The organism is Pseudohongiella spirulinae, from assembly GCF_001444425.1.
In the GTDB taxonomy this organism is placed as follows: Bacteria; Pseudomonadota; Gammaproteobacteria; order Pseudomonadales; family Pseudohongiellaceae; genus Pseudohongiella; species Pseudohongiella spirulinae.
This window is the reverse complement of record NZ_CP013189.1, coordinates 173,015-401,137: the sequence shown is the minus strand read 5'-3', so window position 1 is coordinate 401,137 and position 228,123 is coordinate 173,015. Positions and strand designations below refer to the sequence as shown.

Here is a 228,123-nt window from a genome sequence, read left to right as displayed (position 1 = left end):
CGTTGTCAAAAGCACGGCGCGCCTGCAGCACAAACTCAGTACCTTCTTCCGTATTACCGAGCCCGTTCAATCGGCCCTTATCGGAGTCACCTTCTTCGCGTCCTTCATCAAAGGCGACGGTGGCCTCGAACAGCCAGGTGTCGGAACGCAGTCCACGCCAACCCAGTGCTTCACCCGCAAAGTAGAAGATATTATCGCCTCTGCGCCACTGAATGGCGCCTGCCGGCTGCGCTTCAAAGCCGAACTCATCCGAGCCTTCGTAGGCAGTCTCGTACTCAACGCCCAGGCCCAGCCCGAATGCCCAGCCATCTTCACCCCTGGTAAAATCGTCGAGTGAGGGCAATGGCACCAGCGCGGTTCCTTCTTCCTGAGCCAGTGCAGGCTGAAAGGCGACTGTATTGATTACAATTGCCGCTAACACTGAACCTGTAAATTTTTTCAATTGAACTTTCCTCTAATGTGTCTTACAAAAAATGGTGTGTCGTGGAACAAAATGATGTCCTGATGTAGTCCCCGTTTACGTGAAAATTTTGTGAATAGATCACACGCGAGTTCTGCCCCGACTCGATCACTACCCGACAAAACATGAATGGATTTAATGATGATTCTGAAAGTCGAGGCCGCTTGATCAATTGCCCGAGCCTGACAGCCTGCTTGCAGGCTGCTAGGCAAGGTAGGCCCGCAACCGGGGATTAACATCCTGGCGGCGTAACAACTGCTCCAGGGCCCACTGATGTTCGGCAGGCACTTCGCGCAAGAAACGCACGGTGTTGCCATCGAGCACAGCGATGGGGATGCCGTTTTTATACAGCACCCGGTTGCGACTGCTGCGCGCCAGTTTTACATCCGGCAAGAATAAAGGCAGGTGATTGACCGGATCGGTGGCGGTGAGACTAACGTAAGTCGACGACTCCCAGTCACTCGTGCCAGCGTTTGAGCTGGAAAGCTCGCGAAGTTTACGCGCCTGCTCGCGCAGCGGTGCCACCGTTTCCGGCAAGGTGAACTGCTCGCCCCCCAGACCTTCTATAAAACGCCCGCCTCTTAAGGTACCGCGCAACTCGCGGCGTCGCAGCACCGGCAGCAGGTCACGCCAGGCAGGGACGCAGTTTTCTCGTTGCAGAATCTGGCGACTGAGCACACCCCAACGCTGCAGGTAGACATCAATCAGGGATTCCAGGTCTTCTTCGCTTAGCTCTGCCCCCGATGGCCGCCGCAGCAGCGACCAGCGTCCGGCGTCTTCAACACTGAACCCGGTTTTACGTGAGCGACCACCGCGTGTTTTGGCGGCACTGCCATTCAGGGCCGGTTTGCGTGCATCCGGCGTTAATAAGGCGCGCAGCCCCGTGAAACCGTCGCTGGTCAGCAGGCCGGCGGCAACCAGCTCAGACAGTGCCTGCTCAAGCTGAGATGCCAGCAATCCGGTTCGCTGGCGGATTTCCGCGAAAAAGCTGGCGCCATGTTGTTTCAAGTCATCCTGCACACGCGCAGCATTGGCACTCAAATCGGGACCGTCACGCTCGCCACTGGCGGCCAGTTGTTGCCAGACCGGCATCAGGGTGCGCGACGACAAAGTGATGGGGGTGGATTTAATGGGACCACCACTGCGCTTGCTGCCAGCACGCACAGCCGTCAGTGGCGCAGGCTGTGAATATCGTCCCCAGGTCAGCCGGCCACTGCTGCACAGGCCATCCAGCCATGACGGATCATACAGACTCAGCCGGGACGCAAAAATGTCGCCCTCCCAGGCGGCTGCCGGCGCCACCATGCCATCCAGCCTCTCAACAGTACGCTCAAGAATGGCCTGCGCGGCAGGTGCGGAAGGTAATGCCTGTGGCCTGGGCGTCAGCGACTGACAACGCAGTTCATGCAATTCAAACAGGTAGCAAGTGTATGCCTGCAACGAGACCGGCTTGATGGCCTCTCGGTGGGCATCCAGTGTGTAGCGGTGAATTCGCTGCAGCAGGCGGCGTTCACACCACTGCAATGAAGCGTCATCCGTGCGCCCCACACTGCTGCGGCTGAAACGTCCGCGGAAAACAAAACCTTCACGCTCCAGCGTCATCAGCGCCAGTTCTATTTTTTTAGCAGAGATCCCGCTATGCTCGACCAGTGCTAGTGCAGTAACAGGGCCAGATACATCCAGGCGACGCCGTACGATTGTCTGCACAGCGGCTTCTTCTGTGAGCGCTTGTGTGGCCAGCGAAGCCGGCAAGTCCGGTTCCGGTTCGGCTTTAAGCCCGGCAAACAACAACCGGAATACCGGCAGCATTTCTGCGGTGATCCACAGACCATTTTTCAGCACCTCGGGCTCTGCAATACGACACACACGTCCTTGTGTAACCAGCGCCTGCAGAAATCGTTCTGCACCCGTATTCTTCTGCACCTCTTGCGGCGTCATAAACCCGGCACAATACAGGGCATCGTGTAATTCTTCCGCGTCGCGCATCAGCGGCCAGGCTTCATCGCGCACACGTTCGATAGCTGCTTCATCCAGTCGGCTGTAATCGCCCGCTTCAGCCGGGTCTACCCAACTGCGATTGCGAATGGCCAGTGTGCGACGCTCTTCAAAAGGCGCATCATCCAGGAAGGCATAGGGCCGCGCGTTGATAATTTCCTGAGCGAAGGGCGACGGCTCACGCAGATCCAGCGCCACCAGCTCAATCTCCTTGTTTTCCATCTGCCGCAGCAATTCCAGTAAGCCGTCAATGTCCATGGCTTCCGTCAGACAATCATGAATGGTCTGCTTCACCAGTGGGTGCTCGGGCACATCCCGTTTGCCGGTGATATTTTCCAGACAGGCAATCTGATCAGGAAAAACCTGAGCGACCAGATCTTCGGCATCCATACGCTGAAACTGCGGCGGTACGCGTTTACCACTGCGGTTGCGCTGAATGGCCAGCGAACGAGTCGCATTCCAGCGCCAGCGCACCTCGAACATGGGCGCATCCAGCAGGGCCTGAGTCAACACATCGGTAGCCGAGTTACTGTGCAGGTACTGGAACACTTCTTCCAGTGGAAAGCTGTGCACCGAACCCAGGGAGATCACAATGCTGTCTTCATTGGCCGCGGCCTGCAGCTCAAAATTGAAGGTGCGACAGAAACGTTTGCGCAGCGCCAGACCCCAGGCCTTGTTCAGCCTGTTGCCAAAAGGGGCATGTATCACCACATGCATATCACCGACTTCGTCAAAGAAACGCTCCATGACAATACGCTGCTGCGAGGGCATCATGCCCAGCGCTGTGCGCCCGGCGTGCAAATACTCCACCAGTTGAGCCGCAGCGGCGGTCGGCAAGCCGACCTCGCTTTTTAGCCAGTTCAGCGCCTGTGATGGCCCGGCATCCTGCAACCGCTCATCTATCTCTTCACGCAAACGCGCAACTGACACTGACAACTCTGCAGTGCGGCCCGGCCCTTCACCAAACCAGAAGGGCACTGTCGGTTTCTGACCATGCGCATCACGTACCCGCACTTTCAGACCATCTACCCTGACCATCTGCCAGGCGTGGGTGCCCAGCGCAAAAATATCGCCGGGCAGCGTTTCCAGTGCAAAATCTTCGTTCAGGCTGCCGACTACCGTGTCATCCGGATCAAGCACCACTTGATAATCAAACATGTCGGGAATGGCACCGCCATTGGTCAGCGCTGTCAGACGCGCGCCACGACGGGCGCTGGCGCGGTTATGAATGCGATCCAGATGCAGCCAGGCGCCACGTCGCCCTAACCGGGTGGAATAACCATCGGCCAGCATTTGTACCAGGGCATCAAACTGCTCGCGCGGCAGATTGCGATAGGGCCAGGCACGAGTACAAAGTGTATACAACTCATCCAGTGACTGCGGCGCGGTGTCTTCATCCTGACGCGCTGCCAGCTCTGCAACAATCTGCTGCGCCAGAATATCCAGCGGCTGCTCCGGCATCAGAATTTTATCCAGCTCACCGCGCCGGATACTGTCCACCAGCGCCGTGCATTCCACCAGATCATCGCGGGTCAGCGGGAACAGAACACCCTTGGGTGTGCCACCGACTTGGTGGCCACTTCGGCCCACCCGCTGCAAAAACGTCGCAATGCTGTGCGGCGAGGCAAACTGCACAACTAAATCTACTGCGCCAATATCAATGCCCAGCTCCATCGACGCCGTGGCTACCAGCACTTTTAATTTGCCGGCTTTTAATTGCTGCTCGGCTTTATGGCGCCGCTCTTTGCTCATGCTGCCATGGTGGGAGCTGACCAGAGCGGCACCGCCTTCGCCATACAGACTCTCGCTGCCCAGGCGCCCAGACAACGCCAGCGCCAATCGCTCCGACAGGCGTCGTGTATTGACAAACACCAGCGTGGTGCGATGCTGTTGAATCAGCTCTACCAGGCGCTCATAGAGTTCACCCCAGACCTCGTTGCTCATCAGCGCGGACAGCGGCGACGACGGCACCTCGATCTGAATATCCAGCTGTCGGCGATGGCCGCTGTCAACGATGACACAGTCGGGGACGGAGGTCGCCTCCGTCCCCCGCGCGACCAGATAATTGGCGACCAGGTCAATCGGCTTCTGCGTGGCCGACAAGCCAATACGCTGCAGGGTTCCAGATTTCTTTGTAGCGGCACCAGGTTGCCCATCAATCAATGCCTGCAACCGCTCCAGCGACAGCGCCAGGTGCGAACCGCGCTTGTCACCCAGCATGGCGTGAATTTCGTCGATGATCACGGTGGTGACACTGCGCAGCAGATTGCGCCCCTGCCCGCTGGTCAGCAGCAGATACACCGACTCCGGCGTTGTCACCAGAATGTGGGGCGGTTTTTTGAGCATCTTCTGCCGCTCGGTCTGCGGCGTATCGCCGGTGCGCACAGCAATACGAATACCGGCCGGGCGGGCGCACTGCATAAACAGCTCGTCTTCTATACCAGCCAGGGGTTGCTGCAGATTGCGCTCGATATCGTTGCTCAGGGCTTTCAGCGGCGAGATATACAATATGCGGGTCTGATCCGGCAATGGCGCCTGCTGCGCTTCCTGCACCAGCTGGTCAATAGCAGCATAAAAGGCCGCCAGGGTTTTACCACTGCCAGTAGGTGCCGCGATCAGGGTATGCTTTCCTGCCTGAATGGCCGGCCAGGCCTCTGCCTGGGCAGGCGTTGGCTGACCCAGCACAGCTTCAAACCAGGCACGGCTGGCGGGATGGAAGGAGCTCAATGACATGATAGTCCAGCAACCAGGGCTGTTTATTTATACAGTGCAGTATACGCCAAAATCCGCTTGCCGCAAGCCAGGCACTGATTAGTCGTCCACCAAGGCTCTGCCGGCGTATAAGGCATGATATTTAAACAAACCAATCGGGGGAACAATCATCGAACAGTGGCTGACAGACATACTGGCATCCTATGGCGAACAGGCTATCTGGCTGGTACCGGCATTCGCCTTTGCTGAAGCCTGCATTGGCATTGGCCTGTTCGTGTCAGGTGCTTTTCTGGTGATCGTAGGTGCCACCCTGCTCGGCACAGAAAGTGCCACACTGGCGCAGATCACCCCATTGGCATTTGCCGGTGCGGTTGCCGGTGATCATGTGGGCTACTGGCTTGGCTGGCGCGTGGGGCCGCGCTTTCATCACACTGCTTTTGCTGCCCGATACCAAACATCTATTAGCAAGGCTGAAAATATGATCCGCCGCTTTGGTGGCATGGCCATTTTTGTAGGGCGGTTTATCCCTGCTATCCGCAGCGTCGTCCCCGGCATGCTGGGTGTTGCCGGCTTCCGGCCCGGACTTTACAGTCTACTGGACTTGTTGGCCTGCCTGCTTTGGTCGTTGGCTCTGGCAGCGATTTTAGCGGGTTCAGTACAGTTATTCTCTTGATCCGTATAGCAATTGCGACGACTCGCACAGATATTTAGACAGGACTTATTGACCTGATCAGACTATGCCGCTAACTTACTCTTTGCAGCCCATCTCTAAAGTAGTCAGCCACATGAAACGCTATCTGTCGATCTTCTGGCACGAAAACAAGAAATTTTTGTTGATTCTGGCCAGTATCGTCTGCTTCAAGAGTGCCGTCGCCGACCTGAATTCCATATCCGGCCGTTCGATGCAGCCGACATTGCTGGATGGCGATAAAGTCTGGGTTAACAAACTGGCCTACGACGTCAAAATTCCTTTTACCGATATCGCTCTGCTGAACCTGCACGATCCGATGCGTGGCGATATTGTCATCATCGATTCTGAGGCCGCCGGCAAACGCCTGGTCAAACGTATTATTGGCGTGCCCGGCGATACCATCTACATGCGCAATAACATGCTGGTTGTAAACGGTGAAATCGCCGACTATGAGGTCCTATCGGAAGAACAAGAGGGCCTTGTGATTATTGAGCATCTGTTTGATCAATCACATCAGGCTATGATCTCCAACTTCAGAGGTAGCCGGTCAACCCGCAGTTATGGTCCTTCGGAAGTACCCGATGGCCACTTCTTCGTGCTCGGCGACAACCGGGACAACAGTGCAGACAGCCGCCTGTACAGCTTCATCCCTCGCGAACAGATTGTCGGGCGCTCCAGCTCGGTCGTCTTTTCTCTGGACAGCGAGCAGAGCTTCCGCCCCCGCAGCGGCCGTTTTATGGCGCAACTTGACTGACGCCGTATTGACTAACGTCGTATAATAGCCGCCCTGCCCATTCATTCAGAACTCCTGCCAGACCAGGAAAAGGATTCACATCGTGGGAAACCGAACACCTCTTTTCAGCAGACATCAGGATGCTGGCGCCAGGCTCGTCGATTTTGGCGGCTGGGACATGCCAATTCAATACACTTCGCTGATCGAAGAGCATAACGCCGTCCGCACACATGCCGGCGTCTTCGACGTATCCCACATGACCATCGTTGATGTCTCCGGCCCGGATGCCGAGCGCTGGCTGCGTTTCATGCTGGCGAATGATGTTGCCCGCCTGAAAATCAGCGGCCAGGCGCTTTATACCGGCATGCTGAATGAGCAGGGTGGCGTTATCGATGACCTGATCGTCTATCGCACAGAACAGGGCTTCCGCATGGTAGTCAATTGCGCTACCCGCGAGAAAGATCTGCAATGGATGCAGGATCACCTTGAGGGTTTTGAGGTTCATCTGCAGGAACGCCCGGAGCTGGCAATTCTGGCAGTACAGGGTCCGGCAGCACTGACACTGACGGCACAGGTACTGCAAACACTGGGACAGCCTGAACTGGCGGGGGCGCCAGCATCCCTCAAGCCCTTTACTGCAACAGGCAGCGGCGACTGGTTTGTGGCACGTACCGGCTATACGGGTGAGCACGGCATGGAAATCATGCTGCCTGATCAGAATGCCGGCCAGCTCTGGGACGCCTTGCTGCAGGCCGGAGTCAAACCCATCGGCCTGGGCGCACGCGACACACTGCGACTGGAAGCTGGCATGAACCTGTATGGACACGACATGGATGAATCCACTTCGCCCCTTTCAGCGAATATGGCATGGACAATCGCCTGGGAACCGGCAGATCGTCAATTTATCGGGCGGGCGGCTGTTGAGCAGCACAAACAACAACTGGCTGACGGACAGCTACCGATCATGAAGGGCTTGGTGATGACTGAGCGCGGCGTATTGCGCGAAGGGCTGCGCCTGGAATGCGTGATGGCGGACGGCAGCAAACTGGATGGCATTATCACCAGCGGCACCTTCTCACCCACATTGAAGCATGCTATTGCATTAGCTAGAATTCCGTCTGGAACGCAGCAGTGCGCTGCAGACATCCGTGGCAAGCTTATCCCGGTGCGTATGGTAAAACCCGGTTTTGTACGTCATGGCAAAAAAGTTTTTGACTAACCACGAGGATTAAGCTGTGAGTGATTTTCCTGATGATTTGAAATATTCCGCCACCCACGAATGGGTGCGTGTGGAAGAAGACGGCAGCGTCACTGTGGGCATATCTGATCATGCTCAGGACCTGCTGGGCGACATCGTCTTTATTGAACTGCCGGAAGAGGGTGCCACAGTCACGGCCAAGGATGAGATGAGTGTTGTTGAGTCCGTCAAAGCAGCTTCTGACATCTACGCACCGTTATCGGGCGAGGTTATTGCCGTCAATGATGATCTGAACGACGCGCCCGAAACCGTCAACTCTGACCCCTATGGCGAAGGGTGGATCTGCCGCATTTTGCCCAGTAATCCAGCGGAACTGGAAGACTTACTGGATGCTGACACCTATGCTGGAATGTGTGAATGAATCTGACTACGCCGCTGCGATCCCTGCAAGACTCTGAATCCTTTATTACCCGCCATATCGGCCCCGATGAACAGGAAACGGCGGCCATGCTGGCCGAGCTGGGTTATGACTCACTGGAGGCGCTTATTCAGGCCACCCTGCCGGCCGCCATTGCGCTGGACAGACCACTGACCCTGGGTGAACCGTCCAGTGAACAGCAGGCACTGGGTCGACTGCGGCAACTGGCAGATCAAAACACTCTGCACCGCTCATACATCGGACTGGGGTATTACGATACCATCACGCCACCGGTGATTCTGCGCAACGTTCTGGAAAATCCGGGCTGGTATACCGCCTACACACCCTATCAGCCCGAGATTTCTCAGGGCCGACTGGAGACCTTGCTGGCCTTTCAGCAGATGGTGCTTGATATGACCGGCATGGAGCTCGCCAACGCCTCTCTGCTGGATGAAGCAACTGCGGCAGCAGAGGCCATGGCACTGGCCAGACGCGTCAGTAAAGCAAAAAAGGCCGAGGCATTTTTTGTTGACCAGGCCTGCTTCCCGCAGACCATTGACGTCATTCGCACCCGCGCCGAGAGTTTTGGCTTCGAACTGATCATCGGTCCAGCAGAAGAAGCCGCCAGCCATGATGTTTTTGGCGCCATCCTGCAATACCCGGACCGCGATGGTCGGGTGATCGATCTTCGCCCCATCATAGCTGCACTTCAGGCGAAGCAGGCTATTGCCTGTGTAGCTGCCGACCTGATGAGCCTGGCTCTGCTGACGCCGCCCGGTGAGAAGGGTGCAGATGTTGTGGTTGGAAACACGCAACGCTTTGGCGTACCAATGGGATTTGGCGGCCCTCACGCTGCCTATTTCGCCACCAAAGATGAATACAAACGTGCTGTGCCTGGCCGCATTATCGGCGTCTCTGTGGATGCCCGCGGCAAGCAGGCCTATCGCATGTCGCTGCAGACCCGCGAGCAGCACATTCGCCGTGAGAAAGCCAACAGCAATATCTGCACGGCGCAGGTATTGCTGGCCAATATCGCTGCCATGTATGCCATGTATCATGGCCCGCTGGGTGTGCAGAAAATTGCGCTGCGCATTCACCGCCTGACCCGCATTCTGGCCGCCGGTCTGCAGCACAGCGGAATGACACTGAACACCGATTTTTTTGACACGCTCACTGTACAGCTCGGCGGCGCTGATCGTCAGGCCGTTCTGCAGCGCGTCAGCCAGGCGGGTATCAATCTGCGCGATACTGACGCAGACAGCGTCGGCATCAGTCTGGATGAGTGCAGCACATTAAGCGACGTGCAAACGCTCTGGCAGATTCTGCTGGGTGACTCGGCAGCAAATCTGAATGTGAACGATATCGAGGCCGCACTGGATCAGCAGCAGCTGGGCATACCGACTGGCCTGCAGCGGCAATCAGCTTATCTGCAGCACCCGGTATTCAATCGGTATCACAACGAAACTGACATGCTGCGCTATCTTAAACGTCTTGAAAACCGCGATCTGTCATTGGCTCATGCCATGATCCCGCTGGGCTCCTGCACCATGAAGCTGAATGCAACCGCCGAGATGATCCCGATCACCTGGCCCGAATTCAGCAAGCCGCATCCCTTTGTACCTCGCGACCAGGTCAGTGGTTACCTGACAATGATCAGGGAGCTGGAAGACATGCTGGCTGAGATCTGCGGCTTTGACGCCGTCAGCATGCAGCCTAACTCCGGCGCCCAGGGCGAATATGCCGGCCTGCTGGCTATCCGCCGTTATCTGGACAGTATCGGCCAGCAGCAGCGCAACGTCTGTCTGATCCCCAGTTCGGCTCACGGCACCAACCCGGCCAGCGCACAGATGCTGAGCATGAAAGTGGTGGTGGTTGCCTGTGATGCAAAGGGCAATATTGATGTTGCTGACCTGAAGGCGAAAGCCGAACAGCACAAAGACAGCCTGGCGGCATTGATGATCACCTACCCATCAACACATGGCGTGTTTGAAGAAGCCGTCAAGGATATCTGCCAGATCGTACATGATCACGGCGGTCAGGTTTACATGGACGGCGCCAACCTGAATGCGCAGGTCGGTGTGTCTCGACCCGGCGACATAGGGGCTGACGTATCACACGTCAACCTGCACAAGACTTTCTGCATCCCGCATGGCGGCGGCGGTCCCGGCATGGGTCCGATTGGCATCAAGGAGCACCTGATACCTTTTGTTGCCAATCATGCCGTTGTAAAGCTGGACGGCCCGCAGGAAAACAGTAGCGCCGTCTCGGCAGCGCCCTGGGGCAGCTCCAGCATTCTGCCCATCTCCTGGATGTACATTGCCATGATGGGCGCATCAGGATTACTCAAAGCCACACAAGTGGCCATTCTGAGCGCCAACTATATTGCCAGACGCCTTGAAGACCATTACCCAGTACTGTATACCGGCAAAAACGGCCGGGTCGCCCACGAATGCATTATCGATCTGCGCCCGCTTAAGGCTGCCACCGGTATCACAGAAGAGGATGTCGCCAAGCGCTTGATGGACTACGGTTTTCACGCACCGACCATGTCATTTCCGGTCCCTGGCACGTTGATGATTGAGCCAACAGAAAGCGAACCCAAAGAAGAGCTGGACCGCTTTATTGAAGCCATGATCTGTATTCGTCAGGAGATAGCGCGAGTAGAGTCCGGCGAGCTGGATGCGGAAAACAATATGCTGCGTCATGCGCCGCATACTCTGGCCGACATCATGGATGAGCAGTGGAACAGGCCCTACAGCAAGCAGGAAGCAGCCTTCCCTGTCACATCTTTGCGGGACAATAAGTTCTGGCCGTCGGTCAACCGTATCGACAATGTGTATGGTGATCGCAATCTGTTCTGCGCCTGCCCGGCGATAGAGAGTTATACCTCCTGAGGAAATCCATGGACCTGTCATTCCGGCAGCGTGTGGCAAACTGGATCGAGAGTCCCTCGGTCCAGAATGTCATCATCGGCGTCATCATTTTTAATGCCATCACCCTGGGGCTGGAAACCTCAACCACAGTAATGCGGCTGTTTGGTGGTCCGCTCAAGTTGATTGAGCAGGTAGTACTGGGTGTTTTTGTCGTAGAAATACTGATCAAATTGTACGCCCACGGGCTGCGTTTTTTCCGCAGTGGCTGGAACATTTTTGATTTCCTGATTGTTGCAATCGCTCTGGTGCCGGCTACCGGTCCGCTGGCCATTCTGCGCGCCCTGCGTATTCTGCGGGTGCTGCGTCTGCTGACCAAGATCGAACGGTTGCGACGACTGATTGAATCGCTGATGCATGCCATCCCCAGCATCGGCTGGATTCTGTTCCTGCTCAGCATGGTGTTTTATATCTACGGCGTCATGGGAACGCAGTTATTCGCTGAAGCCTTCCCGGAAAAGTTCGGGCACCTCGGCCGAACCCTGTACAGCCTGTTTCAGATAATGACGCTTGAAAGCTGGTCTGAAGGCATCTCCCGGCCGGTAATGGCTGTTTATCCCTATGCCTGGCTCTATTTTACGTCCTATGTTTTGATTACCGCTTTTGTCGTGCTGAACCTGTTTATCGGTATTATCGTCAGCACCATGCAGGAAACGCATTACGAAGAGGAAAACCGTCGTCGTGATGCTAAAGAGGCAGCTGCTCATGCCGAAAGGGAAGAGATGTTGAGACTTATCCGCGAACTGAATGACAAGATTGATGCCCTGCAATCAGTTCGCAACGAATCCCGGGAATAAAACCATTTAAAGAAATGCGTCCGGTGTCTTGGCCTTGGTGCGCGCAGCTTCTTTGCTGATCAGGCCTGCCTGCACCAGCTCTTTCAGATGCTGATCCAGCGTACGCATGCCAGAGCCGGCACCAGTCTGGATAGCCGAATACATCTGCGCAATTTTGTCTTCACGAATCAGGTTTCGGATGGCGGGAGTTGCCATCATAATCTCATGTGCAGCAACACGCCCTCCACCATTCTTTTTCAGCAGTGCCTGTGAAATAACGGCCTGTAACGACTCCGACAGCATCGAGCGTACCATGCTCTTTTCACCGGCTGGAAATACATCAATTATCCGGTCAATAGTTTTGGCAGCCGAGCTGGTATGCAGGGTCGCGAAAACCAGATGGCCCGTCTCTGCCGCTGTCAGTGCCAGGCGAATGGTCTCCAGGTCGCGCAACTCACCAACCAGGATAATGTCGGGATCCTCGCGCAGAGCCGAGCGCAGCGCTTCATTAAAACCATGCGTATCCCGATGCACTTCACGCTGATTCACCAGACACTTGTGACTCTCATGTACGAATTCGATCGGGTCCTCAATAGTCAGAATATGCTCATAGCGGGACTTGTTGATGTAATCGATCATGGCCGCCAGTGTTGTGCTTTTACCTGAGCCGGTAGGACCCGTCACCACCACCAGGCCGCGGGCGAAATTGGCGATATTTTCAAACACCTGCCCCATGCCCAACTGCTCCATCGTCAGTACCTCTGAAGGGATGGTCCTGAACACGGCGGCAGCACCGCGGTTCTGATTGAAGGCATTGACACGAAAACGTGCAATATCCGTCAGTTCAAAGGAAAAGTCCGTCTCCAGAAACTCTTCGTAATCCTTGCGCTGACGATCAGACATGATCTCGTAGATCAGACCCTGGACGGTCTTATGATCCATCACCGGCAGGTCAATCTTGCGCATATCACCATCCACCCGGATCAGTGGCGGCATGCCAGCTGTCAAGTGCAGATCAGATGCGCCGTTTTTTACGGCAAAGGTTAACAGCTTGGTGATATCCATAACGTATTGAACTCCGACTGCCGGTTTGGTTTTGCATTGAATAATAGCCTGTTTGTTATCGCCATGCACGATCGGCGCAAGCAAAAAAGTAGGATTTACAACCCCACGCAGATGCTTGCCAGGCATGCTAGTATTGCTGTCATGAGCGACACCATCAAAAACCGATACCAACAACTGCTCGACGAACTGGCCAGACAGGAAAGCATCGCTGGTCGTTTGCCGGGCAGTGTGCATTTGTTGGCGGTCAGTAAAACGCACGGCCCGGAAAAAATACGCGAAGCCTGGCAGGCTGGCGCCCGGCAGTTCGGTGAAAATTACGTGCAGGAAGCCCTGGACAAAATTTCCGTGTTATCTGAACCCGGCACAGACACGCCTGATATTGTCTGGCACTTTATCGGTCCCATTCAGTCCAACAAAACCCGGGATATCGCTGAGCATTTTGATTGGGTACACAGTGTCGACCGACTCAAAATTGCCCGTCGCCTGAATGAGCAGCGCCCTGCGGACATGCCTCCCTTGAATATCTGCGTGCAGGTCAATCTTTCTCACGAAGATAGCAAATCCGGCGTTGATATCAACGATGTCGACGCGCTTTGTCAGCAAATAGCCGAACAGATGCCCCGCCTGAAAATCAGGGGCCTTATGGCAATCCCGGCACCCAGTACGGAATATGAAATACAGCGTCAGACCTTTCATCCACTGAAAGTGTTGTTTGACAAGCTGCGCGTCCGCTATCCGGATATGGATACACTGTCCATGGGCATGAGCGATGACTATCCGGCGGCTATCGCAGAAGGCGCTACAATGATTCGGATAGGCACGGCGATTTTCGGGCATCGTGAGCGGCCAGCCTGACCAGATCGGTAAGATCTCCGACTTTCTCTACCTGAAACAGAGCATGTTCCGGCAGCTCCAGACCCAGCCCGGTCTCCAGCTCAAAGACAATCTGCACCATGCGCAGCGAATCAATCATAAGATCCGCGACGGCCGTATCCGGCGCAATTTCCTGCCTGTCGCACAAATGTTCAGTGCACTCACCAATAACGCGTACGACTTCAGACTCCAGCATTTCCCGTTGCATCATGATCACAGCCTCCGTGCTGTGTGGTCTTTAAATAAAGTCTAGTCCAGCTCAGTGTCGGTCGCCAAAAAATTTATGCCATAATCAGGGCTCACCCAGCCGTGGCCGGAGCGTTTACTATGAAAAAAATCCTGATTACTGCTGTCGTTGTTGTTGTCATTGCACTGGCATCCAGTAACGGCATCACGCCCGCCTATCTGGCCGCCGCCCCGGGTGTGGCGTCCGGCATCGGTGCAAAACTCCTGTGCAGCGCCCGCTACGTCAGCGGTTTTTCTGAACAGCAGTCGCTGGATGATCTGGTGCAGTACTCGCCACTGCTGGAATACCTGAACATTGAATTTGATGACAACCTTAGACAGGTCCATGCGTCTTTGTTTGGTATGGCGCCCAGGACCGCCAGTTATGTCGAAGGTATTGGTTGCTACAGTGATTTTGACGGGTATCCAGAGCGCGCCTCCTACCAACAAACCCTGCCCATGCCGGTATTCACCAGCCACTGGCCGCACGGCTCACGGGTGGACACCATTAACCATGCATTACAGTCGCAACTGGATCAAATGATCAGTTCGGACAATAGTCAGGGCTTGAATACTCGCGCCCTTCTGATTGTTAAAGACGGCCGCATTGTTGCTGAGAGTTATGCGCAGAACGTGAATCCGGAAACACCCGTGCTGGGCTGGTCCATGGCCAAAAGCCTGATGGCCGTGATGCTTGGCAATCTGGAATATCGGGGCATTCTTGATACCGGGATGCAACCGGTCTTCCGGGAATGGAGTCACGATGAGCGCAGCACAATCACCCTGCAGAATCTGCTGACCATGACCGATGGTCTGGACTTTTCTGAGCAATACAACCCGGGCGATGACGCCACCGCGATGCTGTTTACTGAACCGTCCTCGTCAGATTACGCCATACGTCGACCACTGAGATATGAGCCGGGCGCCCGTTTCAATTACAGTTCCGGCACCGCCAATCTGTTGTCGCGCGTTTACTTTGACCATACCGGAGCCACATTGTCAGACAGCCTGCAGGACTATCGTCAGCACATCGCAACACCAATGAGTTTTCAGCACTCTGTCTTTGAGACGGATGCAGCCGGCATCCTGGTTGGCAGCTCCTATTTTTACGCCTCGGCCCGGGACTGGGCTCGCCTGGGGCAGATGATGTTGAATGGTGGCGTATTGAACGGAGCCCGTATTGTTAATGAAGAGTGGGTGAGACGTGCCACCACGCCCAATAACTCAGACAATAATCGGGCCTACGGCTATCAATGGTGGCTGAACCGGGGTAACCGCTCACTTCGCTGGCCGGATCTGCCGGCTGATGCTTATGCAGCACAAGGCAATCGCGAGCAGTCCATTACTGTGATGCCGTCGCGGAATATGGTGGTGGTCCGTCTTGGCTGGACGTCAGGTCGCTACCCGATCAATGACCGGGTCGCAGAGATGCTGTCCTGGTTTACTGAGGAACCCCGGGGTCTTTGACAAATGACAGCTCACAGTGGGAGCACCGCCGCCGGAAGGGATTCAAAAAGTAGTGTTTCACATAGAATTGTTGATTACATCGCGGACAGCGCGTGACTGCCATGCCAATGCCGAAAACAGCATAAATGGCCATGTAGGCCAGCATCAGCCAGGTAATATCCTGACCGTTATCCAGCAATCTGGTCACTGCCAGGACATAGAGTGGGAATGTTAAGAAGCACACCATGAGTCGGGTGCGGGCACGTTTAACATCGTGCAGTTCAGTACCATACTGCTGTTCTTCTTCTGGGGTCATTCAGCTACTCTGACAAAATGTGGGCAATTTAAGCATAGGCTCCAAGCCTATCATGCCACCAATGATCATGCATTCCCGGCTGTGAAACTGATAACCTGATCAATCTGTATTGCATCCAGCGCCAGCATCAGCAGGCGGTCAAAACCAAGCGCCACACCGGCACAATCAGGCAGCCCGGCGTTTAACGCGGCCAGCAGGCGTGTATCCGGCGGGTAAACCGGCAGACCTGTCTGCCGACGCACCTCATTATCTGCCTGAAAACGTCGTGCCTGCTCATCAGCATCAGTCAGTTCCAGATAGCCGTTGGCAATCTCCATGCCGTTTACAAACAACTCAAATCGCCTGGCCAGCAGCGTTCCATCGGAGTCACGGCGGATCTGCGCAAGAGCAGCCTGGCTGGCGGGAAAGTCGGTGACAAACACTGGCTGCAGTAATTGCGGCTCTATCACCGCAGCCATCAACAGATTCAGGGCCTCATCACGATTCAGATGCAGACTCGGCGATGCCGTTTTTTGTCGCGCCAGCGCAATCAGCTCGTTATCAGCCACCTTAAATGGATCAACCGACAGGTGCTGCTGAAATAACTGCCGGTAACTGCTACGTCGAAAATTATGCAGAGGCAATCTATCGACGGACAAACAGGATCGCAGCAAAGCCTCAACCTCCTGCATCAGGTCCTGTTCATCAAACCCCGGCCGGTACCATTCCAGCATACTGAACTCGGGGTTGTGGCGGCTACCACACTCATCACGCCTGAATGCCTTGCAGAGCTGGTAGATAGGCCCACTGCCGGCGGCCAGCAGCCGCTTCATGGCAAACTCGGGCGAGGTCTGCAGGTAGCGGATAGCGCCGGGGTTCAGCTCCACCGCTATACTGTCCAGGTGAATATCGGTCCCCGAACTCTGGCAAAGAAGTGGTGTTTCAACTTCCAGCACGCCGCGCTCAGCAAAAAACTGCCGCACGCAGGCCAGCATCGCCGCCCGCTGGCGCAGATTGTCCAACGGCGCTGCAGGCTGCCAATCAGCTTTCATGAAGATCAGCGCACGCGGTTCTGGTATTCGCCTGTGCGTGTATCCACCCGCAGCACATCACCAATATTCACAAACAACGGCACTTTCACCACCGCACCAGAGGTCAATGTCGCCGGCTTGCTGCCGCCCTGGGCGGTATCGCCTTTCAGGCCGGGGTCAGTTTCGGTCACTTCCAGTTCTACAAAGTTCGGCGGCATGACATTGATCGGATTACCGTTGTAGAGGGTCACAATGTAGGTCTCTTCTTCTTTCAACCAGTCTATGGCATCGGACATGGCGGCTTTATCAGCCGCATACTGCTCGAAGCTGCCATCGGTTTTCATGAAGTGCCAGAACTCGCCATCGCTGTACAGATAGGACATATCTGTTTCCATGACGTCGGCGCCTTCCAGTGACTCACCGGACTTGAAGGTCCGCTCCCACACCCGCCCGTTCAGCAGGTTGCGAAGTTTGACACGGTTGAAGGCCTGACCTTTGCCCGGTTTTACGTATTCGTTTTCCAGTATGGAGCAGGGATCGCCTTCCAGTAGCACCTTGAGACCCGGTTTGAATTCGTTGGTTGAAAAAGTAGCCATCTTTATCCTCGCTTAAATAACTCTTCTGCCAGCCCCGCTCTACGGTATAACATGGCCGACCATTGATTACAGACCCCGACTTACCGGATTACCGCTTACCATGCTGATCGCCAAAACGACCAGTTCCTGGCAAGAGCAACTGTCAGATCTGATTACAGACCCCGCCGAGCTGCTGCGGGAGCTGGGTCTGAATGCCTCCCTGCTCAATATGCCTGCAGAGGTTCTGGACGGATTCCCGCTCAAAGTCCCGCGTGCATTTGTCCGCCGCATGCGGCCCGGAGATGCCAACGACCCCTTGTTGCGACAGGTATTGCCATTGACTGAAGAGGGCGATGATACCCCCGGTTTTGACTTCGATCCACTTTCAGAGACCGATTTTAACCCGCGGGCCGGCATTCTGCATAAATACGCCGGTCGTGTACTGCTGTTAGCCGCCCCGCATTGTGCCGTGCATTGCCGCTATTGCTTCCGTCGGCACTTCCCCTATCAGGATAATGTGCCCGGCAGACAGAGCTGGGAACAGAGTCTGCAATGGTTGGCGGATAACCCCGACATCCACGAAGTGATTTATAGCGGCGGCGACCCGCTGGCGGCCAACGACAAATACCTGGCATGGCTGACAAATCGCATTTCAGAAATTCCACATATCGGCCGATTACGTATACATACGCGCACACCGGTCATGATCCCGGCACGGGTCACTGATGAGTTGCTGAGCTGGATGAATGAGACACGGTTGCAGAAGGTGATGGTAGTGCATGTTAATCATGCCAACGAAATAGACGATGAGGTGCTGACTGCCATGCAGAAGCTGAAATCAGTTGATGTACAACTGCTGAACCAGAGTGTGCTGTTGCGGGGCGTCAACGATTCAGTCGCAGCACTGAGTGCTCTGAGCGAGCAACTGTTTTCTGCAGGTATCCTGCCGTACTACCTGCACGTACTGGACAAAGTCAAAGGCGTTGCACATTTCGATGTTACCGATACCGAGGCAAAACGCCTGCACAAAGCCCTTGTTAATCAGCTTCCAGGCTACCTTGTACCCAGACTGGTCCGGGAAATTCCCGGTGAAGCATCCAAGACCGGACTACAATAAGGGCATGGATAATCCTTCCTGTCACATACTGATCAATCGGGATGCCGGCGATCGCGCCACCCGGGTAACCGGTCTGCTTGAACGTGCCGGCCTGAAGCTCAAGGTGCAAGAGTTTGCAGGTGGACATTTGCCTGATGAGGTGCCGGGCAGTGACGTGCATGACCTGATACTGTTATTTACCGACGCCTCAGTTCAGGCCTGCGAAACTCTGTTACGTCAGTTACGCACGGCCCGGCGCGATATACCTTGCCTATTGATCTGCCGCTCACCGTCGCGCTGGCTGCCCATGCTGAGTCTGGGCGCAGCCGGGCTGGTGAGCGAGTCTCAACTGGAGACTGCCAGTGGTCAGGTACAGTTTGTTTATCAGGTGAACCGTGAACTGGAGCAACTGCGCCTGCGCCGCGAAGGTCGCCGTGCAGCCGGCAATGTCCGCGAACTTTATCAACGTCTGCAGTTATTCATCGACAACACCAGCGATGCTGTAGCGACTTTGCAAAACGGACTGCACCTATCCGCCAACCCCGCCTGGCTGACTTTTTTTGGCTTCAGATCATTACCTGATGTCTTTGCGGTTCCGTTTTTGGACCTGGTTGCAGATGAAGATTCGGAAAAGGTTCGCAGTTTTTTACAGCAGCCATTCAATAACGGTGTTCAGCGCTGCGAATTCACAGCAATCCGCCGCGATGGCAGTGAAGTGCTGGCTGCGCTGGACGGTGCCGCAATCAGCATCAATGGCTCACAAAGCCTCCAGTTGATGGTGCAGACAGCAAAAGGCAATATCAAACATGAAAATGCAGTACGCAGCGCATTGAGTAAAGATCTGCAAAGCGGCCTGTTAAACGAACCAGGCTTCGAGCGCGCCCTGAACCAGGCCATCAGCGCGGCTGTGTATCAAGGCAGCAGCAGTGCCGTTATCCTGCTGACTGCACCACAGATGGCGGAAATTCTGGTTGTGCTCGGCAAAACCGATAGCCACCTGCTGATGCGTGATATTGCGTCTGTACTGCAAGCCAAGTGTCCGCCACAGAGTGTGATTGGCAGACTGAATGACGGCGATTTCGCGGTACTCCTGCCGGATGCTGACTCAGAGGCCTGCATGACATTGCTGTCGAGTCTGGATTGCCTGGAGACCGTGCTGCAGAGCATGGCGCCGGCAGACATGACACTGGCGTTTCACTGCGGCGCAGCAATGATCAGTGATGAAGCCCCCGATGCCGAGACCTTGTTGGTCCGGGCCAGGCAGCATCTAACCATCCGCCGCCACACTGAACGCAATGGCCGCGATAACAGTACCCTAAGCTCAGACTCACAAACACTGGAAGCGCTGCGCCAGGCGATGCAGGATGAGAACCTCCTGTTGGTTTATCAGCCCACGGTCAGCCTGCGCGCGGATGAGCGCGAGCACTATGAGGTTCGCATCCGGGTACCCGTTGCTGACCGGCTTATTTACCCCGAGGAGTTCTTGCAAGCCGCCATCCAGCACGGCTACGGCGAACGCTTGGACCGCTATGTGCTTAGCCACGCCATGAAGACCATCGCCTCACAAGAAAACACACAATTGCGACTGACCGTTAATTTGACGGCCAACACCCTGTTGAGCAAAACGTTTCCGGTCTGGCTGTCGCACGAATTAAAACGCCAGAATCAATCGCCCGGTCAGCTGATATTACAGCTCAATGAGCTGGATATACTCAGCGCACCAAATGAAGCACGGACTTTGTGCCAGACGCTCAGCACAATGGGATTTGAACTTGCTATCGCGCGTTTCGGTTGCAGCCTGGATCCATTCCGCCTGTTGGGAATGGTCAGCGCCGAGTTTGTCAAACTGGACCGATCATTGTTGCAACACATCGATCTGGACAGTCAACAACGTGAACGCCTGCACGATGTTGTGAGTCATCTGCAGGCGCAGGGCATTCGGGTCATAGCACCGCTGATTGAGGATATCGAGCTACTGCCACTGCTCTGGCAGGCCAATATCAACTACGTGCAGGGCAACTGTTTGCGCCAGCCCTCAGAGCAGATTGAAACCGGCCTGTTTCGCGAGCAGGAGGTCAGCCTGCCTCAACCCGGTCAACATTCTGAAAGCCTCTAGGCAGCTTGTTACCACGGCGCCCCCGTTCACCGCGGTAATGTTCCAGATCTGAGGGTTTCAGAGTCAGGTGACGTCGACCCGCGTATACCGTAACAGAGCCATCAGCAGGCAACACTGTCATGGAGACCACAAACTCCAGCCGGTCAGCCACCCGCCCGGACGGAATGCCAATAATCTTGTTGCCTTTGCCACGCGCCAGCACCGGTAGCTCAGCCACCGGGAAGCACAACATACGGCCCTCATTGGTTACCGCGACCAGCAGATCCGTATCAGGCTGCTGCACCAGCACCGGCGGCATGACCCTGGCCCCTTTAGGCAGACTCAGTACAGATTTGCCCGCCTTGTTCTTTCCCTGCAAATCACCCACACATGCAATAAATCCATAACCGGCATCGCTGGCCATCAGCACCGGCTGCTTGTCATCCGCCAGCAGCACGCCTTCAAAACTGGCGCCGGATGGCGGTGCCAGGCGGCCTGTGAGCGGTTCGCCCTGCCCACGTGCCGAGGGCAGCGTATGCGTTTGAAGACTATAAGCGCGCCCCGTGGAGTCAATAAACACCGCCTGTTGATTGCTTTTGCCGCGGGCTGCCACTTTGAATCCGTCGCCGGACTTGTATTGCAGCGCCTCAGGATCAACATCGTGGCCTTTAGCTGAGCGAACCCAGCCATGTTTGGAGAGCACTACCGTCACAGGCTCGGAAGCAATCAATTCAACCTCACTGAATGCCTGCGCTTCGGAACGCTGCACCAGAGGTGAGCGGCGGTCATCGCCGTATTGCTCAGCATCAGCCATCAACTCTTTTTTGATCAGGGTTTTCAGCTTGCGCTCTGAGCCCAGCAGACCTTCCAGGGTGTCCCGTTCAGCGGCCAACTCATCCTGCTCGCCGCGGATCTTCATTTCTTCCAACTTGGCCAGATGGCGCAGTTTCAACTCAAGGATAGCTTCCGCCTGTGTATCAGTCAGGGCAAATCGCTCCATCAACACCGGCTTGGGTTTATCTTCTGTACGAATGATGTGAATCACTTCATCAATATTCAGGAAGGCAATCAGCAGGCCTTCCAGAATATGCAACCGATCCAGCACCTTTTGAAGACGATACTGCAGGCGTCGGCGCACCGTTTCGGTACGAAAAACCAGCCATTCCTGCAACAGACTGCGCAGATCTTTTACCCTGGGCTTGCCGTCAGTACCAATCATATTGAAGTTAACCCGATAGGTTTTCTCCAGATCTGTGGTAGCAAACAGGTGCAGCATTAACTCATCGGCATCGACGCGATTAGAGCGCGGAACAATCACAATACGGGTAGGGTTTTCATGGTCCGACTCATCACGCAGATCCACCACCATGGGTAGCTTTTTCTTTTGCATCTGCGCGGCAATCTGCTCCAGCACTTTGGCACCTGAGACCTGATAAGGCAGGGCCGTGATCACTACATCGCCATCTTCTACCCGGTAGACTGCACGCGCCTTGAGTGAGCCACGCCCGGTCTCGTACATATTCACCAGATCAGCAGCAGGTGTCACTATTTCGGCTTCAGTGGGAAAATCCGGGCCTTTTATATGTTCCATCAGGTCCGAAAGACTGGCCTTGGGCTCATCCAGCAATCGCACACAGGCACTGACTACTTCACGCAGATTATGTGGAGGTATATCAGTTGCCATACCAACAGCGATACCGCTGCCACCGTTTAGCAGCACGTTAGGAACACGCGCCGGCAGCATCGCCGGCTCTTCCAGCGTACCGTCAAAATTTGGTTTCCACTCCACCGTACCCTGTCCCAACTCCGACAGCAGCAGCTCCGCGTATTTTTGCAGACGCGACTCAGTGTAACGCATCGCCGCAAAGGACTTGGGATCATCCGGCGAGCCCCAGTTGCCCTGACCATCGACCAGCGGGTAACGATAACTGAATGGCTGCGCCATCAGTACCATTGCCTCATAACAGGCCGAATCGCCATGCGGATGAAACTTGCCGATGACATCACCAATCGTCCGTGCCGATTTCTTGAATTTTGCAGAAGCCTTCAGACCCAGCTCGGACATCGCATAAATAATGCGTCGCTGCACGGGTTTCAGGCCATCGCCGATGTGCGGCAGTGCCCGGTCGTTGATCACATACATGGAGTAGTTCAGGTAGGCCTGGCGGGTATAGCTGCTAAGTGCAATCTGTTCCGTGCCATCCTGGTTAAGGGTGATGTTCATGCTCATACGTTATAGGGTCTTCTGATAAAAATTGCAGCTTTTATAGCATATTCAATGGGGGCAATGACATGCTCAGGGTGCTTTCGAAAAATCAAGGTGCGTCAGAAACGCCATTGCAGGCTGCACTCTCTCACCTGTAGGATATGACTTCGACTGGCGAAGCTCACCTACCACCTGCACTCGTTGTAATTCCGACTCTGCCAGGATCTTGCGAAAGTTGGAACTCAATACGCTATCTCGCCATTTGACTTCAATTAGCCACTCCGGGTCATGACCACGCATCACCATGAAGTCGATCTCCTGATTGTCCTTATTTCGGATATAGTGCAGCGAGAGTTCTTCGCCACACACATCAACTGCGCGGTGTATCTCTTTCAGCAATCCGCAGGCAACCAGATTCTCCAGTTTCACGCCCTGATCACCCTGAACCATGCCATTGTCATAAAAATAGTACTTGGGCTCTTTCAAAATGGCACGCGCCACATTTCGATGATAGGGGCCAACCCGGAAGATGACATATAAGTCCTCAAGTAATTTAAGCCATTTCTGAATCGTAGCGGGACTCTTCTGAAGATCCTGCGCCAATGAATTCACGGATACCCCGCCGCCTACCCGGCTGCGCAACATTTCAATCAGGGTTTCTATGGATTGAATATCCCGAATGGCGGTCAGAGTCAGCAGATCCTCACTTAAGATGACATCGACATGGGAGCGCTTCCACCGGTTGTAGTAACTCTGACTTCCTTTCAAAAATGGTTCAGGGAAGCCACCCACGCTCATTAATCGGTCAAAGATCTCGCGCGACGATAACTCCGTCACCTCGGTAGCTTCGCGCATATCCAGAGGATGCAGCCGAAACTCAAAATAGCGGCCAGCCAGAGAATCACCAGTTTTACGGAAGGCCGACAGCCTTGCACTGCCCGTCACCAACAGGGCGGGGGGAATGCCTTCCACATCGTATACACCCTTGAGCCATCGCTTCCAGTCTGACATTTTGTGTAATTCGTCAAATATCACCATAGGGCGTCGACGATCCCAGCTTTTTTCAAGCAACTGCAGGCGATGCTCCGCCAGATCATAGTTCAGATAGTCATAATTCGGCATGATGCGGCGGGCAAGCGTCGTTTTTCCGCATTGGCGCGGCCCCGTCAACAGAACGATCTTGTGCGCCAGCTCCTGCCGCAGCGTCTGCTCCAGATATCTTGATATTCCAACCATAAAAGCCCCGCGCATGAGAACAAATGACCCGACTATTTTTCACTCTACTGGCAAATAGTCAAGACTATTTATCAGTAGAGTGAAAAATAGTCGGATTTGACACGGTCGTGCTGTCGCACCTAATATACTGTGCATTTGTACAGCATAGCAGACTGCCATCATGTCAGACCAGTCGCCTATCAAAGGCCGCGGTGCCACTACTAATATGCAGGGGCGCTTTGAACACCAGGTGCGAGAGGTGTTTGACGACGGTTGGGAACGGCATAATGATGATACCGACCCTGCATCCCGCCCACCGCAGACACAAATCACTGAAGAACACGCCAAATCCATATTGACCCGCAACCAGTCGCCGGACCTGCCCTTCCATGTGTCCCTGAACCCGTATCGCGGCTGCGAGCATGGCTGCATTTACTGCTTTGCCCGGCCCACGCACAGTTATCTTGAACTGTCGCCGGGCCTGGATTTTGAGACACGACTGTTTGCCAAGGTCAATGCCGCCGATCTGCTGCGGCGCGAGCTGGCCAGCCCGGCCTGGAAACCAGAACCAATTGCCCTGGGCGTTAACACCGATGCCTATCAACCCTGCGAGCGGCGCTATGGCATTACCCGACAAATCCTGGAGGTAGCGCGCGAATGCCGGCAACCTATCGGCGTGATAACCAAGTCGGCCCTGGTGGAGCGGGACATCGACATTCTGAGCGATCTTGCGCAGCAGCAACTGACCGTGGTTGCACTGACCATCACAACCCTTGATCACAGCATTGCCCGCACACTTGAACCTCGCGCCGCATCACCCACACGGCGATTGAAAATCATGGAAAAATTAGCGGCCGCAGGCATCCCGGTCAGCGTCAGTGTCGCCCCGATCATTCCGTTTGTGACTGACCATGATCTGGAAAAAATCCTCAAATCTGCTGCTGAAGCCGGTGCACAGTCAGCAGGATATGTCATGCTGCGTCTGCCCTGGGAAGTCAGCCCCCTATTTCAACAGTGGCTGCAGGCATATTTCCCCGATCGCGCCGAACGAGTGATGAATCGTGTGCGAGACTTAAGTGGCGGTAAAGATTATCAGGCTGAATTTGGCAGACGCATGACTGGCGAAGGCATCTGGGCCGATCTGATACGCAAGCGGTTTGACGGTGCTCTGAATAAACATCGACTAAAAGAACGTCGCTCCGCCGACTTTGCCGGGCTGGATTGCGCAAGGTTCCGTCGTCCACTCACGGTGCCCTCCGGCAGCACAGAAAATACACCCCGACAAATAGATATGTTTTAATTGCGCCGGGCAAAATGAATACAAGGATCCATCTTAATGCGACTGATTTCCTGGAACGTTAATGGCGTGAGAGCCGCCGTAAAAAAAGATCTGGTCAGCTCCGTGCGACAGATGCAGCCTGATGTGCTCTGTCTGCAGGAAACCAAGGCGCAGGATCACCAGGTGCTGGAGGCTCTGCAGGATCTGAGCGACTATCACATCACCCCATATTCAGCTGTGCGCCCGGGTTACTCAGGCACGGCCGTCATAAGCCGTCAGAATCCGATCGCTATCCAACAGGGACTGGGAATTGAAGAACATGATCAGGAAGGTCGCGTCATCAGTGCCGAATTCGACAGGTTTTTCCTGGTCACTGTGTATACCCCCAACTCAGGCAACGGACTCAAGAGACTCGATTACCGGGAGCGCTGGGACCGCAACTTTCTGCTGCATGTACAATCGCTGGAAAAGACCAAGCCCGTGATCATCTGCGGTGATCTGAACGTCTGCCACCGTCCGATTGATATTGCCCGCCCACAGGCCAACTACAACAAGAGTCCTGGATACACACAGCGTGAAATTGACGGCATGGACAGACTGATTGATGCCGGGTATGTCGACAGCTTCCGGCAGTTTTATCCGGACACCGTCAAATACAGCTGGTGGAGCATGCGTGCCGGCGCCCGTGAGCGGAACATCGGCTGGCGGCTGGATTACTTTCTGGCATCGGACGCATTAAAAGACAAACTGCACAATGCCGCGATTTTGAATGATGTGTTCGGATCTGATCATTGCCCGGTGGTGCTGGAAGTGAATTAAAGAAGATGTGCTGAAAGTTCAGCGTGCTTCCTTTATTATCACCATCACGTCACTGTCGGCACGATTCATAACCCGGTAACCTTGCCCTTTTTTAATTGCGGCCCAATCGCCAGCCTTTAACATTTCAACAGTGACCCCATCATCACGCACCAGATGTACAATGCCCTCACCAATCTGCACAACAAACGCCGGATTACTGTGCACTATCTCCGCACTTTCATTGCCAGCAGGCAAGCCCAGCCGCCAGGCACGAAACCAGTTATTTTCCAGCTCAGGCTCCTGATTTATGCCCTCTGGCAGATCTTTTGAATTTTCGGAAACACCTTCACCGAAATTTGCCAGGGCAATAATACGAAACAATCCCGGTCCGGGGTTATTGACCCGGTGCGTAAACGGCTCATCAACATAGGTGGTCACACTGGATAGCCGACCGTTTAATGGCCCCTGACCATTGGAAATGAAGGTGTACAGGATAGCAGAGTCATGCGTATGCGGCAGCGTGGTGTCGCCGGGGTTAATCTGCACATCCAGCAAACGGTAGGTATCTGCATTGAACACGGTACGGTGACGGGGCTCATCGAGAATATGTACAACACGCACGGGGTCGGACAGCCCTGCAAATTCTGCCGGAGTACCCTCATTACTCTGGGCAGCCGCCAAACCGGCGCCGGTTCCAGCTAATACACTCAGAAGCCATGCCTGTCTAAGAATATTCATGTGCCGCCCTCTTGTTATTTTTATCAGCATAATTGCATTCACCAATAGTACACAATTCGGGCATAATGCCCACACCTCATTATCACAACAGGATAACAACAATGAAAAAATATCTGCTGGCGTGGCTGGCTGCACCTCTGCTGCTGGTCTCTCCTTTGACACAGGCCGACGCCGAGTACGTGACCGTCAAAATGGAAATCGACGTTAATCGCTCTGCCGAGCAGGTCTGGGCCAGGGTCGGCGATTACTGCGCCATCAGTGACTGGCTGGGTATCGACTGCACCATTTCTGAAGGTGACGGCGGTATCGGCACCGTGCGCGTGCTGGCCGGCGGTCGCATCACCGAAGTGATGGTCGCTCAGACTCCCTTGTCTTATGGTTACGCTCAACCGGCCGTGCAGGGCGAGTTCTACAATCTGTACCATGGATTCATGGAAGCACGACCGACAGGCGCCAACAGTTCAAAGTTGCTCTATACATTGATACTGGACGTGTCCAACCTGGCCGACCAGGCCGCCAAGGACACCGATATCGCCCGTCGCAGGGCCACGTTTGAGCGCGCACTGGGCAATATGAAGGCGATGGCTGAAGAGTAAGTCTGTCTTAAAACGGTCGCATGATTAGCCCAAAATAACGAGACTACCTCGTATCGGAGAGAAATCATGCGCCCACCGGGTATTCAAGCCGTTTCCACGCTGACGCCACTCCTGATTTTTGCACTATTGGCGTGGCCAAAGACCCATGTCTCAGCGCAAACAGGATGCGCCGACAGTAACTTGCCGGGAGACTGCCTGCGCCTCAACCAGGTACAGGTACTGGGCTCACACAACAGCTATAAGCGCTGGCCTGCTGAGGCGTTGATTGAGGAGCTGAATGCCTATCGCCCGGACTGGGCCCGCGATATCACCTATGAACACCGCCCATTACAGGAGCAGTTGGAAACACTGGGACTGAGACAATTCGAACTGGACGTATTTGCCGACCCGCTGGGAGGCCACTATGCCGATCCGGCAGGCGGCCTGCTGGTTGACGACCCGACGCTTGAAACCAATCGCGCAATCATGTCACAGCCCGGATTCAAAGTATTGCATTCCCAGGATCTGGACTACCGAACCACGTGCCTGACCTTGCAGGACTGCCTGAGCGAAATCCGCAACTGGTCCATTGCCAACCCCAGTCACCTGCCCATCATGATCATGCTGGAATTGAAAGATGCACCCCGCCAAAACTGGGGGCCTATAACCTACACCACTCCTGTCAGTTTTACGGAGCAACTGGTTGTCGATGTAGATGACGACATCTGGGCCGTTTTTGATCGTGAGCATGTGATCACACCGGACGATGTGCGCGGCCAGTCCGACTCTCTCGAACAGGCGATTCTCAACAATGGCTGGCCCACGCTGGCGCAAAGCCGGGGCAAGGTATTGTTCGCCATGGACAATACAGGGCGGCATCGAGATCTGTACCTGCAGCAGGCCCCGGGCCTGGAAGGGCGCGCCATGTTTGTAAGCATGAACCCCGGGCACCCGACGGCCGCTTTTATCAAGATGAACAACGCCATCGATGACCATGAGCAGATTCGCGACAATGTTGCACGTGGCTATCTGGTGCGCACCCGCTCGGATGTGCCGTCGCACGAAGCAAGGACCGGCGACACCACGCGCAGGGAGCTGGCGCTGGACAGTGGCGCGCAGTACATCAGCACCGATTATGCTGAGCCGTCACCCTTTGGCTCGGGCTATCAGGTTGTGCTGCCGGACGGCCCGGGCCATGCGCGGTGCAATCCGGTGTCAGCACCAGCCGGGTGTCAGGCCGACTGGTTGTCTGAATGAGCTGCTTGTCTATAAAAGTATCAGGAGTTATAACCATGAAGCATTCTCATCGCTCCATCTCTAATCACACACTCTCCTGTTACACGACAGGCCTGCTGTTACTGACAGTCTGGCTGGCATCAACGTCCGCATTGGCTCATGACGACCATACTCATTACGTTCACTATGGCTGCGGAACCAGCAATCCACACCATGAAACGGCACGCGGGACCGTTTTTGTCGACAACAATGGCAATGGCATTCTGGATGCCGGTGAGACAGGCGTTGCCCGCGTAAGCGTCAGTAATGGCTGCGAGGTCGTGCTGACTGATGACCAGGGCCGCTACGAGATTGACCTGGCACCTGCCAGTATCCTGTTCATCAGCCAGCCGGTGGGCTATCGGGTACCCGTGGACGATACTAATGTGCCACGATTCTTTTATCTGCACTATCCAGAGGGCACACCTACGCAAACAGCCAACGGCAGCATCGAGTGGCGCTGGGATGTAATTGAGCCAACAGGGCCCATGCCCTCGCGCATCAATTTTGCGCTGTTGCCCGCGCCCGATGTTGGCATACAGTTTGATGCTCACGCCTTCGCTGACACTCAGGCTCGCACCGAACTGGATCAGGATAAGCTGCGCGAGGATCTGATCAATCCGCTGATCGGCAATCCCTACGACGTAGAATTTGGCATTACCGTTGGCGATGTGGTCTTCGACAACCTGGCTCTTTACGAGCGGCACAAAGCCATGATGGCACTGATGGACATTCCGCAGTGGTACCTGCCGGGCAATCACGATGTTAATTTCGAGTCACCCGATGCCCATCTGGCCAACGAGACCTACAAACGTCACTTTGGCCCGGTCTACTATTCATTTAATGTGGGCAATGTTCACTTTGTAGCGCTGAATAATGTGGAGTATGCTGGTGCCGATCAGCGCGATTATCGCGGTTATATATCGGAGGACCAGCTGTACTGGCTGCAGCGCAATCTGGCGAATGTGGATCGCAACAAGCTCATTGTGATTGCCACCCATATTCCGCTGATATCAGAAGCCGTTGATGAAAACGGGACTTATACTTCCGGGCCATCAACCGTCAATTTTGATCAGCTGATTCAATTATTGCTACCCTTTGAACATGTCTATGGCATTGCTGGGCACGACACCAGCAACAGCTGGAAAGTGGAAATCAACCATACCCACAACTGGACCGGACAACCCTGGATTGCGCACACACTGGCCGAGGTCCGCGGTAACGGCTGGCACACCGGGCCTGAAGATCTGCGTGGTGTGAACGATGCCATGATGCAGGACGGCAATCCCAACGGTTTTTATGTGCTGCGCTTTAATGATGTGAACGTTGTGCCTGAGTTCATTCCCTTTCCATTTGGTCCGGATGCCGGTCAACGGCTGCGGGTGATGCTGGATCCGCCGCTGCAGGCTGTAGAGGGTGACAGCATCAACCGGGGCACCCTGCAGACGGACACGAAAGTGGTGGTTAACCTGTTTGATGGCGGTGCGCGAGATGAGGTCAGGTTGAGCCTGAACGGCGGCCCCGCAACGTCTATGCGTTATACCGTGCGAACTGACCCCTATGTGGAGCGCGCGCACCAGCAGCAGTTGGACACACCAGAAGCGCTTGGAAGACCGCATCTGTCAGCGCATATCTGGGAGCTGGAGCTGCCTGCCTCGCTCGCGCCGGGCATCCATCGCGTCACCATCACTACCCGCGATGAATTTGGTCAGGAGCACAAAGCAAACTTCAGCTTTGAGGTGCTTCCGCACTGACAGGGTCTGTACTAAAGCGCATGCCCGCATGCTGTTCCAGACGCTGAATCAGATGATTACCCAAGGCCGACGCCGGTGTCCAGAAACCACCGGCCACCTTGTCCCGATCGATGTCCCGAGACAGACAAAGCGCTGCTTGTCCAAGCATACGTGCAGTGGCGCCATATCCCGGATCCCGTTCACCGTAGACAAAGGTACGTATTGTCTTTCCTCCGGCGGTGTGCCCGACAAACACCAGATCAAAAAAGCCTGTGCGTTGCATTTCCGGGCTGGGGCCTTCGCCCGGTTTGGGCAGAAAACGCCCCATTAACCAGCGCAAGGGTGGCAGCGCGAATCCCAGCATCATCAGGGTCTGGCCACGCGCAGTACGTTTGGCCCGGCTTTGTCCTTTGGCATCGCCCCCTGTCATTACTGCTTCATCATAAAGAAAGTCCTGACCCCATGGATATCCGAGCAGCGCATTAGAGCGGTGTACTACCCGCGTGTTGATGCCTTCCATGACAAACGGCGCAATCCAGCTATCAACATCGTCATCACGGGCTGCCGTGATTTTGTGTTGCCGCACAGCAGGTTTGTTATCGGGCGGGCATAGTGAGTACGGATCCTGTAACTCACGGCGCAAGGCCGGATCTGCCGCGGCCTCCTTTGCCACGTTCATCATGCTGGCGACAGTACCCCCGGAAAATCCGCCCTTGAATTTGCGCACACGCATTTTGACATGCTGGCATGGCGCATCCAGCTCTTTTTGCGACTGTTGCTGCAAATACCAGACACCCAGATCAGATGGAATCGAATCGAAACCACAACAGTGTACGATGCGCGAACCACTCTCTTGAGCCTGCGATTCATAGCGCTCGATCATGCGACGAATCCACTGCGTCTCGCCGGTCAAATCGCAATAATCAGTTCCGCTTTCAACGCAGGCCTTTATCAGCGGTTCGCCATACAGTGCATATGGCCCCACAGTAGAAATAACGACATCCGCTTCCTCGCAGAGCGCCTTTAGCTGGGTCTCATTGGCGGCATCAGCCAGTCGATATTGTGGTTGGTGCGGACCACTCAGCTCCTGCTGCAGCTTCTTCAACTTCTCTTCAGAGCGGGCAGCCATCAGCCAATTCAGAGAGCCATCCTGATTTAACTCATGAAGATAGCGACACAGGATCTGACCCACAAAGCTGGTTGCTCCGAAAACAATCAGGGGTTTGCTCATTTTCTTAATGCCTTTTTGTCGACCTTGCCCACTGGTGTCAGCGGGATCTGCGCAACAATATGAATGTATTTTGGCACTTTGAAGGGCGCCATGGTATCGCGACAGTAGGCCAGTATTTTTTCCTTCACGGCTGCATCGCCGCGCTCACGACCGACTTTCGAAAGCTGCACATACAGGTTGACGATATCGTTGCCCGGGCGCTCCTCATCCGGGGTACCGATCACGGCTGACAGCTCAATTTCCTCCAGTTCTTTGAGCTTGTTTTCCACCTCAACCGAGAACACCTTGTAACCGCCGACAATCAGCATGTCTTTGGCGCGGTCGCAGATGGTGATATAACCATCCTGATCTTTTTTAGCCACATCACCCGTATAAAAATAAGTTTTCCCATCAAAGCTGCGCAGCGCTTTGTTGCTCTCCTCGGGTAAGCCGAGATAACCCCGGAACACTTGCGGACCTCGGGCAATCAGTTCACCGGGCTCATCGACCGGCATTTCATGCTTGCCGGTTTCGGCATCAACAATACGAATATCCGTACCGGGCAATGGCAAGCCAATGGTGCCCGGTCGCGCCCGGCCTGGCGGATTCATGGTCAGTGTCGGGCTGGTCTCGGTCAGGCCGTATGCTTCGCAATACTTTCCCTGGCCAATGATTTCTTCCACTTTGCGTATCAGTTCAACCGGCGCCGGCGCTGCACCCGACACCGCGATCTTCAAACGTGAGAAGTCGACCTTTTTAAACAGCGGTTCTTCCAGCAGCATCTGATACAGGGTTGGCACATTGCCCAGCACGGTGGGCGGATGTTTCAACATCGCCTGACAGAATGATTTAACATCTCGCGGATTCGGCACAACAATCATCAGTGCGCGTTTTCGCAGCCCCATAAACAGCGCACTCAGGCCGGCAATATGGAACCAGGGCAAAACTGTGGCGAAGGTCTCCTTACCGACATCATAACTACTCACCGTTTCATTCTGGATCACATTACTCATAATGTTATGCAGAGATAGTTCGGCGCCTTTTGGATTACCGGTGGTACCGCCGGTGTACTGAATCATGAAGACATCTTCCAGGCGGCAGGGTTCAAACACACGGCTGTTATTGGCTTTTTTGACATCGGGCCAAAAGTTGACTGTACGAATATGAGTCAAATCTGGCAGCTCTACCTTTGGCACCTTGCCGGTTACACCGGCCAGCCACTTTTTCCAGCCAGGCAGAAAGTCAATGGGGCCTGTTGTCATGACCGCCTTGACCGTTGGCAAACGTCCATCCAATTTGCTGGCTAACGGTGCAAATAATTGATCCAGAGAAATCAGTAAGCGGATATGCGCATTGGCGACCTGATAGACAATCTCATCCGCTTTGAGCAATGGTGAAACTCCTGACGCCGGACAACCCAGCTTGGCAGCCGCCAGCAGACCAATGACATACTGCGGGCTGTTGGGCAGATGCAGGCCAATGACGTCCCCACGCTCAATACCCAGTTCACGCATCCTGTTGGCCAATCGATTGGCCAGATCATTAATCTGACTGATTGTCAGTGTTACACCCAGATAGTAGAGGCAGGGGGCATCGGGCGCCTCAGCAACGTGACGTTCCACAATCTCCGGAATAGACTCGTCCGGAACCGCGGGCATGTTTTGCAAATCAGACATTGCTACTTTCCTCCCTCACAATAGGCCTCGGAATAAACAGGTCTTTGATCATAAATGATTTTCGGAGCCAGTGGTATGCAATGGTGATATGATCGGTCGGTCATGAGCAAACTGAATTATCATCACCTTTAATACTTCTGGCAAGTTGCCCGCGATGGCAATCTGACGCGCACTGCCGAGCAGCTACACGTGGCGCAATCGGCGCGGCGACCCCGACCACCACCGCATTGTGCGTCACTATCTGCTGACCCTGCTGGCTGGTGTTGATAGTAGTCGGCCTGAGCTGCGTAATGGCTGCTCTGGTCATGATCACGCGTATCAGCATCAAGGTACGCCTGGCCTGGTCAACAGTTGTCCAGATAGGCCCGATGTTGGTGGAATGTGCTCTGGGTCTCTATGAGCTGGCGCTGTGGCGCCATACCGGGTCATTGCAGCACGATACCTATCGCATGGTTCGGAGACAGGGCGCACATCTTGATCATGCAGTTTTCGACACACCTTCCGCCGGTTTCGGTCTGGTGGAAATGCTCGGCATATTCAAATCGATTTCGATGCTGAAAAATAGCCTTAAACCCGCAGTACCAGGTCACCCTGTCAACCAACTATGCGATGACCGCCCCTTTGTTCTGACTCAACAAGGACAGACCCTGTCAGTCACGACTCTAACGGAACTTGCTGCAACGGTTTTAACCCATATGGGGCTCACAGAAAACGTTGCACCGGTAGTTTTACTGCTGGGCCATAGCTGTGAAACCGCAAACAATGCAGCGTTTGTCGTAGCGCCGCGCTCAATGACACAAAAAATTGATCTGCAGGGGCGCAGTTTCCTGCACGATTAAGATTGGAAAAAAGATAATGAATTTCAAACGCTTGAGCTAATCATGACAGCCCTCATGATTGTAACCAACTGGATTAACCTGCAATATTACGCATCAACCGTAGATAACCGGATTTATGGAAGCGGGAATAAATTACTGCATAACGTGGTCGGTGAAAACGAAGGGGTGTTTGAAGGCAACGGCGGCGATCTGCGCATCGGGCTGGCCATGCAGTTGCATGATGGGGGGCACTGGCGCCATCAGCCATTGCGTCTGAGTGTATTTATCGCCGCGCCACGCGATGCGATACTGACTATCGTCCGGAAACACGCGGCCGTTGCAGAACTGATTGACAATGATTGGCTGACTGTCTTTCAATGGGATGCCGAACAACACACCATCGGTCGTTTATATCAATTTGAGTGGATCAAACAGGAAAGGTCATTATGATCGACACCAATAAGCTTTTGAACCAGTTCATGGGCGGCAGTACAGGCACAACTCAGGGAGTCAATCCCGGCGCCGGTCGCGGAGATCTTATGAAAGGGGCGGCTGTCGGCGGTATTCTAGGCTTACTGGTAGGCAATAAAAAAACCCGCAAAATGGCTGGTGGGCTGGTTGGTTATGGTGGGGCAGCAGCAGCCGGCGCACTGGCTTTTAAGGCTTACCAGAACTGGCAGCAAGGCAAACAGGCCGCCACAGCGCCTGTTGCCACCGCCGCTGATGTAAACAATGTTGATCCACGATTTTTACCAGCCAGCATTGACAGCACGGGTCAGAATTTCTCCTTAACCTTGATGAGCGCCATGATTGCAGCCGCCAAGGCAGACGGTCATATCGATGCAAAAGAGCAGGCCGCCATCTTTGAGCATGTGGAGAAACTGTCGCTGGATGCGGAAAGCAAGGCGGCAGTATTTGACTTGCTACGCCAGCCGGCCGACATCGACTCACTGGTCAGTTCAGTGCAGGGCATGGAACAGGCGTCTGAGGTGTATCTGGTGTCACGTCTGGCGATCGATGTTGATCACCCCGCTGAACGTGCCTGGCTGGATGCCCTGGCGCACAAGCTCAACTTGCCGACCGAGCTGGTTGCACACCTGGATCATCAGATAGAGGACTGAGCATATCAAAGATTTCAATCTAAAAATAAATCCGTATTCATTGATTCTGCTCTTGAGCCTGGTTGCAGGCATGTTGCTGCTAATTCACGTATGGCTGACCATTCATCATTATCAGGTCAACGACATACCATGGGTTATTCGTCAGTTGTTTGACGTCGACGAAGAGAACAACATACCCACCTGGTTCTCTTCAGCCAACCTGCTGCTGGCGGCTGGTCTGACCCTCGTGCTGGCCGCCGATAAATGGCAATCACATGACCGGTGGCGTGTTCACTGGATGTTGCTCGGCTGGGGGTTTCTGCTGCTCTCTCTGGACGAGATGGCCGGTCTACACGAAAGCGTGAACGTGGTAACTGAAGCCTCCTGGGCTATCTATGCCCTGCCGCTGGTGTTACTGCTGGCTATCATATTTTTCCGCTTTCTGTACAACCTTCCAGTCCGCACGGCCAGCCTGCTGATTCTGTCCGGCTTGATCTTTCTGGGCGGCGCGATCGGTGTTGAGCTCTACACAGAGCCGTATCTGTACAATGACGAACTGGATACACTCGCATACAATCTGTGGACACCCATTGAAGAAGGCATGGAAATGTATGGGGTGATTCTTTTCCAGTACGCCATACTGGAATATATGGGCGCGGACAGGGAGTTCGCGATCAAAATACGTTTTTCAAGACACGATTGACGGGGAATATCACATCACCTCCGCCAGATTCCCGTATTCTTCCAGCCAGCTCTTGCGGTCAGGTGCACGTTTTTTCGCCAGCATCATATCCAGTGCTTCTTCAGTCTCACTGTAGCCCGCGTTACGATCATCCTCGGGCAATACCAGTTGCACAAGGCGCCTGGTGTCCCGACTCATTGTTGTTTCGCGTAGCTGCAACGGGTTCATTTCGCCCAGGCCCTTGAATCGCTGAACGTTGGGTCGGGCGGTTTTCTTCTCTGCAGCGATTCGATCCAGAATGCCGTTTTTCTCATCGTCATCCAGGGCATAGTAGACATCCTTGCCAACATCAATTCTATACAGCGGCGGCATTGCCACGAATACCCGACCTGCAGCCACCAGTGGCTTGAAATGGCGCACAAACAACGCGCATAACAAGGTGGCAATATGCAGACCATCAGAGTCCGCGTCTGCCAGAATACAGATCTTGCCGTAACGCAAGCCGCTCAAATCAGCAGAGCCCGGGTCAACTCCCAGTGCGACGGCAATGTCGTGCACCTCCTGAGATGCCAGAATTTCATTGGAGTCGACTTCCCAGGTATTCAAAATTTTCCCGCGAAGCGGCATAATGGCCTGTGTCTCTCGATCCCGCGCCTGCTTGGCTGAACCACCGGCCGAGTCACCCTCCACCAGAAACAGTTCACCTGCCATGACATCCTGGGTGGCGCAGTCTGCCAGCTTGCCAGGCAATGCCGGGCCGGTTGTCACTTTTTTACGGGCAACCTTCTTGCTGGCTTTCATGCGACTTTGCGCATTACTGATGCACAGCTCCGCCAGCGCCAGCGCATCATCAGTGTGCTGATTCAGCCACAGACTGAAGGCATCTTTTACCACACCACCAACAAAGGCAGCGCTTTGTCGCGACGATAATCGCTCTTTGGTCTGACCGGAAAACTGCGGATCTTTCATCTTGGTAGAGAGCACAAAGCAGCAGCGGTCCCAGATATCTTCCGGCGTCAGCTTCATGCCACGCGGCAGCAGGTTGCGGAACTCACAAAACTCACGCATCGCATCCAGAAGGCCGGTTCTCAATCCGTTGACGTGCGTGCCGCCCTGCGCAGTCGGAATCAGATTGACATAACTTTCCTGCAACAGTTCACCACCTTCCGGCAGCCACAACACGGCCCATTCAACCGCTTCATCATTGCCCTTCATATCTCCACTGAAAGGCTCAATCGGCAAAGTCAGATAGTCACCGGTGCCCTGCAGGATATAGTCAATCAGACCATCCTGATAGCACCACTCCTCGCTTTGCGCCTTGTCTTCGCTGACTGTATTATCAACAAAGATCACCCGCAGCCCGGAACAGAGCACTGCCTTGGCGCGCAGCACATGCTTAAGTCGAGGAATAGAAACACGAGGCGAGTCAAAATATTTTTCGTCAGGTAAAAAACGCAGCGTTGTGCCGGTATTACGCTTGCCGCAGGTACCAATCTCTTTCAGCTCGCTGGCCTTGTCTCCATTTTGAAATCGCATTTGATACACGATGCCATTGCGTTGCACCGTGACTTCCACATAATGCGACAGGGCATTCACAACAGACACACCGACACCATGCAGACCGCCGGAAAAATTATAGTTTTTGTCACTGAACTTGCCGCCGGCATGCAGGCGTGTCAGGATCAACTCAACACCGCTGACTTTTTCTTCGGGATGAATATCCACCGGCATACCGCGACCGTTATCCTGCACCTCAATCGAGCCATCTTTATGCAGGATCAGCATAATCGAACTGGCATGACCCGCCAGCGCTTCGTCGACACTGTTATCCAGCACCTCCTGCACAAGGTGATTGGGGCGTGTTGTATCGGTATACATGCCCGGGCGCTTTTTGACCGGATCCAGGCCCGTCAGAACCTCAATGGCATCTGCATTATAGTTACTGCTCATTAGAATTATTCTCTGATATATTTTTCCGGATCAGTAGCCATCGGCCCCCTGATCAACATTAACCGTGTAGTTTTCAAGACGACGCAACGTTGTCTGGACCTGCCCATCATCATGCAGGTCCAGCAGACGATAAGCTGGAGGCAGCAAATCCAGCGTAAAATCGTGCACGCCGGCTTTAAATTGAATACAGGTGGACGGTGTACAGATATACCGCTGACCATTGTTAATCAGGTCCAACTCTTGATGAATATGGCCGTAAACCACCGCCCGAACACTGCCATAGTTGTCCAGCAGACGATTGAAGTCATCCGCATTGTGCAAGCCAATGTCCAACATCCAGCCAGCTGTGCCTGGCAGCGGATTATGGTGCATGCACACAAGCGTATGACGAACCTGCGGATCACTTTCAGCAACTGACAGTCGATCCTGCAAACGCTCAAGCTCAGAGACTGCCAACTCACCGTGCACCTTGCCAGGCACACTGGTGTCCAGCATGACAACTTGCCAGCCGTTCAGGACCGAATGACCAGCAAACGCATTTTGCGAGCATGGTAGTGACTGCATAAGTTGCCGGTCATCATGATTGCCCGGCACCCATCGGAACGGCACACCGAGTCGGGCAATGGCATCGACAAAGGCCTGATAGGCCCGCATTGACGCATCCTGCGCGATATCACCCGTGGCAACAACCAGATCCAGGCTCCCTGCCTCATCCGCCAACGCATCAATGACCTGCAAAAAGCTGTCGCGGGTATTCAAACCCAGCAACTCCGCGCGTTCATCGGCGAACAGATGCGGGTCTGTAATCTGGGCTATACGGATGGGGCGATTGGCTGACATGGATCAATCTGTACAAAGACGATCAGAGCACAGGACGCTGACGCCCGGCGCTCGGCAAAGGCGCAGACATTCAGCCAGAAGTTCATTGATCTGGCGCTTTTCATCCTGATGGTACATATCCCGGTTCGGCACCTCGCTGCGCACAGGTATTCGCCGACGTCCCTGATAACTGACCGGCTCGGCGGTGCATGCATCGTGATACAAACGAACCTCAATCACCGGCAAACGGACGACGTCCGGCCATTGCATGTTCGCGCTTTCCATGCTGACCTCGAGCGTGGATGTATAGGTAAACTCCTCTTTCAGTCTGACAACAAGTTGCAGTCTGCTATCCGCCAGCGGAAAGCGCCAGCTATCGTGTTCCGGATTTGATTCTAGACCAGGGATCAGTCTGAGTAAACGCCTGTAATTGGCATCACAGGTCCGCATATATGCCGCCAGATCGACCCGGTAACGCGCTGGCGGGCTGCCTGAATGTAAAACCTGTTCAATTGCTGCAAACATACTGTAATCGAAACCACTGCAAGGCGATGATGGCCATGGCGTTATTGATTTTACCGGCCTGTAATGCAGCCAGCGCGTCGGCGACCGGAAGCACGACAACTTTTATGTCTTCGTGCTCATCCGCCAGGCCATGAATACCATCAGCTTGAGAGGCATCAACCCGGCCATAGAACACACTGATGCACTCGTCACTGCCGCCCGGACTGTTGTAATACTCACAGATAAATCGCAGATCGTTGACCTGCAGGCCGGCTTCTTCCTGCACTTCACGGGTCGCCACCTGCTCCGGGCTTTCGCCCTCATCGATAATGCCGGCTACCAGCTCCAGCACCCAGGGACTTTGTTGAGCATTATCCAGCAACCCGACCCGGAACTGCTCAACCAAAACCAGTTGATCTTGCTCCGGGTCATGCAACAACACGCCAACCGCGCGACCACGACAGAACAGCTCACGACTGAATGAGGGACTCCAGTCTCCGGCATAGCGTCGATGTTTCAAGCTTAGCTTATCGACTGCGAAAAAGCCCTGAAAAACACGCTCACGGCTGATGACTTCAACATCATCCTGCTGATAGGTGGGTGTGTAATTCAAAAGAAAACCCCCGTAGAGACTGTCAGTGCAAAACATCCATTATGCCGCACTGACAGTGAGGGGGCTAGCGCCGCAGAACATTCAGATCCGGTTTAGTTGGAGAATCCGGAAAGGCGGAATTGAACAAAAGGCTCAAGCAAGCGATACCAGATGGAGCTGGGTTTCACGGGCCGCTCCAGGCTGACCAGACAGATACAGTCTGTATCCATGGTGGCGGTTGGCTGATGCTTCTCACCAGCATGACGCACCACAAAATCTCCGCGCACGTATTTACCCTCGGCATCAGAGAAGCTGCCCTTTAACAGCACCGTGATTTCCTCACCGCGATGCTCATGCTCAGGCATCTGACCACCGGCCCGAATATCATACAGAGATGTCTGTCTGACACCGTCACCGACATTCACAGGAGCAATACGCAGCGACTTGCCGAGTTGTACCCAGTTAAGGCTCTGAATGGAACCCTGCGCCAGCTTCTGCACAACACGCGGCAAGGACAAACCCTGAGCCGGCGCCGCACTCACGACCGGCGCAGGTACTTCTGCCTGCTGATGGACTGCATCATCGTCAATCTTCTGCATCAACCGGGCAAATCCCTCGTCGTCCGCATCAACAGCCTCTTCCGGCTCGATACGTGTCATGATCTGCGCACCCAGATCACTGAGTTGCTGCACATGCGCCCGGCATTTGGCGCAAAATTCCAGGTGAGCGGCTACACAGATCGCCTCGGATGTCGCAAGGCTGCCAGATGCAAAATCTGTCAGAAATCTGGAGTCTGGATGAAATGAAACCATGTTAATACCTGCTTTGGCTGAACTCATAATCAGCGATCAATCAATATTTGCAATTTACTGAGCGCCAGCCGGATACGAGACTTGACCGTTCCCAGTGGCAGATCCATTTCTTCGGCGACTTCATTATGCGACTTGCCTTCCATAAACGCCTTGTAAAGCACTTGCAGTTGCTCATCCGGCAGACTGGTTATGGCCTGACGGATCACTTGCTCCGCCCGGCGCTGTTGCAGATCAACCAGCGGCTCGGGCGATTCCGGCTCATGCCAGATATCCTCAATCTCGATTTTCCGATCATTTCGTTCGTTACGCCGGATAAAGTCAATTCGAGTGTTTCGTGCAATCGTAAAGATCCAGGTATTGACACTGGCTTTGGCCGGGTTAAAGGACGCTGCCTTGTTCCAGACCTTGATCAATACTTCCTGAGTAATTTCTTCTGCCTCGGAGCGGTCGCCTCCGGCGCCCATACTCTTCAGCAGAAACGCCCGAATCAGCGGCGTATAGTGCTTGTAGAGCTGCTGAAAAGCCGCCCGGTCGCGCTTCTGAGCTACCTGCCTGACCAGATCCGCCCAGGGATCCGGGGCTCTGTTTGTGGCGGCCTGTGCACTGGCTACATTGTCCATGTCGTCATTATTTTCCACGGTTGTCCTGAATGCCTGCGTACTGTGTTGATTTACGCAGAAGTCATGTACGACCTGTCTACGTGCGAAGTTTGACAACCGGATCACTCGTCACTGGCATTTTTTGCCCGGTGGCCGGCAGATTTTCCGGAATGTCATATCAAGCTGCCGTCTTTCCGGTAATGATCCGGAGCCGAGCGTCGGGCGTAATAATAGCCATGAGCATACGCCCGACAGGTGATTTTGACAAATGGCAACTAACATGAACTCCGTCAGCGATAATCTGCGTGCCGCGCTGATCCGTGACTTCAAGGATTTTTACCGGCAGCCTGATATCGCTGGCTTGGACAATATCGACCGGATTTATACGCAGGATGTCGAATTTCACGATCCAGCACACGCTCTTTATGGACGGCTGGCAGTCAAAAACTATCTGCGCAGCCTGTACGGCAATACCCGCGATATCCGTTTTGAATATCACGATGAACAGATCGGTGAAAACAGTGCGACCATAAACTGGATCATGCACTTCAGCCATCCGTCACTGAAGCGCGGGGCGCCGATTCAGGTCAAAGGTATCACCATGATCCGCTTTACAGACCGGATTTTTTACCACGAGGATTTTTTCGATCTGGGAGCCATGGTTTATCAGCACGTACCTGTGCTGGGAATGGCTGTGCGCTACATCAACAGACGGCTTTCCGCATGAATATCTGGATAACCGGCGGGGGTTCCGGCATAGGGCGAGAACTTGCATTACTTTATGCTCTGGAGGGTCATGAAGTGGTGATCAGCGGACGCTCTGAGGACAAACTGAAAGAGGTTGTGGAAGCCGCCGGGAAATCGCAAGCCGTCGGCCAAATCAAAACCCTCGCCTTTGATGTCACCAATCCTGGCCAGGCAGAAAACGTCTGTGACCGGCTGAAGCTGTTTTTCAGCCATCTGGACCTGGTCATTCTTAACGCTGGCACCTGCGAATACATCCAGGGGCAGCAACTTGATGTGGCCCTCTTCCGCCGCGTTATGGACACCAATCTTTTTGGACAGATCAATGCTCTGAACGCCGCGCTGCCATTGCTGCGCCAGGCACCGGAGAGACCCCTGGTGGCCGGCATCTGCAGCCTGGCCGCTTTTATTGGATTTCCGCGAGCGGAGGCTTACGGCGCATCAAAAGCAGCAGCGCGCTATTTTCTGCACTCTGTACGCACTGATTTCAAAGACGTCATGGATGTAACTGTTGTTAACCCGGGATTTGTTACCACACCAATGACGGCGCAAAACGATTTCCCAATGCCGTTTCTGATGGACGCTTCCCGGGCCGCCCAACGCATTGCAAACGCTTTGCGCAACCGCCCGCTTGAGTATAACTTCCCGGCAAGACTGGTTTTTGCCCTGCGCACCGCTCAGCTCTTCAAGCGACTCTGGTACAGGATGATAGGAAGGTAGCGGCGATGGAAAGCGGTATTTATCACGGAATAGTCAAACATCATCGCATGCAGCCCAGACACCATTATTTCAGCTACAAAGTATTCATGATGTATCTGGACCTTGATGAACTGGAGCAGGTTTTCAGTCGCAATCTGATGTGGTCCGCCAGACGCGCAGCGTTCGCCTGGTTCAGACGTCGCGACTACCTGGGTCCCGACGATATACCGCTGAAAGAGGCTGTCTACCGGCGCGTGGAACAGGCCACCGGGCAGCGCCCCGACGGCCCGGTCCGGCTTCTGACTAATCTGCGCTACTTTGGTTTTCTGATCAACCCGATCAGTTGCTATTACGTCTTTGATACAAACAATGCGCTGACGCATATTGTTGCCGAAGTGACCAATACTCCCTGGCAGCAACGGGTCACTTATGTCGTGCCCTGTGACGACGAGGGCAAGGCAACACATGTATTCAAAAAGCAGATGCACGTGTCACCGTTTATGCCGATGGATATGAACTACCACTGGCGCTCAGACAGACCCGCGGAGCGCCTGACCCTGAATTTACAGAACTGGCGCAATGGTCAGCAGGCCTTTATTGCCAATCTGAATTTGTGTCGGCAAGAGATCACGCCCGGCAATCTGAATCGAATTTTGATTAATTACCCATTTATGACCTTAAAGGTGGCCCTGGGCATTTACTGGCAGGCAATGAAGTTATCTGTCAAAAGAATCCCTTTTTTACCTCACCCAGATAACCGGAGTAACACACAGATATGAAATCACCCGGCAACTACCAGGCTGGCCTTGTCCAGGCAGGCGTGCTTGAATCTGACTCAATCTCCCGCGGTCTGATGGATAAAGCCACGGCCCGACAGCGACTGGCCCGTGAACTGTTGCACCGCCGACTAAATCTGATCTCCAAAGGCACTCTGATCATCGACGAAGGTGACCAGTTGTTGCGCTTTGGTGAACAGACACCGGACTCTCTGACAGCACATGTCATTGTGACGGATCCAGATTTTTATCAGGCCGTTGCCTACAACGGCAGCATTGGCGGCGGCGAGTCTTACATGCGTCATCAGTGGCACACACCTGACCTGGTCGCTCTGGTTCGCATCATGGTACTGAACCTTCCGGTATTACAAGGCATGGACGGCGGCAAATCCTGGGTCGCACGTATGCTGAACAAAGTACTGCATCTGCGCAATCGCAACACCATAAGCGGATCCAAAGCCAACATTGCCGCTCATTACGACCTGAGCAACCAGTTTTTTGAGACCTTCCTGGACCCGTCCATGATGTACTCGGCGGCGATTTTTGAACACGAAAAACAATCCTTGCATGAAGCTTCGCTCAACAAACTGACCCACATCTGTGAGCGTCTGCAACTCAAACCCGACGATCACCTGCTGGAGATCGGCACCGGCTGGGGCTCAATGGCCATTCATGCAGCCAGGCACTACGGCTGCCGGGTCACCTCCGCGACGATTTCACAGGAGCAATATGAGTACGCCTGCAAGCGTGTGGCTGAAGAGGGACTACAGGACCGCATTGAAATTCTCCTGGAGGACTATCGAAATCTGCAAGGTCAGTACGACAAGCTGGTCTCCATCGAAATGATAGAGGCTGTTGGTCACCAGTATTTCAGCACCTACTTTGCCAAATGTTCGTCACTGCTCAAGTCAGACGGGTTAATGCTGATTCAGGCCATCACCATCTCTGACCAGCGTTACGAAAATTCATTGCACAGTGTCGACTTCATTCAGCGGTATATCTTTCCCGGTGGATGTCTGCCCAGCAACACCGCCATCGCCAATCACATTTGCAAGGATACCGATCTGCAGATCGTAGGGCTTGAAGATATCACACGCGATTATGCACTGACCCTGGAGCGCTGGCGCACCACATTCCTGAGCAAGGTGCGTAACATCCAGGAGCAGGGCTTTGGTCCGGACTTCATCCGCATGTGGGACTACTATCTGGCTTATTGCCAGGGCGGATTCATGGAGCGGGTTATACATACAGCGCAGTTCCTGATGGCGAAACCAGACTGCCGCCTGCAACCCCTGCATGCCCGAATACCGGCAAAGCGCTGAGCAACATCATGCCCTTGATGATCAATAACAGCCAGATGAAGCTCTCTGAGCGCCAGTATTTGCTTGTTAATGCGCTGATGTTCCAGCTGGGCTGGCTGCTTTGTGTGCTGTTTGGTTCAATGATCGCCGTTGGCGTCACCGCAGCGACAGTCGCGCTGCATATGCAATGGGTTCGGGACAAAAGGAGAGAAGGCATTTTTCTGCTCCTGTGCCTGGGCATTGGTTTTATGACCGACCTGCTGTTAATTCAGTTCGGCGTGCTGACAACAGGCAGCGTGTTCCCGCCGCTCTGGCTGAGTTGTCTGTGGGTGCTGTTTGGCACCACAGTTGGCTACGCACTGCGTATATTTCACGGCAAACTGTGGCTGTGCATTGCCGCCGGTGGACTGTCTGCGCCACTGTCTTATTATGGCGGGGCGCGTCTGGCCGACGTAGGGCTATTGGCGCCAGCGTGGCTGGCACTGCTGGTAATCGGTTTGGTGTGGGCGTTCGTATTTCCGGTATTAATTCATTTTTACAGCGTTAATCGCTTAAAAGTGGGGAGTGTGTCATGAAGCCTGTTTTCGCGTTAATCACACTGGTATCCGCTTGCCTGACTGCTACACCAGGCGCCCTGGCTGTACCATCAAATCTGCCGGCAGACATCTGGGCCGTCGGTACAGCCTGGACGCAGGATCAGCAGCGCGTGCAGTATTACGAGTACCACTATGCCGATAACCCGGAGCTGGACCTGCCGACACGGGTAGAGTATAGAGATCCCGGCGGCCGGATTTTCGCCTCCAAAAAGATTGATTACAGCGACTCATTGATTGCACCGTCAGTCAGCCAGCAGGACTATCGGAATCAGGCTCAGCTGCAGACGGAACACAGCGCTGAACCTGCTGCGCAAGTCATTCGTGTCAATTTCCGTCCGCATGACAGTGACCAGTTACAGCAGACGGAGATCGCTACCCGGGACACCCTGATTGTTGATGCCGGCTTCGACCCGTTTGTACGCAAGCACTGGGATAACCTGGTCGGCGGACGGCGCGTAACAGCCGACTTTCTTGTGCCCGCTCGAATGGACAGCGTGCGCATCAGTGTAAGCAGGACTGACACCGCCAATTGCCCGGCTGATTCGCAGCCCCTGCACTGTTTTGTCATCCGTCCGGCCGGGTTGCTGCGCGTGGTTGGATGGCTGGTTGACCCTATCTACATCGGCTACCATCAGGAGACCCGCCGCCTGCTGGTATTTAACGGCCTCAGCAATTTGCGTGACGATGCCGGCGAACCACGTAACGCTCTGATTAAATTTGAATATTTCTGATCAGAACGAACATCCGCTTTTTAGGCTATAATCCGCCGCTTCATGCGGAGGATTATTTATGCCATTACCGACGCCGGTCAAACGCCAGCATATTCATACACGCCATATTAATTTCGCCGGGTTTGAACGTGAAGACGGCCTGTTCGACATCGAAGCTCACCTGACAGATACCAAAACCTATGCTTTCAGTAACAATTGGCGGGGTGATATTGAACCGGGCGACCCGATCCACGAAATGTGGTTACGCGTCACTATCAACGACAAGTTTGTGGTGCAGAACGTCGAGGCAGCAACTGATAACAGCCCGTTTGCCATTTGTCCTGACATAGCTCCGATCTATAAGGAATTGACAGGACTGACCATGGGTCCCGGCTGGCGCAAGGCCGTCCGCCAGAAAGTAGGTGGCGTTCAGGGTTGCACCCATCTGACCGAACTGCTCTTCCCGATGGCTACCGTGGCGATTCAGACCATCAAGCCCCTGCAGAATCATCGTCGTCGCCTGGCGGACTCGGACAGCCGCCAGCATGTCGGTCGACCGTTTGTGCTCAATACCTGTCATGCCTGGGCGGAGCACTCACCCGTCGTAAAGGAAAACGCGCCGGATTTTTACGTACCCAAAGAAAAAAGCCGGATTATTGCCAGCAATGGCGGAGAATCTATTCGTGTAACAGAGGAAGCAGCAGAGTAATTGCGACGCCTTCGTACTCCTTGATGTTTTCAGCTCTGATCTGCCCCCCATGGAATTCGGTAATCAGACGCGCAATATGCAGCCCCATGCCCAAATGGGGCTCCTTCTGTTTCTCCTGGGGACGCACAGAAATCATTGAGTCAAACAATCGCCCCTTCATCTCTTCTGGCAAATAGGGTCCGTAGTTGGTCACCCTGAGCACCGCGCGATCTTTTATCACCCGGCATGAAACAACAATCGGCTTCTTGTGATAGCTAAACTCGACAGCGTTGGCGATCAGTTTATCCATTAACTGAGCTATGTACTCGGGAACGCCATTTATCATGACAGGCCCCTGCAGATCGCCCTCAATGACCGCATCTGGATACGCCAGACGATACCCCTCAATACAACCCGCCAGCACCCTGGCAAGATCAATTTTCTCTTTCTCGGAGGTCTGCAGCATCTGTTCCAGCCGCGTTGCTTCACTCATATTGGTCAGGATCAGATTCAGGCGATTGATACCTTCCTCGGCGCGCTGAATGTATACTGACGACTCCCTGTCACTCACCGTCATACCCAGGTTTTCCAGCGATGACCGCACCACGGTAACCGGTGTGCGCAACTCGTGCGACAACCGCGAGGACATATTTTCCAGGTAATTTGTATACTGCCCGAGGCGTTCAACAATATTGTAAAAACTGCGGGACAAGTCGCCGATTTCGTCAGAATTTCGACTGGCGACAATGGTGTTTTTCAGGCGCCCGGTATCATCAATGATTTTTTCGGCCTGATTGCGCAATGCCCGGATTCGGCTGGAAATTCTTGAAGCAAAAAAGAACAGGCCGACGGCGACCAGCAGCATGACACCCAAAATGGTATTAAACAGTGTCTCCAATGCCTGATTACGGAAGGTTCGCAGACCATTCATGTTCTGATCAACAACCACGGCACCCATCACATCACCATCGGCAAAAATGGGGTGGGCAGCTCCCAAAATACGGGTCTGGCTGGAATCAATGGTTCGGAATTGCGTCATCGCCTGTCCGCTCAGGGCAGCGCTGAGATGCGCACCTTCCAGTGTACTACCCACGTACAGATCTTCAATAAAATCATTGGAGGGCTTGGTCAGGATCTGATAATACAACGGATGCAGTACATGCTCCTCGATGTAAGACCAATAAGGATTGCGAGATTGCTCATTGTTTTCCTCAACCAGGGAAAGACCACTTGCTGACTGGATATCGCCAACACTGAGCAGCACGCGGTTACTGCGATCCACCACCTGGATGCGCGAATTGGTATGCCCCATGCCCTCAACAATCTTGTCAATTTCTGGCGTTGGTCGCAGCAGAATCCCCAGACGTTCTTTATTATTCACATCTGATGTCGCCACAACTGCCGTCACATTGCGCGTTTCCGGGTCATCCACATCATAAATCGCAAAACCCAGGCGCTCGCCCAGCATGTTCAGCGGCATTCGCAATTCAACTACATAGCCATCGGGTGTTTCATACCACTGCCCACTGATGCGCTCTTCATGGGTCAGCGAGCCGATATCACGCAAGTCGTTGCCCAACTCGTAGGCGTAAATGAATTCCGGTCCGCGAGGCGAGATCACATATCGATGCAATCTATTGTCGCGAGAGGTCATGGAAATCTGCAGAAAGTCACTGCGATGAATACTCAGGCTGTCCGGTGAGCGATACACCACATTATTGTCGACCACCTTAAGATAGGCATACAGATATCGATTATGCTCACCCACCAACAGGCTGAAATTCAGTGACTCATCATTGTGATAATAGCGCGAGAATTCGCTTTGCGGATTCAGCGGCGTGGCGATGGTATTGGCCCGCCCATAGGGCAGTTCGTAGCGCTGGTAATCACGCCAGTCAATCAACGAGCTGTCATCCAGGGCCAGTGGGTAATAGATGGGATAAACATAAAGGTTTTCACTGCGGCGGGCCGCCGGACTGAACGTACCCTCATCGAACAGCTCCGGCCGTTCATTCAACGCGGTTGCCAGCGCTCGTGCCGTACCCAGCACCACCTGCTCCTGCCCCCGGCGCAGATAATCCTCCATTTCCAGAATGTACTGATAACCCAGCCAGGGAATAACCAGCAAGAAACTGGACAGAAAAACCAGCTTGAAGCGGATACCAAAGGGATTTTTGAGGGCTCGGGCCATAGTATTTTCTCAGCGTTCAGTCGCCACTGCCCTCTGCACCTGGCGGAATATTCCAGCGATAGCCCATGCCATACACGGTCTCAATACAGTCAAATTGTGTATCCACCTGCAGGAATTTTTTGCGAATCCGCTTCACATGGGAAGTAATGGTGCTGCCATCCACAAAAATTTTTGATTCCTGCATCAATACCTGTCGGCTTTTAACATGACCGGGAAATTTAACCAGCGCATGCACCATCCAGAATTCCGTAACCGTCAACGGCACAGCTTTGCCATCCCACTGCACAGTCAGCCGACCGATATCAAGCTGCAGCTTGTCGCGCTGCAACAGATTTTCAGGCGATGTTGGCTGATTCAGCGCATCCTGCCGGCGAAACAGCGCAGCAATGCGGGCCGACAGGTGCGGCAGGCTGATATCCTTGGTCAGATAGTCGTCAGCGCCCATGCGCAGACCACTGACAGTATCAAAATCATTGTCCCGCGCAGTCAGGAAGATGATCGGCAGCGTCTCCGACATGGATCGCAGACTCTGGCAGAGTGTGAAACCGCCATCAATTTCATTTTCCAGGCCGATATCGATGATCGCCAGATTAGGCAGACGCAGATCAAAGGCCTTCATTGCCTCACGGCGATTAGGAAAGGTCTGCACCTCGTAACCCTGCTTGCGCAGCACATCAGCATAATTCTCGCGGATAGCCGCTTCATCTTCTACTATTGCAATACGTCTTGCCATGTTTCACCTTCCTGCCTCACAGAGCGCCGACTATACCGTATTTGACGCCCCAGTTTAGCCATGGTTTTTGCACCGGACCCGCTTGCCATCATTTTGCCACAATTAGTCAGGACAAAGACCCTGTTGCTGCCTGACACTGCAATAAAGCTCGTGTCTAATCCAGTATCAACAAAGCAGGAGTCTTCTCTGGTGAGTGCAATAAGACTGGTTATAGGCAACAAAAATTTCTCCTCATGGTCCATGCGCCCGTGGCTGTTACTGAAACAGTCAGACATCGCCTTCGACGAGGTCAGCGTGCCGCTTTATCAGCGCAACACGGCTGAGAAACTGGGGCCTTTGTCGCCATCGCTAAAAGTCCCTGCGCTTATCCATCAGCAGACCACAGTGTGGGATTCGCTCGCTATATGTGAGTATATTTCCGAGGCATTTCTGGACGGCCGGGGCTGGCCAGCGAGCCCTCGCAAACGCGCCACAGCCCGGTCAGTGTGCGCAGAGATTCATTCTGAGTTCCCAAACCTGAAAAAAGACTGGCCGATGAACTGCAAGGCCGTTGTCGAATTAGCCAGGCCTGAGGTCATCGAGAACGAAATTGCCCGGATCGATGCCATCTGGAGTTGCTGCCGCCGCAAATATGGTGTGGATGGCGACTATATGTTTGGTCGCTTCTCTATCGCCGACTGTATGTATGCACCAGTCGCCATCAGCTTCCATAACTACGGCGCCATTTTAAGTACAGAAGCACGGAAATATGCCGATACACTGTTAGCAAACCCCTGGGTTCGGGAGTGGATTTCCCTGGCGCAGGCAGAGCAGGATATACAGGCACCAATGGGTGCTGTCAGCAATATGTAAACAGGTCCTGATTTTTTAGGCAGTAAGTGTGAACCGTTGTTAGCTCCTTGTTCTGATCACTGAAATATTGATCAGTGTTGTATTTGAAGCAGGTCTTGATGACCTGCTTTTTTTTTAGCTGCTAGAATGGTGAAAAACCGGTTGAGTACTCTGCGTGCCCGAATTTTCGCTGACTGAAAGACGACAACAGATTATCGAGCGACAAGCCAGACATCGTGGAGCACTGTTATCCATGACATTGCAGCGCCTGGTATTCCTGGCGGCAATTGCTGTACCGGTGTCAATGCTGCATATTCTGTTCTTTTTCGGCTTTGAGGCGACAACGACTGACGAGCAACTGTGGCATCAGGGCATCATCGCAGCACATTTCACACAGGCCGTGCTGTTCAGCCTGATCGGTCTGGCTGCGCGGCGCTATCAGAGCCAGCCCCACCTCTGGCAAGCCAACGCTACATTCTGGTCTGCCCTGCTATTGGTGATTATCTCTGGCGCGTCGATAACCATCCTCGACCAGTTGGTCACCACGGCGGTGACCCCTTTCCTGGTTGCCTGCACAATCGCGGGCGTCATTTTTCTGCTGTCGCCGCGCCAGGCGCTGTCTGTCTATAGTGGCGCATTTGCGCTGTTTTTTCTGGGCCTGGAGCTGACCCAGAGTGATCCGGCGATACTTTTGTCCAATCGTGTTAATGGCCTCACCGCTACCGGCATAGCGGCCGGCCTGTCCCTGATGTTGTGGCATCACACCGTGACGAGAAAGGACCAGGAACAGAAAATTGCCGAGCAGCAGCAGGCACTGCAAGCCTCCAATCAAATGCTGGAAGAACTGGCATCACGTGATGATCTCACAGGGCTGCTGAATCGCCGCCTGTTTGACTTGATGGTTCAGCAGGAGCTTGCTGCGCTGGCCCGCGATAACAAAACATCGGCTCTGCTGATGCTGGACATTGATCACTTCAAGTCAATCAATGACAGTTACGGACATTTGTGTGGCGATCAGATACTGCGGGAATTGTCGGCCTTGCTGCAACAGATGCTGCGCGCCTCTGATCTGTGCGGCCGTTGGGGAGGTGAAGAGTTTGTGATTTTGCTGCGCGACACGCAGGCTAACAAAGTGCCAAGTATAGCCGAGAATATAAGGCAAAGTATCGAAGACCGCATATTTGTCCTGGACGGCCGCTCGCACCGGATTACGGTCAGTATTGGTTGTACCTTGCTTGACCCTAATGATCCGGAACCGATGCTGAGCGCTTATCAACACGCCGATCTGGCACTTTACCAAGCCAAGAGTCAGGGCAGGAACAGGGTAGTGATGCGCAAGACGACGTGACCCCTGCGACCAATTTGGACACAGGGGTTAAACCCAGGTTATGGAGTCTGCCGCTGAGGCAGCACGTCCTTCAGCTTGGCCGCCATCTCTTTGATACTGCGCTCAGTTTCCGCCCAGTCAATACAGGCATCAGTCACTGAAACACCGTATTTCAGCTCTTTCAGGTCAGCCGGGATTTTCTGATTGCCAAAGTTAATGTTGCTTTCCAGCATTACGCCGATAATCGACTGATTGCCTTCCAGGATCTGATGTGTCACATCCTTCAACACCAACGACTGAATAGAGGGGTCTTTGTTGGAATTGGCGTGGCTGCAGTCAATCATGATATTGGTGCTGACACCGCCCTTACGCAATTCTTCTTCCGCCTGCGCCACATGCACAGAGTCATAGTTCGGACCGGCGCTGCCGCCGCGCAACACAACGTGCGCATAGGGGTTACCCTTGGTTCGCACCACGGCAACCTGACCACCTTTGCTGATGCCCAGAAAACGATGTGGGTGACTGACCGACTGCATGGCATTGACCGCAACCATCAATCCACCATCAGTGCCATTTTTGAATCCCACGGCTGAAGACAGTCCACTGGACATTTCCCGGTGGGTCTGTGATTCGGTAGTCCGCGCGCCAATGGCCGACCATGCAATCAGGTCCTGCAGGTATTGCGGAGAAATCGGATCCAGCGCCTCGGTTGAAGCCGGCAGCCCCATTGAAACGATATCCAGTAGCAGCTTACGGCCCAGTTTTAGGCCCTCTTCAATCTGGAAAGTATCGTCCATGAAAGGATCATTGATCAGGCCCTTCCAGCCTACTGAGGTACGCGGCTTTTCAAAATAGACACGCATCACGATATACAGCGTGTCCTGCACTTCCTCAGCCAGTTTCTTGAGACGCGCCGCGTAATCCAGGGCGGCTTCCGGGTCATGAATCGAACAGGGTCCGACCACCACAAACAGGCGCGGGTCTTTGCGATCCAGAATGTTAAAAATCGTCTGGCGGGCACTGCGCACGGACTCCAGAGCACTGCCTTCAAGCGGCATCTGAGCCTTGAGCGCCTTTGGCGTCATCAGAGTCTCAATAGCCTCGATGTTCAGATCATCAGCTTTTAAATCAGTCATGCAATGTTCTCATCTTTCTGAGAGTACAAATCGTACTCAATAATATTGTGGTTCGTGGATGTCTCACACCTTGCGGTAAAGCTGGCGTCCGCTGCTGTTGTATTCTTCAGCCATTTTCTGCATGCCTTCCAGCGCGGCCTTTTCTTCGGCATCCACATCCTGTGCCGCCGCATAGTCGCGCACTTCCTGGCTGATTTTCATGGAACAGAACTTGGGCCCGCACATGGAGCAGAAGTGCGCCACTTTACCGGAATCTTTAGGCAACGTTTCATCATGATAGGCACGCGCCGTATCCGGATCCAGACCAAGGTTGAACTGATCTTCCCAGCGGAATTCAAAACGCGCCTTGGACAGGGCGTTGTCACGTAACTGCGCACCTGGATGCCCCTTGGCCAGATCGGCCGCATGCGCTGCGATCTTGTAGGCCATCAGGCCTTCCTTCACATCCTGCTTATCCGGCAGCCCCAGGTGTTCCTTGGGGGTAACATAACAAAGCATGGCGCAGCCAAACCAGCCGATCATGGCCGCCCCGATACCGGAGGTGATGTGATCATAACCCGGCGCGATGTCGGTGGTCAGGGGCCCCAGCGTGTAGAACGGCGCTTCATCGCAAACTGCCAGCTGCTTGTCCATGTTCTCCTTGATCATGTGCATGGGCACATGACCAGGACCTTCGATCATGCACTGCACATCATGCTTCCAGGCGATCTTGGTCAGCTCACCGAGCGTCTCCAGCTCGGCAAACTGCGCGGCATCATTGGCATCAGCCACCGAACCGGGACGCAGACCGTCACCCAGCGAGAAGGACACATCATAGGCCTTCATGATCTCGCAGATGTCTTCAAAGTGCGTATACAGGAAGTTTTCCTTGTGATGCGCCAGACACCATTTGGCCATGATGGAGCCACCACGCGAAACGATACCAGTGACACGTTTGGCGGTCAGCGGCACATAACGCAGCAGCACACCCGCATGAATCGTGAAATAATCCACGCCCTGCTCGGCCTGTTCGATCAAGGTATCGCGGAAAATTTCCCAGGTCAGGTCTTCAGCCACACCACCGACTTTTTCCAGCGCCTGATAAATTGGCACCGTGCCAATCGGCACCATGGAATTGCGGATGATCCACTCGCGCGTTTCGTGAATGTTCTTGCCGGTGGACAGGTCCATGACGGTATCGGCACCCCAGCGGGCAGACCAGGTCAGCTTTTCTACTTCTTCTTCGATGGACGAGGTAACAGCCGAATTGCCGATATTGGCATTCACCTTCACCAGAAAGTTGCGGCCAATGATCATGGGCTCGATTTCCGGGTGATTGATATTGGCCGGGATGATGGCACGCCCCCGTGCCACTTCATCTCTGACAAACTCAGGCGTGATTTCCTTGGGGATGGCCGCACCAAATGATTGACCGGGATGCTGAAAGCCCAGGTCGTTCACATCGCCGCCACCCAGTTGCTGATCGCGCAACTGGGCAATGCTCATGTTCTCGCGGATGGCAATATATTCCATCTCCGGCGTGATGATGCCTTTGCGCGCATAGTGCAGTTGCGTCACATTGGCACCGGCGACGGCGCGACGTGGACGACGCATGTGTTCAAAACGCAGGTGCGCAGTCTGCACATCCGCCTGGCGCAGGCGGCCAAACTCAGAGCTTACGCTTGGCAAAAGCTCGGTGTCACCGCGCTCTTCAATCCAGGCCTCCCGGATGGCGGGAAGCCCCTGTCGCAGATCCAGTTTTGCGTCCGGATCCGAGTAAACCCCGGAGGTATCGTATACCCGGATCGGCGCGTTGGGCTCAAGCCCCTTCTCGGTCTGCGTGTCTGACAAATGAATCTCGCGCATCGGTACGCGAATGTCGGATCGGCTTCCCTGCACGTACACTTTTTGCGATCCGCTGAATGAATAGCGGGTTCTGTCGTCCAGTTCAGTAATTCTGTCGAGAAAGTGTTCGGGGTTTGCACTCATTGGACTATCCTGCTTTCAGGCCGGTAAGGACCTGCTGAAAATTAAAAATTTAAGGCTGCCACTCAAGGGTGTCCATTATGCCTTAAAGCCACTGAAAGTGTTACCGCAAGCCCAAGACATCAAGTGTGCCAGAGAAAATTTCAAGCTGACACAATCTCTTATTTGGATACTTTCGTAACACTGTGTAGAATGGCCGGCAGCTCTGCAGGCCTTAACAGTGACTGAACCAGCCACTGCGCTCTTCAGTCAACGATTGATCTGACAGGATTTCTGACTATGCAACGTTTTATCCGCAAAACGGTTTTGGCGGCCGGAGTGTTTTTTGCCGCTCAATCCGCCTTCGCAGACGACCTGGTAACCATTCTCGAATTGGCCATGCGCAATGACCCGGCTCTTCGCCAGGCCCAGGCACAATTACGCTCCGGCCAGCAGCAACTGACGCTGGCCCGCGCCAGTCTGCTACCTCAGGCTAACGCCTCGGTATCTGAGCAGCGCCAATCGACCGGCCCGGCCGGTGATATTTCCTATACCTCGCTGGACGCCAGTTCCCGACGCTACAGCCTGGGAATTAACCAGTCGCTGCTGAATATGCCCAACTGGTATAGCTATCAGGGAGCCAAGGAGGCCGACAAAGCGCGTCTCTATAACTTTCAGGCCCAGGAACAGGACCTGATTATCCGTGTTGCCTCGGCATACTTTAATGTGCTGCGTGCTATTGATGACCTGACTACACGACGTCAGGAAGAAGAAGCTGCCCAGCGTCAGTTTGAGCGCACCCGCCAGCGCGAAGAAGTGGGCCTGGTCGCCATCACCGAAGTATACGAGGCCCAGGCCGTTTACGATCTGGCCCGTAACAACACAATTCTGGCTGAAGACACACTCGCCAGTCGTTATGAAGCGCTGGAAGCCATTACCGGCCAGCCGCATCCGAATATCGACATCTTGCGCGAAGACTTTCCGGTCATGGAAGCCGATGGCAATATCGAAGAATGGGTCCAGGAAGCGTTGAATAACAATCCGCAATTGCTGGCTGCCCGCGCAGGTGTTGAAGCGCAGACGATGATTGCCAAGGCTCGGCGCGCCGATCGTTTACCCACCGTTAACCTTCAGGGTGGTTACTCTCACTCTGAGACAAACTCCGGCCAGGGTGCCGACGGTAGCGTACGCTCAATCGGTGCGATCGAAGGCGTCAGCGTCACCCTGTCTGTCAGCGTTCCACTGTTTTCCGGTTATGCCGTAACAGCACGTAAAGAGCAGGCCGAATATGACCTGGTCGCCCAGCAGGAGTCTGCTAATCTGGCACGTCGGCAAATCACGCAGGACATACGTAATGCCTATCGACGCGTCAACACCGACGCGCTGGTGATCGCCCAGCGCCAACAGGCCATCATCTCTGCCGAAGCCGCATTGAATGCTATTGAAGCTGGATATGAAGTGGGAACACGCAATATTGTTGATGTGCTGCAGGCACGCCAGCAATTGTTCGTAGCGCTGCGTAATTACTCGGATGCCCGATACAACTACGTGGTCGACACACTACAGCTCAAACGCACCGCTGGCGTTCTAACGCCACAGGATATTATCGATCTGAATCAGTGGCTGTCAGACCAGCCAGCCACCGCTCAGTAAGTTCGTTCCAATTCAAACTCAGCTTTCCGCGCCCAATTCTCGGGCGCGGCGCTGACGCTGATCATCTGCAAAAGGCGCCGACCAGCCCGACAGATTCGCCAATACCAGCTCTGCCAGCGCCTCAATATGCTCGGGGCGATCGTTAAGGGCCGAAATATATTCATAACGCTCACCGCCCGCATGCATAAAATACTCCCGATTCTCTTCCCCGATTTCTTCAATCGTTTCCAGACAATCAGCCGAAAAGCCCGGACAAAAAATCTGTACCGACTTCACGCCTTGATCCGGCAATGATTTAAGAGTCTCGTCCGTATACGGCTTCAGCCATTCCTCACGACCAAAGCGTGACTGAAAAGTGGTAAGGTACTCACCCTCTGACAGACCCAGCTCCTGCGCCAGCAAGCGCGAAGTCTTGTGACATTCACAATGGTAGGGATCGCCCTTGAGCAGATATTTTTTGGGCACACCGTGGTAGGAAAACATCAACTTGTCAGCCCGACCATGCTCTTCCCAGTGCGCTTTGATGCGTGTTGCCGCAGCCTGGATAAACGGCTGATAATCGTGGTAGTGTGAAACAAAACGCAGATCGGGCAGCCAGCGACGCTTGCGAAAATCCTGGCTGATGGCATCGAAAGTCGACGCCGTGGTTGATGCCGAGTACTGGGGGTAAAGCGGCACAACCAGCAGTTTGCGCACACCCTGATCCAGCATATTCTGCAATACCGCATCAATGGATGGATTGCCGTAGCGCATGGCAAAGTCCACCACCAGGTGCTCATGACCCTGTTTTTCCAGTTCATCGCTTAATGCCGCCGCCTGATTACGGGTGTGAAAGAGCAAAGGTGAGCCCTGGTCAGTAAATACTGTCGCATAGGCTTTTGCCGAGCGCGGCGGACGTATGTTCAGAATGACACCGTTGAGTATGAGCCACCACAATGGTCGCGGCACTTCCACCACCCGCGGATCCCACAGAAACTGCTTGAGATAGCGACGCAGCGCCGACGTGGTCGGCGCATCCGGCGTGCCCAGATTGGTAATCAGCACGCCAATTTTGTCAGCCTGCTGGTGAGTAAACGTTGGACTGCCCTGAAACCTCATAAATTTTCCGTCTGTGACTCTGAGAGTTGTTTTTTACTGACCCAGTTGGCGATCAGGAACTGGGGAATTGACAGCACTGTTACGAAAATAACTGCAATAGGGATCATGGCGCCATTGCCATACAGTATTGATGCGAACACCTGGCCCAGCATCATGCTGACCGGCCAGCGCCAGCTACGTCGGGGATTTTTGTTGGTGATCACCCAGATAACAACACACATCAACGGCCAGCCCAGCCAATAATAGGCTGCTGTTGACCAGGCTACCGGACTGCCACCGACGTTCACCACCAAAATATAAATCAGCGCACCCGCCAATCCTGCCAATGCATGCACACCGCCCTGCCGGGCCTCTGTCGCGTCCGTCACAGCGACCTGCGTATGCTGATTGCACCGCGGATCTGACCAGCCATATAGCCGGTGGCGGCATCGCCCGGGTAGTGCTCATTCAGCGCAGCGCGAACATCGCTGCTGATGTCGGTACCATGGCAGGTCAGGCAAAGTTCACCGGCGGGTTGCGCCTGCATATAGCGCAACTCGCCGTTCACGACAGCCGCCTGATTGATCTGACCGGCCGCTTCGCCAGCCTGCTGGCGCCGGTCAAAGTCCTGCAGGACCTGTGTTTCCCAGTCATCGGGTATAGCCGTTTCCTGATTACGGGCCTTCAGGCTGACCCGACTCACGTCCCAGCCACTGTCACGGCTCAGATCCGCCGCAATCTGCGGCGCAGCGACTGAGCAGACTTCAATACCTCGCACCGGACCACCGGCCTGCATCGCGGCCTGCAGCGTAGGCAACAATGTCCCCACAAACTGACCACTGATAGCCTGTGCTTCAGCTACCATATCAGACGGGGGCTCAACAGCTTCCTGTTGACAGGACGCCAGCATCACCAAAAACGATGCCAACGCGACCGTACTCAAACCGGTTTGTTTGTTCATCAGCGGTTATACCTTTTCCAGCGCCTGATCGATGTCGGCAATAATATCATCAATATGCTCGATCCCTACCGACAGCCGAACCAGGTCTTCACTGACGCCGGCTTTAGCCAGCTCCTCAGGGCTAAGTTGACGGTGGGTTGTGGTCGCCGGATGACAGGCCAATGACTTGGCATCCCCAATGTTAACCAGACGCAGGATCATTTGCAGCGCATCAATAAATCGCGCACCTGCTTCACGCCCGCCCTTGATACCAAAACTCAGAATACCGGAGGCCTTACCCTGGCAAATCTTCTGACAAACGGCGTGATAAGGACTGTCCGGCAGACCGGCATAATTCACCCAGGCCACTTTCGGGTGACTTTTCAGGTGGCTGGCCACTGCCATGGCGTTTTCGCAATGCCTTTCGATACGCAGGCCCAGTGTTTCCAGCCCCTGCATGATCAGGAATGCGCTATGAGGCGACAAGGCCGCACCCGTATTGCGTAATGGCACTACTCGACATCGACCAATAAACGCCGCCGGGCCCAAAGCCTCGGTATAGACCACACCGTGGTAGGACGGATCCGGCTCATTGAGCATCGGGAAGCGCGATTTATTGGCCGCCCAGTCAAACTTGCCGGAATCAATAATCACGCCACCAACCGTTGTACCATGACCACCAATGTATTTGGTCAATGAGTGCACGACGATATCCGCGCCCTGGTCAAATGTCCGACAGAGATAAGGAGTTGCCACCGTGTTATCAACAATCAACGGAACACCATGACGATGAGCAATTTCACTCAGGCGCTGCAGGTCAACGACATTGCCGGCCGGATTACCAATGGATTCACAGAAAACCGCTCTGGTCTTGTCATCGATCAATTTTTCCAGCCCTTCAAAATCGTCAAAAGAGGCCATGCGCACGTCAATGCCCTGGTTCGGCAAAGTATGTGCAAACAAGTTATACGTGCCCCCATATAGCTGACTGGTGCTGACAATATTGTCACCCGCACGCGTGATGCACTGAATGGCATAGGTAATCGCAGCCATACCAGACGCCAGCGCCAGCGCACCAATCCCGCCTTCCATCTCTGCCAGTCGCTGCTCCAGCACATCGTTGGTCGGATTCATGATGCGACTGTAAATATTGCCCGCCACCTTCAGATCAAACAGGTCCGCACCGTGCTGGGTATCATCAAATGTAAATGATGTGGTCTGGTAAATCGGCACTGCTGCAGCTCGGGTTGTCGCCTCAGACGTATAGCCATGATGCAGTGCCAGTGATTCCAGTTTCATATCATGTTTCCTTCTATTAGTGAGTAACGGTTTTCAATTCTTCGAAACCAATGTCTAAAACAATCTGGCGACGCCGGTACCAACGAGCCAGGATAAAAAAATCACGCTTATGCCAATGGTCAAGTGCTCTGCAACAACCGGCATCGCGGAATGACCCTGCTGGCGAGCAATAAACACACTTAGTAATGTCAGCACCAGCATGCCCCATATCACACAGATAATAACAGCCTGTTGCAGTGGCAAAAACAGCAAGGGCAGGGCGAATGTCGAGGCCATGGTAAATTTGGTAATCAGTGTCGCCGTAGTCGCGATCCAGACAGACTTTTGCGTGCTGTCAGGACGAGCCTCTTCTGATAAATGAATGCCAAAAGCGTCAGACATGGAGTCAGATACCGCGATAACCAGTATACCGCCCATCACCGCCGCCAGCGATTCGGTGCCGGCAAACAAACCAACAATTAATCCCAGAGTCGTTATGACACCCGAGCCGGTGCCAAAGAAAACTCCGGTCAGCAATCCTTTATATTGTTTGAGCGAATCCATTAATGCTCCTGAGCCGGTGTGTTATAGCGTTGTTCAAGCAATCTTTCCAGCAACTCGGCCAGCGAGGCGGCGGCCTGCTGTTTCGCCGCATCATCAAACATCAAAGCGTCGTCTTGCCCCCAATCGACATGGCTGCGTGCCATGCGCAACGGCGGCGGCAGATCGCCCACAGTGAATACTGATGCCTCACCACTTGATTGCAGACTGTCCAGTTGTGCCCGCGCCAGTTTTTGCTGAGCAGCATGCCCGCGTCGTTCCAGGGCAGCTACCAGGTCAAGTTGCCGGGTCGCCAGCGCAGCGATGATACCATCATCTATACGCAGCGCTCGTTCACCGGTCAACTTGCCCAGCAGATCCCCTCCGTAATGCCGCAAGGTCTGCAAGCCGCCTCCGAGCATGGCACCAGTCAACGCCGCGGCGCCCAGGGTCATGCCGCCAACCATCAAATCAATACCGAGGCCCGCGGCGGCGCCGGCAGCTGCTCCACCGCCAAGCTTGATCCCCATGTTCTGCAGCGTGTAAGGATCAAAAATATCCTCTTGCCAGCGACCATCAACCAACGGCAGGGTATCCGTTTCAATATCATCCGGATAAAAGCGGTATAGGCTCAGCAGTTGTGCAACACAGGCCTGCTCCCGCTTTCTCACCTTATCATTCAGCGTCTGCACGCCACGCTCGATCGCCTGCGGTTCGCGACTGACCCTGAGTTTCATGGCCGCACATTCCAGCAGCAGCACAGCAATCAGCTGCATTGCTGTTTCGTGTCGCTGCCTGGCATCGCGCTCATGACTGCGAATCAGTGTTTCTATTGTCTTGCGATGAGCATCCAGCAATGTCGCCAGCTTGGTGTAAAGTATGCGCTCACCATCTTTGGGCGGCGCCACTGTGTCAAAGCGTACGATCGCATGCAGCCCCAGGCCGGCCAGCACCTCTCGCCACTGCTGCTCGTTAGTCTGTCCGGCAGATACAAAATTGAGAAGTGGTAATAACGGGACGCCACACATGCTCAATATTTCAAGCTCATCGCGATGCTTTGCAAGCACCGGATCACGGGCATCGATCACGTATAAGGCGGCGTCGCTGTGCGACAACTGCCTCAGCACTTTGGCTTCCTGTTCAAATCGCTGCCGGGCATCTACCGATTCCAGGAACCGACGGACCCGGGTCGGACCGTCTTCACGGCTGCCCTGGGCGCTTTGGCTGACAGCGCTTTGCTGATCAAACAGCGACAGCAGGTCGATCGCATCCTCAATTCCCGGCGTATCATATAATTCCAGCAATACTCTGCCATCAGCCTGCAATCTGGCCACTTCCACGTGCCGCGTTGTCCCGGGTCGACCAGAAACTTCTCCAAAGCGTGTATCTCGCGTCAATGTACGCAACAGGGATGTTTTACCGGTATTGGTGTGACCAACCACAGCGATACGGATCAAGTCACTCATAATACGGCCCCCAGCTCACTTATTGCCTCGGGCAATGACTCACTGATCGCAGACGAACGAATTCCGATATCGTTCAGCATCTCGCGCCAGGCGGCCAGTCGCTCTGATGAAGACTGATCCTGATTCAATAGACAGACTGCGGTATCGCCCGCCAGACTCCCGGCGCTGACAAACCAGTGCAGGGTGCCACGATCAGGCGAGATTGACGCGTCACAGACCAGTAGCAGTCTGGCAGGAGCCTGGTCGGAAAGATCACTCAGAATCTGCTGCCGGTCATGGCGGTTTTCCACTTTGAATGCCCGGACACCAGTCGGACAATTGGCAGGTGGCCAGACTTGCTGCGTCGACAATTCGAAGGCCACGACCGCCCGCGCTGCCGGATCAATTTGTTTGTTTGGCTGGATACGCGACTGACCAGGTGGAGCAGGAGCCGGATCCGTGACAGCACGGAGTGCATCCTCTGGTGTCAGGCGCTGCAGCAAGCCTGACCACTCCGGATTAGTTAGCGGCAGACCCACTCGACAAGCCCCACTCCAGATGCGCAACGCTGATATAACAACCAGAAGCAACCTGGGCACTACACCAAACACAAACACCTGACCAGTCAGCCATGATGCCCAGGTGCGGCGCACATCATCGGCCCTGGCACTGGCGATATCGACAATACTGGACGGCTCGGGCATGGAAAACCCGAACCATTGAGGTATCACCGACAGAACTGAGACCAACTGCGCAAAAACTTCGGTCGGCAAAATTGTGGTTTCCCAGACAAACACATAGCTGCGCAAGGCCAGTGCCCATAGCAAACCTGCGGCCGCGCCCACCATGACGGCCAACCACATGATGTGGCTGATCAGCGCCAGCCACCAGGGTGTCAGAGCCGCGCGGGAGTTGAGCAGAAAGAAAGCTTTGAGCAAGGACTTGTTGGGGCCACCGGACAATCGCGCACTTAGCCAGAAAACCAGACGCCCTGCCAGCGCACCATCGGACTTGATCAGCATACCGGCCAGCCAGAGAATCAGCATCAGTAGCTGCAAACCCAACAGCGCCCCAACCGCCCACAGTATATTGACTGGGCGCTCACCATCACCCAGCACTGTCAGGGCGGTGGTGAAACCGCCCGCCAGCGCCAGGATAGTCAATACAACGATAACTAACACCAGACGTTGTCGCCAGGAGAGCAAAGCCTGGTGCAAATGCAGGCGATCAGCGACAACGGCCGCCCATCGCAGTACACGCGACTCTGCATCAGTGTCCAGTTGCCGGGCCTGTTGCTCAGCGTCCGGATCGGCCCTTTCTGCCAGGCTCAGTCGCGCGGCTTCCGCCAACCAGCGCGCACCGAAGTCCGCTTTATTCAATTTCAATACTGAACATCCTGTTTATCATCGTCATAGCATTCTAGCCGATACTCGCTGACGACTGCACCCTGATTACGTTAGACTCAAATCGGCAGCAACAATTCAGGAGCGCAAATTGACGGAGTTCGCGAGCTCAGCAAAGTTACTGATCACAGGGGCAATATTCGCCATGTTGTGGGCCATTGTCAGCCGCAATCAGGGATGGTGGATGGGCGGCGCCATTGTGCTGGCGGCACTGGCACTTTCCTTTCGGGTCGGTCTCCCCTCGTTCAGGCTGCGTCCGCAATTTTTGCCCGGCTTCATATTGTACTTTTTGTCACGCCAATTCGTTGGCGGCCTGGATGTGGCGCGACGCACCGTGTCGGCAACGCCCACAAAGCATGCCGGCTGGGTAGACTATCCGCTTTCTTCCGCGACCGAACGGCCCAGGGTGCTGTTGTCGGCGATGATTGGCTTATTGCCAGGCACATTGGGAGCACGGATTACAGATGACAAACTGTTGATACATACGCTTGATACAACACTGGACTGGCAACAGGAAACTGCGCAGCTTGAGCAGCGACTCCTGAAACTGCTCGGCGAGGATGACCAATGATGAGCGGGCTTGTGATCGTTCTTTTGTTATGCGCCGGGTCCGGCCTGTGGCGGCTGGGTCATGCCAGCACAACCGCAGATCGGCTGGCAGGCATTCAGATGCTGGCCAGCGCCAGCATTGCCGTATTGATAGTGCTTGCCCACTGGTCGAAGATTGATGCCTGGCGCGACGTCGCTTTAATCCTGGCAATTCTGGCGGCCGTCATTACTGTCGCTCTGGTCCGACTCCTGCGGCGTCCTGTACATCAGGAGCAGAACAATGTTTGAGATCCTGATACAGACAATTTCCTGGTGTCTGTTGGTGACCGGCGCGCTGTTTTATGCCAGCGGCGCACTGGGTCTGTTACGCTTCCCGGACATCTACAGTCGCCTGCACGCCGTGACAAAAACTGACACGGTAGGTCTGGGCTTTCTGACACTGGGCCTGGTTCTGCAATCCGGCCCCGGCTGGACTACCGCTCAGCTTTTGCTTATCTGGTTGCTGGCCATGGCATCTGCAGCCGTCAACGGTCAATTGCTCGCCCGCTACACACTTGAGCAAGAGGTGCCGGATGACACCTGAACTGTTAATTGACCTTATCCTCGCGCTATTACTGCTCATTATTGCCTGGAGTGCGTTATTCGCCCCCTCGCGCAACGATGCCATGGCCATGTTCATAGCCTTTGGCGTGGCCGTTGCGCTTATCTGGGCACGGCTCGGTGCGCCTGATCTGGCGCTGGCCGAGGCTGCGATCGGTGCCGGACTGACCGGGGTACTTTTTCTGAATGCCGCCAGACAATTGCCCGAATCAGGGCGTACGACAACACCGCGCAAATCCACCATCAAGGCTGCCGTATTTGTCCTGCTGTCTGTATCGCTGTTCTTCCTGATGCTGACTGGCCCGGTTGGTGAACAACTGACCAGCCCGGTTTCTGATACCCGCATCGTCGAGGCCATGCCCGATGCGGGTGTCTCTTACCCTGTCACGGCAGTGCTACTGAACTTCAGGGCCTGGGACACCTTGCTGGAATTACTGGTGCTGCTGCTTGCACTGAGTGGCGCCAGACAACTCTATACATCATCCCACATTTCTAAAGCACCACAGGTCGCTGCATGGCCGCTTTTAACAGGATGGACACAAATCCTGGCGCCACTGCTGGTCATCATCGGCGGCTATCTTCTCTGGAGCGGATCTAAAGCGCCGGGTGGCGCTTTTCAGGCCGGCGCGTTAATCGCTTCGGCGGCAGTCACACTGCGCATTGTTGGCATCCTGCCTCCCTTACGCTGGTCGTTCTGGCTCACCCGCGCGGTCATCTCTGTTGGTGCAATTGTGTTCCTGATGGTTGCAATAGCAACGTCACTGTTTGCTGAAGGCTGGCTGAACTACCCGGTGGAATTGTCTGCCGGCATCATCATTACCATTGAGATATTTGCAACCCTGTCTATCGCGCTGACTCTTGCGCTACTGATCGTTGGCGATCATGAGGATCTGCGCACATGAGCGAGCTGCCATCGGAAAGTCTTACTGTCTACCTGCTGGCTTCGCTGACGCTCATCAGCATGGGACTTTACGGGCTGGCTACCCTGCGCGATCCGATTAGACGACTGATTGCAATCAATATCATTGGGCCAGGTGTATTTCTTATCATGATCACACTGGCACGACGCCAGGATCCGCCCGATGCCATTCTGCATGCCCTGGTAGTCACCGGACTGGTTGTTGCCATCAGCGCAACGGCGTTTGCACTGCGCCTGATTATCGCCAGTGAAAAGCACTTGAAGTCAGAGCACAGCAAACAGGAACCGTCCTGACATGAATTACGCCCTGATCAGCCTGACAGCGCCACTTGTGTCAGCTTTACTGCTGGTTTTTCTGGGCTACATGTCCGGTAGAAAGCACACGGGGCTATGGGTACTGGGCGGCAGTGTCGTCAGTCTGGTTTCCGCAGCACTGGCGCTGCAAAGTGCCATGCAGGCCGGCCTGCCACAAACAATCAATCTGGGTGGGTGGGCTGAGGACCTGGGTATCAGTTTGCGCCTGTCATCGCTTAGCGCCTTGTTGCTGGTCTTTACCGCGTTTATTCATTTACTTGTCGGCACCTACGCCCGGTTCAGTCGCCATGCCCCGCATCAAGACTTCTGGATGCTGAGTGCGTTTCTGCACGCCTCACTAAATGCGCTCTGGTTATCAGCTGATCTTTTTAATCTATACATCACGCTGGAATTGATCGGTCTGGCAGCGGTCGCCATGGTGGCATTGTCCGGTGCCAGGGCCTACAAAGCCGCGTCAGACTATCTGCTGTTGTCACTGGCCGCTTCTTTGATCTATCTTCTTGGTGTTGTGCTGATCTATGCACAATATCAGACACTGAATCTGGTTCATCTTGCGTCAATTTCCTCTGACAACACCCTCACGCGACTGGCACTGGTACTGATGACAGCCGCACTGATGCTGAAAGGGGCTCTGTGGCCTCTTCATTTGTGGTTGCCCGCCGCTCACGCCAGTGCGCCGACCGCAGTCAGCGCGCTGCTGTCCGGAATAGTGGTCAAAGCTCCTCTATTTATTCTCTGGCTGATCTGGACGGAACTGGCGCCACCTGAGCTGGCAAAACAGGTTGGCCCGGCCGTTGCTGCGGCTGGCATGATTGCCCTGAGCGCCGCCGGCTGGTCGGCCATGCGCACCCCGTATATCAAAGTCCTGGTCGCTTACTCAACCATAGCCCAACTAGGTTACGCACTCATGGCTCTGGGGCTGCTGATGAGCTGGCAGCTGCCACAGTTGCATATTGCATTATGGCTGTTTGTTATTGCCCATGGATTGGCAAAAACATCACTGTTTCTGGCCGCCGGCGAAATGCAGGGTACACTTGGAACCAAAAGGTTATCCGGGCTGCGTGGAGCGACACAGACCGTACCGGTTGCCATGTTCGCGTTTGCAGTGGCAGGCGGCAGTCTGATCGGCCTGCCTCCCAGCGGCGGATTCCTGGCAAAATGGGTGCTGCTGGAACCCATGTTAAATCAGCCGCAATACTGGCCCTGGGCTTTGGGTGTTTTATTGGGCACCCTGGTATCTGCAGCTTACATATTCAGGGTCGTGGCTCTGTCATTTGACCGGGCACGAATCAATCCACCGGACAGACAGCCAGACAGAGCGGGACATTGGCTTGCCTTGCTGCCTGCACTGCTGGTTTGGGGCATGGCACTGATTGGTAACCAGTTGATCCTGATACTGGCTGGAGGAGGTATATGACACCCGACTCCCTGTGGCACTGGACCAGCCTGCTGCCCTTATTGATTATCCTGAGCTCGCTTGTTCCCGGGCTGCTTATTTTCGCAACCCCGGAAGGCGCAGCCAGACGTCGTACCGCGCTTAATCTGGGCGGCGTACTACTCAAACTTTGCCTGGTCGCCCTGATGTTGCTGGGAGTGAACCAGGGACTGCAGTTCCGATTCGCGCTACCCTTTTTGCCGGCAGCACCCTTGGTGTTGCAAGGTGATGCACTCTCTTTGCAGTTTGTCAGTCTATCCTCTGTGCTATGGCTGGCCACAACGATCTACGCTATCGGTTACCTGGAAAACTCGCCACTAAGATCACGCTTTTTCGGATACTTCAGCCTCTGTGTCAGCGCCACCGTCGGCATTGCGCTGGCAGGTAACCTGATTACGTTTTTATTGTTCTACGAGCTTTTGACCCTGGCCACCTTTCCTCTGGTGGTGCATCGGGGCACACCTGAAGCACTACGGGCAGGCCGAATCTATCTCGCGTACACGCTGGCCGGAGGTACGGTGTTGTTGATGGGCGTGGCCTTATTGCATGCAATGACCGGGACCTCCGATTTTATTCCCGGAGGTTATGTGATTCCTGACGCCCAGTTATCAACCGCCGGTTTGAAGTGGGCCTTCTTCCTGATGATTGCCGGACTGGGCGTCAAAGCAGCTCTGTTTCCTTTCCACGTCTGGCTTCCGCGTGCGATGGTGGCACCCGCACCGGTCAGCGCGCTGTTGCATGCTGTTGCCGTGGTCAAGGCAGGGGCGTTCGGTATCATTCGCGTCGTCTATGATGTATTTGGCGTAGAGACCAGCCAGAGTCTGGGACTGACGGTACCACTCATGGCGATGGCTGCGTTTACGATCCTTTATGGCTCGGTACAGGCGCTGCGTCAGACTGACATAAAGCGGCGTCTTGCCTTTTCAACGGTCAGCCAGGTCTCATACATCACTCTGGGCGTCGCGATGGCCGGACCTGTAGCTGCCGTGGGCGCAATAGTACACCTGGTTCACCAGGGTCTGATGAAGGTTACTCTGTTCTTCTGCGCAGGTATTTTTGCGGAAACCCTCGGCATACACAACATAAAAGAAATGAATGGCCTTGGAAAGCGCATGCCCTTAACCATGGCGGCTTTTACGATCGGCGCACTGGGTATGATTGGTGTTCCGCCAATCGCCGGATTCATCAGCAAGTGGTATTTGGGCATCGGGGCTCTCGATGCCGGATATCCTGTGATACTTGCAGTCCTCATCGGCTCGTCCCTGCTCAATGCGCTTTACTTCTTGCCCCTGATCTATCGGGGCTGGTTTGCAGCCCCCGCAATCGGAGGCTGGCCCAGAGATCAATATCCTGATACGCGATTCGAAACACACTGGATGCTGTTGATTCCCGCACTACTGACGGCCGTACTATCGCTGCTGGCGGGTATATTGGCCGGCAGCCTTGTCAGTCCCCTGGGCTGGACCGAGCTGGTTGTGAATCGGGAGTTCGGACTATGACCATGTTGTGGCCCGGCGCGACCGTGGGCACCCTGTCAAAGCTTGAATTGTCATGGCTGACCTTTACAGCTGTCCTTTGGCTCATCGCAACGCTGTATAAAATCCGCATGTCCGATGATCGACCCCAGGCTCTTTTCTGGCTGTTCTGGTCGGTGTCTTGTGCAGGCAATCTGCTGCTCATCGCGGCTCAGGATGTACTGGGTTTTTATATTGGGTTCTCAATGATGAGCCTGGGAGCCTATGCGCTGGTCATTCACAGCGGCAAACCTGCGGCGCGACGTGCCGGTCGCGTTTACCTGCAGCTTGCAATTCTGGGAGAAATGGCGCTTTTGGCGTCATTACTGATGGCCAGCCATGCCGGCAATGGCAGCCTGCTGTTGTCCGAGGTGCAACAGTCGGACATTCCCCCGATCGCTGCGCTTTTGCTCCTGCTCGGACTTGGTCTGAAAGCGGGATTCTGGCCACTGCATGGCTGGCTGCCACTGGCACATCCGGCGGCCCCCGCACCTGCCAGTGCGGTGCTTTCCGGCGCCATGATAAAGGCTGGCATTCTGGGCCTGTGGAAAATCATGCCAGAGTCAGCCATTTCTGGGCAAAGTGCGCTGCTGATAATGACACTGGCGATGATCAGCGCCATGTATGGAGTGCTTGCCGGTCTCATGCAGCATGAGGTGAAACGGATACTGGCCTACTCATCTGTCAGTCAAGTCAGCTATCTTCTTTTTCTGCTGGCGCTGGCATGGCTAATGCCAGAACACCGCACACTCATCGCCACTGTTCTGACAATTTACACCGTCCATCATGGACTGATCAAAGGTTCACTGTTTATCGCCGCAGACTTCTTTAGTGTCCGCAGCCAGTCACTGGTCATGAACAGAGCAAACCAGTTTATGCTGTTGGTGGCTGCATTGGCGATTGCCGGCTTACCGATCACCAGCGGCATGGCAGCCAAATCCGCTTTGAAATCACTGCTCGAGGGAGAGCCCCTGGCTCTCTGGTACACTCTGATATCGGTGGGTTCAGTAGCAACCAGTCTGATTATCATTAAAGTGCTACTGACATTCAGAGCGCGGCACGCCACTGCTGCCATACAGCCGACCGATCCGGTCAAGGCGACGCTCTGGTGGATGTTGAGCCTGTCAGCGATTGCCCTGCCCTGGTTATGGCCTGACATGCGCGAGCCATTAGTCTCAAGCCTGGCAACCGACAAGCTCTGGGCAGCCAGCTGGCCCATCGTGTTGGGTGGACTCATATATTGGGCCTGGCCCGCCCGATGGACCCGGGCACTGAGCGGTGCAGAAAAAATCGGCCTCTGCATTCCCAGCCTGTCTTTGAAACTCAAACAAGCAATCAATCGACTCGCCACATCGCCGACAGATTTTTCTTTCAGCGACAAAAAGCTGCGTAAATTCGAGCGACGCTGGAATCGTCTATGGCAAGGCAGTACAGTAAACGTTAGCGCTCTTTTACTGATAGCGGTCATGTTACTGACCGGCGCTCTCATGTATGCTTGAAACAGAATTGATCTTAGTGAGAATGAACCATGGCCAAACTGACATTCTTCGGAGCCGCGCAGGAAGTGACCGGGTCCTGTTACCTGCTTGAATCACCCGCACTGGGAAAAATCCTGATGGAGTGTGGCATGCACCAGGGCGGCGATGCTGTCGACAGGGTTCAGGATGAGAAATTTGATTTCAATCCCGCTGAGTTAAACGCGGTTATTCTCTCTCACGGCCACCTGGATCACTCAGGCATGTTGCCCAAACTTGTTAATCAGGGCTTTGACGGTCCCATTTATTGCACTCAGGCAACCCGGCAGTTGCTAAGAATTCTTCTGGAAGACGCCTGGGGACTCTACGAACGAGACCTGGAACGGGAGAATCTGCGCCGCGAGCGCAGCGGACGCGACAGCATCAAACCAGAATACACTGAGCACGATGTTGAGAAGGTGTTGCGTTTGTGTGATGGGCAGGCCTACCGAAAAGCGGTCAAGGTGGGGCCTGATGCCAGTGTACGTTTTCTTGATGCCGGACACATTCTTGGCTCATCAATCGTTGAATTGACTCTGACAGAAAAAGGCGAAGAAAAAATCCTGGTGTTCTCAGGTGATCTTGGCAATAAAACGTCCGCACTGATGAATGACCCCGAATCACCTGCCAAGGCCGATATCGTGCTGATGGAAGGCACCTATGGCAATCGCAACCATCGCAGTCATCAGGCGACACTGGATCAGTTCAGGGACGTCCTGCACGAAACCTGGGAGGCCGGCGGCAATGTGATGATCCCCTCGTTTGCTATCGGCCGCACGCAAGAAATAATCTTCCACCTTGGCTGTCTCTATCACGCCGGGGAGCTGGACAACTGGCAGGTTTATCTCGACAGTCCAATGGCTATCGCGGTCACTGAAGTTTACGATCGCTGGCTGCACATTATGGATGATGAAGACGTACGCTGCCTGAACGAAGCCAACCGGGAATCATTAAGAGAATTCTTACCGAATCTGCGCCTGTGTCACACGGCAGAAGAGTCCATGGCCATCAACAGCGTTAAACAGGGCGCCATTATTATTGCCGGCAGTGGCATGTGTACCGGCGGGCGCATCCGGCATCATTTTAAGCACCGTATCTGGAAAACCGAGAATACGATCATGTTTATCGGCTTTCAGGCTCGAGGCACCCTGGGTCGAATGCTGGTTGATGGCATTAAAGAGTTTCGCATGTTTGGCGATGACTTCAAGGTCAAAGCTCGCATTGAAACCATTGGTGGTTTATCGGCGCATGCTGGACAGGACGGGCTGATTGAGTGGGCCGACAATTTCGAAACCAATCCGCGTTTTTACCTCATCCATGGTGAAGCCGAAGCGCTGGATGCGCTGTCACAACGCCTTTGGCTGGACAAGGGTATCAAAAGTGAAATTCCCGCTCGCGGTGACTGCATAGCGTTCTGAACCCTGGCCCCGATAGCGGCTCAAATACCAGATAGACACGCCAGACCTTCACCCAGTAAAGGTGCCAGATCAATCTTGTTGCTGGCATCAGGAATGCTATTGCAGGTCACTACCGTTAACTGGCTGTCCTGCAGCTCCTGCCGGGCGCCTGGTGAAAACAGACCGTGCACGACCACACAGATCGGTGCTCGCATGCCCGCTGAAGTGAGATGCCCGGCAGCCTGTATCATGGTTCGGCCCGTGCTGATCATATCGTCCACCAACACAGGCGTATAATCCAGATAGCGATCTACATGCGGCAGCGAAATCTTGACATCTCTGTCGCCCAGCCTTTGTTTCGTTAGCACCTCGCACGGCGCTCCTGCCAGCTCTGCCACTCTGGCAGCCCATTGCTCAGATTCACTGTCGGGACCAATGATCAGCGGCCTGTCAACATTCTCCCTTATCCAGCCCGCCATTGGCGCCACCGCCGTAAGGGAAAGTGAGGGAATGCTGTAAACTTCAGATAAATCATGAATCCGGTGCAAATGAGGATCTACTGTCAATAACCAGTCAAGGTGAGCACTGATTAATCTTGAATAATAGTGTGAGCTGACGCCTTCACCTTCATTAAATCGCTTGTCCTGACGCATATAGGCCAGATACGGCGCAATCAGACCAACCTTTTCTGCACCCAGGTCGCGCAGCGTATCAGCCATCAGCAACATCGGTAGAGTTGTTTCGTCCGGGTGATGCAACTGACTCAGGATAACGGCCTTTTTGTCACGCACATCGTCAAGTATGCGGATATATGTTTCTCCGTCGGGAAACTGCCGGATAATTGCCTGCCCCTGCTGCCACCCCAACAGCTTTGACAGACTCCGGGCCAGAGGCTCCTGGCCGGGCATCTCGTACAGAATCGGAGTCATACAACCTCCTCTTCAATATGGATGGCTTCCGGATGAGCCGCATAAAAATCCAGTGCGTACTCCAGCTCGCCGGCAGCCTCAGCATGCAAGGTCATCAACGGCTGCCCCGACTCCACAGTATCGCCCAACCGGACATGCATGGTCAGGCCGGCAGATTGGGCATTGGGCGCACCGGCCAGACTGGCCAATCTGGAAATTACCCGGTTGTTCATTAGTGCAACGATCCCTGTGCGTTCACTGGTAATGACATGCGTAAATCTGGCCACTGGCGGTTCACGCAAACCACCCTGAGCATTACAGATGGCCTGAAATTTCTCCCAGGCCTTGCCTGACTCCAACGTTTTTTTGGCCAGCGCCAACCCCTCACGCGCCTCACATGCACCGCCCATTTCAAGTACAGCAGCGGTCACTGCCAGCGCTCTGTCGCGCAGGTCAGCGGGCGCATCCGCCTGGTTTTGCAATACCTTTAACAGGTCATATGCCTCCAATGCCGGACCGACCCCGCGCCCGACAGGCTGGCTACCATCGCTGATAATGGTTTTAATCCTCAGCCCCAATGCCTCACCCGTATCCCGCAAGGCGTTGGCCAGTCGCTCGGCCAGTTCCGCGCTGCGGACTTTGGCGGTTGGCCCAACCGGGATATCGATCAACACGTGTGTTGAGCCAGCGGCCACTTTTTTAGAGATAACTGAGGCTACCATCTGGCCCTCGCTATCCAAATCCAACGCCCGCTCAACGCGAATGATAATGTCATCGGTCGGGCTCAGCGACACTGACCCACCCCAGGCCAGGCATGCGCCTTCCTGTTCAACCACCGCACGCATTTTTTTAAAACTCAGTGACACTCTGGTCAGCGTTTCCATGGTATCAGCCGTGCCGGCCGGTGAAGTAATAGCACGGGAGGATGTCTTTGGCATGGTCAGGCCATTGGCTGCCGCAATGGCCACCACTATCGGCGTTGTACGATTGCCAGGTAGACCGCCGACACAATGCTTGTCTACAACAATACGCCCGTCGCCCCAGTCGAAACGCTGACCAGCTTCGACCATGGCGCGGGTAATATGAATGGTCTCTTCAATGTTAAGATTGTTGGCGGCACAGGCCGTCACATAGGCAGAGAGTTGTATGTCGGAATAACGGCCAGCATCGATGTCACGGATAATATGGCGGGCACCTTCCTCAGTGAAAGGTTTACCGTAGAGTTTGCCTCTTACGTAAGCCATCGACTCAACTGGCGGCGCGTGACGAAAGGTGGCTTTGTCGCCCTCAGCTGCACCCAGCAATCGCCAGGCAGCCTCGCTCAGGCCGGCTTTCTGATGGCTGAGCAGATCACCCTTGACGATATCGAGCGTTGCTATTATCGAGTTCTTGCCGCTGCAGATCTCAACACGCCCCTGAGCATCAAAGCCCTCCGAGCGACACACGTGACAATCTTCGCGCATGTAAACCACAGGCTCCTGGTGGGTATCGATACCGAGCCGAGTCAGATACAGAAAGCTTTCAGTCATAAATTGCGATTGCTATCTAAGCACAGCCGGATCGCCCCGACCTGTCACGGCCTGCAATTCTGCGTCATTTAACAAGTCAGCCATGTCCAGATTCCGCGCCAGCGCACATTGTTGTAAGACATGAGCCCATGTCTGATGGTTGGCATACAGTAACCCGAACACATCTAAAGTGCCACCCTGATTGCAGTAGCCCATAACATGAAAATGCTCAGCTCCATCTGCCAGACGCCTTAATAAACCGGCCGCAATATCACCGTGCACATGCGTAACCAGTAATCGTATGCTGGTATCGGGAATAAGAAATTTCAGCGTATCGGTATCGTAGATGTAATCGGACTCCCGTTCGTCACGAGCCACCCTGAACCGCCCCGGTTCAAGAATCGATATCACCGAACAGCGGTAGCCACGCTCTCTGAGCCGCACCGCAGCCCTCTGCACCTGAGCCAACTGATAAGCACCAATTGCTATCAATTGAAACTCCGGATCATCGTCCTGGCTGATCACAGTGATACCACGGGCCGCGGCCAACATAGCCTGCTCGGTGTTCGTGACCAGCGGTACGGCACTGCCAGGCAGCACAACCAGCGCCACGCGAGCGCGCTGACTATAAACAAACTCAGTGACCGCTACGGCTGTTTCAGCATCCACTGGAAAATAAACAGGTGCCACATCTGACATTTCCTCCAACCAGGCCTCAGTAAGCGCTGGTGACTGCTGACACAAACCGGACCGGCTATTGTCCCAGACATGTGCAGTGATCAGGATTGGTACAGCAATCCAGTTGGTTTGACAACCGCAGGCACTTTGTTCACGAGCGAAAACCGCCTCCCTTCGCAAGCTTCTGTAGAGACTGATACCTGCTGCCTCCTGAGCAAGTACCAGGTTAATACCCTGTTTATTGGCCAGTGCGGCGGCCACAGCCGACTCCTCATTGGCGGCGACAATCACTGCACCATTTCGTGAACCAGCCCGATCAGGCTCATCACTTGATGTGCGCACATTCAAAAGCGTCAGGGATTGTGGCATCAGACAGGGCGTGCAGTATCCAGTGTGAACAATCCGGAACCGATGAAATGGATTTTGCTCAACCAGGTGGCAGATCCAATCATCTATTATGTCAATCGGTGCTCTTCGGTCGAACGGTTCCAGTGGCGCAAAATATGGAAGCTCTGGCTGGCTGACCTGCAACTGACACAACCAGTGATCTTTTGCGGCGGTGCGTCGCTGCCGGGCATGGCAGTTCAACATGTCTGCCGCCTGCTCCAACAAAGCAACAGGCACATGCAGGGGCTGAAGAATTTCGTTTACCCGAAGACTGGAGGTCTCTGGCAATTCGAATGATGGCGAGAAATGAATGACAGCCAACGGCATTCTGACCGGGTAGTTAATTTCACCTGTGATAACGCGGCGGTGTTGCTCCTGCAGATTCTCACCCAGTTCGATGATAACCCTGGCAATCGCGATCGGATCATCTCCGTCTACCAACACCGGATTGAATCCCTGTTCGTTCAGCAGTGCGGTCGCAGCGGCAAAGTCGTCGCCTACTTGCAATAATGGCATTACAAGGCCGCTATCTTCACCACGCCACCAATAGGCACCCCAGTCGGTGCCGGGTTGACTGCCAAGATCGTGCTGGTCCAGAAATACCACCAGCTCCTGCCCCGGCAACGGCATATGTACAAATTGCCTGGCGGTATTACCTGCATGGACACCCGATGCAAGCGCTGCAGCAGAATGTGGTCTCAGGGCGCTGCCATTTGCAGCATGAACGGATTCCGGCAGAGTCACTTCGTCGCTGAAATAATCACGACACAACCGGCTTAACCCTTCATCACTCATGGAATAACAGGAAAGTTGCGATTCGTCGGCATTGCCAATCAGCACGTTGACGGCATCAACTGCCACTGAACCGGCGTCGCAGGACATCAGCCAGGCCCTGGTCTTGCCTGACAATGCGTTTGCCAGCAAATAACCCACATACAAAGGCACATAGCGTAAGGCGGCAGACGTGTTACCGGCAGGTCTGCCCTTGAGATCCGTAGCGGTCAGCGGTCGACCGTCAAGATGCACATTTCTGGCGTAAGTCATGTTGATGACCAGCCACTTGGCCATTCGGCTCACTCTTTCTGCAGCCAGCAACAATTCAGCATTATTTTGCTGCTCTGGCTTGCCTGGCTGCACTGCCGACTGCCAGTAGTCTGCCCGTTGTCCTATGCGCGCGCTCAATCCAGACCTCCTGTTTTACACCATAGCGAGTGCGGTCATGCTCGCATGGTGCAGGAAGCCTGATTCATTTTCCTTGACGGGAGTCAAATACTGACCGATTGGATAACAAGTTCTGCCGGATTGCTGATCCAGATTGAGCACCAGCCTAAAACGCGATGGCCTTCAGCGACTGCTGACTGGTAATCTGCTCAATTGGTGCAGGTTTGCCATAATAATAACCCTGCATCTGATCACAGCCCAGGCCCACCAGCAGCTTGTGTTGCTCGTAGGTCTCGACACCCTCAGCAACCACAACCAGCTGCATGGCTTTAGCCAGAGCTATGACCATCTCCACAATTGCGGCGTCGCTCTGGTCAACCAGCATGTCTCGCACGAAACTCTGATCGACCTTTACGCAATCCAGCGGCAGCATTTTCAGATAATTCAACGAAGAATAACCAGTACCAAAGTCATCCATGGCAAACTGTATTCCCATACTGTTTAACTCTCTGATCGAGGCAACCGCGTGCTCGATATTTTTCATCAACATGCTCTCTGTTATCTCAAACTCGAGCTTTGTCGTTAAATTCTGATCAAAATCATGGTCCTTAAGAATATCCCGGACTGATTGAACGAATCGCTCATGCGAAAGCTGACGCTCGCTGATATTGACGGCCAACCGCCAATGGCAGCGTTGAGGATCGTTCTGCCATTGACGCAACTGCTGACAGACTGCATTCAGAACCCATTCCCCGATCGGCACAATCAATCCCGTGGCCTCGGCAATCGGAATAAAATCGGCTGGCGATACGATTCCACGTTGTGGATGACACCAGCGCAACAGCACCTCAAAACCCTGGATATCAGCATTGCCATCCACCTTGGGCTGAAAATAAAGCATCAACTGATTTTTCTCGAGGGCACCGCGAAGATCGGTCTCCAGATGGCTACGTTCAATAGCTGCCTGGTGCATTTCCGGCACAAAGAAACTGAAACTATTACCACCCTGCTCCTTGGCGCGGTACATGGCCAGCTCCGACTGACCCAGTAATTCATCGTTGCTGAACTGCTCACCATTAAACACGGTGACCCCCACACTGGCCGTGGTAATGTATGAAAAACCGTTCAGGTAGTAGGGTTTAGACACCTGCTCCAGTACTTTGTCGGCAACTTCCTGCGTCGCCTTGGCGGCCTGAGCAAGGTCATGACTGAGGCCATTAAGCAAAATCGCAAACTCATCACCACCGGGCCTGGCAACAATATCTTTACTGCGAGTGCAGGCTTTGATTCGCTCGGCTGCGCGACGCAATAACAAGTCCCCTGTGGAATGACCTTTGGTGTCGTTAAGCGCCTTGAAATTATCCAGATCAACAAACAACAAAGCCCAGTAGGTGTGGCCGCCTGAGCGCTCAGCCCTGTTCTGAGCCCGCGTGATGTGGTCCAGCAACATGCGCCGATTGGGTAAATTGGTCAATGAATCATAGAAGGCCAGGGTATGAATCCGCTCCTCAGCCTGTTTGGCGAGTGTCAGATCACCAAAATTTGCCACGTAGTATTCAATATTGCCATCCGTGTCACGCACAATGCTGATATTAAGATGCTCGGGATATACCTCGCCGTTTTTTCGGCGATTCCACATTTCGCCTTCCCACTGGTCCTCGGCTTCCAACTGAGCATACATTGCCCGGTAGAAGGCGGCGTCCTGCATACCTGAGCTGAGTATCCTGGGCGTCTTGCCAATAACCTCTTCGCTGGAATATCCGGTGATGCGACTGAACGACTCATTCACCTTGAGGATGGTCTGATTGGCGTCAGTCACCATAATGGCAACCTGGGTTTCAAAGGCAGCGGCCGCCAGGCGCAGTTGAGTTTCCGCCCGTTTGCGACCCGTGATATCCCGGCACACGGCGATGAATTCTGACGGCTCACCAGGTTGATCCTTTTTACGCGAGACCGACAACTCATACCAGACCTTGCCGTCAGGCAATGACATACAGAACTGGCGTCCTCGCGAGTAGCCCTGGCGGGCCGCCTCTCGCAATGCGTCAAGAAACGCCTTGGCTCCCGGCTCACCCAGAAAATCCCAGATATTGGCGCCCAATAGCTTATTCAGCTCAGCCTGGGGCAGACGCGGATCAGAGGAGTGAGCATAGTGGTAGGTGCCGTCGGCACTGATACCAAACATCAGATCAGGCACGGCGTTCAGAGTGGCCTGCAATTTGCGCTCTGACTCCTGTACGCGGGCATAAGGCCATTCGATAGCCTCACTGAACACCGCTCTGAACAAAAACAGGTAAGCGATAACTTTATAAACGTGCCCCAGGACAATATGGCCATCCGTCAGGTTACCGTACATGATAAACCAGATCCCCGACATGGCCATGATCAGATTAGCGCCCAGCATGGCAACGCCATGGTAGGGCTGTACTTGTGACATTCGCCTGATCAGCAGGACTGCAATGAGCAGATGCATAATCATCACCAGTACTTCCAGCGCCGTTTTAAGAGCAGTCAGACCCGTTGCCGGATCGTAAACCGTCGGCAGTTTAATCTGGCCGGAAAACACGGCGTAACCAGTCAGCGACACAAACAGCACAATGCCTGCGGGTACTTGCCAACGTTCGGCTACTCCAGTTGTTCGCTCCCAGTTCAGCAATAGCGCAGCCAGCAGCCCTGCGGCCGCCAACAATCGTGCCGCCAGCCAAAGATAAATCGACTGTTGTGAGTCGCTTTGCCCAATAACCACGGGCATGCCGTCGTAAGTCAGTGTATGGAGGAAATCAAGTATGCCGACGCCCAGGAAGGCGCTGGCCAGCAGCAGAACAGACAGCGCTGCACGATGGCGTGCCGCATGCCAGCCCACCACAAAAATCAGCAAAGAGACCAGAATGGAAATACTTTCGGCAAGAATATGGAATACCAGGTATCCGCCGGGCAGCAACGAGTCGACCAGCTCAGGCAGCAATATCACGGCCACAAGCAGCAGAATAAGCGGGGCAACAGCCAGCGTCAGAAGTCGACGCAGGCCATCACGATACACATCAGAGATGAAAAGCAATCGTGCCACCAGAGAAATAACAGCGCTCAGAAATAAGCGGCTGGAATGCTATGCCATCCGGGAGACTTAACACAGGTCGTAGCTGTCACGATTAGTGACGCCGGCACCACATGTTGATCTGCATCAAGTTCCGTTGCTATTCGATTCGGCGCCAGGTCAAGGTTCCGGTGGTTCGGCCGCTATCGTCCCGAATCGATAATTTCAGCAAACCATCTGCAGTGAATTCATAGTAACGTACATTATCTTCACCTACCCAACTGCCGCGAGTAGGGGAACCTTCCACATAATGTGTCACTTTGTTCTGCGACACATCCCAGGTTACCGGGCCCCAGTAGGCGAATCCGCCACGCACCAGTTCAGTTGTCTGGGCCGCGCGCGCAGGCAAATCTTTGGGCATGCCCTGGGCAGACATCTGATCGTGCTCGTCATACATGATGCGGCCAATATAGTTGTTATCAACTTCCCCGCCACCAGCCGGGTAGCTGATAAAACTGACCAACTCATAATGGCCGACAAATTGTTTTTTTACCGCTGCCAGTTGCGGGTCATCCGCCGCATCAACCGGCTGACCAACCAGATTCAGAATCAATACCATGCTGCCGGCAAAGGCTGCAGTGATCAGCAATAAAGGTCGCATGAGCTACTCCTGTCGTTGTTATTGTAATGTCGCCCGAATAATACGCCGAGCCGTCAATCGGGTAAAGCCGCTGCGACACGGTATCAGATAAAGGTATCGGATAAGACGTCGCGAGCTGCTAAACTTAGCGCTGAACCGGACTGCCAGGTAAATCTAATATGGACGCGCAAGAAAACGACAATCTGCAACAGGTGATGAGCCACCTGGAACTGGAAAAGCTGGACGAAAATCTATACCGCACCACATCCTCTAACGAGGGGTGGTTTCGGGTATACGGCGGGCAGGTTTTGGCGCAGGCTCTGTTAAGCGCCACCCATACAGTGCCGGACGATCGTCATGTTCATTCATTACACGCCTATTTTCTGCGCCCCGGAGATCTGAAACACCCCATCATTTATCAGGTCGACCGCATCCGCGACGGACGCAGCTTTACGACCCGCCGGATTGTTGCCATCCAGCATGGCAAAGCGATTCTGAATATGTCAGCCTCTTTCCAGATACCGGAAGAGGGGCTTTCACATCAGATTGACATGCCCGACGTGCCGCCGCCGGAAGACTGCGCAGACCGCAAGCAGATGGCTGAACGCTTTCGAGGCCAGATCTCGGAGGACCTGCTGGAGCGCTTCTCAAGACAGTTTGCGGTGGATCTGCGCCATGTGGACATCAACAGCCTGTTTGACAACACACCCAAAGCACCCAGCACCAGCGTCTGGTTTCGCCTGAACACGAAGTTGCCAGCGAACTACCCGCTGCATGCTCACCTGCTGGCATACGCATCAGATATGACTCTGCTGCAGACCTCTCTGCGTCCGCACGGACAAAGCCTGTTCGATCCCAAACTGCAGATTGCCAGCCTGGACCACACCATGTGGTTCCATCGTCCGTTCCGCATGGATGAGTGGTTGCTGTACTCGCAAGACAGTCCTTCTTCTTCACAGGCGCGCGGTTTTAACCGGGGCAATATTTTCTCGCGGGACGGCACACTGGTGGCCTCTGTGTGCCAGGAAGGCTTGATTCGCCTGCGCGGTTAGACTACTCAAGAGTCAGGCTTAGCTGATCGGCGCCCACTGCGGACGAACGCGGCCTGAGCCGCACACCCAGCCCGACCAGCCGCACCGGGAGCTGATAGCGCTGCCAGGCCTGCTCCATCAGCGCCGGAAAATTCTCCGGCGCCATGTCCCGGCCCGCCTGCTCTGCCGTCGTTGAAGCAAAATTGTTGAATTTCAGTTTCACGAAACACCCGGCAACCTGATACTTGTCGGCCAGGCCCTGCCACCGTTTCAGCATCTGCTCATAAAGACTGCTGATCTGGTCAAGGCATTCCGGCAAACCCGGCAGGTCAACGGCGTAGGTATTTTCCACACTCAAGGATTTACGCTGCCGCTCAACCTTCACCTCGCGATCATCAATTCCCCGAGCCAGCAGATACAACCGCTGACCAAAACTGCCAAATTGCGCCTGCAATGCGGCCTGACTGTAAGCACGCAGGTCTTCACAGGTAATGACGCCCATTGCATGCAAACGTGAGGCCGTCACCTTGCCCACACCAAACAGCTTGCTCACCGGTAATTGCCGCACAAACTCATCAACCTGCGCCGGCCTTATGACATACTGGCCGTCCGGCTTGTTCCAGTCGCTGGCGATTTTAGCCAGGAATTTATTGGGCGCAATACCCGCTGACAGGGTGATTCCCAGGGTATCGCGCACCCGATCGCGGATCTGCTGAGCCATCAGCGTCGCGCTGCCCTGGCAAGCGCCTGACTGACTGACATCCAGATAGGCTTCATCCAGGGAAAGAGGCTCAATCAGGTCAGTGTAATCGCGAAACACGGCCTGTACTTGCCGGGAAACCTGTCTGTATTTATCCATCCGGGGAGGCACCACCAACAGTTCAGGGCATCGCCTTAAGGCCGTTGCTGTCGGCATTGCCGAATGAATACCAAATTGCCGTGCTTCGTAATTGCAGGTGGCCACTACGCCGCGGCGCTCGCTGGCACCACCAACGGCCAGTGGCCTGCCACGAAGCTGCGGATTGTCACGCATTTCAATGGCCGCGTAAAAACAATCGCAATCACAATGGATAATTTTCCGAACCGGTATCGCCGTCATAAGCTGTTGTTCAGGCAGGTTTCGGCGTATTATCTCACAGCATGAGTGCTGAGCGATTATTTGCCGATCATTTGAATCACCTGCTGACTGAGTATGCTTCAGCTCTGCAGGCTTGCGACTTCGCAGACCAGCCCGTGCTTGTTGGCAGCGGTATTTCCCATAGCTACTACGCTGATGATCTGGCCATACCATTCAGAGCATGGGGTCACTTTCTACGCTGGCTGCCGGTGGACAGACCCGATCAATTTGTTTTATTCAGGCATGGAAAGAAACCGGTATTCTTCGCAGTTATCCCTCAGGACTTCTGGCATGACCAGAGTCTGGAACTGCCGGGCTGGTGGGCCGATCTGTATGACATCCGGATTCTCCCTGACAAACATCAGTTAGAAGCACAGCTCAAGACGCTGATCCCTGACCATCAACTGCTTTTCCTGGGCGAGGATGTCAACCTGGCCGCCGCACTGGGTGCCCGGCCCGGGCATGTTAACCCGGCCTCTTTGATCGCCTACCTTGATTACTACCGGGCCTATAAAACCCGCTACGAGGTGCAGCGTATTGCCGATGCCAATGCCCTGGCGCTGACCGGGCACCAGGCCGCTCACGAAGCCTTCCTGGATGGCAAGGATGAGTTTGGCATCCATATGGCCTATCTGACAGCCTGCCGCGCGCTGGATCATGAATTGCCGTACCCCAGTATCGTGGGCGTCAATGAACATGCAGCTATCCTGCATTACCAGCTCAAGAAGCGCCGGTCAGCTGCTGTCGATCCTGCGTTGAATAAGGCTCTGCTGATTGATGCCGGTTGCCGCAGTTTTGCCTACTGCTCCGATATAACCCGAACCTGGGTGCGGCCCGGCGTACATGAGGTATTTGCAGCCCTGTTGTCCGGCATGCAGAAACTGCAGCGAAATATTATCCGCACAATCGCCGTCGGCCAATCCTACGTCCAGTTACATGAAGCGACTCATGAATCCCTGGCGGAGTTACTGATAGAGTCCGGAATTGCCGTAGGCTCATCCCGGGAATTGCTTGAAGAGGAGGTAACAAGCGCCTTTCTGCCGCACGGCCTGGGACATTTTCTGGGTCTTCAGGTGCACGACTGCGGCGGACGTCTGGCATCGCCTGACGGCACGACAAAACAGCCACCCTCCCGCTATCCGGCGCTAAGAACAACGCGCACTCTGGAAAATGGCATGGTATTTACCATAGAGCCCGGGCTCTATTTCATCCCGGCATTGCTGGACAAACTCAGGACCGGGCGACGCCAGGCATTGCTGAACTGGACTCTGATCGAAGAGCTGTTGCCGCTGGGCGGCATACGCATTGAAGACAATATCTGGCTAAACGAGGGCACAGCACACAACCTTACATTAAAGCCGCTGCTGTCAGCTTGAATTCTGGCTACTCAGCAAGTCGGCAAGAATGATACCGCCAGTTTATAGATTCGCTCTAATGCCCCCTGATTATCAATAATCGCCTGCCGCCCCGCCGCCCCCATCCGGTCGCGTTGTCCAGCGTCACGCAGCAGAATCAGCACGAATTCTGCCAGTTTTTCCTCATCGGCCACCGTCTGCAATGCACCACGCTCTTCCAGCTGCTCGCAGATGGTCTGAAAATTATACTGAGACGGCCCGGTTACAACAGGCAAGCCAAGCGCGGCCGGCTCCAGCACATTCTGGCAGCCAGTATTGACCAGGCTGCCACCGACAAATGCGAGCTGAGCAAGACCGAGATAAACCAGCAACTCTCCCATACTGTCGCCCAGAAACACATGGGTATCAGCCGTCACAGTCTGCTTGCTGCTACGCCGGACAATCGTATAGCCGGCATGTTCAAACAAGCGTGCCGCCGAGTTGAAACGCTCTGGATGACGCGGCACCAGAATCAGCAAGACCTCCGGCAGTTCCGCTTGAATAATCCGGAAAGCGCTCAGCACTTTTTCATCTTCACCCTCACGGGTGCTGGCTGCAATCCAGATTGGCCGCTCGCCTTCAATGCGCTCGCGCATCGCCGCCACTTTTTCGCTCAGGTCGGGCGGTAAGCCGATATCAAATTTGATACTGCCAGTGATCTTGATATTCTCATCACTGACGCCCAGTTTACGGAAGCGTTCAGCATCAGACTCTGCCTGTGCGGCAATCAGATCTATCTGCTGCAGCATCGGCTTGCCCAGGCCTGCGAACTTCAGATAACCACGGTAAGACTTCTCCGACAGGCGGGCATTGGCCACCATGATGCTGGCACCATTGGCTTTGCTGTAATGAACCAGATTAGGCCAAAGCTCCGTTTCCACCAGAATGACCAGCGCCGGATGAAATGTGCGCAGAAAGCGCTTCACTGCGCCGCCGTAATCATAAGGTGCATAAACGTGACAGACATCTGACCCAAAGAGAGAATGAATACGCTCTGAGCCTGTAGGCGTCATGGTAGTGACCACGACACCCCAGTCGGGCCTTTCCTCACGCAGTTTGAGAACCAGGGGCGAAATAGCCACCGTCTCGCCGACCGAGGCGGCATGCACCCAGATCCACTGCCGCTCCTTTCTGCCGGAAGCTGCACTAGCCACAAACCCCAGCCGCTCACCCCATCGCCGGGCATAGGCCGGTGCCGGCAAAAAGAGGGCGCGCCACAGTAATCGCAGCACAATAAATGGCAACAACAGATAAAACGCAAAATTATAGACTGACCTGTTCACCCAGATATCCTTTCCTGTATCGCTATGTGTCCTGTTTTACATGGAACGCACTCTGCGTGCTAACATAGCCTTCATCCTTGGCGTTGTCGAGACAGCACTGATACTTATGGCTAAACCTCACCACCCGCATCGCTCCGCCAGACTCATCAAAAAGCGCGGCAAAAAGCCGGGAGCAGCACCAGGCACGCTGATTCATGTCGGTGAAGTCAGTGGGGTTGATACCACCATTGATCTCATCCACTACGACGCCTCTCATCTGGACGAGCGCAACTCACTGGATGTCAGCCAGTGTCGTCATGAGAGCAATGTCGGCCAGACTGCCTGGTATAACATTACCGGCCTGCACAATGCCGAGATCATCCGCAGCATAGGCAATCTCTTCCAGCTCCATCCTCTGGTGCAGGAAGATATCCTGAACACCGATCACCGCCCCAAGATAGAGGTACACGATACCTACCTGTATGTTGTGATCAAGATGCTGCAGTTCGACCATTCACACAGAACGGTGCAGATGGAGCAGGTCAGCCTCATTATTGGCGACGACTACGTCCTGTCCTTTCAGGAGCGAGTCGGTGATGTGTTTGACGGAGTACGGGAACGTCTGCGCCACGGACACGGACGACGCATTCGCCAGCTCGGGCCTGATTACCTGGCTTATGCCCTGATTGATGCCGTGGTCGATAACTATTTTGTGTTGCTGGAAAACCTTGGTGATGCCATTGAAGATCTGGAAGCCGAACTGCTGATCCGGCCAACACCAGACACCCTGAACCAGATACATCACTACAAACGTGAGATGTTACTGTTACGCAAAGCTGTCTGGCCATTGCGTGAAGTACTGAGCAGCCTAAGCCGTGATGAGAACGTCATACTCAGTCAGGACATCCGCGTCTACCTGCGCGACGTTTACGACCACACCATTCATATTATCGACAACATCGAAACACTGCGCGACCTGTTGAGTGGCATGCTGGATTTATACATGTCCAGTGTCAGTCAACGCATGAATGAGATCATGAAAGTACTGACCCTTTTTGCCAGCATCTTTATGCCGCTGACCTTTATCGTCGGTGTTTACGGCATGAACTTTGATTACATGCCGGAACTCAGATGGCATTGGGGCTATCCCTCCATCATGGCTTTCATGCTGGCTACCGGCGTGGGTCTTTTTGCTTATTTCCGTTGGCGAAAATGGTGGTAAGCCAGTGCTGAAACTGTCTACTCAGGTCGCTATTATTGGCGGCGGCATTGCCGGTCTGTGGCTTCTGAACAGGCTCTGTCAGGCGGGCTATGATGCGGTTCTGCTTGAAAAAAGCGCGCTGGGCAGCGGACAGACACTGGCCTCGCAAGGCATCATTCACGGCGGACTGAAATATGCGTTAAACGGTGTTCTGAGCCCCGCCAGCAGCGCCATTGCCGATATGCCCAAACGCTGGCGTGCGTGCCTGAACGGTCAGGGCGACATTGACCTTAGAGGCACCACATTGCTCTCGCCGGATTTTTATATGTGGTCAGGTGGCTCACTCAGATCGCGTTTTAAAACCTTCCTGGGCAGCAAAGCACTGCAGGGTCGCATCGATGTCGTTGCGCCAGATGATTATCCGGCGTTTTTTAAATTCACTCCGAACCATCGACTGACTGGAACCCTTTATCAGCTCTCGGATTTTGTTATCGACACACCTTCTTTAATCAGCAAGCTGGCCAGGCCATGGCAGAAACGCATACTACAATGTCCCGATTTGCAGCTGAGCAGCGATGGCATTATATTCACGTCAACTGAAGGCAGGACGCACCTGCATACCGATAGAATAGTGCTGACCGCAGGTGCCGGTAACGAAGCCCTGAATCATCAGTGGCAGCAGGTCACACACTCAACCTTACCCGCCATGCAGCGCCGGTCGCTGCACATGGTTACAGTCAGTACAGATCACCCTCTGCCCCCATACTTACATTGCATCGGTGACGATTTTGGCATGACGCCGGAACTCACCCTGACGGCACACCCGCAACAAAACGCCGACCAGAAAAAATGGATCTGGTATCTGGGTGGCGAACTGGCCGAATCCGGTGTCGGGCTCCAGCCGCAGACACAGCAACAACGCGCACTCCAGGTACTTGAACAACGCTTCCCATGGGTTGACCTGCAGCAGGCCGAGGTAAAAAGTTTCATGATAGATCGGGCTGAGCCAGCAACGGCTGACCGACAACGACCGGATAGCGCATATGTGTCCGAGTCTGGCCGTGTAATTGTGTGCTGGCCAACCAAACTGACGCTGTGCCCGGATCTGGGTGACAGTGTCATGGCTAGTATCTCTGAATCAGTGCAAGCGTCCGGCCACGTGCCGGATGCTTCCCCCCTGCATGATCTTCTGCCGCAGGCTGAAGTCGGTATTGCCCCCTGGAGCACTGAAACATGAGCCTGCAACGACCACTGGCCAAACGGCCGCTGGGGGATAGCGGCATACTTGTATCCTGCCTGGGTCTTGGCACAGTCAAAATTGGCCGCAATCAAAGCGTCAAGTATCCCAGTCACTTCATGCTGCCAGACGACAGTCAGGTAAGGGAACTGCTTGCGTGTGCCAAAGGGTCTGGCATTAACCTGCTGGATACGGCACCCGCCTACGGCAGCAGTGAAACTCGCCTCGGCGAACTTATGGAGAACCGGCATGATTGGATCATCTGCACCAAGACCGGCGAAGAGTTCGACAAGGGGCTGTCATACTTTGATTTCAGCGCCAGGCACACCCGTTTCAGCGTTGAACGCAGCCTGCAGCGACTGCGGACTGACTACCTGGATATTGTTCTTATTCACTCCGACGGCAATGATCTGACTATCATCGAGCAGACTGACTGTTTTGAAACCCTGGCACGCCTGAAATCCGAGGGGAAAATTCGTGCCTATGGCCTGTCCGGCAAAACGCTGGCCGGCGGCCTGCGTGCATTGGAGGTCGCCGATGTTGTGATGGTCACTTACAACCCACAGGAGAAATCAGAGCGAGCGGTTATCACTCAGGCTCACGCCAGCAACAAGGGCGTGCTGATCAAAAAAGCGCTGGCCAGCGGTCACATGCCTGAAAGTCTCGACAGGCCGGATCCAATCCACTTCAGTCTGAGCGAACCCGGTGTCAGCAGCGTTGTGATCGGCACTATCAATACAACTCATCTTGAGGATAACGTTCGCCGCGCCACCGCTCTATAGACGTATATTATTTGCCAGTCAGTAAACGGACAGGCACTGCTCACAAATCATCAGCGCGCGCAGACGACCCGTATCAACATTGGGCGGCAGCAGCAAACTCAGCACAGAACGCCATTGTTGACGCTGTGCCGTCGGCATCGCAGCCAAACCGCTCTGCAAGCTCAGACTGTCAAGTGATCGCAATTCCGGCAAGTTCAGCATCGCCAGCACCTGGCTGCTTCCCAGGCCCTGCAGCATTTGCAGCAATAATTGCTCACCAAAACCTAAAGGGCGCTGAAGATAAATGCGCTGATATTCGTCCAGCCCCGCCAGTTGTGCAGCCGATGCCAGAGCCTGGTCCAGATCGCCCAGCTCATCAATCAGCCCAAGCTGTAGCGCCTGCTCACCGCTGTAAACCCGTCCCCCGGCGAGCGCTTCAACTTCGGCGCGGGGCAATTGACGACCATCAGCCACCAGATTCAGAAACCGCTCATAGGTGTCATCAATATTAGCCTGCAATATCCGCCGCATGGTCTCATTGAGCCCACTCAACGGATCACCACCGCGAGATAGCGCTGTTGTGCCCACGCCATCGACACCAACACCCAACTCAGCCAGGGCATCTTCAAAAGTAGGAATTACGCCTATCACACCAATGGAGCCGGTAATAGTCGATGGCGACGCCCAGATCTGATCCGCATTGGCGGAAATCCAGTAGCCGCCTGATGCCGCCGTACCGCCCATGGAAACGACCAGTGGTTTTCCTGCCTGCTGAAGTTCTGTCAATGCCGCGCGGATCTCTTCAGATGCCAGTGCCGACCCACCGGGTGAATCAACGCGCAAAACCACTGCTTTGATATCAGCGTCCGCCTGGGCCCGTCGGATCAGCGTCACCAGCGAGTCAGCGCCCGCCATACCGGGTGCCTGCTCACCGGGCATAATCGTGCCCTGTACAACAATGACACCGACCTGATCCACCGCAGGCACAGGCGACCCATTAGTTGCCAGCAGATAATCAAGATAATGAATCTGGTTGAAGCTTCCGTTGTCGGCACCCGCAACCGCGGCAACCGAACGACGGAAGCTGTTAACACTGGCAATATTATCAATCAGACCCTGTTCGAACGCCGCGCGAGCCATATTGCCGCCGGCCGACTCCAGCAGTTCGGCAAAATTATCGGCATAGGCCTGCAACTGCGCCGCCGACAACTCTCGATTAGTCGCAACCCTGTCAAGGTAGCGACTCCACAAATTGTCTACCAGGCGCTGATTGTCACCTCGAGCTTCTTCTGAAAGATCCATCCGCGTATAAGGTTCTGCCGCCGATTTAAACTCACCGGCACGGAAGACACTTACATTGATATGCAGCCGATCCAGCAGGTCGCGGAAGAATAGCTGGCTGCCGCCAAAGCCGGTCAGCATCAGGCTCCCCATTGGATGCAGGTCAATTTCGTCTGCATAGGAAACCAGGGCATACTGCGCTTGTGTGAAGTATTCGCCATAGGCGAACACCGGTTTGCCACTGTCCCTGAATTGCTGAAGGCCGTCACCCAGCATCTCCAGTTGTGCGGGGCTGGCCGCCAACAGGTCACTGACATCAATGACCAGAGCTGTGATTCGGGGATCAGTACTGGCAAGGCGCAGGGAATCCAGTAAGTCAGGAATCAGGCTGTTAGATGGCACTCCGGCACCAAACAGCAGATCTGCTGGAACCGCGCTATCCACCTGCTCGGATAACACGCCCGATGGCGTCCAGACCAGCGCCGCCTGTGAAGGAACCGTTACCGTGGCCGGACCGGAGAACAGGATCAGCAGCAAAAGAACCATGACCAGTAAAAACAGCAAACGGCCAATCCAGTTGCGCGCCCCGTCTATAAAACGTCCTATTGCTGAAAACAGCCTTCCCATTCTGTCTCTCCAGTCAATTAATCAAATTACTTGATCTGTTCGTTTAGAAAAATACGTCATTCATCGATTCAGCAAACCTTATCCTGTGCACATCATTCAACAGGAGGTTCAGATTCATGACAAAAGTTCTGGTGCTTTATCATTCAATGTACGGGCACGTCGAAACCATGGCCAATGCTGTGGCGTCCGGCGCTGCCGATGTAGACGGCGTTGAGGTTACCATCAAACGCGTACCGGAAACCATGCCAGGCGATGCTTTCACGGCAGCCGGCGGCAAGTCTGATCAGCAGGCCGATGTGGCTACACCGGCAGAATTGGCAGATTACGACGCCATCATCCTGGGTGTTCCTACTCGTTTTGGCAACATGTCCGGTCAGATGAGAACTTTTCTGGACCAGACCGGTGGCTTGTGGGCCAAAGGCACTCTGGCCGGCAAGGTCGCCAGCGTTTTCACGTCTACCGGCACGGGCGGCGGCCAGGAAATGACCATTACATCGACCTGGACCACTCTGGCACACCACGGCATGACAATCGTACCGCTGGGTTATACCACGCCAGAGCAGTTTGATATCTCAAAGGTCAGCGGTGGAACTCCCTACGGCGCCTCAACTATCGCCGGCGGTGACGGTTCACGTCAGCCCGATGAACGCGAACTCGCGATTGCCCGGCATCAGGGCAAACGCGTCGCCGAAATCGCCGTCAAATTGACTGCCTGAGCAAGGTTCGCAAGGCCAGATAGTCCGCATGAAACTTACGGATGCCCTCTGACAGCTTATCGCTGGCCATGGCATCCTCGTTCAACTGCCAGCGAAAATCCGACTCACTGAGCGAACTGCGCGCATCTTCACTGGACTGATCAACGCTCAGTTGTTGCACCAATTCACCGTGATCCGATTCAAGCTGCTCCAGCAATGCGGGTGAAATGGTCAGTCGGTCACATCCCGCCAGCGCTTCGATTTCACCGATATTTCGAAAGCTGGCCCCCATCACAATTGTGTTATAAGCATTGGCTTTGTAATAGCGATAAATCCGTCGCACCGACTGCACGCCAGGATCATCTTCAGAGCTGTAGTTTTTGCCGGTTGCAGCTTTGTACCAGTCCAGAATACGGCCCACAAACGGAGAAATCAGAAATACCCCTGCATCTGCGCAGGCCACGGCCTGGTTGAAACCAAACAGCAGGGTCAGATTACACTTGATACCTTCCGCCTCAAGTCTTTTGGCAGCCTGAATTCCTTCCCAGGTAGCGGCGATTTTGACGAGAATGCGCGAAGTGTCAACGCCCGCATCATCGTACAGCTCAAGCAAGCGATGGGCTTTTCTGAACGTCGCGTCCGTATCGAATGACAGACAGGCATCTGCTTCGGTGGAGACATAACCTGGCACCGTCTCGGTAATCTTCTGCCCAAAATTGACCGCCAGCTTATCCATGGCGGCATCCAGCTGAATGTCGGATCCGCCCACTTGCTGGCGCCCGAAGTTCAATGCGTCGGAGACCAGATCAGCGTATTCGGCCTGCTTTGCGGCATTCAGAATCAGCGACGGATTGGTGGTTGCGTCTTGCGGCGCGAAACGGCGGATACTGGCAAAATCACCCGTGTCAGCCACTACCGTCGTCATTTGTTTGAGCGCGTCAAGCTTGTTCATTAGCGTATTCCGTCGTTAGTATCAGCAGGCTTTTAAACTAGACCATGCCCCCCATGACGTCAACGGCCGCCATGTGGCATTTCTCTGTAATATTCCTGTTACAAATATGCCATACCATACTAGGCAGACCCTTAACTTGGCGAGTTGTTACCTGTGCCCTGGATTATATCGTGGTCGCATCATACCAGGCTGGCCGCCATCACTATGCTTGTCGGTTCGGCGTGCCTCATTAGCTGGTGGTTGACTTCACCCCAGGTAAAAGCGATTTCCCTGCACAATTACTACGACTATAGCTGCATACCTGCTGATGTTAGTACGGCCGCGCCAACGCTGAGTCTGCTGATGGTAACCCCGACCCGAGCGATCGACGTTGCTGAATCTCTATGCCTGTCCGACGCAGTAAGCAAACACTACGGTAGAGTGAATGTGTCATGGAAACCACGCACTCAACTCGATGCCTCAGACCTGATCAATGAGCGCTACGATCTGATCTGGAATCGGGAACATTTCCTGCGAGGCCTGCAGCCTGATTTTGCGACATACTACGAAAGCCTTCTGCATTTTGATAACTACCGGGTGTTCTGGCTGAGCCTGAAAAGCGCACCGGTGATGTCTGCCGAGTATTTTCAGAACAAACGTGTCGGCTTGCTCGACGACCCCAGCAGCCATACTCACCACGTCTTGCCGCTGACCTCCCTGCGTCTGCATCAAATCCCTGAATCGGTGTATTCAATAATCTACTTCAATGATGCATCAGCCTTGTATCACAGCTTCCTGAACGGAGATATCGATCTGATTTCGGGTGGTGCCACCATGTTCCCTGCTGAACAGATCTATACAGCCAAACTGACTGATAACGCAACGGCAGCCACATTTTTCATCCGCCGCGCTCTGCAGAATCAGTCGATACGTTGTGAGTTGATAAATGCCTTGAGCATGCTCGAGTCTCTCTGGCACGGTATAGAATCACATCCGGAAAAGACGGCGGAATGTTGAGCCGCTACCACCGCCCCATCAAGGCTGTTATTTGCTGGCTGGCACTATCGGCGCTGCTAATTCTGCTCAGCCTGTGGTCAACGATGAGCAGTATCAATCGTCAGACTCAACAAGAATTGTTACTCCAGATTCCTCAAAGGCTCGATGACGCTCTGCGCTACAGCCTCTCTGACCAGGACGTCATCCGTACCATTACCCGTCTTGTTAACGACGACCTGCAGACTTTGGATATCGGCGGTAGATTTCCGGTCATTCACCAATGCCGCCTTGGTTTGCTTGATATCAACGAACAAACCAGCAAGCAACCCGACACTGGACTGCTTACCGTCCAAAACCTCACAATTGAATGGCTGAGGAATGGCATACAGCAGCACGCCACCTTCAACCTTCGGTGCGAGCCTGCCATACGGCCACTTTTGCTGGTGAACGGTGGCGCCGCTCTGCTTGCAGTGCTTGCCATTTTTTCACTACCTCTGCCGTTAAGCGGCACAGAGCGCAGTTTTCTGGCACAAATGTACAAGCTGGGACTTAAACATCACCAAGCCAGGCGGCTCATTCAAAGCGCATCTCCCTTGAATCGCACACAGCAACTGCGTCTGGAGTTGGCTCTTTCACGCTCTGACACGGGAGAACTGTCCATCAGCACGCTGACTGATATATTGAATGCACCTGCCAACATTGTATTCAACCATAAAGCTCACAGCGTAACGGCCCATGGCATTACGATTGTTTTGAGTAAAACACCTTATTTCTACTACGCATTATATGCCCAGCGCAGAAAGCAAGAACGCGGTGGCTGGATCCTGAATCCCGCCAATGACCGGCCGGATCTTACAAATACTCCCCAATTACTGTCATTGATGAGCCGCTACAATGGCCATCAGAAGGCCATTAACGATCTGCGTGATCATGGCTTGCGAGCCAAGATACTGGACCAGAACCGGAACAAAATAAAAGACGAAATAGTTACAGCTCTCGGCGAAGAACTGGCCAGTGAGTTTTTGTTCGAGACACAGCGTGACGAGCGAACCGGACGTCATCGTTACCGACTGAAATGTCCTGCCAGCCGGATTTCAATACCATCCTGATCGAACTCAATACGCTGATTTATAAGTATTTTATTTTCTGAGATATCTCGTTTCTGCAAAAAACATCTTATTCACAGCTTCGTCACAGAGCCAACGCACCATAACCGCGTTCACAACCCGACGGAGTCTTTGCACATGTCTTTTTGTCTGAATAAAAAACAATGTTTACTCGCCACGGCTATTGCATCAGCACTTGCTCATTCTTTAATCTCTGTACCAGCGCTGGCTCAGGAAAACAGCGCACCTGAGGTGACCGAAGTAGTCACTTACGGCACCCCCATCCGCGACAGTCAACGTGCCGCGATAGAAGAAAAGCGTAACGCTGACAACTACCTGGATGTAGTCTCTGCTGACACCATCGGCCGGTTCCCCGACCAGAACCTGGCGGACTCTCTGGGCCGTATGCCCGGGCTGGCAATCGAACGCGACCAGGGCCAGGCGCGATATATCAATTTCCGTGGCGCCCCGTTCCGCTACACGCAACTGGCCATCGATGGCCTGAGCATTCCCGGTGCCGAGAACGGTCGTGTCCCGCGTTTTGACGCGTTCCCTTCTGTCATCACACGCCGTATCGAGGCCAACAAAGCAATCACGCCCGATATGCCCGGCGAGGCTGTGTCTGGCTACATCAACATAGATTCCTTTAACCCTTTCGAAGTGGACGGCTGGTCAGCAGCAACTGATTTCGGTATCGGTGAACAGCGTCTGGGCGGCGGCGATGTCAGCCGATACAGCGGCCGCCTGTCCTGGTCGGGTGAAACGCTGGGTTTTTCCCTGTTCGCCTCTGAGAATCTGCGCGAACAGATCACTGATAACCGCGAGTATGACCTGGAGTGGGACAACAACTCCAGGGAGCGGATACTGAACTCAATTGACTATCGCAGTTACTTTGTAGACCGCCGGGATTCAGCTTATGGTGGTCGTCTGGAGTACCGCCCCGCCGACACCATGAACCGGTTTTTCTTTTCAACCCTGTTCAGTGAGTTCGTCGATGATGAAGAGCGAAATCAATATGTGGTTGATTTCGAGACTGGCGCCAACGCGATTCGTCAGCCGCAGGCAACAGGAGACAACGGCTATCAGCCCTTGGTTCTGACACAGCGCCTGCTGCAACTTGGAGAATACGAAAACTCAGTGCTTACCAACACCCTGGGCGCTGATGTCAGCGCAGGTGGCTGGTTTATCGAAGCCAGAATCAACCTGACCAACACAGAGAGCAGCTTGTTCCTGCCTATCCCCTTGAGCGCGGGCGGTCAGGCGGCTGCCGAGTTTGACATCAGCAATCTGGAAGACCCACGGGTCACCCTGATGGCGCCCTTTACACGCACGCCGATCACCGCCGCCAACATCAGTTTCCCGGTCAACCTGGGAATAATCGTCGATTCTGGCTTGGACATTGATGCCAGCAAGTTAAAACTGGACGCCGAGCGCAACATGGAGCTGTTCGGTCGCGATGCAACCGTCAAGCTGGGCCTGGAACACGATCAACGCGAAGGCCGCGGAGCCGGTTTCGCTATTGCCCAAACTGCCTTTCCACAAACCCTGAACATAAACGACTTTGACACCGGTGCTCGCTGGGAAAGCGACATGAACAACACGGTGGGCGGCACTGTCTATGACAATCAGGGACTGTTCAGAGCCTGGGAGCAGGCCGTTGGCGGCATCAGCGTGCCCGTACCGGCGGATCAGCGGGTAGCCATCGATGAGGACATCACAGCCATTTATGCGATGGCCAAGAGCGAGTTCGACTGGGGCAACATCGTGGCAGGCATGCGTGTCGAACGCACTGACTACAGCAGTGAAGGCCCCATTGCCAACTACGCTGACACACTGACGCACGCCCTGCCCAGTGCTCACATCAACATCGACCTGCGTGAAGATCTGAAGCTGCGACTGGCAGCAACCACCTCTATCAGTCGCCCGACATACAATGAGTGGCGTGCCGCCGCCTCAGTCAATCTGGTAGATCGCATTGTCACCGGCGGTAACCCATCACTTGAACCAGAGGAAGCTGCCGGCCTGGATGTATCACTGGAATGGTACGCAGGTGATGCAAGCCTGGTCAGTCTGGGCGCCTTCCACCGCAATATTGAGAATGTTATTTACGCCGACAGTGCGACGATCGATGGCGGCGTCTATGTGCCCTCAGCCGCTGGTGAAAACTGGAGTTACACCGGTTTTATCAATGGTCGCGACGGCAAACTGAGTGGTGTGGAATTCAATCTGATTGCACAGTTGGCCGATTTCATGCCGAGCGCGCTTGATGGTCTGGGATTTAACGCCAATATCACACTGCTTGACAGCAAATTCAAAACCCGGGGTAACAATTCCTTCAGCCTGCCCGGCACATCGGATGTCATCTACAACACATCGGTGTACTACGAAACTGAAAGGCTTTCACTTCGCATCAATTACCAATACCGCGATGACTGGCTGTCCACCACCGAAAACGATGCCTTTGCTGAGTACTGGGCAGCGCAGAAGCGTCTGGACCTGAATGTGAAATACGACCTGCCCTGGCAAGTCATGGGCGCTGATCTGTCGGTGTACTTCAATGCCAACAATCTCAATGATGCCGTCGATGTCCGCTATGTTGAAAACGCGCGCACGCCTAATCAGGTTGAACGCTATGGCCGTCATTACATGACCGGTATCCGGGCCAATTTCTGAACATCTGACAATACACGAAAAGGGTAATAGCCATGATGAGAAAACTCTACAATCGGTTACCACCGCGCCTGATGGCAGTATGGGGGGGCTGTCTTCTGTCAGCACTACTGGGACTTTCGGCCATGGCAGCAACGCCAGCCGAACGCGCTCTGATAGAAAGGCACCTGATTCTACTGGAAGGCGGACGTAACTTCAGGGATCTCGGCGGATTTCAGACTCAGGACGGCAAAACCGTAAAATCCGGCATGCTGTTCCGCTCCGGGGTACTGCACCACCTGACCGACGATGATTACCGTGCTCTGGAATCACTGGGCATTGCAACCGTCGTAGATCTGCGCTCCACAGAGGAGCGCAGCAGTGAACCCACCCACTGGCAGGCCAGCCCGGTCAAAATGATGACATGGGACTACGATATGGGACTGGGGGATGACGGCGAGCTGCTGGCCGACTTCATGAAACCGGACCTTGACGCCGCTGAAGCCGAGAGGCTGATGGGTGACATGTACCGTAACATGGTGACCGAGCAGCGACCGCACTATGCGGACATGTTTGCCGAACTGGCAAGCCGTGATGAACCACTGCTGTTCCACTGTTCAGCAGGCAAGGATCGCACAGGAATCGCGGCCGCCCTGCTGCTCATCGCACTGGGAGTCGACAGGGAGACAGCCATCCTGGATTACACTCTATCCGAGGTTATCGCCTCCCTGCCAGAATATCAGGGCTCGGCTCCAGCACTGAACGAGCCAGCCGACAACAATTATGAATTTTTGTCGCGCATGCCCGAAGCTGCACTCTCGGCCTTAATGGGTACGCGGCGCTCCTACATCGAAACCGCTTTTGATGAAATGTCCAGGCAGTACGGCTCAGTTGATAACTACATCAGCCAGGCGTTACAGTTGAGCGCGCAGGACTTGGCAACATTGCGCGCCAATTTCCTGGAATAGTATCACTTCTCCAGCCGCGTGAACTTTGAGCCCTCCAACGTCAGGTTGTACATCAGCCCGGCGTTGGTGAGCACAAAACCCACCACCGGATCCTGCAGATTGTTGGTATCCACCGAGGCGCCTGCGCCAATTCTGATCAGGTTGATCGAACCATCCACACCGGCACGCCAGCCGGCCGTATTTCTGAACGACTGCAGCGCCTGCTCATCCATAAACAACACAAACACAGCTTTAGATTGCGCCCCAAACTGAAACCCGATAGAAGCCGCTGCCGTGCTGTAGTAGTCCACCGTCTGGCCACCAATACGCAACGCACCTTCACCGTACTCACCACCAATACCAAACCCGGCCTTGAGCACAGACGGAAAAACCATCACGCCTGCAGCGGCCTGCAAAAAGCGCTCACCACCCTGCACCTCCGCCCGGAAACGTTCCAGCGCTGCATCCACCTTGATGTCAATTTCCTGCGCCGAGTCTGCATGGGTCAGGGGTGCGGACATCAGCATGATGACAAAAGTACACAAAAGATATGTTATAAACCTGGATTGCACTGGTTTTACCTCCGGACGACCGTCACATTGATATAAGCAGTTTAACAGCTACACGCCTGAACACAGCCTGATTATTCTGGTATAAACATGAAAACACTTTACATTTTTCTGCTCATGACTCTGACCTCAAGCACATTAGCCCAGATCAACCGCATTGATATCATTCGCCCTGACGCACCGGAGCTGGCAGCTCATGGCGAGCACGATACAGGCGTGCGAACACTGCAAATCAGCCTGGCTGATCGCCCGGACATTCTGAATGCACGTCAGGGCGAGCCGACACCGCTGTACACGCGTGAGCTGACAATTGAAGTATGGTACCCGGCAGCATTGACGGCCGAACAAGTGCCAGGTACTGAGTATGCCACCATCACCCGTAACCCGCAGATTACTGCCACTCTGCATGGTCGCGCAGTCAGGGATGCCGAACCTGCCCGGGAAACATCATTCCCGCTGGTCATCATTTCCCATGGCCATCCCGGTAATCGATATCTGCTCAGCCATCTGGGTGAAAACCTGGCCAGCAAGGGCTATGTGGTTGTCTCCATAGACCACAAAGACAGCACCTATGATGATCAGCAGAACTTTAACAGCACACTGTATAACCGCAGCTACGATCAGCGGCTGGTGCTGGACAGCATGGCGGCCTTCAGCGCCGATGCCACACACTTTCTGCATGGCGTGGTCGATGCTGATAACACCGCCATCGTCGGTTATTCCATGGGTGGTTTTGGTGCCGTCAACAACATGGGGGCAGGTTACAGCGATGCGGGCGTGGGTTTCATCGGTGCACCGCCGAATCGGCAGTTGCATGAACTGGCCGCCAGTAATCCGCAGTTCCGCAGCACACTGGACCCGCGCATCAAGGCCGGCATTCCGATCGCGCCCTGGGGCATGCAGATGGGCTTCTGGGATGCTGAGGGCCTGACCGGTCTGACAGTTCCAGCGCTGTTTGTGGCAGGCGATGCTGATGCGACATCGGGCTACGATAATGGCGTGAAAGCGCTGTACGACGGAGCGGTGAACAGCGATCGCTACCTGCTGGTGTTCAAGAATGCCGGGCACAGCGTGGCAGCGCCCATTCCGCTGCCGGTGGAATTCTTGACCGCGGAGAACCCGCAAGGGGCGGCGCACTATACCGACCCGGTGTGGGACAACGTGCGCATGAACAATATCCTGCAGCACTTCGCCACTGCCTTTCTTGACCTGCACCTGAAGGGCGACACCGACAAGCGTCGTTATCTGGAGCTACCGGAAGATGGTGCCGAAGCTGGCCCGGATGGCTGGACCGGCTTCAGCGGTCTGGATGCCGTTGGGCTGAAGTTGTATCACAACTGACTGATCTACAAATACGCCCGCGCGGTTGTCTACCCGACCCGATAAAACCGGCGCGGGCTGCTCAACCCTTCAACCGGGCCACAGCCCGCCGCAACGCACTGCGCACCCCGGTATTTAAGGCACTGCCAGTGTAGCGCCCTTTCGCCACGTGCCGAATACGGTACACACCGGGCACCTGTATGGCAGTGCCCTGTGTCCTCAACAACCAACGAAACGCTCTGTCCTCATAGGCCTTACACCAGGTCGCCGACGGGCGCTGGTAATACGGCAGGCTCTCGCAATAACCTACCGCTCTGGCAATATCGCCATGCGTAATCTGCAAGGGTCCGGTGGCTCTATCCTTGTCAAAGCGGCTGAACAGGGCCGGGTCAGCATCCACAAGCTGAGGTGGTGACATGGGCGGTGACAGCAGCGGCTCATCCGGTGTCAGCAAGCCAGTGCAGTATTCCGATGCCGGGAACACCAGACTGTCCTGTCGCCCCTGCAGCGCAGCGCCCAGCGCATCCAGGCAGTTATCGCGAAACAACAGATCACAGTCAGTAAACCAGACCCAGTCCGCCTTCGACTGTTTGGCCGCCAGATTGCGCCCAATCGCCCGGCGGAACAGCGCCTGTTTGGGCAGTTTCTGCCAGTTCCAGGTGACGCCAGGCACTGCCTGCTGCGCAAAAAAGTCCAGCAGCTCAACCGTCTCTTTATCTTCCTCGCCGTAAAACACCGTCATGGTGACGTCGACATCTTTGGGCGGAAACAGCACCAACGAGCTGAGTTGATACACCTGCATATGCGCGTAATTCCAGCAATGGCTGACAATTTCAATGTGCAGCCGCCCCGTTCTGGCCGCCAGCGATTGTTGATCCGGCAGATTCGGCAAGAACCAGCGTGCAGACACCAGACCACTGGCGGCCAGGCGCAAAAAGCGCCCCTGCAGGCCATCCGACCAACGGGGTTCGGGGATGGGATACTCACTCATACGAGGCTACTTTTTCGAAAAAACACTATGTTAGCGGAAAAATGCGCGGTAATCTTCCGGCGTGTGACTGCAAAACAGGTGAATGTCATCGCCCTGACACCGGCGATCGGCAAGAATAAACACATGCACTATAAGCAATACAAACAAGGGAGTGCCGTCATCCTGGTCAATCAGGATGTGCTGAGCGAACCCCGGAGCGCACTGTTTGATGTTGAGCAGGGGAGAAGTGTCGCCGCTGATAATACGGAAGGCCGGGGGACAGTGATATTTTTTGAGCACCAGGGCCTGACGCTGGTACTCAAGAAATATCACCGAGGCGGGCTGTTTGGACGTCTGGTGCGGGACTCTTACCTGTACACAGGCATGGAGCACAGCCGCATGTGGCGGGAATTCCTGTTACTGGGACAAATGCGCGACCTGGGTCTGCCCGTGCCGCGACCCATCGCGACCCGCTGTACACGAACCGGACTGTTTACCTATCAGGGCGAGATGATCACCGAGTGCATACACGAGGCCATCACACTGGCCGAACTGCTATGCCAGGAAGCCCTGCCGGAAGCCACCTGGGAAGCCATCGGCCGGATGATTCAGCGCTTTCACCAGCATCATATTGATCACACCGACCTGAATGCCAGCAATATACTGCTCACCAGAACCGATCAGATTTATCTGATCGATTTCGACAAGTGCGCCATTCGCCCGTCGGGCCGCAGCACCTGGCAACGTGGCAACCTGAGCCGTCTGCATCGCTCGTTAAACAAATGGCTGCGGCGCCAGGCCGAATTCAACTTTGAGCCACGCCACTGGCAGGCGCTGGAGCGTGGCTACCATCATCCAAATACCAAAACACCGTCATCCAGCGGCGCCCGACTCAACAGTTTACGATCCTTGCCGTAATCCTGCGGATTGAGCCAGGGCTCACGATCACCCTGTCTGGGAAAACGATGCATCATACGCTGCATGTAACCGGCCGAAAAATCGTCGATGAATGGCCTGGGCTGCATGGCCTTATCCTGTTCACGCAGCATGGGTCGACAGCTTTTGACCTTCAGTGCATCCATGTGATTGATCAGGCGACAAAAGAATTCAGCCGTCAGATCGGCACGCAGGGTCCATGAGGCATTTATGTAACCAAAGGTCATCACCAGATTGGGAACACCGGAGTACATCAAGCCCTTATAAGCCCAGGTATCAGCGAAATCGATCGGCTGACCATTCAGGCTGAAGCCCGCACCGCCCAGCACCTGCATTTGCAAGCCCGTGGCTGAGATAATAATGTCGGCCTGAAGCGTGCGTCCGCTTTTCAGCAATATGCCATCTTCCGTAAAACGTTCGATATGATCGGTGACCATTTCAGTTTTTCCGGCTTTGATCGACTTGAACAGATCTGCATTCGGCACAAGGCACAGTCGCTGATCCCAGGGGTTGTAGGTTGGCGTGAAATGCTTCTCTACATCATAATCCGGGCCCAGTTCTTTGCGCACCATTTCCAGAATTTTTGCCTTCAGCTTTTCTGGCTGAGTGCGCGAGCGCCGGTAAATCCACTGGCTGAGCAAAACATTTTTCCAGCGGGTGATGCCGTAGGCCCAAGACTCCGGCAGCACCTTGCGCAAAGTGTTTGCTATCACATCCTTATCCGGACGGGACACCACGTATGTCGGTGAGCGCTGCAACATAGTCACATGTGCGGCCTTGTCAGCCATGGACGGCGCCAGCGTCATCGCCGTGGCACCGGAACCGATGATCAGTACCCGCTTGCCTTGATAATCCAGATCCTCTGGCCAGTGCTGGGGATGAACAATCGGGCCCTTAAATGCCGCCTGATCGGGAAATGTCGGCGCATGCCCGTGTTCGTAGCTGTAATAACCCGCACACATCAGCAGCATTCGACAGCGCCATGTCTGCTGCGTTTCGCCGCTGGCCGACTGTGTGGCAAGCGTCCAGCAGGCCTGCTCATCAGACCAGTCTGCTGACATCAGTCGCTGATCATATCGAATGCTGTCTTTGATCTGATACTCGTCAGCGGTTTCCTTTATGTAATCCAGAATCGCCGGACCATCTGCAATCGCCTTGGCAGCCTTCCAGGGTTTGAAGCGATAGCCCAGAGTATGCATATCGCTGTCAGAACGGATACCCGGATATCGGAACAGATCCCAGGTCCCGCCCATGGACTGACGGGCCTCCAGTATCCGGAAGGTTTTGCCGGTACACTGCTGTTTCAGGTGCACAGCCGCGCCTATGCCGGACAGACCGGCACCGACAATTACCACATCAAGAATTTCGTTATCTGCAGACATCCCTTGTTCCTTTTTTCTGGTATTAACAGCCGGAGTATATAGGCGGATCTGCGTACTGTAAAAATTGCCACTTGCGAAGAGGGGATCAGAGGCATAATCTGATGCACGGAGCTGGTGCTCCCGATCGGGCTGTTTGCCCCCGAATAATAAAAACCAGGAGTCACAACAATGAAAATAAAACTTCCAGCCGCAGCAGGGCTGGCTGCCGGGTCGCTACGCCTGGCTGGCGCACTTGCGCTGAGCATGGGTCTATACTCACATGCCGGTGCACAGCAGGAAACTGTAGAATGGGTTACGCTGGGTTCAGACCACGCCCACACCCGCTATACAACGTCATCACAAATCAACGCCAATAATTTCACACAGCTGCAGACCGCCTGGATATGGGATGGTGCCAGCTTTAATGCTTCCAGTGGCCGGTCCACGCCCAGCTACGTGGATGGCAAGTTGTTTACGGTTGCCGGCGACCGGCGCCATGTTATTGCTATCGACCCGGAAACCGGTGAGACAATCTGGTCTTACCGCGAACCGCATACATTCCGCCACGAATACTCCATGCGCAAGGATTACGGCAAGGGTGTGGCTTATGGCGAGGTGGATGGCAAAGGCGTCATCTACATCATCAGCCCGGCCTTTTTCCTGACAGCGCTTGACGCCGAAACCGGTGCCCCTCTGGAGGGCTTTGGCGGACCTGTCGGTCTGGAAGGTTTCCCGGAAACCGGCGTTGTCGACATGCAGCGCACTATTGCTGAATACATGGGTTACGATTTCGACCCCTACTACGGTATTCCGCTGGAAGAAGGTTATATCACGGCTTCCTCGCCGCCCATTGTGGTCAACAATACCGTTGTGGTCGGTAACTCGGCTGAACAGGGATACAACCAGACCCGAATCGAAAACATCCCCGGTGACATCCTGGCGTTTGATACCAAAAGCGGCGACTTCAAATGGAAGTTCAATGTCATTCCCGAAGCCGGTGAATTTGGCATCGATACCTGGGAAGGCATCCCCAACCCGCGCGACCTGACCGGGGAAGTCTCTCCCTGGGCGCCGCTGTCTGCCGATGTTGAGGCTGGAATTGTTTACGCCGTAACCAACCCGCCCACTATCGACTATTATGGCGGCCATGCGCCGGGTGACAATCTGTTTGGCACCAGCATTATCGCCATGGATGCAGAAACCGGCGAGCGCGTCTGGCACTTCCAGTTTGTGCACCACGATGTCTGGAACTATGACACGCCCACAGCGCCCGTGCTGATGGATGTCAACATCAATGGCCGCACAGTGCCCGCGATTGCGCAGGCCACCAAGCAGGCTTTTGTGTATGCCTTCAACCGTCTGACCGGTGAGCCGCTGTGGCCCATTGAAGAGCGACCCGTCCCGCAATCAAGAATTCCGGGCGAGCAGCTTTCTCCGACGCAGCCATTCCCGACCAAGCCGGCACCTTTCGACATGCAGGGCCTGACTCACGACAACCTGATCGACTTTACGCCTGAGCTGCGCCAGCAGGCGATAGAGGCGATTGCCAACTACGAGATCGGACCTCTGTTCAACCCGCCGCTGCACAGCAACAACGACCTGGGTAAGGTCGCAGCGCTGTGGTGTCCGGGTGATGGTGGCGGTGCCAATATTCCCGGCCCGGCGGTGGCAGATCCGGTCAATGGCATCCTGTATGTCACATCCCGTTCGGCCTGTTCTTCCCGGGTTGTTGCACCGGCTCAGGAACGCGACGCCATGCTGGAATTGCCTACCGGCACCACCTTTTCTCGCTTCGCCTCGTTGCGGGCATTGCCAGTACGCGGACCACAGGGCCTGCCTCTGTACAAGCCACCATACAGCCGCATCACAGCGATCGACATGAACACGGGCGAGCATCTTTGGATGATCCCGGTCGGCGACACGCCCGATCGTATCCGCAATCATCCTGCACTGGCGGGTGTCGATATCGGCCATACCGGCACAGGCGCTCTGGCGCCCATGACGGTCACACCCAACATGTTGTTCTACGCATCTGAAGGCAGTGATGGTACTCCATACCTGTTCGCCGTCAACAAAATGACCGGTGAAGAAATTGGTCGTGTACAAGTGCCGGACAGCAGTAATTTCGGTATGATGAGTTACACGCACAAGGGCAAGCAGTATGTGATGTTGCAAACCGGCAGCAAACTGACTGCGGTAGCACTACCGGACTGATAGTCTTCGATCGGCGGGGTGCTGCTGACAATTTCGAACAGCGCATTGTGAGGAGCACGCCGCCATGAAAGGCAAGATTGTCTGGGCACTAGCGATCGTTGGCATCGCTCTGGGGGTCTGGTTATTTTCATCGCCGGATATCACTGACTACTCAATCAGCGACGACCCCGAAGCAGTCGAAAGGGGTCGTTACCTGGTTCATGCAGCCGGGTGTATCAGTTGCCACATTAATGACGATGGCAGCCTGAGTGGTGGCATGGCCATCGAGTCCCCCTTCGGTACTTTCTACGCTTCCAATATCACCCCTGATCCGGAATCCGGTATCGGAAACTGGACCGGCACCGACGTTGTCCGGGCTCTGAAGCACGGGCGTTCACCGACTGGTGACTTTTATTTCCCGGCATTCCCTTACCGCTCTTACGCAGCCATGTCTGATGCCGAAGCACTGGATATAGCGGCCTGGTTGATGGCTCAGGATCCTGTTGCCAATACAATACCCGGGCATGACTTGCCCGGTTGGGTTATGCGCTGGCAAATGGCTGGCTGGAATAAACTGGTCGATTTCGCCGAACCTGAAATGCCCATCTATGACGACGAGCAGATTACACGTGGCGCTTACCTGACCCGATACCTGGGACATTGCGGAGAATGTCACTCTCCTCGCAACAGCCTGGGCATCATAAAGTACGACCAGGAATTTGCCGGCGGTGACATGCCCGACGGGCATGTTGCCGCGATAAATGCCAGCGCCATGGAGAAATGGTCTGAAGATGACCTGGCCCTGTTTCTGTTTATCGGCATGAAGCCGGACGGGGAGTTTGTCGGCGGTAAAATGGAGCCGGTAATCGAACACAATACCGGCCAGCTAACCGACGAAGACAGACAGGCAATGGCCGCGTTTTTAAAGCGCGGCCAGTAAGCGTCTGTCAGGCACTGCGACCAGGATCAGTCTACCCGGTATTCGCGATGGCAGTTGCCGCAAGTGGCACCAAACGCACGGATGGCACCAATGGTCTGATTGCGATCGCCACCTGAGGCGACCTCAGCAAAAGTATTTGCCGCCGCTTCCAGATCCATGGCCTTCTGCTGGAAATCCGTGATGTTGTCCCAGATGACTGGCAGCGCTTCCGTCTCAACCGAGAATTGGCGCGTATCATTCGCCGCAAACAGTTCAGGGATCATGGGTGCCAGCGCCGCGATGCGGCGGGCGTTACGCTCAGCCAGCTCTGCGTTAAATTCGGCGCCACGCGCCATACCACCGATCGGCCCCATATTAAAAGCCAGTAATTTAAAAACGGCCTGACGGGTTTCGGTGGCCGCTGCAGCCAGTTCCTGCGGTGTCGGTTCATCCTGCTGGGCGCTGGCTGTCATAATGACAACAGAAGCCAGGGCAATCAAAGCGGTTCCTGATACTTTCTTCAGCATACGGCTACTCCATCTGATTTTTGTTTATTGAAATAAATGTCTGGTCAGCCTTCCAACCTTCAGGCATGAGTATACAGTAAACATTGCAACTGTCTTGCACTACTCAGGACTGACGGACTTTTTCCACGATCGCCGAGGTAGAGCAGTTGTCCAGGAAAGCCAGGACCCTGACCTCACCGCCATAGTCTGCGACAAACTGACCTCCCACCACCTGGTCCGGGCGGTAATCCCCACCTTTAACCAGCACATCCGGACGCAAGGCCTCCAGCAAGGCCTCGGGGGTATCATCATCAAAGCTGACAACCCAATCCACGGCTTCCAGACCGGCAAGCACTGCCATGCGTCGCTCGACTGGATTGATCGGCCGACTGGCACCCTTAAGGCGGCGTACTGACTCATCACCATTCACGGCTACAATCAATCGGTCACCCAATGATTTCGCTTCAGCAAGATAGCCCACATGACCGGCATGAATAATATCAAAGCAACCATTGGTAAATACTACGCGCTCTCCCTGCTCGCGGGCGTCAGCCACTGACATCAGTAACTGCTCAGCACTCATTACTCCACGGCCACTGCCCTGCATCTGCTGCAGTGCCCGGCGCAGTTCCGGGCCGCTAATTGCAGCGGTCCCCAACCTGGCAACCGCCAGCCCGGCAGCCAGATTGGCCAGCACAACCGCCTGCTCCATAGATTGCCCGGCTGCCAGAGATGCCGCCAATACAGCCACAACAGTATCTCCGGCACCAGTCACATCGTAGACTTCTCGAGCCTGTGCTGGCAGATGCAACGCCGGGCGGGATCCCTGCAGCAATGTCATACCTTTTTCACCACGGGTGATCAGCAGCGCACTGAGCTGCAGGCGCTCACGCCACTGTTGCCCCTTACGGATCAGCTCCTCTTCATCACTGCACACGCCAGCCACGGCCTCAAACTCCGCCAGATTAGGAGTTAACACTGTGGCGCCGGCATATTTACTGAAATCGCTGCCCTTGGGATCTACCACAACCGGGATCTGCGAATCGTGCGCGGCCCGAATGAGCGACTGCGTGTCAGCCAGGGTACCCTTGCCATAATCCGACAGCACCAGGGCACCATTATCAGACACACTTTTCAGTGCCTGCTGCTGCAGCAGAGTGATGTCATCCGCGTCGAAGTCATCTTCAAAATCGATGCGAATCAGTTGCTGTTGCTGACTGATGATACGCAATTTGGTAATCGTGGGAGCATTCTCAGACTGCACCATTCGGCAAAGCACTCCGGCCGCCTCCAGTTTGCCCGTCAGCTCTATGCCTGCCTCATCGCGTCCGGCGATACCCGCAATACTGGCCGCCGCCCCCAATACAGCTATGTTCAGCGCTACATTCGCAGCTCCGCCGGGTCGATCCTCGCTGCCAGCCACCTTAACAATGGGAACCGGCGCTTCTGGCGAAATACGGGCGGCGCTGCCACGCCAGTACCTGTCCAGCATGACATCACCAACCACCAGAACGCGGGCCTGCTGAAACGGCGGGAATTCGTTAAGCATAAGCTATTTCACAGATTAATTGACGAATACGCAGCATCATATCACAGCCGCTACAGCGACACGTTTGGCCACTCCTCTGCTACAATGCGGCAAGGTCAATGACAAGGAATCCGAGGCGTGAGCCACACTGACACAAAGCGCGATCCATCCCCAGGTGACTTTCTGGGGCCCAGATTCTGGCCGACCTGGCTCGGATATGGCTGTATCTGGCTCATTGCCCACCTTCCCTACCGACTGCAGGTATTTATTGGTCAGCAGCTGGGCATGCTTATGTATCACCTTGCCAAAAGTCGACGACGCGTATGCGAGCGCAATATCGAGCTGTGCTTTCCTGAATTGAGCAATGAAGAGCAACGCCGACTGGTGAAGGACACGTTTCGCTCCAACGGTATCGGCGTCATGGAAATTGGGCTGGCCTGGTGTCGCAAGCCCGAAGATTTCAGAAAAATGGTTAAGACCAGCGGACTGGAAAATCTGATCAAAGCTCATGAACAAGGCAAAGGAGTCCTGCTGGTCAGCGCTCATTTTTCAACACTGGAGTTTGCCGGCTGTCTCCTGTCTCTGATTCATCCCATCGATGTCACCTACCGCGCTCATAAGAACCCATTGTTCGATGCCTTGATGAAGCGGAACCGGCAACGACTATATGGAGACGTGATTGAGCGCAAGGAAGTACGGCGCGCGATGCGACGACTGCGTGAGGGGCATGTTCTCTGGTACGCCGCCGACCAGGACTATGGTCCGCGACACTCGATCTTCGTAGATTTTTTTGGCATACCGGCTGCCAGCATCACAGCAACCACCAAGTATGCCGGCTTTAACAACTCACCCGTGATTTTCCTTTCACACTACAGAAATCCGGATCTCAGCGGTTATCATTTTCACTTCAGTGAGCCACTGCGAGACTACCCCACCGGAGATGACCACACTGATGTCAAACGCATCAACACGCTGATCGAGGCGGCTATTCGCAAAGCACCGGAACAGTACATCTGGCTACACCGGCGATTCAAAACCAGGCCGCCGGGCAGCCCTGACCTATACAAGAGAAAGTCTGAGGACTGACCATGACCAGTAACCAGGCTTACATGCAACGCCTGCCCTCCCTTACCATGATCCGCGTGTTCACGGTGCTGATGAGCCTGTTTTTATCCTGGCTGGCAGTGACACTGCATAGCCAACCCAACACCGATGCGTACACTTACATACGTGCGGCCGATATGGCGCTGCAGGCAGGCATTCCTGCGGCCTATGAACATCACCAATGGGCACATCTATCTGTACTGATAGCCCTGCTGACCAAATTGACCGGAATTGATCTGCTGCAGTCGGCCTATGTCATCAGTGCCCTTATGTATGCTTTTCTCAGTCTTTGTTTTGTGAACCTGGTTGCAGCACTGGCACCAACCCGCAGAGTGGTCTGGCTGGCCACCATCGTCATTCTCAGTTATCCGCACATCAATGAATTCCGTTCCTACATAATTCGCGACATTGGCTTTCTGGCATTCATGCTGGCCGCCATGCTGCAACTTTTGCAATACAACCGCAGTTTGTTGATGCGTCATGTCTCACTGTTTATTGTGTTTTGCCTGTCCGCCAGTTTTTTCAGACCAGAAGCCCTGCTATTCATGTTTGTCACACCTGTCAGCCTGCTGATGAACCGCCTTCTTTCAGAGAATAATCGTCGGCGCGGGTTCCTGAGACTGGAATCAACTGCATTGCTGCTCTGCGCGCTGTTGCTGGCACTGGTGGCCTGGCGCGAATCGGGGCTGGTCAGCCAGCTTTTCTCTTTTGCCAGTATTTATCAGCCATTTCTCAGCAACATCAATATTTATTTCTCGGGCAGTGACACTATCAGCAGAGCTGTTTTTGGCGAATACGGAGCGCAGTTCTCTGACCAGTACACCGGACTTTTTTTGCTGACCGGCCTGCTGAGTGTACTGCTGGCGAGCATTATAGAAAGCCTTGGCTGGGTTGCTGGCGGATTTCTGGCCTATGGCCTTTATCGTCGTTACGTCAAAGTAGAACACACGGCCATGAATATTGTGTTGCTCTGGGCCGGTACGGCACTTTTCATTCTGGTCGCTTTTATATTGCTGACTCGTTTTATGACTACCCGTTATACATTGATGCTCGGCACCACCTTGCTTATATTCGTACCCTTTATCATCGACCGAGCCTGGAGCGTTTCCATTGCAAACGGCCGACAGAAACGCTTTGTCGGCATTTTGATTCTGGCTGGTCTATTCGCCTTTATTGATTCACACATCTCATTCGGAGATGATAAAAGTCATCTGGACTCAGCCTTGCAATATATTCAGACCCAAACTCGCCAGGATGCACCGCTGCTTACCAATGAAATCTACCTGGCTTATAGCAGTGGGCGGGTTAATGATTATGAACATATTCACCGCGACATGAATGCTGGGGAATTTATGCAGGCACCAGTGGGTACCATTGTCGCTGTAACCGTGCGGCGCAGCTTTCAATCCCAACTTGAAGCTGAAATACAGCGCGGTGCGCTGCGGCTGATAGAAGTATTTCCTGCCCAACGGGGTGGCGACTTTATGATATTCGAGAAAGAATTACGCTGATTACCAGCCGGCAACTTCCTCGTCGGATTTCTTGGTGACCAGTACATCCTGCATAATCAGGTATTCCAGATCCGAGCCATGAAACATATCCAGCGCGTCGTCTGGCGTACAGATCATGGCCTCGCCCGGCCGATTCAGGGAGGTATTCATCACAATCCCGTATCCGGTTTTTGCCTCTACAGCTTCCAACAAGGCGTGGAAACGGGGGTTACTGGCCTTGCGCACCACATGAGCCCGACAACTGCCATCTTTATAGACCACGGCAGGAAAACGGGACTGCCATTCCGGGTCAACATCAAAGGCAATAGTCATATAATCAGCGGGGTGCTCTGATTGAATCATTTGGCTGGCAAGCGATTCGAGCATGCTGGGAGAAAAGGCGCGCCATTTCTCACGAAACTTAACTTTTTCATTGATCTCTTGCACGCTTCCAGAAATCCTTGGATTACCCAAAATACTTCTGTTACCCAGTGCGCGTGGCCCGAACTCCATGCGCCCCTGAAACCACGCCACCAGGTGCCCCTCTGCCAACAATTCGGCAGCTTTTTCTGCAGGACGTTCCAATATCTGATAAGCCGGATGATCACGATGCGCCTTACACGCTCGAATGCACTGATCGGTGGTAAAGCGCGGCCCCAGGTATGAATGACGTAAACGCCGGACCGGTAAACTTTGAGCTGCGATGGCATAAGCGGCCGCGCCCAGAGCTGTTCCCGCATCTCCTGACACAGGCAGTACAGACAGCTCTTTAACCCAGGGCAGGTCAAGCAGACGCTTATTCAGTTTGACGTTGAAGGCGCCCGTGCCGGCAACCACCAGTCGTCCCGTCTCCTTGATAACATCAGACAAATAATGTGTGACCAGTCCGGTAGCAATTTTTTCATATAATTGCTGCATACCCGCCGCGTAGTGGACGTATGGGTCCTGAAACACATCACCAGCACGACGCGGTCCCAAGGTATCTATAAAGTCCTGACTGTAGGGGTGACCGATACTGCGTCGTTTGTAACGACGCAGACCTACGGTCCGGATCATCTGGGTGTTAATACGAAAATTTTTGCCACTGTAGTCAGCAAGCATGGACAGGTCATATTTCTCGGGATTGCCATAGGTCGCAATACCCATCACTTTGGATTCACCCTCCAGCATGTCATAACCCAGGTAGTCACACATGGCCGAATACATGCCACTGAGAGAATCCGGCTCATAAAATTCCCTGATTTTGTGTATACGCCCGGCCTCGCCGTAAGCAAAAAGCGTTGTTGCGTATTCGCCCCTGAGATCCAGACTCAGTATCGCCGTTTTCTCCTGAAAGCCACTTAGATAATAGGCACTCGCCGCGTGTGCGAGTTGATGCTCAACTGGCACAAAACGGACCTTTTCCCAGGGAATAGCCAGCTCGGACAACATATCTTTTATCCGGCGCACATAACGTCGGTAGCGCCGATTACCATTGAACAGGGCGTCGAGCGCCCGATCAGGTGCGTACCACATACGTCGGGCATAATGCCAGCGGGCCGGACCGAAAATGGAGATGGGTGCAAATGCAATGGCAATCTGGTCAATCTGACGTGGCTTCAGTTTTGCCGATCTCAGGCAATAACGGACTGACTCCAGGGGCATCATTCCCTTGGCGTGTTTGCGCCGCACCAGCCGTTCCTCTTCAACAGCGGCCACCACCTCCCCGTCGATAAACAGGGCGGCGGCCGCATCATGGCCCAGCTCGCCGGACAATCCCAGGGTTATCAATGGCATAATGTCAGCCCAGTAGTTTTCTGATCCGCTGCAGCCCCGGTCTTTCATCAGGCCAATTCGCCAGAAACCGCAGCACATCACGTCGAAAGTATTTTTTAAATCTTGCGTCTGATCTCTCTCGACGCATCGCATCCAGATCCAGCACAGTCAATTGCTGACCATTGTACAAGAAATTACTCGCCTTCATGTCCCCATGAATAATTTGGGCACGCTTTAAGCGCAACAGCATCTCTTTAAAAAGCCTGTCGAATTGCTGCCAGTTAGCAGACGAACTTTCCCCTGACGACTTCAGTAACTGAAGCACATCATTGGCGTTCTCCCACGTTGTTACAAAATAAGCCTCACGGCGCAGCGGCCCCCAGCGGCGCTCTAACAGCAAAACCGGCCGAGGCGTTTTGATGCCTGCACTCTCAAGCCAATGCGCATTTCGCCAGCAATACCAGGCGCGACTGGGGCGAAACAATCGTCTGAGAAGGTACCAGGCGTTCTTTATATTGTAGCGCTTCACAACGCAGTCAAGATGACCAATTGTTACCCTGACGACGGTTGTGGAATCGCCATCTTTGATCATCTGAGCCTGGTCCATGCATCGGTCCGGACTATCAATGAAAGATCTTAGGGCGACTGACTCATCGGTGGAATGATACACAGCCAGGCGATCAAATGTTTGATCGCGAGTGATATCAACACCATCACGATACAAAGTCCTGGCTAGCTGCTCAAGAGCCTTGCTTTGATCACGTTTCAAAATGCGCCGGGCTTTTGCTTGAACCTTAAGCCACTCGCGATGGTATCGGGCCCATGCCTCTCTCCATGACTGCCCGGTGTAATACTTCATAAAACAGGCCAGGTCCGTCTGCGTCAACCCACAATCCATGGCCGAGTAATAAAGGCCCGACAGGTCCTTGATGATCCAACGGCGGGCCAGACGACGACGGATCAGTACTCGATGCAGATCAATTACACTCAGTTCGGGAGAAGTCTGATAATCAACTTTCTTTTCAGCATTGGTGCGCAGCAAAAAATGGCATAAATAGAAATCGCGATGGCAGACTCCATTTTCATGTAGTTGCCTGGCAATCGTTGCGACAGCCCGAATCAGTTGTCGTTTATAGCGCAGCGGCGGTCGTTGTGCATGCCAGTCAGCACAGAATTCCTCCAGGCTGAGCGCCGGGGCGATTTCATCGGTAATCAAAAACGACTCGCGTCGGGCCGGGTTGCGTCCGCGCTCGCCGAAGCCGGCAATGGACATGGTGGGAACACCCAGCCGCTCAAACTGTCTGATTGCCTGCCACTCTGTCCTTGCACTGACTATTGGCAAACGCAGCGAAACAACATTCTTGAGGATCTCAGGCCATCCTACCCCTTTATGGATTTTGATAAAGTAGTGCCTGTTATTCAGCTCAAAGCGCATGGTCCGACGACCTGCGGCCTGACGAAAAACAGCACCCTGCAAATCATCAGTTACAGTGAACACATCTCTTCCGGACCAACTGTCAGCCAGCTCCTGCCGCAACTCGATATGATCTGACATCAGGCCGACCTCAAGCTACGGGCCGTCTGTTCGATGATCATCAGCGCCTGCTCAGCCATACCAAAAAGTTCGACCTTATTGGCATACTGCAGACCATTCTGCCGCCACTTTTCTCTGTCCGAGGATATCAGCATTTCGTGCAACCGTGCGTTCAGATCGCGTTGTGAGAATGGCGATGGAGACACCAGTCCTGCGCCTGCCTGACGGACGTGGTATGCAAACCCACAGGTATCCGTAGTCAATACCGGCAATCCGTTAATGATCGCTTCTAAAATAGTATACCCGGCACTTTCATGATAGGCAGGATGCAGCAACAAATCGCTGCCGGCCAAAAACATCGGCACGTCGTCGCGTCCGCCCAGAAATCTGATCCGTTCGGCCACACCCAGTTTTGCCGCCAGTCGCTTGTAGCGATCCGGCTTGTCCTGACCAACAAGCAGCAGCAAGGCACGTCGCCCAAGCTCATCAGGCAGGGAGGCCAATGCGCGAATCGATCTGTCGACCCCTTTTACCCTGAACCCCGATCCAATCTGCAATATCAACAAACTATGCTCGGCACTCTGTAATTCCGATAACAGCCTCTGCCGTTGTGACTCTCTATGCAGGACAATATCGCCGTCAGGACATCGATCCCTGCTGATCCCGGGAGAAAGCATATGCAGGCGCTCTGTGCACTGCGGGTAATACTGCAGAAAGTCTTGCTGCTGCTGAGGTGACAACAGCAAGACCTGTGTTTTGCTGCCTGGCGCAAAGACAGATCTTTCGTACGCCATAAAATGTCGGTATCTTGGCAGGACTCGACTCAAATACCGCTGTTCAGACTGCATTCGTGCCGCAAAACAGGGGTCCGCCGCAAAATAGATATCCAGTCCGGGCATCTTGCTGAAGCCCATGACTACATCAGGAGGGCTTTTTCTCAGCGCCGACTGTGTCCACTCTGTATACCGCTGATACAGCACATGCCGACTGAGCGCACTAACCGGAACTATATGCACTCGCACGCCGGCGGGGGGCTTGTCTCCCTGCCACTTCAGGCAGTAAACATCTACCTGATGACCAGCAGCGGAGCAGGCATTGATTATCTTCAAAAAGTCACGCTGCTGACCGCCATACGGGAAATAGTGATAAATCAGCATGGCGATATTCACAGCGCGGGCTCCATACTGGCAGACTGCTCCATAAGGCGTGTCAGGTGTCGCATCACTTCAGCAGGCGGGCTGCTTCGATAGCAGGGGGGTTCAACCCGGAACTCGCCATCGAGCGCTGTGGAGTCAGACAACAACTGTCCTTTGTAATGGCACTCACGCTTCAGACAAGGTGCGCACGGCAGATCTGACTTCAGGTGGAGCTGGTTATGTCCGAATGTCCCAGTCAATGCCGTGTCAGTGGCACCGTAAATAGAAACAGTCGGGCAATTAAACGCGGCAGCCAGATGCCCTAGTCCCGTATCAACCGCGACAACTCCGGCGCAGCCAGCGATCTGGGCAGCGAGCTCACTGAGCCCCGCCCTCTCTAATACCCGGACATGCGGCTGATGCTCTGCGATCGCCAGTGCCCGCTCCTGTTCAGCCAGATTCCCCCAGGGCAAATCAACCCTGAAATCATGTTCCCCTGCCAGCCTGGCCAGCTCGCGCCAGTATGGCAAAGGCCAGTGTTTACTGGACCACGTCGTTCCGTGCAGAAACATCAATGCCGGACTGCTGTCATCAGTTTCCCGTTTAGCGGGTCTGATGCCATAGTCAATTGACTCAGCGTCAAAATTGTAACCCAAAGCGGCAGCAAACAGCTGCCTGACGCGCCAGACCGCATGCATGGATTTTGGAACCGTGATGGTCCTGTTATAAAAAAGACAGCTGACCTTTTCCTTGATGCTTTTTCTATCGAGACCAACGCGCGGTCCGCGACCTTGCCAACTGATCAGAGCACTTTTTATCAGACCCTGAGCGTCGATAATAAGGTCATATTTTTCAGACTTCAGATCTGAACGAAAACGCCGGAACTCATCAGCGAACAGACTGCCTGAACCTTCCCTGCGCCAGCGTCTGATGGAAACCGGAATGACCCGACCAACTGACGGATGCAATGCCGGTATTTCAACAAACGCTTCTTCAACTACCCAATCTGCCTGCAACCCCGGAATTGCCTGACACGCGTCTGTCAACGCTGGCAATGTATGAATTACATCGCCCAGTGAGGATGTTTTTACAATCAGGATACGCACAGCGCGGACTCTCCTGCCAGCACAGGGTTCTGCAGTTCTGCCAGCGCATCCAGAACACGTCGCGGTGCCAGTTCGGTAAGACATTTCTTATGCTGCAATGGACACTCCCGCTTGAAACAGGGACGACACTTAATGTCTGTATACAACATCACCACTCTGTCTGACAGAGGTGGCGTAAATTTGGGTGACGTGGAACCATATAGTGCAACCAGAGGCCGATGCAGTGCCGCCGCGACATGCATCAATCCTGAGTCGTTACTGACTACCGCACCGGCAACCGACAGCAGGTCTATGGCCTGTGCCAGCGTTGTCCTGCCGGCCAGATCAAAACAGTGCGGCGCATTTACCTGGGATGCTATTTTGCCGGTTATTGCCTGATCTTTGGCAGAACCCAGCAATACAACCTGCCAGCCTGCCTCAATCCGGTTTTTTGCCACCGTTGCATAGTGCCCGGTCGGCCACCGCTTGGCATCACCAAATTCAGCAGCCGGACACAGCATCAGTATAGGCGTTTCATCCTTCAGTCCAAATAATTCAAGCGCATGCTGACTGTCGGCAGGACTCACCGTTAATTGCGGAACAGGGATAGGATCCGGCAACTCCTCCGGTAAACGGCTGGTGGCTGGCAAGGCCAGCGCCACAAACCGCTGAACCATTAATGGCAGAGCCGTCTTGTCCAGCCGACGGCTGTCATTGAGAATCCAGCCCCGCATTTCGCCGCGCCATCCGGTCCTTTGCGGAATATCAGCAAACCAGGGCACAATCGCCGACTTAAACGAATTGGGAAGTACGATGACCTGGTCATACCTGTTGGCACTCAGATTACGACCAAACTGTCGTCGTTCCTGCAAACGCAACTGACCATGATCGAAAGGCAGCTCGATAGCATTTTCCAATTGCGGCATTCTGCTCAGTAGTGGCATGCTCCAGGCCGGTGCCAGCACGTCTATTCTGGCTTGCGGCTGCTGTTGCTTCAGCACCATAAACAGGGACTGCGCCATCACCATGTCGCCGATCCATGACGGGCCAACAATCAGGATGCGCTGTACTTGTGTCACTCTGACACCCCGCTCGGCCCCAATACCTGATCCCATAAAACAGAAACTGCCTTGCGTGCGCCGCATAGCGGAGCCAATACCTCTTCACACTGTTCCGGACTCAGTAGATTTTCATCACTATGCTGCAAGGCAAATTCATGCAAGGTGGAACGCAGTGCAAGGTAGGCTTCTGTCAGCTCAGCGATTTTATCGGCGGGTAATAATTCACAATCTCGCGCGGCCTCAAGGATTCGTACATTGTCCGAGTATCGCGTCAGCTCCTGACAGTCTCCGGATCTGGATAACACCAGATACTGAACCATAAATTCTATATCAACGATTCCGCCGACGCCCTGTTTAATGGCAAATGCCGGTTGCGAAGACTTCCTGCCTGCTTTACGAGTCAGCTCCTCCCGCATGCGGCGGCGCATGTTCCGGACATCTTCCGTGAGTTTGTCGAGCGGACGAGGCAACTGGAGTATGTTCGTACGTATCTCGTCAAAAGCCTGTGCCATCACCTGTGACCCGGCAACAGCACGTGACCGGACGAGCGCCTGGTGCTCCCAGGTCCATGCCTGCTCACGCTGATACTTGTCAAATGCCACCAGCGTTGTCACCAGCAACCCGGACTCGCCGGATGGGCGCAGACGCATATCCACTTCATACAGTTTTCCGGACATAGTATGAGTGCCCAGCATACTGATGACCCTTTGAGCCAGGCGTGTATAAAACTCGCGGCTATTTATCGATCTCTGGCCCTCAACAACCTGAGTATCATGTTCCAGTGAGCCATCGTGGATGAACACAACATCCAGGTCAGACAAATAGCTGAGCTCTATACCCCCGAGCTTGCCATAGGCCACGACCACAAAGTCCATTTCGCCGTGCTGCCCCTGACTGTTTACCGGAAAGCCATGCTTACGGGTCAGATGCTGCCAGCACAGTCCCAATACCTGCTCCAGAATGGCTTCAGCAGTAAAGGTCAGGTAATCGCTGACTTTCATGACAGTCATGGATCCGGTGATCTGGGCGGCTGCGACCTGAAGGGTGTGACATTGCTTAAAATAGCGCAGATACTCCATCTGCTCTTCAAAACTGTCTTCATGTATACGCAGCAGTCCCTGCGCCAATTCCTCTTCCAGAACAGCTTTGTCAGGCGGCTGCCGCATCACTGACAGCATCTCATCCAGCAGCACCGGATGTTTACTCAGAAAGTCGGCAACAAAAGGGCTTGCAGTGCACAGCTGCACAAACTGTCGCATGGCCGGCGGGTTCTCTGACAGCAACACCAGATAGGCAGTACGACGTGCGACAGCCTCAACCAGCTTCATCACCCTTTCCAACCCCAGGCTGGGCGTTTTTTCCTGCTGCAAAGTTGCCAGCAACAGAGGCATAAAACGGGCGAAGCGCTGGCGACTTTCAGCCGGCAGAGTCTGAAAAACGCGTGCCCGACGGAACTCTTTCAATCGCTGCCAACTGCTTTCCGGGTTTTCAAACCCGTAGCGCTGCAAAACATCAACAGCATCGCAATCGCTCAGGTCTTCATGCCAGAGCGAATTCAACTGCTGGTCGTCAACATCATGCCTGACGGCATCGTCATCTTCTTCGATATGAATCACGTCGCTGAAGTGCTCGCGCACAATTTGTCTGTGCTGGTCCAGAATATCCTGCAATCTATCCCAACTGGCGCTTTTTGCATCCGGTATAGCCATGGCGACAGCAACTCTAAGCCTTTCCATTTCACTACCCGGAAGCGCCTGGGTCTGCTTGTTGGCATAAGCCTGCAGCTTGTGCTCAAGGTCGCGGAGAAAATTGTAGGCGTTACGTAAAGCCTGAATAGTCTCTGCGGGCAGGTAGTCTCCCTGTTGCAGCGCATCCATCGCCTTGTATAAAGATTCCTGTTGTAGACGCTTGTCCCTTCCACCATGCACCATTTGCAGGGTCTGGACGATGAATTCAACTTCACGGATCCCTCCGGCACCCAGTTTTATATCCTGGTTCATGCCCTTTTTCCGCACTTGCTTGTTGATCTGCAGCTTCATTGCCCGTAGAGATTCAAATGCCGAAAAATCCAGGTAGCGACGAAAACTGAAGGGACGCAGGCGGGCGATCAGCTCAGCACCCGCCTTGACGTCACCAGCAACTGCCCGCGCTTTGATCATGGCATATCGTTCCCAGTCCCGACCCTGTGACTGGTAGTAATTTTCCATGGCATCAAAACTGCAGACCAGTACACCTTCGCTGCCAAATGGACGCAGACGCATATCCACCCGGAATACAAATCCGTCTGCTGTCACTGCGTCAATAACATCAATGAACTGCTGCCCCAGTTTCAGAAAAAATTGCTGACAACTGACGCCTTTATCGGTCTCACCGCTTTCCGGATAGACAAACATCAAATCGATATCGGATGACAGGTTAAGCTCACCGGCACCCAGCTTGCCCATGCCAAGCACAACCATTTGCTGCGGCTGACCAGAGCGACTGCCTATTGGCTCACCACTATCAGTCACGGCCTGCCTGTGCAGCAGATCAAGACTCACATCCAGCGCCGCTTCTGCCAGAGCCGAGACGTCAGCGGCTGTTTCGCGCACAGAAGCCTGTCGGGTCACATCTCGCCAGACAAGCCGCAGCATCTCCTGCTGATGGAACAGACGCAGTACAGATTTCATATGCTCGACTGTCAGCACTGGCTCGTCGCCTGCGGCTGCCGAAAATATCTCCCGCAACCGTGATTTGTAATCAGCCTCAATTGACCGAAACAGACGCCCGGAGTCCAGCAACTCCACCAGTATTGACGGGCGACTGATACACAGATTGGCGGCGTAGTCGCTGGCTGCCCAGACCTGAGTCAGTTGACGTACCAGCTCCGGTTGCGATTCCAGCCTGGCACGCAGATCTTCGGGCAGATCGTTTTCCTGTAACCGCTGCCAATATCGTTCGATGACGGTTTTTAGTGCTTCGGGCAAGTGCTCAGTAGTTAACACAGCAATCCTTGATTCTTGGGGACGGGACAATGTCTTGACTGTCTTCTGTTATCCGTTAAGTTTATACTGCAACGCCTCAAATACAAGCCGGAGTGCAGACTGCACAAGGGCATCGGTCATCAGCAGGAACCCGCACCGTATGTTGTTATTCAGACTCAACCATCTTTCTCTGGCCTTCGGTGATCAGCCTCTGCTGGATCAGGTCAACCTGACCATCCACAAGGGCGAGCGCATCGGCATTCTGGGCCAGAACGGAGCGGGAAAGTCGACCTTCATGAAGGTACTGCTGGGGCAGATTCAGGCGGACTCTGGTGAGTTATGGCGTGCCGACGGTATCAAAGTCGCTTATCTGGACCAGAAGCTGCCCGATCGTGACGAGCAGACTCTGTATGATTATATCGCGGGTGGCATAGAAGGTCTGGGAGAGCTGCTCAAAAATTACCATCACCTGACGCGATCAGAATCCAGCGATTTCAGTGATGCGCGGGTGCTCGAGCAAATGGCATCATTGCAAAAGCAGATTGAACAACTCGATGGCTGGTCGGTTGAGCATCGTATTGAAGCCATGCTGGATGTCCTGCAACTGCCGGCCGAGGCAAAAATGCAGACTCTGTCTGGCGGCAGCCGTCGGCGTGCCGCACTGGGACGGGCGCTGATTTCAGAGCCCGATCTGTTGATGCTGGATGAACCGACTAACCATCTGGACATCCCGACCATCGAATGGCTGGAAAAAATCCTCACCGATTTTAATGGTGCCATTCTGGTCATCACCCACGACCGGCAATTTCTGCAGTCAATCAGCAACCGGATCATCGAACTGGACAGAGGGCGCGTGCGTAGCTGGGACTACGGATACGAACGCTTTCTGGTATTCCGTGAAGAACAATTAGCCGCAGAAGAGAAGGCTAATGCAGAATTCGACAAGAAGCTGGCCGAAGAAGAACGCTGGATACGCCAGGGCATCAAGGCTCGCCGCACCCGCAACGAAGGCCGGGTGCGGGCACTCAAAAAAATGCGCGAGGAGCGTGGACAGCGTCGCGAGCTGAGCGGCGCTGCCAAACTGGCACTGGAACAGGCTGACAGTTCGGGCAAGATAGTTATCGAGGCCAAACATCTCTGCCATCGTTTCGCAGACCAACTGATTCTGGATAATTTCTCGACCAAAGTACTGCGCGGCGACCGCGTCGGACTGATCGGCGCCAATGGCAGTGGCAAAACCACGCTGTTGCGGATACTGCTGGGTGAGTTGCAAGCAGACAGCGGCACGGTCAAGCTGGGGACCAACCTGGAAATTCTATACTTTGACCAGCTTCGGAATCAGTTGGATCAGAACCAGAATATTATTGACTATCTCGCTGAGGGCCGCGAGTTCATCGACATAAATGGCAAGCAGCGCCATGTCATCAGCTATCTGCAGGACTTTCTGTTTCCGCCCAAGCGCGTGCGACAGCCGGTCAAGTCACTGTCTGGCGGCGAACAGAACCGTTTGATACTGGCCAAACTTTTCAGCAAACCCGCCAATCTGGTGGTACTGGACGAACCAACCAATGACCTGGACATGGAAACCCTGGAGCTGCTGGAAGAGCTGCTACTGGAGTTTTCAGGCACGCTGCTGGTCGTCAGCCACGACCGTAAATTCCTGGACAACGTGGTCACCAGCAGCATCGTTTTTGAAGCACCGGGAGTTGTTAAAGAATATGTTGGCGGCTATCAGGATTGGCTGAACCAGGGCGGCCACATGCTGTCCTTTCTCAGCGAAGCCGAAACAAAGCGCAAGGACAAAGCCGGCAAGACCAAAGCTGCTCCTGCCATTCAACCAATCGCGCCTGCCAAAACGACACAAAAGATTGACCGGAAAAAACAGAAGGAACTGGATCAGGTCACCCGCCGCATAGAAAAGACTGAAGCCAGCATCAAAGAGGTTGAGGCACGAATAGCGGAGCCTGGCTTTTACGACCTGCCACAAAGCGAGGTCCAGACTTATCTGGACAGGCTCTCAGCACTGCAGGCAGAACTGGAGAGCCTGTTTGAACAGTGGGAAGCCCTTGAGAGCTAGTCTTGCAATACCACTGCGGTGCCATAAACCAGGATTTCTGCAGCACCGGTCATTATATAGCTGGTCGAGAATCGCACTCCAACAATAGCGTCAGCACCCAACTGGCGCGCCTCCTCTCGCATCCGGTCAAGAGACTGTTCACGAGACTCCGCCATCATTTTGGTGTAATCCTCAATTTCCCCGCCAACCAACATCTTGAGAGCCGCAAGAATGTCACGACCGACATGACGCGCACGAATGGTATTACCCCGCACAATACCTATAGTGGACTTGATGGACTGACCGGGAATCTCATCAGACGTTGTGAGCATCATCGTTGTATATCCTTGTAACGTTCGTTTTTGTGTAAAAAAATCTTTTCCCGAATCACTGACACCAGCAGGATCACAAGACCAAGCGCCAGGCTGACACCACCAATGCGCACCCAGATTGGTATGCTGCTGTCGGACAGCCATTCCTGGCTCATCTCCCACAGTCCAAAAGCTGTCAGCACTATCGCTCCCACGGAGAACAGAATCCAGCCCAGCCCCCTTTCCAGGCGCCGGTATACCCCCTGCCAATAGGAATCCCACAGAGCCGGCGGCGGCTGTTTCAATGTTGTTTTCATTGTTAATCCTCTCAATTGTTTCAGACGTCCATATTCCTCGCGTAACGCCGGATCTGCCTGTATCCAGCGTTGAATCTCTTCTTGCTGCGTCGGCGTTGTCTCACCGTCCAGCTCGGCCATCATCCATTGATGAATAGTCTGTTGATTGATGTCAGAGGTGCTCATAAGCACTTTCCTCCAGCAGATGTCTGAGTTTTTGCCGCGCTGAAAATAGCCGGGACATCACTGTACCTGCAGGTATCCCGAGCATCTGCGCAATATCCTTATAGGCAAAATCGTGAATCTCACGCAGACAGATGATCTCTCTGTCGGCCAGTTCTAGTTGCGACAGTGCAGCAGAGACCTGACGTGTAAGCTCTGAAGACCTGATTGCCGAGTCGGGTAGCTCTGACAACGAGCACTCTCTCAACTCCAACCAGTCCTCCAATGCGTCACCCGATGTTTCCCTGCGCCGCCGGCGGGCGCGCCATGCGTTAAATGCCAGATTCCGCAGAATCGTATAAAACCAGGGATAAAACGGTTGCTGCGAGTCATACCGATGCAAGTTACGCCACACACTGACAAAGGCTTCCTGAGAAATATCCAGGGCGTCCTCTGTGTTGCCCAGCAGCGACAATGCCTGAAAATACGCCGGTCGCATCAACTTTGTCACAAGTTCAGCAAATGCCGCACGATCTCCGGACCGACACTGGCTGATCAGTTGTGCCGGGATATCCTGCTCCACTCATCTGGCTCCAAATTTACTGTTGTCATCAAATACTACACCGCAGGGCGGACTTTATTCGCGGACGATGTGTTAAATTTGTTATAAACAAAACTGTCTGGCATGAATCGACGTAATAACACCAAACTTGCTGGATTACGGGGAAACATCATGGCTGAAGAACAAAACAATAAACCAAAGCACGCTAAATTCATGATTGCAATTTTGGTAGCAACGGTGGTCTCCCTGCTGGTTGCTGCCGCAGGCAGTGCCGGGGGTGCACGCACACAGATCGCCGGAATCACTCTACCCGTGCTGATGTTCTGTGTACTGCTGTCCTTTGCCATCAACTGGCTGATGTTCCTGCCCTCCTTCCTGGCACAGACCGAACATTATTTTGACCTGACCGGCAGCCTGACCTTTATTACTGTCGCGCTGAGCGCTCTGCTGCTGACCGCTGACCTGGATGCCCGCTCGGTCCTGCTGGCGTCACTGATCTGCCTGTGGGCGCTGCGCCTGGGCAGTTTTCTATTCCTGCGTGTCAAAAAAGACGGCTCAGACGGTCGTTTCGACCCCATTAAACCTGTTTTTTCAAGATTTCTGCTAACCTGGACCCTGCAGGCCTTGTGGGTGTTTGTCACCAGTGCCGCCGCTCTGACGGCCATTACCGGGGGCATCCGAATCCCGTTAGGTATGCTCGCCTGGACAGGGTTGATCTTGTGGGTCATTGGCATGCTTATTGAGATGACTGCGGATACTCAAAAACGGCGCTTCCGCGCCAACCCTGACAACAAAGGCAAATTTATTGCATCCGGACTGTGGGCGTGGTCAAGGCACCCGAATTATTTTGGCGAGATTCTGCTCTGGATCGGTATAGCGCTGATTGCCCTGCCGGTATTAAGTGGCTGGCAGTATGTCACGCTGATTTCGCCTGTGTTTGTCGTATTGCTGCTGACGCGGATCAGTGGCATACCCATGCTTGAAGCACGTGCGGACAAGCGTTGGGGCAATGACTCTGGCTACCTGAGCTACAAAGAGAAAACCTCCATTCTTGTGCCCCTGCCGCCTAAAGCATAAGGCATTTCGCAGCGAAGCGAAGTCTTCCGGGATCCTTCGCTGCGCGCACTGCGCAACTGAGCGACTACAAATCTGGTAATCCAATCCTGACAAAAATGTAAAAAACTTCTTAAGATATTTCTGTACCTGCCGTTTTAAGTTAATGGGTCATAGTCACCCCCACAACTTTAAACGTACTAAGAGCTATATAAATATCATGAAACCAACCTATCGATTTATATCCCTGCTGCGGCTGATCACACTCGTCACGGCAACTTCTCTCGCCACCTCCGTTTCTCATGCACAGTCAGGCCCCATTACCCGCTCAGACGTCGGCAGCGAAGCGGTCGCACGATTTTTGATGAACTTTGGACGCTTTATAGACTGGCCAGCTGGCTCCGTTACCAGCAGCGAGTTTCAGGTCTGCGTATTAGGCGATGACCACCTGGGTCGGTCACTGGACCAGAATGTCAACGGAAAAAAGGCCGGCGACAAGAGCATGATCGCCAATCGTATACCCGCATCTGATCTGGGTGCGGCCGCCAATTGCCAGATCGTCTGGGTCAGTGCCAGCGAATCAAACCGGATCGGTGAGATAACATCTGCGCTGGAAGGAAAATCTGTACTGACTGTCAGCGAAGTTGACCAGTTCCTGGAAAGCGGCGGCATGATAGGACTGTCCGAAGACCGCGGCAGTCGCGTATCCATCCGTATGAATAAAAGCCTGATCGAAGGGGCTGGGCTCAACATTCGTGAGCAACTGATGCGCGCCATTCAATAAGGCAGTTTCCCGGCAGACGCCCGCAGAGGCGGAGGATAGCAACGTGATAAATTTTAACATGAGCCTGAAAATGAAGGTGCTGACCGGCGTCACATTGACCAGTGCGCTGGCAGTTGTCGTGTCCGCAGCGATATTTGTTGCAATGGAGCTGAGAAGACTGGACCGGACCATTGATACTCAGGCTCTGACTACGGCCCGTCTTATCGGGGCCAACACAACCGGCGCTCTGGCTTTTTTTGATGATGTCTCGGCAGCCGACACTCTGGCAACCCTGGCGAGTAACCGCAGCATTCTGGCCGCAGCGCTGTTTGATGAGTCAGGCGCTCCGTTTACTCAGTACACATCATCCAGCCCTGGTGGAGAGCTGCCCCAGCGCCCCGGCACCCGGGATGTGGTCAGGATTGAAGACCGGGGATACGCCGAAGTATTCGAGCCTATCACCATGGATGGCGATGTAGTTGGAACGATTTACCTGCGCATAAGTCTGGAGGAGCGCAATCAGGTAGTCAGCACCTACTTCTGGTCCTTCATCATGATAGGTCTGGGTGTAACGGCCATGGCGCTGGGCATTTCGTTGCTGATACAGCGCTCTATCGTCGCGCCCGTCAATCAGGTGGTTCAGGCGCTGCGTGACATGGCTGAAGGGGACGGCGACCTGACGCAGCGAATTAACGTAAACAGCAAGGACGAAGTCGGGGAGCTCGCTCACTGGTTTAACATCTTCGCAGCACGCATTCAAAATGTGGTAGGACACTTCAAGACCACCGCAGAGCAGCTAACGGTGTCAGCCAGCACGCTCTCCGATACCGTCTCCCAAACCTCAGCTGGTGCCTTGCGGCAACAGAGCGAGCTGGAGCATGTTGCCAAAGCCATGTCAGAAATGGCCAATACTGTAGAAGAGGTAGCACGCAACGTCGGAACGGCTGCCAATGATGCTCAGAAAGCTGACCGGGAGTCCAGCAATGGTGCGCAGGTGGTCAACCAGACCATGACGTCGATTAACGCCCTGGCATCAGACATAGACATGGCCTCCGATGTGATCAGCAATCTGCAGCTGGAATCTGACAATATCGGCTCAGTTCTGGACGTCATTCGCGGCATTGCCGAACAGACCAACCTGCTGGCATTGAACGCTGCTATTGAGGCCGCCAGAGCCGGAGAGCAGGGTCGAGGGTTCGCGGTTGTTGCCGACGAAGTGCGCACGCTTGCCAGTCGCACCCAGTCGTCAACCGAAGAAATCCAGAACATGATTCACAAGTTGCAGTCCGGCGCCAACGAAGCTGTAAAAGTGATGGTCAAAGGGCGTGATCAGGCGGCTTCGAGTGTGAAACATGCAAGTCAGGCGGGAGAGTCTCTCAAGGCGATCACGAAGGCTGTGTCTGTTATCAAGGATATGAGCAACCAGATTGCCAGTGCATCAGAGGAGCAGTCCGCAGTCAGTATTGAAATTGAGCGCAACATCAACAACATTTCAGATGTCGCGAACGAGACTGCACGAGGCTCCAGGGAAATCAGCGCTGGAGCCAGCGAGCTGGCCAGACTTGCAACTGAACTGGAAGGATTGGTTACACAATTCAAGTGTGCGTGAACCACAGGGGACTGAATCAGTCCCCTTTTTTTTCTGCAGAAAATCTTATTCCATCAGCGCCGGAACATACTGGGGCTTTATCAGATGCCGGGGATCTGCATCCGGTCGCGGCACCAGCTTCTGAGGCCGCGCATACTGATTGTCCGTGCCATACAGATTGCCATGCCGGTCTACTGCAAATGAATGCATTTCCAGCCACGCTGTTGGTCCTTCGCCCGGCAGCAACCATGTATAAACATGATTGCCCTGGTGATCAAACTGCAGAATCTTGGGCGGGCGAATGTCAGTGACCCAGACATAGTCCTGGCTGACAATAATATCGAGGGGGAAATTCGGCCCCAGCCAACGTTCAACAAATTCGAAGCGGGGAGCCTCTCCGCGGCGACCGGCGTTGGCATGTTGGAAAACCTGAATGTTCATGGCGTCGCGATCAACCACGTAGACCTTGTTGTCCGGCCCCAGTGCGATACCGTGCACCGACAGGAATTGACCCGGCGCCTCGCCACGAGAGCCGAATTCCCCCACATATTGCCCATCAGAATCAAGAATCACCACTCGCGCGTTTTCCAGACCATCCGCCACCAGCACATGACCATCCGGCAAAAACGTCACATCCTGAGGTTTGCCAAAACGGGTCCGGTCACTACCGGAAACATTCTTTTCCCCCAGCATCCGAATCAGTTGCTGACCATCCTGAGAAAAAATATAAATCACATGGCCGGTTTCCTCGATGACCCAGACGCGACGCTCCGGATCATACGGGCTGACGCGAAGCCGATGCGGGCCCGGGCCGTCAGTACCCTTCCACAGGTGATCCCACTGATTCCAGACTTCCTGAACCTCGCCCTGGCTGTTCATAACGTAAAGCAGGTTTTGCCAGGTGCGGCCGCGCCCCTGAATGACATTCCAGCCCATCGAGCCTGGAAAGTTTGTGTACTCCGGCGGAACCGGGTTCGGCAGCTCAGTTTCGCCCCGCTGTACTATCAGAATGCGATCATCCGACTCAATGTGAATTCCGGAATTGCCGCCCCAGGTATATCCCGGGTCGGCAAAGTTTTTCGCCCAGCTTTCAACAATGTCATAAGGCATCGGACCGGTCGGTTGCAAAGTCTGCGAAAACGCTGAACACGACCACATGGAGACGGTTATTACCAGTGAATACAGGGCCTGTCGCATTGTTGAATCCTCTTTGGTTATTGTCATTTTATTCAGCTAAACGGCCTTTATCAGCGAAGAGAGTATCAGTAAGCGGGTTTTTAGACCAATTACACTTGAATAAGATTTGGATTTAAGTTTAGTGTTACGGGAACAACAACAACGGATTAGCACTTGATGGATTTACTCCAGTTACTGATCAGCGGCATTGCCAATGGCTGCATTTACGGGCTGCTGGCCCTGGGTTTTGTACTGATCTATAAAGCGTCGGAGGCAGTCAATTTCGCCCAGGGCGACATGTTGATGCTAGGCGCCTTTCTGGGTATCACCTTTATCAATACCGATTATATGGACCTGCCATTCTTGCTGGGATTGACGGGCGCCGCCATTGTACTGGGCATATTCGGCTACCTGCTGGACCGTCTGGTGCTGCGCGGTATCTTTGGCCAACCGCAGTTTGCCATGGTAATCCTGACCATAGCGCTGGGCTTTTTGATGCGCTTTGTGGCCGGTGTCATCTGGGGCCACGACCCCGTTTCCTTACAGTCCCCCTTCGCCGGTCGCACGCTGTCATTTGGTGGTCTGGTCATCTCCATGATCGACGCCGTCATCATTTTTGCCACTGTGCTGCTGACCACCGCACTATATTTCTTTTTTGCCCGTACCCGCCTTGGCGTGGCCATGCAGGCCAGCAGCCAGAATCAGATGGCGGCCTACTACATGGGCATTCCAGTCAAACGCATCAACGCCATTGTGTGGGGGCTTTCCGGCGTGGTTGCCGCCATAGCCGGTGTGTTGTTTGCCGCCAAAGGCGCGGTTGAACCATCGGCCGGTCTGATCTTTGGTATCAAAGCATTTGCTGCGGCGGTAATAGGTGGTCTGGGGTCTCTGCCCGGCGCGCTGGCCGGCGGTTTGCTGGTTGGCATTGTGGAGCCCTTTGCCGGGCGATACCTGCCCTCTGGCCTGGGACCTGTGGCACCGTATGTGCTGATGCTGCTGGTGCTGATAATGCGACCGGGCGGCTTGTTTGCCCAGATCAGTCAGAAGAAGGTGTAAGCCATGCGCGTCATTTTCAAAAGCAGTTACGACGATGACATCAATCTGTTTGAGGATCGGCGGCATTTGATAAAGTACGCCATACTGCTGGTCATCGCCCTGGTCATACCCTGGATAGTCAACAGCTATTATGTCGGCGAACTGACTTCGGTAGTGATCTGGGCACTAGCCGGTCTCGGACTGATGCTGATTGCCGGTCACACCGGACAGGTCAGTCTGGGACATGCCGCCTTCATGGCCATCGGCGCTTTTTCCCACTTGGCTCTGATGATGCGCGGCTGGCACTTTGTGCCCGCACTGATAGCCAGCGGACTGCTGACCGGATTGGCCGGCGCGCTGATCGCCCGGCCTCTGGGGCGCATGAGCGGCATATATCTGGCCATTGCAACGCTCGCGCTCAGCATCATCATTGAAGACATTGCCATCGTGGCGGAGCCGATTACCGGCGGCGTTGCCGGACTTTTTGCCCCCGCAATAGATTTCTTTGGTTATCAGATAGACCGCTATGGAACGCCTGTCGCCTTCTACTATTTATGCCTGAGCGTGCTGGTTCTGGTCACGCTGGCCTATGCCAATCTGCTGCGCTCAGCCACCGGGCGCTCCTTCCTCGCCATTCGCGACAGTGAAGTCTCGGCAAGGGCGCTGGGCGTCAATGTCGCACGCGCAAAAACCATCGCCTTTGCGCTGTCATGTGCGATCACCGGTCTGGCCGGCGCCCTGTACGCCCACCTGGCGCAGGCGGTGAATTACGAAAGTTTCCTGGTGCTGATTTCCATTACCTTGCTGCTGCAGGTGGTCATTGGTGGACTCGGTTCAGTACATGGCGCGTTTTTTGGTGCCTTTGTGGTGGTGTTATTACCGCAAACCATTTCAATAACGCGCGAATTCATCAACAGCAGCACACCCTTCAGCCTGGCCGCCTATCCGGGTATGGACACGGCCCTGTTTGCCCTGATTATTCTGCTGATGATCATCTATGAACCGCGCGGATTGTATGGCCTCTGGATTCGGCTGCGCACCTGGCTGGAACTGTTTCCGCTGTACCGCAAAGGTATGTTCCGCCGCACACGGACGTATCTGAAGACGGAGCGCATGCGATGAGTCTGCTGCAGGTCGAGTCCTTGTCCATTGCGTTCGGCGGCGTCAAGGCGGTCGACAATATCAGCTTCACGGTGGAGCCCGGCGAAGTATTCACCATTGTCGGCCCCAACGGCGCCGGCAAATCAACCATATTCAATTTGATCAGCCGGCTGTATGAGCCGTCCGGCGGCCGCATTGTGTTTGATGGGCGGGATATCACACGGCTGCCAGCCCACGATATCGCCGGCCTTGGCATTGCACGTACATTCCAGAATATTGAGCTGTTCGATCATTCATCGGTGTTGCAAAACCTGCTGATTGGTCGTCATGCCCGGCGCACAACCAGCTGGCATGAAGACCTGTTATTCCTCCCCAAGGTTCGACGAGCGGAACGCGAGCACCGGCGCATTGTTGAGGAGGTCATCGACTTTCTGGAGCTGGCCGCCTACCGTGACAAGCTGATCGCCGGCCTGCCCTACGGTGTGCGCAAACTGGTTGAGATTGCCCGGGCACTGTCTTCCGAACCCCGCCTCATTCTGCTCGATGAGCCGGCCTCGGGTTTGAGTGTGGAAGAAACCCAGGACATGGCCTGGTGGATAGAAGATATGCAAAAGGACCTGGGCCTGACGGTATTGATGGTTGAGCATGATATGAGTCTGGTGTCGCGGGTGTCTGACCGGGTGCTGGCCGTCGCTGAAGGCCGGCCGCTGGCTCTGGGACGCCCGGATGAAGTGCAGGCGGACCCCAAAGTCATCGAGGCCTATCTGGGCCAGCAGGAGGCGCCATGAGCAACATTCTGGATGTGCGCAACCTGGAAACTTTTTATGGGCCGGTGATGGCCCTGCGTGGCGTGTCAATTGAAGTACCCGAGGGACAGATTGTCACTATTCTCGGAGCCAACGGCGCTGGTAAGACAACCCTGATGAAAACGGTCTCCGGCGCACTGGCACCACAAAAAGGTGTCATCTATTTTCAGGGTGAACGCATCGACGGGCACGAACCGGACAGTCTGGTTACCCGAGGACTGGCGCACGTGCCCGAAGGTCGCGAAGTGTTCCCCTTTCTGAGCGTTGCCGAAAATCTTGCCATGGGCGCCTTCACCCGTCGCGACAAGGCCGAAGTTGCACGCGACACCGAGATGGTGTACGACTACTTTCCGGTATTAAAAGAACGTCGCGACCAGACCGCCGGTACCTTGTCCGGTGGCCAGCAGCAGATGCTCTCGATTGGCCGCGGCCTGATGTCCCGGCCCTCGCTGATGTTGCTTGACGAGCCCTCTCTCGGCCTGTCTCCCCTGCTGGTGCAGGAGATATTCGCCATCATCCGCCGACTTAACAAGGAGCAGGGCGTGACCATCCTGCTGGTTGAGCAAAACGCACAGGTCGCCCTGCAGTGTGCAGATTACGGTTATGTGCTGGAAATTGGCCGCATTATGATGGCCGGGCCAACCGACAAGCTGCTCGACTCCGATGACATACGCGAATTTTACCTGGGCCACGGTAGCGCCGCAGACCGTGGGGGCAAACGCTGGAAAAGAAAGAAGACCTGGCGCTGATGAATATGACCGACTCTACCATCACTGACTCTACCATTATTGACGGCTGCGATACCGTTGTTAAACTCTGGCGCACGCAGTGCCTGGCTCGTGGCAACCGTGTTGCCCACCGCGAAAAAGATCTGGGCATCTGGCAGAGCCACAGCTGGCAGGATTATTATCAGCGTGCCCGGGGCATTGGTGTAGCCTTGTTGTCGCTAGGCCTGCAGCGCGGTCAGGTAGCCTCTATTCTCAGTGAAGACAACAAGGAGTGGCTGTACTGCGACCTGGGTATTTGCGGCGCTGGTGGCATCAGCAATGGCATCTACACCACAGACAGCGCCGAGCAGCTGGCCTATCTGATTAACGATAGCGAATCCGTGTTTCTGTTTGTTGAGAACGACGAACAACTGGATAAATACCTGACCATACGTGACCGGGTACCGTCGCTGAAAAAAGTCATCGTGTTTGAACGCAAGGGCCTGCGCGATTTTAATGACCCCATGGTGATGTTTCTGGATGAACTTTACCAACTGGGGGACACATCTGACGCAGACGATATCTTCAGCGCCGCCATCGAACTCTCTCAGCCCGACGATGTGCGGATGCTCATTTACACATCAGGGACAACTGGCGCCCCCAAAGGCGCCATGATCACGCATCGAAACGTCATGTTCCAGTTGCACGCCCTGCAGGACATGCTGGATGTCACGCCGCAGGACGAGCAACTGTGTTTTCTGCCGCTGTGTCACATCCTGGAGCGGCTGATCTCGGTCGAGATTCCCATTCACAAGGGCAGCACCGTCAACTTCGCAGAAAGCCCGGAAACCGTGTTTGATAACCTGCGCGAAGTGTCACCGCACACGTTTACCGCCGTGCCAAGACTCTGGGAAAAAATGTACAGCAGCCTGAGCAACCGGCGCAGCGATGCGACCGCCTTTGGCCGCTGGGCATTTGATCGTGCCGTCGCTGCGGGCCATGCCTTCAAAGCCACTGACACACCGTCTCTGCTGACCCGCCTGCAGTTTCATATCTGGAATCTGCTGGTTCTGCGCAATGTTCGCGACATGATTGGCATGGCCAATATACGCCGCGCCACAACCGGCGCAGCCCCCATTTCACCCGATCTTATCCGCTGGTTTCAGGCCATCGGGGTGCCACTGTACGAAGGTTACGGCATGACCGAAAGCTCCGGTGTCATCTCCCTGAACACACACCAGCGCCAGCAGATTGGCACAGTCGGCCATGCCATTCCCGGTACCGATATAAAAATTTCCGACGCCGGAGAAATCTGCATTCGTGGCGGCAATGTCTTTGCCGGCTACTGGCGCAAACCTGAAAAAACGGCGGAGGATATTCGCGACGGCTGGCTGCACACCGGTGACACCGGTCGCCTTGTAGATGGCATGCTGGTCATCACCGGGCGCATCAAGGACATCATCATCACCGCGGGTGGCAAAAATATTACACCGGCAGAAATCGAAAGCCGGCTTAAGTTTTCCCAATACATTTCCGATGCCGTGGTGATTGGTGATAAACGCAAGTATCTGACCTGTCTGATCATGATTGACCAGGAGAACGTCGAAAAATTTGCGCAGGACAATCAGGTTGCGTTTTCGGACTTCACCTCGCTGTGTCGCACTGATGATGTGATTGCCCTGATCGACAGCGTCATCCGCGAAACCAATCAGGCCTTTGCCCAGGTCGAACAGATTAAATACTTCAGACTGATTGATGTATTGCTGACAGCCGAGGATGAAGAGCTAACGGCAACCATGAAACTGAAACGATCATTGGTGGAAAAGAAACACAATGATCTGATCGACTCAATGTATCAGGATTAGCAGTATCAGAACTAAATAAAGCGCGGCAACGACCGCAGGAGGAGACGATGAAGCAGTTTTCTACCCTGGTATTGGCAGGCCTGCTGACGGCCTGTGGCGGATCAACCGAGCAATCGGTCAGGGGCGTGACCGACACCGAAGTCGTCGTCGGCGGCAACCACGACATGTCCGGGCCATTTGCCACTTTTTCTGTGCCCGCGGTCAGGGCTGCCCAGCAACTGTTCAACGAAGTCAACGCCAACGGCGGCATTCATGGCCGCACCATTCGCTACATCGTAGAAGATCACGCCTATCAGGTGCCACGCGCCGTGCAAAACAACAACAAGCTGGTGCAGAACGACAACGTATTTGCCATGCTGCTCAGTCTGGGCACACCGCACAACCTGGCCTCGTTTCCGCTGATGGACCGCAACAATGTGCCCAGCATCATGCCGCTGGCGCTGTCCGGGCAAATGCTGACAGAGGGTGACTTCTCACGCCGTTTCGCCTTTGGCGCCGACTACTATCAGGCCGTCAGTGCCGGCATCGATTATCTGGTTGACGAACACAACATACAAAATCTGTGTGTCATGTATATTCCGTCCGACTTTGGTGAAGAGGTCAATCGCGCAGCCCAGGATGCGGTCGCCGACAATCCCGACCTGACGCTGGCCGCATCCACCTCCCACCGTCAGGACGAAAGTGATTTCTCCGGCGCCCTGTCTCGCCTGCGCGCCGCCAATTGCGAACTTGTGGCACTGGCAGTCGCCGTGCGACCCATTATGACCATTGCGTCAACTGCACGGGATATGGGCTGGGACGACGTACGATTTATCGTCTCGCAGGCTGGCTTTCACACGGTGATCGCTCAGGCACCGGGTGGCGTCACTGACGGCATTTACGCGGCATCGGCGTGGCCTGACATCGAAGAGCGGCGTGACAACCCTGAAACTATGGCCTGGATCAACGCCTATCAGAGCGCTCACAATGAGTTCCCCAGCACCGGCGCTGTGCTGGGAAGAATCGGCGCTGAAGCCTTTGTGCGCGGTCTGGAAGCGGCTGGACCTGATCTGACTCTGGAAAGTTTCCTGGCCGGTATGGAATCACTTGATTATCACGACCCGGTGACCGGCGTTGATGTACTGATGTCAGCAGACAAACACGCTGCCACCAGCGGCATCGTCATTTCACAAATCAGAAATGGCGGCTGGCAGACCATTGAGGTGATGGAGCAATAACTGTACCGCGTGGGCTCCGCCTGGAGCCCACATTGGCCTATTGCGCGCCGGCAAGCTGCTCTACAATTTCATAGTGCGTCCGAACGAATCGATAAAGTTCGCTTTCAATGATCCGTTCCTGATCACTGTGCGCCCCAAATCCCAGCGGGCCGTCTTCGGCGTCAATAGCCGGCCCAATGCCATAACACTGAATGCCGCGCGCCCTTAGATACGCCATATCGGTGGCACCGGTGCTCATGGTCGGGATGACAGTGGCGTTGTAGTTGGCCTGCATAACGCTCTCGATCACACGAAATGCATCAGTATCCAGGCGAGTGGATGCGCCCGGCCGCCAGTTACGCGAAGTAAAGTCAACCTCAACGGCCGGGTTGTCGATGACCTCTCTCAACAAATCCAGAAAGCCGTCCGGATCCTCTTCCGGAAGCATACGCACGTCCAGTGTCGCGCTGGCTTCTGAGGGAATGACATTGACGCGGTAACCGGCATTAATCATGGTGGGCGAAATACCGGTGAATAAAACAGCCGCATTGCGTGGTTCGTTTATTTTCAGCCACTGCAGTGCGGCCTGCCCTTGCGAAGAGCCGGGATTAAGAACTGCCCGATAGCGAGCCGCAGCCTCCGGCGAGGACACCGAAGCCATGCGGGAAAAATAGGTGCTGGTGGCATCACTCAAACGCACCGGGGGCTGCCAGTCAGCAGCCGCAGCAACAGCTCTGGACAAAGCGGCAACCGGATTATTCTGCAGTGGAACAGACCCGTGGCCAGCCACACCTCGGGCCGTCAGCCGTATGGAGCGCGGCAGCTTTTCAACGGTTTGCACGCCAACGTAGTGCACCTGCCCACCCTGACGCACGACGCTGCCACCTTCAGCGATGCAATGCTCCGCATCTATCCTGTCGAAATGTTCATTGACGATGTACTCAATACCGATACGGGTGGCACCTTCTTCGCCGGCTTCGGCCAGAAAAATCACATCCCGGTCCAGCTCCAGACCCTGGCGCTTGATCAGCAGCAGAGTCATCAGTGCAGCCGTGACGTTGTCCTTGTCGTCCACTGTACCGCGGCCATAAATCCAGCCACCATCGCGATGTGCACTGAAGGGCGGGAATACCCATTTTTCAGGATCGACGTTTACTGTATCAGTATGTGCCATCAACAGCAGCGGTCGTTTGCTGCCGTTGCCGGGAATGCGGGCAATCACATTAGGACGGTGATCTTCAAGCGCCAGCACCTCGACATCAATACCCTCATTTCTGAGAACAGACACAAGGTACTCGGCTACTTCAAGCTCACGGCCGGGTGGATCAGTCGAGTCCATACGCACGATATTCTGAAAATGCAGCAGGCTTTCATTATCGATCTGGGACCAGTCCAATTGTGCTGATGCTGACGAAATCAGGCTGAGTGACAATGCACAGGATACTGCGCGGGCGAGGGTTTTGATGGTGGCCACGAGGCTTTCTCCCTGAAAGTTGATCCCGCTGAGCGTACACCCCGTGGCATTGGCTGTCCATACAAGATTCGTGGCCTATCGTTGACGCAACTCCAGCCGTCCACTGATTGAAGTCAGACGCACATCACCGCTACCATCACCCATCGTAAAGTCCAGCCGGCGCGACGGTCCGAAACGATCACGACTGGGTTCATCGTTAGTCAGTTGATTGACCAGACGTGCGCCGGTGTTGCTGCGCAGACTGAAGCGGGCATTGACGTCTGCATCAAAGTCCAGTTCGATATGTCCACTGACAGTACTGCCGCTGACACGCGGTGCCGGGCTGCCAGACAGGTCAAGTTCAATGCTACCGTTCACAGTCTCCAGATCCAGCTCCTGCACTGACTGCACCCGCCCGCGAACACGGCCATTAACAACCTGCAAGGAGACTATCTCCGCCACGCTATCAACATCGATTCGACCGTTCACAGCCTCGATACTGACCCGGCCACTGCTCCCCCTTTCATCCACAGACCCGTTCACCGTGGTGATCTCAATCCGACCGCTGTTGTTGTGACTGCTGATTGCGCCATTCACCGTGTTGAGGTCAACAAATGTCCCCAGGTCAGCCGCATCTATGGCACCATTCACGGTTCTGATCCGCGCACCTCCCTGAACTCCATGCAAATCCACGTTCACATTCACACCTGTGAACTCTATGTCACTGTTAACGGGCACCGAGATTTCCAGCTCCGATCCGTCGGTAAACAGTCCACCACTGACGCGACGAGGCATTCTGACTATGAACTCAGTAAAACCATTGCTACTGTCCAGTTCAAATCCTGTCGCATCTTCGTCCAGCATACCGCTGACCGAGAACCTGTTCTGCGTATTGGTGCGGATGCGAACCTCACCGCGCATGACTTCCAGCCGCACTTTCTCATTGGGAGTGACCTGGCGCGTCTCATCAACTGACTGTCGCTGGGCTAAGGCCTCACTGCTACCCAGAATGATGAGTATCAGTGCCAGCGACACGGCCTGAATCCACTGTAACAAGGCTTTCATGAGTTCATTCCTCTGCTCAATAATCATAAATGTCTACGGAAGCAATCGTTTGAATGTATCCAAGCTGCTGGCGGTACAAAGATTCCATTTGACCGATCAGCACCGGATCATCGGGGTTATCATCCATTGCACTTTGCACCTGCCAGATGGCTTGATCCCAAACCGCCAACTGATACCGCCAATTGCCAAAATACTCGCTCACCGGCCCCAGCTCACCCAACTGCTGTGCCTTTTGCTGTTCGTATTGCTGAACAATGCGCACAGAAGCGGGTTGCATTTCAAACCAGCCAGGCATCAGCTGCAAGCGCCAGGCCAGCAGACCCGACGCGGCGAAAGTCACCACGGCGGCAATCGCCGCTGCGGAACCCAGCCATCGAAAACCAGCTCCCTGTCGCTGCTCTGGCAAGCGCGATTCTATTTGCTGCCAAAGGTCCCGTTCGGGCTGAATTTCCCGGCGCATTTGTGCAATCTGCCTGTCCAGATCTTCGTTACTGCTCACCTAAAAATCCCCTCAACAAGGTTCGAGCACGGTGATACTGTGCTTTGCTGCTGCCCTCGGCAATGCCAAGTAACTCAGCGATTTCGCTGTGTTGATAGCCTTCCAGGGCAAACAGTATAAATACCGCCCGCGCCTGCGAAGGCAATCGTTGAATTGCCTGTTCTAGATCATGATTTTCCGCATCCATCGCGGGAATCGAGCCGATCTCTGTCTCTTCAACGCCAGAGTCAACGAACTGCAATCTCTGTTCGCGACGCCAGTGATCGATGGCCGTCCGCGTGGCGATACTGCGCAGCCATGTCATAAAGCTGCTGTCACCCTTGAATCGCGGCAAGTGCTCCCAGACCTTGATAAAAATCTCCTGAGCGGCATCCTCTGCCCGCTGCCGGTCTCCCAGCAGGCGCCAGCATATCGCGTAGACACGTCCGATATGCTCCTGATAGATCCTGAAAAAGGCCTGCCGGTCGCCGCGCATGGCACGAGCGACAACGGCATCGATCACTTTTGACATTACAAACTGTTTCCGATGTTTGTAAGCTTAGACGGGCGGCAAGCGGGAAAGGTTTAAATGCTGCGTTGCCGTGGGTTCACCATATTCTCCGGTTTCAGGATCTCGGTGAGCAGGGACTCTTCCAGCAAGCCCTCTTCGCGCACCAACTCCAGCACTCCCCGACCAGAACTCAGGGCCAGCGCCGCAATGCGGGTGGCATTCTCATAGCCAATATACGGGTTCAGCGCGGTAATCAGACCAATAGAGTTATCCACCAGCTCACGACAACGGTCTTCATTTGCGGTGATACCGATCACACAGCGCTCGCGCAACATGTCCATGGCGCGTTGCAGAAGTCGCATGGATTCCAGGATCTTGTAGGCGATTAGCGGTTCCATCACGTTCAACTGCAACTGTCCATTCTCAGCTGCCATGGTGATTGCCATGTCATTGCCGACCACCTGATAGGCAACCTGGTTTACGGCCTCCGGAATGACCGGATTGACCTTGCCAGGCATGATCGAGGAGCCGGGCTGCTGCGGCGGCAAATTGATTTCAAACAGTCCGGTTCTTGGCCCACTGGAGAGCAGGCGCAGGTCATTACAGATTTTTGACAACTTGATAGCCAGACGCTTGGTCATACCAGAAAAAAGGACAAATGCCCCCATATCGGAAGTCGCCTCAATCAGATCGGCCGCCAGACGAATCGGATACCCGGCTATGCGCGCCAGATGATCGACGGCCAGCACGGCATAACGCGGATCCGAATTAATCCCGGTGCCAATGGCAGTGCCACCCAGATTAACCTCCAGCAGCAGCTCATACATGCCACCGATGCGTTCAATATCCTCGCCCAGGGTAGTGGCATAAGCACCAAACTCCTGCCCCAGTGTCATGGGCACAGCATCCTGCAACTGCGTGCGCCCCATTTTTATGATGTTCTTGAACTCATCACGCTTACCGGCAAACGCAGCCTGCAGCATTGCCAGACTATCTACGAGCTCAGAGTGTGATAACTGCAACCCCACACGAATTGCGGTTGGGTAAACGTCATTGGTCGACTGCGACATATTGACATCATTATTGGGGTGCAGGTGTTTATATTCCCCCTTCTTATGACCCAGATACTCCAGTGCCAGGTTGGCAATCACTTCATTGGCATTCATGTTGGTGGATGTACCCGCACCACCCTGAATCATGTCAACCACGAATTGATCGTGGTACTCGCGATTGATCAGTCTGTCACAGGCATAACAGATTGCTTCAAATTTCTTGTCATCCAGCTGGCCGATATCATGATTCGCGGCAGCTGCCGCTTTTTTCACCATGGCCAGACCAATGATGAGCTTTGGGAAATGTGCCAGCGGCACACCACTGAGCTTGAAATTCTCAAGCGCTCTCTGCGTCTGCACACCGTAGTATACGTCTGCCGGCACCGCCAGCGGTCCCAGCAGATCTTTTTCCATACGATGGGGTCCGTTTAAAACATCTTCCTGTCGGGGGACCGGTATCATTGAACACCTGCGTAGATTTTGACCCATTCAGTTAATAGCCGTACACCATGTCCTGTACCACCGGCCGGATGAATGCCACGCGCGCTGCTCAGCAAAGCCTGACTGGCCATGTCGATATGCAGCCATGGAGTATCCGCTGCAAAATGCTGCAGGAATACGGCACCAGCCTGAGCACCTGGACTGCCCGTGTTCTGGATATCAGCAATGCGGCTGTCGATGATGCCTCGATAGGGACCCAGCGGCAATTGCCAGACCAGCTCATCCGTCATCTGACCAGCCAGCTTCATGGAGTCCACAAGCTCGGGATAATCACTGAAAATGGCCGAGTAATCGGTTCCCAATGCTGTCGTTTTGGCTCCCGTCAAAGTAGCAATGTCGACAATCACGCTGGGATTATATCGATCACGTGCGTACCAGATGCCATCGGCAAGAATCAGACGGCCCTCTGCATCGGTAGAGCCAATCTCGATGGTCGTGCCATCACCGGCGCGCAGCACGTCACCAGGCAGAATCGCTTCTCCGGATATAGAGTTTTGCGATAAAGGTACCACACCGACCACATTGACGGCAGCCTGCTGCCCGGCCAATGCCTTCACGGCACCCACAACAGCGGCACCACCAGACTTATCGCCCTGCATCAACAATATTGAACTGGTGGTTTTCAGATCGTAACCACCCGTGTCAAACGTATTGCCTTTGCCAACCAATGCAATAGGCTGGTCGTCGCTGCCTCGCCAGTGCGCAATCAACAGATGGGCTTTGTGCTGACTGCCCTGACTGACGCCGTACAAAGAACCCATGCCCGCCTCAAGTACTTCTTCGGGCCCAAGAATGGTCACCTCCACGCCCAGCGGCGCAAGTGTCTGTAGCGCATACTCGGCAAATGCCGCCGGATAACCATTACTGCCAGGCAAATTGGTCAGTTCGCGCGCGGTAAACACGCCTTCAGCAACAGCCCGCAACATGTTGTACTGCCGCTGCGCATCCCCCACCGAACTGACTACCCAGTGATAGGTCTGTGCGGGACGGGCGTCCGGCTGACTTTTTAACTGATCAAACCGATAGTTGCGCAGGTCAACACCATGCGCGATAGCGGCTGACAGGCGGCTGTTGTCACCGGCATCGCTGATCAGGCTGGCATTCAATTCAATGACCTTAGCCCGTGTGCCGTTGATATGCACACTCAATGCAGCGCCGATTTCTTCAGCCACCGGTCGTTCCAGTTCGCCGGGATTGCCTACCCCCAGGGTAATCAGCCTTTCATAGGGCAGGCCGGCAGGGGCAAGAATCTCAACTCTCTGCCTGGCACTGCCGTCGAATTCAGCTGCTTGCAGGGCTCGATTGACCTGAGCAGTGGTCTCGGCTCCCCAGCCGGGCAAACTGACATCTGACAGTCCCTCTGGCACCAGCACCACCAGCGAATCGGTGCCCGGCATACCACGGGGCGCAAAATGTGTTGTTGTTTCAAGGTACTGAGCCATAGCCGCGAGCGGCATCAATGCTGCCAATAGCAAGGCCGCGAAACTACGCATAACAGTCATATCTGTCTCCTGATAAAATCCTGAATACCGCCCTGATCTTACTTCAGCAAGCCAATCTCAGCCAGTCGTTCCAGCAGATATTCGTTGGCAGTCACGGGCAGCGGATAGCGATCGGGATTGTCAGAAGATACACACTCGGGAAGAGTCCGGATCACGAAATCCGGATTGGGATGCAAAAAGAAGGGGATAGAGTATCGGGATCGCCCGGCGGCAGCACCAGCGGGATTTATGACACGGTGCGTCGTCGAGGGCAGCACATGGTTGGTCAGTCGCTGCAACATATCACCGATATTGACGACAACCGTATCGGCTTTTGTAGTGACTGGTAACCAGGAACCATCCGGCCGGAGAATCTGCAGCCCTGGCTCGCTGGCACCGACCAGCAGGGTTATCAGGTTGATATCCTCGTGCCGCCCGGAGCGGATGGATTCAGTAAGCGTTGAATTCAGAGGGGGGTAATGGATAGGGCGCAAAATGGAATTGCCATAATCGGTCTTGTCTGCAAAATAATTGCGTTCCAGCCCCAGGTACATGGCCAGTGCCTGCAGTACCCGTCCTCCCAGCTCGTTGAGTGCCCGGTACAGCGTCAGCATGGCCGGTTTGAAGCCGGGCACTTCGGAAGGCCAGCTATTGGCATACAATTGTGGATAGTGTGCCGGTGCATCCAGCTCCAACCCGACATGCCAGAACTCTTTAAGGTCAGGGTGGTTGCTGTCGCGCGCAGTTTCAACACCAAAACCGGTGTAACCTCGTGCGCCACCCAGCCCGGGCAGGTGGTAACGCTGCTTGACAGCCTCGGGCAGAGCGAAAAACAGTGACATTTGCCGATAGCATTCATCTACTATCGATGGCGCGATGCCATGCCCGTTTATGCCGCAGAACCCATACTCCTGATAGGCCCTGCCCAGGTTATGCACAAAGCGTTCGGTATCGCTATCCAGACGACTGATATCCAGTGTTGGCACCTGTACTGACATGACAACTGCTCTCAGGTTAACGAAAAGAACACACCGGCAATCGCGGCGCTCATCAGATTGGCCAGCGTCGCAGCCAGCAGTGCTCTCAGACCAAGTTCAGCGATATCACTGCGGCGCCCGGGCGCCATCCCGCCAAGCCCTCCCAGCAGGATCGCAATTGACGAAAAGTTGGCGAAGCCACACAAGGCGATGGTCACTATCAGGCGGGTCTGCTCACTGAGCTGGTCCTGAACCTGCACAAACTCCAGATAGGCGACAAACTCGTTGATGACCAGCTTCTGACCAATGAAACTGCCGGCCAACTGAGCCTCGCTCCAGCTTACCCCCAGCAGAAATGCCAGCGGCTGCAACAGGTAGCCAAATATGGCCTGCAAGGTCAGACCCTGCAGGCCAACCATGCCGCCCAACCAGCCCAGCAGCCCGTTCAGCAGTGCAATCAATCCCACAAAGGCCAGTATCATAGCACCGACGTTCAGTGCCAGCTTCATGCCGCTGGAAGCGCCAGCCGCTGCCGCATCGATAATATTGGTATGACGTTCCGGTGAGACAATCTCGGTCAGGTCATTTTTGGGCGCCTCGGTCTCCGGCAACATCATTTTCGCCATCAAAAATCCACCCGGCGCTGCCATAAAACTGGCGGCAATCAAGTATTTCAGCTCTACGCCAAGGCCTGCATAACCAGCCAGCACCGAACCGGCCACCGACGCCAGTCCGCCGACCATGACAGCAAATAACTCAGAGCGGGTCATGGTGGCGATAAACGGCTTCACCACCAGCGGCGCTTCCGTCTGGCCCACAAAAATGTTGGCCGCAGCCGACATTGATTCCGGCCGGCTGGTGCCCAGCAGTCGCTGCAGCGCCCCGCCAATCACGCGAATGGCCCAGACCATGATGCCGACATGATACAAAACAGCAATGAGTGACGAGAAAAACACGATCACCGTCAGCACATGTACAGCAAATATGAATCCCTGAGAAAAGTTACCGATCTCGCCAAAAACAAAAACGATACCGTCATTGGCATAGCTGATCACATTGGCGACGACTTGTGTGACCTGATACAGAACTGACTGTCCGAATGGCACATAGATGACAAAGGCACCAATCGCCAACTGAATGGCAAAGGCACCACCGACCGTTCGCCAGTTGATTGCGCGACGGTTACCCGAGACCGTATAGGCAATCAACAAAAGGGCCACAATGCCCACTATGCCTGTCATAGTTCTCTCCGAATCGTCAGCATTCAATGAGTTGCCGGATTTTAGTGGTGATCAAATCGATCGCCACTGTGTTCTGTCCACCTTCGGTCACCACCAGATCCGCGTGCTGACGGGCGGGCGCAATATGCTGATGATAGGCCGGTCGCACAGTGCGCTCATACTGCTCAATGACAGAATGCAGGCTGCGACCACGCTCCTCCGTATCGCGGCGTATCCGTCGCAACAGACACAGGTCCAGCGGCGTATCAACAAAGATGCGCACATCAAAACAATCACGCAACGCCGGCACACTCAATAACAGGATGCCCTCGACCATCACCACACGAGGGCTGACAATCGATAAAGCCTTGCTACGTCGTGTATGTCGGCGAAAATCGTACTGAGGCACCTCAACTGAGCCGCCTGATTTGAGCACCGCAAGATGCTCAACCAACAGGTCGTGTTCAAATGCAGAAGGCTGATCGTAGTCGGTCAGCACCCGCTGCTCCATAGGCAGATGGCTCTGATCCCGGTAATAGGCATCCTCGGCAATGACCGCCAGCTGCTGACTACCCAGCTTTGGTGCTAATTGCTGATAAATTGAAGATGCCAACAGACTTTTTCCCGAGGCGGACGCCCCGGCAATGGCAATGATTGTTGTCGTATCAGACGGTCCCTGGATTGGCACAGAAAATCCTGTTGAATCGATTAACGCGACATTATCACCAAAAACCCATGCGGAAAATATATCAGCTTTATGACATCGGCCGACAATTGACAGCCTGTTCAGCTTGATCGAGACTAGAGCCATGCCCAGCCTGTGTCGTTATCTCGCCGATCATCTTCGACAACCACTCCTTGTGGCGACAGCCTTTGCCATGCTGCAACTGGCTCCGCTAACGTATCTGCACGCTCAGGCGCCGCACTACGGCACCAATATTTCTGCGCAGCGCGAACTCTATCTGCAAGCCAGGGAGGCTCTGGAACGAGGCCAACAACAACAATTTCAGACACTCAGAGGGCAGTTGATCGCTTATCCACTGCTTCAGTACCTGGATTACGCATCAATTCAACGTCAACTGGCCGACCTGCCATATGCGGATGTCGATCGCTTTCTGGAGAGCTACTCTGGCTCTTATCTGGCTGAACGGCTGGAACGCGAATGGGTGGCCACACTGGCCAAAGAGGAGCGCTGGCAGGATGTGGCCGTCTACTTCAACCCTGACAACACCTACACCACACTGAGCTGCCAGGCGCATCAGGCCTGGCTGAATATCGGTGACACGGAACGTCTGACCGAAGTGACTACCTTATGGAACGTCACCCGTTCGCAGCCCAATGAATGCGATCCGGTTTTTGAAGCCTGGATGGCCGCCGGACACCTGAGCGCAGACATTGCCTGGCAGCGCTTCAGCAACAACCTGCAGGCCGGCAACCGCTCGCTTGCCCGTTATATTGCCGGACTGTTGCCGGAACGAGAACAGCAGCTTGCGCAGCTCTACCTGCAGACCGACAGCCAGCCTGAACGATTGCGTAACCTGGACAATTACGTCACCAATGAACCCGAAGTCCCGGACATCGTCCTGCACGGCGTCCGGCGACTGGCCAATATTGACGCCCCGCAGGCGATGTTGATGCTGCACGCCCACAATGATCGTCACAATTTCAGTGACCAGCAGATGCTCGATGCCCAGCGCTATATCGCAATGCGCCTGCTCCTGCAGGGCTTTGATGAAGAAACCGAGACTCTGCTGCGCAACACCCCGGAGCTGGCTACCGAAACCCTGGTGAGCTGGCTGTTACGAGACGCCCTGCGCGACCTGGACTGGCCGCGCCTACAGCAACTGTTGCAGAAATTGCCAGAGCAGGACCGCCAGTCCGAACGTTGGCAATACTGGCATGCCCGCAGCCTGGAGCAGGCCCGGGGCGAACAGGCCGCCGAGCGGGCGCTGGCCATCTACCGATCTATCGCCGGTAATCGCAGTTTTTACGGTTTTTCCGCCGCGCAGCGGCTTAATCAGCCCTATGCCATCGTAGACAGACCCGTCGATGTGAACGCCGCCGATCTTGACGCTCTGTACAATTTGCCCGCGGTTGTGCGCGCGCACGAACTTTATCATCTGGGTGACGAACTCAATGCTCGCAATGAGTGGCAACACGCCAACCGCAACATGACGCCTGGTCAGATTGCAGCCAGTGGCCGACTTGCCAACAACTGGGGCTGGCACCGCCAATCTATTCAGGCCATGATCCGACTGCAGTATTGGGATGACCTGAGCCTGCGATTCCCTTTGGCACATGGTGACCTTTTCAGCTCCGCTGCCAGCCAGCTCGATGTGCCGGCACCGCTGCTCTATGCGGTAACGCGCCAAGAGAGTGCCTTTATGCATGATGTGCGCTCCCCCGCCGGCGCCCGGGGCCTTATGCAGCTGATGCCTGCGACCGCGCGCGAGGTCGCACAGGGACTGGGACTGCGCATCAGCAATCAGGACCTGTACAACCCCGACATAAACGTGACGCTGGGCAGCCACTATCTGGCCAGCCTGCTGGAAGAGTTTGACGGCAACCGTATCCTCGCCACGGCAGCCTACAATGCAGGCCCCAACCGCATCAACCAATGGCTGTTGCGCTCACGTGACAAGCCTCTGCCTGTCGACGTATGGATAGAAACCATTCCTTTCGCGGAAACTCGGGGTTATGTTCAGAACGTGCTGGTGTATGCCGTCATTTACGGCCATTTGTCAGGGCAAGCAGTGCCGTTCATGACTGATCGGGAACGCACCGCTTTACTGTGAGCGAGACCTTACATGATTTTGTCATACAGGCGTGTTATTAAATGCGCATGAATAGGCCTCACACATTTTTCTCTCTGCTCCTGAGCACTCTGCTGCTTGTGCTGACTCCGTTTGTCACCGCGCAAGCACCTGAGCCATTGGACGACACTATCATTCTGATCTCCATTGACGGAGCCCGGCACGACTACCTGGATTTACATCACGCGCCCACACTTCGGCGGCTGGCGGCCGTCGGCTTGCAGGCGCGTCATCTACAACCCGTTTTCCCTACTAAAACATTTACCAACCACTATTCATTGGTAACCGGCCTGTATCCGGCAAAACACGGCATTGTTGACAACAATATGTATGATCCGCCAACTGGACTGCGCTTCAGTCTGGGCAACCGTGAGCAGGTGCAAAATCCTTATTGGTGGGGCGGCGAGCCCATCTGGGTCACCGCCATCAAACAGGGGCTGGTGAGCGCCACATTCTTCTTTCCTGGCTCAGAAGCTGCTGTGCAGGGAATCAGCCCCAGTTACTGGTTTACCTACGATGAAAGCATCAGTAACCGGCAGCGTGTGAATACGGTACTGGACTGGCTGGCTAAACCGGCCGCAGAAAGACCACAGATGATCACCCTGTATTTCAGCGATGTAGACACCGCAGGGCATAATTTTGGTCCGGAATCAGAGGAGGTGCGCCAGGCGTTGGCGCATGTAGACGGCGAGATAGGCTATCTGGTGGCAGAGCTGGAGGAACGCCGTCTTTTGAATCAGGTCAATCTGATGATCACATCTGATCACGGCATGGCGGCAGTGGATCTTAATCAGCACATCATCATCGATGAAGCCTTTGACACCACGCTGGCCGAGCAGATTCTTTATTCACGCGAGCTGGTCAGCATTTTCCCGGCACAAGGCAATAGTGAACAATTACTCTCGCAATTGCGCCAGAACCTGCCAGTGCAGGCGAGCGTGTATAGTGCCGATACCCTGCCGGCGCGCTTCCACTTCAGCGGCCATGAGCGTATTGCCCCGATTCTGGTTCTGGCCGAGCCGGGCTGGGCCATGCTGCGACGCAGTTGGCTGGAAGGGTTCGAGCGCGAAGCCTCCCTGAACCGTATCCGCGGCGGTCACGGCTACGACAATAGCGCACCGGACATGCAGGGCCTGTTCATCGCACACGGCCCGGCATTCCGGTCTCAAACCAAAATCGAGAGCATCAGAATGATTGACCTCTACAATGTCATGGCCAATATTCTAAAACTGACACCTGCAGTCAACGATGGCGACCCTGACCTCGTCCCGTTACTGCTCAAGCCCTGAGTCACAGCGCCGACAGCTACGCCGGTACAGATGCCAGGTCGCGTGACCAAGCACCGGCACCACTATCGCCAGCCCAATGAACAGGGGCACAGCCGCCAACGCCACCATGGCAATCACCAGCAGGTACCAGGCGGCCATGGTCTTCCAGTTTTTCAGCACCACGGCTATCGACACACCCACCGCGTGCGGCAAGCCGACTTTGTGATGAATCAACAGGGGCAGGGACACCACTGTGGTTACAAACACAATCACGCTGTATAAAAAACCGATGAAGAGGCCGCTCATCATCAGCTGCCAGCCCGCCGACGTTGTCATGACCTGCTGAAGCAGAGCCAGCATGTTTTCCGGCTGCTCAGCACCAAAATAGGCTCCATAAAGCGCCTGCGCCGTCATCATCCACGTCATGAATAGCACAGCAAGCACCAGCCCCATCAAGGCAATGGCGCCTCGAGACGGCGATCTGAACACATCAAAGACATACCACCAGGCGTAATCAAGTCCGGCTTCACGACGCCGGCTCAGTTCATAGAGGCCACAGGCGGCCAGTGGTCCGATCAAGGCTATACCTGATATCAACGGAAACACCAGCGGCAGGGGATTCTCCCCCAGACCGATCAGCGCGGCAAACACCGCCACCAAGGCGTAGATCAATGTGATAAAAATACCGTGAGTAGGGCGGGCGAAAAAATCGTCCAACCCCCGGCGCATGGACTCCCGAAGGTCAATCAGAGAAATATTTCTGATTTCGAAGTGCGGTCCGGAATCGATCGATACATCAGTATGCGCGCGCATGCTGCACCTCCTGATCTTGCATGAATTAACCGCTATCTTTAATTCAGACCGTCAAAACCGATGAGTTGTTCCAGAATAAACTAAAGAATATTACTTGCGTGCGGCGCTAAGGCCGCGCCAGTCTTCCAGATCCAGATCAGGATTGTCTTTTCGGAAGCGGGCATACCGTTTAATGCCCTGCTGATCCTCCAGGATTTGCACCGGCACACCTTTGCTTTGCAACAGCGATTCTGTGCCCGACGCGTTGGTCACATCCCCCACCACCACACGGGAAAAACCGCGCATATACAACAACGTGGCACACACCTGACAGGGGCTCAATGACGTAAACAGCGTCGTCTTGCTGAAATCGATGCGTCCCGCATCGCGAATAGCTGAGGTTTCACCATGATTATAGGGGTGGTTTTCCTGCACCAGCGTATTGTGTCCCTTGCCAACAATCTGACGACTGGTATTGTCAATGATGACGGCGCCGATCGGGCAACCGCCTTCATCAAGGCTTTTTTCCGCCAGCAGCACAGCAATTCGCATAAAGTCCGCATCGCTCAAACGTGCTGCGAACGTCTTGTCCATCAGCACCGACAGGCTGCGCGTAGGCATATGAGCAATAACACGCAGCACATCGTCATTTAATTCTGTTTGATTGCTCAGCAGCATGGTCAGTCCGCATGTTCCACATAAATCAGACTATCGACATCGAAACCCAGGCGGCCGGCCTGCCGCTCAAACTGTTCAATCACTTCAGGCGCCACCTCTGGTGTGCGCGCCAGCAACCACAAATAAGAGGTATCCGGGCCAGAGATAAACGCATAGTCATAGTTGTCTTGTTCAAGCTCAAAAATGACATATGACCCATAAAAGGGGCCGAAGAACGAAACCTTCAGATACCCCGTGTTATCATCCTCAACGAAATACGCTTTGCCGACGGCTTCTTCCCAGGCCTGATCAGAAACAGAAAACCCCCGATTAAGTACCCGCACACCACCATCGTCACGCATCGTATAATTAGCAGTAACGCGCTCCAGCCCCCGCTCAAAGGAATGGTCCAGCCGGGCGATTTCATACCAGGTTCCCAGATACCGGTTAAGTTCAAATCCCTTCACCGGCGCCACGCCATCGGGTGCGCCGAGACAGGCATTCAGCAACAGGGCCAAAGCAACCGTCAACCAGTTTTTCATACAGTTTTTCCAATGCTTAAAACCATCACAATATCATCTATGCTCTGGCCACGCAGCCGGAAGCGATCCCGCAGCACTCCAACCGTTTTAAAGCCAAGTTTCTGATACAGGGACACGGCAGGCGTGTTATTCGCAAACACACGTAGCTCAATCCATTCCAGCTCTTCATGATGGCGGGCAAAATCAATGGCTCGGCTCATCAGACGCTCACCCAGGCCCTGGCCACGATAGGCGCCCTCTATACCGATTCCCAGTTGGCACCAGTGCATACTGGATTGCAACGGATCGCTTTTAAGATCCACGTGTCCCACAATATTACCCGTGGACATATCCTGCGCACAAAACCAACGCTGCCAACCGCACTTGTCCAGCGGCAGAAATGCGCAGTCAACAGATGCGCCACGCGGCCCTTGCGGATCGTCTGGCAAGAAAGGCATAAAATGTATGTCATTGACTCCGGACTCATTCCGGTGACGACCGAAATGAGCGGCCAACGCCGGAATCAGCTCTACTGTCAGGGGATGAATTTCAGTGGCCATGGATTACAATCCATTAGATTATTCTGATTTACGATGACCAGATACGCGGTGGAGCTCATCATTCGACCTTGCGTTTATCTGCATACATTCGGGAGTCTGCCGTATTCAGAAGCTGCCTGGCGGTATCACCATCCTCCGGGTAGCGCGCAACGCCGATACTGCAGCCAACACGAAAATGCTCGCCCTTGTATTCAATTGGCACTTCCAGAATTCGGCGTATTTTCACCATCGAAGCGTCGACCGAAGAGGGTTCTGAAACGTCCGTCAGCAAAATGGTAAACTCATCGCCGCCAATGCGACCGATGGTATCCGACTTTCGCAATCCGCTTTCAAGTCGGCGGGCAATGTCCTTGATTACATAATCGCCCGCCTCGTGACCCCAGCCATCATTGATACGTTTGAAGTCATTCAGATCAAGGTACAACAAAGCAAGCGGGCGATGCTCTCGCTCGGCCGCGCGCAACGCTGTCTCAAGGCGATCATTAAACAGGTGCCTATTGGTCAGGCCGGTCAACGGATCGTGGTGCGCCAGAAATCGCAACTCTTCTTCGGCCTGCTTCAACGCGGTGATATCCCGGGCCACACCAATGCGCACCTGTTGCTCATCATCCCAGCGCGCAGACCACAGAATATTGACGATGCTGCCATCTTTTCGCAGGTACCGGTTCTCAAAATGGATATGAGGCTGGCCGCTGATCACCCGTTGAGCGGCCTGCATCGTCGAGTCCAGATCACCCGGGTAGACGTATTGTCGGATGGGTGTCCCGATCAGCTCATCCTTGGCATAACCCAGCAGTGTCTCGCAGGCGTCATTGACAAACAGGATCACCCCAGACCCGTCGACCACAAAAACCGTGTCCATAATCAGGTTAATCAGCTTGGGACAGATCGCATGGATATCTACTGAGCTTGCGGTACTGGATTCATCGGGATCTGACATAAGCCGCCTGTTTACTTCTGTGGACAAATCAAATATTTCTCACCCGTATGTTTGGCATAGTATTGTCGCACAGTATCCGCGTCCAGAGCTTCAGAAAGTGAAATTTCATTGGTGTAGTGGCTGGCAAATGTTGTTTTCAGCTCATTGGCGACGCGGGCGCGCAGACGGGCGCTCACCTCAGGGCCGGCCTTTGCCAGAAAGTTGGGCAGCAACCAGCCGCCGACACCCCAGGCCATGCCGTAAGCACGTTGCAACACCGTGGCTGAGGTATCCAGATTGCCATACAGGTAGACCTGCTTGTGTTTAACCGAACCATAAATGCTGTACGCACCCGGGATACGCGCCGCAGCTGCCTCCATGCATGTCAGAATGTTCGATGCCAGCATGCCGCCGCCAGTGGCATCAAAAGCCAGCGTGGCCCCCGTGGCCTCAATGGCATCAGTCAACTCAGCCATAAAATTCTCCGAGCCGCTGTTGATGACGTATTTGGCACCCATCTTCAGCAGCAAGTCGGCCTGCTCCTGCTTGCGGACAATATTGACCAGCTGCACACCATCGGCCTGGCAGATACGCACCAGCATCTGCCCCAGATTAGAGGCCGCCGCCGTGTGAATCAGGGCAGTGTGCCCCTCCATGTTCATCGTTTCTATCATGGACAGCGCGGTCAGCGGATTCACGAAACAGGATGCCCCATCCCTGGCCGTATGCCCGTCCAGTAACGGCAGGCAGGCGGACGCATCCACACAACGGTATTGCGCATACATACTGCCACCCATCACGGCAACCACTTTGCCAGCCAGACTTCTGGCCAGCTCCGAATTGCCCGTCGCAACCACGGTGCCGGCCCCTTCATTACCCACGGCCAGTGGCTGACCCACGCGCGCTTTCATCGCTCGCATACCCTGCTCTGAGACAGGCGCTGTAAAAGTGCGATCTGCCCCGTCGCCCGAAGACCTGCCCGCACCCACGTCCGACCAGCCAAACATGACGCCCTGGTCAGACGGATTGATGGGTGTTGCTTCTATTCTGACCAGCACCTGGTTATCCTCCGGTACGGGGACGGGTTTTTCCATCAGTTCAAGGCGCAGCTCCCCCGACTCTGAGAGCGTAGAGAACATCTGAAGGAATGTATTATCTGAAGACATAAAAGCTCCTGGTAAGGTGGTAGTTAAAAACGCTCAGCGGCAATTCTTTCCAACAAGACCTTGCAGATCGTTTGGCCGTGCGTGTTCTGTGGAAAATGACCGGCATCAGCCAGTGGATCAAAGGTCGCTTTCATACGCCCGGCCCAGGTACGCCCCCAGTCCTCGGTGAAAACGTCATCCGTGCAGCCCCAGATGAAATGCGCAGGCAGCTGCAAATCCAGCAGGCAACGATAATGGTGAGTCTGAGCCGCCCCATTGCCGCTATCGTAATCTGTCGCAGGTATTGATAAGGGAAATTGACGATAGCCGTTAAACGCCGTGTCAGGCATACCCCGATAAGGCGCAGAAAACCCCCGGTAAATTTCTTCAGCCTTGCCGGTGAAGCCCGGATTTTTTCCTTCAATCAGTGCAGGCAAAATAACGTCGCGCGACGCCAGCCCGCCGCTCAGCAGCAGCAAAAGCGCCACATCAGGACACGGCCGGTCAAACAGGCCACCCGCTTTCCAATGGCCAAACCACTTGCGGATACCCTCAGAGTATTCAAATTCAGGGTGATGCAACCACGTGTTCATGATTAACAGCCGCTCAAAGCGTTCGGGCATTATGGCTACCTGTGCCAAACCTGTCGGGCCGCCCCAGTCCTGGCAAACCAGCGTGATCCTGTGCAGGTCCAGGGTTGTGATCAGACTGGTCAGGATCTCGGTATGACGCGCTATGGAATACCAGTGAATATCCGTGGGCTTGTCTGATCGGCCAAAACCCATGTGGTCTGGCGCTATGCAGCGATAGCCAGCCTTTACCAGCACAGGGATCATGTCCCGGTACAGATAGGACCAGGTTGGCATGCCATGCAGCAACAACATGACCGGCCCATCCCGGGGACCCTCGTCAACATAGTGCTGGCGCAAATCCTTCCAGTGGTGATACCGAGGCTGAAAAGCAAAGTCAGCGAGTCCGGCAAAGTTTTCATCGGGCGTACGAAGAAAGTCAGTCATTTCAGATTCCGACTACTGTCTGTTCATTCATGATGGGCTGCGCTCAAACACCGTGAACCCCCTGCCTATTCACTCAAGACTGTCGACGCCTGACCATGGCTATTCGCTTGTCCGGATCGGGAAGGGCTGCCCGCTGTTCCTGCAAGACCACGAAAAGTTCGCTTCCACACTCACGATCCTGAACCATAACAAAACCATGTCGCTCATAGTAAGGTCTGTTCCAGGGGAAATGCGCATAGGTTGTCAGCCAGAGAGGTCGCTCGCCACTCCATGCGATTGCGCGCCCCAGCAGCATAGTGCCAACGCCACGTCGCATATAACCGGGCAGTACAGCTATCTGGTCCAGGTAAGGCTCTTGGTCAAGGAAGCCGAGCGTAGCAAATCCGATGGGCACACCCTGTTGATTGACTGCTAGCTGCGCGAGCCCTTGTTTGATCGCGCGAGCCCACCTGAGTTTCTCGGCTGCAACAAAAGGATGATCGTTGCCCAGGTCAAGTTTGAGTCCTGCTGTCGCATAGATCTCACTCGCCGCGTCGTCGATTGCAACAAGTGCCTGCAATTCATCAGAATGAGCCACTCGCAAAGAAAACGCGTCCAAACTCTATACTCCATTCCAATTGCCTGCTGGAGATAATACCCAAGCAAGCTTATGTAAGCGTATTGGTCATGGGGTGATAGCAATCTTGAGCACACCATCGCGCTGGTTTGCGAACAGCTCATACGCTTCTTCGATTCTGTCCAGCGGGAACCGGTGAGTCACGAGTGGTCGCAGGTCGGCGCGGGTAGAAGCCAGCACGTTCATCAGCCTTCGCATCCGCTCCTTGCCGCCGGGACACAGCGTGGTCACGATGGTGTGATCGCCAAGCCCGGCGGCAAAGGCGTCCAGAGGCAGGGTCAGCTTGCCCGAGTAGACTCCCAGACTGGAAAGCGTGCCACCCGGTCGCAGCACGCGCAAACAACTCTCAAACGTCGCCTGCGTGCCAAGAGCCTCGATGGCTACGTCCACGCCCCGCCCGCCAGTGGCCTGCAATATCGCCTCGACCGGATCGCGCTCCGTGTAATTGATCGTAAGGTCTGCGCCCAACGCCCTGGACATAGCAAGTCGCTCCGGCACGCCATCCACGGTGAGAATTCGCGTTGCGCCAGAAAGCTTCGCACCCACTGTTGCACAAAGCCCGATTGGCCCCTGCGCGAACACGGCAACCGTGTCGCCTATCTTGATGCGGCCACTTTCTGCACCACCAAATCCGGTGCTCATGATGTCTGGGCACATAAGCACCTGCTCGTCGGTCAGGCCATCGGGAATCGGCGCAAGGTTCGCCGTCGCATCGGGAATCAGAACATACTCGGCCTGACAACCGTCAATAGTGTTGCCGAGCCGCCAGCCCCCCATAGCCTTGCCACCGCATTGAGCCTGAGCCCCGCCAAGACACGGGTAACACTGCCCGCATGGTGTGATAGCGCCAGCAATGACACGTTGACCGACCTCGTAACCCTGCACCGCATCGCCGAGCTCCTCGATAACACCCACTGGCTCGTGACCGACAGTCAGTCCGGGTGCAACCGGATACTCACCCTTGAGGATATGGACATCAGTTCCGCAGATTGTCGTGGTCGTTACCCGAAGCAGGGCGTCGCGCGGCCCTACCCTGGGAACAGGTTTTTCTGTCAGCACGATCCGTCCGGGCTCCACAAAGACCGCCGCTTTCATGGTTCGGTTTGATTGTACCATTGCTAGACCTCCCTGAATGGAGCTGTGCCCGGCCAAGCTGCAGTGAGCGGCCATTGAAACGAGACCCGGCGCACAAAACCAAGAACCTCCGGGGCAAGACCGGAGGGGATCGCGTTCTGGCGCACACAGTTTGTCTTTGTAACGCCTGCGAACCTTTTAGTCAAATGGACTTGACGCCATGGCTCTCATCACCCTTGACCCCTGGGTTCTACTCCGCCTCCAGCTATGGAACGAACGCATGAAAACAACCATAAGCCATCCGTTCTGCGTCGAATCCTACATCCGCTGCAGCCATCAACTCCGCCATTCTCGGATCTGCTGCCACTTTTTCGTTGACCAGATCACGTGATTGGCGTGAAGCGAAAATGACCCAACCGAATAATATACATTCATTTTCCTTAGCATTAACGACATCGGCAAACGAGCGCGTTCCCTCCAAATGCACATCGTCTCCAACAGATTCCCAATAGTCTAGAGCGCCATGTTCCTTCCATATCTTTGCAACTTCCATAACCAGATTTTTATAGTCGTCCAGCCGATCGCGGGGAACAGGGTGGACGAAACCGTCTATGCAATGAGACATGCTACCTCCATTGTCGAAAAACAGGGGACATTTGGAGCGCTGCGAAATTTGCTCCGGGGCACCAAGGGCACATAGTGCCATTCTAAGCAGCAACTTGATAACCCCTGGCGTTCACTTATGGCAAGTCGAAGAGCCAATCCTGTACACAAACCCAAGGTAACCTGGATACCCGCATGTCGACCCTACAACGCAGACTGCGTCAGCACAAAAATATTATCGCGTCCGGGCGAAAGCGCCAGCGCTACCGAGGCAGCTGAAAATATTGCGACGGTCTCAATTGGTATCATGTTGTAATTCTCCTGTGCTGCCTGACGCCTCACACACCGGTGTGGTGAAGTTGGCGGCTTTGCCATGGTATCTCAATCAGGCAACCCCTTGAACATTGGCAATGCTCCTAACTCTCTATCCCAAACAGCTTTGCTAGATGTAAAGATATGAGCTGTTGGCGACATGAAAACTTCCGTGTCTAAACACCCGGCTGGAATGACGAGCAGGCCTGCTTCATGAGTGCTCGGCAATGCTGAACCGCAAAACTTACAAAAACTTTTGTTGTGGCGAGTACCAGGTAGCGTAAACGTAGTCACAGAATCTGAACCTGACAACCAACTCAATTCAGCTGATTGTGAAAATAAATTTGCCGCGTGAGCGGATCCAGTATCCTTTTGGCAATGCTGACAGTGACAAAGGTAAAAGCTGTCGAACTCCCCTTGCACTTCAAATTTCACAGCGCCACACAGACAAGAACCAAAGTAATCAGTCATCAAATTTCCTTCTTCTTTTACGACTCATATTGGACACCTCTCTAGAGGTTTTCTAACTATACAGGGTGTCTACAATTCATGGGTAACTCGGAAGGCTAACGCCCCGCACAAGCGGCGGCCAAATAAGCGCAGCGTTTTGGCGGTCCCAGCGACCAACGGGAGCGATTGCTGCGGATTGTTACATGTCTTGCCATGCATCATGTATGCGCATATGCTATACGCATTAAGCATATGGAGCGACAACTGTGATTTGCACATACAATACCCAAGCCCCTAAAAAACCAACTAATGTTAGTATAAACAGTGACTTACTTGAAAAGGCCCGCAGCCTCAACATTAATCTTTCTGCGACGCTGGAGCTTGCCTTGGCAGAACAACTGCGAACCGAACAACGTGCGCAATGGCTGCGCGAGAACGCCGATGCTATTCAAGCGTACAACCAGTTTGTCGAAGCCAACGGCACGTTCAGCGACAGCGTAAGGAAGTTCTGATGGGGCAGTTTTGTGCATATGAGAACCCCAATCCTGGTACCCGCGCCCAATATCCTTACCTGCTGGATATACAAAGTGACTTACTAAGTGGGCTGAGAACCACCATTGTCATCCCACTTACACCATCCAAAATTGCCGCACCAATAAGCCTAACCAGATTAAACCCGGCCTTCGTTCTCGACGGCGAGAGCTTTACTGCAATGACACAAGACATTGCAGGCATGGATCGCAAACAGCTCGGAGCTCAGGCCTATGATCTATCCTCTTATCGCTCGGAAATAATTTCTGCAGTCGATTTCGTACTCTCTGGTATATAACGCCTGAGGATAACCAGACACCGGCGTAGCCGGTGTCTGGCGCCCGAAGGGCGCGCAGTTAATTGAATTGTCAGGCTGTCGCTATAACTGCCAGAGCCCATGGTTGTTGCCACCCTGGAGATAGATGGCGAAAGTTCCGAAGCCAGGTATCTCCAGGGGAGGGTGAGCGATCTCGCCTCCTGCTTCAACTACTTCCTTAACCGCGGCTTCAATGTCATCAACCAGCCAATAGGGGCGGACCACCGGGCCTTCATCACTACTTAGAGGCGCCCGAACACCGACCAAGGCGCCATCATCGAGTTTGGCGAGTCGAGCATTGCCAAGACGTTCTTCTCCGGCGCTGAATTGAGCCCCTATTGCTTTAGCATAGGAAGCGCATACAGAATCCACATTGTTCGTAACGATCTCCAGGTATTGAATCTTCAAAACTGCATCCGTCCTAAAAGTGAACCACTAACCTATGCTGCCTAACGCCGCCAATACGCACAGCTTTGTAGTGTAGGCGAAGCCGTAACTAAAAAGCTGTCGCTGTGATTGGCCTTGTTAGCCATTGTCATTCATTGCTGCTTACCCAGTAGCACCTTCCAGCGCCGCTGCCGATGCCGGTAGAACAGTTGAGAAAACAGCCAGATGGCTGGGGTAAGCCACCCTGCCTGAATTTCAATTTCATCTGTATAGCTCACGACATCCTGCGCGACTTCACGAAATGAGATGGTGTGATTCCATACGCGCGCAAGCCGCCCGCTCTCTTGGCTGACGATGGTGTTGGTCTCTCTATCTATCCTCACCAATTGGATTGTGTGGCGGCCCAGAGGGATAACTTTAAGAAAGTACAGCTTCAGCGGATACGGAATCCCGACTTGCCATTCACCGGAAAGAGCACCTTGCTGCAAAGGTTCAAAGCTCACGAGCGGTGACGCCACGAACTGCAATGACCTTGGCTCGATGATCTTCTGCCAAAGATCACGTTCCGAGCATGCCAGTCGAGTAGAAATGCGGGCAATCATAGTTATTCTTCTCTTCGTACGGCTAACGCCGCCGTAAACGGTGGCAACGCAATTGCCATCCGAGACCGAAGGGTGACTTAACGGCCTGGTTATGCAGCACCCGGACTAGCGCACTTGCATATATGTCATATTTGACATACATTACACCCCATGAGCCCGAAGGACAAGCCACTCGTTTGGCTACATGGAATCGTAAAGACGCCGCCATTCTCAGCAGCCAGCCGACTGGAAACAGGCTACTTGCTGCGGCGCCTGCAGCGCGGGGAGAATTTGTCCCTGCCACAATCAAGACCAATGCCATCAATCGGCGCCCATTGTCACGAGCTGCGCATTACGGATAGAGACAAGATTTGGCGCATAGTGTACCGAATTGATCCGGATGCCATAGTTATTGCCGACGTGTTTGTGAAGAAAACAGAAGCAACGCCCAAGAAAGCCATTGATGTATGTAAATCCCGATTCAGGATGTATGACGATGCAAGTAAGTAAGCGAACGAAATTAGAGGCAGCCGGATGGAAAGTCGGCAGCGCCGATGAATTTCTGGGGCTGACCCCGGAAGAGTCTGCGTATATTGAGATGAAGCTTGCCCTGAGCCATACCCTGCGGCAACGCAGACTCGACAACAAATTGAGCCAGTTTGAATTAGCCAAAATGGTTCACTCCAGCCAGTCACGAATAGCAAAAATGGAAGCTGGCGACCCTAGCGTCTCAATCGACCTGATCATGAAATCACTCCTGGCCTTGGGGGCTTCACCCAAAGATGTAGCCAAAGCTATCTCCGCTGGCGAGCCTCACGCTGCATAACGCCCTTCAACAGCGGTGCAACCGCAGGCTGCATCCGGCGCCGAAGGCGCGAACTGCATGGGACTGTTATGTGCTTTTCCTGGAGATGTACCTGACGCTCTCCAATCCCTCAAAATCATTATCTTGAGTCCAGAGCGCTGCAGCATACTTCTGAGCTGTCGCAAAGATTATGCTATCCGCCAAAGGTAGCTTGTGAAGCACGCCAAATTTGGCAGCATCCATAGCGAGCTCAGAATCCAGAGGAATCACCCTGCCTTGCTTCATGTGGGCGGTGACAATCAAGGCGGCGTCTTCTCCACGTTGGCGCAGAACATTCTTGAAGACTTCTGTGATAGTGATGCTTGGCACAAGCAATTCCGATATCTCTTCAATTGGCCCGGAAAATACTACCGCATTGTTGTCACCAGCGAAATACGACAACCAGGCCGAAGAATCAACGACATTCATATGCGATCTTCTTCCCTGGCTACGGTGGTATCAATGCCTTTCAGAAATCCTTTCATTTCTTTCATAGGCTTAAGAGGAATGACCTCAATCCGCCCTTGATAGGACATGATCTGAACTTTCTGTCCAGATACAATACCCATAGATTCCCGAATTTCTTTAGGAATTACAATCTGATACTTTGGCGATACAGTTACTGAGGTCATTACAACACCTATCGATAACGAACTGGTATTACGATACCCCTATCGATAGGTGCGGTCAAGACACATAACGCCGTTTATTCAGTGGCGTGGCCGCCAGGCCGCGTCAAGTGGAGGCCCGATAGGGCCGAAACGAACTGCAATCAATTGTTAGTGCGGCTTGCAGATAGTGTATATGGTGATAATATACAAACATGATTGACTGGACGCAAATTACCGGGTTTGACTGGGACGAAGGCAATGCTCGGAAGAGCAAGGATAAGCATTCGGTGCGCCAGTCGGAGGCGGAGCAGGTCTTTTTCAACCAGCCTCTTCTGATACTGGCAGACCAAAAGCCTAGCCAGCAAGAGCCTCGATTCCATGCTTTAGGTATAACGGATGACCGACGGCAGCTACACATTACATTTACCTTACAAGGCGCAGGGAGTCTGATCCGAGTGATTTCCGCCCGTAATATGCACCGTAAGGAGCGGAAGAATTATGAGCAAAGCTAAAAAGACCCCTGAGTTCAAGTGTGAAGCCGAAGAGCGTGCTTTCTGGGAAAACCACGACTCGACAGAGTACGTTGACTGGAAGCAGGCCAAGCGTGCACAGTTGCCGAATCTGAAACCCTCCACCAAGACTATCTCTCTTAGACTGCCTGAGTCACTTTTGGATCAAATCAAGATTGAGGCAAACAAACGAGATATGCCTTACCAGTCACTGATCAAGGTCTGGCTGTCTGACGACGTGGAGGAAAGCCGCCGAGCCTGACAAGCACTAACGCCCTTCATCAGAGGCGCAACCGGAGGTTGCATCCGGCGCCGAAGGCGCGAACTGCATGAGATTGTTAGCCGGCATCTCGTATCTCTTTCTGAAGTGCCTCTTGCGCGAGTTTATTGACGCTTGTACCTTTTACTTGCGCCGCAATGGCCAATTGTTCATGCAGCTCAGGCGGGATTCGGAGATTAAATTTACCTGAATAATGGCGGCGAGGCTCGATACCTTTCTCTTTGCATACCTCAAGAAAGACGTGTAACGACTTCTTAAATTCTGCTCGCAGCTCCTTCGGGTTGCGGCCATAAAAATCTGCGCCTCCATTCAACCCTAGAATTTCACCTCTAAATGTATCCAACTCTGCGTCATACTCAATTTTGGCGTGATAACCATCATATGTCATTGTATTCATAGTGATACCCTATGCTGCTCTAGCCACTTGCGAATACTGGCTACAGCACCTTTGTCAGTATTTGGACTTGGATGAGGGCGATGAAAAACTCGAACCTCACCGAAAAGCACCACGGCAACCCGGCTACCTTCGCGCTCCGTAATCTCCGCTCCAAGCTCGACGAACAATGCCTCGATGTCACGCCATTGGATATTAGCGCTTACCGGACGGGCAAAGATTGATTCCAGGGTTTTTTGGTGCTTACGCTTCATTTCCAAATAGTACCACTTATTAGTACCATGTCAAGACTTGCCAGAATGGCACTCAGCTGGAGAATGACGGCTAACGCCCGTATTCACGCGCCAGTTTGCTGGTCGCGTGCAATTGATTGCTATGTGTATGCATGCTATAAAATATACACCATGAAGCAAAGTGAGTCAGGAGTAATAAGCCCATGCGTACGAATATAGATATAGATGACAAGTTAATGGAAGACGCCTTGAAAGTCACCGGCCTAAAAACCAAGAAGGACGCCGTTGAGCTGGGCCTTAAGACATTGGTGAGACTGCAAAAACAAGCCGAGATACGAAAATACAGAGGTAAGCTGAAGTGGGAAGGTGATTTGGACGATATGAGAAGCGCGTCGTGATACTTGTCGATTCCAGTGTCTGGATAGACTACTTCCTTGGCAATGACACCCCTCAAGTTGAAATCCTGGACAGGAGCCTTGGGGTGAGAGCTGTTGGGGTCGGTGACCTGCTGCTTACTGAAGTTCTGCAAGGCTTCCGAAATGACAAAGACTACCGGATTGCCAAATCGATTATGGACGAACTTACCGTAGTTGAAATGCTTGGCAAGGAATTGGCAATAAAAAGCGCGGATAATTTTCGCAAGCTTAGAAAAATGGGCATTACCATACGCAAGACGGCGGACGTCATTATTGCGACCTACTGTATTGAACATAAAGTGCCCTTACTTTTCTCTGACAAAGACTTTAAACCTTTTGTTCAGCATCTTAATCTTGCTGAGGTGCGGTGACACATAACGCCTCGCACAAGGGCGCGAACTTGCGAGCGTCCCAGCCGCCGCAGGCGGCGATTGATGCGCCTGGTTATGCGGCTGTGAGTTCAACTTTCTGTACTCGGTCCAATCGAATGCTCTTGCTCGCATGCCATAGATCATAGGCATCCTGCATCGCAAGCCAGCTTTCTGGGCTACGACCCAGCGCCTTGGATAATCTTAATGCCATTTCGGGACTGACGCCGCTTTGCAGTTTCAAAATCCGATTTAACGTGGACGGAGAAACATCAAGTTGCTCAGCAAGATAGCGACAACTAAGCCCAAAGGGCTCCATGTATGTCGCGGAGATAAACTCTCCTGGGTGCGGTGGGTTGTACATAGCCATTAGTGATAGTCCTCGTACATCAGAAGATACACATGCCCATCCCGAAACTCGAAGGTCAATCGCCAATTCCCACTCACGGAAATTGCCCATATGCCTTTTTTGTCACCTTTCATCGGGTGCAGCTTGTATCCTGGAATATCAAGATCTGACAGCTCTTGGGCAGTATCGAGCGCCACCAACTGCATCCGAAGGCGGGCGACATGTGATGCCTGAATCCCTCGCGTGCTGCCGGTGTCGTAGAAAAGCTTCAGTCCCTTGTGCTTGAAAGTCTTGATCACGAGCCATAGTGTAGCGCGTTGCGCAACAGTGTCAATCCACTTGATCAGGATGGAGTACCAATTAGCGATTCAATTCCTTCATCACGGATGGTCGATCTAGCCTCCTCTAAGGCCGCAATATCCGTGGGAAATTGATCATCCCAGACCGTCGAGTTATTGAACTCGTCCACGACTTCCAGGTGCCAGTCACTCCCACCACCTCGATATATCTCAACTGTAACCGTCTTACCGCTGTCTGTAATTTCATGGCACAGCGGGCTCATCTCAAGTTCAAACTCTTCTTCCATCTTGTCGTTAACCTCGATAATCAAATAGCCGCATAACGCCCTTCATCAGCGGTGCAACGGTAGGTTACATCCGGCGCCGAAGGCACGAACTGCATGAGATTGTTAGCAGCCAACTCGCCAGCCCTACGCAGCATGGTTACTTTGGTTGGAGCTGTGCTTTAACAAACTTTCCGCAGGAATTGAAAATGTCTCGTGCAGCCCTTCAATCATGCGAAGGGTCAGTGGTCGTTTTCGGGCCAGAACTTCATACACTCGGTTCTTGCGACCAATAACCGGGACGAGATCCTCGACGCTAAGACCCTGCTGCTCCATTCGGAATTTGATGGCTTCGACAGGATCTGGGAAGCCGATTGGATAGTGCTCCCGTTCGTAAGCCTCAACGAGCGTTACAAGCACATCCAGCCGATCCCCTTGGGGCGAGTCCGGCTCAGCGGACATCAGACCTTCAATTTCTTTTAGGGTAGCCTCGTAGTCAGCTTCAGTTTTAATTGGGCGAATTTCCATTGGACACCTCAAATTGTTTGAGCATCAATTTCGTCGTACTGCTTGTGGGTTCCGATGAACCGGATGTAAACGACGCGGTAAGCGTAGTTGATCCAAACCACGACTCGATACTTGTTTCCGGCGATATTAAAAACCACACGACCATCGCGCAAAACGCTGGCATTTGAGAATTGTGCTTTCACCTCATTGGGAGTAGACCAATCGGCCTTCAAGGCTTCTCGATACCAGGCCATTCCTGGCTCGATAGAGTCCGCGTAGGAAGGCGAGCTCTCCCAGAATTTTTTCAGCGTTGATAATGCAATGATGCGCATAACAAGACTTTAGTCCCATTTTGGGACTTTTGCAACCCCAATGATGCGACCGGCTCGACCTTTGGCCGCTAATGTGTGCCGCTTGCGGCGTCACCATTGAGCGGTTTGTTAGCAGCCTCTGCTTTTAAACGCTCAACCAGCCAAACCTTAATGATCGACTGTCGAGTAACACCGATACGAGCCGCTTCACGATCCAACGACTCTACTACCCACGAAGGAAAGTCGACATTTATGCGCTTCTGTTCCTGGTTGACACGACGCGCCGTGGACAGATCAAGATCGTCAATAATGTCTTTCTTGCCTTGATCAAATTTCTGATCAAAATCTTTAGCTTTCATACAGTTCTACCTCTCTTTTGCGGGAGCGCCTCACAGAAATGAGCCGAATTGTTCCGTTTCTGTAAGTGACGACGGCAGACCAATGTTTTAGGCCTATAAGGCCTATGACCAGAAAACGCGGTTCGTCATCTGATCTCGCCTGGATTTCGAGCAGGTCAGGGTCTTTCCAGAGAGCCTGGGCATCCAGAAAGTCGATTCCGTGCTTTTCCAGATTGGCCTGGCTTTTATCGTCATCGTATTCGAAGTCGCTCATGAGTATAAATTATTCCTTTTTTACTCATTTGGCAAGGGTGTCAAATCTGGAGATAGCTGCTAACGCCCTTCATCAGCGGTGCAACCGCAGGTTGCGTCCAGCGCCAAAGGCGCGAACTGCATGAGATTGTTAGTCAGCAACCAGCTGATCAAGGTTGTACCGTCAACCTTACACCCAGCCCGTGCAAGACCTTAACGATTGTTTCATAGCGAGGCTTTGCCCCTGGAGTCAGTGCTTTATACAGGCTTTCGCGACCCAAGCCGGTACTGTTAGCGATAGCAGTCATTCCACGAGCCTTTGCGACATCTGAAACAGCTGCCAGAAACACATCGGGGTTTTCATCTTCCAAGGCTTCAGATAAATACTCAGCGATCATCTCCTCGCTGTCCAGATAATCAGCCGCATCAAATTGTTTAAGACCACTCATTTAGAATATCCTCGTACTTCTTAACCAGAGACTTTGCCCTTTCGATATCCTTACCTTGGGTTTTCTTCGTACCAGCACACAAGACGAGCAGCAGAATCCTTCCTTTTTGTTTCAAATAAATCCGATATCCCGGTCCGTAATGTATTCGTAACTCGCTAAGCCCGTCGCCTATGGGCTCTACGTCGCCGAGATTACCCAATTCCGCTGAGCGAATACGGGCTACGATCTTAGCCCGAGCCCTAATATCCTTGAGCTTGGAGAGCCAACCATCAAACTCGTCTGTTCGCTGGATGTAGTACATGTGGCAGATCGTATCCATTTGGATACGCTTTTGCAAGAGCAATATTCAATCGGTGCCCACTGATGTTGATACTGACGACGAAATGCTGGCTAACGCCCCTATTCACGCGCCAGCTTGCCTGGTCGCCTGCAATTGATGGTTAGCTGTCCAACTCAGGTTCTAATAGAAATCTGCGTAGCTGCCTTTCTTCTCTCATGACGTGCAGGATAAGAGCAACGTTATCTTCCTTGCGATAGAAGATCCGGCAAGGTCTAACATACAGCTCTCGGTAGATCGAATCTGGCAGCTCTGGTGGCGCATGGCCAGACTCCGGGAATTGCTCAAGCCGTTCAACTGTAGAGAAGATCGTCTTCACAAGGTTGGAAGCCGCGCTTGGCTTATCCAGCGCAATGTATTCCGCGATCTCCTCTAACTGATCCAACGCCGGGTCTGTCCATACTACTTCAGCCACTTCTGCATCCGCTCCTTGGCTTTACTATGGGAGGTTGTCTTGCCCTCCAGAATTGCCCGCTCTCCCTTGGACAATCCTTCCAGCAGCGCCAGTCTGCGCTGCATAAACTCATAGTCCTGAACATCAACCAGGTAGGCGGACGGCTGGCCATGTTCGGTTATCAAGACGGCCTCTTTGCTTTCGTGCAAATCAGCCAGAATCTTCGTTGCTTGACGCTTGAGGTTGGTGACTAGTTCAACTTTCATGGGCTACCCCTCCAGAAGTGACACTATAGTATCACTTTAGCAGAGCTCCTGCTACAGCGTACTTGCTGCGAATTTGACAGCTAACGCCCGCGTTCAACAGCGCAGTAAAACGGCGCCTGTTGCAACCGTTGGTTATATGCCATTCTCACGCAGCAACCAATTTCTTAACCTGAAGCTCGCCTCTATGTTGCTCGGCATGCCATAGCTCGTATTGGGACTGTTGGTTGAGCCAGCTTTCAGCTGACGTGTCGAATGCGATGGAGAGCCGTACAGCCATTTCCGGACTGATTCCGGCGCGGCCGTTGAGAATTGCGCTTAGAGTCTTCCTGCTGACACCGAGTGCCTCGGCCGCATCCGTCACTGAGATGCCTAAAGGCTGAAGGCACAGCTCTTTAATGACCTCGCCTGGATGAGGGGGATTGTGCATTAACATGGTGATACCTCAATGATAGTCTTCATAGTTGACGACCTCAGCATCTTCACCTTGAAAAACAAATGTGACTCGCCAGTTACCGCTTACCATTACTGACCAAGTACCTGAACGGTTGCCAGTGAGCTCATGAAGCCGAAGCCCTGGCAGATCCATATCCTTTGGTGACGCGGCTGCATGAAGACGACCGAGGATTAGCCGGAGCCGCTTTGCATGATCGGCCTGAATCCCAGCAGTACTGCCGGATTTGAAGAATTTGGCCAATCCCTTGTGTTTGAAGCTCCGAATCATGTCAAGCACTGTAACCCATGTCGTATCAGGTGTCAACGCTTGAGCCGAGAGTCATATAACGCCGCGCACAAGGGCGCGAGCTTGCGAGCGTCCCAGCCGCCGCAGGCGGCGATTGATGCGCCTGGTTATGCGGCTGACTCATGCTCAACGTCCCAACCTGGGAATACCAGTACGGCTGGATGACAACGCAGCGCTCTGGCGAGTACTTTTGCGCGCTCCACACCAAGGCGAACGCGATCATTCTCGATGGCAGAAATTGTTGATTGCGGTATCCCGGTTGCAGCCGCCAGATCGTTCTGACTCATCTCCTGAAGCTCACGCAATATCCGAACTGAATCACCTGGTGATACATCCATTCTTTTGATGGCTTTACGATAGTCGCTCATTCTTTACCTCCGGTAGTCATGGGGAGTAACTCGTTCAACCTCCACCAGCACCTGATCTTTTTGAACCTTGTAAATAACTCGATATTGGATATTCAGCCTGGAAGATCGAAAGCCCTTCCAGTTACCCGACAAGGATTCATCCTTAAAGCCCTTGATCAATTGCAGTCCCTGTGGCCCGGAAATTCTTACAATATCTTTCCACTTTTCATAGCGTTGCTGAACCTCAACCGGAGCTGCTGCCAAGGCTTTATCAATACGCTTATGTTCGAGAATCTCCCACATATCAAATTTAGTATATATACCATTTATAGTATGTCAAGAGCTGTGATGGCCTAGGAAGGTAGCCGCATAACGCCGCGCACAAGGGCGCGAGCTTGCGAGCGTCCCAGCCGCCGCAGGCGGCGATTGATGCGCCTGGTTAGTTGCTTTTCCAGTATTGCGAAGTGATAGCATATATGCAACCATATTGCGCATGAATAATGTTGTAGTCATAGACACCAGCGTGCTTATCAATGCCCTAATTGGCCCTGCGGGACCAGCCAGGGAGTTGATCCGGAGGTGCTTGCAAGGGCATTACAAACCTTTGATTAGCAACACCTTATTTATGGAATATGAAGACGTTACAGCCCGGTCTCATATTCTTGAGCTATGCCCGCTGACGCCCGATGAGCTTCGCGAGCTGCTCAACGCTTACTACAGCGTTTGCGAATGGGTGCCCATTTACTACCTATGGCGTCCGAACCTGCCCGATGAGGGCGATAACTTTTTAATTGAGCTTGCCGTTGCCGGCAATGCCTATTGTGTTGTTACCAACAATGCCAGGGATATCAAATCTTCTGAACTGATATTCCCTGGCCTGCACGTAATGACACCTGAACAATTGTTAAGAGGATAACAACATGGCCACTTTAACCATCCGACTACCCGACGACAAACATAACCGTTTGAAGGCGTTGGCTCGTCGCAAAAAAATGAGCGTCAACAAACTGATTGAAGAAATTTCAACTCAGACCTTGGCCGAGTTTGACAGCGAAACTCGATTCCGGACCTTTGCCGCCTCTGGCGATGTTAAACGCGGCCTTGAACTTTTGGACAAACTCGACGCTGCGGCACAGGGCAACTAACGCCCTTCAACAATGGCGCCGGCAAAGCCGACGTCCGATTGTTTGAGATTGTTACATGCGGGGTTGATGAAGCTTACTGGAAATCAACCGATTCAAACTGACACCCGACTCAGCCGCTTCAATCGTTAATTGGCGGTGCGTTTCCGGTGGTACTCGCACCATAAACTTTCCGCTGAATTGTTTTGACGATAGCGGCTCAGGAACCTGTTCATTGTTCTGGAGCATGTCTGAAACGCTGTCTCGGACAAGCTGACGAATACCTTTTAGAGCCTGCTCAGGATCTTCCGCCAGCCAGCTAAGGCTGGGAAACTCAACACACAGCCCAACATGCTCCTGATCTTCTTCAGACCAGGTCACTCTGTACGTGTAACGATCAATATTTTTTGCCATTTTGAACCTCCAACCGCTCAACTGCCTGAAGCACCTGCTTCACTTGATAGGCTTTAGACATACCTTTGGCATTCTGGATATTGACCCTGGGATCTCCTTTCCATGGGGTCCGATAGACCCTGTGGCTCGAACCAGACTGTCGAGGCTCTCCAAAGTAGGCATCGCAGACCTTACATAGGTCATTGAATTTGATGCTTTTGGGACTTTCCCGCATCTGACTGAGAATATCTTGAATCTTAGCCATGCAACTAATGGTATCACTATTGATACTTGTGTCAATTGGCTGACTTGGTGCCAGGCCGCTGCGCTTAGCATGTAACGCCCAACTCAACGGGCAAATGTAGCGCAGCGGAATTTGCTCCGTTGCAGCTGATTGTTATGTGCTTTGTTTAATCGAGCTCATCAGCCCGAATTAATTCGCTGCCACGCAGAACCGTAAGCACTGAAATTTTTTTTGCTTGAGTATCAACGCGATAAATAACACGATACGCACCATAAATGACTTCTCGAATTCGCTCAATGTTGATTTCAGGGACAACGCGACCGCTCATTGGGTGCGGCTCCAAGCGCTCTACCGATTCGAACAGTCCGTCTAGCCATGACTCTGCAGCGGTGGGTTTATCCAGCGCGATATAGGCAGCAATTTCACCCGCCCTTTCCAATGCGAGCGGCGACCATTCAATCATAATCACTGGCGTAGCTGACTCAGTAACTGATTCTTTGCCTCTGCGTGGGGAACGCCTTCTCCCGCTTCGATTTGCGCCTCTGCCCGATAGATGTCCTCAAGCAACTCCAGACGCTGCTGCATCTTTTGATATTCATGCACGCCAACCAGCACAGCAACCCCGCGGCCACGCTGAGTAAGGACCATGGGGCGATGAGTCTCGTTAATCTGCTTTACAAAGGAGGCTATGCCTGCCCTGAAGTCGGACAGCGGGCGAATATCCTCATCAACTCTCAACTTAGTCATAGCAACTCAACCGTACTTTTGAATGTACCATTGAGTGTACTCTTGGTCGGTCAGGCGCGCAACCCAGAGCGCTTCGGACACATAACGCCCTTTATTCAGCGGCGCGGCCACCAGGCCGCGTCCGGTGGAGGCCCGAAAGGGCCGGAACGGACTGAAATTACTTGTTAGCGCAGCGATCCGAATCATTACTAGTTTCCAATTAGATTGCAGTTCAGCCGCGAAAACTTGTTCTCCGCGTTTAGTTGCTGCTCTTCATCGTCATAGGATATATCACCAGTTCGATAGATGCCCTCGAGAGCCGATTCTTGAGCGGACTCATATATACGACCAAGCATAAAGTCTGGGGTAGGTCCCTGAAGCAAGAGGAGCAATATTGTGGGAGCTTCCTGTGAAAGATCTTCCTGCGCAATTTTTTGGTCCAGCAAAGCTGAAATAAAGGACTTACCTTGCTCGTAACCAAACCGAAACAATCTCTCTTGCTCGTCTGGCAGGCGCGCCTTAGAAGCGAGTGAGCTGCATTCAAACGCACTCCAAGTGGCTTTAGCCATTTGAGCGTACTCATTCGATGTCTGAGATAGGGCGGATACCGGAATGAGCAAAACTCCCGAGAGAGCAACGATCTTTAAAGTCAGACTATTTCTACTCATGTTGATGCTCCAGGTGGCGCTAACGCCGTTCCTCAGCGGCGAAAGCATGGTGGCGCGACATTTGCGGTTTATGCAAATGGCATGACACCATGGTTTTGTCCGTCTGGAGGACTTTGTTAGCGAGCTTATAAACCTGACAGTAATTGCGCAAGTTGTTGCTCCTGCTTAATTTTCGTTTCCCTCTCATACCTTTTCCATACGTCATTATGTAGCTGATTCAATGTAGTGTGCTGAACCGGTTCACCCCATGCCTCAACAAACCACTTTGCATCAGTTTTGCTAGCAAGTTTAAGTTTAGTGTATCCAAGCTTCTCATATGAGAAGGGTAGCGACTGTATGGCAGCCCCAGGCATCGATTCAATTACGTTGAAACCCGGCTGTTGCAGATAATCAGAGTAAGGAATAGAAAAGGACTCTATCGCGATTAGCCAATACATCAGCGAAAGATCTTTTTCAAAATCTTCTTTTTTCTTCTTCTTTTCGCGAATGATGCCTCTGAGAGCGATAGCTGCCTCCCTAAAAGCCCCGGGAAGTGGGAGGTTTTCTAATGCAAGTGCCAAGCGCTTCTCTGGTTCTGACTTTAAACTCTTGATCTTATCGGCCCAGAAAGTCCCGCTATCTATGTCACTTTTTAGCTTCCGCCAAAACTCACTACTGTTTTGCTCAGCTTCAGCAGCATTGCTTGTATTTAGCCAGGACATTCACTGATCTCCATTTTGCTCGATAACGCCCAGTTCAGCCGCAGATGGTACGGAGCGGCTTTTGTGTTAATGTTTGAGCGACAGCGAGTAACACAAAAGTTGCGTAGTGCCAGATGTCGGACTGCAACTGATTGTTATGCGGATGCCTGCTCATTACCACTACTTCTCCAGATCAACGCCAGACGCTCATGCTCCTTTACGAATGCATCCTTGCCATTGATATATGCATCCATATCGTTCGGACTCGCTCTCGCGAGACGTTCCTTTAGCTCCCCGTACTCGACAGCAATTGACGGGTGTGCTCGCATGTAATCCCGAAAGGCAATATGGCGGGCTACATTCTGCGACCCCACCTCAAAAGCATGGATCTGGTGCGTTCTGCGTCCCGCAGCGTCGCTTAACCGAAAGTAGCGGCGACCAGGAATCCCAAACTCCCCCTTGACCTCGTAACCTAGAGCCTCAAGTGAAGGACTTTTCTGATCCAGCGATTCTAGTAAGTTGACTTCCAGTAACATATCAATGACTGGTTTGGCTTTGGTGTGAGCAATTGCCGTACTTCCAATGTGGTGGACTTGTACAACCGTGTCGCTCAAAGCCAAACAAATTCGAGAGGCTTCCTTCTCGAACATCTTCCCCCAACCAGGGTCATGGTCTACCACAAGTATCATATCTGTGCTCTGCCGAAATCCGCATAACGCCCGCATTTGCGGCTGGTTTGGAGCGCAGCGGAAAACCAGTCCGACAACATGCGCTTGTTATAGCTTTACAGAACAAGACCTACGAATCCTGACGTTAGCGTCAAGAACTCTCTTACATGTTGCTTGCTTAATATTTTACAATCCTGATGATTGCTGTAATCCACAGCATTTACACCATCTATTCTGGAGTATTTATCGTTGCTATATTCTTCATCTTTCAGTGTTGAGGTTAATATGATCTGACTATCTATCTTCCTATATATTTCCAGCATCTTAGCCTCCTTTCCTGTTGATAGCTCTCCATCGCGAAATGAGTCAATCAAAATAGGAAAGTTATGTTTAAGAAGCTTTCTAAGGGCAATAACTTTACAAAAATAAAACTCCTGCCCTTCACTACCAGAAAAGGTTGACCCCTTTTTAGTAAAAATATCCTCGAACACCAAATTACCGCCAGGATCTATCGCCTTGTATAGGTCGTTCATCTCCTTCAGCAGATTATCATCGAAACTCTTTCTTTCTTTTTTCAGAGATTCATCGATATTTGTATATGAATTAAGCTGATCCTCTAATGCCCTTATTTGAATCGAAAGGGAAAATGCTTGGTCATCAAAATCCACCTCTGATATAGCCTGCTCCTGATACAAAACAATTTGTTGGAAATTCGGCGGCGTATCTCTCATTTCCTCATTTAACTCCCTCTGTAAAGAATTAATCTCCCCAGAGAAGTCCATGATTATATCGGCCTTTTGCCTAATATTTTGATCGATGGATTTCATAATTCCATTTCTCACATCGATATTACTTATTTCGAATGTCAGATCGTTATTGGAATACACTATCTTGTCACTGCCACAGTCACCACATTGAACATTTCCCTCACTAAGGTCTCTATTTAGTGAATTAAGCTCTGCAATTAGATGTTCTAGTTTAGACTTTCTATTAATCTCTCTTTGCCGGGAACGTTTAAGTTTTGATATGTTTTCATTTATCTCAGATATTCTTTTAATTTTTTCCTGAACAACTTCAGAGTCATACGTTCTAGAAGCTATTTCTGCAATATTGGGGTTTTGTCTGATTATTGAAATTTTTCTTCTAATCTCTTTAAGCTGAAGTTTTAAGGATTTAATATTTTCCTTTATGCTCTTTATATCATCGATGTTAACCCGATTGTCAGACAGTCCCGCCAAATCATAAACCATAGCTTTAAAGTCAGACTTACTAAATTGGCCCTTACTTATAAGTCCAGATGGATTTCGATTGTCCTGGCCAATAAAAAACAACTCATATAGCAAGCTCAAATCTACGAGCACGTGCCGACCTTCCTTGTGAATCCTGGGCACTGAGAAAACAAATTCATCTAAGAAGTACCTTGCCTCGCCAACTGAATTAAATATCTGCATCGCATCTTCTGTCTTTATGGCGATGGAATTTCTTTTCCTTAAGAATTCATAGGTAACATTGCCAAACTCAACCTCAGAATAGAAATATTTATCTTTATAGTTGAAAGAGCTGGGAAAGATAGACTCATATCCCAATGAAAACATTAGCCCTTGCATGACAAGGGTTTTACCTCTGTTATTGTCGTCACTAAAAATAACATTTAGGCCGTCAACCAATCTTCTCTCAACAAACGCTTCCTCTGAATCGCCAAATGCAATTTTCTTAATCAGCATTTACTAACCCCGTCTTTACTAGAGAAATCATATAAAGCAACGTTTTCTCTGTTAAATATTCTGTTTTCACCTTAACGTCTGATATCAAACTCGAATAAACATCAAAAATACTATTATCGGGCTTCTCTTTAAGTATCTTTATCAGAGTTTCTGTTACTTTCCAAAACTCTCTGCAGCCGTTTTTGTCGAAGAAAGCACGACTTAGATTTTCATTGCATTCTTGAAGCAAATCTTTTCTTTCGTCTTCATCCTTGCCCATTAAAACGTCGAAGAAGCTCACAGGTATTCCGGGAAAAGAAAAAACATCAATACCAACTAGCCTGCTAATCAAAAGAGTGTTGATTTCTGTCTTTGTAATATGACGATTAAATTTGAGAACTTCAGAGGGGTGGTTTATGTTTTCGTTTTCTATGTATGAGTTCTTAAGGGCTGCCTGGGCATTTCTAATTTCTAAAAATATTCGATCATATATCTCTTCAGGAATAGATTTTTTATTTTTGAATCTAGAAATCTTTTTTATATATGTACTTACTTTCTTATTGTCTTCAACAAAGCATATCTTCGACAAGAAATCGATAAATAGCGGCGGGGTCGCCCCAGATTTGTCTCCATTTACTTTTTCTTTGAGTTTTTTTTCTATCCCCTTTTTTTGCTTTTCGTTGATATTTTCGTAGCTATAAATATTTAGAGAAGGGTCTACCAAATAGTCCCTATTAAGCTTCGGAATGAACAATATATATTCATAAAAGCTAATAGTTGAGATGTAGTTTTCGTATAGCGTGGATAGACTCTCACCAATTTTAGAAGGGGGGAGACTGCTATGGTTTTTACTTTGAACATCCCAGAGCTTGCTGAAATCCGTGTTAGAGCCTGTTACGTCATTGAAGCAATCCACAGTAACTATTTCAATTTCTTCACTATCACTTCTCATGCCAAGCAAGTACAGCAAAGACTTAGTTTCAAAGTCTGAAGCTTTCTTGTTGTTGATTTCCGTATTTTTGAAAGTATACAAACGGTTCTTCCTGATTTATTAAACTTCAATCTCTAGTAATGACTGAATTTGGCTATAACGCCATTTCATAAGCGGTGCCTGCGCAGCAGGCGTCCGGTGCCCGAAGGGCACGCACTTCATGTAATTGTTAGCAGCCGAACTCACGCAGTACGCTCTCGATGAATGGTTCCGTATAGCTTTCTCGATCATCTGTCAGATCCCTGGCCAGCGAGACCTTTAGCTGCTCATATTTCTCTGCGACTTTTGCGTTGTTGCGAAGAATATCCCGAAACTTGATTCGTTCTCGCCAAAGTGGGCTGTCGTAAGGAACTAGGTGCAGATGGTGTGTCCGATACTCCGGAGTGGGTTTGCAGAACCAATGCATTACGTCAGCTTTGTATGGATAGTAGCAATATCCATTATTCTGCAATACCTCGATAGCTTTAACTGAACTATCGAGATTTTTGACCCCCGCCATAATGTCGATAATCGGTTTAGCCTTCAAGCCCGGAACGGCAGTGCTTCCAACGTGTTCAATTGGGCCCTGCAGCCATGGTCCTATCTTATCAAGGAGAACCGACTTTTCTCTCTCGAACAAGTCAGGCCACTCATGTTGGTAATCAGACAGTTGTACTTTCATCCGGAGTGATTCACTTGACTGCTAACGCCCACATTCACGCGCCAGCTTGCTGGTCGCGTGCAATTGATTGTTAGCGCTGTGATGCCAAACCTTCCTTGATAATCTCTGGATGGCGAAATGCAATTTGGATCAAAGCTTTCGCTGCACCAGATGGTGACCGCCGGCCTTGCTCCCACTCCTGCAGCGTACGTGCAGATATCTGCAGTACTTGTGCAAACTCAGCCTGCGACAGACCGGTTTTCAGCCGCGCCGAGGCCACTTCATTCGATGCATGTTGTGTTACTCGGGCGGCCTTGCCGGCTTTCATTTCCTTGACGGACTTCAGCAGCTTGTCACCAAGCTCCTCTCCGCTCATGCTCTTGGCATACTTACTCATTCTCGATAACCTCACGAATCGCCTTCAGAATGTGTGCGGGTATGGTCTCTCTAACCGCTTTGCTAAAAATTACAAGAAGCCAGATTTCTTCATCTGATAATCTGGTGAAATAAATGACTCTTACCCCGCCACGCTTGCCGGAGCCGGCTCGAGCCCAGCGAACTTTCCTACAGCCGCCACTTCCTGGAATTACTGCTCCTGACTCCGGGTTGGCCGCCAGCCACGCACAGAATGCACCACGTTCCTCTTCCGACCAGAGCTGCCTGGCATCTTCTGCAAATGTTGGGGTTTCGACAATCGTATACATTTAAGGACTATACGTCAGAGACGGATAGATTACAAGAGCAGGGGCCGCCAGACGCTAACGCCCCGCACAAGGGCGGCCAAAAAAGCGAAGCGTTTTGGCTGTCCCAGCGACCAAAGGGAGCGATTGTTGCGGATTGTTATACGTCATCACTGTACTCACTAGAGTCGAAACCTCAGATACTTATTCGGTTTACTCACTGACGCCATAAGCCCAAGATCGACGATGCCAATACGTTGGTGGAGTGCTTGCCCATTCTTCCGAAATCGTCGGAATATCCCAGTCAGGGTGAGGTGTCCATTCTGCCCATCCTGATAGAGCAGGATGCGACGCCAGACTGAACTCCTCGACTACACTAAGGCATTCCGATCGAGCAGCCATTGCTAAGTTCTCAGTGAAGAACCCTTCCCTCACATGGTTTTGCATTTCATCTTCATCGCGCCACGACCAAGTCAAATCAGGTTGCACAATCAGATCCAACGTGAGGTCCTGGGTATCGAAGCCGATTTCACTTCGTCGAAATGGCTCCTCAACGTTGATGAAGAACCTGTTGAGTCGACGCTTATAATCGTTATCCCAGAAAAGCCAGACAGAGTGCATACGCTGCGGCAACATCAATCGGAGTGTATCCGCTGTCCAAACGTACTCACCCGATGGCACAGGTCCTGAAGGATTGGCCCGCTTTTCAGCAGCGGTACGCTTCGGATCTGCCTTGTACTTTGTACCCGCTGCGATAAAAAGAGCTACAAGTTGATCAGTGTCTTCGACAACTCTACACGGCCAAGCCATCTCGATTCGCCCATCCGTGAGCACGTATCGAAGTACAGCTGTGCTTCCGTATTGGTAGCGCTTTGGATGGCCAATTGTCAATTTATCGCCTCTAGATATTATTCGGTTTGCGGTATCGAATTCTGTACTTTATTGCGGGAACTTATGCAGCTGCTGCTGGCTGATTCCGACGTATAACGCCCCATGATAACCGGCGTGGGCGTCAGCCCACGTCCGGCGACCGAAGGGAGCGGAGTTAATTGTATTGTTACTGCACGCAGCGCTACTGCCGATTGAAACCCAGTATGCGAAGCCATCGCTGAGCATGAAGCCTCCGACAGCCACGGGGTTACCGACTGCCGCTGATCAGCGACAAACCTCTTAGAATTCACTTCCCAACCGGCTGTTTGTTTTTGCAATTTATTCTCCGGCAGCCACCTCACCATTGATGGCGTTTTATTCTATTGAACCAGACAACTGTGCAGCTGAACTTGAAGTCGGCATTGGCTAGGGTAAAGACTCTGACCGACCCGGCACGAGATCAGCTACCCGCGGTGCACCGGGGGCTGGCACTTCCAAGTGCAGTAACGCCCTTCATCAGCGGTGCAACCGATGGTTGCATCCGGCGCCACAGGCGCGAACTGCATGAGATTGTTAGGCGTACTTTTGAATAAAACTGATCGTATTATCATACTTTTCCTGGAATTTTGGATCGGCTTGGGCACGCATTTCTGACAAAGCTTTTAAGTAGGGATTCTTTCCTTGGACCAGTCCGTTGTTGAAAGAAAAAGCTGAGATTGGACCCTTGATGCCAGGTTTAAAAAGTGTCTCATCCGTGACCCCTCTGTAAAAATTCCTCTCTCGGGCAGGTAAGCTTACTTCTTCCAGCCTATTGATAGCATTTGGCGTGAGAATGAAGCCGAGCCAATTTACCCCTTCACCGTATCTATACGCATCTATTAACGCAGGCCCAACAAAAATGTTCTTTTCTTGCTGGGAATATAGCTCTCCGAATGTAAGGGCTCCTCGGACTGCTATCTTGTTTAGAATCAAATGCTGGAAGAACAATCGACTAACATGTTCGATGTTGGCAAAATCTTCAGCTTTTGAACCCCGCGAATATACTATGAACGTATCTGAAAACCAGGAAACGTAAATTCCTTGTTGTTTCTTTTCTTCTGGAGATCGTTCTAGTTGATCTAGCGCTTTATTGTAAAGGGGCATTATTTGACTGATGCTTTTTTGTTGAACTAAATCAGAAAATCCCAACAAATCGAAATACGCGAACCATCGCTTGGTATACTGAATTTTCTCTCCAGATTCATGCTTCATAGATATCCCAGTCGCCTAACGCCCTTCAACAACGGCGCGAACGAAGTGAGTGTCCGTTTGCTTGAGATTGTTACACCCGTGGTTAATGAAGTTCACTGAAAACTTCAGGATGCTGCTCTGCTATTCTCAGCAAGGTAAGTGCTGGGCCTTGTGGTTCTCTGCGGCCCTGCTCCCAATCTTGTAACGTGCGGACACTGACTCCCATTAGACCTGCAAACGCAGACTGAGACAGGTTCAGCCTCAGACGGATTACTTGCGGTGAAGAAGGTGGAGCCAGCTCAGTACTACGCAGCTTTACCTGCCCCCTATTGTGCTGTTGGATCTCCCGAATGCCTTCCAGGATTTCGTTGCCTAAATCTCGCTTACTCATACTTCAATGCCTCTGCAATTTGCTTGAGCGTGTGGCCTGGAATCGAATCTTGTTCGGACTTTTGGTAGATCGTTAGAAACCAGATTTGGTGGTTAGATTTCTACCAGAAATAGATGATTCTCACACCACCGCTCTTTCCCGAGCCAGATATTGCCCAACGAACCTTCCTCACCCCGCCAGAGCCACGGATTAGGTCTCCAGCTTCCGGGGCTTTAAGCAAATGCGCCTGCAGCCCTCGGTACTCCTCGTCCGTGAGGTATTCTGGTAGTAGCTTCGTGAACAGACTCGTTTCAATGAATACCATTTCTGAAATATACGGCAATGCCGTATGGATATGAAGGGCTTCCTAGGAGGGTGTAACGCCCTTAATAACCGGCGCAGCCGCAGGCTGCGTCCGGCGCCGAAGGCGCGAAGTTCATTTAATGGTTAGGTAGCGCTTTGTACAATGCCCTACCACCCTTAACTAAAATCTCTGACACTCTGTACCCCGCCGACTCCAATGCCTGCCGCTGCTCCATTCGACTCATGTACAGTTGATCATTGGTCATACCGTCTTGACCAAAGTAGTGGTCACAGAACAATAACACACCGCCTGGCTTGAGCAGATCGCGTACCTGGAGGAAAAGCTCAGGCGCATAGCGCTTGTGGCGCAACTCATGAACAGCCTGATTTGTGGCAACAACCTCGACTTTTTCAATGCCGTCGGTCCAGCCGCGCTCTTTGAAGCTGCGCTCCAGATACTGAATTGTATTGCCTGTCAGATCAGATAGCCTCTGGCTAGCCAGTTGGTGCATGGCGGCAGAGAAGTCGAGCAATGTGTAATTTATATCCTGCAGTTGTGCAAGGATATGCTCTGCCAAGAAACCTGGACCCGAGCCGAGTTCTAAGATCCGAAGTCCGGGCTTTTGAAGCGCGCCGATCTCTGTGCAAATCGCGGCGAAGAAGTCTTTTCGAAATGGGCGCTGCATTGCAGCCTGCTCCCACGCTTTAGCGTCCTCCATATTTTTCAGATCAATTGGACTTGGCACATCTGCTTGAATCATGGGAGTGCTACCTAACGCCGTTCTTCAGCGGAAAATTCATGCTGGCGTGGCTTTTGCGCGAGCAAAAGGCATGTCTGTATGAAGTTTTCCGTCTGCAAGACTTTGTTATTGCATTCTTCATGCCCGGTTCCACGGAAAGGAGATAGATTGTCGTAGGCTTTTTTCAACTGACTTGTAATCCTGTGTCTCAAAGAACCACAGAAACAAATCCTTACCGCCACTCACTGTTGTAAAGATCAAATTGTTAATCCGACAATTGGTCTCCTGACCGCCAACGTAGCAATTTTTAGGGCTAATATTCCCATATCCGGCGTTGAAACGAGCACTGAGATTCACACATTCCCCAACATACAGGGGCTGACTTTTTGTGCCGATGATGTAAACGCCAGATTTTTGAAGCCCAGTTGGAATTTTGAACCTACAAAACAGACCGTTGCCGTAATTGTTAAGTGGAGTGGATCCAGCACCAGCATAATTGAGCTGTGGCCTGAACTCGCGAATATTACCCGATTCGTCATTTTCAACGCTCAGCTGACAAATCAACCTAAAGTCAATTCCGCCAAGTGCTATACAATCCAGTTGCTTTGATTCAACATTCGTAGATAGCTTGGTCAGGGGTTCAGGAACAATTCGACTGTTAGGCGTGGTGCCAGTAACTGCTCCAACGCTACTTGAAGTTCGGAGAACAAATAAACCTCGTCCGACGCTATGAAGTAGGTTTTTACCTGCAGCTCCTGGCGCACCCCCGCGCAGATTGTCAGTTAGACCCTGAATAATTGGGTTTATTGAATCAGGTTTGCAGTTAGGAATCTTACTCTGAACGCACTTAATAATGTCCCCCCTTGTAAAGGGAGAATTTCCACTTTTATCAAACTCTTTGGCGCAGAGGTGAATAGTTTCCCAAATTGGCAGACTTTTTTTCATATTCTCCTGAGCCTAATGTGTGGGGGCACATAACGCCCGGCTCTGCGGCTGACAAAAGTGACGCTGCTTTTGCGATAGCAAAAGGAGTGACGCTTTTGTCAGTCCGACAGCAGCCGCTTGTTAGGTGAGGTCACAATTTGCACACCTGCCTTCTCTCTTCTTGAACTGATATTACACATAGAAGCTCATTAGACGGAGTTATTTTAATGTAGAGCTCTTCATCCAATTCAATACCAGCAGATATACCGCCACACTCCAAACTTCCTGCGCGAGCGCTTTCAACTAATTCAGATATTTTCTGATGTACAGTTTTACCCGCATAACTCCCATCCTTATTGAAGAAAGGGATTTCATTCATTTCCATGTAGAAAGCAAAATTCGGATCGCTTTGCAGATTAAGATATCTATCTACAGAATTCTGATCTTTGAACCAGTATTGAAACCTTAGCTCTGGTTTATCATGCGTTCTTTCTATTAACTCAAATGCGTTTATTTTGAAAAATGATTTTCCTGCAATATCATTAATCCCAACTATGAAGTTCTCATCAAGGTAGTTATTCTCTGAAAGGACAACTCCAACGGTGAATAACTTGTGTAACTTTACAAAGCACGTAAGGTTTTCATCTGATTGAATAAGTATCAAATAGTGCTTTGTGCTCTCAAAATCCAGAAGACTCTCAAAGGGCTGCATGACCTCATGTTGAAATCCATTTCCAATCTTTACAAAATCAGTAGATCTTTCGTGATTTGCACTATGAAGTACTTTTGAGATATCAATTGCCATTTGGTCATCGTAATATTTTGGTATTGTATCTATGGCAAACTCATAAGCTATTTTTAACAATCCTAGTTTAAAATCATGCAAGTCTATTGAAAGTGGTATATGAACTTCCGGGCATGGCGCTGACTGAACTATTTTTTCACCAATTGAAATTCTCTCATATGGCACGCCGATTCTTTTTGCCGTTTTCTTTATTATGTCATCAAGCTTATGCTCGTCAGTTGCATCTACAACAATATTGACGGAATCAATTACACCGTTGTTATTATTTTGGTTTACGCTAGGGATGATATATGGAACTGTCTTTCGACCTTCATCCAATCTAACCTGAACTTTTTGGTCTGGATTATCAGTAAATGAATGAGTTCCAGAAAAAGGGTTAGGTATTTTTCCCGACTTACCTTTTATGCCCATCAAAAAGCGCTGAAAGTCAGAGAATTTATGGTTTACTAAGTCACTATCTACTTTTGACCCCAAGTCTGAATTACATTGCTTGCATACAGTATAAATATGATAGTAGCCCCCCAAAGAGTCCGGAATTACGTGCTCGTCTGAGAAATCATCTGTTTTTTCTCTGCAAATTATGCAATTTTTCACTATAAATCCTATCGGTAATATTCGTGGTAACTCGGCAACCTAACGCCTAAATCAGGTGCGCCGTGGCGTCAGCTGGATTTACTTGTTAGCAATCTTTGCTCGATTACTCGGGCCACGATTGATTAAGGTCTTTTTGATAAGGTCACGAGCATAGGACTCTGGCATGTCGTAATCAATCAGTGACGACATTATCTCATCCTCGCTGAATTTGCCTGACTCAGCCATATTTAATATCTTCATGATCACATTCTTATCGAACTCTGATGAGTTGATCGAGTTGATAAAGCGGTTTTTAGATCTTATATGTACTTCAGATTCAAGATCTCTAATTCTGTGAGTCAAACTTCTTGTGTTTGATAATATTTCGGAAAGAATATCTTGCTCCGAGCGAGGGGGAACAACTTCCCCAGGTGGGTTATCTTTCAAAGCCTCCTTGAAATTCTTATCGAATTGAGGCCAGTATGTATCAAATACCTGCTTCAAAATTCTTTCATCAAGTGCTTTTTCTGCAAGACAGTCATTAATGGTTCTAGTTAACTCCCATACGCTGCCTTTGTCTGGCATTGTGTGATTGAATTGAGCAAGAGGATCTTGCAAGTCCTCAGGGCTTAGATCGATTAAAAAAGTACATACTCTATTAGTCGTCAGGCCTTTAGCCAGGGCTCCTGTTTCAAATAAGATCCATGGCTTTTCTTTGTTTTCTTGTGTAAGGCAAACTACGCCTACGGACACATCTTTTAACTTGTCGCTTATTTCTGAGAACCAAATCGCTCCGCGATCAATATCTCGCGTAGAAATCCATGGCTGTGAGGCTTGAATGACACACTTCAGCCAATCGCTGATTAACTCGGCAACGGCCTTACTTCTCTTCCCTGACCAGCTTACAAATATTTTCATACTAACCTCTTTCGATGACTGATGAGAGTGCTAACGCCCATGTTCACGAGCCAGAGTGCACTGGCGTGTTTTTGCGCCTTCTGCAGAAGGCATGACAGTGCACTTTGGACTCTGTGGAACTGTTTGTTAGGCGGATTCACTTTGAGAATTCTTCCCATTTGAGGTTGAGTTGCTTCTGATCAGCAGCACCGAGTGCGCCTACAAATAGGATGTTCACCTCAATATGCTCCTCGCTTTCATAAAAGTAGCGCCAAGTCACAAACGCTTTCTCTGCATTAGCGATCTGTGATTGAAAGTCCGGGTACTTGGCTTTCACTTCATCCACGATCGCAGCTTTGATAGCTGGCGGAAGAGCATTCAGCAGCAATCTCAAATTGTGCTCCTTCTTTGGTCTCGTCCCAGATTCTATAAGTAGAGATTTCAGACCGATCTCTATACTCAAAGCCGCACACATCAAAGCGGGCATGCCTAATATGTACTCGGGCGCTAAATCGAACTCCCGATTCAAATTCCAACACCGTTCGAAAGCTGCCTGGAACTGTTGAGACTGAACTTTGGCTAATAATAGTCGATGCTCGTCCATGGTAATCTTAGCCCCTTTGATCTGCGTCATCAGTGTCGTAATGCCAACCAAGAATTCTTTGTCTGTATTTTTCTAATTCCTGAAGGCAGTCTGAGATACTCTGTACATCCCCATCAAAGGCTTCTGGAAGCAGCTCTTCTTCTAATTCTTCTCTCAGTCCTTTACTTGCGCGGAGTTTAGAGTTTTGGCGGAGCAGTCCAAGCTTTCCATCAATATTCTGCCAAGTATCGTACTTCGAGTGAACGAGATCGTTTCGTCGTTCACAGAGCTTTAGAATCCGTGATACTAGCTTGTGAAATTCAGCCTTATACCCTTCGGAAATACCTCGTCGAAGGTCGATAAATCTAGCGAGCAAGACGTCTACTGTTTTAAGCTTCTCACTCAAGTCGAGTTCGCTCATTAAGATAGCTACCATCTCTGTGTCGGTATTCATCAACAGTACGATGATGTCCTCGATCTCCCGCTCAACCAGCTGAAAGGAGTAAACAAATACTCCTAGTTGATGGAATGACGCATTCTCTCTGCTCATCGCTGGCGCCGCCTAACGCCGCGCACAACGGTGGCAGCGCAGCTGCCATCCGAGCGCCGAAGGCGCGAATTGATGCGCTTTGTTAAGCGCTTGGTTATTCACGGCCCACCGCCGCCAATGCAGCACCGGCCCCAATAAACAAACTACCACTGAAGATACCCACAAACCGATTGTCCGGCGCGACCTTGAGCTTGCTGGCAATTTTGCTACTGAACAAAGCATAAAGCGAATCGAGCGCCACGGCCATTAACCAGAATATACCCGACAGCACGGCAACTTGCGCCAGATAAGACTGTTGAGCTGAGACGAATTGCGGCAGGAACGCACCAAAGAACAGAATGGTTTTGGGGTTTGTCAGTGAAACCCAGAAACCCCGCTGAAACGAACCCACTGCACTGGGAGAACTCAGTGTTATGCCGCTCATCGAGGCTCGTATTTGTTTGTAACCCAAATAGAGCAGATAGGCTACGCCCAACCACTTGAGCCATTTCAGACCTTCGCTAACGGCAGTGACGAACCAGGTCGTACCTATGGCAGCAACCAGCAGCTGTACGATCATAGCGGCACTTGTGCCGGAGACAGTCTGAAGCCCGCGGACCTTGCCATGCACAATACTGGTTGTGACGATGACAATCACATTAGGCCCTGGAATGATGATCAGGCCGAAAGAGAGCAACAAAAACAGTGTCAGATCCATGTTTAGTTTTCCGTAGGCTGATTACCGCTTAACGCCCATCAACAACGGCGCCAGCTTCGCTGGCGTCCGATTGCTTGTGATTGTTAGGGCAGCTAGAGTATACTTGTACGGCATTCCCGTACATATATTGGTGGTTGCGATGGAAACAGTAAGTGTAAATAAGTTCAGGGATAACCTGAAAAAGCTTGTAGAACAAAGTGTTAGTAGACATGAGCCGCTCAGGGTCTCTCGTCGATCGGGGCAAGACTTTGTGGTGATGAGTGCTGAAGACTGGGAGCGCGAACAGGAAACATTGTATGTGCTGCAAAACAGTAGCTTGATGCGGCAACTGGCCGAGTCGGCCAAAACCCATGCTGAGCGTAATGGATACACGCCTACCAAAGAGCAAATGGATGAGATCACTGGTATTTGAGGGCAAGACCTGGGAGGCGTATGAAGCCATGCGCCAAAAGGACAAAAAGCTGCACGATGCGACTCGCAAAATAATTAAAGAGCTCATTCGCTGCGACAACCCCGCTGTTGGATTGGGCAAACCTGAACCGTTGAAGCATAACCTGACCGGTTTTTGGTCCAGACGCATATCCCAGAAGGATAGGATTGTGTATCGGTTCGATGAATCATCAATCTATATCTTCGCTCTAGGTGGTCACTATGACGAGCCCTAACGCTCTTTATTCAGCGGCGTGGCCGCCAGGTTACGTCCGGTGTAGGCCCGGCAGGGCCGGAACGAACTGCAATTTATTGTTAGTGCGGCTTGCAGATTATGTATATGCTGGTAATATACAACCATGGTTGACTGGACGCAAATTATCGGGTTCGATTGGGATGACGGCAATGCTCGGAAAAGTAGGGATAAGCATGCCGTGCGCCAGTCGAAGGCAGAACAGGTGTTTTTCAACCAGCCTCTTCTGATTATGCCGGACCACAGGCATAGCCAAGATGAGACTCGATACCATGCGTTGGGCGTAACGGATGACCGACGGCAGCTGCACATTACATTTACCTTGCGAGGTGCTGGGAGCCTGATCCGAGTGATTTCCGCCCGTAATATGCACCGTAAGGAGCGGAAGATTTATGAGCAAAGCTAAAAAAACGCCAGAGTTCAAAAGTGAAGCCGAAGAGCGTGCTTTCTGGGAAAGCCACGACTCGACAGAGTACGTTGACTGGAACCAGGCCAAACGTGCGCAGTTTCCGAATCTGAAACCTTCCACCAAAACTATTTCTCTTAGATTGCCTGAATCACTTTTGGATCGGATCAAGATTGAGGCGAACAAGCGAGATATGCCTTACCAGTCGCTGATCAAGGTCTGGCTCTCTGACGACGTGGAAGAAAGCCGCCGACCCTGACGAGCACTAACGCCGCCAACACGCGCGGCTTTGTAGTGGAGGCGAAGCCGCAACGGAAAAGCTGTCGCTGTGATTGGCTTTGTTAGCGATCATATGAATCATCTAAATGGCCAGGTTCTTCGGGATCGGGCGACTCAGTTTGCTTTGCAAGAACCTGTTCATAATTGTCTAGTGAGGCACAGAAGCCATCAAGAACTGGCTCAAGAATGCTGGTCATGCCTACCCCCACGTTTAAAAGAACTGACGGAGCATATTTGGAGGCGGCATACTCTTCAAGAGCTTTCACCGCCTCTTCACTGTGATCCAGACCAAAACCTCTAAAATTTTGCCCAAGAGAATAAACCCAGAAGCAGCCATAGTGCGTTACCAATCGGCATGAAAACTTTAGTAGATCACCTTTCGCGAGCTCATGTACGAATACTGCTTGGACGGATGTTGCACACGCACGACTTTCAGATATATCTACATCGTAGAACAGGACACTACTCGCATGAGTTGCATCTCTTATCCTAGATAGCTGGTCTACGTTTATAGACTTGAATCCGATTGCCTTGCCCGCTGGATCAAAATACTGCTTTTTGGCTTCATAGAAAGCCACCCCTTTCACGAACGTTTCGCCGGACAACCTTACATTAACCAGCAGCCCTATATCGCCGTTTGAGTGCTCCAAGTTTCCAGCTAACTTGTACGCCTCCCACTTTATGCGCTGTGCATATTGTTCCCACTCAAATTCGACCCCAATACCCACAAGGCCTTTAAGGATTTCAGTGGTAATGTGATTTTCTTGCCACCCGCCAATTTGACCGGAATTGAAGCACTCTGCGATGGCGCTATTAATGCACCGATCAGCATCTTGCATCCAACTGTTGAAGTTCAATTTCACACGATACCCCTCGAAGCTGGTTCGCTAACGCTCGCCTCAGGTGCGCGCTTGCGCGTCACTTTGAAGGCGTTTGTTATATGGCACATTGCTGTCATGAATTAACAATGGCGCGTCAAGTTTCTTCATCATCTTCTTCAGCATAAAAATCAGATACTTCTTGATTAATGTGACTGATCATCGATGATATGCTCGATCTCTCGGAATCAGAGAAATCGCCTATTAATTCAGGCTCATCTAGCTTTTTTTCCTCAATTAGACATTTGATCATATCGACATAATTGAATGCTTTTTGCTTGTCTCCATGTTTTTGGGAGACGGAAACCTCTAATTCTTCATTCTTCATAAACGATAATTTCATGATTCACCTCTGAAGTCTTTTAGGTTGTATTTTTTAACTCTCTTCTTAATAGATGATTTTCCGCCGTCGGTTACTTCAGCAATTAAGCCAACCACATTTTTACCGTGAATTTCTCCCTCCAGAGGATTGGAAGCGATTCTAATCTTATTGTTTTCGTTCATGCACAAAATGATATTTTGCGCATCACCAAGCATTGGAATAGTTGCATTGTGGGAAACCAAAATTATCTGCTTCTTCGCTTTACATTCCTTTATAGCTTTCAATAATCCCTTGTTTATGTAACTGGTTGCCAGATTGTCTTCAGGTTGATCGATTATCAGCGGCGCTCTGTCAGAATCCCAACCAAGGACGAGATCTAAGATGACAGATGTTTTCCATCCCGCACTCAATTGATCAAATTCGCGCCCGTCATTTGTAATGATTTTGTATGTCTTCTTATTCAGCTCCGCGAATCTGCCATTTACATATGTTTCAAACTCCTGATACGTGTTTATAACTGGATCCCTCTTTCGAAAGCGGTCCTTAAAAAGTAACTCTGGTCTGATAGCCTCAAAGGATGCTATTTTGTCTCCTTGCCGAAACGCTTCATTTATGACTTCTAAGAATTTCTCTTTTGTAAGTTCAAACGTATTATTGATAGATAAAGAGTGCCCCATGGAAACAATGGGTTTTGTAGGAATGGTTATCGAAAAGCTTGAGATAACTTCTAGCGATTCGTAGAACATTTTATGGAACTTTAAGTATTTCTTGATGCAGTCTAATAAGTTTTGGAACTCTTCCCTTCTAGAGATAACTTGTTGATTTTCACGAATCTGAACTTCATCTAGTTTTACCTTTTCATTCTCTATGATCTCACGTACCAATTGCTCCAAGCTGGAGGCATTGATGGCCTCTATTAGTTCTTGCTTTAACTCGACGATAAGGTTTGGATTATGCTGAATTAGCGGATTCTTGCTCAGAAATATTTCAATCTCATCAAGAGTTTCGGTGTGCTGTTCATAGTCTGCTTCTGAGTAGAAAATTGATTGAATATCCTTTTCTCGAGGGATCAATTTTCGAATAGCGTTATCTTGGATCGCTTCAGTCACAATAAGTGTTGCCAGGTTAGGAATTCTGCTTAATGACTTTTGAAGCAATTCGATCTCTTCAATCGATTGAACCAGTCGGCTTAGTGCTGCTCTCAAATTTCGTAGTGCATTAGTTATTTTTTGCCTTTCGACAGTATCAGGTGGAAATACCTTCTTCAGTATAGAAATGTCTTCAATAGTATTATTTCGGTCTTTTAGGTCGCATATTTTCATTATGTAATTCTGATTGAAATAATGAGGAATTTGACCTGATGGATTCTCAACTATTAAATCTTCAATTTTATACGGCGTCTCAATATATTGGCTCTGCTCTATATCTCCTGAAATGATGTGGTACACGGCGTCAACCAACAATGATTTTCCACTAGAAGATCCTCCAATAACTACGTTTAGCCCGGGCGTAAAGGTCACGTCAATATGGATATTATCGTTATGCAATGAAGCAGACTGTATAAACTCTGTCCATGAATCTGGCTTTTCGCCATACACGAGACGTGATGACTCCGAAAGGGATAAGCGCAAACCATTGAAGGTTGGTGATGCAAGCATCCACGTGGGTATAAAGTCAGTTGCCTCTCGCCCTGATTTGCAGTCTGGGTATGTTTCAGGCGTATAGTTGTCAGTTGCTGTTACTAGGTTAACAAACTCCTTAATGCCCAGTCGCTCAAAGTAATCATGAGTTCTTTCTAGCCCATTGGTCCCTCTTGCTGTAAACCCATCAAAATGATTGTAGTAGATACTTCGCTCGAGTGTTCGATCAAATTCAACCCCTTCTGGAATTGATTTATCGAAAGTTGAATGATTTTGACCTCCATGCGGAAGCAGCAGAAACTCATACTCGTCAAAACAATTCATTATTGTTTCTAAGTGCGGGATCTTGTCGTTGTTTCCAACTCTCTTTCTGGGGTATAGCTCGTCTAATTTTGCATTAATGTCATCAATCACAGCTTCACTTATGTTTGGAACATTGAAAATTATATGGCAATGATAAGGTCTGCATTCATCGTAATTTCTAATATGCAATTCCACGCCTAATAGCAAATTTTCAATTTTTTTGGCTGCTCTCAGATAAACAGATTTATTCACAAAATTGTGATCTGTGATTGAAATTAGAAACGGCGAGCCCTCTGAAATGCTTTCAACCCCCGTGATAAGAGCGTCAAGATCATACTGCTCATTTGGGCTTTCTGGATTCGCTGATGTATGGATATGAAAATCGAGGTAAACAGGTTCCATGTTCGATTGTCTCTAAATTATGCGATCTACCGGGATCATATAACGCCCGTATTCACGCGCCAGCGCAGCTGGTCGCGTGCAATTGATGGTTAGGGTGTGTTGACAAGCACACACATCATAACCATAATGGAACCGTTTTGGAACCGCATGAGACTTGAACATGGCCACCGTCACTTTTAAAAACATACCCGATGATCTTTACGAGCAACTGAAGCAGGCAGCCAATGCGCACCACAGAAGCGTAAATAGCGAGCTGATTCATTGCCTGGAAAAGACATATAAACCAACTCGGCTCTCTGCAGCTGAACTTGCCAATAGAGCAGGCGAGCTGCGCCGCCGCGTGGCAGTCAGACTGGATACTGACGAAATCACAGCAGCCAAAAATCAGGGCAGAGAATGATTGTAGCGGACACCAACACCATTGCATATCTGTATCTGCCGACTGCACAAACCGATGATGTAGTCTCGTTGCTGCACAAAGATCCCAATTGGGTTGCACCTTTGTTATGGCGAAGCGAATTCCGGAACGTACTGGCACTGTATGTCAGAAAAGGCGTTATTGATTTGAGCACCGCTATCGCCATGCAATCGCAGGCGGAGCAACAGCTTGCTGAAAACGAATACTCCGTTAACTCTACGGATGTCCTGGCCCTTGCATCCGAGAGCGGCTGTTCAGCCTATGACTGCGAGTTTGTATCTCTGGCAAAATCGCTGGACCTTAAACTGATCACGGGCGATAAAAAGCTGATCCAGATGTTCCCGGAAATCGCAATGACGGCTGGCGATTACCTACGTGCAGAACCCTAACGCCGTGCACAGCGGCGCGACCGAAGGTTGCGTCCGGCGCCGACAGGCGCGAACTGATGCACTTTGTTAGGTGCGCTTACTAGCATAAATTTTTGCCGTTCTTCGTATACTGCCAACTTTGTCCATGGGTATGGGACCTAGTGGAATAGTCCCGTCCGAGCGTAGTGCGAGCTTCTCGAACTCTTTGTAGCGATGTGATGCCACACAAATGTACCACTCCACGCCACCGTACATCATCGCATAGCAATGAGTCCCCGCGATCCTGGACAATTGCGCAGAAGAAACGATCTGAACCGGACTCTTGGTTTCTGGATGAAGGATGGCATACCCAAAAATTGGATATTCGTGAACTTCACCTGGATTTTCTTCAGTTAGCATATTCCGAATTCTTTCAGCGTGAGCACCTAAGTCGACCACTGTGAAATCCGGCAAAGAGCTTACATGAGCCCTAAACAATATACTCAAATGAAAAAGCTTGAAAGTAGCATAGTCAAACTGCATCCAGATCAACGTATCGTTCGCCCAAACCTTAGGCATCTGAGTATTTTTAATCCACTGCTTATTGAAAGGTTTTTCGAAAGCATCATTGAAATGTTGCTCGCACGCTCTGCAAAACAAAGGCTCTCGCAGTCCCTTCTGAAGTTTTCTGTGTCCGAAAGGGCCGGTTCCAGTAATACCAAAGAATGTGTTTGACTCATCATAAAGCCCCTTCCAAAGAAATTCGGGGATGATGTGCGATTTTTGGAGCTGATTCTCCTTCTTACATAGCCGGCATATTGGCATTGACTTCACCTAACGCCCGCTTCAGCTGGGCCAAAGCCGTAGCGTTTTTGTGTTATTGTATAAGCGCAGCGAGCAACACAAAAACGCGTAGGTTTTGGCGTCAGTCTGGAAGCGCTTGTTAGGCGACTTTCGGCTTATGGCATTGTGTGTGGCCGTTTCCTCTGTGCAGCCATTAGCAAAGATTGAATCCATTAAGTTTGGCTTCCGTCGATGGCGTTTCTTTGCAGAAACCCATCAGGCTTGTCGATATCCGAATAACCAGTGATTTCTGAAGACACCGAGGACAGTATTAACAATTTTGGGAACGAATCTAGAATTTCACCAACAGACCTTGCCCACACATGCCTCACTTCACCAGCCCTGTCCCTGACTATAAATGCAGTTTTACCTTTTACGTGTTGCTGCCCTATTTCTATGAAAGTTTGCAGGAGTTGAGATCTTTCATCTATGTCAGATTCAGGCAGCCGCTCCAGATGGCGAAGATGACCAGTTTCATCAGGGGCATAAACTTTCCATTCGGGTCCTCGCAATACTGACGTTACTTCATCTATTGACCTAGCAAAGACTTTTATACCTGCAGAGCCGGTACCATAGTCGTGGATCGCAACATAGCACAATTTCATGACGCGCGACCTCCGCCTAACGCCCGCATTTGCGGCTGATTTGGAGCGCAGCGGAAAAGCAGTCCGTCAACATGCGCTTGTTAGGATTCGATTCAAACTGGTCAGTTCCCACAATGCAGGTTCATCGCTTCTATGCTCTGGGAGGTGCGGACTGTTCGTGTAAAGAATGAGTGAGAGACATTCCCGGAAGAACGGCTCAACTGATCCTCAACATACAATGAGAGCTTTTCCCATGAGTCCGGCGACAACAGAGATTCAAGCTCTACAAGCAATTGCTCCACTTTGCGTTGATTGAAGTCAGAGTAGCCAGTTGATACTTCCCTTTCGTATGCCAATAGCGCCGCATCTATTCGCTCGCTTCCTACTAGACTCGTCGCCTCCCAAATTTCGCACATCTTGGCTATCCTATTGTCACCATCTCGATCGCTGGACTGGAGCCAGGTTTCAAATACGGATTGAATGATCTCCATCTCTGGACGTGAGATATCAAGCTGTGTCAGTGCTGCCTCAGGGCGGCGTTCGAACATACTCGTGATTCTCTTGAGCGCAACAGTGACTCGATCCCACTCCGTGGCTCTATTGAACTCATTTGTTAGTATCTGATCCAACTCGCTTCGAATCTCTACGATTGACAGCTCTTCGATGTCTCTCGACTGCCCAGATACTGTATGGACAAGGCATATGATGAGAATCAAAGCTACAAATTTCCGACTTTGTGACATTCGTTCCTCCTAACGCTCCGCTAAACGGCGCGAACGCAGTGAGCGTCCGGTGGAGCGAAGCGGAACGAATTTGAGCGGTTTGTTATGTGATTACAACTTTTTGGCATTGGGAGTAACCATAAGATATTCCTTTTTCGGAAATTTTGAGTTGCTAGTAGTACGAAAGCATTTACCGCCTCTAGCGGGGTGCGGGTGATAACCCCACTTATTCTTCTCCTTATTCTTTAAGTTTTCCTCAGGAATCCAAGCACAATTCTGAGGCGGGTACAGGGTTGATACATAACTAGGCTCTACTTCATGGGATCGCTTTAATTGTCTTTTGACAAAATCATATAAATCTTTGCCAGCTGCGCTCAAGAAGCTGCCGGACAGAGCGCCGATAACAAAACCAGCAATACCCCACAAAATTTCTGCACTCATAATCCACCGTGGTTTAACCATCAGCGATCACACTGATCGTCAATCAGGTCTTCGTTTTCTCGTCGATCGACTGCAAGCGCTTCTGTATATCCACAAGAATAAAGAATGCCCCAAAGAAAACAACGCAAAGCACAAATGCGAACAGGGCTAGCCCAACACCAAGGACTACTCCACCTTCGGAAAGACCTAGAAGGAAAGATGCGATCAGTATTATCCACATCGATGCCTCTAGCAAACCCGAATAAAACTTAACGATAAACCTGCTCAACATGCTTCGTCCTCATATTATTGTCGTTCTGAATCACTGCGGCCGGACTTATCACATAACGCCCGCATTTGCGGCTGGATTGGAGCGCAGCGGAAAACCAGTCCGACAACATGCGCTTGTTAGCACCTTAGATTTTATAGGCCAACAGTTCTTTTTATGGATTCCCATTCTTCTGTCAGGCTTGAATTTAACTTATGAAAAACCTTGCTAGATAGTTTGATAGATGCAGAAGATTTTGCGCATTCATATTCCGCAAATTCATCTAAAAGAATGGCAGATTCATTAATATTAAATGGCCCGTTCTGATTTAGGTGAAGCGAATATAAAGAGCTATAAACCCGCTCATTCTTCATTCTCAAAATCTCTAGTTTCACCCAGCCTAGAAGAATACCCCCGGCAAAAAATGTCTGAGTGAGAACCAAGATGACCCCCAAATCTGAATCGCGGCTCAAAAGTGAAAATAGTAGAAGCAGTGAATAAAAAACCACCTTTATTCTCTCTGACTTCAACATTGCTGCGCATAAACATTTGCCAAAAAAAGAGTTTTCCATAAGGTTTGCAGACAGTCGCTCCAGCCCAACTTCTCTCTCATTGTTATAGTAATTATTGGTCTGCGAGTGCGTCAAAGGAACCCCCAGCGAATTGGATAGTAGCTGTTTTCTTCTTTCCCTTTCTGCTCTTGGTAAAAAATAAAATGAGCTAACACCCTGAGAAATGGAATGTAGAACAACCATTAGTACAAAAAATATAGATGCATATTGAAAGATGGTCTCGCCAACCCTTCCGCTAAGCAGCGGAATTGCTATAGCAAACAGCGCAGATATATAAAAAAGCACTCCACTTAAGGAATTAAGGTCTTCCACTGGTTTAAAATACTTCTCAACTTGATCTATTCTTCTGGACATTTTGATATTTCTAATTTGAGTAATAGTAGCTAGGAAAGTTATAGGCAAATACTTTATCCCACCATTCAAAAGCCTCGCGCACACTCCCAGATCTCTCAGAATCCCTTGCATTTTGTGATCTAGTGGCTGCAGTATTTAACTTTGATAAAGCTGTCATTTTTCGGGCATCTGACGAGCAGGGATATATTAGGCCTGAAACTCCTTCTGGATCCTGAATTGCTGCTAGATTAGAGCTTTTTAATTTTTGAAAAATCGAGTTCAAATCTATGTCATATATTATTGAACTTTCAGATTCCATCAATTTAGTAACTCTTAGCTCTAAGTAAAATGATGATATTGGAACTTCACAGTAATATTTCCACGCCTTCATAAACCGGATGAGAGGCTTTAATTTCTTACCCAAGCGATTGTTATGATAAGTAACGTAGGCATTGTGTGTGGATGGGCTAGACTTCATCCACCCTCCGTTGCCATCTGGGATATCGTAAATATTCTTATCTTTACTAGTCTTTCCTATGAAATCAGCCGGTATCACTTCAGCAGTATCCCAGTCACCAGAACCAAAGTCCAAAACTACTGCCGGCGAATCAACATAGACAGGTGTGCTTTTAAAACGATCTTGCAAGCACTCTTTAATCTCTCGCAGGCTAGTTGTTGAGTTTTGCTTTAACTTATTAGTTGGTATCGAAGCAAAAAAATCTACATCACTCAAATTGGATACATTGGTCCCATTGTTCGCTGACCCGGAATAAAACAACTGATTCAAATCATAATAAGCTTCAAGTCTTGATGTGATTGAGGACTTGTGTGAAGTAGCTTTCCCTGACTGATAACCGCTAGGTGTTATTTTTGTATGGAAGGCCATGAATCCCTGTTCAACTGTACGCGTAGGCATTACTACAGTTCCTTACTAAGTCAAAATATGTCTGGTACCGGCTAGGAGTGCTAACGCTCGCTTCAGTTGCACCGAAGCCGGAGCGACTTTGTGTTATTGTTTGAGCGCAGCGAGTAACACAAAGTCGCGTAGGTTTTGGTGTCAATCTGGAAGCGCTTGTTAGGCTGCGCTTTGATGGTTATATGGTTTCAATATTTTGGCAATATCTGGTAGGTCAAATTTGTCTGAATCTAGATTCACCGCACCCACAATGGTAAATGACCTACGAAAGAACACCAAAAAAATTGACAAACGGCCACAGTCAGAAAATGTATATCCATAGCTGAATTGATCCTTCAGACTTGTATTGCATCGGACTATGTCAGGATAGCCCCGGATATACTGTGCTAGTTCAGCTGGCAATTTGCCTTGAGCGACTTCTAAATTCGAAAACCATCGGATTGCTATTCCCGCGTCATGGTTAAGGATGGTTCCCGTTTGCTGGTAATACAAAGCAAGTATTAACTTTCTAGAAAAATTTGTAACTGCTTCATTTACCAACGGACCAACACGAATTAACGGGGCATTGCCTGCAGCTTGGCCCGGTTCAAGGGCGATATTATTCTCTTTCAAAGCCTTCTTCTTTTGATTCGCCGTACCCCTGATCTCTTCCATTACATCAGGGCGGTATCTTTCTAGTGTTTCGCAAATTTTCTTAAAATCCTCGGTTCGTTTTGCCCCGGCGGGATCAGGATAAAGGCGAGAAATGAAGGCAACTATTTCCTCATCGTAACGAGTGGCGCGATTACATCTGACACAAGCAGGAAATTCAAACCCTTCAGGCCATTGCCTATCATCAAAAATAGCCCTGGACGGAATGTGATCAGGCTCCTCAGCTTCGGAGCCGCCGCCACAAAAACAGCAGATGGGATGCTCTGCTAAAAATTTCTCTCTTTTTTGCTTTTTGGAACCCATCGCTGTTACCGATTGTGCTGCCTAACGCCCGCTTCAGCTGCGCTAAAGCCGTAGCGTTTTTTTGTTAATGTTTGAGCGCAGCGAGTAACACAAAAACGCGAAGGTTTTGGCGTCGGTCTGGAAGCGCTTGTTAGATTCCCAGTTCCTCCAAAGACTCACGCTATGCTTCCTAGGTTGAGTGAGATCTGCTGAATTGCATGATTCCAAGATCTATAGCAGCGGATGGATGCGTGCGTTGGCGTTGGCGCCCCATCAGTTAGCCGTAGTTTTTCTGTCAACAGCCACATGCCCTGGCTAATGCTCTTCACAGTCGGATAATTGGGCAGATTTGGGATCATTTTTTGATCAATAAATCCGCGGGCCAGAAGCCCGATTCCGCGCGCAGCGTTGTCCTTCCAGAAAGCGTGCTCCCGAGAATTCGCAGCTTTAACGATCCCACCATCGAACTCGTAAGTCCAATGGTTGAACTCATCCCGCAACTTTCCGAACAATGTTTCTGACACTACAAACAAGTCAAGATCGGAATTTGGCGAGAACTTAGTTCCTTGTTTACCAGGCGAGATAGAGCTGCCGATTCTGGCGCTTCCCGTAAGCGAAATTTCTTTAGGATCGACGTCGAGCCGGGTCGCCAACCATCCGCGCAGAACCTCAAAAACCGCCGGGCACTCAGCGAACGCATACGGGATTCCTTCCGTCAGCCATAGCCGCGCCAATGCGACACATGAACTATTCCCACCACTACGTGCGGCTGCAAGCACCGCCTCCGCTTCTGGATGTGCGCCTCTAAGATTACGAAGCGGATCAGGAATTCGAAATGGTTCCATGATTTGCAATGCCTGAGAAAGTACCGCGTTTTGTAGTACCCGAATCAAGCGCGAGAAGATGGTGAACTCTCAGGCTAATCCGGCCGAGTTGCCGTTCATTTTGATGACGTGGTTGAGGGTATTTGAGGCGCGCTACAAGATTCGCCGCGCCGATTTTTGAGTCGATGTCAGTGACCTTCGATATCCCCTCGAAAGCCTGCTGGAATCCGTGCATGTTCCAGCCGTAGTAGGCCACCCATAAATAAATACGGGCAATGTCCTTCCGATCAAACGTATGTGTGAGGCGCACTGCTAGGACAATTTCGCTGATTTTGCGCCATATCGTTCGCTCATACCTCTGTGTTATTGTACGCACCAACTGCATGGCAACTGTCGATCCGCCCTGACGCCTTCGGTGGACGCAAGTCATCCAAACACTCCTGATCAGTGCGATTGGGTCGACCCCCAAGTGTAGCTCTATACGTTGATCCTCGCCAAGGATGAGAAATTCGCACATTTGGGAAGTTGGTTTAGGTCCAGGTGCGGATTCCAGTTCTGCAAGTGCAACTGAACTCGCTGATCGTACCTCTCGCCATAGCTTTGCAAGTGTTTTCATATAGCGCATCCTGTTAGGAGGCAATCTAACGCCCCTGATCTGGCGCGAAAGTATGTTGGCGTGGCTTTTGCGCCTTTTGCAAAAGGCATGACGACATACTTTTGTCGCTCAGGATCGGTTTGTTATGCGGACTTAACTTGTCCAATAAGTTTTCGTAAGTGAGATACCGCATTCTGGGCGTTTTCGTTAAGTTCTGGTGCAGACCACAAGAGCCACTGTTGCATATTGGAATAGCGTGGCTTTTCAATTCTTATGTCCACGATGGTGGATGCGACTGCCAAGGCGCCAACGATGTCGCTGCCTTTGAAGTATTTAATGAACATGTCTTGGTGCTCCGCTAAAAAATTATGACACTGGCCTGAAAGAAAGTCCGCGGCGCCATCGAAAGTGTCAGCCCCTACACCCTCGCCTTCTGGGAAAAGGTCTTCAATGCTGAATGCCACGATCCCAAGCCCAGGGCAATTGGCCCGTATTTGCTTTACTGCGTTCGACACTGTCTTTGAAAAGTTTGCCTTCGAATAAATTTTCTTACATGCAACTCCAACATTCATTGATGGAAGTCTAAGCATGACATCAGGCTCATCAAGTTCTGCAGCACCGGCTCTTAGCTCATTTAGTGAGCGCCAAACCTCCAGCTCAAATAGACTATTTCTAGCTGGCGAGGGAGTTCGATTCATAAATCGCAGATCGCCTGTACAAAGTTTCCGCAGGTAATGCTGTCGTTTCGCATGCCCTCTCAGAAGCATCAGAGCCTTATGAACTCTTTCCAAATGCAGACCGAGCAGTATGTCTCCTTCTGCGACTTGTCCCGTCTTATTCGAAGACGAGGCCAATTCAAGAGCGCCGTTAATGAGTTCGGTCAAACCTGACTGGGGATGAAGCTTTATCCCTTCTGCCTTGTATAGGTCGTCTATTTCACTTGCCCGATCGCCAAGCTCGGACATTGTTATGGTTTTACGATTTTTCGATCTGGTCTCGATCATAGGCGCTGAGGGTCGCTAGGCCGCATAACGCCCCGCACAAGGGCGGCCAAAAAAGCGAAGCGTTTTGGCTGTCCCAGCGACCAACGGGAGCGATTGATGCGGATTGTTATGTTTTATTCTTATCGAATGCATCTGTCGGTGTTCCTTGATGGAATCTGAGCCTCCAACCACTGCCCGATTGTTGCCAAAGAGAAGATCTGCGCGCAAAGTTTGTAAGAACGCCTTCAGAGTCCACGTGCGCACTTCGGTATGTTATCAACATCAGATCATCTCCGGCTAAATGTTCCACATAGTCCTGTGAGACGACGTCAACTGGCGCGGCTGACATTAACAGACTCATGACCTGCTGTTTGTCATAGATAGCTCCTGAGCGCCCTATCTCAATAAAGTCGTCATGCAATAGCTCTTCTAGTCGTGCGATGTTCCTGCGCACAGACGGATCGTGCAACTCAATTTCCAGCATGACGACAGATTCAAACATTGTGCGGTATTTTTCCTTTCAGGCTTCACAAGTCGCTATTGCTGCTCGGGCACACATTTTAGCCCAAATAATTTTGGATAAACTCAATTCGATTGCCAAAGGGGTCATTACTGAAAGCTCTCTCAACGCCGGGTATATTGTGATCTTCAGTAACATTGAATCCATTAGATTTAAGTGATCCCATGAGCGAATTTAGATCACTTACAACAAGTGCAGGATGCGCCTTTTTTGCTGGAAGAAAATCATCTTCAACGCCCAAATGTATCTTAACTGCTCCTGATTCAAACCAAACACCACCGCGTGCTTGTAAAGCCTCTGGTTTCTTGACTTCGGAAAAACCTAAAACATCGCCATAAAATGCCCGCGCTTTTGATTCTTGGCCCGCGGGCATCGTAAGCTGAACATGATCTATCGACAAAATATTCATATTTGGTTTTCCTGGAAACAACGCGTCAGCCGGCGGAAACATAACGCCGCGCTCTGCGGCAAACTTGGAGCGCAGCGTAAAGTTTGCCCGACAGCAGCGCCTTGTTAGTTTTGGTCATTCTCATCCCAAAAATGGAGGACTCTTTTTTCTCGAAGATCCTTTTTAACTTCATCTACGATTTCCTTAAGCCGAGGATTTCCCTCTTTTTCTGCCATCATCTCCATAGCTTTGAATATGGTTTCTCTGCCGCCGCTAGTAATATGGCGCTTGGCCATTGATGCCTTTATAGTCCCGCACGCCAGTCTATAAGGGAAAGGATTGGCCTCAATTTCCTTCAGCCTTTCTTTGTACTCATCAGTAACATCTTCCCAGTCAGATAATTGGTCAGCTTCCTTGTCAAAATGGGCGGGGGCAACCTTGCTCGGCTTTTTCTTATCCAGAATACTTATGCCTGCTTTCTCATATACTTTCGCGATTAATTCAGAGCAAAAGGAAGAATGGTCATTTCCCGATCCCATAAAAATCTTGTTGTAATCTTGCCTAAGAAAGTAGAGGCCGGCCTTGCCTAGCTCTTCTTGCTGATCTTCTGAGATCCCCTTTAGTCGAATGGCTCTCCATTCATCCTTACACTGCACAAGCTCATCCAGAATGAAGGTTACGTGGACACCACCATCGCCGGTGGCATGCACAAACGTGCCATCGCCTAGCCCAAGTTCAACATGGCTAGAAATGGAATTCTTGTAAATTGCTTTCTGCGCGGCCACCAGCCCTGAAGATAACTTGTTATCTCCAGTAACTAAAAGCACATCTCCTATTAGCACTAAACCTCCTTAAAAACTAACGCCCCTGATCTGGCGCGAAAGTATGTTGGCGTGGCTTTTGCGCCTTATGCAAAAGGCATGACGACATACTTTTGTCGCTCAGGATCGGTTTGTTAGATTGCATTCACAACTTCTCAATCTGTTTCAGATATTTCATGAAACAGGGTTGTTATCTCTTCAGAGATTGCGTCGATTACGCCGACCATCTGCTCACTCTCTTCTGGGTCCGTAACGAGAAATTCAAAGTATTTTCTAATCCCATCAAGTATCACTAATGGCACAAAAACATATTGATTTACGTGCGTAGGGCAATTGTGGTCTCGCGGAACAATAACTCCATTTTTTTCATCCAGGTAATGAAACCAAAGACTTGCCCATGTGCCATGCACATGATGCGAACCCATCCTTTGGCCAATAACATATGCAAGCCTGTCGTGCCCTACCTGCTCAATCATTTGTGCCAGATTTGGTAGCTTTCTGGATTGAGCAATGTACTCTTCAGTTAACCCAGCTTTTCTGAAGTAATTTTCGATGGAGCGCAGCATGCGTTCTTCAATAGCCATTACATCGCCATCTCTACTTCGGATGTTTTCTTCAATCTTCTGTTTAAACTCGATTTCGGTTTTTAGACCTTCGGCTATGAATCTGTTGAAATGATCATCCGTCGGGTTCGTGCAAAGCCAATTCAGCTTTATGGCTGACTCGAAGATGCAGCGATCGATTATGGATGTTGTTTCCCCAAACAGCCCCTCATGCGAAAGCGTTACATTTGACAAAATAAGCCTTGAGCATCTATTGAGGAGACCTATCAATATGGAGTGGTGAATCGGGTCGATCTCTCTTACCGCTGGTGAGTCCAATGAGATGCATGCGAAGTAGTTTGCTAAATGACCAACATATTTGTACCACTCAAACATAATAGGACTGTACTCGCCGGTGTCTCTACACCTATTAAGCATGTCCTCTGTAAATTCTGGAGGTAGCGGAATGTTCATCGGTTCCATGATTGAATCTAACGCCGAAGTTCAGCGGCCTCGGAACGAAGCCGGCTTTTGTGCAATAAAATGAGCGGAGCGAATTGCACAAAAGTCTGCGTAGTGTAGAGGTCCGTCTGCAACGGATTGTTATGTGGTTGCCGGACAACATAGCTTGCTCTCAATCTGCCCGCCCCTCGGAACTGGTCATCGCGGATTTAAGCGCTTGTACTCAGTCAACCATTGTACCCACTCGTCTGGCAGCGACCCCCCGTCCATTTCTACCACGGACAGCAGTGTGTCTGGGTTGTTGCCAGCGAGCGCCAGAAGCTGAAGAACCGTCTCACCATTAAATTCTGGGATTTCACCGTCAGGTAATATCGCTGGCGTCGCGTTCGCTGGAAGGTGAAACGTGACAGCTCCTCTCTCATCCAAGAACTCGAGCCGCGGCTGGCCGGAGCCATCCACATAAAGCCGGATTCTTTCATTTCCGTTACTATCCCCCAACACGACGATTGATTCGCCAAATCGCTGCCCACTAAACATTCTTGGAATCATGATTTCTCTTGGGTTCGGATCCCGCCCAACAAGTTCTTTGAAGCGCGCTCGCTGGCCGTCACCCGGCGCGCCGGGATATTGGTCCCAAACGGTCAGACCCCGTTGAGACCCAAACGGAGTTTGATGCGTGAAGTAGCTGGTTACTTCATTCGTACCGTGTTGGTCAAGGTTGAAACGCACGACGTCACCCTCAACATGTAACCCGCCTACCTCTTGACCGTCAGGGGCATAAATCGTAAATCCTGCCCCTGCACTACGCTCCCATTCGCCTGGCATACGTTCTGCGTTATGAAGGATCATTCTCGGTGTGCCATCAGCGTCGATTAGATTGATTCTATTTACAGTAATCTCCTCAAACGTGGACTCTCCTCGTAGCAGCTCTATCTCCCGCTCCAGCTCAGCCATTCTGTTCTGAAGCTGATTTGAAGACGCGCAGGCGGAAACTAGAATAGTGACTGAAATTGTGATCAAGAGCTTCATTAGTCCCTCCAAGGATAATTCAAATTATTAGCAACCAATTTTTATGGCGGAGCTGAACGCATGATCATTTGATTTTTCCCGAACTGAATTATGCCGGGGAGATCGAACCACATAACGCCCGCGTAATAGGCGCGAGCTTGCGAGCGTCCTAATTGACGCGTTTGTTATAAATTTACTCTGAAAATACATATTCATGATGAGCCATGAATTCAGCCATTGCTTCTGATGTTTCCATATCTGAAAAATCAACTACCGCTTTCATGCTCTGTGCAAAATAGAAATTCGATATTCTCAACCACACGGCTACGGTGTTTCTGTTACTTTCATTATCAGAGTACATATTTGATGCGTCACTAATCCAGATAGACGGTGGTATTGAATGTACATATGTTGAAAGGTCAGCTAAAACACCTGAAACAAAATCCGCGTGCTTGCCGCATGCGTTACTTAGTCTTTGACGCCTGCTTTGATAAAACAAAGCCTCGCCTGACTTCAATCTATCCATCGATTTTTCGTAAAGCTCTGAATTTTTGATCCTTTCCCAATACCACTGTTTCGTATGTTTATATATTTCCTGTGCTTTCTCAGGAAGAATTTCTGACTGAACTTTGTTAATCCTACTGGAAAGATACAACCCCATAATATCCCGATGAAGATTAAATCTTTCTGAATCCTGCTCATTAACGAGCATGTCTATCACATCGTGTGTGTCTACAACGTTCCTGACTATCGAGGCTATTGAGCGCTTATCTAGTGGTTCATTTCCGAACTCGCGTGCAGGGAGCAATTTGAACAATGATATGCATGTGGTCTGCAAGGTTGTTGCCAACACGATAGTTGGCCAATCTATGAAATCTTCACTTTCATATCTTTTATGAAGCTCATTGATATACGGTTCAAAAGCACTGACGCCTTTATATAAAGCCGATCCCTGAGATATTAAGTGCTCAGTCATTCTTCCCTAACCTCAATGTGCGGCAATTTATAACGCCCGTATTCACGCGCCAGCTTCGCTGGTCGCGTGCAATTATTTGTTAGGCCAGGTCTGACTTATTTCGTATGCCAATCAACCCAAACACTTTGCCAAACAGTAACCGGCTGAGGAAGGAAATAACTGCAACGACAAGCGCAACAATGAGCGGGAGCACGCCACCGAAGGTAGCGGTCATACCGACCACGAATCCCAAAATGTACTCGGCACGGTACACTGGAAACACCAATGCGCAAACGAACAATCCAACCAAGGCTCCAAAAGTAATATTCTCGGCACCAAGCCAAAACGATGTAGCCATTGCCGCCCCATAAAACAATGCACCTACAAGCGCTACGAGCATGGGGCGTGGCAATCCGAGCAAACGAGCTGGAGCTGGAGCTGGAGCTGGAGCTGGATAGGTTCGCACTCGCAACCCAAGAATCACAGCAATGGCCGGCAAAGTAATCAGCCCTAGCCAGTTTGATATCGCAGGTAGATCCGGGTCGTTGAGCAGGTTGTGACTTCTCACACCGCCCGTAAAATGTTCAAAACCAAGATGGCCAGCGGCCAAAAGAATTACAGCCACAGAAAGCAGAATTGGAAATCGATTTGGTTCAGTCATTTTCTGGATGTCCCCGCAGCCATATTAATCGGATGCTCTATTCAGAATGCCAGTAATATCTCATTAGCTCTTGTGACCATAGAGGCTGATGGATTTTCTCTCTAGGCAGGAATTCAGCCATCACAGGTTTAATATCAAGAACAGGCGTACCCACGATCGCATCCAATCCAAGCACTGTTATGTTTTTGCCGTTCCTGCTAACCAATTTAGCAATTGACAGCCCAAGCCGATTGGGTCGATTTTTCCCACGCTGGGAAAATATGCCTACCCGTGGCCAGGAAGAGTTGCCACGTGGGTGTCTTGCACCGCGTTCTATCTCTTCCTCTGTAACTTTATTGAAATGAAAGATGACTTCAATGTGCGAAAACTCTTCAATGCCGTCAAGGGCTTCCGCGGCGAAATCATCACACATCTCTATTCTAGAACTGACGTTTGCCCAATTATCATCTTGCAAGTCTTTTCGGCCTCCATAAACATATCCGATAGGTCGCAAAGTAATCATCAGAATTCCCTCAAAAGATTGCGTAAAGCCTTAATCACCGGTAGATCGCGAGTACAGCGAGTAATTTTTTCGATGCAGCAAATTATTAGGCGCTGAATCAAGGTTAACGGCGTAACATGGCGACTCGTTGATCCGGATCGGGCAGAACTTCACGTTGAGCCCGTAGAATTGCACAAATCTCTGGCCCACATTCGCTTTCGTTAATCACAACAAATCCATGTCGTTCATAATATGGCCCATTCCACGGCAGGTGTGCGTAGGTTGTGAGCCAGAGAGATCGACCAGCACTCCACGAAATTGCATAATTCAGCAGTGAGGTCCCAACGCCGCGCCGCATATAACTGGGGAGTACAGCAATCTGGTCGAGGTAAGGCTCTCCATCAACGATGCTGAGAGTAACAAATCCTATTGGAATGTTTTGGCAATCAACTGCTACATGTGCAAGCCCTTGTTCGATTGCACTCGCCCACCGAAGTGATTCGGCCAGGACAAAAGGGTGCCCCTCTTCTAACGCGATAACGAGTCCTGCCGCAGCAAATAGCTCACCCGCCGCATCGTCTATTGCGACAAAATTATGCAATTCATCAGGACGAGCAGCGCGCAATGAGAATTCAGCCAAGTTTTATGCTCCATAGCTATAGTTTACAAGTGGAACTGCCGAGGCGCCTAACGCTCACCTAAAGTGCGCGCTTGCGCGTCACATTTCAGGTGCTTGTTATGCATTTTTTAACTCAATTTTCATAGAATACGTTTTACATTGAATATCTCGGTTGGTTAAGCAAGCTGCGAGAAGCCCGCTATGTATCTCATGGGCTATGATTAGACCCTTGATTTTTTTATCGGGATGCTTTTGCTTTAGTACACCGATATACATTGATACTTGTCCAAATACAGCAAAAGTTGCTCGTCCTGACTTGAGCTCCACTACAAGCAATTCATTTTCTCGTTCCAACAGAATATCAATTCTAACGCCCTCAATGGAGTATTCTGAGCCTATCAAAATATAGTCAGGAAACAGCTCATTTATCTGACTTTCTAGAGCTCTATGTAAGTCCTGTTCATATGTAAAATTTATAATTTCAGAAACTTCAGTCTCCGTTATACGGCCCTCTGGCTCATCAACCTCATCTGATAGGTTTAGCAGAAAATTGCTATATTGAATTATGGCATTCCTAGCGGAGCCGTTCCCATAATCTCCAACATGACGCTTTGCTCCGTTCAAATCATATAGCGCTCTGACTTCTGCAGCTAATTCACAGTCCTGAATGTCGAAGATATTCTGGCCATAATCACGAGATAAATGATTAATACCAGAAATATAGCTATTTACTGAATTCGCTGAGTAACGAGCAGACAAGTAGATTTTGAATTTATCTTTCATATTTTCTACGAATTACCTATGTCCTTTGCATAACGCCCCTGATCTGGCGCGAAAGTATGTTGGCGTGACTTTTGCGCCTTTTGCAGAAGGCATGACGACATACTTTTGTCGCTCAGGATCGGTTTGTTATGTGCGTACCAGATTCGTGACTTGCTCATTTGGCTTAGTATCGATTTAGAAACAAATACGGGAAGCGCCGGTTAGTCTGCTTCTTTATCAAGCTGTGTAAGTAGACGATATGTTGGAAGAAGTGCCCTTTCAAGCTGTAGCCGGTTATGCCCATAAAATGCATCCTATTTCGACTTGCGATAATTTCGTCTAAAGCTAGTTTATGGGATTGCGAATAGCCAATTTTATTCAGATAGCTATCCTTGGTTAATGTACTCACTGCTAAAGTCTTGTCTGAAAGCTTTATCTTGACGCCTTTGCGAATGGCGGCCCGGTATTTCAGGAAATGGATGGGGCTTTGTTGTTGCTCCTCCCTCCATTCTTTTGGAGATGTAATGACATGAGGGATAAATCTGCGCTTCAACAGCATGCCTTTCGCGTAATTCTCGAATGCAGAGACAATAGCTGTGTCATCAATGGTGTGCTTGTAAAATCTAGAAAACAGGAGATGTAACGATGCCATGAGCTCGCCATCCTGTGACTTTTTCCGCCGCAATCGTTCAAGCTGACGATTAATAGTCATTGCGTAGTCCAAATTCTTGAATATTTCTGAGCTGGCCAAGAAATACCCCGCTGCATAGAACACCGGATTTAACTGCGACTGAAGATCGCCGCCATTTTCGTAGCGGTCTTTTAAAAAGGCGAATTCACTATCCCAGCTTGGCATTTAATAGTCTCGCTAAACGCGCGATTTTCGAAGTAGCACATAACGCCCTTAGATAACCGGCGCGGCGCGAAGCGCGCGTCCGGCGACCGAAGGGAGCGAAGTTGATTGTATTGTTACTGCACGAAGCGCTGCAGCCGACAAAACCCAAGTGTGCGCAGCAACAGCGGAGCATGAAGCCGAAGACAACCACTGGGTTACCGACTGCCACTTGTCAGCGATGCGCCTTGTAGAATGCACTTCCCAGCCGACTGCTTGTTTTTGCAATTTTCTCTCCGGCTACCACATCACCATAGATGGCGTTTTATTGCATTGGTTCTGACAACTGCGCTTCTGAACTTCCCGGCGGCGTTCGCGGCGGCAAGCCCTATGACCCGCCTGGCACTCACCCAACTACGTGCTCTGTGCTTGAAGCTGGCACACCGATAGTGCAGTAACGCCGCGCACAACGGTGGCAGCGCAGCTGCCATCCGAGCGCCGAAGGCGCGAATTGATGCGCTTTGTTAAGCGCTTGGTTATTCACGGCCCACCGCCGCCAATGCAGCACCGGCCCCAATAAACAAACTCCCACTGAAGATACCCACAAACCGATTGCCCGGCGCGGCCTTGAGTTTGCTGGCAATTTTGCTACTGAACAAAGCATAAAGCGAATCGAGCGCCACGGCCATTAACCAGAATATACCCGACAGCACGGCAACTTGCGCCAGATAAGACTGTTGAGCTGAGACGAATTGCGGCAGGAACGCACCAAAGAACAGAATGGTTTTGGGGTTTGTCAGTGAAACCCAGAAACCCCGCTGAAACGAACCCACTGCACTGGGAGAACTCAGTGTTATGCCGCTCATCGAGGCTCGTATTTGTTTGTAACCCAAATAGAGCAGATAGGCTACGCCCAACCACATGAGCCATTTCAGACCTTCGCTAACGGCAGTGACGAACCAGGTCGTACCTATGGCAGCAACCAGCAGCTGTACGATCATAGCGGCACTTGTGCCGGAGACAGTCTGAAGCCCGCGGACCTTGCCATGCACAATACTGGTTGTGACGATGACAATCACATTAGGCCCTGGAATGATGATCAGGCCGAAAGAGAGCAACAAAAACAGTGTCAGATCCATGTTTAGTTTTCCGTAGGCTGATTACCGCTTAACGCTCATTGTTAATGGGCGCGCCACGCAGTGGCGTGTCCCAATTGAACTGATTGTTATGTGTTTCTTGCCAACTATTTCCAACCCCAAAATTGCTGAGCTTCTACTGGAAGGGTACGGATTACCCTAGCAAATTTGTCTTTATCAACATATTTTATTAGAACAGTCCTTACATCCTGAATTGCAGTATCTGTAGAAAAATTATGTTCTGTTCGCAGTTGCTTGACTTCTTTATTCATCTCGGACAGATCGCAAAAGCTCTTTATCGGCTCGTCGGTGTCCCAATCTGAGACAAATATTGCGCATAATATTGCTGGTAATGTATCTGCAAACTTTATCGCATCATTAATTTGTAGCCGTCGCCGGAAAACCTGAAATACTCCCTGTACCATGGTATAGGTCTGATGGGAGCTCCCAAAATTCGACAAATCACGAAGTTCTGTCAAAAAGCTATAAAACTGATCTGAAGCTCTTTGGTACTCTTGAGGTAAAGGCATTTCCGAAACTAATCTCCACTAAGTTAACTGTCCTCGCAGTCACGCAGACACATAACGCCCCGGTAACCGGCGCGCAGCGTCCGGCGCCGAAGGCGCGAAGTTCACCGGTTTGTTAAGTGTGCTCTTGAACATAATCAAGAGTTCTGCCAAATCTTGGGTTCATTTCTCTAATCGCATCTATTTCGATCTTGTATACCGGAACTTCAATCTCCCAGTAGTTATTTGAGGTGTCATGCACCCTGATTTTAGTGATGACCCGATAGTCTGGATCCATGTATGGATAATCAAGCCCTTTGCTTGGTGCCTGCTCAAAGTAGATCAGGCCGTTTACGTACTCACCTGGATGAAGGTATGTTTTTATTTCAGACTTTGTAGAAGAATTTCTCTGTTTTAGGAAAGGAAACACTTTCACTTCGCTATCGCTCATAGGCAATCTGAATTCCTCTAGCATAGGTGTTTCCTTGCGCAACCAACGAAACGACTCTCCATCAGCATTGTCAGCGCTCCGGTACCCAAGATGAATATCTCCGATCTGAACAGGAACTCGACCAATATTTGTAATTTTCAAATAAATTAAGAAAGCTGTTCTGTGCGCACCGCCAGCCTTATCCAGCGAATCAAAACTGGAACAAAAGGATGGCTCCTTTAAATCTTCAAGCTTAAGTCTGGGTCTGGAAAGAAGTTTCCTCACAACCCAAACAGAAACCGATAGCAATATAGGTATGACAATGGCTAGAAAGGAAATCCATCCAGAATTATTGTTTGTCCATTCTACTAACCCTGACATTTGTCCACCAAACACTTAACATTTGTATCGTGCTCAGGCACGATTAGCCAGTTTTTCTGCACGTTAACTCAATACAGCTGCTTTGCAAACAACTTGCCCAACCTTCTATCCCGCAAAACAATAACTTCGTCACTTTCCGAAACCGCCTCGTTCAACGTGCGCACAAACTACCAAATAGCTGTGCTATAACAATATTCACGATAGTTGTGCCATTAGACATGGAGGTTTACATGCCAAGCCCATTCCTTGAAGAAGTCCGCCGTGACATGCGTCTGCGTGGTTATGCAATCAACACCGAAAAAACCTATCTGCACTGGATCCTTCGTTATATTTATTTCATTGACCGGCGTCATCCAGCGGAAGCGGGTCCCGACGAAGTCAGAGCGTTTCTGACCCATCTGGCGGCAGACAAAAAAGTCGCCATCAATACCCAGAAAATAGCCCTCAACGCTGTAGTCTACCTTTATACAAAATTCATGAGCATCGACCTGGGCGATCTCAATTTCACCCTTGCGACCAAGCAACGTAACTTGCCGACAGTACTATCTGTCGAAGAGGTCCGTCGCATTCTTACCCACCTGGAAGGCCGCAACAAACTTATTATTCAATTACTCTATGGCAGCGGCTTGCGGGTCAATGAATGCTTGCGTCTTCGCGTTAAGGACATTGATTTCAGTCTGATGTCCGTCACCATTCACGACGGCAAGGGCCGCAAAGACCGCACAACTCTGCTCAGCGCCAGCGTTGTTGAATCATTAAAGGCCCAGATCGACAGTGCATTGCTTGTACTGAAACAAGACAATGAACGCGGGCTGGGCCCATCCTTGCCAACTGCGCTGGCAAAAAAATATCCCAATGCATACCGTATGGCCGGCTGGGCCTATCTGTTCCCTTCGACAAGCTACAGCGCCAATCCCTATGACGGAACTCTGTGCCGCCATCACCTACATGATTCTGTGGTGCGCAAGTTTCTCGCTATTGCTGTGCGCAGAGCCGGCATGACCCGCAAGAAAGTCAGTTCACATACCTTCCGTCACTCATTTGCAACCCACTTGCTGCAGAATGGTGCGGACATTCGTACGGTGCAGGAGTTGCTTGGCCACAATGATCTTAGTACCACGCAGATCTATACACACATTCTTGGCAGGCACTATGCGGGAACGGCCAGTCCACTGGATCGCCTGGGCAATTCTTAACCGCGCCTCACGCCCCACCAGGATAACCCGGCCGCAAACACAGCCACTACACCTACACTACCCAGCAGCACCAGCACTGCCGCTTCTGCAGCAGCACCTCCTTCCATGCCTGCGGCAGCTACTGGTGTCGTCCGCCCGGCGCCCAGCATGCCGCCAATCAGGCAGCCAATCCAGTTGGCATAGCTGCTGTAGATCCACAACCATTTCAGCCACAGCAGTTGATGATCGCTCAAGCGGAAGTGCGTCCAGATAGCGCCTATAGCAATTAATAGCAGGCCGCTCATCATACCGATCGTGTGAGCCGACACGGCCAGCCGAGGAATCGCAGCCAGCGGCACAAAAAATGCGCCAATCAGCGACATGAATATCAGGGCAAAGGCCCAACGGAACAGACTGGTGTTCACTTACGCACCATGTCGCGCAAACACCTGCGCTTGAGTCAGTTTTTCAGTGTCATTGGCAAATGCGTAGTAGTCGGGCTTGTGATCAATGAAGATTTCTTCCTTGAATATCAATCCAGGCAAATTCTGGAACAATCCCGCCATCAATGTGTAGTGGCTGCTATTTTTCAGGTGGTAAAAGAGGTGTGTTCCGCAGACTTTGCAGAAAGCTCGCTGCGCCCACTCGGATGAACTGTAAACAGCCACGCTCTCTTTGCCGTGAATTTTTGGAACGTCAATGGCTGTAATGCCCATAAACGGACCACCGCCCCATCGCCGGCACATGCCACAGTGACACACTTCCACTGTTTTAACAGTCGGGGTGGTGATAGTGACCGCCCCGCACAGGCATTTTCCACTCATGGTGTCGCTCATATCTAGCTCCCCCGAACGCTGTCTGGTTTTTGTGATATGCGCCGCCGGGCACGCTACCGCCCTACGGTGTCCCCCGCAAGAAAGAACCGGCCACTGGCAACCGGTGGATGTCTGACCTACAGTATGAACTCTCGCGAGCTATAGTCGCGACCAATCTCGGCTATCTGGACGCTGTAGGCGGAGTACCAGTGCTCACGCCCCATTTTTTGGGCAGCGCGGTGTTCAGGGTGATCTTTCCAGGCTTTGATGTGGGCCTCAGAGGGCCAGTAGGAGAGTGCGATTTCAGAATCGCCTTCGGTCACGGCTGTAAATTCCAGGCAGCCGAATTCAGACAGGGCAAGCTCGCGCATGCGGGCAGCTGTGGTGGAATACTGCGCGTCCAGTTGTTTGACAGTGGCGCGAAAGATAACAACAAACACAGCTCATTCTCCTTATGGCCGCCGGGGTTCTTGCTGTCCCCGAAGTGGTTGTGTCATCTGTTTAAAGTAAACGTACGAAAATTGCAACCGTTTCCGCCCTACACGACGCTAAGTCGGGATTAACTACAGTTGTCGTGCAGCCTCCAGTACGTAGCCAAAATCGGGTCGGTCCCGGTAGTCTTCCTCGGCAAATTTAGCCAGCACGGTGCCGTCTGAACTCAGCAAAAAGATGCCGGGGTAGGGGATACCATAGGCTCGGCTGCCAGGCTCATAATCGGCATTCAGTATCCCCAGCGCGCTCACATGCCGGGTACCTTCATCGCGCAATAACGGAAAACGGGTCTCATAGTCGATTTCAGCGTTTTTCAGTGTGTCTATTGAATCGTAGGTCATGGTGGCAACGTTGAAACCGAGGGCATCGAATTCATCTACGACATCCACCAGTTGCTGCAATTGTGCAATACAGTAAGGGCACCAGTCGAAGGAACGACTCAGAACCAGCAGCAGGCCTTTGTCACCGCTCAGATCGTCTAGCCCGCGCCGGGCGCCGGTCTGGTCGGGAGCATCAATGGCGGGTATCTGGCTGCCAACCGGGAACTCCGGCGCCCAATTGAATTCCTGTGCGATTGAGAATGAACTAAAGAGTAGTAATAAGCTGCCAATAATCGGCATGAGCGGGTTTTTCATATAGGGCCCCAGAACTGATTGTTATTGTTTAAGTAGACCCGGCATTCTCTGATTTATTACTGCGTCGGTGTTTGCAGTCGATCTGCCGGGTGATTCACCCCGTCCATCCATTGCAGCTCGCCCAGATCGCGCGGGTTCACTCCTTCCAGGCAGGCAACATTAAACCCGAACTCCTGCGGGTTTGAGCGGCGCTGGTGATGCGTGTAAATGCCGCAAACGCTGCAGAAATAGTGCCTGGCTACGCAGGTATTGAATTGGTAGAGGGTAAGCTTGTCACGGCCCTGGATAATGCGGATAGCGGGTTCGCTGGTGGTGCCCATAATGGCACTGCGGCGCCGACAGAAGGAGCAGTCGCAGCGCCGGGGACTGACTACACCATCAGGCAGATGCAGCTCCATTACAACAGTTCCGCAGTGACAGCTAAGTGTATGAAATGCCTGTATCGGGGTCGGTCCGATCTGCTTGATGCTCATCGCTGTCCTCCTGACCTGCCTGCTGTGCGGCAGACTGCTCGTAGTCATCAATCACGGACTGTGCAGCCTGGCAGTCATCATCGTGCACCTGCACGGTGGCAAGCCCTTGCAGGGGCAATCCACCTGCGCCGCCTTGCAGGTAGTGTCCACCCACGTGGGCATCAATACCGTGCGACTGCAGCAGGCCGGCTACAATATGGGCTTCAACAATGTCTGCCGCATGGTAAATGATTTTCATGCTGGCAGTATGGCAGAAATTCTTCTGCCGCACAGCTAGTTAAACCTTTTTGCTTGTGACTCGTCGCTTGCCCTTGTCCTTGTTGACACGTTTCTTGGGACCGGCGCGCTTTTTCTCTTTGGGTTTGTCAGCCGCCTTTGCGCCGCGCGGCGCCCGCGTAGGCTCTATAAAGGCATCACGACGTGTGCTCGTTCTTGGCTTGCCTGGCTTGCGTGGAGCATCGCCATCTGCCGCGCGCGCTCTGGGTTTGCGAGGTGTATCGCCATCATCCCGGCGCGGTCGGCGCTCAGGCCGGTCGTTGCGTTCGAACCGTCCACGACTGGCAGGTGCGGCCTGCGACGCAGAGGTGCGCGCCAGATTCAGTGCCTGACCGCACACACGGGTGCGCTGCAGTGTCTGAAAAACCTCATCAGGCATGCCTTCTGGCAGGTCGATAGTAGTGTAGTCATCAAAGATCTGGATGCGGCCAATAAAGCGACCTTCAATGCCACCCTCATTGGCAATGGCACCCACAATCTCACGGGGGGTGACGCCATGTGTGTGACCTACGGCCAGGCGGTAGTGCTCCATGCCTACTTCAACGCCGTCCTCATAAATACGCTCGTCCCGACGCTTGCGCGCTGCCCGGGCAGAATGGTCATCTCCGTCCAGGAATAACGCCGCCTCATCATCGCGCGCCGGCACTTTGCTGCGCACTTTCCGCGCGGGTCGATCATCATCATCTTTAAATGGTTGTCGTGGCGCCTTGTTGACAACATCTTTGACAGACGGCTCCAGAGGCCGATCTTTCTGCAACAGAAATGCCATGGCTGCTGCCGCATCTTCCAGTGAACAACCGTATTCCTGGATCAGATCAGCGACCAGCACATGAAAGAAATCCAGATTATCCTGTTCCAGGGCATTGGCAATGGTCTGCTTGAACTGCTGGCTGCGCTTGAGAATCAGGTCGCCACGGGTTGGCAGTTCCATTCGGGTAATTTTCTTGCGCGTGGTTCGCTCAATGGATTGCAGCATGCGCTGCTCGCGCGGTGCAACAAACAGAATGGCTTTGCCACTGCGGCCGGCGCGGCCGGTGCGGCCAATTCGGTGTACATAAGCCTCATTGTCATGCGGAATATCGTAATTCATGACGTGACTGATACGCTCTACGTCAAGACCACGCGCCGCCACATCGGTTGCCACCACGATATCCAACTGGCCGTTCTTTAACTGTTCAACAGTCCGCGTTCGCAGTTGCTGGTTCATATCACCGTTCAGCGGCGCTGCGGAGAAACCCCTGGCATTCAGCTTATCGGCCAGTTCTACGGTGCTGTTTTTGGTGCGCACAAAGACGATCATGCCGTCGAACTCTTCGACTTCCAGCATACGGGTCAGCGCATCCAGCTTGTTGGTGCCCTGCACCAGCCAGTAAAACTGTTCGATATCGGCGTTGGTGCTGGTGGCACTTTTGATGCGTACTTCTTTGGGGTCTTTCAGATATTTGTCGGCGACATTGCGGATGGCCGGCGGCATGGTGGCAGAAAACAACGCAACCTGACGTTGATCAGGCGTCTGCTGCAGAATCATTTCCACATCGTCAATAAAACCCATGCGCAACATTTCGTCGGCTTCATCCAGCACCAGGGTATTGATGTGTTTCAGATCCAGCGATCGACGGCTCAGGTGATCCAGCAAACGACCGGGCGTACCCACCACCACATGCACGCCACGGCGCAGCGCCTGTAGCTGACGACTCATGTCCTGACCACCATAAACCGGAAGTACATGGAAGCCGCGCAGGCCTTCGGCATAGGTCTGGAAGGCTTCGGCCACCTGAATGGCCAGCTCACGCGTCGGGCAAAGTACCAGCGCCTGGGTTTTCGGGTTATTCACATCAATACGCGCCAGAATCGGCAATGCAAAGGCTGCGGTTTTGCCCGTACCGGTCTGCGCCATGCCCACAATATCATTACCATCCAGCAGCGCGGGAATCGTGGCCTGCTGAATGGGCGATGGTTTCTCGTAACCAACGCGCCCCAGTGTTTCTAACAGGAATGCGGGAAGATTGAGCTCGGCAAAACCGAGATCGGGCGTGGTGCTGGACATAATCGTTGCCTGCTGGCGTGAAGAAGCAATAAATGGGGAATTCACAAAAAGGGCGCGCATTATACGCCACTCTACAGCCAAAGGTAAACTACTGATGGGGACGGAGACCGGCGCTCCGTCCCCCGGCGCCCCAGCGGGGCGCTCTAGCAGTATGGCACTGCCCCCGGGGACGGAGGCTGCCTCCGTCCCCCGCGTATCCAGGCCGGTGGTTTAACGGGTAAAGCGCCCTTTGGGCGTCGGGGGACGGAGCGCAGGTCTCCGTCCCCGCACTGCTCGCCTGATCACTTTGATTTCAGGAAGTCTACCGCCCGATCAGGGAAGTCGGTGAACAGGCCATCTACGTTGGCCTCAAAGAAGAACAGCTCCAGCATGTGCTCAAAGCTGTCGGCGTAGGCGGGGACCTGCCCTTCGTCCAGGCGGAAGGTATAGGGGTGCACCTGCAGGCCAGCCTGGTGAGCATCGCGCACCAGGGAGCTGATCAGCAGACGATTGCGGGTGGATTCGGGGCTGATGATCATACCTTTTTCGGGCCCGATGCCATCGGCGTAGCGCGCCAGCTCGCGCATACCGCCGGGTTGCAGAATCCAGTCGTAAACCTCATCATCGCCCATCAACTGCACCAGCTTCAGCTCCACATCCAGAGCCGGGAATACTTCTTCCTTGACGCGTTTCAGCTCGTCGAACTCGAAAGTCTGTACATAGACGTTGCTGTCCTTGTTGATATAGCCGTAGCGTTTCAGCTCCGCGAGCACCGCCATGCCAATGTCTTTGCCATGTTCATGGTGAAAGGCCGGAGCCTTGAGCTCGGGGTAAATGCCGACGTCGCGGCCCATCGCCTGGTTCATACCTTGCACCAGCTCAATCTGTTCTGCCAGCGTATGAATCTTAAAGGAGGACTGCCACAACGGAAAACGTCCCGGATAGATCTTCTGCTCTTCACCGCTGTCGCTGAGCCGGTAGCCCTCGGTCACCTGCAGTTCGCGCAGCTCTGCCAGAGTGAAGTCAATGACATAGTGGCGACCATCGTCTCGGGCGCGGCCGGGGAATCGATGACGCACATCGGTGTTACGGTCCAGGGTCAGGTCGTGCCAGACGATCAGCTGATCGTCCCGGGTCATCACCACATCCTGTTCCTGAAAGTGCGCACCCATGGCATAGGCCATGGCGGCAGCGGGCAGAGTGTGTTCCGGCAGGTAGCCGCTGGCTCCACGATGGGCCACCACCACCTTGTCAGCCGCATCACTCTGCGCCATGGCCGGCGCCAGAGGCACTACATTCCCCGCAACCACACTCATGATCAACGCCCCACCCAGCATTCGCTTCAGCGAAAAGATGGCCATCAGTGTACTCCTTTATCCGTCAAATAGGTGTGTCAGTATGCCTGTCGGAAGCAGGCTACGACAATTGTTTGACCGCCAGATGACAAATCAGTTACCCAGCCGGTAGCGTAATTTCACTACCCAGGTGTCACTGATGCGCTCACTCCAGGCATCAAACAGCAGATCCTGGAACTCTGACCCAACATCGCTGGGCAAATTACTTCCCCGTGTATAAACAATAAACAGATCCGACAGCGGTGCAATCTCCCAGCGATAACGGGCCTGGAAACTCATCCGGCTGACGGTAAAGTCATCCGGCGTTACATTGGGCTTGGCAGAGCGTATCAGTCGTGTCACATCTGTCTGGTTTATACGATAGAACTTATCCTCATGCGCCTTGATACCGGTCCACTGCACGGCCAGCCGGAACTGCTGCTTGGAGTTGATGAAGTAGTTAACATTCCACTGCGGCGACCACTCATTGGCACGAAAGGCGGTCATTCGGTCACCACCCCGATGCACCAGCCATGATTCACGATCACGGTAGCGGACGTTAAACTCCGTAGAGAAGCGGTCATTGGGCTGCCAGTCCAGGCCAATTGAGTAGTTGATGTTACTGCGCTTGAGATCTTCCTGACCGTTGCCCGCGCCAAAACGAATACTCAATGGGCGGGACCGGTCACTCTGCCAGGAAACATCGTAGGCCAGTCGATGCGGTATTTTATAGGTACCATTGCCACGGCTGAGTCTGTCATCGACGCGTGGCGGAAAATAGCGGAAGTTGAGGTTCAGAGAGGTGTTGTCATGGAACGTCATGTTCTGCCCAAAGAACAGTCCCAGACGCACCGGCCGACCATCTGTATTCCACTGGTTGATGACGTTCATGGAACGGGTCAGCGATCGGTATTTTTCCAGCCCTGACTGCGTCACGCTCAGCCGATAATCCAGCATCATGTGGTCATTGCGCTGCACATAACCGACATCGTTGATTTCCAGCTTGTCATCAAAAAAGGTGCCTGTGAACGTGTGCTGAACGCCGCGCTCTGGCCTGAAGTTCAGGTCAAAAAACGCACCTTTACCGGTCTCTCCATTAACATCGCTGTGCAGGAGCTGACCGTCAAATACCCAGCGGGTATCTGCGGAAAAATAAGCCACATCAATGGCATTGACGGTTGCCTCACGATCCGGGTGGTCAAGCCGCGTGCCCATCCAGCCGATACCTCGGCGACCACCGCCGGAGGTGTCTTCGTAAAGTAGTCGGCCGACAGCAAAATCACGACCGGTCGACTGAATGCCAACACGACTGCCATCAGCAGCGCGTCCACGAATCAGCATATCGTCTTCCGCTGCCACCAGCGTTCCGTAGCGCCAATTGCCCTGCGATCCGGTGACTTTGACGGCACCCAGCAAATCGGCAGGCGCATTTCTGTCGGTGGCACTGACCGTGACACCCGCAGGTGTGCTGAATCTGGGTGCAGCCCCGATACGACGGGTATTCAACACAGTCGTTGGCCCAAAAGGTCCGCCGTTAGCACGGGGAGTGGCGCGAAAAACATCCTGTCCTTCCAGGAAGAAGGTTCGCTTCTCGGAAAAGAACACCTCAAAGGCACTCAAATTTACAACCACATCATCCGACTCCACCGTACCGAAATCAGGATTGAGTGTCGCCGATAGTTGCGTGTTGGAATTCGGCCGCCAATAGATATCCGCACCAACCCGGGTATCAGATTCGCCGCTGATGTTGTTATACGTGGCAGAGGCGTAAGGGTAGAAAGTGAATTGCGTGCGCGGATTGATACCCGCGACTGAAAACTTCTGAAATGCCGACAGGTATTCCGGATTGGTTCCCGGTAATGCGGGCCAGGACCAGGTTTCGTTGAGATGCGCCACCATGCGCTCCATATACAGTCCGATCTGACGCGTCTCACCCGATTGTGGCAGTTGCATCATGCCCCAGGGTATGAACATTTCCGCCGACCAGCCATTGTCCAGCTCCTGAGTGACTGCATCCCAGGGACCATCCCAATCCCGGCTGATCTGTTTCTCCGGAAGAATGGTGCCATCGGAAAAGGTGCCGCCCAGATTGATCCGCAGGTAATAGCCGTAAAGCCCATCGCCTGACGTGTCGATTGACAGCACAAACCCGTCACGGGGCACGCCCTGATCTCGCGAACTCATGCGCGCCACCAGCGTGTCCGGGTCCTGATAGTTCATCACGCCGACGTAGATACCACGTTCGTTATAGAAAATGCGTGCCTCGGTTTGCATGGAGGCCGGTGCCAGGGTATCCGGGTTGATGACCCGCATCCCGTCATAGGCTGGCAGACTCTGCCAGACCGCCTCATTCAGAAAGCCATCCAGTGAAATGGCGCTATCCATCCTGGTCAACGGAATAACATCTGCAGAAGGTGAAGGTTGAGCAAAAAGCGACGGGGAATTAAACAGGCTGACGAGCGTCAGACAGACAGGCAGCAGGGCGGACGACAGACGGCGACCAGTGAACGGAAATTGCACGGTGGGTGATCCTTTTACTTTTTTTAATTGATCGCATTATAACCACAAGAATTTTCCTCATTGATCACGCCGTCATCAAAAACACCCTGTCGTTTCACTTTGTTACAGATGAACCGCGAATTGCCACATTGTCAGCGAATTAATGTCACAGCCCCCTTGTCAAATCTATTAAAGCCACCCGATACGCATCAGAGGTTATTGCATGCGAATGTTCAAACGACAGATCAACCCGATATTTGTAGAAGAAGAGCAAGAGTACAACTGGAACGAAAAGCGAGGACTTGGCACACGGCTAACAATCCTGTTTTTGTTGCTTAGTGTGATTGCACTCCTGGCGTTTATCGGTATGCAATTATAAAAACGGCCGGGCAATGTCCACTGACATCAACCCGGCCGCTTACAGCCTTTCTTGTACAACAATGACTTACTGTGCAGGCTTGGGAGCCGCCGCATTCACGGCCAGCGACGGTGCTTCTGCCGACGGTCGGAACACCTCGCTGTAGAGGAAGAAATCCGTCAATACCGAACGCAAATGAATAGAGGCGTTCAGATTGTCGACCAGTTCCGAGCTCATGCGCGGCTGCGCCAGCACAAACTTCAGTGCAGCGCTGGCCTTGCGGATATCATCGGCAATGACCTGCTCATAGTCGTCCTCACTACCTGCCAGCGCGCCAGCCACATTCTGCATGGAATCCAGCATATTCTGCAGGGTTGGTCGCGCATGCGGTGGCGGATAGTTGTTTTCATCGTGCGGTGGACGCCCCTGCGCAGCATAAGCAAGCAGGAACTCATAACCGGATTCGACGACTTCGATATCCTTTTCCAGATCTTTTACTGCACTCAATCTTTCACCTTCCATTTGTTCTTGTCGTGATACGCATTCATTTCGTCTTCGGAAATCCAGCCTTTAACCATGGAGCGAGTGTAAAACTGCTTCTCGGGCCGGACAGCAAAATAAATATGGATAGCGGTAAATGCAATCAGGGCCAATGTTGCCAGCCCGTGCAACAGGAACATCAGACCCAGTTGCGCTTCATCACTGACCGACTGGCGCTCCCAGAATGGAGTATTGATGTGCGTGAACAGGATAACCCCAGTGACGATGACCAACAGCACCAGAATAGTCATGGCCCAGTGCATGCCTTTCTGCTCAAAGGAATACTTGCCGGGTTTGCGGTTTTCATCAAAAGGCTCGGCAAAATCGGCTGGCGTCAACAGCATGGACTTGAAATCCTGCCAGAAGGTGGCTCGAACAATATGGAAGGCGACGACGAAGGTCAGCACCAGGCCGGCAATCCAGTGAATATTCAGCCAGGCAAACTTGATACCGATAATTGGCATCACACCTGTCGCGATCAGAACCAGAACTGAGGCCGCCATGATCCAGTGGAATGCCCGATCGATGGCATCATGACGATTGACCTTGGGTCCGTCTGCCGATGGCTTGGCGCGCTTTTTGGCCAGTGCAGCCATAACAATGGCATGCCCTGCCAGCAATATCAGGATGGCAACTGCCACCACCCATAAAAGGTCCCAGGCCACCCCCAGAATAACCTCATCACCCCATACATCGCGTTTATAACGAACGATTTCCACGTGATATCCCCTCAGCTGTTAGCTTTTGCTTATTTTTTACAGGTGCTTTCCTGACACCATCATGACGATCAGTTTAACGACTATCAGTTTGCCGGAAAACAGAGGCGCTAGAAGGCGAAGAGTAATCCAGCTCACCCGTTTTATCAAGCTGAGATCTGTGCCAGTGCGTAACCTGGCTGTCGACCACCATGACCAGGGAAACTTGACATATTCTGTTTCGATGGTATTGTGTCCAGCCCCCACAAAATAGCGCAAAGCGTTTTGGGACCATCCGGAAGATCCCGGATATGCAGTCCAGGGGTGCAGGCAGAATCACCGAACCGTGTCAAATCAATAACTTCTAATTCACGCATCTTCCAGTCAGTGGTGCTACTCATAAAGCTGTGCCTGACATCACGGGAGCGATAAACGGTGGCCGAGCGGGATACACAAATAACGAATTAAAGAGACTTTGCGAGTTATGACTGATCAAGCCCAATTCCCCAGCCAGATTGGCTTTCCGGACAAGACCGGACTTTACGACCCGGCCAACGAGAAAGACGCATGCGGCGTCGGCTTTGTTGCAGACATCAAGGGTCGTCCCAGTCACCAGATCATGCTGGACGCCTACCACCTGAACTCACGCATGGATCACCGCGGCGGCTGTGGCTTTGAGGCCAATACAGGCGATGGGGCCGGCATCCTGATGGCGCTACCTCACTCCTTTTTTGCAGACATCGCAAAAAAGGAGTTAGACACCACTCTCCCGGCCCACGGACACTACGCAACAGGCAACATTTTCCTCCCCCAGAACACCAAAGAACGCGAATACTGCAGAGATGCGATCAACCAGATCATTGCAGAAGAAGGTCAGGTGCTGATCGGATGGCGGGATGTGCCGGTGGATGCCGAAGGTGCCGACGTAGGCCCGGCAGCCCGGGCCGCGCAGCCAAAAATTGAGCAACTGTTTATTGGCGCTGCTGATGGCCTGGACCAGGAAGCCTTCGAGCGTAAGCTGTATATCATCCGCAAGCGCTTTACCCACAAGCTGCGCGGTGACAGCTCGCTGACTCAGGCCAAAATGGTTTATGCCTGCAGCCTGTCCACCAAGGTCATTGTTTATAAAGGGATGCTGACACCCGGCCAGCTCTTCCCCTTTTATCAGGATCTGACCAATCCGGCCTGTGAAACTCATATGGCCATGGTGCACTCACGTTTCAGCACCAATACTTTCCCGTCATGGGACCGTGCCCAGCCCAACCGCTTCATGAGCCATAACGGGGAAATCAACACCCTGCGCGGCAACGTGAACTGGATGGTAGCGCGCGAAGGCACGCTTGAAACGGATCTGTTTGGCGACAAACTGAAAGACCTGTTCCCCATTATCGACTCCGACTGCTCGGATTCCGGCTCCTTTGATTCGGTGCTGGAATTCATGCTGCTGTCCGGCCGCTCCCTGCAGGAAGCGGTCATGATGATGATTCCGGAAGCCTGGCAGTCTGACGTCAATATGTCTCAGGACAAAAAAGACTTCTACGAGTTCCACAGCGCTCTGATGGAGCCCTGGGATGGCCCGGCATCCATTGTATTCTCGGACGGGCACTATATTGGTGCGGTATTGGACCGCAACGGCCTGCGCCCCAGCCGTTATTACGTCACCCATGACGACAAAGTCATCATGGCCTCTGAAGTGGGTGTCGTGCAGGTTGATCCGGCCAACGTCAAGCTCAAGGGCAGACTGCAGCCCGGCCGCATGTTCCTGCTGGACTTCGAACAGGGCCGCCTGATACCAGACGAAGAACTCAAGCACAGCATTGCAGCCAAGCGTCCCTACGGCGAATGGCTGCAAAATCAGCGCATTACCCTGGAAATGCTGGCGGACGGCAACGAGGCCCACTCGCTGGACTCTGAAGATGTGTTGCAGCGCATGCAGGCCTTCGGTTATACCACCGAGACCATGCAGTTCATGCTGCTGCCAATGATCACCGAAGCCCGTGATCCACTGGGCTCCATGGGTAACGACTCGGCGCTGGCCTGTCTGTCTGACAAGCCACGCATGATCTACGACTACTTCAAGCAGTTGTTTGCCCAGGTGACCAACCCAGCCATCGACTCCATCCGTGAAGAAGTGGTCATGTCGCTGGAATGTTTTATCGGGCCGGAAGGCAACTTGCTGGAAACCACTGAACAGCATGCCCACCGGCTTAGCCTGAAGCACCCGATCCTGTCCAACAAGCAACTGCAGACCATCCGCGGTATGGATCACAACGGCCTGCGCAGCAAGGTGATTGATATCACCTATGATGCCCATGCTGAAAATGGCTACCTGAACGCTCTGGAGCGCATCTGCAAAGAAGCCTCACGGGCCATCGCCGAAGGTTTTGCTTTTGTTATCCTGTCGGATCGTAAAATCGACAAGAACCGCATTGCCATCAGCGCCCTGGTGGCGACCGGTGCCGTACATCACCACCTGATCCGCACGCACGAGCGCACCAAGATTGGCCTGATCGTGGAAACCGGCGAGGCCCGCGAAGTTCACCATCACTGTCTGCTGGTGGGTTACGGCGCTGACGCCATCAACCCTTACCTGGCCTTCGAGGCAATCTGGCAGGCACAACTGGATGGCTTGCTTGGCAAAGACTATCCGAACGAAAGCGACGTGGTTTACGCCTACAAAAAAGCCGTTGCCAAGGGCATGCTCAAAGTCATGGCCAAAATGGGCATCTCTACCCTGCAGTCCTACCGCGGCGCGCAGATCTTCGAAGCTGTGGGTCTGGCCGAAGAAGTGGTCAATCGCTGCTTCGTGGGCACAGCCAGCCGAGTGCAGGGTGTCAACTTTGCAACGCTGGTTGAAGAAACCGAACGTCGTCACCGCATCGGCTTCCCGGCCAACGATGAAAACCGTATCCCGGTGCTCAACAACCCGGGCGATTTCCACTGGCGAAACAATGGCGACAGCCACATGTGGGACCCGACCGCCATCTTCAATCTGCAGAATGCGGCGCGCACCAACAGCCCGGACGCCTACAAGGCCTTCGCCAAGTACACTAACGAGCAGACCACGCGTGCCTGCACCCTGCGCGGCCTGTTGAAGTTCCGCGACAACCAGCAGGCCATCCCGCTGGATGAAGTGGAACCGGCTAAAGAGATTGTTAAGCGCTTTGCGACCGGTGCCATGAGTTTTGGCTCCATTTCGCAGGAAAGCCATGAAGCACTGGCCGTTGCCATGAACCGCCTGGGCGGCAAATCCAACACCGGTGAAGGTGGCGAGGATCCCATCCGCTTCCAGCCGCTGCCCAATGGCGACTCCAAGCGCTCCGCCATCAAGCAGGTCGCGTCCGGCCGCTTTGGCGTGACCATCTGGTATCTGACTAACGCCGACGAGCTACAGATCAAGATCTCTCAGGGCGCCAAGCCCGGTGAAGGCGGTGAGCTGCCGGGCGGCAAAGTGGACGAACAGATTGCCCGCATCCGTCACTCAACGCCGGGTGTCGGCCTGATTTCACCGCCGCCACACCACGATATTTATTCCATCGAGGATATGGCGCAGCTGATCCACGACCTCAAGAATGCCAACCGCGCCGCACGCATCAGTGTGAAGCTGGTGTCTGAGATCGGTGTCGGTACGATTGCAGCCGGTGTCACCAAGGCCAAAACCGATCACCTGGTCATTGCTGGCCACGATGGCGGCACCGGTGCATCCCCGCTGACCTCTATCAAACACGCGGGTCTGCCGTGGGAGCTGGGTCTGGCGGAAACGCATCAGACCCTGGTCATGAACAACCTGCGCTCACGCGTTGTGTTGCAGACTGACGGCCAGCTTAAAACCGGCCGCGATGTGGCCATCGCCGCATTGCTGGGTGCCGAAGAATTCGGTTTTGCAACGGCACCGCTGATCACCCTGGGTTGCATCATGATGCGCAAATGCCATCTGAATACCTGTCCGGTCGGCATTGCCACCCAGGATCCGGAACTGCGCAAGAAGTTCAAGGGTCAGCCAGAGCACGTCGTCAACTACCTGTTTATGGTGGCTGAAGAGCTGCGCGAAATCATGGCCAGCCTGGGTATACGCACCATGAATGAAATGGTCGGCCGGGTTGACTTGCTGGAGAGCAACATCGCCATCAACCACTGGAAAACCAAAGGCCTGGATCTGACCAATATCCTGACCCCGGCCAAAGCGGTTTTCGCGAATACGGGCACTTACTGCTCCATGGCTCAGGATCACGGCCTGGACAAGGCCCTGGACAATCAGCTCATTGCGCTGGCCGCACCCACTCTGGAAAAAGGCGAGAAGGTCAACATCGAACTGCCGGTAATCAATATCAACCGGGTGGTTGGCACCATGCTGTCCAATGAAGTGGCTAAAAAGTTTGGTGAGCAGATGCTGCCCGATGACACCATCAACATCAAACTGAACGGCTCGGCCGGTCAGAGCCTGGGTGCATTCCTGGCCAGAGGCATCACCATTACCGTGGAAGGCGACGCCAACGACTTTGTCGGCAAGGGTCTGTCGGGCGGTAAAGTGGTGGTCTATCCGCCAAAAAACAGCACCTTCAAGGCTGAAGACAACATCATAGCCGGCAACGTCAATCTCTACGGTGCGACCGGCGGTGAAGCTTACTTCCGCGGTATCGTGGCTGAACGATTTGCTGTCCGTAACTCCGGCGCCAGCGCCGTAGTAGAAGGCATCGGCGATCACGGCTGTGAATACATGACCGGTGGCCGGGTCGTCATCCTGGGCAAAACCGGCCGTAACTTCGGCGCCGGCATGAGCGGCGGTATCGCTTATGTCTGGGACAAAGACAAAGACTTCGAAAAGCAGTGCAACATGGAGTCCTTTGAACTGGAGCCCGTCGCCGACGCAGCGGACATTGAAGAACTGAAAACGTTGATCAGCAACCATCTGCACTACACCGGCTCGACGGTGGCACAGCAGATACTGGACAACTGGGACGCTTCACTCGCACAGTTTGTGAAAGTGATGCCAACGGACTATAAGCGGGTGCTGGCCGAAATGGCAGCCAAAGCAAAAGCCCAGGCAGTGGCTGTCTGATACGTACAAAATTGCAGAATAATAGGTTTTAACATGGGTAAACCAACAGGTTTTAAAGAATTCGAGCGCGCCACGGTGCCCTACCGTGCACCGGCAGAGCGATTGCTGGACTATAAAGAAATTTACACCGACCCGGCTGAAGAACATCTTCAGACACAGGGTGCCCGCTGCATGGACTGCGGCGTACCCTTTTGTCAGTCAGACAACGGCTGCCCGGTGTACAACCTGATTCCTGAGTGGAACGATCTGATCTACAAGGGTCAGTGGCGCGACGCGCTGGATCGGCTGCACAAGACCAATAACTTTCCGGAGTTTACCGGTCGTGTGTGCCCGGCGCCCTGCGAAGGATCATGCGTACTGGGCATCAACAACCCGCCCGTCACCATCAAAAACATCGAAAACGCTATCATCGACAAAGGTTTCGAAAATGGCTGGGTACGGGCCAATCCTCCCAAATTCCGCACTGGCAAAAAGGTGGCCGTGGTCGGTTCCGGCCCGGCTGGTCTGGCTGCAGCCGCGCAGCTTAACCAGCATGGCCATGAAGTGACCGTCTACGAGCGCGCGGACCGTATTGGCGGCCTGCTGATGTACGGCATTCCGAACATGAAGCTGGAAAAGGACGTTGTTGACCGTCGAGTCAAGCTGCTGGAAGAAGAAGGCATCAAATTTGTGACGGGTGTGGATGTTGGCGGCAAAGGTGCTACTGGCCTGGATGTCAGCGAACTGCTGGGCAAAGTCGATATCCTGCTGCTCGCCACTGGCGCAACAACACCCCGTGATCTGAAGATTCCGGGCCGTGAAGGTGACGGTGTGCACTTTGCCATGGAATTCCTGACGGCCAATACCAAGAGCCTGCTGGATTCTGAATTGAAAGATGGCAATTACATCAGCGCCAAAGGCAAAAACGTCATCGTAATTGGTGGCGGAGATACCGGTACTGACTGTATCGCCACCTCGCTGCGTCATGGCTGCAAATCGCTGGTCAACTTTGAGATCATGCCCAAGCCATCTCTGGAGCGCCCGGCTGACAACCCCTGGCCTCTGTGGCCAAAGATTTATCGGGTAGACTACGGGCACGAAGAGGCAGCGCACCGTGATGGCAGCGACCCCCGCGTGTATTCCATCAGCGGTAAGGAATTTGTCCGCGATGAAAACGGCAAACTGCTTGGCATCAACACCGTTGAAGTGGACTCCAACTTCAAGGAAGTGCCGGGTACCACCAAGTTCTGGGAAGCCGATCTGATTCTGCTGTCCATGGGTTTTCTGGGGCCAGAACACTATGTCAGTGAGCCACTTAAGCTGGAGCTGGATCCACGCTCCAACTACAAGGCTGAGTACCGACAGTTCCGCACCAGCAATCCCAAAGTGTTTGCGGCCGGTGACTGTCGCCGCGGCCAGTCGCTGGTGGTGCGGGCGATTGACGAAGGTCGTTTGGTGGCAGAAGCCATTAACGAACAACTGATGGCCTGATTCTCGGCCAGAGGCCTAAACCGAAGCCGCAACCTGCAAGGGTTGCGGCTTTTTTGTTGGTAATTTGCCACAAACGCTGTGCTAAACTCCTCGTATGAGTACACCGGTTCTGACGCTGACCAATGTGTCAAAGCGCTATGGCGACTTCACCGCCGTCAATGAAATCAATCTGAGCATCCCGCAGGGTGCCGTGTATGGTTTTCTGGGTCCCAATGGGGCTGGCAAAACCACCACCATTCGTATGATACTGGACATTATCCGCCCGGACTCCGGACAGATCGAAGTACTGGGTCATTCATCGGCCATGGATGTGCGGCACCGCATCGGGTATCTGCCGGAAGAAAAAGGCCTCTACAAGAAGATGAAGGTCTGGGCCATTATCAGTTATTTCGCCACACTCAAGGGCCTGGACCGGCGCACTGCCAAACACAAGGCCTTCGAGCTGCTGGAGCGCTATGGGTTAAAAGATTTTGCCAACAACGCCGTTGAATCACTGTCCAAGGGCATGGGGCAGAAAGTGCAGGTACTGGCCTCCATTGCTCACGACCCGGAGCTGGTCATTCTGGACGAGCCGTTCTCCGGCCTGGATCCGGTGAATCAGGAAGTCCTTGAACAGTTGATTCGCGACCTGGCGGCTAATGGTCAGACCGTCATTTTCTCCACACATATCATGCAGCATGCAGAACGCCTGTGCGAACGCCTGTTGCTGATCACTCAGGGCCGCAAGGTTTTTGACGGGACGGTGGATCAGGCCCATGCCATTATTCCGCGCCGGGTTGTTCTGGAAACACGCGATGATCTGAGCAAGCTGCTGCAACTTGAGGATGTCCTGTCCATGCAGGAAACACCAGCCGCGCCAGAGGATCAGGCGCAGGGCATCCGTCAGTGGGAGCTGTATGTCCGTGAGCAGGCAGACCCGCAGAATATTCTCAAACACTGCTTTGAAAACAAGGTGTCGCTGAACCGTTTTGATTTCACACAGGCCAGCTTGCATGATGTGTTTGTGCACCTGGTCGGCAAGGAAGCACGGGAGCATAATTTCCGATGAGAGTCACCTTACTGATCGCCTGGCGCGAGTACCTGGAGAATGTCAAAACCAAAGGCTTCTGGATTGGCGTCCTGTTGGTGCCGATTGTCTTTTTTTTGATTTTCTTCATTTCCAGCCGCCTGGCCACTGCCACTCCGACTCGCTACTACCTGCTGATCGACCAGACCGGCAGCTATGCGGACGCGGTCAACTCGGCCATCCGGCGCGAGCACCAGCGCCGCGTCATGCAGGATTTCATGCGCTATTTGCAGGAGAACCGCATTGCCACCGCAGATACTCCCGCGCCCCAGGCACCCAGCAATCAGCTTAATCAATTGATTGATGATTTTGGCAATGACGAAGTCGCCGCGCTGGATGAATGGCTCAGCAATGGGGGACTGGACTTTGCGCTGCAGATGGCGCGTCCGTACCTTCGCGCGGATGCCCCCGGATTTACTGAACCGCGACAACAGTTTATTCAGGTCAACCCGCCCGCAGGCATGAATCCCGACAGTCCCGCTGGCCAGATTGTTGAGGCACTCAGACCGTATCTGAATGGTGAGTTACGCCTCGATCATGATGGTGACCGGGTCAGCCTGTTTGCGTTAATCCTGATTCCTCATGAGGTCAATCAGGATATTGTGCGCCCTGACACTTTGCAACGACTGATGATAGAAGGCGCTGGTCCGCGTGGCGTGCAGTACTGGGCGGGCAATCTTACTGACACCCGATTATCCAACGCGATTCAGACCAGCCTTAACAACGCCATTCGCCAGCAGGAATATGCTGATCGCGGCATCGATATTGAAGCTGTTCGAGATGTTCAACGTACCCGCCTGCCACTGAGCCGCCTGGATCCCGGCAAGGCCGAAGGCGAGGAAGAGGTGAGCCTGGCTGACACCTTCCGCCAGTGGGCTCCCATGGGTTTTGTCTATCTGATCTTCATCTCATTGATGCAGAGCGTACAATACCTGCTCAGCAATACCATCGAGGAAAAGTCCAACCGCATCATTGAGGTGCTGCTGGCGTCGGTCACGCCCGGCGAAATGATGATGGGCAAGTTGCTGGGCATCGGCGCCACCGGCATCACCACCATCCTGGCGTGGATTACCTCGTTTTTTGTTTTCCTGCAGCTTTATCAGACCGTCGAAACAGCGGTCATCGCTGACATTCTGGATGTGCTGCTCAGCTCCGACCTCATCCCGTTTTTTGTGTTTTATTACCTGTGCTGTTATGCCCTTTATGCTGGCATCTTTCTGGCCATCGGCAGTCTTTGCAACACACTCAAAGAAGCCCAGAGCCTGATGATGCCACTGATGATGATTCTGGTCGTACCCGTGCTGACCATGAGTTTTATCGCGCAGGATCCCAATGGCACGCTGGCCCGGGTAATGTCATGGATTCCACTGTTTACACCCTTTACCATGATGAATCGGGCCGCAGCGCAGCCCCCCATGATCGATGTCATAGGCACCACAGTTGTTCTGCTGCTGGCGGTGGTGGCCGTCATGTGGCTGTCTGGCCGGGTTTTCCGGCAAGGCATACTGCGCACCGGCCAGCCGCCAAGGGTGGTTGAATTGTGGCGCATGATACGTCGTCACCAAAGCTGATTATCTGAGGAAACGCGCATGCGTGAAACCATGGAAAAACGCGGTTTTCTGATCGTGCTGGGTGCCATCACCCTGGCCTTTCTGTTAATCCTGCTACCTTTCTGGAGCGCCATTTTCTGGGCCTGTGTCATGAGCCTGCTGTTCAACCCGGTGCAGCGTCGGCTGGTTGAAAAATTCAATGGCCGGCAATCGCTGGCGGCATTGCTAACCCTGTTGCTGGGACTGATTGTGGTGGTAATCCCTGCCATTGCAATCGTGTTTGGTTTCATCAACGAGGGCGTCCAGCTCTACCAGTCAATCGAAAATCGCGAAATCAGCCCCTCGGCTTTTATCGAACGGGTGGGTAACGCGGTGCCTTTTCTGCCGGACCTGCTGCAGCGTCTGGGCATAGATACCAGTAATCTGCGCAGCTATCTGTCTGACTCCGCCATCAGTCTGAGCCGCATGATTTCACAGGAAGCCCTGAACGTGGGACGCAACACCGTCAGCTTTACCC

At 52.8% G+C, this 228,123-nt stretch carries 242 protein-coding genes and 2 pseudogenes (2 of these 244 only partly in view); 89 read left to right on the top strand and 155 right to left on the bottom strand.

All coding sequences use genetic code 11. The features are described from left to right. Together PS2015_RS02000 and PS2015_RS01995 are read right to left on the bottom strand one after the other, a co-directional pair. A protein-coding gene (locus tag PS2015_RS02000) for a MipA/OmpV family protein (protein ID WP_058020598.1) crosses the window boundary here: on the bottom strand, window positions 1–442 show its 5' portion. The gene continues 389 nt to the left of window position 1, outside the view; 442 of the gene's 831 nt are visible here — the first part of the coding sequence; its start codon is at window positions 440–442; the stop codon falls past the left edge of the window. 222 nt (window positions 443–664) lie between these two features. Continuing rightward, window positions 665–5,188 (bottom strand): DEAD/DEAH box helicase, encoded by a 4,524-nt coding sequence (locus PS2015_RS01995; protein ID WP_058020597.1) that lies wholly within the window; start codon window positions 5,186–5,188, stop codon window positions 665–667. A gap of 271 nt (window positions 5,189–5,459) precedes the next feature. Here PS2015_RS01995 and PS2015_RS01990 point away from each other — a divergent pair, with 271 nt between their 5' ends. The 6 genes from PS2015_RS01990 (at window position 5,460) to PS2015_RS01965 (ending at window position 11,934) form a co-directional block, all read left to right on the top strand. Then, window positions 5,460–5,840, top strand: coding sequence for a DedA family protein (locus PS2015_RS01990; protein ID WP_169792258.1), 381 nt, complete (start codon window positions 5,460–5,462; stop codon window positions 5,838–5,840). 112 nt (window positions 5,841–5,952) lie between these two features. Next, complete coding sequence (gene lepB, locus PS2015_RS01985; protein WP_058020595.1) at window positions 5,953–6,612, top strand: signal peptidase I; 660 nt, start codon at window positions 5,953–5,955, stop codon at window positions 6,610–6,612. An 82-nt stretch (window positions 6,613–6,694) separates the two neighbouring features. Continuing rightward, window positions 6,695–7,810, top strand: a complete 1,116-nt coding sequence (gene gcvT / locus PS2015_RS01980) for a glycine cleavage system aminomethyltransferase GcvT (RefSeq protein WP_058020594.1) — start codon at window positions 6,695–6,697, stop codon at window positions 7,808–7,810. A 16-nt stretch (window positions 7,811–7,826) separates the two neighbouring features. Continuing rightward, the gene (gene gcvH / locus PS2015_RS01975) at window positions 7,827–8,210 is read left to right on the top strand and encodes a glycine cleavage system protein GcvH (RefSeq protein ID WP_058020593.1); all 384 of its coding nucleotides are present in this window, start codon (window positions 7,827–7,829) and stop codon (window positions 8,208–8,210) included. After that, window positions 8,207–11,101: an aminomethyl-transferring glycine dehydrogenase gene (gene gcvP / locus PS2015_RS01970; RefSeq protein WP_058020592.1), complete on the top strand. Its 2,895-nt coding sequence runs from the start codon at window positions 8,207–8,209 to the stop codon at window positions 11,099–11,101. The genes gcvH and gcvP overlap by 4 nt, the downstream gene beginning before the upstream one ends. Window positions 11,102–11,109: 8 nt before the next feature. Continuing rightward, entirely contained in the window at window positions 11,110–11,934 is an 825-nt protein-coding gene (locus PS2015_RS01965; RefSeq protein WP_058020591.1) for an ion transporter, read from the top strand. A 6-nt stretch (window positions 11,935–11,940) separates the two neighbouring features. Here PS2015_RS01965 and PS2015_RS01960 read toward each other — a convergent pair whose 3' ends face one another. Continuing rightward, on the bottom strand, window positions 11,941–12,978 hold the full coding sequence (locus tag PS2015_RS01960) for a type IV pilus twitching motility protein PilT (protein WP_058023091.1): 1,038 nt from the start codon (window positions 12,976–12,978) through the stop codon (window positions 11,941–11,943). 141 nt (window positions 12,979–13,119) lie between these two features. On the opposite strand from PS2015_RS01960, the gene PS2015_RS01955 reads away from it, so the two are divergent. Further along, a complete protein-coding gene (locus tag PS2015_RS01955) occupies window positions 13,120–13,833 on the top strand; it encodes a YggS family pyridoxal phosphate-dependent enzyme (RefSeq protein ID WP_058020590.1) in 714 nt (237 codons plus the stop codon). Here PS2015_RS01955 and PS2015_RS01950 read toward each other — a convergent pair. Next, window positions 13,778–14,062 (bottom strand): acyl carrier protein, encoded by a 285-nt coding sequence (locus PS2015_RS01950; protein ID WP_058020589.1) that lies wholly within the window; start codon window positions 14,060–14,062, stop codon window positions 13,778–13,780. The genes PS2015_RS01955 and PS2015_RS01950 overlap by 56 nt on opposite strands. Window positions 14,063–14,178: 116 nt before the next feature. On the opposite strand from PS2015_RS01950, the gene PS2015_RS01945 reads away from it, so the two are divergent. Beyond that, window positions 14,179–15,543 (top strand): serine hydrolase domain-containing protein, encoded by a 1,365-nt coding sequence (locus PS2015_RS01945; RefSeq protein WP_058020588.1) that lies wholly within the window; start codon window positions 14,179–14,181, stop codon window positions 15,541–15,543. Here the strand turns inward: PS2015_RS01945 and PS2015_RS01940 are convergent. The 3 genes from PS2015_RS01940 to efp all read right to left on the bottom strand — a co-directional run bounded on the left by PS2015_RS01940 (window position 15,518) and on the right by efp (window position 17,444). After that, window positions 15,518–15,838 (bottom strand): hypothetical protein, encoded by a 321-nt coding sequence (locus PS2015_RS01940; protein ID WP_058020587.1) that lies wholly within the window; start codon window positions 15,836–15,838, stop codon window positions 15,518–15,520. The two genes, PS2015_RS01945 and PS2015_RS01940, sit on opposite strands and share 26 nt — an antisense overlap. A gap of 65 nt (window positions 15,839–15,903) precedes the next feature. Next, window positions 15,904–16,869: an EF-P lysine aminoacylase EpmA gene (epmA, locus tag PS2015_RS01935; protein WP_058020586.1), complete on the bottom strand. Its 966-nt coding sequence runs from the start codon at window positions 16,867–16,869 to the stop codon at window positions 15,904–15,906. Between the two features lie 5 nt (window positions 16,870–16,874). Continuing rightward, window positions 16,875–17,444 carry an elongation factor P gene (efp, locus tag PS2015_RS01930; protein WP_058020585.1) on the bottom strand — a complete coding sequence of 190 codons (570 nt, stop codon included), beginning with the start codon at window positions 17,442–17,444 and terminating at the stop codon, window positions 16,875–16,877. Window positions 17,445–17,544: 100 nt separating this feature from the next. On the opposite strand from efp, the gene epmB reads away from it, so the two are divergent. Together epmB and PS2015_RS01920 are read left to right on the top strand one after the other, a co-directional pair. Further along, on the top strand, window positions 17,545–18,540 hold the full coding sequence (gene epmB / locus PS2015_RS01925; protein ID WP_058020584.1) for an EF-P beta-lysylation protein EpmB: 996 nt from the start codon (window positions 17,545–17,547) through the stop codon (window positions 18,538–18,540). Continuing rightward, complete coding sequence (locus PS2015_RS01920) at window positions 18,512–20,635, top strand: EAL domain-containing protein (RefSeq protein WP_169792257.1); 2,124 nt, start codon at window positions 18,512–18,514, stop codon at window positions 20,633–20,635. The genes epmB and PS2015_RS01920 overlap by 29 nt, the downstream gene beginning before the upstream one ends. Here the strand turns inward: PS2015_RS01920 and parC are convergent. Together parC and PS2015_RS01910 are read right to left on the bottom strand one after the other, a co-directional pair. After that, on the bottom strand, window positions 20,595–22,844 hold the full coding sequence (gene parC / locus PS2015_RS01915) for a DNA topoisomerase IV subunit A (protein WP_058020582.1): 2,250 nt from the start codon (window positions 22,842–22,844) through the stop codon (window positions 20,595–20,597). The genes PS2015_RS01920 and parC overlap by 41 nt on opposite strands. Before the next feature lie 66 nt (window positions 22,845–22,910). Continuing rightward, window positions 22,911–24,056: an ATP-binding protein gene (locus tag PS2015_RS01910; RefSeq protein ID WP_237113354.1), complete on the bottom strand. Its 1,146-nt coding sequence runs from the start codon at window positions 24,054–24,056 to the stop codon at window positions 22,911–22,913. Between the two features lie 160 nt (window positions 24,057–24,216). Between PS2015_RS01910 and PS2015_RS01905 the strand changes: the two genes are divergently transcribed. After that, window positions 24,217–25,335: a PA0069 family radical SAM protein gene (locus tag PS2015_RS01905; RefSeq protein ID WP_058020581.1), complete on the top strand. Its 1,119-nt coding sequence runs from the start codon at window positions 24,217–24,219 to the stop codon at window positions 25,333–25,335. 36 nt (window positions 25,336–25,371) lie between these two features. Continuing rightward, a complete protein-coding gene (locus PS2015_RS01900; protein WP_058020580.1) occupies window positions 25,372–26,133 on the top strand; it encodes an exodeoxyribonuclease III in 762 nt (253 codons plus the stop codon). An 18-nt stretch (window positions 26,134–26,151) separates the two neighbouring features. Here the strand turns inward: PS2015_RS01900 and PS2015_RS01895 are convergent, their stop codons facing one another. Continuing rightward, on the bottom strand, window positions 26,152–26,850 hold the full coding sequence (locus PS2015_RS01895) for a hypothetical protein (protein ID WP_058020579.1): 699 nt from the start codon (window positions 26,848–26,850) through the stop codon (window positions 26,152–26,154). A gap of 101 nt (window positions 26,851–26,951) precedes the next feature. Between PS2015_RS01895 and PS2015_RS01890 the strand changes: the two genes are divergently transcribed. The 3 genes from PS2015_RS01890 (at window position 26,952) to PS2015_RS01880 (ending at window position 30,454) form a co-directional block, all read left to right on the top strand. Continuing rightward, on the top strand, window positions 26,952–27,446 hold the full coding sequence (locus PS2015_RS01890; RefSeq protein ID WP_058020578.1) for an SRPBCC family protein: 495 nt from the start codon (window positions 26,952–26,954) through the stop codon (window positions 27,444–27,446). Between the two features lie 66 nt (window positions 27,447–27,512). Further along, a complete protein-coding gene (locus PS2015_RS01885) occupies window positions 27,513–28,682 on the top strand; it encodes a phosphatidylinositol-specific phospholipase C1-like protein (RefSeq protein ID WP_082627904.1) in 1,170 nt (389 codons plus the stop codon). 35 nt (window positions 28,683–28,717) lie between these two features. After that, window positions 28,718–30,454, top strand: coding sequence for a calcineurin-like phosphoesterase C-terminal domain-containing protein (locus PS2015_RS01880; RefSeq protein WP_058020576.1), 1,737 nt, complete (start codon window positions 28,718–28,720; stop codon window positions 30,452–30,454). On the opposite strand, the gene PS2015_RS01875 is transcribed toward PS2015_RS01880, so the two are convergent. The 3 genes from PS2015_RS01875 to PS2015_RS15985 form a co-directional block, all read right to left on the bottom strand. Beyond that, entirely contained in the window at window positions 30,429–31,664 is a 1,236-nt protein-coding gene (locus tag PS2015_RS01875) for a saccharopine dehydrogenase family protein (RefSeq protein ID WP_058020575.1), read from the bottom strand. The two genes, PS2015_RS01880 and PS2015_RS01875, sit on opposite strands and share 26 nt — an antisense overlap. Further along, window positions 31,661–33,319, bottom strand: a complete 1,659-nt coding sequence (locus PS2015_RS01870; RefSeq protein WP_058020574.1) for a class I adenylate-forming enzyme family protein — start codon at window positions 33,317–33,319, stop codon at window positions 31,661–31,663. Before PS2015_RS01870 ends, PS2015_RS01875 begins: the two co-directional genes overlap by 4 nt. Window positions 33,320–33,419: 100 nt before the next feature. Continuing rightward, entirely contained in the window at window positions 33,420–33,644 is a 225-nt protein-coding gene (locus PS2015_RS15985) for a hypothetical protein (RefSeq protein ID WP_418054913.1), read from the bottom strand. Between PS2015_RS15985 and PS2015_RS15925 the strand changes: the two are divergent. The 4 genes and pseudogenes from PS2015_RS15925 to PS2015_RS01850 form a co-directional block, all read left to right on the top strand. After that, a pseudogene (locus PS2015_RS15925) lies at window positions 33,577–34,026 on the top strand (proton-conducting transporter transmembrane domain-containing protein); the annotation flags it as partial. The gene PS2015_RS15985 and the pseudogene PS2015_RS15925 overlap by 68 nt on opposite strands. Further along, a pseudogene (locus tag PS2015_RS15920) lies at window positions 34,015–34,587 on the top strand (putative inorganic carbon transporter subunit DabA). The pseudogenes PS2015_RS15925 and PS2015_RS15920, both read left to right, overlap by 12 nt. Further along, complete coding sequence (locus PS2015_RS01855; RefSeq protein ID WP_082627901.1) at window positions 34,584–35,258, top strand: tellurite resistance TerB family protein; 675 nt, start codon at window positions 34,584–34,586, stop codon at window positions 35,256–35,258. Before PS2015_RS15920 ends, PS2015_RS01855 begins: the two are co-directional and overlap by 4 nt. Before the next feature lie 70 nt (window positions 35,259–35,328). After that, window positions 35,329–35,940 carry a DUF8692 domain-containing protein gene (locus PS2015_RS01850; RefSeq protein ID WP_058020571.1) on the top strand — a complete coding sequence of 204 codons (612 nt, stop codon included), beginning with the start codon at window positions 35,329–35,331 and terminating at the stop codon, window positions 35,938–35,940. Between the two features lie 9 nt (window positions 35,941–35,949). Here PS2015_RS01850 and parE read toward each other — a convergent pair whose 3' ends face one another. From parE to PS2015_RS01820, 6 genes are all read right to left on the bottom strand, one after another. Beyond that, entirely contained in the window at window positions 35,950–37,869 is a 1,920-nt protein-coding gene (gene parE / locus PS2015_RS01845; protein WP_058020570.1) for a DNA topoisomerase IV subunit B, read from the bottom strand. A gap of 30 nt (window positions 37,870–37,899) precedes the next feature. Continuing rightward, window positions 37,900–38,709, bottom strand: a complete 810-nt coding sequence (cpdA, locus tag PS2015_RS01840; protein WP_058020569.1) for a 3',5'-cyclic-AMP phosphodiesterase — start codon at window positions 38,707–38,709, stop codon at window positions 37,900–37,902. A 3-nt stretch (window positions 38,710–38,712) separates the two neighbouring features. Next, on the bottom strand, window positions 38,713–39,213 hold the full coding sequence (locus PS2015_RS01835; RefSeq protein WP_058020568.1) for a DUF1249 domain-containing protein: 501 nt from the start codon (window positions 39,211–39,213) through the stop codon (window positions 38,713–38,715). After that, a complete protein-coding gene (locus PS2015_RS01830) occupies window positions 39,197–39,805 on the bottom strand; it encodes an NUDIX domain-containing protein (RefSeq protein ID WP_237113353.1) in 609 nt (202 codons plus the stop codon). Before PS2015_RS01830 ends, PS2015_RS01835 begins: the two co-directional genes overlap by 17 nt. 92 nt (window positions 39,806–39,897) lie before the next feature. Beyond that, window positions 39,898–40,623 (bottom strand): ChrR family anti-sigma-E factor, encoded by a 726-nt coding sequence (locus tag PS2015_RS01825; RefSeq protein WP_082627900.1) that lies wholly within the window; start codon window positions 40,621–40,623, stop codon window positions 39,898–39,900. Between the two features lie 2 nt (window positions 40,624–40,625). Continuing rightward, on the bottom strand, window positions 40,626–41,234 hold the full coding sequence (locus tag PS2015_RS01820; protein WP_058020565.1) for a sigma-70 family RNA polymerase sigma factor: 609 nt from the start codon (window positions 41,232–41,234) through the stop codon (window positions 40,626–40,628). 229 nt (window positions 41,235–41,463) lie between these two features. On the opposite strand from PS2015_RS01820, the gene PS2015_RS01815 reads away from it, so the two are divergent. The 7 genes from PS2015_RS01815 to PS2015_RS01785 are packed head-to-tail and all read left to right on the top strand — an operon-like array spanning window position 41,464 to window position 46,730. Beyond that, the gene (locus tag PS2015_RS01815; RefSeq protein WP_058020564.1) at window positions 41,464–41,922 is read left to right on the top strand and encodes a nuclear transport factor 2 family protein; all 459 of its coding nucleotides are present in this window, start codon (window positions 41,464–41,466) and stop codon (window positions 41,920–41,922) included. Next, the gene (locus PS2015_RS01810) at window positions 41,919–42,659 is read left to right on the top strand and encodes an SDR family NAD(P)-dependent oxidoreductase (RefSeq protein ID WP_058020563.1); all 741 of its coding nucleotides are present in this window, start codon (window positions 41,919–41,921) and stop codon (window positions 42,657–42,659) included. The genes PS2015_RS01815 and PS2015_RS01810 overlap by 4 nt, the downstream gene beginning before the upstream one ends. A 5-nt stretch (window positions 42,660–42,664) precedes the next feature. Then, window positions 42,665–43,417: a DUF1365 domain-containing protein gene (locus PS2015_RS01805; RefSeq protein ID WP_058020562.1), complete on the top strand. Its 753-nt coding sequence runs from the start codon at window positions 42,665–42,667 to the stop codon at window positions 43,415–43,417. Continuing rightward, a complete protein-coding gene (locus PS2015_RS01800; protein ID WP_082627899.1) occupies window positions 43,414–44,736 on the top strand; it encodes an SAM-dependent methyltransferase in 1,323 nt (440 codons plus the stop codon). The genes PS2015_RS01805 and PS2015_RS01800 overlap by 4 nt, the downstream gene beginning before the upstream one ends. An 8-nt stretch (window positions 44,737–44,744) precedes the next feature. Next, entirely contained in the window at window positions 44,745–45,290 is a 546-nt protein-coding gene (locus PS2015_RS01795) for a DUF2878 domain-containing protein (RefSeq protein ID WP_058020561.1), read from the top strand. After that, window positions 45,287–46,042 (top strand): hypothetical protein, encoded by a 756-nt coding sequence (locus PS2015_RS01790; protein ID WP_058020560.1) that lies wholly within the window; start codon window positions 45,287–45,289, stop codon window positions 46,040–46,042. The genes PS2015_RS01795 and PS2015_RS01790 overlap by 4 nt, the downstream gene beginning before the upstream one ends. Window positions 46,043–46,100: 58 nt before the next feature. Then, complete coding sequence (locus tag PS2015_RS01785) at window positions 46,101–46,730, top strand: DUF2889 domain-containing protein (protein WP_082627898.1); 630 nt, start codon at window positions 46,101–46,103, stop codon at window positions 46,728–46,730. Here PS2015_RS01785 and pdsS read toward each other — a convergent pair. After that, complete coding sequence (gene pdsS, locus PS2015_RS01780; RefSeq protein ID WP_058020559.1) at window positions 46,699–48,900, bottom strand: proteobacterial dedicated sortase system histidine kinase; 2,202 nt, start codon at window positions 48,898–48,900, stop codon at window positions 46,699–46,701. The two genes, PS2015_RS01785 and pdsS, sit on opposite strands and share 32 nt — an antisense overlap. Before the next feature lie 16 nt (window positions 48,901–48,916). Then, window positions 48,917–49,633, bottom strand: coding sequence for a proteobacterial dedicated sortase system response regulator (pdsR, locus tag PS2015_RS01775; protein WP_058020558.1), 717 nt, complete (start codon window positions 49,631–49,633; stop codon window positions 48,917–48,919). A gap of 189 nt (window positions 49,634–49,822) precedes the next feature. Here pdsR and PS2015_RS01770 point away from each other — a divergent pair, with 189 nt between their 5' ends. Continuing rightward, window positions 49,823–50,485: a glutathione S-transferase family protein gene (locus PS2015_RS01770; protein WP_237113352.1), complete on the top strand. Its 663-nt coding sequence runs from the start codon at window positions 49,823–49,825 to the stop codon at window positions 50,483–50,485. A 154-nt stretch (window positions 50,486–50,639) separates the two neighbouring features. Beyond that, window positions 50,640–51,812, top strand: coding sequence for a GGDEF domain-containing protein (locus tag PS2015_RS01765; RefSeq protein WP_058020557.1), 1,173 nt, complete (start codon window positions 50,640–50,642; stop codon window positions 51,810–51,812). Window positions 51,813–51,850: 38 nt separating this feature from the next. On the opposite strand, the gene PS2015_RS01760 is transcribed toward PS2015_RS01765, so the two are convergent. Continuing rightward, window positions 51,851–52,927 carry a 3-deoxy-7-phosphoheptulonate synthase gene (locus tag PS2015_RS01760; RefSeq protein WP_058020556.1) on the bottom strand — a complete coding sequence of 359 codons (1,077 nt, stop codon included), beginning with the start codon at window positions 52,925–52,927 and terminating at the stop codon, window positions 51,851–51,853. Between the two features lie 63 nt (window positions 52,928–52,990). Then, complete coding sequence (thiC, locus tag PS2015_RS01755; protein ID WP_058020555.1) at window positions 52,991–54,895, bottom strand: phosphomethylpyrimidine synthase ThiC; 1,905 nt, start codon at window positions 54,893–54,895, stop codon at window positions 52,991–52,993. 276 nt (window positions 54,896–55,171) lie between these two features. Between thiC and PS2015_RS01750 the strand changes: the two genes are divergently transcribed. After that, entirely contained in the window at window positions 55,172–56,524 is a 1,353-nt protein-coding gene (locus PS2015_RS01750; protein WP_058020554.1) for a TolC family outer membrane protein, read from the top strand. Window positions 56,525–56,542: 18 nt separating this feature from the next. Here the strand turns inward: PS2015_RS01750 and hemH are convergent, their stop codons facing one another. From hemH to PS2015_RS01715, 7 genes are read right to left on the bottom strand one after another with little or no spacing between them, the layout of a single operon-like run. After that, complete coding sequence (gene hemH / locus PS2015_RS01745) at window positions 56,543–57,622, bottom strand: ferrochelatase (protein WP_058020553.1); 1,080 nt, start codon at window positions 57,620–57,622, stop codon at window positions 56,543–56,545. After that, a complete protein-coding gene (locus PS2015_RS01740; RefSeq protein WP_058020552.1) occupies window positions 57,619–57,990 on the bottom strand; it encodes a hypothetical protein in 372 nt (123 codons plus the stop codon). The genes hemH and PS2015_RS01740 overlap by 4 nt, the downstream gene beginning before the upstream one ends. Beyond that, entirely contained in the window at window positions 57,987–58,562 is a 576-nt protein-coding gene (locus PS2015_RS01735) for a Tll0287-like domain-containing protein (protein WP_058020551.1), read from the bottom strand. Before PS2015_RS01735 ends, PS2015_RS01740 begins: the two co-directional genes overlap by 4 nt. 6 nt (window positions 58,563–58,568) lie before the next feature. After that, entirely contained in the window at window positions 58,569–59,840 is a 1,272-nt protein-coding gene (locus PS2015_RS01730) for an O-acetylhomoserine aminocarboxypropyltransferase/cysteine synthase family protein (protein WP_058020550.1), read from the bottom strand. 54 nt (window positions 59,841–59,894) lie between these two features. Further along, window positions 59,895–60,383: a hypothetical protein gene (locus tag PS2015_RS01725; RefSeq protein WP_058020549.1), complete on the bottom strand. Its 489-nt coding sequence runs from the start codon at window positions 60,381–60,383 to the stop codon at window positions 59,895–59,897. Then, a complete protein-coding gene (locus PS2015_RS01720; protein WP_058020548.1) occupies window positions 60,383–61,825 on the bottom strand; it encodes a GTPase/DUF3482 domain-containing protein in 1,443 nt (480 codons plus the stop codon). Before PS2015_RS01720 ends, PS2015_RS01725 begins: the two co-directional genes overlap by 1 nt. Beyond that, window positions 61,822–63,189: a DUF2868 domain-containing protein gene (locus PS2015_RS01715; RefSeq protein WP_058020547.1), complete on the bottom strand. Its 1,368-nt coding sequence runs from the start codon at window positions 63,187–63,189 to the stop codon at window positions 61,822–61,824. Before PS2015_RS01715 ends, PS2015_RS01720 begins: the two co-directional genes overlap by 4 nt. Before the next feature lie 109 nt (window positions 63,190–63,298). Here PS2015_RS01715 and PS2015_RS01710 point away from each other — a divergent pair, with 109 nt between their 5' ends. The 9 genes from PS2015_RS01710 to PS2015_RS01670 are packed head-to-tail and all read left to right on the top strand — an operon-like array spanning window position 63,299 to window position 71,471. Then, complete coding sequence (locus PS2015_RS01710) at window positions 63,299–63,778, top strand: Na+/H+ antiporter subunit E (RefSeq protein WP_058020546.1); 480 nt, start codon at window positions 63,299–63,301, stop codon at window positions 63,776–63,778. Next, window positions 63,778–64,044: an MrpF/PhaF family protein gene (locus tag PS2015_RS01705; protein ID WP_058020545.1), complete on the top strand. Its 267-nt coding sequence runs from the start codon at window positions 63,778–63,780 to the stop codon at window positions 64,042–64,044. Before PS2015_RS01710 ends, PS2015_RS01705 begins: the two co-directional genes overlap by 1 nt. Then, window positions 64,037–64,339, top strand: a complete 303-nt coding sequence (gene mnhG / locus PS2015_RS01700) for a monovalent cation/H(+) antiporter subunit G (protein WP_058020544.1) — start codon at window positions 64,037–64,039, stop codon at window positions 64,337–64,339. The genes PS2015_RS01705 and mnhG overlap by 8 nt, the downstream gene beginning before the upstream one ends. Next, window positions 64,329–65,258 carry a hydrogenase subunit MbhD domain-containing protein gene (locus PS2015_RS01695; RefSeq protein ID WP_058020543.1) on the top strand — a complete coding sequence of 310 codons (930 nt, stop codon included), beginning with the start codon at window positions 64,329–64,331 and terminating at the stop codon, window positions 65,256–65,258. Before mnhG ends, PS2015_RS01695 begins: the two co-directional genes overlap by 11 nt. Beyond that, window positions 65,255–65,569 carry an NADH-quinone oxidoreductase subunit K gene (locus PS2015_RS01690; protein WP_058020542.1) on the top strand — a complete coding sequence of 105 codons (315 nt, stop codon included), beginning with the start codon at window positions 65,255–65,257 and terminating at the stop codon, window positions 65,567–65,569. The genes PS2015_RS01695 and PS2015_RS01690 overlap by 4 nt, the downstream gene beginning before the upstream one ends. A 1-nt stretch (window position 65,570) precedes the next feature. Continuing rightward, complete coding sequence (locus tag PS2015_RS01685; protein ID WP_058020541.1) at window positions 65,571–67,007, top strand: complex I subunit 5 family protein; 1,437 nt, start codon at window positions 65,571–65,573, stop codon at window positions 67,005–67,007. After that, window positions 67,004–68,524, top strand: a complete 1,521-nt coding sequence (locus PS2015_RS01680) for a proton-conducting transporter transmembrane domain-containing protein (RefSeq protein ID WP_058020540.1) — start codon at window positions 67,004–67,006, stop codon at window positions 68,522–68,524. Before PS2015_RS01685 ends, PS2015_RS01680 begins: the two co-directional genes overlap by 4 nt. Further along, on the top strand, window positions 68,521–70,038 hold the full coding sequence (locus tag PS2015_RS01675) for a proton-conducting transporter transmembrane domain-containing protein (protein WP_058020539.1): 1,518 nt from the start codon (window positions 68,521–68,523) through the stop codon (window positions 70,036–70,038). The genes PS2015_RS01680 and PS2015_RS01675 overlap by 4 nt, the downstream gene beginning before the upstream one ends. Before the next feature lie 29 nt (window positions 70,039–70,067). Next, the gene (locus tag PS2015_RS01670) at window positions 70,068–71,471 is read left to right on the top strand and encodes an MBL fold metallo-hydrolase RNA specificity domain-containing protein (protein WP_058020538.1); all 1,404 of its coding nucleotides are present in this window, start codon (window positions 70,068–70,070) and stop codon (window positions 71,469–71,471) included. A gap of 20 nt (window positions 71,472–71,491) precedes the next feature. On the opposite strand, the gene PS2015_RS01665 is transcribed toward PS2015_RS01670, so the two are convergent. The 5 genes from PS2015_RS01665 to PS2015_RS01645 all read right to left on the bottom strand — a co-directional run bounded on the left by PS2015_RS01665 (window position 71,492) and on the right by PS2015_RS01645 (window position 79,787). Further along, window positions 71,492–72,379 (bottom strand): ribose-phosphate pyrophosphokinase, encoded by an 888-nt coding sequence (locus tag PS2015_RS01665; RefSeq protein WP_058020537.1) that lies wholly within the window; start codon window positions 72,377–72,379, stop codon window positions 71,492–71,494. Further along, window positions 72,376–73,887, bottom strand: a complete 1,512-nt coding sequence (locus tag PS2015_RS01660; protein WP_058020536.1) for a thymidine phosphorylase family protein — start codon at window positions 73,885–73,887, stop codon at window positions 72,376–72,378. Before PS2015_RS01660 ends, PS2015_RS01665 begins: the two co-directional genes overlap by 4 nt. A 12-nt stretch (window positions 73,888–73,899) precedes the next feature. Continuing rightward, window positions 73,900–76,113, bottom strand: a complete 2,214-nt coding sequence (locus PS2015_RS01655) for a phosphoketolase family protein (protein ID WP_058020535.1) — start codon at window positions 76,111–76,113, stop codon at window positions 73,900–73,902. A 145-nt stretch (window positions 76,114–76,258) separates the two neighbouring features. Beyond that, window positions 76,259–79,150: a bifunctional diguanylate cyclase/phosphodiesterase gene (locus PS2015_RS01650; RefSeq protein WP_058020534.1), complete on the bottom strand. Its 2,892-nt coding sequence runs from the start codon at window positions 79,148–79,150 to the stop codon at window positions 76,259–76,261. Between the two features lie 136 nt (window positions 79,151–79,286). Further along, complete coding sequence (locus PS2015_RS01645; protein ID WP_058020533.1) at window positions 79,287–79,787, bottom strand: lipocalin-like domain-containing protein; 501 nt, start codon at window positions 79,785–79,787, stop codon at window positions 79,287–79,289. A gap of 158 nt (window positions 79,788–79,945) precedes the next feature. On the opposite strand from PS2015_RS01645, the gene tesB reads away from it, so the two are divergent. Beyond that, window positions 79,946–80,818, top strand: a complete 873-nt coding sequence (gene tesB / locus PS2015_RS01640) for an acyl-CoA thioesterase II (RefSeq protein ID WP_058020532.1) — start codon at window positions 79,946–79,948, stop codon at window positions 80,816–80,818. 1 nt (window position 80,819) lies between these two features. Here tesB and dinB read toward each other — a convergent pair whose 3' ends face one another. Next, window positions 80,820–81,887, bottom strand: coding sequence for a DNA polymerase IV (gene dinB / locus PS2015_RS01635; RefSeq protein ID WP_335338264.1), 1,068 nt, complete (start codon window positions 81,885–81,887; stop codon window positions 80,820–80,822). A 50-nt stretch (window positions 81,888–81,937) separates the two neighbouring features. Between dinB and pepQ the strand changes: the two genes are divergently transcribed. Continuing rightward, on the top strand, window positions 81,938–83,290 hold the full coding sequence (gene pepQ / locus PS2015_RS01630) for a Xaa-Pro dipeptidase (RefSeq protein WP_058020530.1): 1,353 nt from the start codon (window positions 81,938–81,940) through the stop codon (window positions 83,288–83,290). 11 nt (window positions 83,291–83,301) lie between these two features. On the opposite strand, the gene waaA is transcribed toward pepQ, so the two are convergent. Continuing rightward, window positions 83,302–84,591: a lipid IV(A) 3-deoxy-D-manno-octulosonic acid transferase gene (gene waaA, locus PS2015_RS01625; protein WP_058020529.1), complete on the bottom strand. Its 1,290-nt coding sequence runs from the start codon at window positions 84,589–84,591 to the stop codon at window positions 83,302–83,304. A 106-nt stretch (window positions 84,592–84,697) separates the two neighbouring features. Here waaA and corA point away from each other — a divergent pair, with 106 nt between their 5' ends. The 3 genes from corA to PS2015_RS01610 are packed head-to-tail and all read left to right on the top strand — an operon-like array spanning window position 84,698 to window position 87,790. Continuing rightward, on the top strand, window positions 84,698–85,792 hold the full coding sequence (gene corA, locus PS2015_RS01620) for a magnesium/cobalt transporter CorA (protein WP_058023086.1): 1,095 nt from the start codon (window positions 84,698–84,700) through the stop codon (window positions 85,790–85,792). Beyond that, window positions 85,761–87,008 (top strand): NAD(P)/FAD-dependent oxidoreductase, encoded by a 1,248-nt coding sequence (locus PS2015_RS01615; protein ID WP_058020528.1) that lies wholly within the window; start codon window positions 85,761–85,763, stop codon window positions 87,006–87,008. Before corA ends, PS2015_RS01615 begins: the two co-directional genes overlap by 32 nt. Continuing rightward, the gene (locus tag PS2015_RS01610; protein WP_058020527.1) at window positions 87,005–87,790 is read left to right on the top strand and encodes an aldo/keto reductase; all 786 of its coding nucleotides are present in this window, start codon (window positions 87,005–87,007) and stop codon (window positions 87,788–87,790) included. Before PS2015_RS01615 ends, PS2015_RS01610 begins: the two co-directional genes overlap by 4 nt. A gap of 18 nt (window positions 87,791–87,808) precedes the next feature. Here PS2015_RS01610 and sppA read toward each other — a convergent pair whose 3' ends face one another. Continuing rightward, on the bottom strand, window positions 87,809–89,677 hold the full coding sequence (gene sppA / locus PS2015_RS01605) for a signal peptide peptidase SppA (protein WP_058020526.1): 1,869 nt from the start codon (window positions 89,675–89,677) through the stop codon (window positions 87,809–87,811). A 116-nt stretch (window positions 89,678–89,793) separates the two neighbouring features. On the opposite strand from sppA, the gene wrbA reads away from it, so the two are divergent. Further along, a complete protein-coding gene (gene wrbA / locus PS2015_RS01600) occupies window positions 89,794–90,393 on the top strand; it encodes an NAD(P)H:quinone oxidoreductase (RefSeq protein ID WP_058020525.1) in 600 nt (199 codons plus the stop codon). Here the strand turns inward: wrbA and tal are convergent. Continuing rightward, entirely contained in the window at window positions 90,377–91,324 is a 948-nt protein-coding gene (tal, locus tag PS2015_RS01595; protein ID WP_058020524.1) for a transaldolase, read from the bottom strand. The genes wrbA and tal overlap by 17 nt on opposite strands. 240 nt (window positions 91,325–91,564) lie before the next feature. Here tal and PS2015_RS01590 point away from each other — a divergent pair, with 240 nt between their 5' ends. The 4 genes from PS2015_RS01590 (at window position 91,565) to PS2015_RS01575 (ending at window position 97,022) form a co-directional block, all read left to right on the top strand. Further along, on the top strand, window positions 91,565–92,320 hold the full coding sequence (locus PS2015_RS01590; RefSeq protein WP_156412628.1) for a hypothetical protein: 756 nt from the start codon (window positions 91,565–91,567) through the stop codon (window positions 92,318–92,320). Then, window positions 92,314–93,408, top strand: a complete 1,095-nt coding sequence (locus PS2015_RS01585) for a hypothetical protein (RefSeq protein WP_058020522.1) — start codon at window positions 92,314–92,316, stop codon at window positions 93,406–93,408. Before PS2015_RS01590 ends, PS2015_RS01585 begins: the two co-directional genes overlap by 7 nt. A gap of 135 nt (window positions 93,409–93,543) precedes the next feature. Beyond that, entirely contained in the window at window positions 93,544–96,078 is a 2,535-nt protein-coding gene (locus PS2015_RS01580) for a TonB-dependent receptor (protein ID WP_058020521.1), read from the top strand. Window positions 96,079–96,110: 32 nt separating this feature from the next. Then, complete coding sequence (locus PS2015_RS01575) at window positions 96,111–97,022, top strand: tyrosine-protein phosphatase (RefSeq protein ID WP_082627894.1); 912 nt, start codon at window positions 96,111–96,113, stop codon at window positions 97,020–97,022. 2 nt (window positions 97,023–97,024) lie between these two features. Here the strand turns inward: PS2015_RS01575 and PS2015_RS01570 are convergent, their stop codons facing one another. Then, window positions 97,025–97,573: a BPSL1445 family SYLF domain-containing lipoprotein gene (locus PS2015_RS01570; protein ID WP_237113350.1), complete on the bottom strand. Its 549-nt coding sequence runs from the start codon at window positions 97,571–97,573 to the stop codon at window positions 97,025–97,027. An 87-nt stretch (window positions 97,574–97,660) separates the two neighbouring features. Between PS2015_RS01570 and PS2015_RS01565 the strand changes: the two genes are divergently transcribed. Further along, window positions 97,661–98,911 carry an alpha/beta hydrolase family protein gene (locus PS2015_RS01565; RefSeq protein ID WP_058020518.1) on the top strand — a complete coding sequence of 417 codons (1,251 nt, stop codon included), beginning with the start codon at window positions 97,661–97,663 and terminating at the stop codon, window positions 98,909–98,911. 61 nt (window positions 98,912–98,972) lie between these two features. On the opposite strand, the gene PS2015_RS01560 is transcribed toward PS2015_RS01565, so the two are convergent. Beyond that, window positions 98,973–99,881, bottom strand: coding sequence for a glycosyltransferase family A protein (locus tag PS2015_RS01560; RefSeq protein WP_058020517.1), 909 nt, complete (start codon window positions 99,879–99,881; stop codon window positions 98,973–98,975). Window positions 99,882–99,944: 63 nt separating this feature from the next. On the opposite strand from PS2015_RS01560, the gene PS2015_RS01555 reads away from it, so the two are divergent. After that, window positions 99,945–100,778, top strand: coding sequence for a 3-deoxy-D-manno-octulosonic acid kinase (locus PS2015_RS01555; RefSeq protein ID WP_169792256.1), 834 nt, complete (start codon window positions 99,945–99,947; stop codon window positions 100,776–100,778). Here the strand turns inward: PS2015_RS01555 and PS2015_RS01550 are convergent. After that, a complete protein-coding gene (locus tag PS2015_RS01550) occupies window positions 100,712–102,178 on the bottom strand; it encodes a flavin-containing monooxygenase (RefSeq protein ID WP_058020515.1) in 1,467 nt (488 codons plus the stop codon). The two genes, PS2015_RS01555 and PS2015_RS01550, sit on opposite strands and share 67 nt — an antisense overlap. A 168-nt stretch (window positions 102,179–102,346) precedes the next feature. On the opposite strand from PS2015_RS01550, the gene PS2015_RS01545 reads away from it, so the two are divergent. Both PS2015_RS01545 and PS2015_RS01540 read left to right on the top strand, forming a co-directional pair. After that, entirely contained in the window at window positions 102,347–104,371 is a 2,025-nt protein-coding gene (locus tag PS2015_RS01545) for an outer membrane protein assembly factor BamB family protein (protein WP_058020514.1), read from the top strand. Window positions 104,372–104,435: 64 nt separating this feature from the next. After that, complete coding sequence (locus PS2015_RS01540) at window positions 104,436–105,290, top strand: c-type cytochrome (protein WP_058020513.1); 855 nt, start codon at window positions 104,436–104,438, stop codon at window positions 105,288–105,290. Window positions 105,291–105,316: 26 nt separating this feature from the next. Here the strand turns inward: PS2015_RS01540 and PS2015_RS01535 are convergent, their stop codons facing one another. Together PS2015_RS01535 and hldE are read right to left on the bottom strand one after the other, a co-directional pair. Continuing rightward, window positions 105,317–105,796 carry a c-type cytochrome gene (locus PS2015_RS01535; RefSeq protein WP_058020512.1) on the bottom strand — a complete coding sequence of 160 codons (480 nt, stop codon included), beginning with the start codon at window positions 105,794–105,796 and terminating at the stop codon, window positions 105,317–105,319. A 103-nt stretch (window positions 105,797–105,899) separates the two neighbouring features. Beyond that, the gene (hldE, locus tag PS2015_RS01530) at window positions 105,900–107,324 is read right to left on the bottom strand and encodes a bifunctional D-glycero-beta-D-manno-heptose-7-phosphate kinase/D-glycero-beta-D-manno-heptose 1-phosphate adenylyltransferase HldE (protein WP_058020511.1); all 1,425 of its coding nucleotides are present in this window, start codon (window positions 107,322–107,324) and stop codon (window positions 105,900–105,902) included. A gap of 117 nt (window positions 107,325–107,441) precedes the next feature. On the opposite strand from hldE, the gene lpxL reads away from it, so the two are divergent. Both lpxL and PS2015_RS01520 read left to right on the top strand, forming a co-directional pair. Further along, window positions 107,442–108,389: an LpxL/LpxP family Kdo(2)-lipid IV(A) lauroyl/palmitoleoyl acyltransferase gene (lpxL, locus tag PS2015_RS01525; RefSeq protein ID WP_169792255.1), complete on the top strand. Its 948-nt coding sequence runs from the start codon at window positions 107,442–107,444 to the stop codon at window positions 108,387–108,389. A gap of 2 nt (window positions 108,390–108,391) precedes the next feature. Next, window positions 108,392–109,918: a hypothetical protein gene (locus PS2015_RS01520; protein ID WP_058020509.1), complete on the top strand. Its 1,527-nt coding sequence runs from the start codon at window positions 108,392–108,394 to the stop codon at window positions 109,916–109,918. Here the strand turns inward: PS2015_RS01520 and PS2015_RS01515 are convergent, their stop codons facing one another. Genes PS2015_RS01515 through glnE form a run of 6 tightly spaced genes read right to left on the bottom strand, consistent with a single transcriptional unit; the run spans window position 109,919 to window position 119,452 of the window. Continuing rightward, window positions 109,919–111,673 carry a carbamoyltransferase family protein gene (locus PS2015_RS01515; RefSeq protein WP_058023085.1) on the bottom strand — a complete coding sequence of 585 codons (1,755 nt, stop codon included), beginning with the start codon at window positions 111,671–111,673 and terminating at the stop codon, window positions 109,919–109,921. Window positions 111,674–111,677: 4 nt separating this feature from the next. Further along, window positions 111,678–113,207, bottom strand: a complete 1,530-nt coding sequence (gene rfaP, locus PS2015_RS01510) for a lipopolysaccharide core heptose(I) kinase RfaP (RefSeq protein ID WP_058020508.1) — start codon at window positions 113,205–113,207, stop codon at window positions 111,678–111,680. After that, complete coding sequence (locus PS2015_RS01505) at window positions 113,207–114,355, bottom strand: glycosyltransferase family 4 protein (protein ID WP_058020507.1); 1,149 nt, start codon at window positions 114,353–114,355, stop codon at window positions 113,207–113,209. The genes rfaP and PS2015_RS01505 overlap by 1 nt, the downstream gene beginning before the upstream one ends. Further along, window positions 114,352–115,428 carry a lipopolysaccharide heptosyltransferase I gene (gene waaC / locus PS2015_RS01500; RefSeq protein WP_058020506.1) on the bottom strand — a complete coding sequence of 359 codons (1,077 nt, stop codon included), beginning with the start codon at window positions 115,426–115,428 and terminating at the stop codon, window positions 114,352–114,354. The genes PS2015_RS01505 and waaC overlap by 4 nt, the downstream gene beginning before the upstream one ends. Further along, window positions 115,416–116,486: a lipopolysaccharide heptosyltransferase II gene (waaF, locus tag PS2015_RS01495; RefSeq protein ID WP_257721207.1), complete on the bottom strand. Its 1,071-nt coding sequence runs from the start codon at window positions 116,484–116,486 to the stop codon at window positions 115,416–115,418. Before waaF ends, waaC begins: the two co-directional genes overlap by 13 nt. Further along, window positions 116,483–119,452: a bifunctional [glutamate--ammonia ligase]-adenylyl-L-tyrosine phosphorylase/[glutamate--ammonia-ligase] adenylyltransferase gene (gene glnE, locus PS2015_RS01490; protein ID WP_169792254.1), complete on the bottom strand. Its 2,970-nt coding sequence runs from the start codon at window positions 119,450–119,452 to the stop codon at window positions 116,483–116,485. Before glnE ends, waaF begins: the two co-directional genes overlap by 4 nt. 139 nt (window positions 119,453–119,591) lie before the next feature. Between glnE and PS2015_RS01485 the strand changes: the two genes are divergently transcribed. Continuing rightward, window positions 119,592–121,508, top strand: coding sequence for an ATP-binding cassette domain-containing protein (locus PS2015_RS01485; RefSeq protein ID WP_058020503.1), 1,917 nt, complete (start codon window positions 119,592–119,594; stop codon window positions 121,506–121,508). On the opposite strand, the gene PS2015_RS01480 is transcribed toward PS2015_RS01485, so the two are convergent. The 3 genes from PS2015_RS01480 to PS2015_RS01470 are packed head-to-tail and all read right to left on the bottom strand — an operon-like array spanning window position 121,505 to window position 122,839. Further along, a complete protein-coding gene (locus PS2015_RS01480) occupies window positions 121,505–121,822 on the bottom strand; it encodes a YbjQ family protein (RefSeq protein ID WP_058020502.1) in 318 nt (105 codons plus the stop codon). The genes PS2015_RS01485 and PS2015_RS01480 overlap by 4 nt on opposite strands. Continuing rightward, window positions 121,819–122,280 (bottom strand): anti-sigma factor family protein, encoded by a 462-nt coding sequence (locus tag PS2015_RS01475; protein WP_058020501.1) that lies wholly within the window; start codon window positions 122,278–122,280, stop codon window positions 121,819–121,821. The genes PS2015_RS01480 and PS2015_RS01475 overlap by 4 nt, the downstream gene beginning before the upstream one ends. Next, window positions 122,267–122,839 carry an RNA polymerase sigma factor gene (locus PS2015_RS01470; protein WP_058020500.1) on the bottom strand — a complete coding sequence of 191 codons (573 nt, stop codon included), beginning with the start codon at window positions 122,837–122,839 and terminating at the stop codon, window positions 122,267–122,269. Before PS2015_RS01470 ends, PS2015_RS01475 begins: the two co-directional genes overlap by 14 nt. A gap of 150 nt (window positions 122,840–122,989) precedes the next feature. On the opposite strand from PS2015_RS01470, the gene PS2015_RS01465 reads away from it, so the two are divergent. From PS2015_RS01465 to PS2015_RS01455, 3 genes are all read left to right on the top strand, one after another. Further along, window positions 122,990–123,895, top strand: coding sequence for a DUF1295 domain-containing protein (locus PS2015_RS01465; protein WP_058020499.1), 906 nt, complete (start codon window positions 122,990–122,992; stop codon window positions 123,893–123,895). Between the two features lie 196 nt (window positions 123,896–124,091). After that, a complete protein-coding gene (locus tag PS2015_RS01460) occupies window positions 124,092–124,655 on the top strand; it encodes a YfiR family protein (protein WP_058020498.1) in 564 nt (187 codons plus the stop codon). 43 nt (window positions 124,656–124,698) lie between these two features. Continuing rightward, window positions 124,699–126,243, top strand: coding sequence for a methyl-accepting chemotaxis protein (locus tag PS2015_RS01455; protein WP_156412626.1), 1,545 nt, complete (start codon window positions 124,699–124,701; stop codon window positions 126,241–126,243). Window positions 126,244–126,288: 45 nt separating this feature from the next. Here the strand turns inward: PS2015_RS01455 and PS2015_RS01450 are convergent, their stop codons facing one another. Next, complete coding sequence (locus tag PS2015_RS01450; protein ID WP_058020496.1) at window positions 126,289–127,419, bottom strand: 6-bladed beta-propeller; 1,131 nt, start codon at window positions 127,417–127,419, stop codon at window positions 126,289–126,291. A 156-nt stretch (window positions 127,420–127,575) separates the two neighbouring features. On the opposite strand from PS2015_RS01450, the gene PS2015_RS01445 reads away from it, so the two are divergent. The 6 genes from PS2015_RS01445 to PS2015_RS01420 are packed head-to-tail and all read left to right on the top strand — an operon-like array spanning window position 127,576 to window position 134,129. Continuing rightward, complete coding sequence (locus PS2015_RS01445; RefSeq protein ID WP_058020495.1) at window positions 127,576–128,454, top strand: branched-chain amino acid ABC transporter permease; 879 nt, start codon at window positions 127,576–127,578, stop codon at window positions 128,452–128,454. Window positions 128,455–128,457: 3 nt separating this feature from the next. Beyond that, complete coding sequence (locus PS2015_RS01440; RefSeq protein WP_058020494.1) at window positions 128,458–129,555, top strand: branched-chain amino acid ABC transporter permease; 1,098 nt, start codon at window positions 128,458–128,460, stop codon at window positions 129,553–129,555. Then, entirely contained in the window at window positions 129,552–130,322 is a 771-nt protein-coding gene (locus PS2015_RS01435) for an ABC transporter ATP-binding protein (protein WP_058020493.1), read from the top strand. Before PS2015_RS01440 ends, PS2015_RS01435 begins: the two co-directional genes overlap by 4 nt. Then, window positions 130,319–131,089, top strand: a complete 771-nt coding sequence (locus PS2015_RS01430; RefSeq protein WP_058020492.1) for an ABC transporter ATP-binding protein — start codon at window positions 130,319–130,321, stop codon at window positions 131,087–131,089. Before PS2015_RS01435 ends, PS2015_RS01430 begins: the two co-directional genes overlap by 4 nt. Further along, window positions 131,089–132,912 (top strand): AMP-dependent synthetase/ligase, encoded by a 1,824-nt coding sequence (locus PS2015_RS01425; protein ID WP_156412624.1) that lies wholly within the window; start codon window positions 131,089–131,091, stop codon window positions 132,910–132,912. Before PS2015_RS01430 ends, PS2015_RS01425 begins: the two co-directional genes overlap by 1 nt. Window positions 132,913–132,959: 47 nt before the next feature. Next, window positions 132,960–134,129, top strand: a complete 1,170-nt coding sequence (locus PS2015_RS01420) for an ABC transporter substrate-binding protein (RefSeq protein ID WP_058020491.1) — start codon at window positions 132,960–132,962, stop codon at window positions 134,127–134,129. Between the two features lie 37 nt (window positions 134,130–134,166). Here the strand turns inward: PS2015_RS01420 and PS2015_RS01415 are convergent, their stop codons facing one another. The 9 genes from PS2015_RS01415 to udk form a co-directional block, all read right to left on the bottom strand. After that, a complete protein-coding gene (locus PS2015_RS01415) occupies window positions 134,167–135,582 on the bottom strand; it encodes a M20/M25/M40 family metallo-hydrolase (RefSeq protein ID WP_058020490.1) in 1,416 nt (471 codons plus the stop codon). Between the two features lie 75 nt (window positions 135,583–135,657). Continuing rightward, entirely contained in the window at window positions 135,658–136,626 is a 969-nt protein-coding gene (locus PS2015_RS01410; RefSeq protein WP_058020489.1) for a DUF4097 family beta strand repeat-containing protein, read from the bottom strand. Between the two features lie 16 nt (window positions 136,627–136,642). Beyond that, complete coding sequence (locus PS2015_RS01405) at window positions 136,643–137,125, bottom strand: hypothetical protein (RefSeq protein WP_058020488.1); 483 nt, start codon at window positions 137,123–137,125, stop codon at window positions 136,643–136,645. Then, window positions 137,115–137,636, bottom strand: a complete 522-nt coding sequence (locus tag PS2015_RS01400; RefSeq protein ID WP_058020487.1) for an RNA polymerase sigma factor — start codon at window positions 137,634–137,636, stop codon at window positions 137,115–137,117. The genes PS2015_RS01405 and PS2015_RS01400 overlap by 11 nt, the downstream gene beginning before the upstream one ends. A 53-nt stretch (window positions 137,637–137,689) precedes the next feature. After that, window positions 137,690–139,129, bottom strand: coding sequence for an aspartate ammonia-lyase (locus tag PS2015_RS01395; protein WP_058020486.1), 1,440 nt, complete (start codon window positions 139,127–139,129; stop codon window positions 137,690–137,692). Then, the gene (locus tag PS2015_RS01390) at window positions 139,126–140,670 is read right to left on the bottom strand and encodes a leucyl aminopeptidase family protein (protein WP_058020485.1); all 1,545 of its coding nucleotides are present in this window, start codon (window positions 140,668–140,670) and stop codon (window positions 139,126–139,128) included. The genes PS2015_RS01395 and PS2015_RS01390 overlap by 4 nt, the downstream gene beginning before the upstream one ends. Before the next feature lie 38 nt (window positions 140,671–140,708). Next, the gene (locus tag PS2015_RS01385) at window positions 140,709–141,647 is read right to left on the bottom strand and encodes an isopenicillin N synthase family dioxygenase (protein ID WP_058020484.1); all 939 of its coding nucleotides are present in this window, start codon (window positions 141,645–141,647) and stop codon (window positions 140,709–140,711) included. 11 nt (window positions 141,648–141,658) lie between these two features. Then, window positions 141,659–142,867, bottom strand: a complete 1,209-nt coding sequence (locus PS2015_RS01380) for a NupC/NupG family nucleoside CNT transporter (protein ID WP_058020483.1) — start codon at window positions 142,865–142,867, stop codon at window positions 141,659–141,661. Between the two features lie 16 nt (window positions 142,868–142,883). Beyond that, entirely contained in the window at window positions 142,884–143,534 is a 651-nt protein-coding gene (gene udk, locus PS2015_RS01375) for a uridine kinase (protein ID WP_237113349.1), read from the bottom strand. Window positions 143,535–143,655: 121 nt separating this feature from the next. On the opposite strand from udk, the gene PS2015_RS01370 reads away from it, so the two are divergent. Both PS2015_RS01370 and PS2015_RS01365 read left to right on the top strand, forming a co-directional pair. Then, window positions 143,656–145,641: a transglycosylase SLT domain-containing protein gene (locus tag PS2015_RS01370; RefSeq protein WP_058020482.1), complete on the top strand. Its 1,986-nt coding sequence runs from the start codon at window positions 143,656–143,658 to the stop codon at window positions 145,639–145,641. 41 nt (window positions 145,642–145,682) lie between these two features. After that, entirely contained in the window at window positions 145,683–146,948 is a 1,266-nt protein-coding gene (locus PS2015_RS01365) for an alkaline phosphatase family protein (RefSeq protein ID WP_082627890.1), read from the top strand. Here PS2015_RS01365 and PS2015_RS01360 read toward each other — a convergent pair. From PS2015_RS01360 to PS2015_RS15385, 11 genes are all read right to left on the bottom strand, one after another. Continuing rightward, on the bottom strand, window positions 146,931–147,740 hold the full coding sequence (locus PS2015_RS01360; protein WP_058020481.1) for a DUF2189 domain-containing protein: 810 nt from the start codon (window positions 147,738–147,740) through the stop codon (window positions 146,931–146,933). The two genes, PS2015_RS01365 and PS2015_RS01360, sit on opposite strands and share 18 nt — an antisense overlap. A gap of 90 nt (window positions 147,741–147,830) precedes the next feature. Continuing rightward, window positions 147,831–148,397, bottom strand: a complete 567-nt coding sequence (locus tag PS2015_RS01355; RefSeq protein ID WP_058020480.1) for a nucleoside deaminase — start codon at window positions 148,395–148,397, stop codon at window positions 147,831–147,833. A 2-nt stretch (window positions 148,398–148,399) separates the two neighbouring features. Further along, a complete protein-coding gene (locus PS2015_RS01350; protein WP_058020479.1) occupies window positions 148,400–148,918 on the bottom strand; it encodes a lipocalin family protein in 519 nt (172 codons plus the stop codon). Continuing rightward, window positions 148,915–149,457: a GNAT family N-acetyltransferase gene (locus tag PS2015_RS01345; protein WP_058020478.1), complete on the bottom strand. Its 543-nt coding sequence runs from the start codon at window positions 149,455–149,457 to the stop codon at window positions 148,915–148,917. The genes PS2015_RS01350 and PS2015_RS01345 overlap by 4 nt, the downstream gene beginning before the upstream one ends. A gap of 58 nt (window positions 149,458–149,515) precedes the next feature. Beyond that, a complete protein-coding gene (locus PS2015_RS01340) occupies window positions 149,516–150,397 on the bottom strand; it encodes a diguanylate cyclase domain-containing protein (RefSeq protein WP_058020477.1) in 882 nt (293 codons plus the stop codon). 11 nt (window positions 150,398–150,408) lie between these two features. Beyond that, window positions 150,409–151,542, bottom strand: coding sequence for a zinc-binding dehydrogenase (locus PS2015_RS01335; protein WP_058020476.1), 1,134 nt, complete (start codon window positions 151,540–151,542; stop codon window positions 150,409–150,411). Between the two features lie 23 nt (window positions 151,543–151,565). Continuing rightward, window positions 151,566–152,537, bottom strand: a complete 972-nt coding sequence (locus PS2015_RS01330) for an alpha/beta fold hydrolase (protein WP_058020475.1) — start codon at window positions 152,535–152,537, stop codon at window positions 151,566–151,568. A gap of 73 nt (window positions 152,538–152,610) precedes the next feature. Beyond that, window positions 152,611–153,135 carry a GNAT family N-acetyltransferase gene (locus tag PS2015_RS01325; RefSeq protein WP_058020474.1) on the bottom strand — a complete coding sequence of 175 codons (525 nt, stop codon included), beginning with the start codon at window positions 153,133–153,135 and terminating at the stop codon, window positions 152,611–152,613. A 66-nt stretch (window positions 153,136–153,201) separates the two neighbouring features. Further along, window positions 153,202–154,269: an NAD(P)-dependent alcohol dehydrogenase gene (locus tag PS2015_RS01320; protein WP_058023081.1), complete on the bottom strand. Its 1,068-nt coding sequence runs from the start codon at window positions 154,267–154,269 to the stop codon at window positions 153,202–153,204. A 223-nt stretch (window positions 154,270–154,492) separates the two neighbouring features. Continuing rightward, window positions 154,493–154,852, bottom strand: a complete 360-nt coding sequence (locus PS2015_RS01315; protein WP_169792253.1) for a DUF1428 domain-containing protein — start codon at window positions 154,850–154,852, stop codon at window positions 154,493–154,495. A 359-nt stretch (window positions 154,853–155,211) separates the two neighbouring features. Beyond that, the gene (locus PS2015_RS15385; RefSeq protein WP_082627889.1) at window positions 155,212–155,613 is read right to left on the bottom strand and encodes a GFA family protein; all 402 of its coding nucleotides are present in this window, start codon (window positions 155,611–155,613) and stop codon (window positions 155,212–155,214) included. A gap of 245 nt (window positions 155,614–155,858) precedes the next feature. On the opposite strand from PS2015_RS15385, the gene PS2015_RS01310 reads away from it, so the two are divergent. Both PS2015_RS01310 and PS2015_RS01305 read left to right on the top strand, forming a co-directional pair. Then, window positions 155,859–156,104 carry a type II toxin-antitoxin system CcdA family antitoxin gene (locus PS2015_RS01310; protein ID WP_058020472.1) on the top strand — a complete coding sequence of 82 codons (246 nt, stop codon included), beginning with the start codon at window positions 155,859–155,861 and terminating at the stop codon, window positions 156,102–156,104. Continuing rightward, the gene (locus PS2015_RS01305) at window positions 156,104–156,421 is read left to right on the top strand and encodes a CcdB family protein (protein ID WP_058020471.1); all 318 of its coding nucleotides are present in this window, start codon (window positions 156,104–156,106) and stop codon (window positions 156,419–156,421) included. Before PS2015_RS01310 ends, PS2015_RS01305 begins: the two co-directional genes overlap by 1 nt. Window positions 156,422–156,502: 81 nt before the next feature. On the opposite strand, the gene PS2015_RS01300 is transcribed toward PS2015_RS01305, so the two are convergent. Beyond that, a complete protein-coding gene (locus tag PS2015_RS01300) occupies window positions 156,503–156,847 on the bottom strand; it encodes a VOC family protein (RefSeq protein ID WP_058020470.1) in 345 nt (114 codons plus the stop codon). A 131-nt stretch (window positions 156,848–156,978) separates the two neighbouring features. Continuing rightward, the gene (locus PS2015_RS01295) at window positions 156,979–157,428 is read right to left on the bottom strand and encodes an Rv1443c family protein (protein ID WP_058020469.1); all 450 of its coding nucleotides are present in this window, start codon (window positions 157,426–157,428) and stop codon (window positions 156,979–156,981) included. A 150-nt stretch (window positions 157,429–157,578) separates the two neighbouring features. Between PS2015_RS01295 and PS2015_RS15980 the strand changes: the two genes are divergently transcribed. Beyond that, window positions 157,579–157,917, top strand: a complete 339-nt coding sequence (locus PS2015_RS15980; RefSeq protein WP_082627888.1) for a type II toxin-antitoxin system RelE/ParE family toxin — start codon at window positions 157,579–157,581, stop codon at window positions 157,915–157,917. Continuing rightward, window positions 157,904–158,233 carry a helix-turn-helix transcriptional regulator gene (locus PS2015_RS01290; RefSeq protein WP_058020468.1) on the top strand — a complete coding sequence of 110 codons (330 nt, stop codon included), beginning with the start codon at window positions 157,904–157,906 and terminating at the stop codon, window positions 158,231–158,233. The genes PS2015_RS15980 and PS2015_RS01290 overlap by 14 nt, the downstream gene beginning before the upstream one ends. 66 nt (window positions 158,234–158,299) lie before the next feature. On the opposite strand, the gene PS2015_RS01285 is transcribed toward PS2015_RS01290, so the two are convergent. Next, window positions 158,300–158,680 (bottom strand): type II toxin-antitoxin system VapC family toxin, encoded by a 381-nt coding sequence (locus PS2015_RS01285; protein ID WP_058020467.1) that lies wholly within the window; start codon window positions 158,678–158,680, stop codon window positions 158,300–158,302. Beyond that, window positions 158,677–158,883, bottom strand: a complete 207-nt coding sequence (locus PS2015_RS01280) for an AbrB/MazE/SpoVT family DNA-binding domain-containing protein (protein ID WP_058020466.1) — start codon at window positions 158,881–158,883, stop codon at window positions 158,677–158,679. Before PS2015_RS01280 ends, PS2015_RS01285 begins: the two co-directional genes overlap by 4 nt. Window positions 158,884–159,074: 191 nt before the next feature. On the opposite strand from PS2015_RS01280, the gene PS2015_RS01275 reads away from it, so the two are divergent. Both PS2015_RS01275 and PS2015_RS01270 read left to right on the top strand, forming a co-directional pair. Then, window positions 159,075–159,374 (top strand): BrnT family toxin, encoded by a 300-nt coding sequence (locus tag PS2015_RS01275; protein WP_058020465.1) that lies wholly within the window; start codon window positions 159,075–159,077, stop codon window positions 159,372–159,374. Further along, window positions 159,361–159,633: a BrnA antitoxin family protein gene (locus PS2015_RS01270; protein ID WP_058020464.1), complete on the top strand. Its 273-nt coding sequence runs from the start codon at window positions 159,361–159,363 to the stop codon at window positions 159,631–159,633. The genes PS2015_RS01275 and PS2015_RS01270 overlap by 14 nt, the downstream gene beginning before the upstream one ends. A gap of 76 nt (window positions 159,634–159,709) precedes the next feature. Here the strand turns inward: PS2015_RS01270 and PS2015_RS01265 are convergent, their stop codons facing one another. Beyond that, a complete protein-coding gene (locus tag PS2015_RS01265) occupies window positions 159,710–160,048 on the bottom strand; it encodes a type II toxin-antitoxin system HicB family antitoxin (protein ID WP_058020463.1) in 339 nt (112 codons plus the stop codon). After that, window positions 160,045–160,299 carry a type II toxin-antitoxin system HicA family toxin gene (locus PS2015_RS15975; protein WP_058020462.1) on the bottom strand — a complete coding sequence of 85 codons (255 nt, stop codon included), beginning with the start codon at window positions 160,297–160,299 and terminating at the stop codon, window positions 160,045–160,047. Before PS2015_RS15975 ends, PS2015_RS01265 begins: the two co-directional genes overlap by 4 nt. Before the next feature lie 182 nt (window positions 160,300–160,481). Between PS2015_RS15975 and PS2015_RS01255 the strand changes: the two genes are divergently transcribed. Together PS2015_RS01255 and vapC are read left to right on the top strand one after the other, a co-directional pair. After that, the gene (locus PS2015_RS01255; protein WP_058020461.1) at window positions 160,482–160,676 is read left to right on the top strand and encodes a type II toxin-antitoxin system VapB family antitoxin; all 195 of its coding nucleotides are present in this window, start codon (window positions 160,482–160,484) and stop codon (window positions 160,674–160,676) included. Then, on the top strand, window positions 160,673–161,065 hold the full coding sequence (vapC, locus tag PS2015_RS01250; protein WP_058020460.1) for a type II toxin-antitoxin system VapC family toxin: 393 nt from the start codon (window positions 160,673–160,675) through the stop codon (window positions 161,063–161,065). The genes PS2015_RS01255 and vapC overlap by 4 nt, the downstream gene beginning before the upstream one ends. 73 nt (window positions 161,066–161,138) lie before the next feature. On the opposite strand, the gene PS2015_RS01245 is transcribed toward vapC, so the two are convergent. The 15 genes from PS2015_RS01245 to PS2015_RS01175 form a co-directional block, all read right to left on the bottom strand. Then, window positions 161,139–161,432, bottom strand: coding sequence for a HigA family addiction module antitoxin (locus PS2015_RS01245; RefSeq protein ID WP_058020459.1), 294 nt, complete (start codon window positions 161,430–161,432; stop codon window positions 161,139–161,141). After that, on the bottom strand, window positions 161,432–161,710 hold the full coding sequence (locus PS2015_RS01240; protein WP_058020458.1) for a type II toxin-antitoxin system RelE/ParE family toxin: 279 nt from the start codon (window positions 161,708–161,710) through the stop codon (window positions 161,432–161,434). The genes PS2015_RS01245 and PS2015_RS01240 overlap by 1 nt, the downstream gene beginning before the upstream one ends. A 44-nt stretch (window positions 161,711–161,754) precedes the next feature. Then, a complete protein-coding gene (locus PS2015_RS01235; protein WP_058023080.1) occupies window positions 161,755–161,997 on the bottom strand; it encodes a hypothetical protein in 243 nt (80 codons plus the stop codon). Between the two features lie 123 nt (window positions 161,998–162,120). Continuing rightward, complete coding sequence (locus PS2015_RS01230; RefSeq protein WP_058020457.1) at window positions 162,121–162,501, bottom strand: helix-turn-helix domain-containing protein; 381 nt, start codon at window positions 162,499–162,501, stop codon at window positions 162,121–162,123. A gap of 8 nt (window positions 162,502–162,509) precedes the next feature. After that, entirely contained in the window at window positions 162,510–162,812 is a 303-nt protein-coding gene (locus PS2015_RS01225; protein WP_058020456.1) for a type II toxin-antitoxin system HigB family toxin, read from the bottom strand. Between the two features lie 68 nt (window positions 162,813–162,880). Further along, window positions 162,881–163,150, bottom strand: a complete 270-nt coding sequence (brnA, locus tag PS2015_RS01220) for a type II toxin-antitoxin system BrnA family antitoxin (protein WP_058020455.1) — start codon at window positions 163,148–163,150, stop codon at window positions 162,881–162,883. Further along, entirely contained in the window at window positions 163,140–163,403 is a 264-nt protein-coding gene (locus tag PS2015_RS01215) for a BrnT family toxin (protein WP_058020454.1), read from the bottom strand. Before PS2015_RS01215 ends, brnA begins: the two co-directional genes overlap by 11 nt. 148 nt (window positions 163,404–163,551) lie before the next feature. Further along, window positions 163,552–163,830 carry an addiction module antidote protein gene (locus tag PS2015_RS01210; RefSeq protein WP_058020453.1) on the bottom strand — a complete coding sequence of 93 codons (279 nt, stop codon included), beginning with the start codon at window positions 163,828–163,830 and terminating at the stop codon, window positions 163,552–163,554. Next, window positions 163,817–164,131 (bottom strand): type II toxin-antitoxin system RelE/ParE family toxin, encoded by a 315-nt coding sequence (locus PS2015_RS01205; protein WP_058020452.1) that lies wholly within the window; start codon window positions 164,129–164,131, stop codon window positions 163,817–163,819. Before PS2015_RS01205 ends, PS2015_RS01210 begins: the two co-directional genes overlap by 14 nt. A 139-nt stretch (window positions 164,132–164,270) precedes the next feature. Further along, a complete protein-coding gene (locus tag PS2015_RS01200) occupies window positions 164,271–164,582 on the bottom strand; it encodes a type II toxin-antitoxin system RelE/ParE family toxin (RefSeq protein WP_058023079.1) in 312 nt (103 codons plus the stop codon). Next, entirely contained in the window at window positions 164,570–164,827 is a 258-nt protein-coding gene (locus PS2015_RS01195) for a type II toxin-antitoxin system Phd/YefM family antitoxin (RefSeq protein WP_058020451.1), read from the bottom strand. Before PS2015_RS01195 ends, PS2015_RS01200 begins: the two co-directional genes overlap by 13 nt. A gap of 145 nt (window positions 164,828–164,972) precedes the next feature. Then, on the bottom strand, window positions 164,973–165,260 hold the full coding sequence (locus PS2015_RS01190; protein ID WP_058020450.1) for a HigA family addiction module antitoxin: 288 nt from the start codon (window positions 165,258–165,260) through the stop codon (window positions 164,973–164,975). Window positions 165,261–165,269: 9 nt separating this feature from the next. Next, complete coding sequence (locus PS2015_RS01185; protein WP_058020449.1) at window positions 165,270–165,548, bottom strand: type II toxin-antitoxin system RelE/ParE family toxin; 279 nt, start codon at window positions 165,546–165,548, stop codon at window positions 165,270–165,272. Between the two features lie 125 nt (window positions 165,549–165,673). After that, window positions 165,674–165,934, bottom strand: coding sequence for a helix-turn-helix transcriptional regulator (locus tag PS2015_RS01180; protein ID WP_058020448.1), 261 nt, complete (start codon window positions 165,932–165,934; stop codon window positions 165,674–165,676). 3 nt (window positions 165,935–165,937) lie between these two features. Further along, entirely contained in the window at window positions 165,938–166,216 is a 279-nt protein-coding gene (locus tag PS2015_RS01175; protein WP_058020447.1) for a type II toxin-antitoxin system RelE/ParE family toxin, read from the bottom strand. 190 nt (window positions 166,217–166,406) lie between these two features. Here PS2015_RS01175 and PS2015_RS01170 point away from each other — a divergent pair, with 190 nt between their 5' ends. Both PS2015_RS01170 and PS2015_RS01165 read left to right on the top strand, forming a co-directional pair. Next, a complete protein-coding gene (locus tag PS2015_RS01170; protein ID WP_058020446.1) occupies window positions 166,407–166,829 on the top strand; it encodes a putative toxin-antitoxin system toxin component, PIN family in 423 nt (140 codons plus the stop codon). A gap of 4 nt (window positions 166,830–166,833) precedes the next feature. Next, window positions 166,834–167,058 carry a CopG family transcriptional regulator gene (locus PS2015_RS01165; RefSeq protein ID WP_058020445.1) on the top strand — a complete coding sequence of 75 codons (225 nt, stop codon included), beginning with the start codon at window positions 166,834–166,836 and terminating at the stop codon, window positions 167,056–167,058. 51 nt (window positions 167,059–167,109) lie between these two features. On the opposite strand, the gene PS2015_RS01160 is transcribed toward PS2015_RS01165, so the two are convergent. The 21 genes from PS2015_RS01160 to PS2015_RS01045 form a co-directional block, all read right to left on the bottom strand. Further along, the gene (locus tag PS2015_RS01160) at window positions 167,110–167,448 is read right to left on the bottom strand and encodes a type II toxin-antitoxin system HicB family antitoxin (RefSeq protein ID WP_058020444.1); all 339 of its coding nucleotides are present in this window, start codon (window positions 167,446–167,448) and stop codon (window positions 167,110–167,112) included. A 389-nt stretch (window positions 167,449–167,837) separates the two neighbouring features. Further along, window positions 167,838–168,134, bottom strand: a complete 297-nt coding sequence (locus PS2015_RS01150; RefSeq protein WP_335338248.1) for a type II toxin-antitoxin system RelE/ParE family toxin — start codon at window positions 168,132–168,134, stop codon at window positions 167,838–167,840. A 2-nt stretch (window positions 168,135–168,136) separates the two neighbouring features. Beyond that, window positions 168,137–168,418, bottom strand: a complete 282-nt coding sequence (locus PS2015_RS01145; RefSeq protein WP_058020442.1) for a type II toxin-antitoxin system Phd/YefM family antitoxin — start codon at window positions 168,416–168,418, stop codon at window positions 168,137–168,139. Between the two features lie 188 nt (window positions 168,419–168,606). After that, complete coding sequence (locus PS2015_RS01135) at window positions 168,607–169,065, bottom strand: hypothetical protein (RefSeq protein ID WP_058020440.1); 459 nt, start codon at window positions 169,063–169,065, stop codon at window positions 168,607–168,609. A 125-nt stretch (window positions 169,066–169,190) separates the two neighbouring features. Further along, complete coding sequence (locus tag PS2015_RS01130) at window positions 169,191–169,766, bottom strand: hypothetical protein (protein WP_058020439.1); 576 nt, start codon at window positions 169,764–169,766, stop codon at window positions 169,191–169,193. Between the two features lie 134 nt (window positions 169,767–169,900). Further along, window positions 169,901–170,434: a GrpB family protein gene (locus tag PS2015_RS01125; protein ID WP_058023077.1), complete on the bottom strand. Its 534-nt coding sequence runs from the start codon at window positions 170,432–170,434 to the stop codon at window positions 169,901–169,903. A gap of 95 nt (window positions 170,435–170,529) precedes the next feature. After that, window positions 170,530–172,137, bottom strand: a complete 1,608-nt coding sequence (locus tag PS2015_RS15690) for a hypothetical protein (RefSeq protein ID WP_058020438.1) — start codon at window positions 172,135–172,137, stop codon at window positions 170,530–170,532. Further along, complete coding sequence (locus PS2015_RS01115) at window positions 172,127–173,149, bottom strand: hypothetical protein (RefSeq protein WP_058020437.1); 1,023 nt, start codon at window positions 173,147–173,149, stop codon at window positions 172,127–172,129. Before PS2015_RS01115 ends, PS2015_RS15690 begins: the two co-directional genes overlap by 11 nt. 127 nt (window positions 173,150–173,276) lie before the next feature. Beyond that, window positions 173,277–173,768: a GrpB family protein gene (locus PS2015_RS01110; RefSeq protein ID WP_082627887.1), complete on the bottom strand. Its 492-nt coding sequence runs from the start codon at window positions 173,766–173,768 to the stop codon at window positions 173,277–173,279. Between the two features lie 70 nt (window positions 173,769–173,838). Continuing rightward, on the bottom strand, window positions 173,839–174,144 hold the full coding sequence (locus tag PS2015_RS01105; RefSeq protein ID WP_058020436.1) for a helix-turn-helix domain-containing protein: 306 nt from the start codon (window positions 174,142–174,144) through the stop codon (window positions 173,839–173,841). Then, window positions 174,137–174,451, bottom strand: coding sequence for a type II toxin-antitoxin system RelE/ParE family toxin (locus PS2015_RS01100; RefSeq protein ID WP_058020435.1), 315 nt, complete (start codon window positions 174,449–174,451; stop codon window positions 174,137–174,139). Before PS2015_RS01100 ends, PS2015_RS01105 begins: the two co-directional genes overlap by 8 nt. 189 nt (window positions 174,452–174,640) lie before the next feature. Next, window positions 174,641–175,237, bottom strand: a complete 597-nt coding sequence (locus tag PS2015_RS01095; protein ID WP_058020434.1) for a ribonuclease FAU-1 family protein — start codon at window positions 175,235–175,237, stop codon at window positions 174,641–174,643. A 633-nt stretch (window positions 175,238–175,870) separates the two neighbouring features. Beyond that, entirely contained in the window at window positions 175,871–176,548 is a 678-nt protein-coding gene (locus PS2015_RS01090; RefSeq protein WP_058020433.1) for a hypothetical protein, read from the bottom strand. Between the two features lie 82 nt (window positions 176,549–176,630). Then, window positions 176,631–176,918: a helix-turn-helix domain-containing protein gene (locus PS2015_RS01085; protein ID WP_058020432.1), complete on the bottom strand. Its 288-nt coding sequence runs from the start codon at window positions 176,916–176,918 to the stop codon at window positions 176,631–176,633. A gap of 419 nt (window positions 176,919–177,337) precedes the next feature. Beyond that, on the bottom strand, window positions 177,338–177,961 hold the full coding sequence (locus PS2015_RS01075) for a class I SAM-dependent methyltransferase (RefSeq protein ID WP_058020431.1): 624 nt from the start codon (window positions 177,959–177,961) through the stop codon (window positions 177,338–177,340). 117 nt (window positions 177,962–178,078) lie between these two features. Beyond that, on the bottom strand, window positions 178,079–178,885 hold the full coding sequence (locus tag PS2015_RS01070) for a DUF7669 domain-containing protein (RefSeq protein ID WP_058020430.1): 807 nt from the start codon (window positions 178,883–178,885) through the stop codon (window positions 178,079–178,081). Between the two features lie 130 nt (window positions 178,886–179,015). Continuing rightward, on the bottom strand, window positions 179,016–180,263 hold the full coding sequence (locus PS2015_RS01065; protein WP_082627886.1) for an HNH endonuclease: 1,248 nt from the start codon (window positions 180,261–180,263) through the stop codon (window positions 179,016–179,018). 78 nt (window positions 180,264–180,341) lie between these two features. Next, entirely contained in the window at window positions 180,342–181,160 is an 819-nt protein-coding gene (locus tag PS2015_RS01060; RefSeq protein WP_058020428.1) for a toll/interleukin-1 receptor domain-containing protein, read from the bottom strand. Window positions 181,161–181,296: 136 nt separating this feature from the next. Beyond that, window positions 181,297–181,743 carry a HEPN domain-containing protein gene (locus tag PS2015_RS01055; RefSeq protein WP_169792251.1) on the bottom strand — a complete coding sequence of 149 codons (447 nt, stop codon included), beginning with the start codon at window positions 181,741–181,743 and terminating at the stop codon, window positions 181,297–181,299. A 7-nt stretch (window positions 181,744–181,750) separates the two neighbouring features. Beyond that, complete coding sequence (locus PS2015_RS01050) at window positions 181,751–182,272, bottom strand: hypothetical protein (RefSeq protein WP_058020426.1); 522 nt, start codon at window positions 182,270–182,272, stop codon at window positions 181,751–181,753. Window positions 182,273–182,366: 94 nt separating this feature from the next. Then, a complete protein-coding gene (locus PS2015_RS01045; protein WP_058020425.1) occupies window positions 182,367–182,969 on the bottom strand; it encodes a LysE family translocator in 603 nt (200 codons plus the stop codon). A gap of 139 nt (window positions 182,970–183,108) precedes the next feature. Here PS2015_RS01045 and PS2015_RS01040 point away from each other — a divergent pair, with 139 nt between their 5' ends. The 4 genes from PS2015_RS01040 to PS2015_RS01025 all read left to right on the top strand — a co-directional run bounded on the left by PS2015_RS01040 (window position 183,109) and on the right by PS2015_RS01025 (window position 184,316). Next, a complete protein-coding gene (locus tag PS2015_RS01040) occupies window positions 183,109–183,381 on the top strand; it encodes a type II toxin-antitoxin system Phd/YefM family antitoxin (protein WP_058023075.1) in 273 nt (90 codons plus the stop codon). After that, a complete protein-coding gene (locus tag PS2015_RS01035) occupies window positions 183,362–183,634 on the top strand; it encodes a Txe/YoeB family addiction module toxin (RefSeq protein WP_058020424.1) in 273 nt (90 codons plus the stop codon). The genes PS2015_RS01040 and PS2015_RS01035 overlap by 20 nt, the downstream gene beginning before the upstream one ends. Window positions 183,635–183,757: 123 nt before the next feature. After that, on the top strand, window positions 183,758–184,057 hold the full coding sequence (locus PS2015_RS01030) for a BrnT family toxin (RefSeq protein ID WP_058020423.1): 300 nt from the start codon (window positions 183,758–183,760) through the stop codon (window positions 184,055–184,057). Then, a complete protein-coding gene (locus PS2015_RS01025) occupies window positions 184,044–184,316 on the top strand; it encodes a BrnA antitoxin family protein (RefSeq protein WP_058020422.1) in 273 nt (90 codons plus the stop codon). The genes PS2015_RS01030 and PS2015_RS01025 overlap by 14 nt, the downstream gene beginning before the upstream one ends. A gap of 82 nt (window positions 184,317–184,398) precedes the next feature. Here the strand turns inward: PS2015_RS01025 and PS2015_RS01020 are convergent, their stop codons facing one another. From PS2015_RS01020 to PS2015_RS01010, 3 genes are all read right to left on the bottom strand, one after another. Beyond that, the gene (locus tag PS2015_RS01020; RefSeq protein ID WP_058020421.1) at window positions 184,399–185,199 is read right to left on the bottom strand and encodes a hypothetical protein; all 801 of its coding nucleotides are present in this window, start codon (window positions 185,197–185,199) and stop codon (window positions 184,399–184,401) included. Between the two features lie 112 nt (window positions 185,200–185,311). Beyond that, entirely contained in the window at window positions 185,312–185,542 is a 231-nt protein-coding gene (locus PS2015_RS01015; RefSeq protein WP_156412622.1) for a hypothetical protein, read from the bottom strand. Window positions 185,543–185,553: 11 nt separating this feature from the next. Next, window positions 185,554–187,881, bottom strand: coding sequence for an AAA family ATPase (locus PS2015_RS01010; protein ID WP_058020419.1), 2,328 nt, complete (start codon window positions 187,879–187,881; stop codon window positions 185,554–185,556). A gap of 160 nt (window positions 187,882–188,041) precedes the next feature. On the opposite strand from PS2015_RS01010, the gene PS2015_RS01005 reads away from it, so the two are divergent. Both PS2015_RS01005 and PS2015_RS01000 read left to right on the top strand, forming a co-directional pair. After that, window positions 188,042–188,281, top strand: coding sequence for a FitA-like ribbon-helix-helix domain-containing protein (locus PS2015_RS01005; RefSeq protein ID WP_058020418.1), 240 nt, complete (start codon window positions 188,042–188,044; stop codon window positions 188,279–188,281). After that, the gene (locus tag PS2015_RS01000) at window positions 188,278–188,688 is read left to right on the top strand and encodes a type II toxin-antitoxin system VapC family toxin (protein ID WP_058020417.1); all 411 of its coding nucleotides are present in this window, start codon (window positions 188,278–188,280) and stop codon (window positions 188,686–188,688) included. Before PS2015_RS01005 ends, PS2015_RS01000 begins: the two co-directional genes overlap by 4 nt. A gap of 66 nt (window positions 188,689–188,754) precedes the next feature. Here the strand turns inward: PS2015_RS01000 and PS2015_RS00995 are convergent, their stop codons facing one another. The 24 genes from PS2015_RS00995 to PS2015_RS15545 form a co-directional block, all read right to left on the bottom strand. Beyond that, window positions 188,755–189,471: a hypothetical protein gene (locus PS2015_RS00995; protein WP_058020416.1), complete on the bottom strand. Its 717-nt coding sequence runs from the start codon at window positions 189,469–189,471 to the stop codon at window positions 188,755–188,757. A 191-nt stretch (window positions 189,472–189,662) separates the two neighbouring features. After that, entirely contained in the window at window positions 189,663–190,094 is a 432-nt protein-coding gene (locus PS2015_RS00990) for a hypothetical protein (protein ID WP_058020415.1), read from the bottom strand. Window positions 190,095–190,195: 101 nt separating this feature from the next. Continuing rightward, window positions 190,196–190,621, bottom strand: coding sequence for a hypothetical protein (locus PS2015_RS00985; RefSeq protein WP_156412621.1), 426 nt, complete (start codon window positions 190,619–190,621; stop codon window positions 190,196–190,198). 285 nt (window positions 190,622–190,906) lie between these two features. After that, a complete protein-coding gene (locus PS2015_RS00980) occupies window positions 190,907–191,236 on the bottom strand; it encodes a hypothetical protein (RefSeq protein ID WP_156412620.1) in 330 nt (109 codons plus the stop codon). A gap of 402 nt (window positions 191,237–191,638) precedes the next feature. After that, the gene (locus PS2015_RS00970; protein ID WP_156412619.1) at window positions 191,639–192,409 is read right to left on the bottom strand and encodes a hypothetical protein; all 771 of its coding nucleotides are present in this window, start codon (window positions 192,407–192,409) and stop codon (window positions 191,639–191,641) included. Window positions 192,410–192,419: 10 nt separating this feature from the next. Further along, window positions 192,420–193,304 carry a nucleotidyltransferase domain-containing protein gene (locus PS2015_RS15550; RefSeq protein WP_156412618.1) on the bottom strand — a complete coding sequence of 295 codons (885 nt, stop codon included), beginning with the start codon at window positions 193,302–193,304 and terminating at the stop codon, window positions 192,420–192,422. Window positions 193,305–193,463: 159 nt separating this feature from the next. Beyond that, entirely contained in the window at window positions 193,464–194,258 is a 795-nt protein-coding gene (locus PS2015_RS00965; RefSeq protein ID WP_058020410.1) for a hypothetical protein, read from the bottom strand. A 155-nt stretch (window positions 194,259–194,413) separates the two neighbouring features. Further along, window positions 194,414–195,082: a hypothetical protein gene (locus tag PS2015_RS00960; RefSeq protein WP_058020409.1), complete on the bottom strand. Its 669-nt coding sequence runs from the start codon at window positions 195,080–195,082 to the stop codon at window positions 194,414–194,416. Next, on the bottom strand, window positions 195,060–195,677 hold the full coding sequence (locus tag PS2015_RS00955; RefSeq protein ID WP_058020408.1) for a transglycosylase domain-containing protein: 618 nt from the start codon (window positions 195,675–195,677) through the stop codon (window positions 195,060–195,062). Before PS2015_RS00955 ends, PS2015_RS00960 begins: the two co-directional genes overlap by 23 nt. A gap of 122 nt (window positions 195,678–195,799) precedes the next feature. Continuing rightward, window positions 195,800–196,660 (bottom strand): hypothetical protein, encoded by an 861-nt coding sequence (locus tag PS2015_RS00950; protein WP_058020407.1) that lies wholly within the window; start codon window positions 196,658–196,660, stop codon window positions 195,800–195,802. A gap of 106 nt (window positions 196,661–196,766) precedes the next feature. Beyond that, window positions 196,767–197,141, bottom strand: a complete 375-nt coding sequence (locus PS2015_RS00945) for a nuclear transport factor 2 family protein (protein WP_058020406.1) — start codon at window positions 197,139–197,141, stop codon at window positions 196,767–196,769. Window positions 197,142–197,199: 58 nt separating this feature from the next. Then, window positions 197,200–197,568: a VOC family protein gene (locus PS2015_RS00940; protein ID WP_058020405.1), complete on the bottom strand. Its 369-nt coding sequence runs from the start codon at window positions 197,566–197,568 to the stop codon at window positions 197,200–197,202. A gap of 104 nt (window positions 197,569–197,672) precedes the next feature. After that, the gene (locus PS2015_RS00935; RefSeq protein WP_058020404.1) at window positions 197,673–198,389 is read right to left on the bottom strand and encodes a YiiX/YebB-like N1pC/P60 family cysteine hydrolase; all 717 of its coding nucleotides are present in this window, start codon (window positions 198,387–198,389) and stop codon (window positions 197,673–197,675) included. A 134-nt stretch (window positions 198,390–198,523) separates the two neighbouring features. Continuing rightward, the gene (locus PS2015_RS00930; RefSeq protein ID WP_169792250.1) at window positions 198,524–199,306 is read right to left on the bottom strand and encodes a DUF5677 domain-containing protein; all 783 of its coding nucleotides are present in this window, start codon (window positions 199,304–199,306) and stop codon (window positions 198,524–198,526) included. Between the two features lie 264 nt (window positions 199,307–199,570). Continuing rightward, window positions 199,571–200,401 carry a hypothetical protein gene (locus PS2015_RS00925; RefSeq protein ID WP_058020402.1) on the bottom strand — a complete coding sequence of 277 codons (831 nt, stop codon included), beginning with the start codon at window positions 200,399–200,401 and terminating at the stop codon, window positions 199,571–199,573. 172 nt (window positions 200,402–200,573) lie between these two features. Then, window positions 200,574–201,356, bottom strand: a complete 783-nt coding sequence (locus tag PS2015_RS00920) for a hypothetical protein (protein ID WP_058020401.1) — start codon at window positions 201,354–201,356, stop codon at window positions 200,574–200,576. A gap of 79 nt (window positions 201,357–201,435) precedes the next feature. After that, a complete protein-coding gene (locus PS2015_RS00915) occupies window positions 201,436–201,996 on the bottom strand; it encodes a hypothetical protein (protein WP_058020400.1) in 561 nt (186 codons plus the stop codon). Window positions 201,997–202,033: 37 nt separating this feature from the next. Further along, on the bottom strand, window positions 202,034–202,498 hold the full coding sequence (locus PS2015_RS00910; protein WP_058020399.1) for an SAM-dependent methyltransferase: 465 nt from the start codon (window positions 202,496–202,498) through the stop codon (window positions 202,034–202,036). 103 nt (window positions 202,499–202,601) lie between these two features. Then, on the bottom strand, window positions 202,602–203,117 hold the full coding sequence (locus tag PS2015_RS00905) for a GNAT family N-acetyltransferase (RefSeq protein ID WP_058020398.1): 516 nt from the start codon (window positions 203,115–203,117) through the stop codon (window positions 202,602–202,604). Between the two features lie 96 nt (window positions 203,118–203,213). After that, window positions 203,214–203,879 (bottom strand): endonuclease NucS domain-containing protein, encoded by a 666-nt coding sequence (locus tag PS2015_RS00900; RefSeq protein WP_058020397.1) that lies wholly within the window; start codon window positions 203,877–203,879, stop codon window positions 203,214–203,216. Window positions 203,880–204,042: 163 nt separating this feature from the next. Further along, window positions 204,043–204,714: a hypothetical protein gene (locus PS2015_RS00895; protein WP_058020396.1), complete on the bottom strand. Its 672-nt coding sequence runs from the start codon at window positions 204,712–204,714 to the stop codon at window positions 204,043–204,045. A 512-nt stretch (window positions 204,715–205,226) separates the two neighbouring features. Beyond that, on the bottom strand, window positions 205,227–205,829 hold the full coding sequence (locus tag PS2015_RS00890) for a LysE family translocator (protein ID WP_058020395.1): 603 nt from the start codon (window positions 205,827–205,829) through the stop codon (window positions 205,227–205,229). 104 nt (window positions 205,830–205,933) lie between these two features. Next, window positions 205,934–206,356, bottom strand: a complete 423-nt coding sequence (locus tag PS2015_RS00885; RefSeq protein WP_058020394.1) for a DUF2267 domain-containing protein — start codon at window positions 206,354–206,356, stop codon at window positions 205,934–205,936. A gap of 112 nt (window positions 206,357–206,468) precedes the next feature. Beyond that, window positions 206,469–207,143: a hypothetical protein gene (locus PS2015_RS15545; protein WP_156412615.1), complete on the bottom strand. Its 675-nt coding sequence runs from the start codon at window positions 207,141–207,143 to the stop codon at window positions 206,469–206,471. A 230-nt stretch (window positions 207,144–207,373) separates the two neighbouring features. On the opposite strand from PS2015_RS15545, the gene PS2015_RS00875 reads away from it, so the two are divergent. Beyond that, a complete protein-coding gene (locus PS2015_RS00875) occupies window positions 207,374–208,339 on the top strand; it encodes an integron integrase (protein WP_082627884.1) in 966 nt (321 codons plus the stop codon). On the opposite strand, the gene PS2015_RS00870 is transcribed toward PS2015_RS00875, so the two are convergent. From PS2015_RS00870 to PS2015_RS00830, 9 genes are all read right to left on the bottom strand, one after another. Continuing rightward, entirely contained in the window at window positions 208,336–208,743 is a 408-nt protein-coding gene (locus PS2015_RS00870; RefSeq protein WP_058020391.1) for a styrene oxide isomerase, read from the bottom strand. The genes PS2015_RS00875 and PS2015_RS00870 overlap by 4 nt on opposite strands. Continuing rightward, a complete protein-coding gene (locus tag PS2015_RS00865; RefSeq protein ID WP_237113347.1) occupies window positions 208,744–209,154 on the bottom strand; it encodes a GFA family protein in 411 nt (136 codons plus the stop codon). A gap of 116 nt (window positions 209,155–209,270) precedes the next feature. Then, window positions 209,271–209,573: an antibiotic biosynthesis monooxygenase family protein gene (locus PS2015_RS00860; RefSeq protein WP_058020390.1), complete on the bottom strand. Its 303-nt coding sequence runs from the start codon at window positions 209,571–209,573 to the stop codon at window positions 209,271–209,273. Between the two features lie 123 nt (window positions 209,574–209,696). Then, a complete protein-coding gene (locus PS2015_RS00855) occupies window positions 209,697–210,260 on the bottom strand; it encodes a peroxiredoxin family protein (protein WP_058020389.1) in 564 nt (187 codons plus the stop codon). 56 nt (window positions 210,261–210,316) lie between these two features. Beyond that, the gene (locus PS2015_RS00850; protein WP_058020388.1) at window positions 210,317–210,733 is read right to left on the bottom strand and encodes a GFA family protein; all 417 of its coding nucleotides are present in this window, start codon (window positions 210,731–210,733) and stop codon (window positions 210,317–210,319) included. Next, entirely contained in the window at window positions 210,681–210,971 is a 291-nt protein-coding gene (locus PS2015_RS00845) for a putative signal transducing protein (RefSeq protein WP_082627883.1), read from the bottom strand. The genes PS2015_RS00850 and PS2015_RS00845 overlap by 53 nt, the downstream gene beginning before the upstream one ends. 39 nt (window positions 210,972–211,010) lie before the next feature. Continuing rightward, the gene (locus PS2015_RS00840) at window positions 211,011–213,056 is read right to left on the bottom strand and encodes a DEAD/DEAH box helicase (RefSeq protein WP_058020387.1); all 2,046 of its coding nucleotides are present in this window, start codon (window positions 213,054–213,056) and stop codon (window positions 211,011–211,013) included. A 281-nt stretch (window positions 213,057–213,337) separates the two neighbouring features. After that, on the bottom strand, window positions 213,338–214,396 hold the full coding sequence (gene glpQ / locus PS2015_RS00835; protein WP_335338247.1) for a glycerophosphodiester phosphodiesterase: 1,059 nt from the start codon (window positions 214,394–214,396) through the stop codon (window positions 213,338–213,340). Between the two features lie 87 nt (window positions 214,397–214,483). Beyond that, window positions 214,484–216,889, bottom strand: coding sequence for a DUF5916 domain-containing protein (locus PS2015_RS00830; protein ID WP_058020386.1), 2,406 nt, complete (start codon window positions 216,887–216,889; stop codon window positions 214,484–214,486). 202 nt (window positions 216,890–217,091) lie between these two features. On the opposite strand from PS2015_RS00830, the gene PS2015_RS15540 reads away from it, so the two are divergent. Beyond that, a complete protein-coding gene (locus PS2015_RS15540) occupies window positions 217,092–217,247 on the top strand; it encodes a hypothetical protein (RefSeq protein ID WP_156412614.1) in 156 nt (51 codons plus the stop codon). A 66-nt stretch (window positions 217,248–217,313) separates the two neighbouring features. On the opposite strand, the gene PS2015_RS00825 is transcribed toward PS2015_RS15540, so the two are convergent. The 3 genes from PS2015_RS00825 to PS2015_RS00815 form a co-directional block, all read right to left on the bottom strand. Next, window positions 217,314–217,733 (bottom strand): hypothetical protein, encoded by a 420-nt coding sequence (locus tag PS2015_RS00825; protein WP_156412613.1) that lies wholly within the window; start codon window positions 217,731–217,733, stop codon window positions 217,314–217,316. Next, window positions 217,730–218,485 carry a cytochrome b/b6 domain-containing protein gene (locus PS2015_RS00820; RefSeq protein WP_058020384.1) on the bottom strand — a complete coding sequence of 252 codons (756 nt, stop codon included), beginning with the start codon at window positions 218,483–218,485 and terminating at the stop codon, window positions 217,730–217,732. The genes PS2015_RS00825 and PS2015_RS00820 overlap by 4 nt, the downstream gene beginning before the upstream one ends. 143 nt (window positions 218,486–218,628) lie before the next feature. Beyond that, the gene (locus tag PS2015_RS00815) at window positions 218,629–218,862 is read right to left on the bottom strand and encodes a hypothetical protein (RefSeq protein ID WP_058020383.1); all 234 of its coding nucleotides are present in this window, start codon (window positions 218,860–218,862) and stop codon (window positions 218,629–218,631) included. Between the two features lie 83 nt (window positions 218,863–218,945). Here PS2015_RS00815 and gltB point away from each other — a divergent pair, with 83 nt between their 5' ends. The 5 genes from gltB to PS2015_RS00790 all read left to right on the top strand — a co-directional run. Then, a complete protein-coding gene (gene gltB / locus PS2015_RS00810; RefSeq protein ID WP_058020382.1) occupies window positions 218,946–223,520 on the top strand; it encodes a glutamate synthase large subunit in 4,575 nt (1,524 codons plus the stop codon). A gap of 33 nt (window positions 223,521–223,553) precedes the next feature. Next, entirely contained in the window at window positions 223,554–224,990 is a 1,437-nt protein-coding gene (locus tag PS2015_RS00805; RefSeq protein ID WP_058020381.1) for a glutamate synthase subunit beta, read from the top strand. Window positions 224,991–225,084: 94 nt separating this feature from the next. Then, window positions 225,085–226,038 carry an ABC transporter ATP-binding protein gene (locus PS2015_RS00800; protein ID WP_058020380.1) on the top strand — a complete coding sequence of 318 codons (954 nt, stop codon included), beginning with the start codon at window positions 225,085–225,087 and terminating at the stop codon, window positions 226,036–226,038. Next, entirely contained in the window at window positions 226,035–227,627 is a 1,593-nt protein-coding gene (locus PS2015_RS00795) for an ABC transporter permease (protein ID WP_058020379.1), read from the top strand. The genes PS2015_RS00800 and PS2015_RS00795 overlap by 4 nt, the downstream gene beginning before the upstream one ends. A gap of 18 nt (window positions 227,628–227,645) precedes the next feature. Further along, window positions 227,646–228,123 carry the start of an AI-2E family transporter gene (locus tag PS2015_RS00790; RefSeq protein WP_058020378.1) on the top strand. The gene runs 563 nt beyond the window's last position, so the window shows 478 of its 1,041 coding nt (coding positions 1–478); the start codon lies at window positions 227,646–227,648; its stop codon lies off the right edge, out of view.

What these genes read in the sequence shown, in the direction of transcription:
- PS2015_RS01995 (WP_058020597.1), bottom strand. Translation starts at nt 5,188, where the DNA reads ATGTCATTGAGCTCCTTCCATCCCGCCAGCCGTGCCTGGTTTGAAGCT.
- lepB (WP_058020595.1), top strand. Translation starts at nt 5,953, where the DNA reads ATGAAACGCTATCTGTCGATCTTCTGGCACGAAAACAAGAAATTTTTG.
- gcvP (WP_058020592.1), top strand. Translation starts at nt 8,207, where the DNA reads ATGAATCTGACTACGCCGCTGCGATCCCTGCAAGACTCTGAATCCTTT.
- PS2015_RS01965 (WP_058020591.1), top strand. Translation starts at nt 11,110, where the DNA reads ATGGACCTGTCATTCCGGCAGCGTGTGGCAAACTGGATCGAGAGTCCC.
- PS2015_RS01960 (WP_058023091.1), bottom strand. Translation starts at nt 12,978, where the DNA reads ATGGATATCACCAAGCTGTTAACCTTTGCCGTAAAAAACGGCGCATCT.
- PS2015_RS01955 (WP_058020590.1), top strand. Translation starts at nt 13,120, where the DNA reads ATGAGCGACACCATCAAAAACCGATACCAACAACTGCTCGACGAACTG.
- PS2015_RS01950 (WP_058020589.1), bottom strand. Translation starts at nt 14,062, where the DNA reads ATGATGCAACGGGAAATGCTGGAGTCTGAAGTCGTACGCGTTATTGGT.
- PS2015_RS01945 (WP_058020588.1), top strand. Translation starts at nt 14,179, where the DNA reads ATGAAAAAAATCCTGATTACTGCTGTCGTTGTTGTTGTCATTGCACTG.
- PS2015_RS01940 (WP_058020587.1), bottom strand. Translation starts at nt 15,838, where the DNA reads ATGACCCCAGAAGAAGAACAGCAGTATGGTACTGAACTGCACGATGTT.
- epmA (WP_058020586.1), bottom strand. Translation starts at nt 16,869, where the DNA reads ATGAAAGCTGATTGGCAGCCTGCAGCGCCGTTGGACAATCTGCGCCAG.
- efp (WP_058020585.1), bottom strand. Translation starts at nt 17,444, where the DNA reads ATGGCTACTTTTTCAACCAACGAATTCAAACCGGGTCTCAAGGTGCTA.
- epmB (WP_058020584.1), top strand. Translation starts at nt 17,545, where the DNA reads ATGCTGATCGCCAAAACGACCAGTTCCTGGCAAGAGCAACTGTCAGAT.
- parC (WP_058020582.1), bottom strand. Translation starts at nt 22,844, where the DNA reads ATGAGCATGAACATCACCCTTAACCAGGATGGCACGGAACAGATTGCA.
- PS2015_RS01910 (WP_237113354.1), bottom strand. Translation starts at nt 24,056, where the DNA reads ATGGTTGGAATATCAAGATATCTGGAGCAGACGCTGCGGCAGGAGCTG.
- PS2015_RS01905 (WP_058020581.1), top strand. Translation starts at nt 24,217, where the DNA reads ATGTCAGACCAGTCGCCTATCAAAGGCCGCGGTGCCACTACTAATATG.
- PS2015_RS01900 (WP_058020580.1), top strand. Translation starts at nt 25,372, where the DNA reads ATGCGACTGATTTCCTGGAACGTTAATGGCGTGAGAGCCGCCGTAAAA.
- PS2015_RS01895 (WP_058020579.1), bottom strand. Translation starts at nt 26,850, where the DNA reads ATGAATATTCTTAGACAGGCATGGCTTCTGAGTGTATTAGCTGGAACC.
- PS2015_RS01890 (WP_058020578.1), top strand. Translation starts at nt 26,952, where the DNA reads ATGAAAAAATATCTGCTGGCGTGGCTGGCTGCACCTCTGCTGCTGGTC.
- PS2015_RS01885 (WP_082627904.1), top strand. Translation starts at nt 27,513, where the DNA reads ATGCGCCCACCGGGTATTCAAGCCGTTTCCACGCTGACGCCACTCCTG.
- PS2015_RS01880 (WP_058020576.1), top strand. Translation starts at nt 28,718, where the DNA reads ATGAAGCATTCTCATCGCTCCATCTCTAATCACACACTCTCCTGTTAC.
- PS2015_RS01875 (WP_058020575.1), bottom strand. Translation starts at nt 31,664, where the DNA reads ATGAGCAAACCCCTGATTGTTTTCGGAGCAACCAGCTTTGTGGGTCAG.
- PS2015_RS01870 (WP_058020574.1), bottom strand. Translation starts at nt 33,319, where the DNA reads ATGTCTGATTTGCAAAACATGCCCGCGGTTCCGGACGAGTCTATTCCG.
- PS2015_RS15985 (WP_418054913.1), bottom strand. Translation starts at nt 33,644, where the DNA reads ATGCTGATACGCGTGATCATGACCAGAGCAGCCATTACGCAGCTCAGG.
- PS2015_RS01855 (WP_082627901.1), top strand. Translation starts at nt 34,584, where the DNA reads ATGATCGACACCAATAAGCTTTTGAACCAGTTCATGGGCGGCAGTACA.
- PS2015_RS01850 (WP_058020571.1), top strand. Translation starts at nt 35,329, where the DNA reads ATGTTGCTGCTAATTCACGTATGGCTGACCATTCATCATTATCAGGTC.
- parE (WP_058020570.1), bottom strand. Translation starts at nt 37,869, where the DNA reads ATGAGCAGTAACTATAATGCAGATGCCATTGAGGTTCTGACGGGCCTG.
- cpdA (WP_058020569.1), bottom strand. Translation starts at nt 38,709, where the DNA reads ATGTCAGCCAATCGCCCCATCCGTATAGCCCAGATTACAGACCCGCAT.
- PS2015_RS01835 (WP_058020568.1), bottom strand. Translation starts at nt 39,213, where the DNA reads ATGTTTGCAGCAATTGAACAGGTTTTACATTCAGGCAGCCCGCCAGCG.
- PS2015_RS01825 (WP_082627900.1), bottom strand. Translation starts at nt 40,623, where the DNA reads ATGAGTTCAGCCAAAGCAGGTATTAACATGGTTTCATTTCATCCAGAC.
- PS2015_RS01815 (WP_058020564.1), top strand. Translation starts at nt 41,464, where the DNA reads ATGGCAACTAACATGAACTCCGTCAGCGATAATCTGCGTGCCGCGCTG.
- PS2015_RS01810 (WP_058020563.1), top strand. Translation starts at nt 41,919, where the DNA reads ATGAATATCTGGATAACCGGCGGGGGTTCCGGCATAGGGCGAGAACTT.
- PS2015_RS01805 (WP_058020562.1), top strand. Translation starts at nt 42,665, where the DNA reads ATGGAAAGCGGTATTTATCACGGAATAGTCAAACATCATCGCATGCAG.
- PS2015_RS01800 (WP_082627899.1), top strand. Translation starts at nt 43,414, where the DNA reads ATGAAATCACCCGGCAACTACCAGGCTGGCCTTGTCCAGGCAGGCGTG.
- PS2015_RS01795 (WP_058020561.1), top strand. Translation starts at nt 44,745, where the DNA reads ATGCCCTTGATGATCAATAACAGCCAGATGAAGCTCTCTGAGCGCCAG.
- PS2015_RS01790 (WP_058020560.1), top strand. Translation starts at nt 45,287, where the DNA reads ATGAAGCCTGTTTTCGCGTTAATCACACTGGTATCCGCTTGCCTGACT.
- PS2015_RS01785 (WP_082627898.1), top strand. Translation starts at nt 46,101, where the DNA reads ATGCCATTACCGACGCCGGTCAAACGCCAGCATATTCATACACGCCAT.
- pdsS (WP_058020559.1), bottom strand. Translation starts at nt 48,900, where the DNA reads ATGGCCCGAGCCCTCAAAAATCCCTTTGGTATCCGCTTCAAGCTGGTT.
- pdsR (WP_058020558.1), bottom strand. Translation starts at nt 49,633, where the DNA reads ATGGCAAGACGTATTGCAATAGTAGAAGATGAAGCGGCTATCCGCGAG.
- PS2015_RS01760 (WP_058020556.1), bottom strand. Translation starts at nt 52,927, where the DNA reads ATGACTGATTTAAAAGCTGATGATCTGAACATCGAGGCTATTGAGACT.
- thiC (WP_058020555.1), bottom strand. Translation starts at nt 54,895, where the DNA reads ATGAGTGCAAACCCCGAACACTTTCTCGACAGAATTACTGAACTGGAC.
- PS2015_RS01750 (WP_058020554.1), top strand. Translation starts at nt 55,172, where the DNA reads ATGCAACGTTTTATCCGCAAAACGGTTTTGGCGGCCGGAGTGTTTTTT.
- hemH (WP_058020553.1), bottom strand. Translation starts at nt 57,622, where the DNA reads ATGAGGTTTCAGGGCAGTCCAACGTTTACTCACCAGCAGGCTGACAAA.
- PS2015_RS01735 (WP_058020551.1), bottom strand. Translation starts at nt 58,562, where the DNA reads ATGAACAAACAAACCGGTTTGAGTACGGTCGCGTTGGCATCGTTTTTG.
- PS2015_RS01730 (WP_058020550.1), bottom strand. Translation starts at nt 59,840, where the DNA reads ATGAAACTGGAATCACTGGCACTGCATCATGGCTATACGTCTGAGGCG.
- PS2015_RS01725 (WP_058020549.1), bottom strand. Translation starts at nt 60,383, where the DNA reads ATGGATTCGCTCAAACAATATAAAGGATTGCTGACCGGAGTTTTCTTT.
- PS2015_RS01720 (WP_058020548.1), bottom strand. Translation starts at nt 61,825, where the DNA reads ATGAGTGACTTGATCCGTATCGCTGTGGTTGGTCACACCAATACCGGT.
- PS2015_RS01705 (WP_058020545.1), top strand. Translation starts at nt 63,778, where the DNA reads ATGAGCGGGCTTGTGATCGTTCTTTTGTTATGCGCCGGGTCCGGCCTG.
- mnhG (WP_058020544.1), top strand. Translation starts at nt 64,037, where the DNA reads ATGTTTGAGATCCTGATACAGACAATTTCCTGGTGTCTGTTGGTGACC.
- PS2015_RS01695 (WP_058020543.1), top strand. Translation starts at nt 64,329, where the DNA reads ATGACACCTGAACTGTTAATTGACCTTATCCTCGCGCTATTACTGCTC.
- PS2015_RS01690 (WP_058020542.1), top strand. Translation starts at nt 65,255, where the DNA reads ATGAGCGAGCTGCCATCGGAAAGTCTTACTGTCTACCTGCTGGCTTCG.
- PS2015_RS01685 (WP_058020541.1), top strand. Translation starts at nt 65,571, where the DNA reads ATGAATTACGCCCTGATCAGCCTGACAGCGCCACTTGTGTCAGCTTTA.
- PS2015_RS01680 (WP_058020540.1), top strand. Translation starts at nt 67,004, where the DNA reads ATGACACCCGACTCCCTGTGGCACTGGACCAGCCTGCTGCCCTTATTG.
- PS2015_RS01675 (WP_058020539.1), top strand. Translation starts at nt 68,521, where the DNA reads ATGACCATGTTGTGGCCCGGCGCGACCGTGGGCACCCTGTCAAAGCTT.
- PS2015_RS01670 (WP_058020538.1), top strand. Translation starts at nt 70,068, where the DNA reads ATGGCCAAACTGACATTCTTCGGAGCCGCGCAGGAAGTGACCGGGTCC.
- PS2015_RS01665 (WP_058020537.1), bottom strand. Translation starts at nt 72,379, where the DNA reads ATGACTCCGATTCTGTACGAGATGCCCGGCCAGGAGCCTCTGGCCCGG.
- PS2015_RS01660 (WP_058020536.1), bottom strand. Translation starts at nt 73,887, where the DNA reads ATGACTGAAAGCTTTCTGTATCTGACTCGGCTCGGTATCGATACCCAC.
- PS2015_RS01645 (WP_058020533.1), bottom strand. Translation starts at nt 79,787, where the DNA reads ATGCGACCTTTATTGCTGATCACTGCAGCCTTTGCCGGCAGCATGGTA.
- tesB (WP_058020532.1), top strand. Translation starts at nt 79,946, where the DNA reads ATGGACGCGCAAGAAAACGACAATCTGCAACAGGTGATGAGCCACCTG.
- pepQ (WP_058020530.1), top strand. Translation starts at nt 81,938, where the DNA reads ATGAGTGCTGAGCGATTATTTGCCGATCATTTGAATCACCTGCTGACT.
- corA (WP_058023086.1), top strand. Translation starts at nt 84,698, where the DNA reads ATGGCTAAACCTCACCACCCGCATCGCTCCGCCAGACTCATCAAAAAG.
- PS2015_RS01610 (WP_058020527.1), top strand. Translation starts at nt 87,005, where the DNA reads ATGAGCCTGCAACGACCACTGGCCAAACGGCCGCTGGGGGATAGCGGC.
- sppA (WP_058020526.1), bottom strand. Translation starts at nt 89,677, where the DNA reads ATGGGAAGGCTGTTTTCAGCAATAGGACGTTTTATAGACGGGGCGCGC.
- wrbA (WP_058020525.1), top strand. Translation starts at nt 89,794, where the DNA reads ATGACAAAAGTTCTGGTGCTTTATCATTCAATGTACGGGCACGTCGAA.
- tal (WP_058020524.1), bottom strand. Translation starts at nt 91,324, where the DNA reads ATGAACAAGCTTGACGCGCTCAAACAAATGACGACGGTAGTGGCTGAC.
- PS2015_RS01585 (WP_058020522.1), top strand. Translation starts at nt 92,314, where the DNA reads ATGTTGAGCCGCTACCACCGCCCCATCAAGGCTGTTATTTGCTGGCTG.
- PS2015_RS01580 (WP_058020521.1), top strand. Translation starts at nt 93,544, where the DNA reads ATGTCTTTTTGTCTGAATAAAAAACAATGTTTACTCGCCACGGCTATT.
- PS2015_RS01575 (WP_082627894.1), top strand. Translation starts at nt 96,111, where the DNA reads ATGATGAGAAAACTCTACAATCGGTTACCACCGCGCCTGATGGCAGTA.
- PS2015_RS01565 (WP_058020518.1), top strand. Translation starts at nt 97,661, where the DNA reads ATGAAAACACTTTACATTTTTCTGCTCATGACTCTGACCTCAAGCACA.
- PS2015_RS01560 (WP_058020517.1), bottom strand. Translation starts at nt 99,881, where the DNA reads ATGAGTGAGTATCCCATCCCCGAACCCCGTTGGTCGGATGGCCTGCAG.
- PS2015_RS01550 (WP_058020515.1), bottom strand. Translation starts at nt 102,178, where the DNA reads ATGTCTGCAGATAACGAAATTCTTGATGTGGTAATTGTCGGTGCCGGT.
- PS2015_RS01545 (WP_058020514.1), top strand. Translation starts at nt 102,347, where the DNA reads ATGAAAATAAAACTTCCAGCCGCAGCAGGGCTGGCTGCCGGGTCGCTA.
- PS2015_RS01540 (WP_058020513.1), top strand. Translation starts at nt 104,436, where the DNA reads ATGAAAGGCAAGATTGTCTGGGCACTAGCGATCGTTGGCATCGCTCTG.
- PS2015_RS01535 (WP_058020512.1), bottom strand. Translation starts at nt 105,796, where the DNA reads ATGCTGAAGAAAGTATCAGGAACCGCTTTGATTGCCCTGGCTTCTGTT.
- hldE (WP_058020511.1), bottom strand. Translation starts at nt 107,324, where the DNA reads ATGCTTAACGAATTCCCGCCGTTTCAGCAGGCCCGCGTTCTGGTGGTT.
- PS2015_RS01520 (WP_058020509.1), top strand. Translation starts at nt 108,392, where the DNA reads ATGACCAGTAACCAGGCTTACATGCAACGCCTGCCCTCCCTTACCATG.
- PS2015_RS01515 (WP_058023085.1), bottom strand. Translation starts at nt 111,673, where the DNA reads ATGCCATTGATAACCCTGGGATTGTCCGGCGAGCTGGGCCATGATGCG.
- rfaP (WP_058020508.1), bottom strand. Translation starts at nt 113,207, where the DNA reads ATGTCAGATCATATCGAGTTGCGGCAGGAGCTGGCTGACAGTTGGTCC.
- PS2015_RS01485 (WP_058020503.1), top strand. Translation starts at nt 119,592, where the DNA reads ATGTTGTTATTCAGACTCAACCATCTTTCTCTGGCCTTCGGTGATCAG.
- PS2015_RS01480 (WP_058020502.1), bottom strand. Translation starts at nt 121,822, where the DNA reads ATGATGCTCACAACGTCTGATGAGATTCCCGGTCAGTCCATCAAGTCC.
- PS2015_RS01475 (WP_058020501.1), bottom strand. Translation starts at nt 122,280, where the DNA reads ATGAGCACCTCTGACATCAATCAACAGACTATTCATCAATGGATGATG.
- PS2015_RS01465 (WP_058020499.1), top strand. Translation starts at nt 122,990, where the DNA reads ATGGCTGAAGAACAAAACAATAAACCAAAGCACGCTAAATTCATGATT.
- PS2015_RS01460 (WP_058020498.1), top strand. Translation starts at nt 124,092, where the DNA reads ATGAAACCAACCTATCGATTTATATCCCTGCTGCGGCTGATCACACTC.
- PS2015_RS01450 (WP_058020496.1), bottom strand. Translation starts at nt 127,419, where the DNA reads ATGCGACAGGCCCTGTATTCACTGGTAATAACCGTCTCCATGTGGTCG.
- PS2015_RS01445 (WP_058020495.1), top strand. Translation starts at nt 127,576, where the DNA reads ATGGATTTACTCCAGTTACTGATCAGCGGCATTGCCAATGGCTGCATT.
- PS2015_RS01440 (WP_058020494.1), top strand. Translation starts at nt 128,458, where the DNA reads ATGCGCGTCATTTTCAAAAGCAGTTACGACGATGACATCAATCTGTTT.
- PS2015_RS01435 (WP_058020493.1), top strand. Translation starts at nt 129,552, where the DNA reads ATGAGTCTGCTGCAGGTCGAGTCCTTGTCCATTGCGTTCGGCGGCGTC.
- PS2015_RS01430 (WP_058020492.1), top strand. Translation starts at nt 130,319, where the DNA reads ATGAGCAACATTCTGGATGTGCGCAACCTGGAAACTTTTTATGGGCCG.
- PS2015_RS01425 (WP_156412624.1), top strand. Translation starts at nt 131,089, where the DNA reads ATGAATATGACCGACTCTACCATCACTGACTCTACCATTATTGACGGC.
- PS2015_RS01420 (WP_058020491.1), top strand. Translation starts at nt 132,960, where the DNA reads ATGAAGCAGTTTTCTACCCTGGTATTGGCAGGCCTGCTGACGGCCTGT.
- PS2015_RS01410 (WP_058020489.1), bottom strand. Translation starts at nt 136,626, where the DNA reads ATGAAAGCCTTGTTACAGTGGATTCAGGCCGTGTCGCTGGCACTGATA.
- PS2015_RS01400 (WP_058020487.1), bottom strand. Translation starts at nt 137,636, where the DNA reads ATGTCAAAAGTGATCGATGCCGTTGTCGCTCGTGCCATGCGCGGCGAC.
- PS2015_RS01395 (WP_058020486.1), bottom strand. Translation starts at nt 139,129, where the DNA reads ATGATACCGGTCCCCCGACAGGAAGATGTTTTAAACGGACCCCATCGT.
- PS2015_RS01390 (WP_058020485.1), bottom strand. Translation starts at nt 140,670, where the DNA reads ATGACTGTTATGCGTAGTTTCGCGGCCTTGCTATTGGCAGCATTGATG.
- PS2015_RS01385 (WP_058020484.1), bottom strand. Translation starts at nt 141,647, where the DNA reads ATGTCAGTACAGGTGCCAACACTGGATATCAGTCGTCTGGATAGCGAT.
- PS2015_RS01380 (WP_058020483.1), bottom strand. Translation starts at nt 142,867, where the DNA reads ATGACAGGCATAGTGGGCATTGTGGCCCTTTTGTTGATTGCCTATACG.
- PS2015_RS01370 (WP_058020482.1), top strand. Translation starts at nt 143,656, where the DNA reads ATGCCCAGCCTGTGTCGTTATCTCGCCGATCATCTTCGACAACCACTC.
- PS2015_RS01365 (WP_082627890.1), top strand. Translation starts at nt 145,683, where the DNA reads ATGCGCATGAATAGGCCTCACACATTTTTCTCTCTGCTCCTGAGCACT.
- PS2015_RS01360 (WP_058020481.1), bottom strand. Translation starts at nt 147,740, where the DNA reads ATGCGCGCGCATACTGATGTATCGATCGATTCCGGACCGCACTTCGAA.
- PS2015_RS01355 (WP_058020480.1), bottom strand. Translation starts at nt 148,397, where the DNA reads ATGCTGCTGAGCAATCAAACAGAATTAAATGACGATGTGCTGCGTGTT.
- PS2015_RS01350 (WP_058020479.1), bottom strand. Translation starts at nt 148,918, where the DNA reads ATGAAAAACTGGTTGACGGTTGCTTTGGCCCTGTTGCTGAATGCCTGT.
- PS2015_RS01345 (WP_058020478.1), bottom strand. Translation starts at nt 149,457, where the DNA reads ATGGCCACTGAAATTCATCCCCTGACAGTAGAGCTGATTCCGGCGTTG.
- PS2015_RS01340 (WP_058020477.1), bottom strand. Translation starts at nt 150,397, where the DNA reads ATGTCAGATCCCGATGAATCCAGTACCGCAAGCTCAGTAGATATCCAT.
- PS2015_RS01335 (WP_058020476.1), bottom strand. Translation starts at nt 151,542, where the DNA reads ATGTCTTCAGATAATACATTCCTTCAGATGTTCTCTACGCTCTCAGAG.
- PS2015_RS01330 (WP_058020475.1), bottom strand. Translation starts at nt 152,537, where the DNA reads ATGACTGACTTTCTTCGTACGCCCGATGAAAACTTTGCCGGACTCGCT.
- PS2015_RS01320 (WP_058023081.1), bottom strand. Translation starts at nt 154,269, where the DNA reads ATGGTACAATCAAACCGAACCATGAAAGCGGCGGTCTTTGTGGAGCCC.
- PS2015_RS01315 (WP_169792253.1), bottom strand. Translation starts at nt 154,852, where the DNA reads ATGTCTCATTGCATAGACGGTTTCGTCCACCCTGTTCCCCGCGATCGG.
- PS2015_RS15385 (WP_082627889.1), bottom strand. Translation starts at nt 155,613, where the DNA reads ATGACTGATTACTTTGGTTCTTGTCTGTGTGGCGCTGTGAAATTTGAA.
- PS2015_RS01305 (WP_058020471.1), top strand. Translation starts at nt 156,104, where the DNA reads ATGGGGCAGTTTTGTGCATATGAGAACCCCAATCCTGGTACCCGCGCC.
- PS2015_RS01295 (WP_058020469.1), bottom strand. Translation starts at nt 157,428, where the DNA reads ATGATTGCCCGCATTTCTACTCGACTGGCATGCTCGGAACGTGATCTT.
- PS2015_RS15980 (WP_082627888.1), top strand. Translation starts at nt 157,579, where the DNA reads ATGAGCCCGAAGGACAAGCCACTCGTTTGGCTACATGGAATCGTAAAG.
- PS2015_RS01290 (WP_058020468.1), top strand. Translation starts at nt 157,904, where the DNA reads ATGCAAGTAAGTAAGCGAACGAAATTAGAGGCAGCCGGATGGAAAGTC.
- PS2015_RS01285 (WP_058020467.1), bottom strand. Translation starts at nt 158,680, where the DNA reads ATGAATGTCGTTGATTCTTCGGCCTGGTTGTCGTATTTCGCTGGTGAC.
- PS2015_RS01280 (WP_058020466.1), bottom strand. Translation starts at nt 158,883, where the DNA reads ATGACCTCAGTAACTGTATCGCCAAAGTATCAGATTGTAATTCCTAAA.
- PS2015_RS01275 (WP_058020465.1), top strand. Translation starts at nt 159,075, where the DNA reads ATGATTGACTGGACGCAAATTACCGGGTTTGACTGGGACGAAGGCAAT.
- PS2015_RS01270 (WP_058020464.1), top strand. Translation starts at nt 159,361, where the DNA reads ATGAGCAAAGCTAAAAAGACCCCTGAGTTCAAGTGTGAAGCCGAAGAG.
- PS2015_RS01265 (WP_058020463.1), bottom strand. Translation starts at nt 160,048, where the DNA reads ATGAATACAATGACATATGATGGTTATCACGCCAAAATTGAGTATGAC.
- PS2015_RS15975 (WP_058020462.1), bottom strand. Translation starts at nt 160,299, where the DNA reads ATGAAGCGTAAGCACCAAAAAACCCTGGAATCAATCTTTGCCCGTCCG.
- PS2015_RS01255 (WP_058020461.1), top strand. Translation starts at nt 160,482, where the DNA reads ATGCGTACGAATATAGATATAGATGACAAGTTAATGGAAGACGCCTTG.
- PS2015_RS01245 (WP_058020459.1), bottom strand. Translation starts at nt 161,432, where the DNA reads ATGGCTATGTACAACCCACCGCACCCAGGAGAGTTTATCTCCGCGACA.
- PS2015_RS01235 (WP_058023080.1), bottom strand. Translation starts at nt 161,997, where the DNA reads ATGGAAGAAGAGTTTGAACTTGAGATGAGCCCGCTGTGCCATGAAATT.
- PS2015_RS01230 (WP_058020457.1), bottom strand. Translation starts at nt 162,501, where the DNA reads ATGGAAATTCGCCCAATTAAAACTGAAGCTGACTACGAGGCTACCCTA.
- PS2015_RS01225 (WP_058020456.1), bottom strand. Translation starts at nt 162,812, where the DNA reads ATGCGCATCATTGCATTATCAACGCTGAAAAAATTCTGGGAGAGCTCG.
- brnA (WP_058020455.1), bottom strand. Translation starts at nt 163,150, where the DNA reads ATGAAAGCTAAAGATTTTGATCAGAAATTTGATCAAGGCAAGAAAGAC.
- PS2015_RS01215 (WP_058020454.1), bottom strand. Translation starts at nt 163,403, where the DNA reads ATGAGCGACTTCGAATACGATGACGATAAAAGCCAGGCCAATCTGGAA.
- PS2015_RS01210 (WP_058020453.1), bottom strand. Translation starts at nt 163,830, where the DNA reads ATGAGTGGTCTTAAACAATTTGATGCGGCTGATTATCTGGACAGCGAG.
- PS2015_RS01205 (WP_058020452.1), bottom strand. Translation starts at nt 164,131, where the DNA reads ATGTACTACATCCAGCGAACAGACGAGTTTGATGGTTGGCTCTCCAAG.
- PS2015_RS01195 (WP_058020451.1), bottom strand. Translation starts at nt 164,827, where the DNA reads ATGAAAGTTGAACTAGTCACCAACCTCAAGCGTCAAGCAACGAAGATT.
- PS2015_RS01190 (WP_058020450.1), bottom strand. Translation starts at nt 165,260, where the DNA reads ATGTTAATGCACAATCCCCCTCATCCAGGCGAGGTCATTAAAGAGCTG.
- PS2015_RS01185 (WP_058020449.1), bottom strand. Translation starts at nt 165,548, where the DNA reads ATGATTCGGAGCTTCAAACACAAGGGATTGGCCAAATTCTTCAAATCC.
- PS2015_RS01180 (WP_058020448.1), bottom strand. Translation starts at nt 165,934, where the DNA reads ATGAGCGACTATCGTAAAGCCATCAAAAGAATGGATGTATCACCAGGT.
- PS2015_RS01175 (WP_058020447.1), bottom strand. Translation starts at nt 166,216, where the DNA reads ATGTGGGAGATTCTCGAACATAAGCGTATTGATAAAGCCTTGGCAGCA.
- PS2015_RS01170 (WP_058020446.1), top strand. Translation starts at nt 166,407, where the DNA reads ATGAATAATGTTGTAGTCATAGACACCAGCGTGCTTATCAATGCCCTA.
- PS2015_RS01165 (WP_058020445.1), top strand. Translation starts at nt 166,834, where the DNA reads ATGGCCACTTTAACCATCCGACTACCCGACGACAAACATAACCGTTTG.
- PS2015_RS01160 (WP_058020444.1), bottom strand. Translation starts at nt 167,448, where the DNA reads ATGGCAAAAAATATTGATCGTTACACGTACAGAGTGACCTGGTCTGAA.
- PS2015_RS01150 (WP_335338248.1), bottom strand. Translation starts at nt 168,134, where the DNA reads ATGATTGAATGGTCGCCGCTCGCATTGGAAAGGGCGGGTGAAATTGCT.
- PS2015_RS01145 (WP_058020442.1), bottom strand. Translation starts at nt 168,418, where the DNA reads ATGACTAAGTTGAGAGTTGATGAGGATATTCGCCCGCTGTCCGACTTC.
- PS2015_RS01135 (WP_058020440.1), bottom strand. Translation starts at nt 169,065, where the DNA reads ATGAGTAGAAATAGTCTGACTTTAAAGATCGTTGCTCTCTCGGGAGTT.
- PS2015_RS01130 (WP_058020439.1), bottom strand. Translation starts at nt 169,766, where the DNA reads ATGTCCTGGCTAAATACAAGCAATGCTGCTGAAGCTGAGCAAAACAGT.
- PS2015_RS01125 (WP_058023077.1), bottom strand. Translation starts at nt 170,434, where the DNA reads ATGATACTTGTGGTAGACCATGACCCTGGTTGGGGGAAGATGTTCGAG.
- PS2015_RS15690 (WP_058020438.1), bottom strand. Translation starts at nt 172,137, where the DNA reads ATGCTGATTAAGAAAATTGCATTTGGCGATTCAGAGGAAGCGTTTGTT.
- PS2015_RS01110 (WP_082627887.1), bottom strand. Translation starts at nt 173,768, where the DNA reads ATGAAAGTACAACTGTCTGATTACCAACATGAGTGGCCTGACTTGTTC.
- PS2015_RS01105 (WP_058020436.1), bottom strand. Translation starts at nt 174,144, where the DNA reads ATGAGTAAGTATGCCAAGAGCATGAGCGGAGAGGAGCTTGGTGACAAG.
- PS2015_RS01100 (WP_058020435.1), bottom strand. Translation starts at nt 174,451, where the DNA reads ATGTATACGATTGTCGAAACCCCAACATTTGCAGAAGATGCCAGGCAG.
- PS2015_RS01095 (WP_058020434.1), bottom strand. Translation starts at nt 175,237, where the DNA reads ATGGCTTGGCCGTGTAGAGTTGTCGAAGACACTGATCAACTTGTAGCT.
- PS2015_RS01090 (WP_058020433.1), bottom strand. Translation starts at nt 176,548, where the DNA reads ATGAAGCATGAATCTGGAGAGAAAATTCAGTATACCAAGCGATGGTTC.
- PS2015_RS01085 (WP_058020432.1), bottom strand. Translation starts at nt 176,918, where the DNA reads ATGAGTAAGCGAGATTTAGGCAACGAAATCCTGGAAGGCATTCGGGAG.
- PS2015_RS01075 (WP_058020431.1), bottom strand. Translation starts at nt 177,961, where the DNA reads ATGATTCAAGCAGATGTGCCAAGTCCAATTGATCTGAAAAATATGGAG.
- PS2015_RS01070 (WP_058020430.1), bottom strand. Translation starts at nt 178,885, where the DNA reads ATGAAAAAAAGTCTGCCAATTTGGGAAACTATTCACCTCTGCGCCAAA.
- PS2015_RS01060 (WP_058020428.1), bottom strand. Translation starts at nt 181,160, where the DNA reads ATGAAAATATTTGTAAGCTGGTCAGGGAAGAGAAGTAAGGCCGTTGCC.
- PS2015_RS01055 (WP_169792251.1), bottom strand. Translation starts at nt 181,743, where the DNA reads ATGGACGAGCATCGACTATTATTAGCCAAAGTTCAGTCTCAACAGTTC.
- PS2015_RS01050 (WP_058020426.1), bottom strand. Translation starts at nt 182,272, where the DNA reads ATGAGCAGAGAGAATGCGTCATTCCATCAACTAGGAGTATTTGTTTAC.
- PS2015_RS01045 (WP_058020425.1), bottom strand. Translation starts at nt 182,969, where the DNA reads ATGGATCTGACACTGTTTTTGTTGCTCTCTTTCGGCCTGATCATCATT.
- PS2015_RS01040 (WP_058023075.1), top strand. Translation starts at nt 183,109, where the DNA reads ATGGAAACAGTAAGTGTAAATAAGTTCAGGGATAACCTGAAAAAGCTT.
- PS2015_RS01035 (WP_058020424.1), top strand. Translation starts at nt 183,362, where the DNA reads ATGAGATCACTGGTATTTGAGGGCAAGACCTGGGAGGCGTATGAAGCC.
- PS2015_RS01030 (WP_058020423.1), top strand. Translation starts at nt 183,758, where the DNA reads ATGGTTGACTGGACGCAAATTATCGGGTTCGATTGGGATGACGGCAAT.
- PS2015_RS01025 (WP_058020422.1), top strand. Translation starts at nt 184,044, where the DNA reads ATGAGCAAAGCTAAAAAAACGCCAGAGTTCAAAAGTGAAGCCGAAGAG.
- PS2015_RS01015 (WP_156412622.1), bottom strand. Translation starts at nt 185,542, where the DNA reads ATGAAGAATGAAGAATTAGAGGTTTCCGTCTCCCAAAAACATGGAGAC.
- PS2015_RS01010 (WP_058020419.1), bottom strand. Translation starts at nt 187,881, where the DNA reads ATGGAACCTGTTTACCTCGATTTTCATATCCATACATCAGCGAATCCA.
- PS2015_RS01005 (WP_058020418.1), top strand. Translation starts at nt 188,042, where the DNA reads ATGGCCACCGTCACTTTTAAAAACATACCCGATGATCTTTACGAGCAA.
- PS2015_RS01000 (WP_058020417.1), top strand. Translation starts at nt 188,278, where the DNA reads ATGATTGTAGCGGACACCAACACCATTGCATATCTGTATCTGCCGACT.
- PS2015_RS00995 (WP_058020416.1), bottom strand. Translation starts at nt 189,471, where the DNA reads ATGCCAATATGCCGGCTATGTAAGAAGGAGAATCAGCTCCAAAAATCG.
- PS2015_RS00990 (WP_058020415.1), bottom strand. Translation starts at nt 190,094, where the DNA reads ATGAAATTGTGCTATGTTGCGATCCACGACTATGGTACCGGCTCTGCA.
- PS2015_RS00985 (WP_156412621.1), bottom strand. Translation starts at nt 190,621, where the DNA reads ATGTTCGAACGCCGCCCTGAGGCAGCACTGACACAGCTTGATATCTCA.
- PS2015_RS00980 (WP_156412620.1), bottom strand. Translation starts at nt 191,236, where the DNA reads ATGAGTGCAGAAATTTTGTGGGGTATTGCTGGTTTTGTTATCGGCGCT.
- PS2015_RS00970 (WP_156412619.1), bottom strand. Translation starts at nt 192,409, where the DNA reads ATGTCCAGAAGAATAGATCAAGTTGAGAAGTATTTTAAACCAGTGGAA.
- PS2015_RS15550 (WP_156412618.1), bottom strand. Translation starts at nt 193,304, where the DNA reads ATGCCTACGCGTACAGTTGAACAGGGATTCATGGCCTTCCATACAAAA.
- PS2015_RS00965 (WP_058020410.1), bottom strand. Translation starts at nt 194,258, where the DNA reads ATGGGTTCCAAAAAGCAAAAAAGAGAGAAATTTTTAGCAGAGCATCCC.
- PS2015_RS00960 (WP_058020409.1), bottom strand. Translation starts at nt 195,082, where the DNA reads ATGGAACCATTTCGAATTCCTGATCCGCTTCGTAATCTTAGAGGCGCA.
- PS2015_RS00955 (WP_058020408.1), bottom strand. Translation starts at nt 195,677, where the DNA reads ATGAAAACACTTGCAAAGCTATGGCGAGAGGTACGATCAGCGAGTTCA.
- PS2015_RS00950 (WP_058020407.1), bottom strand. Translation starts at nt 196,660, where the DNA reads ATGATCGAGACCAGATCGAAAAATCGTAAAACCATAACAATGTCCGAG.
- PS2015_RS00945 (WP_058020406.1), bottom strand. Translation starts at nt 197,141, where the DNA reads ATGTTTGAATCTGTCGTCATGCTGGAAATTGAGTTGCACGATCCGTCT.
- PS2015_RS00940 (WP_058020405.1), bottom strand. Translation starts at nt 197,568, where the DNA reads ATGAATATTTTGTCGATAGATCATGTTCAGCTTACGATGCCCGCGGGC.
- PS2015_RS00930 (WP_169792250.1), bottom strand. Translation starts at nt 199,306, where the DNA reads ATGTTTGAGTGGTACAAATATGTTGGTCATTTAGCAAACTACTTCGCA.
- PS2015_RS00925 (WP_058020402.1), bottom strand. Translation starts at nt 200,401, where the DNA reads ATGAAGCTCTTGATCACAATTTCAGTCACTATTCTAGTTTCCGCCTGC.
- PS2015_RS00920 (WP_058020401.1), bottom strand. Translation starts at nt 201,356, where the DNA reads ATGACTGAGCACTTAATATCTCAGGGATCGGCTTTATATAAAGGCGTC.
- PS2015_RS00915 (WP_058020400.1), bottom strand. Translation starts at nt 201,996, where the DNA reads ATGACTGAACCAAATCGATTTCCAATTCTGCTTTCTGTGGCTGTAATT.
- PS2015_RS00910 (WP_058020399.1), bottom strand. Translation starts at nt 202,498, where the DNA reads ATGATTACTTTGCGACCTATCGGATATGTTTATGGAGGCCGAAAAGAC.
- PS2015_RS00900 (WP_058020397.1), bottom strand. Translation starts at nt 203,879, where the DNA reads ATGAAAGATAAATTCAAAATCTACTTGTCTGCTCGTTACTCAGCGAAT.
- PS2015_RS00895 (WP_058020396.1), bottom strand. Translation starts at nt 204,714, where the DNA reads ATGCCAAGCTGGGATAGTGAATTCGCCTTTTTAAAAGACCGCTACGAA.
- PS2015_RS00890 (WP_058020395.1), bottom strand. Translation starts at nt 205,829, where the DNA reads ATGGATCTGACACTGTTTTTGTTGCTCTCTTTCGGCCTGATCATCATT.
- PS2015_RS00885 (WP_058020394.1), bottom strand. Translation starts at nt 206,356, where the DNA reads ATGCCTTTACCTCAAGAGTACCAAAGAGCTTCAGATCAGTTTTATAGC.
- PS2015_RS15545 (WP_156412615.1), bottom strand. Translation starts at nt 207,143, where the DNA reads ATGTCAGGGTTAGTAGAATGGACAAACAATAATTCTGGATGGATTTCC.
- PS2015_RS00875 (WP_082627884.1), top strand. Translation starts at nt 207,374, where the DNA reads ATGCCAAGCCCATTCCTTGAAGAAGTCCGCCGTGACATGCGTCTGCGT.
- PS2015_RS00865 (WP_237113347.1), bottom strand. Translation starts at nt 209,154, where the DNA reads ATGAGCGACACCATGAGTGGAAAATGCCTGTGCGGGGCGGTCACTATC.
- PS2015_RS00855 (WP_058020389.1), bottom strand. Translation starts at nt 210,260, where the DNA reads ATGAAAAACCCGCTCATGCCGATTATTGGCAGCTTATTACTACTCTTT.
- PS2015_RS00850 (WP_058020388.1), bottom strand. Translation starts at nt 210,733, where the DNA reads ATGAGCATCAAGCAGATCGGACCGACCCCGATACAGGCATTTCATACA.
- PS2015_RS00845 (WP_082627883.1), bottom strand. Translation starts at nt 210,971, where the DNA reads ATGAAAATCATTTACCATGCGGCAGACATTGTTGAAGCCCATATTGTA.
- PS2015_RS00840 (WP_058020387.1), bottom strand. Translation starts at nt 213,056, where the DNA reads ATGTCCAGCACCACGCCCGATCTCGGTTTTGCCGAGCTCAATCTTCCC.
- glpQ (WP_335338247.1), bottom strand. Translation starts at nt 214,396, where the DNA reads ATGGCCATCTTTTCGCTGAAGCGAATGCTGGGTGGGGCGTTGATCATG.
- PS2015_RS15540 (WP_156412614.1), top strand. Translation starts at nt 217,092, where the DNA reads ATGCGAATGTTCAAACGACAGATCAACCCGATATTTGTAGAAGAAGAG.
- PS2015_RS00815 (WP_058020383.1), bottom strand. Translation starts at nt 218,862, where the DNA reads ATGAGTAGCACCACTGACTGGAAGATGCGTGAATTAGAAGTTATTGAT.
- gltB (WP_058020382.1), top strand. Translation starts at nt 218,946, where the DNA reads ATGACTGATCAAGCCCAATTCCCCAGCCAGATTGGCTTTCCGGACAAG.
- PS2015_RS00805 (WP_058020381.1), top strand. Translation starts at nt 223,554, where the DNA reads ATGGGTAAACCAACAGGTTTTAAAGAATTCGAGCGCGCCACGGTGCCC.
- PS2015_RS00800 (WP_058020380.1), top strand. Translation starts at nt 225,085, where the DNA reads ATGAGTACACCGGTTCTGACGCTGACCAATGTGTCAAAGCGCTATGGC.
- PS2015_RS00795 (WP_058020379.1), top strand. Translation starts at nt 226,035, where the DNA reads ATGAGAGTCACCTTACTGATCGCCTGGCGCGAGTACCTGGAGAATGTC.